General features: G+C 65.0%; 177 protein-coding genes, 1 other RNA gene, 1 pseudogene and 1 riboswitch (2 of these 180 cut by a window edge). Of the genes and pseudogenes, 73 read left to right on the top strand and 106 right to left on the bottom strand.

Annotated elements, in window-relative coordinates:
- The 5 genes from AB8808_RS09260 to orn form a co-directional block, all read right to left on the bottom strand.
- Positions 1-35, bottom strand: the 5' portion of a protein-coding gene (locus AB8808_RS09260; RefSeq protein ID WP_369928723.1) for a hypothetical protein. 148 nt of this gene lie to the left of the window's left edge; 35 of the gene's 183 nt are visible here — the first part of the coding sequence; its start codon is at positions 33-35; the stop codon falls past the left edge of the window.
- Positions 36-106: 71 nt separating this feature from the next.
- Positions 107-1,042, bottom strand: a complete 936-nt coding sequence (locus AB8808_RS09255; protein WP_369928721.1) for an isopenicillin N synthase family dioxygenase — start codon at positions 1,040-1,042, stop codon at positions 107-109.
- 16 nt (positions 1,043-1,058) lie between these two features.
- Positions 1,059-2,462, bottom strand: a complete 1,404-nt coding sequence (gene glmM / locus AB8808_RS09250; protein ID WP_369928719.1) for a phosphoglucosamine mutase — start codon at positions 2,460-2,462, stop codon at positions 1,059-1,061.
- Positions 2,463-2,539: 77 nt separating this feature from the next.
- On the bottom strand, positions 2,540-3,439 hold the full coding sequence (folP, locus tag AB8808_RS09245; RefSeq protein ID WP_369928717.1) for a dihydropteroate synthase: 900 nt from the start codon (positions 3,437-3,439) through the stop codon (positions 2,540-2,542).
- A complete protein-coding gene (gene orn, locus AB8808_RS09240) occupies positions 3,439-4,008 on the bottom strand; it encodes an oligoribonuclease (RefSeq protein WP_369928715.1) in 570 nt (189 codons plus the stop codon). The genes folP and orn overlap by 1 nt, the downstream gene beginning before the upstream one ends.
- A 76-nt stretch (positions 4,009-4,084) precedes the next feature.
- Between orn and sbcB the strand changes: the two genes are divergently transcribed.
- Together sbcB and AB8808_RS09230 are read left to right on the top strand one after the other, a co-directional pair.
- On the top strand, positions 4,085-5,509 hold the full coding sequence (gene sbcB / locus AB8808_RS09235; protein WP_369928713.1) for an exodeoxyribonuclease I: 1,425 nt from the start codon (positions 4,085-4,087) through the stop codon (positions 5,507-5,509).
- 6 nt (positions 5,510-5,515) lie between these two features.
- Positions 5,516-6,202, top strand: coding sequence for a DUF2461 domain-containing protein (locus tag AB8808_RS09230; protein ID WP_369928711.1), 687 nt, complete (start codon positions 5,516-5,518; stop codon positions 6,200-6,202).
- A 199-nt stretch (positions 6,203-6,401) separates the two neighbouring features.
- Here AB8808_RS09230 and epmA read toward each other — a convergent pair whose 3' ends face one another.
- On the bottom strand, positions 6,402-7,355 hold the full coding sequence (gene epmA / locus AB8808_RS09225) for an EF-P lysine aminoacylase EpmA (RefSeq protein ID WP_369928709.1): 954 nt from the start codon (positions 7,353-7,355) through the stop codon (positions 6,402-6,404).
- Positions 7,352-9,739, bottom strand: coding sequence for an NAD-dependent DNA ligase LigA (gene ligA, locus AB8808_RS09220; RefSeq protein ID WP_369928707.1), 2,388 nt, complete (start codon positions 9,737-9,739; stop codon positions 7,352-7,354). Before ligA ends, epmA begins: the two co-directional genes overlap by 4 nt.
- A gap of 102 nt (positions 9,740-9,841) precedes the next feature.
- Between ligA and AB8808_RS09215 the strand changes: the two genes are divergently transcribed.
- Positions 9,842-11,326 carry an MFS transporter gene (locus AB8808_RS09215; RefSeq protein WP_369928705.1) on the top strand — a complete coding sequence of 495 codons (1,485 nt, stop codon included), beginning with the start codon at positions 9,842-9,844 and terminating at the stop codon, positions 11,324-11,326.
- On the opposite strand, the gene AB8808_RS09210 is transcribed toward AB8808_RS09215, so the two are convergent.
- Positions 11,265-12,704 (bottom strand): cryptochrome/photolyase family protein, encoded by a 1,440-nt coding sequence (locus tag AB8808_RS09210; RefSeq protein WP_369928704.1) that lies wholly within the window; start codon positions 12,702-12,704, stop codon positions 11,265-11,267. The genes AB8808_RS09215 and AB8808_RS09210 overlap by 62 nt on opposite strands.
- Before the next feature lie 117 nt (positions 12,705-12,821).
- Here AB8808_RS09210 and AB8808_RS09205 point away from each other — a divergent pair, with 117 nt between their 5' ends.
- Entirely contained in the window at positions 12,822-13,271 is a 450-nt protein-coding gene (locus tag AB8808_RS09205) for a glycine zipper 2TM domain-containing protein (protein ID WP_369928702.1), read from the top strand.
- 288 nt (positions 13,272-13,559) lie between these two features.
- The gene (locus tag AB8808_RS09200; protein WP_369928700.1) at positions 13,560-15,230 is read left to right on the top strand and encodes a S41 family peptidase; all 1,671 of its coding nucleotides are present in this window, start codon (positions 13,560-13,562) and stop codon (positions 15,228-15,230) included.
- Here AB8808_RS09200 and lpxK read toward each other — a convergent pair.
- The 6 genes from lpxK to AB8808_RS09170 form a co-directional block, all read right to left on the bottom strand.
- Complete coding sequence (lpxK, locus tag AB8808_RS09195) at positions 15,154-16,146, bottom strand: tetraacyldisaccharide 4'-kinase (RefSeq protein WP_369928698.1); 993 nt, start codon at positions 16,144-16,146, stop codon at positions 15,154-15,156. The genes AB8808_RS09200 and lpxK overlap by 77 nt on opposite strands.
- 2 nt (positions 16,147-16,148) lie before the next feature.
- Positions 16,149-17,924: a lipid A export permease/ATP-binding protein MsbA gene (gene msbA / locus AB8808_RS09190; RefSeq protein ID WP_369928696.1), complete on the bottom strand. Its 1,776-nt coding sequence runs from the start codon at positions 17,922-17,924 to the stop codon at positions 16,149-16,151.
- Positions 17,921-18,349 carry an ExbD/TolR family protein gene (locus tag AB8808_RS09185; RefSeq protein ID WP_036141963.1) on the bottom strand — a complete coding sequence of 143 codons (429 nt, stop codon included), beginning with the start codon at positions 18,347-18,349 and terminating at the stop codon, positions 17,921-17,923. The genes msbA and AB8808_RS09185 overlap by 4 nt, the downstream gene beginning before the upstream one ends.
- A gap of 3 nt (positions 18,350-18,352) precedes the next feature.
- Positions 18,353-19,012, bottom strand: coding sequence for a MotA/TolQ/ExbB proton channel family protein (locus AB8808_RS09180; RefSeq protein WP_036141965.1), 660 nt, complete (start codon positions 19,010-19,012; stop codon positions 18,353-18,355).
- A gap of 35 nt (positions 19,013-19,047) precedes the next feature.
- Complete coding sequence (locus AB8808_RS09175) at positions 19,048-22,371, bottom strand: GH92 family glycosyl hydrolase (RefSeq protein ID WP_369931357.1); 3,324 nt, start codon at positions 22,369-22,371, stop codon at positions 19,048-19,050.
- Between the two features lie 253 nt (positions 22,372-22,624).
- The gene (locus AB8808_RS09170; protein WP_036141969.1) at positions 22,625-22,954 is read right to left on the bottom strand and encodes a hypothetical protein; all 330 of its coding nucleotides are present in this window, start codon (positions 22,952-22,954) and stop codon (positions 22,625-22,627) included.
- Positions 22,955-23,344: 390 nt separating this feature from the next.
- Here AB8808_RS09170 and AB8808_RS09165 point away from each other — a divergent pair, with 390 nt between their 5' ends.
- From AB8808_RS09165 to AB8808_RS09155, 3 genes are all read left to right on the top strand, one after another.
- Positions 23,345-23,926 carry a hypothetical protein gene (locus AB8808_RS09165; RefSeq protein WP_369928693.1) on the top strand — a complete coding sequence of 194 codons (582 nt, stop codon included), beginning with the start codon at positions 23,345-23,347 and terminating at the stop codon, positions 23,924-23,926.
- A 329-nt stretch (positions 23,927-24,255) separates the two neighbouring features.
- Positions 24,256-24,798, top strand: coding sequence for a hypothetical protein (locus AB8808_RS09160; protein ID WP_369928691.1), 543 nt, complete (start codon positions 24,256-24,258; stop codon positions 24,796-24,798).
- A complete protein-coding gene (locus AB8808_RS09155) occupies positions 24,795-25,559 on the top strand; it encodes a hypothetical protein (RefSeq protein WP_369928689.1) in 765 nt (254 codons plus the stop codon). Before AB8808_RS09160 ends, AB8808_RS09155 begins: the two co-directional genes overlap by 4 nt.
- A gap of 20 nt (positions 25,560-25,579) precedes the next feature.
- Here AB8808_RS09155 and AB8808_RS09150 read toward each other — a convergent pair whose 3' ends face one another.
- The 4 genes from AB8808_RS09150 to AB8808_RS09135 form a co-directional block, all read right to left on the bottom strand.
- Complete coding sequence (locus AB8808_RS09150; RefSeq protein WP_369928687.1) at positions 25,580-27,889, bottom strand: DNA internalization-related competence protein ComEC/Rec2; 2,310 nt, start codon at positions 27,887-27,889, stop codon at positions 25,580-25,582.
- Positions 27,890-28,084: 195 nt separating this feature from the next.
- Positions 28,085-28,708 (bottom strand): hypothetical protein, encoded by a 624-nt coding sequence (locus AB8808_RS09145; RefSeq protein WP_369928685.1) that lies wholly within the window; start codon positions 28,706-28,708, stop codon positions 28,085-28,087.
- Between the two features lie 111 nt (positions 28,709-28,819).
- Positions 28,820-30,211 carry a histone H1-like repetitive region-containing protein gene (locus AB8808_RS09140; RefSeq protein WP_506193257.1) on the bottom strand — a complete coding sequence of 464 codons (1,392 nt, stop codon included), beginning with the start codon at positions 30,209-30,211 and terminating at the stop codon, positions 28,820-28,822.
- 167 nt (positions 30,212-30,378) lie between these two features.
- Positions 30,379-30,984, bottom strand: coding sequence for a rhomboid family intramembrane serine protease (locus AB8808_RS09135; RefSeq protein WP_036141978.1), 606 nt, complete (start codon positions 30,982-30,984; stop codon positions 30,379-30,381).
- 139 nt (positions 30,985-31,123) lie between these two features.
- Between AB8808_RS09135 and AB8808_RS09130 the strand changes: the two genes are divergently transcribed.
- Positions 31,124-31,999: a PhzF family phenazine biosynthesis protein gene (locus tag AB8808_RS09130; RefSeq protein ID WP_369928683.1), complete on the top strand. Its 876-nt coding sequence runs from the start codon at positions 31,124-31,126 to the stop codon at positions 31,997-31,999.
- A gap of 2 nt (positions 32,000-32,001) precedes the next feature.
- Positions 32,002-32,454: a YaiI/YqxD family protein gene (locus tag AB8808_RS09125; protein ID WP_369928681.1), complete on the top strand. Its 453-nt coding sequence runs from the start codon at positions 32,002-32,004 to the stop codon at positions 32,452-32,454.
- Positions 32,455-32,469: 15 nt separating this feature from the next.
- Here AB8808_RS09125 and AB8808_RS09120 read toward each other — a convergent pair whose 3' ends face one another.
- From AB8808_RS09120 to AB8808_RS09110, 3 genes are all read right to left on the bottom strand, one after another.
- On the bottom strand, positions 32,470-32,751 hold the full coding sequence (locus tag AB8808_RS09120) for a hypothetical protein (RefSeq protein WP_369928679.1): 282 nt from the start codon (positions 32,749-32,751) through the stop codon (positions 32,470-32,472).
- Positions 32,752-32,893: 142 nt separating this feature from the next.
- A complete protein-coding gene (locus AB8808_RS09115; RefSeq protein ID WP_369928677.1) occupies positions 32,894-33,775 on the bottom strand; it encodes an NAD(P)-dependent oxidoreductase in 882 nt (293 codons plus the stop codon).
- 12 nt (positions 33,776-33,787) lie between these two features.
- Positions 33,788-34,963 (bottom strand): BaiN/RdsA family NAD(P)/FAD-dependent oxidoreductase, encoded by a 1,176-nt coding sequence (locus tag AB8808_RS09110; protein WP_369928675.1) that lies wholly within the window; start codon positions 34,961-34,963, stop codon positions 33,788-33,790.
- A gap of 80 nt (positions 34,964-35,043) precedes the next feature.
- Between AB8808_RS09110 and AB8808_RS09105 the strand changes: the two genes are divergently transcribed.
- Positions 35,044-35,526, top strand: a complete 483-nt coding sequence (locus AB8808_RS09105) for a YajQ family cyclic di-GMP-binding protein (protein ID WP_369928673.1) — start codon at positions 35,044-35,046, stop codon at positions 35,524-35,526.
- Positions 35,527-36,543: 1,017 nt separating this feature from the next.
- Here AB8808_RS09105 and AB8808_RS09100 read toward each other — a convergent pair.
- From AB8808_RS09100 to AB8808_RS09085, 4 genes are all read right to left on the bottom strand, one after another.
- Positions 36,544-39,639, bottom strand: a complete 3,096-nt coding sequence (locus AB8808_RS09100; protein ID WP_369928671.1) for a ligand-binding sensor domain-containing diguanylate cyclase — start codon at positions 39,637-39,639, stop codon at positions 36,544-36,546.
- Positions 39,629-41,179, bottom strand: coding sequence for a putative bifunctional diguanylate cyclase/phosphodiesterase (locus tag AB8808_RS09095; protein WP_369928669.1), 1,551 nt, complete (start codon positions 41,177-41,179; stop codon positions 39,629-39,631). Before AB8808_RS09095 ends, AB8808_RS09100 begins: the two co-directional genes overlap by 11 nt.
- Before the next feature lie 256 nt (positions 41,180-41,435).
- Complete coding sequence (locus AB8808_RS09090; RefSeq protein ID WP_369928667.1) at positions 41,436-43,517, bottom strand: S9 family peptidase; 2,082 nt, start codon at positions 43,515-43,517, stop codon at positions 41,436-41,438.
- Positions 43,518-43,601: 84 nt separating this feature from the next.
- Positions 43,602-43,895, bottom strand: coding sequence for a GNAT family N-acetyltransferase (locus AB8808_RS09085; protein WP_369928665.1), 294 nt, complete (start codon positions 43,893-43,895; stop codon positions 43,602-43,604).
- A gap of 103 nt (positions 43,896-43,998) precedes the next feature.
- On the opposite strand from AB8808_RS09085, the gene AB8808_RS09080 reads away from it, so the two are divergent.
- Complete coding sequence (locus tag AB8808_RS09080) at positions 43,999-44,976, top strand: CorA family divalent cation transporter (RefSeq protein WP_369928663.1); 978 nt, start codon at positions 43,999-44,001, stop codon at positions 44,974-44,976.
- Between the two features lie 262 nt (positions 44,977-45,238).
- Positions 45,239-46,303 (top strand): GGDEF domain-containing protein, encoded by a 1,065-nt coding sequence (locus AB8808_RS09075; RefSeq protein ID WP_369928661.1) that lies wholly within the window; start codon positions 45,239-45,241, stop codon positions 46,301-46,303.
- Here the strand turns inward: AB8808_RS09075 and sodC are convergent, their stop codons facing one another.
- From sodC to AB8808_RS09055, 4 genes are all read right to left on the bottom strand, one after another.
- Positions 46,304-46,831, bottom strand: coding sequence for a superoxide dismutase [Cu-Zn] SodC (sodC, locus tag AB8808_RS09070; protein ID WP_369928659.1), 528 nt, complete (start codon positions 46,829-46,831; stop codon positions 46,304-46,306).
- A 94-nt stretch (positions 46,832-46,925) separates the two neighbouring features.
- Positions 46,926-47,627, bottom strand: coding sequence for a pseudouridine synthase (locus AB8808_RS09065; RefSeq protein ID WP_369928657.1), 702 nt, complete (start codon positions 47,625-47,627; stop codon positions 46,926-46,928).
- A complete protein-coding gene (locus AB8808_RS09060; protein ID WP_369928655.1) occupies positions 47,624-48,688 on the bottom strand; it encodes a class I SAM-dependent methyltransferase in 1,065 nt (354 codons plus the stop codon). The genes AB8808_RS09065 and AB8808_RS09060 overlap by 4 nt, the downstream gene beginning before the upstream one ends.
- 49 nt (positions 48,689-48,737) lie before the next feature.
- Positions 48,738-50,291: a protein adenylyltransferase SelO gene (locus AB8808_RS09055; protein WP_369928653.1), complete on the bottom strand. Its 1,554-nt coding sequence runs from the start codon at positions 50,289-50,291 to the stop codon at positions 48,738-48,740.
- Between the two features lie 148 nt (positions 50,292-50,439).
- Between AB8808_RS09055 and AB8808_RS09050 the strand changes: the two genes are divergently transcribed.
- Entirely contained in the window at positions 50,440-51,147 is a 708-nt protein-coding gene (locus AB8808_RS09050) for a hypothetical protein (protein WP_369928651.1), read from the top strand.
- Here AB8808_RS09050 and AB8808_RS09045 read toward each other — a convergent pair.
- From AB8808_RS09045 to AB8808_RS08980, 14 genes are all read right to left on the bottom strand, one after another.
- A complete protein-coding gene (locus AB8808_RS09045; RefSeq protein ID WP_369928650.1) occupies positions 51,057-52,733 on the bottom strand; it encodes a putative bifunctional diguanylate cyclase/phosphodiesterase in 1,677 nt (558 codons plus the stop codon). The genes AB8808_RS09050 and AB8808_RS09045 overlap by 91 nt on opposite strands.
- A 70-nt stretch (positions 52,734-52,803) precedes the next feature.
- Entirely contained in the window at positions 52,804-55,101 is a 2,298-nt protein-coding gene (gene gspD, locus AB8808_RS09040) for a type II secretion system secretin GspD (RefSeq protein WP_369928648.1), read from the bottom strand.
- 694 nt (positions 55,102-55,795) lie between these two features.
- Entirely contained in the window at positions 55,796-57,061 is a 1,266-nt protein-coding gene (locus AB8808_RS09035; RefSeq protein WP_369928646.1) for a substrate-binding domain-containing protein, read from the bottom strand.
- A 270-nt stretch (positions 57,062-57,331) separates the two neighbouring features.
- Positions 57,332-70,987, bottom strand: coding sequence for a filamentous hemagglutinin family protein (locus AB8808_RS09030; RefSeq protein ID WP_369928644.1), 13,656 nt, complete (start codon positions 70,985-70,987; stop codon positions 57,332-57,334).
- Complete coding sequence (locus tag AB8808_RS09025) at positions 70,984-71,361, bottom strand: hypothetical protein (RefSeq protein WP_369928642.1); 378 nt, start codon at positions 71,359-71,361, stop codon at positions 70,984-70,986. The genes AB8808_RS09030 and AB8808_RS09025 overlap by 4 nt, the downstream gene beginning before the upstream one ends.
- Before the next feature lie 102 nt (positions 71,362-71,463).
- Positions 71,464-72,090: a hypothetical protein gene (locus AB8808_RS09020; protein WP_369928640.1), complete on the bottom strand. Its 627-nt coding sequence runs from the start codon at positions 72,088-72,090 to the stop codon at positions 71,464-71,466.
- A 9-nt stretch (positions 72,091-72,099) separates the two neighbouring features.
- A complete protein-coding gene (locus AB8808_RS09015; protein WP_369928638.1) occupies positions 72,100-73,806 on the bottom strand; it encodes a putative porin in 1,707 nt (568 codons plus the stop codon).
- A gap of 56 nt (positions 73,807-73,862) precedes the next feature.
- Positions 73,863-74,543, bottom strand: coding sequence for an energy transducer TonB family protein (locus tag AB8808_RS09010; RefSeq protein WP_369928636.1), 681 nt, complete (start codon positions 74,541-74,543; stop codon positions 73,863-73,865).
- 4 nt (positions 74,544-74,547) lie between these two features.
- The gene (locus tag AB8808_RS09005) at positions 74,548-74,955 is read right to left on the bottom strand and encodes an ExbD/TolR family protein (RefSeq protein WP_036142026.1); all 408 of its coding nucleotides are present in this window, start codon (positions 74,953-74,955) and stop codon (positions 74,548-74,550) included.
- A gap of 9 nt (positions 74,956-74,964) precedes the next feature.
- The gene (locus AB8808_RS09000) at positions 74,965-76,740 is read right to left on the bottom strand and encodes a DUF2341 domain-containing protein (RefSeq protein ID WP_369928634.1); all 1,776 of its coding nucleotides are present in this window, start codon (positions 76,738-76,740) and stop codon (positions 74,965-74,967) included.
- Between the two features lie 37 nt (positions 76,741-76,777).
- The gene (locus AB8808_RS08995; RefSeq protein WP_369928632.1) at positions 76,778-78,382 is read right to left on the bottom strand and encodes a ShlB/FhaC/HecB family hemolysin secretion/activation protein; all 1,605 of its coding nucleotides are present in this window, start codon (positions 78,380-78,382) and stop codon (positions 76,778-76,780) included.
- Between the two features lie 140 nt (positions 78,383-78,522).
- Positions 78,523-79,488 carry a FecR family protein gene (locus tag AB8808_RS08990; protein WP_369931356.1) on the bottom strand — a complete coding sequence of 322 codons (966 nt, stop codon included), beginning with the start codon at positions 79,486-79,488 and terminating at the stop codon, positions 78,523-78,525.
- Positions 79,489-79,493: 5 nt separating this feature from the next.
- On the bottom strand, positions 79,494-80,030 hold the full coding sequence (locus AB8808_RS08985; protein ID WP_369928630.1) for an RNA polymerase sigma factor: 537 nt from the start codon (positions 80,028-80,030) through the stop codon (positions 79,494-79,496).
- A 2-nt stretch (positions 80,031-80,032) separates the two neighbouring features.
- Positions 80,033-80,743, bottom strand: coding sequence for a secretin and TonB N-terminal domain-containing protein (locus AB8808_RS08980; protein ID WP_369928628.1), 711 nt, complete (start codon positions 80,741-80,743; stop codon positions 80,033-80,035).
- 188 nt (positions 80,744-80,931) lie between these two features.
- Here AB8808_RS08980 and AB8808_RS08975 point away from each other — a divergent pair, with 188 nt between their 5' ends.
- Positions 80,932-81,360, top strand: coding sequence for a hypothetical protein (locus AB8808_RS08975; RefSeq protein WP_369928626.1), 429 nt, complete (start codon positions 80,932-80,934; stop codon positions 81,358-81,360).
- 27 nt (positions 81,361-81,387) lie between these two features.
- Here the strand turns inward: AB8808_RS08975 and gspD (AB8808_RS08970) are convergent, their stop codons facing one another.
- The gene (gene gspD / locus AB8808_RS08970; protein ID WP_369928624.1) at positions 81,388-83,742 is read right to left on the bottom strand and encodes a type II secretion system secretin GspD; all 2,355 of its coding nucleotides are present in this window, start codon (positions 83,740-83,742) and stop codon (positions 81,388-81,390) included.
- A 188-nt stretch (positions 83,743-83,930) separates the two neighbouring features.
- On the opposite strand from gspD (AB8808_RS08970), the gene AB8808_RS08965 reads away from it, so the two are divergent.
- The 4 genes from AB8808_RS08965 (at position 83,931) to ykgO (ending at position 86,801) form a co-directional block, all read left to right on the top strand.
- Positions 83,931-84,650 (top strand): CoA transferase subunit A, encoded by a 720-nt coding sequence (locus AB8808_RS08965; RefSeq protein ID WP_036142040.1) that lies wholly within the window; start codon positions 83,931-83,933, stop codon positions 84,648-84,650.
- Between the two features lie 10 nt (positions 84,651-84,660).
- Positions 84,661-85,296 carry a 3-oxoacid CoA-transferase subunit B gene (locus AB8808_RS08960; protein ID WP_369928622.1) on the top strand — a complete coding sequence of 212 codons (636 nt, stop codon included), beginning with the start codon at positions 84,661-84,663 and terminating at the stop codon, positions 85,294-85,296.
- A gap of 376 nt (positions 85,297-85,672) precedes the next feature.
- Positions 85,673-86,587, top strand: coding sequence for a LysR family transcriptional regulator (locus tag AB8808_RS08955; protein ID WP_369928620.1), 915 nt, complete (start codon positions 85,673-85,675; stop codon positions 86,585-86,587).
- An 88-nt stretch (positions 86,588-86,675) separates the two neighbouring features.
- Complete coding sequence (gene ykgO, locus AB8808_RS08950) at positions 86,676-86,801, top strand: type B 50S ribosomal protein L36 (protein ID WP_029213509.1); 126 nt, start codon at positions 86,676-86,678, stop codon at positions 86,799-86,801.
- 163 nt (positions 86,802-86,964) lie between these two features.
- On the opposite strand, the gene AB8808_RS08945 is transcribed toward ykgO, so the two are convergent.
- From AB8808_RS08945 to AB8808_RS08935, 3 genes are all read right to left on the bottom strand, one after another.
- Positions 86,965-88,809, bottom strand: coding sequence for a GGDEF domain-containing protein (locus tag AB8808_RS08945; RefSeq protein ID WP_369928617.1), 1,845 nt, complete (start codon positions 88,807-88,809; stop codon positions 86,965-86,967).
- Between the two features lie 4 nt (positions 88,810-88,813).
- Positions 88,814-89,128, bottom strand: coding sequence for a hypothetical protein (locus tag AB8808_RS08940; RefSeq protein ID WP_369928615.1), 315 nt, complete (start codon positions 89,126-89,128; stop codon positions 88,814-88,816).
- A 138-nt stretch (positions 89,129-89,266) separates the two neighbouring features.
- Entirely contained in the window at positions 89,267-90,877 is a 1,611-nt protein-coding gene (locus AB8808_RS08935; protein WP_369928613.1) for an OFA family MFS transporter, read from the bottom strand.
- 180 nt (positions 90,878-91,057) lie between these two features.
- Between AB8808_RS08935 and AB8808_RS08930 the strand changes: the two genes are divergently transcribed.
- Together AB8808_RS08930 and AB8808_RS08925 are read left to right on the top strand one after the other, a co-directional pair.
- The gene (locus AB8808_RS08930; RefSeq protein ID WP_369928611.1) at positions 91,058-93,163 is read left to right on the top strand and encodes a TonB-dependent receptor; all 2,106 of its coding nucleotides are present in this window, start codon (positions 91,058-91,060) and stop codon (positions 93,161-93,163) included.
- 3 nt (positions 93,164-93,166) lie between these two features.
- Complete coding sequence (locus AB8808_RS08925; RefSeq protein ID WP_369928609.1) at positions 93,167-95,524, top strand: PepSY domain-containing protein; 2,358 nt, start codon at positions 93,167-93,169, stop codon at positions 95,522-95,524.
- A 165-nt stretch (positions 95,525-95,689) separates the two neighbouring features.
- Here the strand turns inward: AB8808_RS08925 and greA are convergent, their stop codons facing one another.
- The 3 genes from greA to carA are packed head-to-tail and all read right to left on the bottom strand — an operon-like array spanning position 95,690 to position 100,594.
- Positions 95,690-96,172, bottom strand: coding sequence for a transcription elongation factor GreA (gene greA / locus AB8808_RS08920; RefSeq protein WP_036142061.1), 483 nt, complete (start codon positions 96,170-96,172; stop codon positions 95,690-95,692).
- Entirely contained in the window at positions 96,169-99,396 is a 3,228-nt protein-coding gene (carB, locus tag AB8808_RS08915) for a carbamoyl-phosphate synthase large subunit (protein ID WP_369928606.1), read from the bottom strand. Before carB ends, greA begins: the two co-directional genes overlap by 4 nt.
- Positions 99,397-99,454: 58 nt before the next feature.
- Positions 99,455-100,594 (bottom strand): glutamine-hydrolyzing carbamoyl-phosphate synthase small subunit, encoded by a 1,140-nt coding sequence (gene carA, locus AB8808_RS08910; RefSeq protein ID WP_369928604.1) that lies wholly within the window; start codon positions 100,592-100,594, stop codon positions 99,455-99,457.
- Between the two features lie 216 nt (positions 100,595-100,810).
- On the opposite strand from carA, the gene AB8808_RS08905 reads away from it, so the two are divergent.
- Entirely contained in the window at positions 100,811-101,494 is a 684-nt protein-coding gene (locus tag AB8808_RS08905) for a 2OG-Fe(II) oxygenase family protein (RefSeq protein ID WP_036142070.1), read from the top strand.
- Here AB8808_RS08905 and AB8808_RS08900 read toward each other — a convergent pair.
- The 6 genes from AB8808_RS08900 to hrcA all read right to left on the bottom strand — a co-directional run bounded on the left by AB8808_RS08900 (position 101,491) and on the right by hrcA (position 108,660).
- On the bottom strand, positions 101,491-102,498 hold the full coding sequence (locus AB8808_RS08900) for a sodium:calcium antiporter (protein ID WP_036142073.1): 1,008 nt from the start codon (positions 102,496-102,498) through the stop codon (positions 101,491-101,493). The two genes, AB8808_RS08905 and AB8808_RS08900, sit on opposite strands and share 4 nt — an antisense overlap.
- A 19-nt stretch (positions 102,499-102,517) precedes the next feature.
- Positions 102,518-102,711, bottom strand: a riboswitch (yybP-ykoY riboswitch).
- A 95-nt stretch (positions 102,712-102,806) separates the two neighbouring features.
- A complete protein-coding gene (gene dapB / locus AB8808_RS08895) occupies positions 102,807-103,601 on the bottom strand; it encodes a 4-hydroxy-tetrahydrodipicolinate reductase (RefSeq protein ID WP_369928601.1) in 795 nt (264 codons plus the stop codon).
- Positions 103,602-103,654: 53 nt separating this feature from the next.
- Entirely contained in the window at positions 103,655-104,788 is a 1,134-nt protein-coding gene (gene dnaJ, locus AB8808_RS08890) for a molecular chaperone DnaJ (RefSeq protein ID WP_369928599.1), read from the bottom strand.
- 167 nt (positions 104,789-104,955) lie between these two features.
- A complete protein-coding gene (gene dnaK, locus AB8808_RS08885; protein WP_369928597.1) occupies positions 104,956-106,884 on the bottom strand; it encodes a molecular chaperone DnaK in 1,929 nt (642 codons plus the stop codon).
- A 90-nt stretch (positions 106,885-106,974) separates the two neighbouring features.
- Positions 106,975-107,511, bottom strand: coding sequence for a nucleotide exchange factor GrpE (gene grpE, locus AB8808_RS08880; protein WP_369928595.1), 537 nt, complete (start codon positions 107,509-107,511; stop codon positions 106,975-106,977).
- A gap of 87 nt (positions 107,512-107,598) precedes the next feature.
- Entirely contained in the window at positions 107,599-108,660 is a 1,062-nt protein-coding gene (hrcA, locus tag AB8808_RS08875; protein WP_369928593.1) for a heat-inducible transcriptional repressor HrcA, read from the bottom strand.
- A 134-nt stretch (positions 108,661-108,794) separates the two neighbouring features.
- On the opposite strand from hrcA, the gene recN reads away from it, so the two are divergent.
- Positions 108,795-110,465, top strand: a complete 1,671-nt coding sequence (recN, locus tag AB8808_RS08870) for a DNA repair protein RecN (RefSeq protein WP_369928591.1) — start codon at positions 108,795-108,797, stop codon at positions 110,463-110,465.
- A gap of 25 nt (positions 110,466-110,490) precedes the next feature.
- Here the strand turns inward: recN and AB8808_RS08865 are convergent, their stop codons facing one another.
- Positions 110,491-111,120 carry a response regulator gene (locus tag AB8808_RS08865; RefSeq protein WP_369928589.1) on the bottom strand — a complete coding sequence of 210 codons (630 nt, stop codon included), beginning with the start codon at positions 111,118-111,120 and terminating at the stop codon, positions 110,491-110,493.
- 155 nt (positions 111,121-111,275) lie between these two features.
- Here AB8808_RS08865 and AB8808_RS08860 point away from each other — a divergent pair, with 155 nt between their 5' ends.
- From AB8808_RS08860 to tssA, 21 genes are all read left to right on the top strand, one after another.
- Positions 111,276-112,826, top strand: coding sequence for an MASE1 domain-containing sensor histidine kinase (locus AB8808_RS08860; RefSeq protein ID WP_369928587.1), 1,551 nt, complete (start codon positions 111,276-111,278; stop codon positions 112,824-112,826).
- A gap of 676 nt (positions 112,827-113,502) precedes the next feature.
- Positions 113,503-114,021: a type VI secretion system contractile sheath small subunit gene (gene tssB, locus AB8808_RS08855; RefSeq protein ID WP_369928585.1), complete on the top strand. Its 519-nt coding sequence runs from the start codon at positions 113,503-113,505 to the stop codon at positions 114,019-114,021.
- A 5-nt stretch (positions 114,022-114,026) separates the two neighbouring features.
- A complete protein-coding gene (gene tssC, locus AB8808_RS08850; RefSeq protein WP_369928582.1) occupies positions 114,027-115,517 on the top strand; it encodes a type VI secretion system contractile sheath large subunit in 1,491 nt (496 codons plus the stop codon).
- A gap of 88 nt (positions 115,518-115,605) precedes the next feature.
- Positions 115,606-116,106 (top strand): Hcp family type VI secretion system effector, encoded by a 501-nt coding sequence (locus AB8808_RS08845; RefSeq protein WP_369928580.1) that lies wholly within the window; start codon positions 115,606-115,608, stop codon positions 116,104-116,106.
- A gap of 66 nt (positions 116,107-116,172) precedes the next feature.
- Positions 116,173-116,676 (top strand): type VI secretion system baseplate subunit TssE, encoded by a 504-nt coding sequence (gene tssE / locus AB8808_RS08840; RefSeq protein ID WP_369928578.1) that lies wholly within the window; start codon positions 116,173-116,175, stop codon positions 116,674-116,676.
- A 3-nt stretch (positions 116,677-116,679) separates the two neighbouring features.
- Positions 116,680-118,563, top strand: coding sequence for a type VI secretion system baseplate subunit TssF (tssF, locus tag AB8808_RS08835; protein WP_369928576.1), 1,884 nt, complete (start codon positions 116,680-116,682; stop codon positions 118,561-118,563).
- Positions 118,527-119,549 (top strand): type VI secretion system baseplate subunit TssG, encoded by a 1,023-nt coding sequence (gene tssG / locus AB8808_RS08830; protein ID WP_369931355.1) that lies wholly within the window; start codon positions 118,527-118,529, stop codon positions 119,547-119,549. Before tssF ends, tssG begins: the two co-directional genes overlap by 37 nt.
- Positions 119,550-119,597: 48 nt before the next feature.
- The gene (gene tssH / locus AB8808_RS08825) at positions 119,598-122,309 is read left to right on the top strand and encodes a type VI secretion system ATPase TssH (RefSeq protein ID WP_369928574.1); all 2,712 of its coding nucleotides are present in this window, start codon (positions 119,598-119,600) and stop codon (positions 122,307-122,309) included.
- Complete coding sequence (locus tag AB8808_RS08820) at positions 122,299-123,861, top strand: hypothetical protein (protein WP_369928572.1); 1,563 nt, start codon at positions 122,299-122,301, stop codon at positions 123,859-123,861. Before tssH ends, AB8808_RS08820 begins: the two co-directional genes overlap by 11 nt.
- Before the next feature lie 4 nt (positions 123,862-123,865).
- Complete coding sequence (locus AB8808_RS08815) at positions 123,866-125,197, top strand: tetratricopeptide repeat protein (protein WP_369928570.1); 1,332 nt, start codon at positions 123,866-123,868, stop codon at positions 125,195-125,197.
- A complete protein-coding gene (tssI, locus tag AB8808_RS08810) occupies positions 125,197-127,089 on the top strand; it encodes a type VI secretion system tip protein TssI/VgrG (RefSeq protein WP_369928568.1) in 1,893 nt (630 codons plus the stop codon). The genes AB8808_RS08815 and tssI overlap by 1 nt, the downstream gene beginning before the upstream one ends.
- A 13-nt stretch (positions 127,090-127,102) precedes the next feature.
- A complete protein-coding gene (locus AB8808_RS08805) occupies positions 127,103-127,609 on the top strand; it encodes a DUF6931 family protein (protein WP_369928566.1) in 507 nt (168 codons plus the stop codon).
- 8 nt (positions 127,610-127,617) lie between these two features.
- Positions 127,618-128,922, top strand: a complete 1,305-nt coding sequence (gene tagH / locus AB8808_RS08800; RefSeq protein ID WP_369928564.1) for a type VI secretion system-associated FHA domain protein TagH — start codon at positions 127,618-127,620, stop codon at positions 128,920-128,922.
- Entirely contained in the window at positions 128,919-130,265 is a 1,347-nt protein-coding gene (tssK, locus tag AB8808_RS08795) for a type VI secretion system baseplate subunit TssK (RefSeq protein WP_369928562.1), read from the top strand. The genes tagH and tssK overlap by 4 nt, the downstream gene beginning before the upstream one ends.
- Before the next feature lie 6 nt (positions 130,266-130,271).
- Positions 130,272-131,594 carry a type IVB secretion system protein IcmH/DotU gene (icmH, locus tag AB8808_RS08790; protein WP_506193256.1) on the top strand — a complete coding sequence of 441 codons (1,323 nt, stop codon included), beginning with the start codon at positions 130,272-130,274 and terminating at the stop codon, positions 131,592-131,594.
- Positions 131,591-135,133: a type VI secretion system membrane subunit TssM gene (tssM, locus tag AB8808_RS08785; protein WP_369928558.1), complete on the top strand. Its 3,543-nt coding sequence runs from the start codon at positions 131,591-131,593 to the stop codon at positions 135,131-135,133. Before icmH ends, tssM begins: the two co-directional genes overlap by 4 nt.
- A gap of 5 nt (positions 135,134-135,138) precedes the next feature.
- A complete protein-coding gene (tagF, locus tag AB8808_RS08780; protein ID WP_369928556.1) occupies positions 135,139-136,542 on the top strand; it encodes a type VI secretion system-associated protein TagF in 1,404 nt (467 codons plus the stop codon).
- The gene (locus tag AB8808_RS08775) at positions 136,539-137,222 is read left to right on the top strand and encodes a PP2C family protein-serine/threonine phosphatase (protein ID WP_369928554.1); all 684 of its coding nucleotides are present in this window, start codon (positions 136,539-136,541) and stop codon (positions 137,220-137,222) included. Before tagF ends, AB8808_RS08775 begins: the two co-directional genes overlap by 4 nt.
- Positions 137,219-140,071, top strand: coding sequence for a bifunctional serine/threonine-protein kinase/formylglycine-generating enzyme family protein (locus tag AB8808_RS08770; protein ID WP_369928553.1), 2,853 nt, complete (start codon positions 137,219-137,221; stop codon positions 140,069-140,071). The genes AB8808_RS08775 and AB8808_RS08770 overlap by 4 nt, the downstream gene beginning before the upstream one ends.
- Complete coding sequence (locus tag AB8808_RS08765; RefSeq protein ID WP_369928552.1) at positions 140,068-140,406, top strand: hypothetical protein; 339 nt, start codon at positions 140,068-140,070, stop codon at positions 140,404-140,406. Before AB8808_RS08770 ends, AB8808_RS08765 begins: the two co-directional genes overlap by 4 nt.
- Before the next feature lie 43 nt (positions 140,407-140,449).
- On the top strand, positions 140,450-141,484 hold the full coding sequence (tssA, locus tag AB8808_RS08760) for a type VI secretion system protein TssA (protein WP_369928550.1): 1,035 nt from the start codon (positions 140,450-140,452) through the stop codon (positions 141,482-141,484).
- 30 nt (positions 141,485-141,514) lie between these two features.
- Here the strand turns inward: tssA and AB8808_RS08755 are convergent, their stop codons facing one another.
- Both AB8808_RS08755 and fur read right to left on the bottom strand, forming a co-directional pair.
- Positions 141,515-142,336 carry a LytR/AlgR family response regulator transcription factor gene (locus AB8808_RS08755; protein ID WP_369928548.1) on the bottom strand — a complete coding sequence of 274 codons (822 nt, stop codon included), beginning with the start codon at positions 142,334-142,336 and terminating at the stop codon, positions 141,515-141,517.
- A 563-nt stretch (positions 142,337-142,899) separates the two neighbouring features.
- Entirely contained in the window at positions 142,900-143,313 is a 414-nt protein-coding gene (gene fur, locus AB8808_RS08750; protein WP_369928546.1) for a ferric iron uptake transcriptional regulator, read from the bottom strand.
- A gap of 72 nt (positions 143,314-143,385) precedes the next feature.
- On the opposite strand from fur, the gene AB8808_RS08745 reads away from it, so the two are divergent.
- Entirely contained in the window at positions 143,386-143,853 is a 468-nt protein-coding gene (locus AB8808_RS08745) for an outer membrane protein assembly factor BamE (RefSeq protein WP_369928544.1), read from the top strand.
- Between the two features lie 26 nt (positions 143,854-143,879).
- Here AB8808_RS08745 and AB8808_RS08740 read toward each other — a convergent pair whose 3' ends face one another.
- Positions 143,880-144,143: an RnfH family protein gene (locus AB8808_RS08740; protein ID WP_369928543.1), complete on the bottom strand. Its 264-nt coding sequence runs from the start codon at positions 144,141-144,143 to the stop codon at positions 143,880-143,882.
- A gap of 7 nt (positions 144,144-144,150) precedes the next feature.
- Complete coding sequence (locus AB8808_RS08735) at positions 144,151-144,579, bottom strand: type II toxin-antitoxin system RatA family toxin (protein WP_369928541.1); 429 nt, start codon at positions 144,577-144,579, stop codon at positions 144,151-144,153.
- Between the two features lie 80 nt (positions 144,580-144,659).
- Here AB8808_RS08735 and smpB point away from each other — a divergent pair, with 80 nt between their 5' ends.
- The 4 genes from smpB to AB8808_RS08715 all read left to right on the top strand — a co-directional run bounded on the left by smpB (position 144,660) and on the right by AB8808_RS08715 (position 149,082).
- Positions 144,660-145,160, top strand: coding sequence for an SsrA-binding protein SmpB (smpB, locus tag AB8808_RS08730; protein WP_036112483.1), 501 nt, complete (start codon positions 144,660-144,662; stop codon positions 145,158-145,160).
- Between the two features lie 82 nt (positions 145,161-145,242).
- Positions 145,243-145,635: a transfer-messenger RNA gene (ssrA, locus tag AB8808_RS08725) on the top strand.
- A 105-nt stretch (positions 145,636-145,740) separates the two neighbouring features.
- Complete coding sequence (locus AB8808_RS08720) at positions 145,741-147,321, top strand: site-specific integrase (RefSeq protein ID WP_369928538.1); 1,581 nt, start codon at positions 145,741-145,743, stop codon at positions 147,319-147,321.
- A gap of 234 nt (positions 147,322-147,555) precedes the next feature.
- Positions 147,556-149,082 (top strand): hypothetical protein, encoded by a 1,527-nt coding sequence (locus AB8808_RS08715; protein ID WP_369928537.1) that lies wholly within the window; start codon positions 147,556-147,558, stop codon positions 149,080-149,082.
- A 12-nt stretch (positions 149,083-149,094) separates the two neighbouring features.
- Here the strand turns inward: AB8808_RS08715 and AB8808_RS08710 are convergent, their stop codons facing one another.
- The gene (locus AB8808_RS08710; protein WP_369928535.1) at positions 149,095-150,222 is read right to left on the bottom strand and encodes a helix-turn-helix transcriptional regulator; all 1,128 of its coding nucleotides are present in this window, start codon (positions 150,220-150,222) and stop codon (positions 149,095-149,097) included.
- A gap of 96 nt (positions 150,223-150,318) precedes the next feature.
- Between AB8808_RS08710 and AB8808_RS08705 the strand changes: the two genes are divergently transcribed.
- Positions 150,319-150,678 (top strand): hypothetical protein, encoded by a 360-nt coding sequence (locus AB8808_RS08705; protein ID WP_369928533.1) that lies wholly within the window; start codon positions 150,319-150,321, stop codon positions 150,676-150,678.
- 9 nt (positions 150,679-150,687) lie between these two features.
- On the opposite strand, the gene AB8808_RS08700 is transcribed toward AB8808_RS08705, so the two are convergent.
- The gene (locus AB8808_RS08700; protein WP_369928531.1) at positions 150,688-150,981 is read right to left on the bottom strand and encodes a helix-turn-helix domain-containing protein; all 294 of its coding nucleotides are present in this window, start codon (positions 150,979-150,981) and stop codon (positions 150,688-150,690) included.
- Between the two features lie 137 nt (positions 150,982-151,118).
- Here AB8808_RS08700 and AB8808_RS08695 point away from each other — a divergent pair, with 137 nt between their 5' ends.
- From AB8808_RS08695 to AB8808_RS08680, 4 genes are all read left to right on the top strand, one after another.
- Complete coding sequence (locus AB8808_RS08695) at positions 151,119-151,556, top strand: hypothetical protein (protein WP_369928530.1); 438 nt, start codon at positions 151,119-151,121, stop codon at positions 151,554-151,556.
- Positions 151,549-152,208: a hypothetical protein gene (locus tag AB8808_RS08690; RefSeq protein WP_369928528.1), complete on the top strand. Its 660-nt coding sequence runs from the start codon at positions 151,549-151,551 to the stop codon at positions 152,206-152,208. Before AB8808_RS08695 ends, AB8808_RS08690 begins: the two co-directional genes overlap by 8 nt.
- A gap of 354 nt (positions 152,209-152,562) precedes the next feature.
- Positions 152,563-152,970, top strand: a complete 408-nt coding sequence (locus AB8808_RS08685; RefSeq protein ID WP_369928526.1) for a lysozyme inhibitor LprI family protein — start codon at positions 152,563-152,565, stop codon at positions 152,968-152,970.
- A gap of 60 nt (positions 152,971-153,030) precedes the next feature.
- Complete coding sequence (locus AB8808_RS08680; protein ID WP_369928524.1) at positions 153,031-154,401, top strand: VgrG-related protein; 1,371 nt, start codon at positions 153,031-153,033, stop codon at positions 154,399-154,401.
- 695 nt (positions 154,402-155,096) lie between these two features.
- On the opposite strand, the gene AB8808_RS08675 is transcribed toward AB8808_RS08680, so the two are convergent.
- The 5 genes from AB8808_RS08675 to AB8808_RS08655 all read right to left on the bottom strand — a co-directional run bounded on the left by AB8808_RS08675 (position 155,097) and on the right by AB8808_RS08655 (position 159,121).
- Entirely contained in the window at positions 155,097-155,828 is a 732-nt protein-coding gene (locus tag AB8808_RS08675; RefSeq protein WP_369928522.1) for an FtsB/FtsL family cell division protein, read from the bottom strand.
- A 95-nt stretch (positions 155,829-155,923) separates the two neighbouring features.
- Positions 155,924-157,153, bottom strand: coding sequence for a hypothetical protein (locus AB8808_RS08670; RefSeq protein ID WP_369928520.1), 1,230 nt, complete (start codon positions 157,151-157,153; stop codon positions 155,924-155,926).
- 216 nt (positions 157,154-157,369) lie between these two features.
- On the bottom strand, positions 157,370-157,567 hold the full coding sequence (locus AB8808_RS08665; RefSeq protein ID WP_369928518.1) for a thioredoxin domain-containing protein: 198 nt from the start codon (positions 157,565-157,567) through the stop codon (positions 157,370-157,372).
- A gap of 492 nt (positions 157,568-158,059) precedes the next feature.
- The gene (locus AB8808_RS08660) at positions 158,060-158,386 is read right to left on the bottom strand and encodes a hypothetical protein (protein ID WP_369928516.1); all 327 of its coding nucleotides are present in this window, start codon (positions 158,384-158,386) and stop codon (positions 158,060-158,062) included.
- A gap of 306 nt (positions 158,387-158,692) precedes the next feature.
- A complete protein-coding gene (locus AB8808_RS08655; RefSeq protein WP_369928515.1) occupies positions 158,693-159,121 on the bottom strand; it encodes a hypothetical protein in 429 nt (142 codons plus the stop codon).
- A gap of 531 nt (positions 159,122-159,652) precedes the next feature.
- Here AB8808_RS08655 and istA point away from each other — a divergent pair.
- Entirely contained in the window at positions 159,653-161,161 is a 1,509-nt protein-coding gene (gene istA, locus AB8808_RS08650; RefSeq protein ID WP_369928513.1) for an IS21 family transposase, read from the top strand.
- Positions 161,155-161,871 (top strand): ATP-binding protein, encoded by a 717-nt coding sequence (locus AB8808_RS08645; RefSeq protein ID WP_369928511.1) that lies wholly within the window; start codon positions 161,155-161,157, stop codon positions 161,869-161,871. Before istA ends, AB8808_RS08645 begins: the two co-directional genes overlap by 7 nt.
- Before the next feature lie 39 nt (positions 161,872-161,910).
- Here AB8808_RS08645 and AB8808_RS08640 read toward each other — a convergent pair whose 3' ends face one another.
- Positions 161,911-162,054, bottom strand: a complete 144-nt coding sequence (locus tag AB8808_RS08640; RefSeq protein WP_506193255.1) for a hypothetical protein — start codon at positions 162,052-162,054, stop codon at positions 161,911-161,913.
- A gap of 945 nt (positions 162,055-162,999) precedes the next feature.
- On the opposite strand from AB8808_RS08640, the gene AB8808_RS08635 reads away from it, so the two are divergent.
- The 5 genes from AB8808_RS08635 (at position 163,000) to AB8808_RS08615 (ending at position 169,369) form a co-directional block, all read left to right on the top strand.
- On the top strand, positions 163,000-164,250 hold the full coding sequence (locus tag AB8808_RS08635; protein ID WP_369928507.1) for an HlyD family secretion protein: 1,251 nt from the start codon (positions 163,000-163,002) through the stop codon (positions 164,248-164,250).
- 23 nt (positions 164,251-164,273) lie between these two features.
- Entirely contained in the window at positions 164,274-166,427 is a 2,154-nt protein-coding gene (locus tag AB8808_RS08630; protein WP_369928505.1) for a peptidase domain-containing ABC transporter, read from the top strand.
- Positions 166,428-166,495: 68 nt separating this feature from the next.
- Positions 166,496-167,269 carry a hypothetical protein gene (locus tag AB8808_RS08625; RefSeq protein WP_369928503.1) on the top strand — a complete coding sequence of 258 codons (774 nt, stop codon included), beginning with the start codon at positions 166,496-166,498 and terminating at the stop codon, positions 167,267-167,269.
- 46 nt (positions 167,270-167,315) lie between these two features.
- Positions 167,316-168,605, top strand: a complete 1,290-nt coding sequence (locus AB8808_RS08620) for a retropepsin-like aspartic protease (RefSeq protein ID WP_369928501.1) — start codon at positions 167,316-167,318, stop codon at positions 168,603-168,605.
- A gap of 368 nt (positions 168,606-168,973) precedes the next feature.
- Positions 168,974-169,369, top strand: a complete 396-nt coding sequence (locus AB8808_RS08615) for a cation diffusion facilitator family transporter (RefSeq protein ID WP_369928499.1) — start codon at positions 168,974-168,976, stop codon at positions 169,367-169,369.
- On the opposite strand, the gene AB8808_RS08610 is transcribed toward AB8808_RS08615, so the two are convergent.
- From AB8808_RS08610 to AB8808_RS08590, 5 genes are all read right to left on the bottom strand, one after another.
- Positions 169,324-169,800: a Mov34/MPN/PAD-1 family protein gene (locus AB8808_RS08610; RefSeq protein ID WP_369931354.1), complete on the bottom strand. Its 477-nt coding sequence runs from the start codon at positions 169,798-169,800 to the stop codon at positions 169,324-169,326. The two genes, AB8808_RS08615 and AB8808_RS08610, sit on opposite strands and share 46 nt — an antisense overlap.
- Before the next feature lie 56 nt (positions 169,801-169,856).
- Entirely contained in the window at positions 169,857-171,602 is a 1,746-nt protein-coding gene (locus AB8808_RS08605; protein WP_506193254.1) for a ThiF family adenylyltransferase, read from the bottom strand.
- Positions 171,595-172,842: a nucleotidyltransferase domain-containing protein gene (locus tag AB8808_RS08600; RefSeq protein WP_369928496.1), complete on the bottom strand. Its 1,248-nt coding sequence runs from the start codon at positions 172,840-172,842 to the stop codon at positions 171,595-171,597. Before AB8808_RS08600 ends, AB8808_RS08605 begins: the two co-directional genes overlap by 8 nt.
- The gene (locus tag AB8808_RS08595) at positions 172,839-173,999 is read right to left on the bottom strand and encodes an HNH endonuclease (RefSeq protein WP_369928494.1); all 1,161 of its coding nucleotides are present in this window, start codon (positions 173,997-173,999) and stop codon (positions 172,839-172,841) included. Before AB8808_RS08595 ends, AB8808_RS08600 begins: the two co-directional genes overlap by 4 nt.
- A gap of 328 nt (positions 174,000-174,327) precedes the next feature.
- Positions 174,328-176,052 carry a MobA/MobL family protein gene (locus tag AB8808_RS08590; RefSeq protein WP_369928492.1) on the bottom strand — a complete coding sequence of 575 codons (1,725 nt, stop codon included), beginning with the start codon at positions 176,050-176,052 and terminating at the stop codon, positions 174,328-174,330.
- A 285-nt stretch (positions 176,053-176,337) separates the two neighbouring features.
- Here AB8808_RS08590 and AB8808_RS08585 point away from each other — a divergent pair, with 285 nt between their 5' ends.
- Entirely contained in the window at positions 176,338-176,637 is a 300-nt protein-coding gene (locus tag AB8808_RS08585; protein ID WP_369928490.1) for a hypothetical protein, read from the top strand.
- Positions 176,638-176,799: 162 nt separating this feature from the next.
- On the opposite strand, the gene AB8808_RS08580 is transcribed toward AB8808_RS08585, so the two are convergent.
- The 5 genes from AB8808_RS08580 to AB8808_RS08560 form a co-directional block, all read right to left on the bottom strand.
- Positions 176,800-177,312 (bottom strand): hypothetical protein, encoded by a 513-nt coding sequence (locus AB8808_RS08580; protein WP_369928488.1) that lies wholly within the window; start codon positions 177,310-177,312, stop codon positions 176,800-176,802.
- A 100-nt stretch (positions 177,313-177,412) separates the two neighbouring features.
- The gene (locus tag AB8808_RS08575; RefSeq protein ID WP_369928487.1) at positions 177,413-177,781 is read right to left on the bottom strand and encodes a hypothetical protein; all 369 of its coding nucleotides are present in this window, start codon (positions 177,779-177,781) and stop codon (positions 177,413-177,415) included.
- A gap of 169 nt (positions 177,782-177,950) precedes the next feature.
- Entirely contained in the window at positions 177,951-178,832 is an 882-nt protein-coding gene (locus tag AB8808_RS08570) for a hypothetical protein (protein WP_369928485.1), read from the bottom strand.
- Positions 178,833-179,512: 680 nt separating this feature from the next.
- On the bottom strand, positions 179,513-179,836 hold the full coding sequence (locus AB8808_RS08565; RefSeq protein ID WP_369928483.1) for a hypothetical protein: 324 nt from the start codon (positions 179,834-179,836) through the stop codon (positions 179,513-179,515).
- Positions 179,837-179,863: 27 nt separating this feature from the next.
- Positions 179,864-180,352, bottom strand: coding sequence for a hypothetical protein (locus AB8808_RS08560; protein ID WP_369928481.1), 489 nt, complete (start codon positions 180,350-180,352; stop codon positions 179,864-179,866).
- Between the two features lie 190 nt (positions 180,353-180,542).
- Between AB8808_RS08560 and AB8808_RS08555 the strand changes: the two genes are divergently transcribed.
- On the top strand, positions 180,543-181,622 hold the full coding sequence (locus AB8808_RS08555) for a hypothetical protein (RefSeq protein WP_369928479.1): 1,080 nt from the start codon (positions 180,543-180,545) through the stop codon (positions 181,620-181,622).
- 494 nt (positions 181,623-182,116) lie between these two features.
- On the opposite strand, the gene AB8808_RS08550 is transcribed toward AB8808_RS08555, so the two are convergent.
- A complete protein-coding gene (locus AB8808_RS08550; RefSeq protein WP_369928477.1) occupies positions 182,117-182,971 on the bottom strand; it encodes a YuaM family protein in 855 nt (284 codons plus the stop codon).
- Between the two features lie 205 nt (positions 182,972-183,176).
- On the opposite strand from AB8808_RS08550, the gene AB8808_RS08545 reads away from it, so the two are divergent.
- A complete protein-coding gene (locus AB8808_RS08545; RefSeq protein WP_369928475.1) occupies positions 183,177-183,365 on the top strand; it encodes a hypothetical protein in 189 nt (62 codons plus the stop codon).
- Between the two features lie 333 nt (positions 183,366-183,698).
- Here the strand turns inward: AB8808_RS08545 and AB8808_RS08540 are convergent, their stop codons facing one another.
- From AB8808_RS08540 to AB8808_RS08525, 4 genes are all read right to left on the bottom strand, one after another.
- Positions 183,699-184,130: a hypothetical protein gene (locus AB8808_RS08540; RefSeq protein ID WP_369928473.1), complete on the bottom strand. Its 432-nt coding sequence runs from the start codon at positions 184,128-184,130 to the stop codon at positions 183,699-183,701.
- A gap of 56 nt (positions 184,131-184,186) precedes the next feature.
- Positions 184,187-184,489: a hypothetical protein gene (locus AB8808_RS08535; protein ID WP_369928471.1), complete on the bottom strand. Its 303-nt coding sequence runs from the start codon at positions 184,487-184,489 to the stop codon at positions 184,187-184,189.
- On the bottom strand, positions 184,486-189,135 hold the full coding sequence (locus tag AB8808_RS08530; RefSeq protein WP_369928469.1) for an RHS repeat-associated core domain-containing protein: 4,650 nt from the start codon (positions 189,133-189,135) through the stop codon (positions 184,486-184,488). The genes AB8808_RS08535 and AB8808_RS08530 overlap by 4 nt, the downstream gene beginning before the upstream one ends.
- A gap of 242 nt (positions 189,136-189,377) precedes the next feature.
- A complete protein-coding gene (locus AB8808_RS08525) occupies positions 189,378-189,812 on the bottom strand; it encodes a DUF6573 family protein (RefSeq protein WP_369928467.1) in 435 nt (144 codons plus the stop codon).
- A gap of 271 nt (positions 189,813-190,083) precedes the next feature.
- Between AB8808_RS08525 and AB8808_RS08520 the strand changes: the two genes are divergently transcribed.
- Positions 190,084-190,722 (top strand): DUF6988 family protein, encoded by a 639-nt coding sequence (locus AB8808_RS08520; protein ID WP_369928465.1) that lies wholly within the window; start codon positions 190,084-190,086, stop codon positions 190,720-190,722.
- A gap of 600 nt (positions 190,723-191,322) precedes the next feature.
- Here AB8808_RS08520 and AB8808_RS08515 read toward each other — a convergent pair.
- The 3 genes from AB8808_RS08515 to AB8808_RS08505 form a co-directional block, all read right to left on the bottom strand.
- Positions 191,323-191,973 carry an RES family NAD+ phosphorylase gene (locus tag AB8808_RS08515; protein ID WP_369928463.1) on the bottom strand — a complete coding sequence of 217 codons (651 nt, stop codon included), beginning with the start codon at positions 191,971-191,973 and terminating at the stop codon, positions 191,323-191,325.
- Positions 191,974-192,106: 133 nt separating this feature from the next.
- Positions 192,107-192,790, bottom strand: coding sequence for a hypothetical protein (locus tag AB8808_RS08510; RefSeq protein WP_369928461.1), 684 nt, complete (start codon positions 192,788-192,790; stop codon positions 192,107-192,109).
- 682 nt (positions 192,791-193,472) lie between these two features.
- Positions 193,473-193,922, bottom strand: coding sequence for a hypothetical protein (locus AB8808_RS08505; RefSeq protein WP_369928460.1), 450 nt, complete (start codon positions 193,920-193,922; stop codon positions 193,473-193,475).
- A gap of 1,260 nt (positions 193,923-195,182) precedes the next feature.
- Between AB8808_RS08505 and AB8808_RS08500 the strand changes: the two genes are divergently transcribed.
- The gene (locus tag AB8808_RS08500) at positions 195,183-199,166 is read left to right on the top strand and encodes an anti-phage protein Upx-like protein (protein WP_369928458.1); all 3,984 of its coding nucleotides are present in this window, start codon (positions 195,183-195,185) and stop codon (positions 199,164-199,166) included.
- An 875-nt stretch (positions 199,167-200,041) separates the two neighbouring features.
- Positions 200,042-201,150, top strand: a protein-coding gene (locus AB8808_RS08495) for an IS3 family transposase (RefSeq protein WP_369928456.1) whose coding sequence is annotated in 2 segments (ribosomal slippage) — positions 200,042-200,303 and positions 200,303-201,150 — 1,110 coding nt in all. Because the reading frame shifts where the segments join, the coding sequence is not laid out codon by codon here.
- 565 nt (positions 201,151-201,715) lie between these two features.
- Here the strand turns inward: AB8808_RS08495 and AB8808_RS08490 are convergent.
- The 5 genes from AB8808_RS08490 to AB8808_RS08470 are packed head-to-tail and all read right to left on the bottom strand — an operon-like array spanning position 201,716 to position 206,833.
- Positions 201,716-202,168: a hypothetical protein gene (locus tag AB8808_RS08490; RefSeq protein WP_369928454.1), complete on the bottom strand. Its 453-nt coding sequence runs from the start codon at positions 202,166-202,168 to the stop codon at positions 201,716-201,718.
- The gene (locus AB8808_RS08485; protein WP_369928452.1) at positions 202,168-202,998 is read right to left on the bottom strand and encodes an RHS repeat-associated core domain-containing protein; all 831 of its coding nucleotides are present in this window, start codon (positions 202,996-202,998) and stop codon (positions 202,168-202,170) included. The genes AB8808_RS08490 and AB8808_RS08485 overlap by 1 nt, the downstream gene beginning before the upstream one ends.
- Entirely contained in the window at positions 202,999-203,229 is a 231-nt protein-coding gene (locus AB8808_RS08480; RefSeq protein WP_506193253.1) for a hypothetical protein, read from the bottom strand.
- The gene (locus AB8808_RS08475) at positions 203,162-206,119 is read right to left on the bottom strand and encodes an RHS repeat domain-containing protein (protein WP_506193252.1); all 2,958 of its coding nucleotides are present in this window, start codon (positions 206,117-206,119) and stop codon (positions 203,162-203,164) included. Before AB8808_RS08475 ends, AB8808_RS08480 begins: the two co-directional genes overlap by 68 nt.
- Before the next feature lie 60 nt (positions 206,120-206,179).
- Complete coding sequence (locus AB8808_RS08470) at positions 206,180-206,833, bottom strand: hypothetical protein (RefSeq protein WP_369928448.1); 654 nt, start codon at positions 206,831-206,833, stop codon at positions 206,180-206,182.
- A gap of 381 nt (positions 206,834-207,214) precedes the next feature.
- On the opposite strand from AB8808_RS08470, the gene AB8808_RS08465 reads away from it, so the two are divergent.
- The 3 genes from AB8808_RS08465 to AB8808_RS08455 all read left to right on the top strand — a co-directional run bounded on the left by AB8808_RS08465 (position 207,215) and on the right by AB8808_RS08455 (position 210,287).
- Positions 207,215-207,454 carry a DUF6988 family protein gene (locus tag AB8808_RS08465; protein WP_506193251.1) on the top strand — a complete coding sequence of 80 codons (240 nt, stop codon included), beginning with the start codon at positions 207,215-207,217 and terminating at the stop codon, positions 207,452-207,454.
- Positions 207,455-207,777: 323 nt separating this feature from the next.
- Positions 207,778-208,797 (top strand): GTP pyrophosphokinase, encoded by a 1,020-nt coding sequence (locus AB8808_RS08460; RefSeq protein ID WP_369928446.1) that lies wholly within the window; start codon positions 207,778-207,780, stop codon positions 208,795-208,797.
- A gap of 414 nt (positions 208,798-209,211) precedes the next feature.
- Positions 209,212-210,287, top strand: a protein-coding gene (locus AB8808_RS08455) for an IS3 family transposase (RefSeq protein WP_369928443.1) whose coding sequence is annotated in 2 segments (ribosomal slippage) — positions 209,212-209,470 and positions 209,470-210,287 — 1,077 coding nt in all. Because the reading frame shifts where the segments join, the coding sequence is not laid out codon by codon here.
- A 43-nt stretch (positions 210,288-210,330) separates the two neighbouring features.
- On the opposite strand, the pseudogene AB8808_RS08450 reads toward AB8808_RS08455, so the two are convergent.
- The 6 genes and pseudogenes from AB8808_RS08450 to AB8808_RS08425 all read right to left on the bottom strand — a co-directional run.
- A pseudogene (locus tag AB8808_RS08450) lies at positions 210,331-210,966 on the bottom strand (IS3 family transposase); the annotation flags it as partial.
- Positions 210,967-211,224: 258 nt separating this feature from the next.
- Positions 211,225-211,611 (bottom strand): hypothetical protein, encoded by a 387-nt coding sequence (locus AB8808_RS08445; RefSeq protein ID WP_369928441.1) that lies wholly within the window; start codon positions 211,609-211,611, stop codon positions 211,225-211,227.
- Positions 211,612-211,893: 282 nt separating this feature from the next.
- Complete coding sequence (locus AB8808_RS08440) at positions 211,894-212,649, bottom strand: recombinase family protein (RefSeq protein ID WP_369928439.1); 756 nt, start codon at positions 212,647-212,649, stop codon at positions 211,894-211,896.
- Between the two features lie 338 nt (positions 212,650-212,987).
- A complete protein-coding gene (locus AB8808_RS08435) occupies positions 212,988-213,353 on the bottom strand; it encodes a hypothetical protein (RefSeq protein WP_369928437.1) in 366 nt (121 codons plus the stop codon).
- Between the two features lie 209 nt (positions 213,354-213,562).
- Complete coding sequence (locus tag AB8808_RS08430; RefSeq protein ID WP_369928435.1) at positions 213,563-214,084, bottom strand: hypothetical protein; 522 nt, start codon at positions 214,082-214,084, stop codon at positions 213,563-213,565.
- Position 214,085: 1 nt separating this feature from the next.
- Entirely contained in the window at positions 214,086-218,267 is a 4,182-nt protein-coding gene (locus AB8808_RS08425; RefSeq protein ID WP_369928433.1) for an RHS repeat-associated core domain-containing protein, read from the bottom strand.
- Between AB8808_RS08425 and AB8808_RS08420 the strand changes: the two genes are divergently transcribed.
- A complete protein-coding gene (locus tag AB8808_RS08420) occupies positions 218,266-218,517 on the top strand; it encodes a hypothetical protein (protein ID WP_369928431.1) in 252 nt (83 codons plus the stop codon). The genes AB8808_RS08425 and AB8808_RS08420 overlap by 2 nt on opposite strands.
- A 591-nt stretch (positions 218,518-219,108) precedes the next feature.
- Here AB8808_RS08420 and AB8808_RS08415 read toward each other — a convergent pair.
- Positions 219,109-219,489, bottom strand: coding sequence for a hypothetical protein (locus AB8808_RS08415; RefSeq protein WP_369928430.1), 381 nt, complete (start codon positions 219,487-219,489; stop codon positions 219,109-219,111).
- Positions 219,490-219,634: 145 nt separating this feature from the next.
- On the opposite strand from AB8808_RS08415, the gene AB8808_RS08410 reads away from it, so the two are divergent.
- Both AB8808_RS08410 and AB8808_RS08405 read left to right on the top strand, forming a co-directional pair.
- On the top strand, positions 219,635-220,243 hold the full coding sequence (locus tag AB8808_RS08410) for a hypothetical protein (RefSeq protein ID WP_369928428.1): 609 nt from the start codon (positions 219,635-219,637) through the stop codon (positions 220,241-220,243).
- The gene (locus AB8808_RS08405; RefSeq protein WP_369928426.1) at positions 220,243-221,409 is read left to right on the top strand and encodes an XVIPCD domain-containing protein; all 1,167 of its coding nucleotides are present in this window, start codon (positions 220,243-220,245) and stop codon (positions 221,407-221,409) included. The genes AB8808_RS08410 and AB8808_RS08405 overlap by 1 nt, the downstream gene beginning before the upstream one ends.
- A 141-nt stretch (positions 221,410-221,550) precedes the next feature.
- Here the strand turns inward: AB8808_RS08405 and AB8808_RS08400 are convergent, their stop codons facing one another.
- The 7 genes from AB8808_RS08400 to AB8808_RS08370 form a co-directional block, all read right to left on the bottom strand.
- Entirely contained in the window at positions 221,551-221,829 is a 279-nt protein-coding gene (locus AB8808_RS08400) for a hypothetical protein (RefSeq protein WP_369928424.1), read from the bottom strand.
- 284 nt (positions 221,830-222,113) lie between these two features.
- On the bottom strand, positions 222,114-222,458 hold the full coding sequence (locus AB8808_RS08395) for a hypothetical protein (RefSeq protein ID WP_369928422.1): 345 nt from the start codon (positions 222,456-222,458) through the stop codon (positions 222,114-222,116).
- A gap of 85 nt (positions 222,459-222,543) precedes the next feature.
- Complete coding sequence (locus AB8808_RS08390) at positions 222,544-222,879, bottom strand: hypothetical protein (RefSeq protein WP_369928420.1); 336 nt, start codon at positions 222,877-222,879, stop codon at positions 222,544-222,546.
- A gap of 670 nt (positions 222,880-223,549) precedes the next feature.
- Positions 223,550-226,336, bottom strand: coding sequence for an RHS repeat-associated core domain-containing protein (locus AB8808_RS08385; protein WP_369928419.1), 2,787 nt, complete (start codon positions 226,334-226,336; stop codon positions 223,550-223,552).
- Between the two features lie 6 nt (positions 226,337-226,342).
- Positions 226,343-227,923: a DUF6531 domain-containing protein gene (locus AB8808_RS08380; RefSeq protein WP_369928417.1), complete on the bottom strand. Its 1,581-nt coding sequence runs from the start codon at positions 227,921-227,923 to the stop codon at positions 226,343-226,345.
- 20 nt (positions 227,924-227,943) lie between these two features.
- Positions 227,944-229,503 (bottom strand): DUF6531 domain-containing protein, encoded by a 1,560-nt coding sequence (locus AB8808_RS08375; RefSeq protein WP_369928415.1) that lies wholly within the window; start codon positions 229,501-229,503, stop codon positions 227,944-227,946.
- A 239-nt stretch (positions 229,504-229,742) separates the two neighbouring features.
- On the bottom strand, positions 229,743-230,686 hold the 3' portion of the coding sequence (locus AB8808_RS08370; protein WP_369928413.1) for a DUF6531 domain-containing protein. It continues 634 nt past the right edge of the window; only the last 944 of its 1,578 coding nucleotides appear in the window; its start codon lies beyond the right edge, outside the window; the stop codon is at positions 229,743-229,745.

Here is a 230,686-nt window from a genome sequence, read left to right as displayed (position 1 = left end):
GCGATGCACATCTTGGGGGCGCGGGACGGCTTCATGGGTGCTCCGGAACGGGAACCGTGAGGTGCCATGCTGGGGACCTCACGGTGAAAAGCCCGCTAAGAAGTGGTCAGATCAGCTTGATCTGGCGCAGACGTTCCTGAAGATACTCGTGGGCCGTGATCGGCTCGGGGTAACGCTTCGGGTTGTCGGGGGTGACGCAGGACGGCAGCACGTCGAGCACCACGTCCGGGTTGGGGTGGAGGAAGAACGGCACCGAATAGCGCGGCTTGCGCGCGTTTGCATTCTTCGGGTTGACCACGCGGTGGGTGGTGGAGGGGTACACGTGGTTGGTCAGGCGCTGCAGCATGTCGCCTATGTTGACCACGATGGCGTCGCCCTCGGTGGTGATCGGCAGCCACTCGCCTTCGCGCGTGAGCACTTCCAGGCCTTCGGCGCTCGCGCCCACCAGCAGCGTGATGAAGTTGATGTCCTCGTGCGCGCCGGCGCGCTCGTTGGGCACGTCGTCGGCGACGATCGGCGGGTAGTGGATCGGGCGCAGGATGGCGTTGCCCGAATCGATCTTGTCGTCGAAGAAATGCTCCGGCAGGTCGATGTGCAGGGCCAGGGCGCGCAGCACGCGCGCGCCGAGCTCATCCAGCGCGTCGTACAGGCCGTAGCCCTTTTCCTTGAAATCGGGCACTTCCGCCGGCCAGATATTGGGCGGCATGACATCGGCGAAGACGGAATCGCGGGGAATCTCGCGCCCGATGTGCCAGAACTCCTTGAGATCGGCGAACTGGCTGTCCTTGGCGGTTTCCACCTTGAACGGGGTGTAGCCGCGCGCACCACCGCCGCCGGGGATGTGGTACTGGCGCTTGATGTCGTCGGGCAGCGCGAAGAAGCGCACGAACGCGTCGTACGCCCCGTCGATCGCGTCCTTGGGGATGCCGTGCCCGCTGATGCCGCAGAAACCGTATTCACGGTACGCCGCGCCCAGCTCGGCGACGAATGCCTCGCGGTCGGTGTCGTAGCGGCGGATATCGAGGGTGGGGACCTTCTTCATACGGCTTCCGGGTGGTTCAGGCGGCTGCCTGGGCCGCCGATTTTACGGCCTCGGCCAGTCGCGCCGCCAGCCGTTCCACTTCCGCCGCGTCGGCCGCCTCGATGGTGACGCGCACCAGCGGCTCGGTACCCGAGGCGCGCAGCACCACGCGCCCGCGGCCTTCCAGCACGCCTTCCACCTCGGCCAGCGCCTGCCGCACCGTCTCGCTGCCCAGGGCCTCCTTGGCGCCCGGCATGCGTACGTTGACCATGGTCTGCGGCAACTTGACCAGGCCGGCACGGGCCTCGGCGAAGGTCTCGCCGGCCTCGACCAGGCACTCCAGCAGGGCCAGCGCGGCCACGATGCCGTCGCCGGTGGTGAAGCGGTCCAGGCACAGCACATGGCCGGAGGTCTCCCCGCCCAGGATGCCGCCGTGCTCCTTGAGCTGGCGCAACACGTAACGATCGCCCACGTTGGCGCGCAGGAACGGTATATCCATGGCGCGGAACGCGCGTTGCAGGCCGTAGTTGCTCATGGACGTGCCGACCACGGGGCCCGGCAGCGCGCCCTTGCGCTGCCAGTGGCGTGCGATGACGTAGAGCATGTCGTCGCCGTCGGTCACGGTGCCGTCGGCATCCACCACGCGCACGCGATCGCCATCGCCGTCGAAGGCGATGCCGAGGTCCGCGCCGCGCTCGACCACCGCCTGGGCCAGCGCCGCCGGCGCGGTGGAGCCCACGCCGCGATTGATGTTCAGGCCGTCAGGCTCCGCGCCGATGGTGGATACCTCGGCGCCCAGCTCGCGGAACACCTTGGGCGCCGCGTGATAGGTGGCGCCGTGGGCGCAGTCCAGCACGATGCGCAACCCGCGCAGCGAGAACTCGTCGGCCACGGTGGCCTTGCAGAATTCCGCGTACTTGGTCACCGCGTCGTCCACGCGGCTGGCCTTGCCCAGGGCCTCGGAGGGCACGGTGGCGAAGTCGGCTTCCAGCTCGGCCTCGATCTCCGCTTCCAGCTCGTCGTCCAGTTTCTCGCCCTGGGCGGAAAAGAACTTGATGCCGTTGTCCTGGTGCGGGTTGTGCGAGGCGCTGATGACGATGCCGGCGTCGGCACGCAGCGAGCGCGTCAGGTATGCCACGCCGGGCGTGGGCATGGGGCCGAGCAGGCGCACGTCGGCCCCGGAGGCGACCAGGCCGGCTTCCAGCGCGGCTTCGAACATGTAGCCGGACACGCGGGTGTCCTTGCCGATCACCACCATCACCTTGCGGTTGGGGTCGCGCCGGTCCGCGGCGGCGCCGGGCACGCGGCGCTCGGTGCCACGGCGGCGCGCCAGCACGGCGCCGGCGGCACGACCCAGGCGCAGGATGAAATCCGCGCTGATCGGGTAGGTGCCCACACGGCCACGGATGCCGTCGGTGCCGAAGTATTTACGTTCGCTCATGGGTGGAACATCCTTTCGGGGATCGAAAGGATACTCCTCGGGGCGCCAACGGTCCGCCCGGCCGGACGGACTAGGCCTTATTCGTCATCCGGCCAGCGCGGCATGGACGGGCCCGCGGGCCGGGGCGCGCTGTCGCCGGCACTCACGGCCTGCCAGACGGCCAGGGCGTCCACCGTGGCTGCTACGTCGTGGACGCGGACCAGCAGCGCGCCGCGCTGCACGGCGACCAGGGCCGCCGCCACCGAGCCGGAGACGCGCGCGCGCGGGTCGTCCCGGCCGGTCAGGCGGCCGATCATCGATTTACGCGACACCCCGACATACGCCCCCGCGCCCAGTTCGGCGAAACGGGCGGTGGCCCGCAACAGGGCGAGGTTGTGCTCGAGGGTCTTGCCGAAGCCGAAGCCCGGGTCGACCAGTACGCGGCGGCGGTCGATGCCGGCCAGCTCGCAGGAGAACAGCCGGTCGGTGAGGAAGCGGTGCACTTCGCCCACCACGTCGTCGTAGTCCGGGGCGTCCTGCATGCCCCGCGGCTCGCCTTGCATGTGCACCAGGCACACCGGCACGCCGAGTTCGGCGGCGGTGTCCAGCGCGCCCTCGCGGCGCAGTGCGAACACGTCGTTGATCATGCCCGCGCCCGCGCCGACGGCGGCACGCATCACCTCCGGCTTGGACGTATCCACGGACAGCGGCACCGTGGTCGCCGCGGCCAGCCGCTCGATCAACGGCACGATGCGCCGGATTTCCTCGGCGGTATCGACATCCGCGGCGCCCGGCCGCGTGGATTCGCCGCCGATATCCAGCATGTCGGCGCCCTCCTCCACCAGCCGCAACGCATGCGCATAGGCGGCGTCGAGGGTGGCGTGACTGCCGCCGTCGGAGAAGGAATCCGGCGTGACGTTGACGATGCCGACCACGCGTGGACGGTCCAGGAGCAGCGCGCGCCCGTTGCAGTCCAGCGAGGTGGCGAAGGGGTTCATCAGCCGGCCTGCTGCGGGCCGCCGAGCGGGCCCATGAAGCGGCGGTAATGACGCAGTTCCTCGATGGAATCGCGGATATCGGACAGCGCCGTGTGCGCGGAATCCTTGTTGAAGCCGCGCGCGATCTCCGGCGACCAGCGGCGCGAGAGCTCCTTCAGGGTGGACACGTCGAGGTTGCGGTAGTGGAAGAAACGCTCCAGCCGCGGCATCTCGCGATGCAGGAAACGACGGTCCTGGCAGATGGAGTTGCCGCACATGGGCGATTTGCCCGCCGGCACCCACTGGCGAAGGAACTCGATGGTGGCGGTCTCGGCCTCGCCGGGCACCGCGTCCGACTCCACCGCGCGGCCCCACAGGCCCGAACGCATGTGCTGGTTGCGATTCCACGCGTCCATCTGCTGGAGGCGCGCGTCCGCATGCGAGATGGCGAAGACGGGGCCCTCGGCGAGAACGTTCAGGTCCTTGTCCGTCACGATCGTGGCGATCTCCAGGATCGAATCGTTGTCCGTGTCCAGACCGGTCATTTCCAGGTCGATCCAGATGAGGTTGTCTTCGTGCGCTGGCGTCATGGGAGCTCCTTCGGGTATCGCGCAGTCTAGCGGCAGCGCGCGTGGAAAGGAGGTCGACCCATGCGATGATATCGCGATGGCCGAACCGACCTTCTTCTGGCACGACTACGAAACCTTCGGCACCGATCCGCGCCGGGACCGTCCCAGCCAGTTCGCCGGCATCCGCACCGACGCCAACCTGCAGATCGTCGGCGAGCCGCTGATGATCTACTGCCGGCCGCCGCGGGATACCCCGCCGCAACCCGGCGCCTGCCTGGTCACCGGCATCGCGCCGCAGCTGGCCGAGCGCGAAGGCCTGCGCGAGGCCGAATTCGCCGCCGCCATCCACGAACAGCTGGCCATGCCGGGCACCTGCACGGTGGGCTACAACTCGCTGCGTTTCGACGACGAATTCACGCGACACCTTCTTTACCGCAATTTCTACGATCCGTATGGCCGCGAGTGGGAAAACGGCAATTCACGCTGGGACCTGATCGACCTGGTGCGGCTGTGCCAGGCGCTGCGCCCGGAGGGCATCGTCTGGCCCACCCGCGACGACGGCACGCCCAGCTTCAAGCTGGAGCACCTGGCCGTCGCCAACGGCCTGAAGCAGGACCGCGCGCACGATGCCCTGTCGGACGTGGAGGCGCTGATCGCCCTGGCCCGCCTGATCCACCAGCGGCAGCCGAAACTGTGGGACTGGTATTTCGCCCTGCGCCGCAAGCAGCGCGTGCTCGAGCTGCTCGACGTCGCGGCGATGACGCCGGTGGTGCACGTGTCTTCGCGCTATCCGGCCAGCCGCCAGTGCCTGACCGTCATCGCGCCCCTGGCCATGCATCCGGCGCGCGCGGGCGAGATCATCGTCTACGACCTCGGTGCCGACCCGGCCGACCTGCTGGCACTGGACGACGGCGACATCGCCGATCGCGTGTTCACCTCACGTGCCGACCTGCCCGAGGGCGTGGAGCGCATCGCCCTGCGCACGATCAAGGCCAACCACGCCCCCGCGCTGGCGCCGCTATCCGTGCTCAAGGGTGCCGACCACGCGCGACTGGGCCTGGACATGGACGGGGTGACGCGCCACCTGGAGGCGCTGCGCCACGCCGACGGCCTGGCCGAAAAAGTGCGCCGCGTCTACGGCCATGCCGCCGCGCACGCCCCGGCGGAAGACCCGGAACTGGCCCTCTACGGCGCGTTCCTGCCGGATGCCGACCGCCGCCTGCTGGCCGACGTGCGCGCCACGCCGCCGGAGCAGCTGGGCACCCGCACGTTCCCGTTCCGCGATCCGCGCTACCCGGAGCTGCTGTTCCGCTACCGCGCGCGCAACTGGCCGGAAAGCCTGACCGTACAGGAACACGCACGCTGGGAGGCCTTCCGCGCCGATCGGCTCACGCGCCACGGCCCGTTGACCACGCTTACGCTCGACGACTACCGCCTCGAACTCGCCACGCTCCGTGCCCTGCCCGACGCCCCGCTGCCGCTGCTCGACCAGCTGGAAGCGTGGGGCCACGAACTGCCCTGAAGACCCATGCCTCCCACCTACTTCACGCCCGCCACGTTCCGCTTCTTCAAGTCGCTGATGCGCAACAACAACCGCGAGTGGTTCCAGGACCACAAGCCGGATTACGAGCGCCACGTGCGCGAACCGTTCCTGCGCCTGATCGGCGACCTGGACGCACCGCTGAAGAAGATCAGCCCGCACTACCGCGCCGACACCCGCAAGGTGGGCGGCTCGCTGTATCGCATCCACCGCGACACGCGTTTCGCCAACGACAAACAGCCTTACAAGGGCTGGCAGGGCTCGCGCTTCTTCCACGAGCGCCGCCACGAGATCCAGGCGCCGGGCTTCTACGTGCACATCCAGCCGGGCGAATGTTTCGTCGGCGGCGGCATGTGGCACCCGGAGCCGCCGGTGCTGAAAAAACTCCGCGACTTCCTGGCCGACAACCCGGATGCATGGAAGCGCGCCACGCACGGCAGGGCCTTCCAGGAGCGCTTCAGCTTCTGGGGCGAAAGCCTGACCCGGCCGCCCCGCGGCTTCGATCCCAACCACGAGTTGATTGCCGACCTGAAGCGGAAGAACTTCGCCGCCGGGCAGGACTTCGACGAGGCCATGGCCTGTTCGCCGGAGCTGCTGCCCTTCATCGTCGACAACTTCAAGCGACTGGCACCCATGGTCGATTACCTGTGCGCGGCGCAAGAACTGGAATTCTGAGTGTAGGAGCGCACGCATGTGCGCGACATGTGTTGAGGCCATGGATCCAATCTGGCGCATGAATCCCGTGGATCGACGCAACCCGTGGATCGACACGAAAACATGTCGCGCACGTGCGTGCGCTCCTACACATCCCAGGTCGCTGCACCTTTGTAGGAGCGCACGATGTGCGCGACATGTGTCGAGGCCGGCAGCCGGCTTACGCGCGCGCAAACGGGAACGCCAGCACGTCGGCGATGGCATCGGTGCCGGCCAGCACCATCAACAGGCGTTCGATGCCCAGCGCCACACCCGCACAGGCGGGCATCGCATCCAGCACCGCCAGCAGCGGTTCGTCGAGCGGCACCTCGCGATCGCCGCGTGCGCGACGCTTGTCGTTGTCGCGCTCGAAGCGCGACCGTTGCTCGGCGGCGTCGTTGAGTTCGTGGTACCCGTTGGCGACCTCGTACGGCCCGATATACACCTCGAAGCGTTCCGCCACCGGTGGCTCGCCCGGACGTATCCGCGCGAGCGCGCACTGGCTTGCCGGAAAATCGCGCACCACGGTGACCCGGTCGCGCGGGAACGCGGGCTGCAGGCGGTGGGTCAGCAGCAGGTCGAGCCAGTCGTCGCGCTCCAGGCCGTCGCCGTCGATCACGGTGGTGCCTTGCAACGCGCCCCGCAGCACGTCGACCGTGTCCACGAGCGGGTCGATACCCAATGCATCGTGGAACAGGCTGCGGTAGGTCGTCTCCACGATATCGACGGTCTTGCCGGCGTGCACCAGCACGCGCTGGAGCAGGTCGATCACCTCGCGCGCCAGCCGCGTGTCGTCCCAGCCCACGCGGTACCACTCCAGCATGGTGAACTCGGGATTGTGCCGCCCGCCCGCCTCGCCGTCGCGGAACACGCGGCCCAGTTCGTAGATATCCGGGGCGCCTGCGGCCAGCAGCCGCTTTAGCGGGAACTCGGGCGAGGTGCGTAGCCAGCGTTCGCGCGCGCCGGCATCCACGTGGCCGCTGAACCGGGTGGTGAAGCTGCGGATGTTCGGATCGGTGTTGCCCGCGGCGGAGAGGATGGGCGTCTCCACCTCCAGCACGCCGCGCTCGGCAAAGAAGGCACGGATGTGCGCGTAGGTGTCCGCGCGCAGACGCAGCGCCGCCAGTTCGCTCACGGTGCCACCCCATGTTCGGTCAACAACGCGAGCAGGTCGGCCTCCGTCGCCACCGGCACGCCCAGCTCCTTCGCCTTGTCCAGTTTGGAACCGGCGGCTTCACCGGCAAACACGGTGGTGGTCTTCTTCGAAACCGAGCCGGCCACCTTGGCGCCGAGACTTTCCAGACGCTCGGTAGCGTCGTCGCGCTTGAGCGTTTCCATGGTGCCGGTGATGACGTAGGTGTGGCCTTCGAGCGGCAACGCCGCGGCGGCCTTGGCCGGCAGCGCGGCGGCCAAGGCCGCCATCGCCGCCGCATGCGCCCGGATGGCGGTGGCGTTGGCCTTGTCGCCGAGATACGCCATGAGGTTGGACGCGGCGGCCTGCGGCACGCCGGCCACGATCCACTGGTGCTCACCGGCCTTGATCATGTCGTCGAGGTTGGCATAGTGCCTGGCAAGCGTGGCCGTGCTCTTCGGGCCCAGCTTGGACACCTTCGCGGCATCCAGCAGCACGTCGAAGCCCAGCCGCTCGCGCAGCTTCGGCGACGGCTCGCTCTCGTCGGTGAAGGTGATGTAGCCGAGCAGCGCGTCGACCACGTCGTTATTCCCGTCCTGGCCGAAGAAGGCCTCGATCGACGTCGCCACCTCGTCACCGATATCGGGCAACACGCGCAGCACCGGCGCGGGAGCCTTGCGGACGTGTTCGATCGAACCGAGCCAGGTCGCCAGCGTCTTGGCCGTGCTTTCGCCGATATGCATGATGCCCAGGCCGAACAGGAACCTCGGCAGCGTCGTGGTCCGGCTCTTATCGATGGCCGCCACGAGATTGTCGGCCCACTTCGTCGCCACCTTGCCCTGCTTCACCGTCTCGGGCGTCGATCCGTCGCGCTCGTCGGCGAGGGTCTTCATCCGGATGAAGTCGTCGACGGTGAGCGCGTACAGGTCGGCCGGCGTCTTCACCATGTCGAACTCGACCAGGGCGTCGACGAAGCGATCGCCCAGGCCGTCGATATCCATCGCGCGACGCGAGGCGAAGTGGATCAGCGCCTCCTTGCGCTGCGCGGCACAGACCAGCCCGCCCGAGCAGCGGAACGCCGCCGCGCCTTCTTCCCGCAGCAATTCGGAGCCGCACACCGGACAGGTGGCCGGCATCTGCCATGCCACCGTCTTCGCCGGCCGGCGCTCTTCGACCACGCGGGCCACCTCGGGAATGACATCGCCCGCACGGCGAACGATCACGGTGTCGCCGATGCGAACATCGAGGCGTGCCACCTGGTCGGCGTTGTGCAACGTGGCGTTGGTCACGGTGACGCCGCCGACCTGCACGGGCGTGAGGCGTGCCACGGGGGTGGCCGCACCGGTACGGCCGATCTGGATCTCGATCGCTTCCACCGTGGTCATCTGCTCTTGCGCGGGGTACTTGTGCGCGATGGCCCAGCGCGGCGCACGCGAGACGAAGCCCATCTCGCGCTGGCCCTCGTAGTCGTCCAGCTTGTAGACCACGCCGTCGATGTCGTACGGCAGGCGATCGCGCTTGTCGCCGATCTTGCGGAAATAGGCGATCAGCCCGTCGAAGCCTTTCGCCGTGCATACTTCCGACGATACGGGAAAACCCCATTCGCGCAGTTTCGCCAGCGTGGCCGAATGGGTGTCGGGCAGCGTGCCGCCATCGACACGACCGATGGCATAGGCGAAGAACGCCAGCGGGCGCCGGGCGGTCACCGCCGGATCGAGTTGGCGCAGCGAGCCCGCCGCGCCGTTGCGGGGATTGGCCAGCGGTTTCTCGCCGGCGTCGCGCGCGCGCGCATTGAACGCCTCGAAACCGGCACGCGGCATGATCACCTCGCCACGCACTTCCAGCAGGCGGGGCCAGCCCTCGCCACGCAGGCGCAGCGGAATGGCTTTGACGGTGCGCAGGTTGGCGGTCACGTCCTCACCCACGGCGCCGTCGCCGCGCGTGGCACCCTGCACGAACACGCCCTCTTCGTAGCGCAGGCTGATGGCCAGGCCGTCCAGCTTGGGCTCCACCGAGAACACGGGCTGGCGTCGGCCCAGGGTCTGCTCGATGCGGCGCTCGAAATCGGCCACCTCGCAGTAGCGCGTGCGATCGTCGTCGCCGTCCTGCTCGAACGCGTTACCCAGCGACAGCATGGGCAACGCATGCGTCACCTCGGCGAAACCACCGTGCGCACGCGCACCGACGCGACGCGTGGGCGAGTCGAGCGCGGCCAGGTCCGTGTACTCGGCTTCCAGGGCTTCCAGCTCGCGCATCATGCGGTCGTATTCGGCATCCGACAGATCGGGCTCGTCGAGTACGTGGTAGCGGTAGTTCGCGTCCTCGATGCGGCGGCGCAGTTCGGCGGCACGCACGGCTTCGGTGTCGGGGGCGGTGGGTTGCGGCATGTGCAGGGTCCGTGAGGGCGGGTGCGAGGCAGACACAACCCTGAACTGTCGGCTGAAGCTGCCGCAAAAGCAAGCAGGGCATCGGTTATAATCGTCCAAACCATGCCCCCTTACGACGTCATAGACAGTACCGCGTCCACCGACGTCCACGCCCTGCCCACCGATCGCCCGGCCCTCGCCCCGGCGGAGCCTTCCAGCAAGGCGCGCTACCGCGGCCTGATCTGGCTCGTCTCGGCGGCGTTCTTCATGCAGGCGCTGGACGCGACCATCGTGAACACCGCCGTGCCGGCGATCTCGCAGGCACTGCAGGTGACCCCGCTGAGCATGCGCACGGCGCTCACCAGCTACGTACTCACGCTGGCCATCTTCATCCCGATGAGCCCCTGGCTATGCGATCGCTTCGGCACGCGCCGGGTCTTCGGCGGCGCCATCCTCGTGTTCGCCATCGGCTCGCTACTGTGCGGCGTGGCGCAGAGCCTGCCGCAACTGGTGGCCGCGCGCATCGTCCAGGGCCTGGGCGGCGCGGCGCTGATGCCGGTGGGACGCTACGTGCTGGTGCGCAGCATCGACCGCCGCCAGTTCGTCAGCGCCATGACCACCGTGGCCACGTTCGGCCTGCTCGGTTCCGTCGTCGGCCCGCTGATCGGTGGCGCGCTGGTGGAGTTCACCAACTGGCGCCTGATCTTCCTGATCAATGTCCCGGTGGGTATCGTCGGGCTGGTGCTGAACCGGCGCGAGATGCCCGAGTACCGGCTCGACCAGCCCCATCGTTTCGATACCACCGGTTTCATCCTGTTCGCCGGTGCGTCCGCGCTGCTGCTGATGGCGGCGGAGACGGCCGGCGGCCGCGGGCACGGGCTCGAGGTGGCCGGCTACGCGTTGGCGGCGGTGGCCAGCGCCGTGCTTTACGTGCGGCACAGCCGGCGCACCGAGTTTCCCGTCAGCGATCTCTCGTTGCTGAAAGTGCGCAGCGTGTGGGTCGCGCTGGCCGGCAACCTGTTCACCCGGCTGGGCGTGTCGGGCATGTACCTGCTGCTGGTGCTGTTCCTGCAGATCGGCTGCGGCTGGTCGCCGCTGGTGGCCGGCATGATGATGGTGCCGCAGGCCATCGGTTCGATCACGGTCAAGCCCTTCATCAACCGGCTGCTGACCCGCTTCGGCTATCGGCGCCTGCTGCTGGGCAACACGTTCGCCGTGTCCGCGGTGCTGTGTTCGTTCGCCCTGCTCTCGGCGGATACGCCGCCCTGGATCATTATCGTCTTCGTGTATGTCTACGGTGCGGTGATGTCGCTGCAGTACACCTCGATGAACACCCTGGCCTATGTGGACCTGGACGTCCGCTATGCGTCGCAGGCCTCGTCCATGGCCTCGACCGCGCAATACCTGTCGATGAGCTTCGGTATCGCCCTGGCGTCGTTGCTGATGGCGGCGTTCCTCGGCTCGCACAACGCGCAGGGCTATGTCTGGGCGTTCCGCTGGGCCGTGATCGTCCTGGGCCTGATCACGCTGGCGGCCAGCTGGATCTTCAGTCGCCTGCACGATCCGCGGACGGCGCCCGACCGCTCCGCGACGCCTGGTACGCCGTAAGCGCGTCCTCGCGCGTGGCCTTGAGATCGACCATGGGGCCCGGGTAACCGGAGGCCTTCAGGAACGCCTCGTCCTCCCACGGTGCGTGCACCAGCCGGCCCGGCGCGTCCCGCAGCTCGGGCACCCAGCGCCGGATGTATGCGCCGTCCTTGTCGAACCGTTCCGACTGGGTCACGGGGTTGAAGATACGGAAGTACGGCGCCGCATCCGCGCCGCTGCCGGCCACCCACTGCCAGCCCAGCGAGTTGTTGGCCAGGTCGGCGTCGACCAGCGTGTCCCAGAACCACTTCGACCCCAGCACCCAGTGCTGGCGCATGTTCTTGGTCAGCAGGCTGGCCACCAGCATGCGCACGCGGTTGTGCATCCAGCCCGTGGCCCACAGCTCGCGCATGCCCGCATCCACGATGGGGATGCCGGTCATGCCCTGCTTCCAGCGACGTAACGCATGGGCGTCGCGCGGGGCCCAGCGGAAAGCGTCGAACTTCGGGTTGAAGTTTTCCTTCGGTGTTTTAGGAAAATGAAACAGCAGGTGATGAGCGAATTCGCGCCAGCCCAGCTGGCGCAGGTAGGGCTCGATGTCCGGCGCTTTCTTGTGTCGCGCCGCATGGGCACGAAGGCCGGCCGCGATCTGCAACGGCGATATCTCGCCCCAGTGCAGGTGCGGCGACAGGCGCGAGGTACCGTGGCGCGCCGGCAGGTCGCGCCCTTCGACGTAATGCCCGACGGCATCGTCCGCGAAGAGGTGGAGCATGTCCTGCGCGCCCTGCTCCCCCGGCGTCCACTCGTCGAAGCCCCTGGCCCAGTCGCGCGTGGGCAGCAGGCCCAGGTCGTCCAGCGCGACGGATCGAGGCAGCGTGCCCAGGTGCATCGACGCCGGCGCCTCCACCGCGTCCACGGCGTCGATGCGGGTGCGCAGGTTGCGCCAGAAGGGGGTGAACACCCGATAGGGTTCGTCCTGCTTCGTGGCGACATCCCAGGGCTCGCACCACAGCGAGGCATTGAACGAAGCGACGTCGATGCCGTCGGCCTCCAAGGCCTTGCGTACGGCCTTGTCCCGCCGGATCACCCGCGGCTCGTACAACCGGTTGAAGTAGACGGCCGTCGCGCCGGTCGCCTCGATCGCCGCCCGCAGGGCATCGAGGCTCGACCCGCGACCGACCTGCAGGGCACCCCGGTGCTTGCCGAGCGAGGCGTCCAGCGCCGCCAGCGAATGGTGCAGCCACCAGCGCCCGGCCGCGCCGGGCGCCCATTCGCCCTCTTCGTCCGGCGCATGGATATACAAAGGGACCACCCGGTCGTGCGCCTTGAGCGCCTCCACCAGGGCGGGATTGTCGGCAAGCCGCAGGTCGCGGCGGAACCACATGAGGGCGATAGTCATGGGCGTAGTATCCAAGGTTTGCGTGAAGCGCGGATATCGCTCGCCATCCGTTCAGCAGCAATGCTTAGACTGGTGCCACTACGGCCCTGTTCCCGCCATCGATTGAGGAGTGACTCCATGCATATCAAGACCGTTCTCGGCCTTCCCCTGGCCGCCCTTCTCGCCACGGCGGTCGTCGCTCCCGCGTCGGCTGCCACCCTGACCCGCAGTGATGGCATCTACGTCCGCTGCGACCAGTGCGGCGTGGTGCAGAGCATCGAGCACAACGTCGTCCAGGGCCGTGACCACGGAACCGCCGGCGCCGTCATCGGCGCTATCGCCGGCGGCGTGCTCGGCAACCAGGTCGGTCGCGGCAACGGCCGCAAGCTGGCCACGGTGGGTGGCGCCGTCGGCGGCGGCTTCGCCGGCAACGCTATCGGCAAGGGCGGCGGCAGCGACAGCTACACCCTCCGCCTGAAGATGGGCGCCGGCGGCTACAGCAACGTCCAGGTCAAGGACGCCAGCGCCATCCGCGAAGGCGACATCGTGGTCGTCGACGAAAACGGCAACGTCTCCCGCGTGCAGTAACCCAGCCACCGTGCGTCACCGGCGTAGGAGCGCACGATGTGCGCGATCCGACGCTAGCGATGTCACCGATTCGACAAAAAAACTCCAGAGCCCGGACCTCCTGTCCGGCCTGGGGTTTTTTTACGTCCAACCGAGCGTTCGTGCAGCGAGGTTCGTGAGGCAAAAGCCGTTATCTCAATAGCATGAGCTAGCCGAACCATGCGTCGAGGCCATCCATCCCCGGAAAGTCGAACGGAAGGCAGCCGTGCTATTGAACGTAGCAAACAGGGGCGGAAAGACCGGGACGTCATGCCAAAGCATAAAACGGGGTCATCATCCCTTAAACGAAAAATCGTTATTTCGGTGGCTATCGGCACCACGACGTTTTTGATCCTGCTTGCCGTGCTGACGTACATCGGCTATCGACGTTTGCATATGCGGCCGATCGAAAAATTCAACCTGGTGTGGTCCACCGTTCGCGATCACTACTACGACCCACATTTCAACGGATACGACTGGGTAGCTGTCCGCGACAGGTTCGCAAAACGAGTTCCCGAGGACGATCCGAGGGAATTCGTTACGGGTCAGATCATCGATGACATGTTGTCCCTTCTGGAAGTATCGCATCTGAATTATGAGCCGACCTGGGAAGCAAGGCCTGCAATCACCGGAGTAAAAAGCAATAGCCCCGCATCGCTTCCGCTGGCCGTCAACTTATTTGGCGGCTTGCTCATCGACGATCCCACGCTACCTGTACGCCCTGTGCTGCAGCGTCTTGATGCGTCGTCCTTCCTTGCGAGGCACGGTGTCAAGCCCGGGCTACCTCTCGCGTTGGATATCGTCGAAGAAAGGCAAGACAAAGCAGCTTCGACCATCGTCCGGAAGTTGGCTTACGAAATTACGTTGCCGGATGGGAGCGTACGCGAACTGATCGCCGACCTGCCGCTAGCCAACCCGGACCGACCCTTGCCGTACATCGACTACGCCGACAAGCGCATAGTCGTGGACAGGATCGACCAAGCGTCTTTTGAACGACTGCATCGCCTGCTTCTCGAACCCGCTGCCAGCCTGTTGCCCGTCGTCTATCCAGCCCTCGGTGTCACCCTCTCGCATGGACGCGACAGCCGGCCGCCGAGAGTCACTGACGTCACCAAGGATTCATCGGCAGCCAAAGCTGGAATCGAACCCGGGTCGCTCGTCGAAGCGATGCATTGTTCATCGGCCGCGGCCAGCGCATCCCTGTGCCACATGGAACTGAAGCTTCCCGACGGCCGGGTGATGTCCGCGAATCTCCCGCTGTTCGATGTATCGCTCCACGCTCACGCTGACGAGGACAACGTCTCTGCCGTAATGGAGGGTCCGGTTCTGGTGCTGCGGTTCAACACGTTCGATCGAGCCAGCGCTACGTGGCTGATGGCGCAACTGCGTGCCAGGCATCCGGAAAAGGTCATCCTGGACCTGCGTCACAATCACGGAGGAGATGTCGTTGCCCTTCAGACGATTCTTGCTCAATTTCTCCCCGCCGGTGCAACGATAGCCAGTACGCAAGACGCCACCGGTCGGAGCAATCGGTTGACTGTGCCCTCTGGCTCAATCCTGTCGGCAGCCAAGCTTGCCGTATTGATCGGCCCAGGTTCTGCGAGCGCGGCGGAAGTCACTGCCGCAGCGCTTCAATACCATGGGCGAGCCAAGCTGATCGGCATGACTACGTCGGGCAAAGTGATGGAGAGCATGCTGTTCCACTTTCCGGACGGCTCGCAGGTAAAGATCGCGACGTCCGCACTGCAAGACCCTTCCGGCAGAACTTTGGAAGGCCAAGGCGTCCTGCCCGATGTGGCGCGGCAAAACACCCTCGCTGACATTCAGCAGGAACGCGACGTACCCATGACCTGCGCGCTGGCCATCATGAATGATGTGCCTTGCCCTGAGCCACCTTCGCCGCCACCGCATCATAAAACGACGCCGGCAACACCGCCCTAACCGGTACGCGCCACCAGTTCTCGCGCGCGAAATCCCGGCACTTCACCGCATCCTTGTCGGTCATCAACACCGGACAGCCATCCGCGAAAGTGAAATCGTCACGGGTGAACGCGTGGTGGTCGGCGAACGGATGTCCATCCACCGTGATCCCCTGCGCGGCCAGGCTGGCGAAGAAGCGCGCCGGATGACCGATACCGGCAACTGCATGCGCGGGACGCCCCGCAAACTCCGACAGCGGCACGCTGCGCGAGGGGTCGGCCATGTTGACGGCGATGCCACCTTGCAGGCTCATCGCGATCTCGCCGGGCTGCGCGGCATCGCCGTTGACCACGATGAAATCCACCCGCGCCAGCCGGCTGGCGGGCTCGCGCAGCGGGCCGGCGGGCAGCAGATGGCCGTTGCCAAAACGGCGTTCGCCGTCGATGACGCAGATGTCCACATCACGGCCCAGCCGATGGTGCTGCAAGCCGTCGTCGGCGAGGATCAGGTTGCACCCCGCGTCGATCAGCAATTGCGCGGCTTCCGGGCGCTCGCGGCCAATGGCGACGGGAAAACCGCTCTGGCGGATCAGGGCGGGCTCGTCGCCGACCTTCGCCGGTGCATCGTCCAGGCCCAGCAGCAGCGGGCCACGCTCGCTGCCGCCGTAGCCACGGCTGACGATGCCGGGGCGAAACCCACGTGCGCTCATGGCGTGGGCGAGGGCCACGATCAGCGGCGTCTTGCCGGTACCACCAAGGGTGATGTTACCCACCACCACCACGGGCACCGACAGCCTGACCACGGCCGAGGGATCCCGGCGAAAGCGCCGCGCGCGCTGGCGCACCACGGCGCGGTACAGCGCTTCCAGCGGACGTGTCCACAGCGGGGGGTGCCCTCCGCCATACCACCGCCGCTGCAGGGAGTCGCCGAGGGCCACGATCAGCCTTCGGACGGCTGCTCGTGGAACTGCATGCGGTGCAGCGCGGCGTACTGGCCGTGCTTGTCCAGCAACTGCCGGTGCGTGCCCAGTTCGATGATGCGGCCCTGTTCCATCACGGCGATCTGGTCGGCGTGCTCGATGGTGGACAGGCGGTGCGCGATCACCAGCGTGGTGCGATCGCGCATGAGGCGGGTCAAGGCGTCCTGGATCAGTCGCTCGGATTCGGTATCCAGCGCGCTGGTGGCTTCGTCCAGCACGAGGATCGGTGCGTTCTTCAGGATGGCGCGTGCGATGGCGATGCGCTGGCGCTGGCCGCCGGACAGCGAATTGCCGCCCTGCCCGATCTGCGTGTGCAACCCCTCGGGCAGGCGCTCGATGAACTCCATGGCATTTGCCGCCTTCGCCGCGGCCACGATGTCTTCCTCGGAGGCGCCGGCCATTTCGCCATAGGCGATGTTGGCGACCACGGTGTCGTCGAACAACACGACGTGCTGGCCGACCCAGGCGATCTGCTGGCGCAGCGAAGCCAGGGTGTACTGCGCGTAGTCGCGGCCGTCGAGCAGGATATGGCCCTCGGTCGGCTCGTAGAAGCGTGGCAGCAGGCTGACCAGGCTGGACTTGCCGCTGCCGGAGCGCCCCACCAGCGCCGTGACGGTGCCCGGGGCGCAGACCAGGTCGACGCCACGCAACGCCATGTGGTTGTTGCGCTCGTAGACCAGCCGGACGTTCTCGAAGCGGAGGTCGCCGCGCGTGCGCACGAGGGGCTCGGTGCCGTTATCGACTTCGGCCGGCTCGTCGATGATGGCGAACAGGTCTTCCGCGGCGCTGACGCCCTTCTGCAGGTTGGACTGGATGCCGGCCAGGCGCTTGAGCGACGGCAGCATGCCGCCCATGGCCGTGAGCACCGCCGTGAACACGCCGGGGGTGATGGTCTCGATGACGCCCGGCCGCGTGCCCAGGAACACCAGCGTGGCCAGCGCCATGGCGCCGACGGTCTGGATCGTGGCGCTGGAGGCCGCACTGGTCGCCGACACCTTGAGGTTGAGCCGGCGCTGACGGTCGGCGATGGACGCGAAGCGGTCGCCTTCGCGCGCCTGCCCGCCGTAGATGCGCACTTCGCGATTGGCCGCGACGGCTTCTTCCACGGCACTGGTCACCGTGCCCATGTTGCCCTGGATGCGCTTGCTGATCTTGCGGTAGCGGCGGCTGATCACGGTGACGATCACCACGACGCACGGCACCAGCACCAGCAGCGCCATGGCCAGGTAGGCGCTCTGGTAGAGCATGACCGACAGCAGGCCGACCACGGTCAGACCTTCGGTCACCGCCACCTTGAGCGAATCCGACGATGCCGCCGCCACCTGCTCGCTGGTGTAGGTGATGCGCGAGATCTGCTGGCCCGACGGCTCCTTGGCGAAGAACGTGGACGGCAGGCGCAGGTACGCCGCGAACACGTCGATGCGGATGGCCTGGACCACGTTGCGACCGACATAGGCAATGCCGTAGTCGGTGCAGTAGGAGGCCACGCCGCGCACCGCGAAGATGCCGATGATCCAGATGGGCATCCAGAAGATGGTGTGCGCATCGCGGGCGATGAACAGGTTGTCGATCAGCGGCTGCAACAGGTTGGTGAACAACGACAGGCAGGCCGGATCGATGACCATGCCGACGATGGCGACGATACCCGCCGCGCGATAGCGCCGGGTGTAGCCGAGCAGGCGCTTGTAGGTCTGCCAGGTCCGGGCATCCCAGACCGACGTGCGGGTAGCGTTCACGGCTTGGCCGTTCCTTCGGAAGGCGTGGTGGCGATGGACAAGCGCGTGAAGCCGACCTGGCCCAGCGCATCCATGGCGCGCACCACGTTCTGGTGGGGCGTCATCGCGTCGGCACGGATCACCACGAGACGATTGCGGTCGTCGCCGGCGGCGCGCTGGATGGCCGTCTTCAGGGGCTCGATGCCCTCGCCCATCACTTCATCGCTGCCCACGGCGTAATGCCCGTCGCGGTCGATGACCACGTTGAGTGCGTTGTCCGTGCCCTCGCGCGCCTCGCCGTCGGCCTTGGGCAGGTCGACCTTGAGCCGCGAGTGCTGGACGAAGGTGGTGCTGAGCACGAAGAACATCAGCAGGGTGAGCAGGACATCGATCAGCGAGATCACGTTGATCTCGAAGTCGTCCTCGCGACGAGAGCCGATGCGCATGGATCAACCGGCCTGCGGCGCGGCGGTGTCCGCCGCGGCAGGGCGACGGCGCGCGGCGGGACGTGCCGCAGAGAGGTCATCGAGCAACGCGGTAGCTTCCTTTTCCATCTGCACCACGTAGCCGCCCACCTTCGAGCGGAAATAACGGTGCAGCACGTAGGCCGGAATCGAGACGATCAGGCCGAACGCCGTGCAGATCAGGGCTTCGCCGATGCCGCCGGCCATGCGCGTGGGATCGCCGATGCCGCCGGCCATCACGCCCATGAACATGCGGATCAGGCCGATGACCGTGCCCAGCAGGCCCAGCAGCGGCCCGATGAGGGCGATGGTGCCCAGCGTGTTGAGGTAACGCTCCATGCGATGGACCACATGGCGACCGCTGTCCTCGATCCGCTCCTTGATGATCTCGCGGGGGCGATCGCGCACGGCCAGCGCGCCGGCGAACAGTTCACCCAGGGGCGAGCCCTTCTCCAGCGCCGCGAGGTGGCCGGCATCCAGCTGGGCGGAACGCGCCCACTGGCGCACTTCGTCGCCCAGTCCTGGCGGCAGTACCGCCGCGCGGCGCAGTGCCCAGAAGCGTTCGAACACGATCGCCATGGCGACCAGCGAGCAGATCAGGATCGGCAGCAATGCCCAGCCGCCAGCGAGAAGGATCTCGAGCACGTGAACCCCGGAGGTACGTTTGAGTCAGGGCGACATCATAGCAGGGCCCCGAGAAACTCCACTTCGCCCAGATCGATACCCGCGCCCGGGTTCGCGGCCACCAGCCGCAGGCGGTACCAGGCATAGGCGCCGGGAGCCGATACAGCGAAGGCCCGCGTCTGCCGGCGCCACGGCCAGGCCTGGCCCTGGCGCTGGTCCACGGTGGTGTAATGCTTGCCGTCGCTGGAACCTTCCAGCACCCAGCCCGAGGCATCCGCCGCCGTAGCCGCGGAGGTCAGGGTCAGCATCCGCACCGTCACCGGCGCGTCGAAGTGCCAGCCGACGCTGGCCCCCTTGCCGTCGAGATGGGCCGTGGTGTCGGAGGTGTTGTCGAACAACCTGGCCAGATCACCCGCCTGCGCCGACCCGAAGGCCTTGCCGCCCGACGCGGTCAGGTCGACCAGCGGCGCGGGTTTGCTGCCTTCGGCGCTGATCGATGCCGGCAGCGCGTCGGCGCTCGTACCCCACGTGGAGGGGCTGGGGCCCATGGTGAAGTCCAGGGTGGCGCCGCGGGCCAGCAGCTCGTGCGGCAGCGTCACGCTGTTCCATGGCTGGCCGTTGACCGTGAGCGACTGCACGTAGCGGTTTATGTCGCTGACGCCCGGCGCGCGGATGTCGATGGCCGCGCCGTTTTCCAGGCGGATGGTCATGTGCGGGAAGTGCGGCGCGCCGATCACGTACTCCGGGGTGCCCATGCGCAGCGGATAGAAACCCGCGGCACCGAACAGCCACCACGCGGACATCTCGCCGTTGTCTTCGTCGCCGGGATAGCCCTGGCCGATCTCGCTGCCCACGTACAGCCGCGACACGGCATCGCGCAGCTTGTCCTGGGTCTTCCACGGCTGGCCGGCCTCGTCGTACATCCAGATGATGTGGTGCGAGGGCTGGTTGGAGTGGCCGTACTGGCCCATCCGCACGTCGCGCGCTTCCAGCATCTCGTGGATCACGTCGCCGTAATCGCCCACATCGAACGTGCCGGGCGTGCTGAAGAACTGGTCCAGCTTGGCGGCCAGCGCGGCGCGGCCGCCGTAGAGCGCGGCCAGTCCGGCGCCATCCTGCGGCGCATGGAAGGCCATGTTCCAGGCGTTGGTCTCGGTGTAGTCGCCACCCCAGCGCGTCGGGTTGAAGTCCTTGTCGTTCCAGCGCCACTTGCCGGCGGGATCGCGTGCGACGAAGAAGCCCACCGCCGGATCGAACAGGTTCGCGTAACCCAGCGCCCGCGAGCGATACCAGGCGGCATCGTCCGCATAGGCGGCATAACCGCCGGACGAGCGGGTGTCCTTCGCCAGCGCCGCGGCGAGGTTACCGATGGCAAAATCGTTGATGTAGCCGTCCATCGACCAGGACAGGCCTTCGTTCACCGTGTCGTCGGTGTAACCGTTGAACAACGAACGCTGGATGCCCTTGCGGCCCGCGCCCTTCACGTCGCTGACGGTGGACGCGTTGCGTATGGCGGACTGGTAGAACGACGCGACGTCGAAGTTGCGCACGCCCTTCAGCCACGCATCCGCGAACGCCACGTCGGAGCTGGTGCCCACCATCAGGTCGGCATAACCGGGCGACGACCAGCGGGCGATCCAGCCGCCGTCGCGGTACTGCTGCACGAAGCCGTCTATCATCCTGCCCGCCTCGGTCGGCGTCAGCAGCACGTACGCCGGCCAGGCAGTGCGGTAGGTGTCCCAGAAGCCGTTGTTGACGTAGGGCTGGCCGTCCAGCACACGCGCGCCGGTCTGCGTGGCGGTGTTCTCGCCCGCCGCGGCGGAGAACGGACTGGCGTAGCGCCAGACGGGCTGGTCCTTCGTACCGGTGTTTTCGTAGGCGTGGTTCGGATAGAGGAATAGCCGGTACAGGTTCGAATAGAGGATGGTCCGCTCGTCCGGCGTCGCGCCTTCCACCTGGATCATGCCCAGGCGCTCGTCCCACGCCTTGCGGGCCCGCTCGCGCACGCCGTCGAACGTATCGGTGGTGGCGATTTCCTGCACGAGGTTGGCCTTGGCCTGGTCGACGGAAATCAGCGACGTGGCGATACGCATCGTGACCGTACGATCGCCCTTCTTCGCGGTGTCGAAGCCGAACCAGGCGGAGGCGGCGTCGCGCTTCTCGCCCGTGAGCCGACCGCTCTCGGCCACGTCCCGGTCGAACTCGGCGTAGAAGAACAGGCGCGTGGCGCCCGTGGACAAGCCACTGCGGACGTCCGACCAGCCCTGGATGGCACGATGGCCCGGATCGAGCGTGACTTCCGCCTTCTCGTTGAGGTTGTCGAACACCAGTTGCGATCGCTTGCCGGTAAAGGTGAAGCGGAACATCGCGGCATGGTCGGTGGGCGTGATCTCGGTGGTCAGCCCGTTGTCGAAACGCACCCGGTAATAGTCGGGGTGGGCCACCTCGGCGTCGTGACCGAAGGACAAGGCGCGCGTCTCGCGTTTCAGCGTCGGCGCACCCGTGGTCGCCTGGGCCGGCATCACCTGGAAGGTCTGGCGCTCGCCCATCCACGGGCTGGGCTCGTGGGACAGGGCGAAGGCCTCGATCCGCGGCCGATTGTCGGGGCCGTTCCGCTCCTGGTATTGGTAGAGCCAGTTGGACCCGGCGTTGGTGACGGGCGTCCAGAAATTGAACCCGTGCGGCAGGGCCACCGCGGGGAAATTGTTGCCACGCGAGAAATTGGCATTCGCGATCGAGCCGCGGCGCGTGTCCACATAGTCGGTGGGGTGTGTGCTGTTCACCGGCGTGACGGTGCCGATGCGGATGTCGTCCACATAGCCCTCGAAGGCCTTGCCCGGCGGCGCATCGGCGACCAGCTCGATCGCCCTGACGCGACGTCCCCGCGCCACCGCACCCAGGTCCACGCTGACGTAGTTCCACTGGTCGGGATAGAGCACGCGTCCTTCGCCTTGCCCCTTCGCGGTCGCGCGCACCCGATGCTGGTCGCGTGCCGCCGTGGTGGAGAGCCGCGAGCCGTCGTCGAACACCAGGTCCACCGCGACATAGTTCGCCGGATTGGCGAGGTCGTCCTTGTTCGACCGCGGAAAGACCAGCCAGGACAGCGTTGTGCCGTCGCCCACGCGGATATCGGTATCGAACAAGCGGGCGGCGTTGGGCGCGCCCGTGGAGTTGCCGGCGTAACGCAGGGAATGCGTGCCCGTAAAGCCGACATCGGCCTTGGCGGTGAGCACCGCCTCGGCCGGGGGACCGCCTACCAGGCTGATATCCAGGCCACCCGCGTTCCGGGTCACCAGGGCAGGATCGCCGGGCTCGAACGAGGTGTCGAAGCGCTGGACCGACGCCGTGGCGCCTGCCGGTCCGGCCACGGCCGCCATCATGCCGACGACCCACGCCGTCCTGCTCCAACCCTGTTTCGTTCGCGTCACGCGCGTTGCCCCTGGAAGTGCGGAATCGCCATTTAAATCGTTCTAAATTTCGAAAGTCAAACTGCGGTGCAACAACCTGGGCTGTGTTTCGGCTGAACTGGATGCGGGCGAGACCACGACGAAAGCGCATGGACACCCCGTGCACCGAGTGACGGAACTCAGTCACACGGGGGTCGTGGCCGACAGATGGCCGCAAGGTTTACGCCTACTTTGAGACCTCACTCATCAGCGGGGCAAACGACATGCGAAATACGTCAACGATGGCATGCGCACTGGCCATGGCATGCACCACCGCCATGGCATCGGCGAGCACCCATGCCGTCATCACCAGCGCGGGCAGCCGCGAAAACATCACGCATCTCGCCCCGGGCCTGCGCAGTGGCAGCATGCCGGGAGGTGCGAATGCGGCCCGATGGCTCGATGTCACGGCGATGGTCTTCCAGGCCGATGGCACGACACCCGCGCCCGGCGTGTCCGTCACTTTCGAGGCCTTCGATGGCGATGGGCGCTCCGAACGCAGGACCGCACTGGCCACGACCGTAGCCGTTGCCGATTCCCAGGGTATGGCGAGAGCTCGCCTCGATATCGGAGTCTGCCGGGGTCCAGGAATCGCGGGCCCCGTGACGGCCCGTCGCCCGTCGAACCGACCGGAATGGTGGTCGATCACCTATGTTTCAGGAGCCGTCGTCAGGGCGAGGATCTCGCCCGACACGAGGGTGCGTGAGGCCAACTTTCAGCATGTGTGTCGTGAGCAGTATCTCGGAGCACGTCCATGACCATGCCTGCTTCGCTCGATTCGCTGCGGTACGTCGCACCCATCACCCCCTCTCGGCCAATCAGCCCATCGCGTACACATGATTGCTCAAAGGAATGCTTAGACTCACTCAGCACGCCGATCGACTCTACGCGCACGATGGAGACCGCAATGGCCAACATAAAGGCCGTGCAGGACCGCTTCGTCGATTTCGTCAACACGCTGCGACCCAGGCTGCAAAGCATGCAGATGCTCAGGCCCGGTCTGATGGAAACGCCTTTCGACGCGATCTACGACAACGGACGGCTCAAGGTCGTGGACACTGACATGACCCATGAAGAAAAAGCATGGGTAGAGGATCAGCTCAATATCGACGGCGTGTTACCCCGGCTGGCAGATGCTTTCAATCGGCAGGTTGTCCGGACCTACGATGAAGACACCGGCGCCTGGGACGAGAACGGTATTTTCCACGGGCACGTACCGCTCAATGGCGATGCCGTCAACGAGAGCATCAGCTACCTGGGGCTGGATCGCACGGTCAATGCATCCGTCAAGCTGATTTCCCTGTGCAACGATGTACGCGACTACAAGCTGCCTTGGTATCTGAACGAATCGGACCGTGACGCCATGGGTGGGCATCTGGTGCAGAAGTACCTGGATGGTGAACTTTCCCGCTATGTAAAACGTCCCGACGGAACCATTGAGCTGCAAACCGAACGGGGCTCGTTTCAGCACGAGGGTCTCTGGATATGACCGGCACGCCGTGGACAGGGAAATTGATATGCCTCCCCGCTACCCGCCTTCACCAGCAACCATGCATCCTGATCGATGCGGCGTTCGGCGCGTTCGCCGATGTCGCCGGTCAGGAGGAAGCGTCCCGGTAAAACCGACATCGGCCTTGGCCGTACGCACCGCCTCGGCCAGGGTTTCGGGCGAGCGGGATGCGGGCAAGGCCACGACGAAGGCGACTAAACGCCCTGTCCGACGGGTGACGGAACGAAGCGACGCGAGGGTCGTGCCCGACAGATGGCCGCAAGGTTTCCACCTACGTTGAAACGTCACTTATCAGCGAGGAAACCGACATGCGAAACACATTGACGATGGCATGTGTACTGGGCATAGCATGCACCGCTGCCACCGCCACGGCGCTGGCAAGCACCCATGCCGTCATCACCCGCGCGGGCAGCCGCGAGAACATCACGCATCTCGCCCCGGGCCTGCGCAGTGGCAGCATGCCGGGCGGCGCCAATGCCGCCCGATTCCTCGATGTCACGGCGGCGGCGTTCAAGGCCGATGGCAAGACCCCAGCGCTTGGCGAGCGCATCCGAATCGTTGCCTTCGATCGCGATGGCACGACGAAGAAAGCAGTGGAACTTGCGGCGGTCGATGCCATCACCGATTCCCTCGGCATGGCGACCGTGCGCTTGCCGATCGGCGAGTGTCGAGGGCCAGGTATCGTGGGTCCGGTCAGCGTGCATCGCCGATCCAACAAGCCGGCGTATTGGGATATCACCTATGTTCCCGGGGCAACCGTTACGGCGACAACAGCCGACGACCGCCAGCCGCCCGAAGGGGCGAACTTCCAGCATGTGTGTCGTGAGCGCTTCCGGGGGAACCAGCCATGAACGCATTGAGCGCACTGCCTGCATGGTCGCCACCTTCGTTCCCAAAGGTTAACCCGCCACCGGCCACCACACCGGAAACACTATGCGCCAGGGGTTGCGTCAAGCATCCCTTATCCGACGACGATCGCCAGCGCACCTATGACACCCGATGGCTCAACCAGCAGGCCGTCGAGTATCGCTTCGTCGATTTCGCGAACGCACTGGAGCCGAGACTTCAGACCATGAAGATGCTGCGGCCGACCATCATGGAAAAGCCTTTCGACACGCTCTACGATGACGGCCGGCTCAAAGTCGTCGACACCGAGATGACGATCGACGAGCGGGCCTGGGTCGAGGACCAACTCAACTTCGACGGCCGTCTGCCTCGGCTTGCCGATGCATTCAATCGGCAGGTCGCGCGAACCTACGATGAAGACAACGGTTCCTGGGATGTCCAGGGAAATTTTCATGGCAGCGAGTCGCTCAATGCCGATGGATTCGAGGTCAGCGACCCGGTCAATGCCAGTAGGTTCAGACGCATCAACTATGCCGGTCTTGGTAACACGGTCAACGGATCGGTCAAACTGATGTCGCTCTACAAGGAAACCGCGAACGTCGAGCTTCCCCCGTATTGGGATGAAGCCTCGCGGTACCGAATCGGCGGCCACCTCGTGCAGAACTACATTCAGGGCGACGTTTCATACTACGTCAGGCTAGCCGACGGCAGCGTCGAACTGAAGGTCGAACGGGGATCCTACCGGCAAAAGGACTACGTCATCTGAAAACCGCGATCGCGACGCCGCTACTCGTGCCAGTAGCGGCGTTCGCCCAGGCGCCACTCGCGCACCACCCTCGGCTCGCCGCTGACGGGAAAATCGATACGCACCGCCCCGCTTGTCGCCGTCACCAGAACACGTGCGCCCACCGCCTCGAAACGATCCACCACCGTGCGGTGCGGGTGTCCGAACCGGTTGCGGTAGCCCGCCGAGGCCACGGCGATCGACGGCTCCACATCGGCCAGCCAACGCCGACCCGACGAGTGACGGCTGCCATGGTGGGCCACGGTGCTCACCGTAGGTAGCTCGGATAACCATGCATCCTCGTCCACGCGGCGCTCGGCGCGTTCACTGATGTCGCCGGTCAGCAGGAAGCGACCTCCGATGCCTTCGATCGAGAGGACGCACGAGCGGTCGTTGCCGGGAGTCTTTCCCGAGCGCTCGCGCGGCACGTCGATGAAGCGGAACACCACGCCATCCCACGACCACGAGGTCTGCGCCGTGCAGCGCTGCGCCGGAAAGGCAAGGCGGCGCGGCTCACCCGAAAGGCGCAGGGCCTGCGGATAACGCGCCGCGATCGACGAGGCACCGCCGGCATGGTCCCGGTCGCCGTGGCTGACGACCAGCGTATTCACGGGGCCCAGCCCCAGCGCCGTGATGGAGGGCAACACGACACCCGCGCCGGCGTCGCGGCCGCCTGCATACGCCGGCCCGGTGTCGTACACCAGCGTGTGCGAGCGCGTGCGCACCAGCACCGCCAGGCCCTGCCCCACATCCAGCACCCAGGCGTGAAACGCGCCGGGCGCGGGGGTATCTTTCGGTGGCAACAGCAGCGGCAGGCAGAGCAGGCTTCCGTAACCACGCAACGGCACACCGCGCGGCAGGAAAAGCCAGGCCGCACCGAAGGTGGCGAGTACGACGGGAACCAGCCCCGCTTCCGCCACGCCCAGTCGCGCCGCCGGCCACGCCGCGACCAGGGCGAGGCCCCGCCACAAGACGTCGAGCAGTCCGCTTGCAGCCGCCAGCAAGGGCGCGGCAAGCAGCGGCCACGGCAGCAGCGCACTGCCGGCCAGGCACAGCGGTACCACCAGGAAGCTCACCAGCGGTGCCGCCAGCAGATTCGCCGCGAAACCGGCAAGCGAGGCACTGCCGAACCACCACAGGGACATCGGCAGGAGAAGGAGACTCATGGCCGCCTGCGCGCGCAGCAGCTCGCCGATCCAGCCGCGCCATCCCTCGGCACGTGGCGCCACGCAGGCCATCAGGAAACCGACACCGGCGAAGGACAGCCAGAAGCCTGCGGAGAGCACCGAAAGCGGCGACGCGACCAGCACGGCGACCAGGGCAAGGGCGAGCATGGTCACGCCGTGGACGCGACGACGCAGGCAATGGGCAGAGGCCATGACGGCAATCATCAGTAAGGTGCGCACTGTCGGCAGGCCCATGCCCGCCAGCAGGCCGTAACCCGTGGCGACAAGCAGGCCGGCGATGGACTGGACCACCGGCCGGGGAAGCCGTAGCGCCAGCCAGGGGAACGTGGCGTAGATCAGGCGCACGAGCAGCACGCCGCCACTGGCGGCCACGCCCACGTGGAACCCCGAGATCGCGATGAGGTGGGACACCCCCGTGGCGCGGGCAATGTCCCAGTCGGCGCCATCGAGGCCACGCGTGTCGCCCACGGACAAGGCCTTGATCACGCGCGCACGTCGGGCCCCCAGCTGGCGGTCCAAAGCATCGGCGATAGCGGAACGCCACCCATCGACGCAGTGGCCGCCGGATACCTTGAGGTTGTCCCGCGATGGACGGACGTAGCCGGTCGCCACGATGCCCCGTTGCAAGGCCACGCGCTCGGCGTCGCTGCCGCCGGGATTGACCGACCCGCGAGGACGGCGCAGGCGCACCCGCAATCGCCAGCGTTCGCAGGGGCGCGGCGGGGATGCCGACCGGTACCATGTCAGCCGTACCCTGCCCCGAAGCACGACGGTGGCTTCACCGATAGCGTCCGGGACGAAGAGAAAGCTCGTGTCGGCATCGACGCGCCGGGGCAAATCGACGACCCGGCCCACCAGCGTCATGTCTTCTCCCTCGTTTTCGCGCGGCAATCGCGCGCTAGAACCCTGCGCACCGTGCAGCGCGGCCCAGGCAGCGAATAGTGCGACGGTAACGGCATGCCGAACCGGATCGGTACGCGAGCACATCGCTACGATCAGCAGCGCTACGAGGACGGCGAGGCACAGCGACGGGGACGGTAACCAAGGAGCGGCTTGCACCAGCGTGCACCCGAGCAGCGCGGCTATCGCCAGGGTAACCAGGGAAAAACGGGGATAACGAGACAAGGCGGCCCGCCGATACGAGTCAGCCTCCAGCCTAGGTGCGGATCCGAACGACATGGCCCACGATCTTTTGTGGGCCGTCGCTGCAAAACACGAGCGCTGCGCTTAGTCGCGCATGTGTCGCGGGAGGCTGGCCTTCATCATGTAAGGGCTACCTGGGCGACGCATGCGTTGCAATAGGCCGACCTTGCTGGCGGTCTAACGCGAGTCGTGGTCGCGATCGATACGGCGCGGTCCGTTCGTGTCCCGTCTGTTCTGCGACGGTCGCGCATCGGGGTTGCCGTTGCTCGGGCGGTTACCTGGCCCTTGGCCGTTGGGGTCGCGGGAGGGACGACCGCCTTGCCAGCCACCGGGGTGATCGCCGCCGGGACGCCCCCCTTGCCAGCCACCAGGGCGGTCACCGCCGGGGCGGCCGCCCTGCCAGCCACCGGGGCGATCGCCACCCGGACGATCATGATCCGGTCGATGCCCCTGCCAGCCGCCGGGACGGTCGCCAGGCGGACCACCGTGACCCGGAGGCGGGCCGCGGTGGCCCGAACGATCCCAGTAATTGCCATCGCGTCCGCGGTAGTAACGGCGACCGCCGTAGTCGTACCAGACGGCGCCGACGGTCACGCCGGAGTAACAGCAGCCGGGACCGTAGCCGTAGCCATTGTCGTAGTAGCCGTAGCCCGGATCGACGATCGTGGTCGTCGTTTCCTGTCCGTAGTAGGCATCGCCACCCGTTCCATTACGCACGTAACCGTAGCCAGGGTCGTAGTAGCAGCCGGCAAGCGGCGCACATATGACCAGGGCAAGTACGGTGGCTCGCACGGTTCGCATGGCACTTCCCCTCGGTCATCGACGATACCGACACTGCACCCTTGCGATTGAACGGCGAGAAAACACGAAGGGCCGCGCATGGCGGCCCTTCGGCTTCATTCAGACTGGGTGTCAGTCCTTGTTTTTCTGCTGATCGCCACGCTCGTGGGCGGTGCTGGCGTGGGACGCCTCGGGCGATGGCGCGGTCGAAGCCTGGCCGTTGTCACCCGACGAAGGTGACGAAGGAATGCCGTGCCCTGCATCGCCCGTCGGCCACGTCGGCGGTTGCCGATCGCGTTCGCGCTTTGCGTCCAGGAGAGCCTGGATGTGCGCGACGGCCTCTTCCTGGCTGATGTGTTGAACCGGCTCGTTGTCAGCCGCGGCAGGTGCAGGTTTCGAGACGGCCGGCTCCGGCTTCGTGGCGGCCGGGGCGGGTTTGGGCACGGCCGTCTCCGGCTTGGGAGCCGCCGCGCGAGGCTTCGCACTTGCCGGTGCCGGTTGGCGCGCCACCTTCGTTTCGGACGCACGTTGCACGGGCTTGTGCTCGACCACATGCGCTGCAACGGAGCGATCCACGGCATCGATACGCACCGGGGTCTTCGCCGCCGCCGTGTTTCGGCTGGGGGTGGTCGACACGACCGTCTTGCGGCTATCCGTGGTCTTCGCACCCTTCGCTGCAACCGCCGTACCCGTGCCGCCACGGGATGGGGTGCTACGTGCCGCCGTCTTGCCGACCGGCGACTTTGTCGCCGAGAATGGCTTTGTCGTCGTGGATGTCGTCGACGCGGACTTAGCGGGTGAGGCCTTGCCGGGTTTCGTCTGGGCAGCTACGCCCCTGCCTGTCGTCTTTTTGGAAGCGGGACTGACCGACGTCTTTGCCACGGTCTTCCCTCCGGCTACCTTGCGAGCCGGGGCCGTCCTGGCAGACGTCTTCCTGGCAACGCCTTTGGTCGGGGCTGCTTTCTTCGCAGTTGTCTTCTTCACCGCGACCTTGTTGGAGGCCACCTTCCTGGCGGCTGCCTTGCCGGCCGACCCCTTGCTTGCGGGCAATTTCCTCGAAGCGACCTTGTTCACGGCCGTCTTCCTTACGGCTGTTTTCTTCGCAGCCACTTTCTTCACGGCTACCTTCTTTGCAGCCACCTTCTTCACTGCTGCCTTCTTGACTGCTGTCTTCTTGACTGCTGTCTTCTTGACTGCCGTCTTCTTCACTGCGGTTTTCTTGACCGATGCCTTCCTGGCTGCCGTCTTCTTGGCCGGCGCCTTCCTGACCGCCGTCTTCTTCACCACAGCCTTTCCAACCGCACCTTTCTTCACCGCGCCTTTCTTTGCAACAGCCTTCCGGGCCGTCGACTTACCAGTCGATCGGGCGGGGGCGGCCTTCCGGGAAGCCGGCCGCGTGGCGGCGGTGCGTGGAGTCTTTCCGGTAGCGGCGCCGGCACCGGCCTTCCTGACCGCGGTTTTCTTCGCTGCCGTTTTTTTCTTGGCCGCGGATGTCTTCGCAGCGGACTTTCGAATCGTAGCCATGCGTTCATTCCTCGTGCGGTAGAAGCCGACGCGAACTACCCCACCGGGGAAACCCGCGTACGTGCCGGACGACTGGAAGGAGAAAACTGTTCGTCGCGGACAACTGCATGATGTAACAGCTGTCGGCCGAAGTCACATCGCGGCGCGGGAAGAATTCAGGTTCGCACTCAGAAGAAGCGCGGATTCATCAGGGCCTGGAGAAAGTACGGCAGGATGCGCGGCTCCAGTGCCACGGTGAAGATGACACCGTAGGCCGCTCCCCACAGGTGGGCGCTGTGGTTGACGTTGTCGCCGCCACGCTTGTCCATGTAGACCGAATAGGCCACGAAAAGCACGGCGTACAGGATCGCCGGCATGGGCACCACGAACACGATGATCCGAGCCCAGGGCTGGACCAGGATGAAGGCGAACAGGATCGCCGACACCGCGCCCGAGGCACCGAGGCTGCGGTAACCGGCGTTGCGCCGGTTGGCGATGTACGACGGCAGGATCGAGAAGATCAGCGCGCCGATGTAGAAGGTGACGAAGCCCAGCGGGCCCATCTCCTGAGTGAACAGCTGTTCCATGCCACGCCCGACGAAGTACAGCGAGAACATGTTGAAGAACAGGTGGCCCATGTCCCCATGGACCAGGCCATAGGTCACCAGCCGGTAATACTCGCGGCTGCGCGACAGGGCCGGTGGCCAGAGGATCAGGTCGTCCAGCAGGCGCTGGTTACGAAAAGCGACGATCGAGACCACACAGGTCACGAGGATGATGAGCAGCGTGATCATGCGGAGTACCGCGTCCTTCGTCAGGTCCAACCAGCGCGCATCTTGGCGCGTGCCGACGCCGATGTCGAATCGTACCCCACCCCCGGTCGTCGTTCCGGCCGGTATCATGCAGGCCTTCCCCACCGCTCCGGTTCCACCCATGCCCTCGATTCGCTACAAGCAGCTGGATGTCTTCGCCGCCCGCCGTGGCGGTGGCAATCCCCTCGGTGTCGTCGTCGACGCACAGGACTGGTCCGACGCGGCGATGCAGCGCTTCGCCCACTGGACCAACCTCGTCGAGACCACCTTCCTGCTGCCCCCGCGCGCGGCCGGCGCCGATTACCGGGCACGCATCTTCACGCCCACGAAGGAAATCCCCTTCGCCGGACACCCGACGATCGGCAGCGCCCACGCCGCCCTGGACGCCGGGCTGGTGACGCCGGATGCGGCCGGGGTGATCTGGCAGGAATGCGGTGCGGGCGTCCTGCCCATCCGCGTCGAGGGCCATGGCGCGGATCGCGAACTGTTCGTGCAGTCGCCCAAGGCCCGGATCGTCGGCGACGCCTCGCACGGCGGCGAAGCCCTCTCCAGCGTGCTCTATGGCATACAGCCTGGTGTACTGCCGCCGGCCTGTGTCGAAGGCGGTCGCCGCTGGTGGGTCGCCGAGTTCGCCGACGAAGCAACCCTGCGCACCTGGCGCCCCGACCACGCGGCCATTCGTGCGCTGGCTTTGGCCACGGACACGCTCGGCCTTTGCGTCTTCGCCCGGTCGGCCGACGGTCTGGCGGTACGTGCCTTTCCCGCAGGCGTGGGCATCGTGGAAGATCCCGCCTCCGGCGCCGCCAACGGACTGATCGCGGCCTACGTGGCGGAGCGCGACCGGACCGGCCAGCTCGCCCGGGGCTATATCGTGAGCCAGGGCCGGGAGATCGGCCACGACGCGCGCCTCATCATCCGCATCGACGGCGAGGCCATCTGGGTGGGCGGTCGCACCAACACCATCGTCGACGGCCACGTGGACTGGACGGACGCCTGACCGTGCAGATCTGGGTCGATGCCGATGCATGCCCCAACGTCATCAAGGACATCCTGTTCCGGGCGGCCGAACGCGAGAAAGTGATGGTAACGCTGGTCGCCAACCAGTGGATTCGCACGCCGCCGTCGAAGTTCGTGCAGTCCATCCAGGTGCCCGGCGGATTCGACGTCGCCGACGACGAGATCGTCCGCCGCGTGGAGCCGGGCGATCTGGTCGTTACACAGGACATTCCGCTGGCTGCCTTCGCGATCGGGAAAGGCGCCCTGGCCCTGCACCCGCGTGGCGAGATGTTCACCACCGATACCATCGCGGCGCGGCTCTCCATGCGCAACTTCATGGAAGAACTGCGCGGCGCGGGGGTGAACACCGGCGGGCCGGCGGCCATGCATCCCCGCGATCGGCAGAACTTCGCCAATGAGCTGGACAAATGGCTTGCCCGGCGGGGTAAGGGTTAGGGGCCTGGTTCGCTTCTACGGGAGCTTCTGGAGGATCGCGCTTACCGTCTCGCTGGAGAAATGAAGTTCCTTCAGGGCCTCCTGCAGCGAATCGCGCGAATTGACCTCGCTCTCCACCTGCTCGCCGGCGCTGGCGGGCGACACGTGCACGTAGCGTTCGCCGTCCTGGTACGCGGTGCCTTCGTCGTGGAAGTTCTGCGTGGTCAGGATCTTGTAGGTGTGGTCGTTGGATTCCTTGACCGAGACCGTGCGGCCTTCGTGCTCGCCTTCGTAAACCGCTTTCCAGGTGACCGACATGAGTTCGTTCCCAAGACTGCACAACAGCGTGCGGTAGACATTGTGGCGAACCCATCGGACTGGAGAGTGTGAAGGCGCCTCTCCCCCAGGGCGCCCGCCGTTCACCGCTTGACCCGCCAGCCGGCCATCGCCCGGTCGACGCTCAGTCCTTGAGATGGGCCCGAGCCGCCGCCACACGCGCCATGCCGGCCCAATCGATGTCGCCATCGCCCTGCGCCAGGGATTCGAGCAAGGTGTCGTGCAGCACGCTGGCCAGCGGCATCGGCACGCGCTCCGCTTCCGCGGCCGAGCGCGCCAGGCCCACGTCCTTGAAACCCAGGCTGAGCTTGAAACCGGCCGGGGTGTAGGTGTCGCGGGCGATCTGGCCGCCGTAGTTCTTGAACACCGGGGCGGCGAACAGCGAGTTGGACATGACATCCAGGAAGTCGGCCGCGCTCACGCCGTGCGCGCGGGTGAGCGCGGTGGCCTCGGCCATGCTCTCGATGGCGGCGCCGATCATGAAGTTGCCGCCGATCTTGACGATGGTCGCGCGGATCGGATCGTCGCCCATCGGCCAGACCTTCGCCGCCAGTAGTTCCAGCAGCGGCTGTACGGTGACCACGGCCTCGGGCTTGCCCGACACGACGATGTTCAGCCCGCCCGCGGCAGCGACCTCCGGCCGGCCGAACACGGGCGCGGCCACGAAGCCCAGCCCACGTGCCTCGTGCGCCTCCACCAGTTCGCGCGCCAGCGCCACCGAAATCGTCGCGTGGTTCACATGGACGGCCCCTCGCGGCAACGCATCCAGCACACCGCCGTCGAACAACACCTGGCGTACGGCGGCGTCGTTGGCGAGCATGCCGTGGATGACGTCGGCACCCTCGGCCACCTCCGCCGGTTTGGATGCCACGCGGGCGCCCTGCTCCGCCAGCGGCCGGGCCGCCTCGGGCGAACGGTTCCACACGGTGACCTCATGGCCACCCTTGACGAGGTTGGCGGCCATGGCGGCGCCCATGGCACCCAGGCCGATAAATCCGATACGCATGTCGCGCTCCTGTCAGACGGCGAGGCCTGCGGCATGTCCGCAGGCCCAGGCCCATTGGAAGTTGTAACCGCCCAGGTGGCCGGTCACGTCGAGAACCTCCCCTACGAAATACAGCCCCGGATGTCTTTTCGACATCATGGTGGACGAGGACACCTCGTCGGTATCCACGCCGCCCAGGGTGACCTCGGCGGTGCGATAGCCCTCGGTGCCGCTGGCGACGACGGGCCAGTCGGCCAGTTGCGCGCCGATGTCGTTCAGTTCGGCGGCGCGGTATTGCCGCATGGGGCGGTTGGGTAACCATATCTCGCACAACCGCTCCGCCAGGCGTCGCGGCAGCAACGACGCCAGCACGGTTTTCAGTTCGGCCGCCGGGCGCTCGGCCTGCCCTTGGCGCAGCGCCTCGCCGGCATCCACGCCGGGCAGGAGATCGACACGCAGATCCGTCCCCGGCTCCCAATACGACGACACCTGCAGGATCGCCGGGCCGCTGAGGCCGCGATGGGTGAACAGCAACGCATCGCGGAACGCGGCATCCCCTACCCGTGCATCCACCGGCAGCGCCACGCCGGCCAGGCCATCGAAACGCTCCTGGTGCTTGCCGCTGAGGGTGAGCGGCACCAGCCCGGCCCGCACCGGCAGCACCCGATGACCGAACTGCTTCGCCACCTCGTAGCCGAAACCGGTGGCGCCCAGGCTGGGGATGGACAACCCGCCCGTGGCGACCACCAGCGACGCCGCGCGCACCGCCCCCAGCGGCGTGTCGCAGGCGAAGCCACCCTCCACGGCACGCAGGCGCGACACGGCGCAGCCGGTCTCCACGCGCACGCCGGCCGCGGCGCATTCGTCCAGCAGCATGCGCACGATCAGCTTGGACGACTCGTCGCAGAACAGCTGCCCCGGCGATTTCTCGTGCCAGGCGATCCGGTGGCGATCGACCATCGCGATGAAATCCCACGGCGTATAGCGCGCCAGCGCGGACTTGCAGAAATGCGGATTGGCCGAGAGGAAGTTGGCGGGCGTGGTGGCGGTGTTGGTGAAGTTGCAGCGCCCGCCCCCGGACATCAGGATCTTCTTGCCCGCGCGGTTGGCGTGATCCACCACCAGCACGCGCCGGCCACGGCCGCCGGCGACGATGGCCGTCATCAGTCCCGCCGCGCCCGCCCCGATGACGAGGACGTCGTATTCCATGGTGTTTCCCGCCGTGCAAACGCACATGGTAGCGCCCTCGCGTAAACTGGGGCATCGCCCCCTTCGACAAGGACCCCACCATGCCCTCCTTCGACATCGTCTCGGAAGTCGACAAACACGAACTCGCCAACGCGCTGGACCAGGCCAACCGCGAGGTCACCACCCGCTTCGACCTCAAGGGCACGTCCGCGAAGATCGAGCAGGAAGAAAACGTCCTGACCCTGCACGCCGACAACGAATTCCAGGTCGGCCAGGTGATGGACATCCTCCGCGCCCGCCTCTCCGCCCGTCAGATCGACGTACGCGCCATGGATGTCGGCAAGGTCGAGACCAACCTCGCCGAGGCGCGCCAGAAGGTCACGATCAAGCAGGGCCTGGAGCAGAAGGTCGCCAAGACGATCATCGCGAAGATCAAGGAAGCCAAGCTGAAGGTCGAGGCGCAGATCAACGCGGAGAAGATCCGCGTCACCGGCAAGAAGCGCGACGACCTGCAGGCGGCCATGGCGCTGCTGCGCAAGGCCGATGTGGAAGTGCCGTTGCAGTTCGATAATTTTCGGGATTGATGGCGGGATTGTGTGGGCTCGCCTTCGGCATCGCGTTTGGCCTTGGGCCTTGGGCCTTGGAGCAAGAGCCGGCGGGTGCCACCCTCGTGGCCACGCCTGCGGCGACCCGTTGAGGAAAGGCCGCTGGCGCGGCCGTGTATCTGGTTCGCGCACATCGTGCGCTCCTACGCGCGGCCGTCTATTTATTGCCCTACGGGGCGGGTCGGGCTTCGAACGGGGGTTTTCGACTCGACCTCCTGTCTCGCGAAAACGGCCGGCCGTCCTGGCCGGCCCCCTTCGGGCCTGATCCGTTCGAATCCCTCGCCTGCGGCTACCGGCCACGAGGGTGGCACCCGCCGGCTCTTCCTGACACTGAGGTTGCGTGTGGGAGAGCGAAGAGCTGGGTTTCGCTTCGTGGCTGGGAACGCTCGCTTGCCTGTTGCTCATGGCCTCGGTCGCCTTAGATACGTTGAGGGTTCGCGCACGTGCGTGCGCTCCTACCCTCAGACGGCAGATCAATCGTTGGATATGCCACAACCGGCCCTACCCTTGGGGTAGGAGCCCACGATGTGGGCGAAAAGCCAACAAAGCGACGACGCCATACCCTGCACCTCTGCGACCGCTCGCGTCACAACCCACCTCAGTGTCGGGAAGAGCCGGCGGGTAGCCCCCTCGGGGCCGGTAGCCGCAGGCGAGGGATTCGAACGGACAAGGCCGCGTAGCGGGGCCGGCCAGGACGGCCGGCCATTTTCGCTGAGCCATGGATGGCGAATCGAAAATCCCCGTTCGAAGCCCGACCCGGATATGGCGCGGGTAGAAGCGCACGATGTGCGCGAGCCAGATACACGGCCGCGACAGCGGCCCTTCCTTAGCGGGTCGCCGTAGGCGTGGCACCGAGGGGGCTACACGCCGGCTCTTGCTCGAGGAGTTCGGCTTTACCGCTTACCGCTTCACCGCTTCGTTGGCTTTCGCGCACATCGTGCGCTCCTGCCGGCACATCGTGCGCTCCTGCCGGCACATTCTGCGCGCCTACCGGGCTTAGAGGCTGGCGATGCGGCTGCGGTTGCGGCCGTCGTTCTTTGCCTCGTACAGCGCCTCGTCGGCGCGGCCCAGCAGGGAATTGAGCGACTCGGGCGCACGCCACATGGCGACGCCTGCGCTCACCGTGATGCGGATGCGGTAGTCGCCGTGCACGATGGTCATCGCGCCCAGCGCATGGCGCACGCGCTCGGTGATGTCCAGTGCGTGCTCGGCCAGGGCGCCCGGCAGGCAGAGGATGAATTCCTCGCCGCCGAAGCGGCCGGCGAGGTCGTCGGCGCGGCACATCGAGGAGATCACCCGCATCGTCTCGCGGATCACCGTGTCGCCGGCCAGGTGGCCGAACGTGTCGTTCACCGTCTTGAAGTCGTCGATGTCCAGCAACACCATGCTGAACGGAATGCCGTCGCTCGCGGCGCCCTGGCGCACGCGCTCGGCCTGTTCGAGGAAGCGGCGGCGGTTGAGCGAGCCGGTCAGCTCGTCGGTACCGGCGAGGTGGTCGAGCCGTTCGTTCGCGGCCTTGAGGTCGCGCGTGCGCGCATCGACCTGCACCTGCAAAAGCTCGGCGCGACGACGCAGGTAGAGCGTGCGCAGGTGGACCAGGCCGAAGAACGCCACCACGCCCAATGCCACCCCGAAGGCCAGCGTCCACAGGCTTTCGTACCAGCGTGGCACCACGGTCACGTGGATGGAGGATTCCACGGTGCGGCCGTCCAGCCCGCGCATCGTCGCGCGCAGGCGCAGCGTGTAGCTGCCGCTGGAAAGGTTGGTGTAGATCGCGCTGGGCGGCAGCCCGCGGGCCACTTCGTTCCAGCCGCTGTCCGCGTCGTCCATGCGGTAGGCGTAGTGGGTCTCGGCAGGTGCGCGGAAATCCAGCAGCGCGAAGTCCACGCGCAGGTTGCGGCCGTCGCCGTCGAGGCTGACGCTGCCGCCGTCACCCGGCAGCTCGGCCAGGGGCAGCGACTTGTCGTTGACCGTCACCTGGGTGATCGCCAGGCGCGGCGGTGCCACCCGCGGCGCCACCCAGTAAGGACGAATCACCGTGAGGCCGCCCAGGCCGCCGAACATCAGTTCGCCGCCCGGAGCCTCCGCGGCGGCACGGTGGATGTAACTGGGAATGCGCAGGCCGTCGCGGATGCCCAGGTCGGCCACCCGGTGGGTATTGGCGTCCACCATGGCCACGCCGTTGGCCATCGACGCCCAGACCCGGTCGTCGTGGTCGATCAGCAGTGCGTTGATCTTGGTGTTGACCAGGCCCTCGCGCGCGCCGATCACGCCGAAGCGGAACGGGCCGCCCGGCTTGAAATCGTCGACGTAGGCGATGCCGCCGAACGTGCCCAGCCACAGCCGGTGGTGGGAGTCGAAGGCCAGTGAGCCGGTGTAGTCGTGCGGCAGGCTGGTAGGGTCGCCCGGGTCGTGGTGCAGGTTCACGAACCCCGGCTTGCCGTCGTAGGCGATGCTGATGCCGCTGATGGTCGAGAACCACCACGCGCCGGGCATGCGCGTGATGTAACGCACCTGGTCGCCGACCAGGCTGGTCGGATCGCCGTCGTCATGGCGCATCTGCACCAGGGTGCCCTTGACCGTGTCGTAACGGAACAGCCCGTCGTAACCGCCGATCAGGATGTCGTTGCCGTCGCGCTGCATCGACAGGATCAGCTTGCCGTCCAGGCTCGGGATCACCGAGCTGGTCATGGCGAAGGTTTCCGGATCGATCCGCGAAATGCCCTGCGCGCCGGCCCAGATGGCGCCGTCCGGCGCCACGACGAAGGCCTGCACGTCACGCTCCGCCTGCTCGCCGCCCAGTTGCAGGTGGCGCATGCCGCCCTTGCCCAGGTCGAGCACGTCGATGCGGCCCATGCCGAGCCCCAGCCAGACCCGGCCGCGCGGGTCGACGAACACCGAATGCACGTTGGCGTTGGAGAGGGTGTGGGTTTCCAGCGGCGAGGGCAGCACGGAGAACACCGCGCGACCGTGCGGGTCGTAGCGCGCCGCGCCCAGCTCGGTCGCGACCCAGATGTTTCCCGAGGCGTCCTGCAGTATGTCGCGCGTGATGTCGCCGGGCAACGACGAGGGCATCGCCGCATCGTGGGCCAGCGAACGCACGCGTCCCGTCGTCGTGTCGTAGGTGACAACGCCCGCGCCGTCCGTCGCCGCCCAGAGCACGCCCTGTGGCGTTTCGTGGAAGGCGCGCACGGTGCGCCGGCGGGCCACGCTGTCCTTGCCGGACAGGCCGGGCACGCGGTGCGCCTTGCCGTCCGCGTCGATGTAGATGGCGCCGGACTGCCCGGTGCCTATCCAGAGGTTGTGCCTGGCATCGGGTAGCAACGCCCAGACCTGGTCGTGCAGGATCTCGTCGATGGCCGGATCGTCCGATACCACCCGCTCGAAGTGTCCGCCCGGATGACGCACGAACAGGCCGTTGTCCGCGCCCGCCCAGAGGTTGCCCGTCGCGTCCTCGGCCACCACGAAGGTACGCGGCCGCATGTCCTTCTCGTCGCCGGGCTGTCCCGACACGTGTTCGATGCGGCCCCGGGCGACATCGATGCGGTCGATGCCGCCTTCCGTGGCCACCCAGTACACACCGTGCTCGCGCGCGGGGGCGATGGAGAAGATCTTCGCGTGCGACGTGCCGCCCGGACCCACGGGGTAGACGTGGAAGCGCATGGTCTGCGGATCGAACCGCACCAGGCCACCGGTGTTGGTGCCGATCAGCAGGCCGCCGTCGTCCAGCGGCACCAGGGCGCGGACGTAGGCATCGGGCAGCACGGCGCCCGCATACGCATCGGGCTCCTGGCCGAACACCTGCATGCGGTAGCCGTCGTAGCGCACCAGGCCACCGAACGTACCGATCCAGATCAGGCCGCGCTTGTCCTGCACGATGGCCGTGGTGGTCGAGTGCGGCAGGCCGTCCGCCACGCCGACGGTGTCGAACCAGGCGGTCTCGTACACCGCCCAGGGATCGACCGCGGCGGCGGGCGCGGCCGGCGTCACCTCTGCGGCCAGGGCCGTGGCGGCAACCCACACCAGCCCAACCACGAGGGCCGCAAGGCGGGCTCGAAGGCGCGAGGGCCGGAGAATGCGCTCAGCCGGCATGGGCCATCGTCGGATCGAGGTAATGACTGAAGGCGTCGGCGGTCATCGGACGGGCGAAGAAATAGCCCTGGCCGATGTCGCACCCGAGCTCGCGCAGCCAGTCGGCCTGCGCCTCGGTTTCGACGCCCTCGGCGATGGTGCGCATGTTGAGCTTCCGGGCCAGCCCCACGATCGCCTCGGTGATCTCGCGATCGACCAGGTTGAGGGTGCTGCCACGCACGAACGACTGGTCGATCTTGATGGTGCCCACGGGCAGTTCGCGCAGGTGGCCCAGGTTCCAGTAGCCCGCGCCGAAGTCGTCGATCAGCAGGTCGAAACCGTGCGAGCGCAGCTTGACCAGCTGGCGCAGGGTTTCTTCCGGCTGACGCATGGCGGTGGATTCGGTGAGCTCGAAGCGGATACGGCCCGGGTCCACGCCGTAGGAACGTACGACACGGTGCAGCGTCTCGACGAAGGCGGGGCGGGTCAGCTCGTGCATGGAGAGGTTGATCGCCACGTAATCCACGTCGATGCCGGCCGCGTCCCACGCCTTCACCTGGGTCAGCACCGCGCGCAGGACGTATTCGCCCAGCGCGTGGATCAGGCCCGAGCGCTCGGCGACCGCCACGAACACGGCCGGCGGCACCTGCCCGCGCACGGGGTGGTTCCAGCGCGCCAGCGCTTCCACGCCGGCGAGCGTGCCGTCGCGCAGGTGGCGCTTGGGTTGGTACTCCACGCTGAGGTTGCCCTGCTGCAGGGCCTCGCGCAGTTCAACCGTGAGCGCGACACGTTCACGCGCCTGCTCCAGCATGCCCTCCTCGTAGAAGCGGAAGTCGGCCTTGCCGGTTTCCTTCACCGCATACATCGCGGCGTCCGCGTTGCGGATCAGCATCTGCGCGACGGTGCCGTCCTTCGGCGCCACGGCGACGCCGATGCTGGGGCTGACCGCCACGAACTGGCCGGCGACACTCACCGGCTGCGAGACCAGGTCGAGCACCTTGCGACAGACCCGCACGAGGTTTTCCATGCCGCCATAGGCCTGCACCACCACCACGAACTCGTCGCCGCCGAAGCGCGACACGGTGTCGCGCTCGCGCACGCTGCTGCGCAGGCTGCTGGCCACGGCTTGCAGGAAGGCGTCGCCGGCCTCGTGACCGAGGGTGTCGTTGATGGACTTGAAGCCGTCCAGGTCGATGAACATCACGGCCAGCGCATCGTCGGACGACGACGCCAGGGCCCGTTCGAGCGTCTGCAGCAGGTACGCGCGATTGGGCAACCCGGTCAGGGTGTCGTGGTAGGCGCGAAACGCCAGCGCCCGGCGCGCCTGCTCGCGGGGATCGCCCAGGCGGTTGCGCAACGTCACGCGCTGGCTGGCCAGCCAGGCGATGGCGACGGTGGCCACGAGGGCCACCACGACCAGCACGGCGAGCCAGCCCAGTCCCGCGCCGGTCGTGCCGAAACCGGTGCAGTGACCGCCGTCGCCCGAACCCGTGAAGGTCCAGCGGGCACACTTCGAAGCGGCCCCGTGGAGGCCGCCCTCGACACTACGATGGCTCAGCACACTTTGCTCCGGCCCGGACGTTGCCGGGATATCTCGGTGACCGACGCAAGACGCGCCGGGCCGAGGATGTTCTTCGAATACGAAACAAGCACGCCCGGGTACCCGGAGAGACGCCAGGCGCGAAACGACTTCTCCCTAGGTGTAACGGCCACCAACGCCCCCGCCTTTAGCCCCGATCTGTCGAATGATGATGGACCGGCGAAAAAACGCAATGCACCCTGCGGTGCGCGTTTCCGAAAACGCGCACGATCGCGATTTATTGCGCCTTGGCCGACAGGTAGCGATCGAACCAGGACAGTGCCCGGGCGACCACGTCACGCCGGTTTTCCTCCCGCGCGAAGCCGTGCCCTTCGCCCGGGTAAACCACCAGCGAGGTGGGCACGCCCTGTGCGCGCAGCGCGTGCCAGAACTCGAACGACTGCGGTGCCGGCGTTTCGGCGTCGCGCTCGCCGACGACGATCAGCGTGGGCGTCTTCACCTGCTTGATGAAGTTGATCGCGGAACTCTTTGCATAGACGCCGGGATCGTCGTACACCGAGGCACCGAAGTAAGGCGTCATCCACTGGTCGATCAGGTTCTGGCCGTAGTAGCTCTGCCAGTTGGAGATACCGGCGCCGGCCACCGCCGCGCGGAAGCGGTTGGTCTGGGTCACGCCGAACATCGTCATGAAGCCGCCGTAGCTCCAGCCGGTGAGGCCCAGGCGCTTGTCGTCCACGGGGTGGTCCTTCTCGATCGCGTCGACGCCGGCGAGGATGTCGCGCATGTCGCCGTAGCCGAAATCCTTGCGATTGGCCTGGACGAAGGCCTCGCCCTGACCGTAGCTGCCGCGCGGGTTGGGCATGAAGACGAAATAGCCCAGGGCCGACAGCGGCGCGCCGCCGTAGCCTACGCCGGGCCAGCGCGGCATGACCGATGCGGCCGGGCCACCGTGCACCGCGACGATCATGCCGTAGCGCTTGGCCGGATCGTAATGGGCCGGGTAAAGCAGCCAGCCCTGCACGTCGTGGCCCTCGAAGGTCCAGGAGATCGACTCGGCCTTGCCCCAGGACGGTTTCAGGCCGGCGTTGAACGTGGTCACCGCCACCGGCGCCTGGCCGCCGGCCAGGTCGGCCACGTGCACTTCGTAGGGTTGCTCGAACGAGCTGGCAATGAAGGCCGCATGCGTGGCCGCCGCATCCAGCGATACGGACATCGACAGGCGGCCGTCGCCGATCGACATCGGCAGGTCGAACAGGCGGGTGGCCGATGCCGCGCCGGTGGCCGGCAGGGCATAGCGCGACAGTCGGGCCGACCCGGCGGCCACCTCGTCGACCAGCAGCTGGTCGTTCGCCGTCCAGGCAAACCAGGCCGGCGTGGTATGGATATCCGGGGTGACATCCACGGGCGCCGCGCCGCCGGCGGACGGTACGGTCCAGATGTCGCCGCCGGTGGAGCCCTGGTCGCTCATGAGGCCGCCGATGAAGGCGAGGCGCGAGCCATCGGGCGAGAAGCGCGGCACGGCGATCTGCAAGCCCTTGAGCGCACCGGTGAGTTTCGTGGTGTCCACCACCACGTCGGCCTTGGCGCCTGCGCGGCTGGGCTGGACATACAGCTTCGCCACCCACCAGTTGTTGTCGCCCGGCGGCTCGGCGGCGACATAGGCCACCCGGTCGCCCGCCTCGGAGAACGCGAACTCGTAGACATGCAGGCCGGCGGGCGTCAGTACGTGGACCTCGCCTCCCGTGGCGTCCACGGTGGCCATCTGCTGGATCTCGATGCCCTCGACGCCGACCTCACCCAACTGCGGCTTGGCCGCGGCCGTGGCGCTGGCCTGGCGGGTGGCGTTGGGCACGTAGAGGAAGCCGAGCTGTTGGCCGTCGGGACGCCAGGTGAGGCTGTCCACGTAGCCGGTGAGGTGGGTGAGCCGCTGTGGTGCGACCTTGCGCGAGGTGTCGACGACATAGATGTCGTTCTGCTTGCCCTCCCCCACGCCCGGGCCCTTGCCCGCACAGTCGGAGAGGAAGGCCAGACGACGCGAGTCGGCGGCCCAGGCCACGCCGACCTCGCTGCAACCCTTGGACGCGGTGATCCGGTGCGCGTGGTGGCCCTGGGCATCGGCGATCTCGATCACCGGCTTGCCGTCGGTCTTGACCGCCCAGGCCAGTTGCTTGCCATCGGGCGACAGCGCGACGGATTCGATGGTGCGGACCTTGCCCAGCGCGTCGAGGATGCCGGCGATCCGTGCGTCGGTAGGCGACGCCGCCTTCTTGCCCGGCGCGGATGCGGTATCGGCGGCGTCGGCGAAACCGGCGTGGACGACGGCAAGGGCCAGGGCGGCGGCGATCCACTTCGTACGCATGCGGTTACCCGGTCTGTGAGTTAAACGTGAAACCTATCACGACACCCGTCCACCGGGGTAGGCATGGCACACGGCCGATTGCGGTCAACCGGCCAGCAGGTGGGCATGTTCGGGATGGCGCTTGAACCATGTCTCGGCGTAGGAGCAGGCGGGAACCACCTTCCAGTGCCGTGTCTCGGCGAAGCGCACGGCGAAGGCGGTCAAGGCCGACGCGATGCCGCGTCCGCCGACCGGCGACGGAACCCCGGTATGGGTGATGGTCATGGTGTCGCCTTCCAGGCGGTATTCCACCTCGCAGGTGTGCCCGTCGACGACGGCGGTGAACACCTGGTTGGCGGCATCGTGGGTGATGGCCAGTGGCTGGGCGGTGTCGCTCATTGCATACTCCCGACGGAACAAGGTGCCGACACTTTCGCATTCCGTGGATGGGCGCGACGTTAAGGTCGCGCCCCACTGGCCGGGCCACAGGATCGACACGCGCGTGCTCATCATTCACGAACACGGCCGCAAGGCGGCCATCCACTGGACGACCGGCACGGACGTGCCGCGGGCGCCACTGTGGATCGACCTGCTCGACCCCAGCGACGACGAACGCCGGTGCGCCGCGACGATCTCCGGCCTGCGCGTGCCCGATCGCGACGATGTGGACAACCTGGCCCTGTCCAGCCGCATCCGTACCGACGACGACGCCATGTACCTGTCGATCCCCTACTTCGCCGACGTGGACCACGCCGCGCACGACGGCGGGGGCCATCGGCCCTCCCCGCTGGGCATCGTGGTCACCGGCCATCTGCTGATGACCCTGCGCTTCCACGACTCCCCCGCCTTCGACCTGGCCGGCCGCAGCTGTGAGGAACAACGCTGGGAGTCCAGCGGCGACGTGCTGGCCACGCTGATCGAAGCTATCGTGAACCTGGCGGCCAGGCGAATGGAAGACGTCTCGGCCGACCTGAAGAAACTCTCCGACCGCGTCTTCACCACCGAGCGACTAGGTACGCCGGCCCTGCGCGACTGCATGCTGGAGGTGGGCCGTCTGGAGGGCGAGCAGGCGCGCAACCGCTCTTCGATGCTGGGCGTGCAGCGCATCGTGTCGTTCGTGCGGGCCAAGCAGCCCGAATGGATGTCCGACCAGGTGGAAGTACGGCTGCGCGTGGTCGACCACGACCTGCGCACGCTGGACGAGTTCGACGACCAGCTGACCAACAAGCTGCAGTTCCTGCTGGACGCCAGCCTGGGTTTCATCAGCACCGACCAGAACCACGTGATGAAGGTGCTGACCGTGACCTCGGTGGCAACCATTCCACCGGTGATCCTGGCCGGCGTGTGGGGCATGAATTTCAAGCACATGCCGGAACTGGACTGGACGTTCGGCTATCCCATGGCCATAGGGGTCATCCTGCTCAGCATGCTGCTGCCCGTGCTGTTCTTCAAATGGCGCGGGTGGCTCGAGGGCGACTGACCCCGGCACACCCTGCCCATAACCCAGACCGTCGGCGATGTGAAGACGCGAAGACGGACCGGCGTCACATTTTCACGCATGGGGCCGGTTTTACCCTAAAGTTAGCGGCTTCGATGCCGTTATACCTCCCTGAGGATAGCCCGGCATCAGCCGGTCGAACGACACGGGGCGCGCCTTATGGCAGCCCGACTCGGGGGAGGATGTGCTCGGTGCCAGTCAGTAACCACCATCGCGGACACCACGTCGCGCCGCGGAACACCCCATGAGGACACCCTGGCATGCCCTCGCGGGCGGCTTTCCCGAAACGCGCCTGCTGGCATCGGTGGCCGAGTTCACCCACCACCGCGACATCGACGCACTGGATCACAGCCTGGTGCTTTCCCTGGCCGAGCTGGTGCCGGTCAACAGCGTGACCCTGTGCAAGCGCGGCCAAAGCCTGCAACAGCCGATCGAATCGATGGTGGTGTGCTCGCGGAAGAATGAAGGCGGTTTCGTCGTCGACGCCCTGGAGCCCCCGCGCGAAGGCGACCCGGTGGACAGCATCGTGTGCGCCATGGAAACCCTGGAAGCGATAAGCGATGTGACCGACAAGGGTGACTGCCGCCTGGTGATTCCCATCCAGCGCGAATCCTCGGCCATCGGTGCGCTGATGCTCGAGGCGAACGATTCGCTGGACCCCGTGCGCGTCATGATCGAAGGCTTCGCCCGCATCTACGGCAACTACATCGCCCTGCTCAACGAGAGCGAGCGCGACAAGCTCACCGGGCTATACAACCGGCGCAGCTTCGAACAGCGCCTGCGCCGCCTGCTCAAGCTCAGCCGCCAGCGGGCCCGCGCCGCGGTGGGGGGCGAGGACGAACGTCGCGTGGGCGAGGACGACAGCAAGATCTACCTCGCGATCCTGGATATCGACCATTTCAAGCGGATCAACGATACCTACGGCCATGTCTACGGTGACGAGGTCATCCTGATGCTGGCCCAGCTGATGCGCGCCAGCTTCCGCCAGAGCGACGTGCTGTTCCGCTTCGGTGGCGAGGAGTTCGTGATGCTGATCGCCGCGGAAAACGAAACGGTGGCGCATTACGCGCTGGATCGTTTCCGCCAGTTCATCGCCGACCATGCGTTCCCGCAGGTCGGCCATGTCACCGTCAGCATCGGCTACGCGCGCATCACCGAGAACGACTACCCCGAGATCGTGCTCGACCGCGCGGACAAGGCGCTGTATTTCGCCAAGGAAAACGGCCGCAACGGCGTGCACGGGTACGAACGCCTGGCCGAACGGGGCGAGCTGGCGCCGGTGGCGCTGGGCAGTATCGATCTGTTCTGACTAGGGCACCACACCGCAGGCGATGCGCGCACCGCCACCGCCCAGCGCTTCCGGCTGGTCGGCATAGTTGTCGCCACCGGCGTGGATCATCAGGGCATGGCCCTTGAGCGTGGCCAGCGAGGTAAGGTGCGGCGCGGTGACCGGCGTGGTGTCGGTACCATCGGCGCCCACGTCGATGCGCGGCAGGTCGCCCTCGTGGCCCATGGCATCCGGACCCGCGTGCTTGCCGGTTTTCGCCGGATCGTAATGGCCGCCGGCGGCCAGCGCGGCGCCCTTCTTGCCGTCCTTCTCGCCCGGATCGCAACTCGGCTTCTCGTGCAGGTGAAAACCGTGCTGACCCGGCGGCAGGCCCTTCAGGTTCGGCGTGAATACCAGGCCCTTTGCGCTTTCGGTCACGGTCACGGTGCCGGCCGACGCACCCGCACCCTGCGCCGTGACGGCGGTCAGCGGCACCACGAGGCTCTTGTCCGCGGCGTGCGCGGCGGCGCACGCGACCAGGCCAGCAACAACGATGGCGATCTTCTTCATGGCGCACTCCTTGGGTTCGGGACATTCCAAGGGATAGTGCACCGGGCGTGGAGAGGGCGTCCACGCCGGTACCGGCTGACCCCTGGGCCGCCACTCATCCGCCGAACATCCGCACCCGGTCCTGGTCGTCGAGCGCGCGCCACTCGCCCACCGGCAGGTCGTCGAGCGACAAGCCACCGAGCGTGGTCCGTTCCAGGGCCGCGACATGGTTGCCCACCGCCGCGAACATGCGACGCACCTGGTGGTAACGGCCTTCCGTCAGCGTCAGGCGGGCCCGCCGCGGGCCGAGCACGTCCAGCGTCGCCGGCAGCAGGGGGTCGGTTTCGCCATCCAGCATCAGGGTGCCCGCCGCAAAGATCGCGGCTTCGTCGCCGCGCAGGTCCTCGGCCAGGGTGGCCTCGTAGACCTTCGCCAGCGAGGCCTTGGGCGAGATGATCCGGTGCAGCAACGGGCCGTCGTCGGTGAAGAGCAGCAGCCCCGAGGTGTCGCGATCCAGCCGCCCCACCGTCGACAACACGGGATTGCGCAGCGCGAAGCGCGGCGGCAGCAGGTCGTAGACCAGGCGCCCGACGTCCTTGCGCGAGCAGGTATAGCCGGCGGGCTTGTGGAGCATCAGCAGCAAGCCCTGCGGCGGGTCCAGCGGCTGGCCCTCGAAACGGATCTGGCCGTGCTCCACCTTGTCGTCGGCGTAGAGCACTTCGCCGGCGGCGTCGGTGACCGCACCTTCCCGGAACAGGGCGGCGACCTGCTTGCGGCTGCCATAACCAAGGTTCGCCAACAGGCGGACGAGTTTCATCGACGGGGCTCCTGTGCTTCGATGACTTTGAAGCCGTCGCTATCGACGACCCTGTGGACGCGGGCGAACGCCGCGTCGAGTGCCGCCTCGTAGGCGAGGTGGCGATTGGCGACCATCCAGAACCGGCCCGCGGGGGCGAGGCCCCGTGCGGCGGCCGCGATGAACGCGCGGCCGAGTTCCGGCTGGTCCGCGCGTCCCTGGTGGAACGGCGGGTTGGACACGATCACGTCGTAACCGGGTGCGATGCCGTGGGTGACGTCGGCCCACTGCACGGACGTGGCGACGTCACGGCCCACACGGGCCACGGCCGCGGCAAGGTTGGCCGTGGCCGGCGCAAGGGCCCGGCCTTCGGCTTCGTAGAGGTCGGCGGCGACGATGCCGGGGCAACGCTCGATGGCGGCGCAGGCGAGAAAGCCGAAGCCGGCACCGAGGTCGGCCAGACGGCCTTGCAGGTCCACCGGCAAGGCCGCGGCCAGCAGCGCCGAGGCAATGTCGATGCGATCCCAGGCGAACAGCCCGCGCCGGCTGAGGAAACGCCCGTCCTCGATGGTCGTGGGTGCGTCGAGCGCCAGCCACGCTTCGTGCAGCATCGGGTCGGGCACGCTGCCGGGCCGGGTCCAGAACACGCGGCATTTGTGTTTCGACAGCTGGCCACCGAGGCCGGCCAGGGACGCCAGGTCGCCCTCGGCCGTCTTCGCGCCTTCGCTGTTGGGCACGGCGGCCACCACGATGCCGTCGCTGCCGGCACACGCCAGCGCCTGGGCGAACAGTGCGCGGGTTTCCTCGCGTTGCCGGGTCGGCAGCACCATGACCACGCGGAAGCGCTCCGACGGCGGCTCTGCGACGACCTCGAAGCCGGAGCGCGCCAGCGCGTCGGCGGCCGGCTTGAACGACTGCTGCATGACCCACCCGGGGCGACGGCGCTCGCGCAGGGCAAAGCCGTCGCGGGCGCGCAGCATCAGCAGGCGGCCGTCGTCCGGCCAGCGCAACGCGCCCGTGGCGAACGGGACGAAAAGCGCTTCCAGGGCGGCTTCGGATGCGGTTCCGGCGGACAACGCCATGGACCTCGGCAGGATGGACGACCGCCGATTCTAGCGCGAGCGGCCGCCCTCAGCTGCTGCAGGAGAGCATCGAGCAACCGACCCGGTCGCGGGCCCAGTCGGGACGACGCCCCGCAAGGTGCTCGCGCCCCGGCTGTTCGTCGTAGGGACGACGCAGCGTATCGAGCAACGCGTGCACGCCGCTGTCGTCGCCTTGCTCCGCGCGATCGATCGCCTCCTGGGCGAGGTAGTTGCGCAGCACGTAGCGCGGATTGCTTGCGTGCATCAGCGCCATGCGCTCGGCCGGCGACGCGTCGTCGTCGCGCACGCGGCCGGTATAGCGACGCAACCAACGCAGGAGGGCCGGCTCGACGGCGGCGCGGCGGGCGTCGTCGTAGAACGCCTGCGCCACCGTGTCGACGGACGGCGCGTCGAGGTCCAGCGCCGCCAGCGCGCGGTAAAAGATCGTCATGTCCATCTCGCCCTCGGCCAGCAGGCCGCGCAGGTCCCCGACCAGGGCTTCGTCCTCCGTGCGCGCCTGCACCAGCCCGAGCTTGGCCCGTGCGAACGCCGCGTCGGTGGCCTCGAACACTTCGACATAGCGCGCCAGCCCGGCCTGCAGGGCATCGGTGTCCGCGAACAGCGGCGCCAACGCCTGGGCCAGGCGTTGCAGGTTCCAGTACGCCACCTGCGGCTGCTGGCCGAACCGGTAGCGCCGGTGAGCGCGGTCGGTGGTGTTGGGCGTCCAGTCCGGATCGAAAATGTCCACCCAGCCGTACGGGCCGTAGTCGATGGTCAGGCCGAGGATGGACAGGTTGTCGGTGTTCATCACGCCATGGACGAAGCCCACGCGCATCCAGTGCGCGATCAGCCGCGCCGTGCGCTCGCACACCTCGGCGAAGAACGCGCCATGGCGCCCGGCCTCCGGCAACGCCGCGATCGCCGGGAAATGCGTGCGCACGGTGAAGTCCACCAGCTGGCGCAATAGCGCCACATCGTTGCGCGAGGACGGCAACTCATACGAGCCGAAGCGCAGGAACGACGGCGCCACGCGGCAGACGATGGCGCCCGGCTCCAGGGCCGGGTGTCCGTCGTACATGACATCGCGCAGCACCTGGTCACCCGTGGCCAACAGGCACAGGGCCCGCGTGGTCGGGACGCCCAGGTGGTGCATGGCCTCGCTGCACAGGAATTCGCGGATGGACGAACGCAGCACGGCCCGCCCGTCGGCCCCGCGCGAGTAAGGGGTGCGACCGGCGCCCTTGAGTTGCAGCTCCTGCCGGCCGTGATGCGCCGTCAGCACTTCGCCCAGCCCGATCGCCCGGCCGTCGCCCAGCTGGCCCGCCCAATGGCCGAACTGGTGCCCACCGTAGGCCATGGCGTAGCCACGCATGCCCGGCCAGCTCGCATTGCCGGAGAACACCTGGGCGAAGTCGGGCGCGGCGGGATCGATGCCGAGCATGGTGGCCACGTCGTCGGCCACCGCGACCACCCGGGGCGCCGCCACCGGGGTGGGGTCCACCCAGGAATACGCCGCACCTTCCACCTGGCGCGGCACGTTGTGGGTGTCCGGGTCGGCCGGCAGGTCGCGGACGAAGGCGTTGTCGAAACGGAGGGCTGTCATCGGCGAGGGGGTCTGACGCGTTGAAGGGTCACTTCAATATCCGGTCGGCACGGCGCGTTACAAGGCGGACGGTCCGCACGCGGTACCGATGCCGCACGAGCCGACCGACTCGTGCACACTAGCGCCCCGCCCTCCCGTCCTGGATTCCATGCGTCCGATCCGCGCCCTGGCCAGCCTGCTCACCGTCTCCGTGGCCACCGCTGCGTGGGCCGGGCCGTCGGGTGTGCCGCGCAGCGACAAGACGCTGGTGGAAATAGTCAACGCGACGATGGGCACGCTGCCGAATGCCGTGGATGCGTTGTCGCGCAAGCTACCGGGCGGCCTGCATGCCACGGCGGACGCCCCACCCCAGATCGTCCGCAGCCAGCCGTTCGTCACGCGCGACGGTTACCGGGTGAGTGCGTTCGAGGCCCGTGGATTCAACGAGGGCGGCGACGTGGCGATGGCCCGCTTCACCTCCATCCAGCTCGAACAGCGGCCGTGCTTTCCGCGTGCGGACATTGCCGGGGCCTTCCACGCCAGCGCCTCGGAAACCACCCTGCCCACGGCGCCATCCATGCTGCCCAACCGTTACACGGTGCTGCAGATGCCCTGGGGGCGCTTGTCGTTCGGCAGTTCGCAGGAAAGCGGCGGCTGCGTCATCGCCATCGTCGGCGACGCCACCGGGGGCGTATCCGGCGCGCGCATGCCGCTGCCGTTGCCCCAGCCCACCAGCGTGCCCGGCATGCCCGACCTGCGCCGCACGTGGCCGATGCCCGCGGGTGCCTATTCCAGCGAAAGCACCGCGGCGGGCGCCGGAAACGACTGCGCCATGTGCTCGATGCCGTCCTCGGGCACCGCCGGCGAGAACAGGTAACCCTGCAGTTCGTCGCAGCCGGCTTCGCAAAGAAACGCGCGCTGCTGCTCGGTCTCGACGCCCTCGGCCACCACGCACAGGCCCAGGGCCGCACCCAGGTTGGACACGGCGCGCACGATCGCCGCGGAGTCGCCCGCCGTCGGCGCCATCTGCACGAACGAACGGTCGATCTTGACCTTGTCCACATCGAGGTCTTTCAGCAGGGTGAGGCTGGAATAGCCGGTGCCGAAGTCGTCCAGAGACACGCGCACGCCCACGCCACGCAGCTGCCGGAGCAGGCTGACCGCGAGGCCGTCGGCGTGGACGATCGCGCTCTCGGTGATTTCCAGCTCCAGGCGCTGCGCCGGCAGCCCTGATTCGCGCAGCACGCGCAGCACCATCGCGGCGAAGTTGTCGTCGCGCAATTGCACCGCGCTGACGTTCACGGCCACGAACAGGTCGGGCAGACGGGCCACGCGCGCGCAGGCCGTGCGCAGCATCCACTCGCCCAGGCGATCGATCAACCCGGTTTCCTCCGCCACGGGGATAAACTGCACCGGCGGGATCTCCCCCAGCCGCGGATGCTGCCACCGCGCCAGCGCTTCCAGGCCGATCAGCTTGCCGTCGCTGGCACGAACCATCGGCTGGTAATGGCAACTCAGGCCTTCGCCGCTGACCAGGGCATCGTCCAGCAGGCATTCCACATCGCGGCGGTGTTCCAGCGCGGCGTCCAGTTCGTCGTTGTACAGCACGTAGCGGTTGCGTCGCTTCTTCGCCTCGTAGAGCGCACTGTCCGCCTTGCGTGCCAGCTCACCGGCGGCCACCGCCTCACGGTCGATGGTGATCACGCCCACCGACGTGCCGACGAACGCGGTGGTGGAAAGCACCCCGAACGGCTTGCCGGCCAGGGCGAGGAAGGTGGCGGCCAGGGCCGCGGCGTCGAAGCCGTCGCGTTCCTCCACCAGCACCGCGAATTCGTCGCCGCCGATCCTCGCCACCGTATCGCTCGCGTCCACCGCGTCGCGCAGGCGGACCGCGAACTGCATCAGCAATTCGTCGCCCGCCAGGTGGCCCCAGGTGTCGTTGACCTTCTTGAAGCCGTCCAGGTCCAGATAGAACAGGGCGGAACGCTCCCCGCCGGCAGCCGCCTTGGCGATGGCGGCCTCGATGCGGCCGAACAGCGCCGTGCGGTTGGACAACCCGGTCAGCGCGTCGTGGCAGGCCAGCCAGCGGACATAGGCTTCCGATTCACGCAGTTCGGTGATGTCGGTGATCGAGGCCAGCACATGCGGCTGGCCGTCCAGCTCGATGCAGGTCTTGCGGGTGATCAGCGTGCGCACGCGGCCCTGCGGATCGGACACCGACTCCTCCGATTCCACGACCTCGTGGCTGCGCAAGACGGCTTCATCGCCGGCGGCCATGCGGGCGGCCTGCTCCGGCGGGAACAGCTCGTCGTCGGTGCGCCCGAGGACGTCGTCCGGTTCCAGGCCGAAATAGGCATAGCCCATGCGATTGGCCAGCACCCAGCGGTGCCGTGCGTCACGCACGAACATGGCCGTGGGCATCAGTTCCAGCACGGTCGACCAGCCCAGCAGATCGTATTCCACCCGTTCCCCCTTCCCAGAACACGTCCAGCGACGTTGGAACGCCCCATGTGACGCGCGTGTGTGCGAAAACCTACGGGTAGGCTGCGCCGGTGGCCGGTGCGGTCGAGGGGCCACGCGTGAGCGGCCGCAGCGATTCGAATTTGCGCTGGTATTCGTCGGTGACCTGCTTGGCCTCGTCGCCGTTGGTGATGACGCGCGGCGTGATCAGCACGATCAGCTCCGTGCGGGCGCGACTGCGGCTGGTCGTACCGAACAAACGGCCGAAAACGGGTATCCGGTTGAGTCCGGGGATACCGGTGTCGGTGGTGGTGTCGTTCTGCTTGATCAGGCCGCCCAGCAACACCGTCTGGCCACTCTGCACGGCGACCTGCGTGGCCACCTCGCGCTGCTGGATCGGGAAGTTGCCCGTGGCGGTGTCCTTCTGGCCCGCCGCGCTCACCACCTGGTTCACGTTGAGGTACACCAGGCCGCCGGGATTCACGCGCGGACGCACGTTGAGGATCACGCCGGTGTCCTTGTACTCCAGCTGGCCGATGGTGTTGTCCGAGTTGGCGTTGGTGTTGATGTAGGTCTGCGTGATGGGAATCTGGTCGCCGACCTGGATATGCGCCTTCTGGTTGTTCAGCACCACCAGCGACGGCGCCGACAGCACCTTGGTGTTGCCGCTCTGCTCCATGGCGTGCAGCGCGACCGAAATATGGTTGTTGACGAACGAATAGAAGAAGCTGTCGTTGGCCGAGTTGTACGTGGCGCCCCCATTGCCCAGCGCGTACTGGTGCTTGTTGCCCGGCTGCGTCGGCTGGCCGTTGGTGGTGCCGGTCAGTCCTTCGAGGTACCACTGCACGCCGAACTGGAAGTCGCCGGTGAGGCTGACTTCCAGGATGCGCGTCTCGATCTGCACCTGCAGGGGCACCGCGTCCAGGCGCTTGATCGCCTGCTCGATCTCCGCCCATTGCGCGGGACGGCAGCGCACCATGATCTGGTTGTTGCTGTCGACCGAGGTGATCCGCACGCCATCGTCTGTGGTGGTGGCCGAATGGCTCTTGCCGGTGCCGCCGCTGTCGCCCGACGGCGCGTCGCCCGCAGCCGCGCTGCCCAGGCCACCGCTTGCGGTCGAGCCGGTCGCAGCGGTGCTGCCCGCCGCGCCCGACGCCAGCCCGCCCGTGGTCGAACCGCCGCCGGTGCTGCCAAAGGCACCCGTGGTGCTGCCCAGGCCCGAACCGCCGCGATTGCCCAGGTCGCTGTCGCCGCCGCCCAGCGTGCCCGAGGTCAGCCCCGGGCCCACCTTGCCGCCGCGATCGGTGGCGCCGCCTTTCGATCCACTGCCATAGATGTCCGAGAGATAATCGGCCATGTCCGAGGCCTGCACGTTGCGCACGTCGTAGACGTACAGCTGCGGCTCGTTGCCGCCGCCATGATCGATGCGATCGATCCAGCTGCGTACCTCGTCGAGGTACGCCGGCTGCGGGCTGATCACCACCAGCGAGTTGGTGCGCTCGATCGGGATGAAACGCAGCACGCCGGCCATGGGCGTATTGCCCTTCTCGCCGAAGATGGCGTCGAGCTGCGGCTGCAAATCCTTCACCTGCGCGCGTTGCAGGCTGAACACGCCCACCGACATGCCACGCAGCCAGTCCACGTCGAACGTGGCCACGGTGCGCTGGTAGTTGTCCAGCTCCGAAGGCGTGCCGGCCATGACGATGACGTTGCGCGTGGGATCGGCCAGCAGCGTGGCATCCGGCCGCGCGAACGGCTTGATCAGCTTCTGCATCTCGGTGGCCGAGATGTAGTGCAGCGGAAACAGCCGCGCCTGAAGGCCACCGGCCGGCGCGTTGGCGCCCAGGCTCGGCACCAGGTTGCCGGCCACGGCATCCTTCGAAGGCACCACCACGTAACGGCCGTTGCTGTGCACCAGCGAGTTATCCGTCCACGACAACAGCGTCTCCAGGATCGGCAGCGCCTGCTCGGCCGTCACCGGCTGCGAGGTGGAGAAGGAAATATTGCCCTGCACACCCGGGGTGATCGAGTAGTTCTCGTGCAGCAGGTCGCCCAGGATGGCCTTGACCACCGCCTCGACAGGCTGGTTCTCGAAGTTGAAGGTGACCGTACCCGTGCCCGCCGCGACCGGCTTTGGCCTGGCCAGGCCCACAGGCCGGACGAACTGGCCCGTGCCGGTGGTGATCTGCGGCTGGGTGGTGGCCGGCGTGGACGGATTGGTCGACGGCGCGATGCGCGGCCGCGGGGCGGGCAGTTCCGTACCGGCCATGGCTTCGCGCTGCAACGATCCATCGTCACGCGGTTGCGGCAGCGACTGGCATCCGGCAAGGGCAACCACGATGGCGGTGGAAAGGGCGGGAAACAACTTCATGAACACAGGCACCCGAACGGTTGGAGACCGAGAGATAGCACGATGACGTGACACGAGGCTACCGATCCCACGCGCGATCTACTCCGTCACGCCATCGGAGCACGGTGTAGAGCGCCTGTCGCAAGAAACCGCGAAGCATGGCTGTGCGCATCCCCTCTTCCGAAGGAGAGGTTCTTCACGCATGACCGGGGTCTGTCCCGAAGCCGAAGCTGTCGTCGCTCGCAGGGCGCGGCGATGAGGCGTCGGGTGGTCACCCTCTGCGCTCGGGCAACGGCCGCAAGCGGCCGAACTCGCTCAGAGGATGACCACCCGACACCTCCCCGACTACGGAGGTTGCGGGCTGGGAAAGCAACGCTCGCGGCATCGCACGGAGCGGCATCTCCAGCATGGCCCCGCCGCGCGATGTCGCCAACGCTTTGCTCTCCATCCCAACTTGCCTCTGTCGTCGCAGAGGTGCTGGGTGGTTACGCTCTGAGCGAGTTCGGCCGCTTGCGGCCGCTGCCCGAGCGCAGAGTGTGACCACCCAGCGCCTCCTCGCCGTACCCTACGAGCGACGGGCTCTGGCTCTGGCTTCGGCTTCGGCTCAGCTTCGGCTTCGAACTCGCGGCATTACCCATCCATGCGCGAAGAACAAGAAAAAGGGGCCCGAAGGCCCCTCGTTCGTCACCGGACATCCCTGTCCGCACGCGGTAGCTTAGTTGACCACGCAGCCGTTGATCTTGGCCTGGGTCATGTCGGCGTTGGTCAGGAACGCCAGGCCCGTGCCGGCGCCCGCACCGATGGTGACGGTGTTGTTGCGCACCGTGGTGTTGTACGGCGAGAAGAGCACGCCTTGCACCGCCGACAGGTCGGCGCCGTTGCCGCTGGAGTTGCCGAGCAGGTAGGACACGGCGAGGATCGGATAGCCGCTGGCCGGCTTGGCGTAGTTGGCCGGATCGACCAGGGCGACGCACTGCGTGGTGAGCGGCAGCGCGGCGATCGTCGGACGACCGTTGCTGTCGACCGCACCGATCGCCTTGTCGTAGGTCACGGCGACGGCGAGCGGGCCACCGAAGTTCGACGGATTGATGAAGGTGGACGGCGCGGCGTCGTTCGACACGCTGGCGAAGCGAACGTTGCTGGACACGGCGTTGGCCGCTTCCGCGTAACCGATCGAACCTTCCGTGGCGGCAACCGTCGAGACGACGGCCGGGTTACCCGAGGCCGTGACCGAAGCGGCATAGGACGGGATGTAGGCCGAGGCGGCGGTCGCATAGGACTGGTCGGTCTTGAACGCCGTCGCCGTGTTGTTGCCGCCGATCGAGGTGGCACCGCACTTGGCCGACAGGTGGTTCGAGAACGCGAACGACGTGCCGCTACCATCCGCACGCGAAACGATCGTGATGTTGCCCGTGGTACCCGACGGGATACCGGCACCGGCGAGGCCGGCGTCGTTCCAGGTCTTGATCTGGCCGGAGAAGATCTTGCAGACCTGCGTTTCCGTGAGCTTCAGCGAGGTCACGCCCGTCTTCTTGAACGCCACCGCGATGGCGCCGGCGACGGCCGGAATCTGCACCGGCTGGCCGCTGCTGTGGCCGGAGGTGTAGGCGGTGTAGTCAGACGAAGACAGCGGCGAGTCCGAGCCGATGAAGTGCGGCTGGGCAAGGCCGGTCGCGCCGAAACCGGTCGGCACGGCGGTAGCCGAGCAGGCAGCGTTGACGTTGGCGACCGACGGGTCGTTGCCGGCGAGGATCTTCTTGCCGGTGCCGCTGCCGGTCTGGCAGTAGGTGGTCGGCTTGTTACCGGAGATCTGCGAGTAAGCCCAGAGCATGGAACCGTTGGCCGGGACGACCTGACGGGTCGACACGTCGAGGCCATAACCGACGGCCGGCAGCGTGGCGCCACCGCCACGGATAGTGGCGCTCTGCGCGACGGCAAGCGACGCAACGCTCATCAGAACAGCGCCCGCGATCAACTTCATGCGGGTGTTTCCCATCGAATTCGTGAAACGCATGGTGTATCCCCTTGCATAGAAGCCCCCCGATCGGGGGCGACGACAAAGGTGGCATCTTGCGGTGACGCGTTGATGGTGTTTCGGTGTCGCGGATTGTGATGCAACGATGACTTCGTTCACTCCACGTAACGCGGCGATCACACCGCGTATTGAACGTACACATGCGTTGTCATCGCCCGCTGACGTTGTGCCTAAATAGCGCATGATTCCCTCGATCTTGCCGCATCTGCAACGTTCTTACAGCTGTCGCAGCGCGCGTCGCTCATCCTCCGTCAGTCGCGCATCGCCTGCCGCCCGATGACCCAGCACCTGGACCGGACTGCCGACATCGTATCCGCGAGCAGGCGCGATGCTCGAGGTGGTGTCGCCGTCGCGCAGCACCTGCACCGAGATCTCGGAAGGCAGCTTGTCGCGCGTGTCGGCCTGCTGTTTCCTGACGACATCTTCCGCCGCCTGCGTCGCCGCGGTCGCCGCCGCACTCGCCGCATTGAGTGCACCGATGTTCACCGATGCCGTGACAGGAACACCCACCGACTCACCGGTGACCTGGATGTTGTCGGCGTTGGCGACGCGTGCCGCGGCGATGACGAGGTTGCCGGCGACGCGGATACCCGCATCGCCCGCATCCACGGTACCTCGCGGCGCGATGAGATAGGCGTTGCCGGCCGGCGCACCTTCCACGGTCTGCAAGGTGGCGATGCCCGCACCGGCCACCTGCCCGCGCGCATCGATACGACACCACGCATCGACATCGCACACGTAGACCGGCGGCGGCACTTCCGCCGTGGTCTTGGCGCCCAGGCCGGCGTTGATGTCCCCGTTCGAGCTCCAGATCGTGACGTTGCCGCCTCGCTCGGTGAAGATGCGGCTCTGCGCCAGCAGCACGCTCTTGTCGGTGAACAGGTTGACGCTGCCCGTCTCGAGGGTGAGCACACCCATGGTGTTCGGTCCCGCAAGCACGCGACCGTTGATGTCGACGATCTGCGATGGCGCTCCCGTGCTGCCGATGAGTGCCTGGCCGCCGGGACCGAGGATGGTTACGTCACCACCCTGCTGCGTCTGGATCGTGGAGCTGCGTACGTCCAGGTTGCCGGTTTCCGCCGGCTTCGTCGCCCCGTTGAGGCCACCCTGGCCGGTACCGTTGGCGGTATAGCCGTCACTGGCGGGGAACATGGCCTCCACGGCGGCATAGCCACGGGCGTACTGACTGAAGTACTTGCTTTCCGGGCTGTTGTAATCGGTGCCGACCTGCGCCAGCAGCTTGAACAGCGCTTTCTGCGCGAACAGCCGCTGCACATCGTCCGGCTGCCGGGCGAACAGCGAGCGCGCCTGCTCCGCCGTCAACGTCACCGCTACCTCGTCGCCCACGTGGCCCGTGTCGGTGACCGTACCGGCCAGCCGGCGCTGCATGAAATCGACGAGGTCGGGCACGAGGCTCGGCAGGCCGTCGGCGCCATCGAGGTAATGGGCAAGGAAGCCCGCCGTGTCCATACCGGGACCGACACCGAAGTTCACCAGGATCTCGGCACTCTCGTGCGGCAGGTAAGGGTTGTAGAGATTGCCCACGGACTGGATGCCCGTCGGCTTGCTTGCCTGCCCGACCTGCGTCTCCGTCGCCACGTCCGTCTGGCTGGTGAATGGCCCGATGTCGCGGCCGGCGTCGACGAGGAACGTACCCGGCCCACCCAGCAGCAGTGAGGGAGGAAGATGGTAGGCGTTCGGAACGGGCCCGTAGAAGCTCACGTTCGCCAGGTACGGCGAGTCGTAGATGTCACGTCCCGCCCGCACGCGCGTGATGTCCGCGCGGCGGGTGTGCTGCCCCACCAGCGACAGGTTCACGATATCCCTGCCCGCCTGGATGAGGGCCTGCTTGGCCGGATAGATGACCAGCGACAGGTAGTTGAAGCCGTTGGGCGCGTCCAGGCCGTCGGTGATGTCCCCGCCCAGCGCATAGATCCGCACGGGTTGCACGTCATCGCGATGCAGGCCGGCCGCGTCGTGGTACACCGCATTCTGCGCGGTGCGATCGTCGACACCCAGATAGATCGACTGGCTGGCCACCGGCGCGAGCGGGTTGGGCATGAGTGCCGGATCGCTGTCGATCAGGCCGAAGCCCGTGCCCAGCGAATCCAGGATCGTCTGCCGCGAGAACCCGATCCCGCCGCTGGCCAGCAGCGACAGGTTGCCGGATGCCGAAGGGAACAGCTCCCCGTTGACCCGGATGTCGATATCGCCACCGAAGGCGTTCATGGCCAGGGACGCAGGCAGGAGTGGCCCGGCCACGCCGCCGGCGCCGAAGACCAGGCCCGGTGCCGACAGGCTGCCGAAGACCAGGTCGCCGGCCAGGGCACTCACCGTGAGCGCCGATCGCGCCGAGTACGACTGGGCATCGGGGTGCGTCGCGGGCAACAGGGACGTGAACACGCCGGTCGAGTTGTAGTACGACGGGTTGTACACGCCACCCAGGTCAACGCCTTGCCGGCCGCTTACCGTCGCCACCGTGTCCTGCATGCCGATCAGCGTCGACACGGGCGTGATGGTGTCGCCAAGCCCGGTGACGTTGCCGACGTTGACGGCCGACAACGCTTCCGAAGCGCCGATGCGACCGTCCGCGCGGATGTCCGCCTTGCCGCGCGCCACGAAATAGGCGCCGCTGAGAATATCGCCGCCCGCATGCACGGCGAGGTCTCCCCCGCCCACCGTCGTGATCGCATCGCGGGCTTCGTTGGCGTACCAGGTGGTGGGAAGCGATACGGACAACTCGCCGATGGTGCCGCCCGCCTGTACGTCCACGTTGCCGCCCAGGCTCATGACGCCCTGGCGGAAGTTGGAAAAGTCGATCGACGAGCGACTGCCGTCGGCGGCGTTGCCCACCTGCATCCATTGCCACCAGTACTGCGAGATGGGCGTCCCCGCCGTACCCTTGGTGAGGTTGCCATCGGTATCGGTCACCGACTGGATACCCTGGATATTACCGGCAGCATGCAACGAGAGGTCGCCGGCGCGATCGGGATTGACCAGTCCGGTGACGACCATGTTCGGCTGCGTGTCCGCCGCTCCCGGCGCACGCTCGGAAGGTCGCAGCACGCTGACGTCGGTACCGGCGGTGGTTCCTTCCGCCGGTTCACCCGCCGTGTAGATCGTCGCCGGTGCCGCGGTGTCCAGCCACGCGATATCGCCGGCCGAAGCGACGTCGATCGAACCGGTGCCGGTGCGTATCGTGGTGGGCATCAGCCAGGTCTTGCCGGCATACGGACTGCGAGGCGTCACGACGGTGGCATCCGTGACCGTGTCCTGCACGGCGAAGTGACCGGCCAGACGCACGTCGCCGGTACCCGTGGCCAACGTCGCCAGCGGATCGGTGGCGCCGGTGTCCGCCCCGGCAACCAGACGGTACGACGTGCTGGAACCACCCAGCAGGGTCGCCGAAGCGAACGACGCGGGGTTACCCAGCGACGGCATGTTCGAGGGCGAATTGTTCGGGGCCGGCGGCGGCACGACCACGGGCGTCGTACTGCCGCCACCGCCACCACCGTCTCCACCGCCACCGCCACCGCCCGGTCCGGTGGCGACCGCGTCCGACTTCGGTGCGAAGGGCGCATAGAATAGCTGGCTGCCGGATAGCCGGTTACCGACGCGTCCGTTCACGTAGCGGAAATAGGTGTCGTGACCACCGATATAGGTGGTGTAGTTCGTCGACCAGGTCGTGTATTCGTTATCCACCGGCAGCAGGATCGGCGATGGGGTGACGCCACGGTTGTCGACGCTGAAATTGCCTTCCAGCCAGGTCTCGTAGTCGGTCGCATAGTCGGCATAGTTCGCATACGCACCCGGCTGCGGCGCGGCCAGCGTGGTCGGGTTGTAGACCAGGAAGCCGACCACGTTGTTCGCGCGGGTAAATGCCGCCGCCCAGGCCGGGTTGTCCCCGTCGCCCATCTCGGTCAGGTACTGCTGGTAGTTCGCATAGTAGGCGTCGGTCTGCGTCTTCAACGGCGCCTGCAAGGGCTGGTAGTACGGGTCCTTGCTGATATCGGCGGTACCGCCGCCGGGCGTCATCGCGTTGTCCGGATCACCGTCGCGCAGGTTGATGCTGCCGTTCCAGATGCCGTTCTGGTCGAAGTAGCTCTGGATCGTCTGGTAGGAAGCCACCGCCTGGTCATAGGCGGGATTGGCATCCGAAGGCGCCGCATCGGACTTCGGCGCGAAGGGCGCATAGAACAGTTGGCTGCCGCTGAGACGGTTGCCGACGCGTCCGTTCACGTAGCGGAAATAGGTATCGTGACCGCCGATATAGGTGGTGTAGTTCTGCGACCAGGTCGTGTATTCGTTATCCACCGGCAGCAGGATCGGCGATGGGGTGACGCCACGGTTGTCGACGCTGAAATTGCCTTCCAGCCAGGTCTCGTAGTCGGTCGCGTAGTCGGCATAGTTCGCATACGCACCCGGCTGCGGCGCCGCCAGGGTGGTCGGGTTGTAGACCAGGAAGCCGACCACGTTGTTCGCGCGGGTAAATGCCGCCGCCCAGGCCGGGTTGTCCCCGTCGCCCATCTCGGTCAGGTACTGCTGGTAGTTCGCATAGTAGGCGTCGGTCTGCGTCTTCAGCGGCGCCTGCAAGGGCTGGTAGTACGGGTCCTTGCTGATATCGGCGGTACCGCCGCCGGGCGTCATCGCGTTATCCGGGTCGCCGTCGCGCAGGTTGATGCTGCCGTTCCAGATGCCGTTCTGGTCGAAGTAGCTCTGGATGGTCTGGTAGGACGCGACGGACTGGTCATAGGCCGGGCTCGTCCCCGAACTCGGATTCGCCCCCGAACCCGAGCCCGAGCCGCCGCCGCCGGCGCCGTCCGACTTCGGCGCGAAGGGTGCATAGAACAGCTGGCTACCGCTGAGCCGGTTGCCGACGCGTCCGTTCACGTAGCGGAAATACGTATCGTGCCCGCCGATATAGGCAGTGTAGTTCTGCGACCAGGTCGTGTATTCGTTATCCACCGGCAACAGGATCGGCGACGGGGTGGCGCCACGGTTGTCGACGTCGAAATGGCCTTCCAGCCAGCTCTCGTAGTCGGTCGCGTAGTCGGCATAGTTCGTATACGAACCCGGCTGCGGGGCCGCCAGCGTGGTCGGGTTGTAGACCAGGAAGCCGACCACGTTGTTCGCGCGTGAGAACGCCGCTGCCCAGGCCGGGTTGTCGCCGTCGCCGTACTCGACAAGGTACTGCCGGTAATTCGTGTAGTAAGCCGTGCTCTGGCCCTGGAGCGGCGCCTGCAACGGCTGGTAGTAAGGGTCCTTGCTGATATCGGCGGTGCCGCCGCCCGGCGTCATGGCGTTATCGGGGTCACCGTCGCGCAGGTTGATGCTGCCGTTCCACAGGTTGCCGTTGTCGATGAGGTACTGGTCGGCGGTCTGGTACGCGGCCACGGAATCGGTATAGCCATTGTCCGGAGGCGTACCCGGATCGGTCGGGTCGGTAGGATTCGTCGGGTCCGTGGGGTTGGTGGGATCCGTCGGGTTCGTCGGCGATGTGGCCTTGCCCGGGTTGTTGAAGGCGGCACCATCGTTCTGCTGGTAGAAACCGTCCGTGATGCTGGCCTTGAGGTCGAGATGGCCTGCCGCGCGCACCGTCAGGATCGGTGCCTCGCTGCCATAGCGATAGGCGAGCTGGATCCTGCCGTCGCTGCCGGTGACGCCCGCGGCCAGGTTCCAGTTGGTGAGCACGGCGATGTCGCCCTGCGACGGGCCGTCGGAAGGATTGCGCAGCTCGATGCCCGGGCGCACGTTCACGTTGCGGATGTCCGCGAAGCGGGAGCCGAAGCTGAAGCCCGGCTGCTGCACGAAGCCCATCAGCGCGCCCGGGCCGTTCGCGATGTTGCCATCCAGGTAACCGTAGAAACCGGCGTGGTCGGCGTTCACGGCATCCGGGAAGAAGAAGTACTTCGACAGGTAGATCGCGACCTGGTCGTCGCCGACCGGCGCGGCCAGGACCTTGCCGGACGCATCGGTCCACTTGCCCGCCACCATCGTGGCACCGCCATTCGCGTACCAGCCGGCGGGGTCGACGATGCCGTCGAAATGCTGCGCGCCCGTGGAGGCGTCCTTCGTGCTCCATACCGCATAGGGCTCGAGGGTGACGTCGCGCGCGCCCTTGATCGCCGAGGCGGCATCGACGGTGATGGGCACGTCGCCGTCGGCAAGCAGCGGCGCGCGCATGCTCACGCGGCCGCCGGAGAACGCATCGCCGGAACCGCCGGATACGTCGATGCCCGCGTTCGCGCCGATATGGATGTAACCGGCGTCCTGGCGGTCCACCTGCTCGTAGCCACGGGTCGGGTCCAGCTGGCCGTTGGGCGTACCCGTGGTGCCCAGTACCACGTCGCCACCGCGCTGGGCGGGAATGGACGTGTGCGCATCCAGCTGGCCTTCGATATCCACGCCCTGGCGGCCCCACACCTCGATACGGCTGCCTGCCGGGGCACTCGCGTCGATACGACCGTCCACGCGTGCCGTGCCGCCGTTCGCGTACAGGTACACCTTCTGCGCCGTCAACGCGTGACCGGCGGACAGCGTGAGGTCGCCCTGCCCGCTGCTGATGTCGACGAGGCCCGTCGCACCTGCCGAGGCGGTGAGTGCCGCGAGTGCATCCAGGTCCAGCGCACCACCCGAGCCGACCGTGAAGTAACCGCCACGGTTACCGGCAAGCGCATGGCCGTCGTAGCTGCCACCGAGCAGGAGATTGCCGCCGGCCACCGCATGGAACGTCCCGGCGTCACCGCCCTGGGTCGTGCCCGCGAAACGCATCGCCGCGCCGTCGCCGATGACGATGTTCCCCTTGCCCGCGTCGAGCGTGACATTGCCGCCGGCGGAATACGCGGCGGTGTCGAAGAAGGTGCGGACCGCGCCGGAGGCGTCGAGCACCGTGCCGGGGGCGACCGTCAGGTCGCCGTCCGTCGCACGCAGCCGCAGCGTTCCCGAGGTGGCGGTGAGGTTCATGGCGTCGTCGATGGACGCCGCCTGCAGGGTCAATGAACCGCCGAGCCCGTCGCGGGCCAGGGCGCTACCGGCGGCGCCACGCAGCGACATCGTTCCCGTCGTGCCGAGCGTCGTCGCGCCACCGCCGTCGGCGACGAATACCGGCGCGCCGAGCACCACGGCGGCGGCGCCGAAGTCGACCCCGCCCTGCCCCTGGGCGACAAAGCCTTGCGCGGCGGTGGCGTTGAAGGCATCGAACCCATGCAGGGCGAGCGTGCCGGCACCGAAATCCACCTCGCTGGCCTGGACGTCGAACGTGCCGGATCCTGCCAGCGTCGCGCCCGCGGCGGCGCCGAGCACGTTGGCGAATGTCAGCGTGCCCGCGCGCAGCCGCACGTCGCTGCCGTCGCCGACCAGCGCACCCGCGCTGAGTGTCAGCGCCCGATCGAACGCGATATCGAGCGGACCGACGAAGTCGATCTCGCCACGGCTTCGCAGCACCACGCTGTCCGCGCCACGCAGTTGCGCGACGGTTCGCGAGCCGATGGAAAGGCCGTCATCCGCGCCGACCGCACCGTCCGCCACGAAGCTCACGCGATTGGCGGTGGCATCGATCGCCTTGCCGGACAGCGAGGCGCTGTCGTCCACACGCATGCGGCCGGTGGCGTCCAGGGTCAATGCGTTGCCGCCGTCCACGCTGGCGCCGGCGCCGATGGTGAGGCGCCCCTGCGCCGTTCCGTCCGCGGGCAGGCCCAGGCGGGTCACCGACGACGCGCCGTTCTGCGACACACGCAGCAGTGAACCGTCGCCGCTGATCGCAGCGACCGTCGCACCACTGGCGTCGATACTGGCGTTGCGACCGAACACCAGCGCGTTGTTGCCACCCGTGTTCGCGTCGCCGCGCCCCTGGATGACGCTGCCGTCGTCGAGCACCACGCCATCGCCATCCGCCGAACCCGCGGCCACCAAGAGGATTTCCTGGCCCGACAGCGGATGCGCCGCATCGTTCGACAGCAGGACACTGTTCGCCTTCACGTCCACGTGGTCGCCATCGGCCGCCGCGCTCCGGGTGCCGCCGATGAGCAGGCTTCCCGCACCCAGGGTGGTCAGGCCATCGGCGGCGATGCCGAGGTAGCCGTCGCGTGCCAGATCGCCAGCGCCGAGGATCTGGATGGCCTGCCCCGCGATGTCCACCTGCGAGGTACGTCCGCCCTTGCCCGGCGTGGTGGCCAGCGTGGCGCCCAGGTCCAGCCGCTGGCCGGCGTCGATCATCAGGCGGCCGGCGTCCATCGGACGCTGTGTGGCGACCTGGCCCTTCTTGCTCGCCAGGCTGGTGAAGAAGGTATCCGCATCGGTGAAGCGGTACTGCGAATACTGCTGCCATACCGGCGCAGACTGCACGAGGAAGCTGGTGTTGCGCGCATCGCGCGCACCACTGAGGGCATCGCCGAAGTAACCGGACACGGCATAGGTGCCGTCGGCCATGCGCGAGGAACGGCCCAGCACGCTGTCTTGCGCCGTGGTGTCCTGCACGATGCGATAGGCGCCGCTGAGCTGCGCGTACTGCGCAGGCAACAAGGTATACATCCCTGCGGGCAAGCCAGGCATGCCGGAAAGGTAGACGGACTGTCCCACGCGGGGCTGCGTACCGCCCGCACTGGAGAAAGCGCTGTCCTGCGCCGCGACCGGACCGTTGAACCCGGGGAGGATCGCGTACACGGCCGTGCCTGTGCCCGTGCCCGACGACGCGAGCACGTCGCGCGTACCACCCACGCCGGCGACGAACTCGGCCGCCTGCAACTGGCCACCACCGGCAAGATCGATCGATGCGCCGCTGTCCAGCGCCAGCGCGGTTCCGTGCAGTTCCACCTGCTTCGACGGCGGCGCTGTCAGCGCGGCCGAGGACACGTTGGCCGCGCCGTTATAGCGCCAGTCCACGCCGTCGACGGTGCTGCCGTAGGGCACGGTCGCGCCACCCAGCGACACCGAGGTGATGCTTCCCGGGGCGAGGTGCACCGAGGTCGTGGCCACGAGTGGCGCGTAGCCCGCGCCCAGGCCGAAGCGGGAAGCAGCCGCCTGCGGATCGCTCACGCCGAGAATCAACGAACCCGCCGGCGCGCGCAGCGTGCCCTGCTGCTCGATGCGATCCGCGCTGACCAGCAACGCGCCGCCTGCGGACAAGGGTGCGGACGACGGTCCGCCGGGAAGGAAGGTGACCGTGGTTTCGCGGGCGTTGCCCTGCGCATCGGCGATCCCCGAGGCGTTCGCGTCGATGACGAACCGGTAGTCGGTGGCGGGATAAACCTGCGCGGCGCGGAAGGTGAGATCGCCGGTGCTGAAGAGCATGCCCGGCACACGCGCACCCGCCGTGTCGTAGGCAAGCAGCGCATCCTGGGCGAAACGGAGATCGCCCGTGGCGTTGAACGATGCGCCGCCCCAGCCCTGCAGGTTGAGGGCGCCGCCAAGGTCGATCGCGTTCGCCTGCACGAGCAGGGTGCCGTCGCCGGCCTCCGCTGCCGCCACGCTGGCCGCGCCGCCCGCCAGATGAACGTAGGGCGCGCGGAGATGGACCTGGCCGTTACCGCTGCGGAATCCGTTCACCGGCTCCGTGCCGGTCGCGTCGTTGCCGACGGCCCGATAGGCCAGCGCATACGCCGAGAACGACCGCGCGAGATCGAGATCGACGTCGCCTGCGAAGGTGACCGGTACGATCGTGTTCGCGACGCTGCCCGCAGGGTCGGCACCCAGCGACAGGCTCGCGATGCCCGATCCCTGCAGACGGTCCACCCCGAAGGCGAGCACGCCCTGCGCGGAGGCTCCGGTATCCGTGAAGGAGGAAGCGTAGCCGGGCGCGTCTTCCACCCGGGCGCGAACGAGCATCGTGACAGGCGCCCAGGCGTCGCCGCCCACCTCGTCGCGCGGCACGATGGCCAGTGAACCGCCCTCGCCGCGCGTGTCGCCGGCATGCGCGCTCAGTGCTGCGCCCAGATACAGGCCCGAGACGGCGCCGATCGTGATGTTGCCGGCGTCGCTCCATACCGCGGTGGGAGCGTCGTCCACCGTCGTGCCGTTGAGCCGACGCGTTCCCGTCGGCAGATCGTAGGTGTCGCTCGCGCCGGAGACATCGATGACCGACCCGTTCGCCGCGACCACGTAGCCTGTATAGGGCGAGTCGAGCGTGACACGGCCACCGTCGAGCACCGTGCCGGTACGTGGCGTGGCGCGCACCGGCGCACCCGTTCCCGCGCCCGCCAGGGTCGCCGGCGTGGCCTGCGTGTCGATCAGCGAGACACCGCTCGCGTCCAGCACACCCGTGGCGCCCAGCCAGACCCGCGAAGGCTGCACCTGTACGGTGTTGCCGGCCTTGCTGTTCGTCAGCGAGATGTTGCCGCCTGGTGCGCGCAACGTGCCGTCGACGACCACCGCACCCGGGGAAGCGAGCGCGATCGTGCCGTCGGCGTCCACCACCACCTGCGCACCCGCGCCGATGTCCGCCGATCCGCTGACGCCGGCATAGACCGGCGCGGCCGACTGCCCGCCCGCGGAACCGCGCGAGGGCCATCCGAGGTAATCGCCGGCGACAAGGCTAAAGCCCGGCCCCTGTCCGGTTCCCGTGCCACGGGTGGCCCAGCGCTGGTACGGATCGAGGTAACCGATGACCGACGCACCGTTGGACGCATCGATATCCGTGCCGCTGCCAAGGAAGCGCAAGGCATCCAGGTCGGCGACGCGATTGGCCCGCCGCACCTGGACCTGCGTGCCTGGCGCCACTGTCGCATCGGTGACCGCGTGCAGCACGTAGTTGTCGAAGCCCTGCCCCTGGAAGAACGACGGCGTGAGGTAAAGCCCGTTCGGCTGGGTCATGGTGGCGGGATCGCCGCCCACCTGGACCTGCGCCGCGTGCAGGGAAAGCGTGCCGCCACCGGCGAATCCATAGGCGTCGATCGCGCCGTCCATGACGAGGTAGCCGCTGTCCAGCGCCGTGGGCGGCTTCTGGTCGCCGAATGCCAGGGTGGCCGGCATGTCGTACAGCAGCAACGATACGTTGCCGCCACGCCCCTGCGGAACGCCGTGCGCGGTCGCCACGCGACCGTCGACGCCGACGTAACCCCCGCTGGAGACATCGATCGTGCTGCCGCGGGCCAACCGGATGGAACCGGTCTGGTCGAGCTGCGCCTCGACGTCGCCCTTGTAGCTTTGCTCGGTGGCGAGGGTGATGCTGCCGCCATCGATGAAATAGTTTCCCGCTACGTCCGTGCCTGCGCGATTCGTATCGTTCACCCACAGGCCGCGCGTGCTGAGCAGCGCGCCGTCGGTCAGGGTGATGTCCGGCGCGGGATTCGCATGGTCGGCGAACTGCGCCAGCGTCTGCGTCTTCAGCGTTATGGCGCCGGACGGCGCGACGATGCTGCCATGGATGTCGATGCGGCCAGCGGCCATCGATACGCTGCCGCCGGGTGACACGGTGACCTGGGTGCCTGCCGTCTCTTCGATCGCACCGTCGCGGTTGTTGATGGTGAGCGCGGAAAAGCCACCCTTGCCCAGCGTGTTCGCGGAAAGGACCAGCCACGTCTGGCCGTCGTCCGACGGCGCCTGCACATCGGCAAGGTCGTCGCCGCCGTTGAAGCCCGGCATCAGCGATTCCAGCGTCTGCGAGGACTGCTGCAGGCGTACGCCGGGAATGACCTGGCGCGGCGCGGTGGACACCGGCGTGGTATCGAAGACGAAGGTGCCGCCGTCCGGCGGCGTCCCGTTTGAGGCCTGCCGCGAGCCGACCGTGGCCTGCGCCGTCATCTCGCCGTCCAGGGCCAGCCCGCTGCGCGCGTGCACCACCAGATCGCCCGCGTCGCTGCCGGAGACGAAGCCCTCGGCCCAGCGACGCGAGCCGCCCAGCAGCGGCGAGTTGTAGGTTTGCGACACGCCCCAGCGGGCGTGCGTCGCGGTGTACTGCCCGGCGAAGCCGATGTACGCCACGTCCGGGTCGGCGGAGGAAATGTCGTAGATGCGGCCGTCGGCACCCAGCAGGTTCGGCGTGGTGATCCAGCCCGCCTGATAGGCAAGGTAACCGCCGTCGAGACGCAGGCTGGAACCCGAACGGGTGATCACCTCGTTACCATCGAGCGCGATCGACCCGCCCCGTGTGAGCATCTGCGAAATATCGCGGGGCACGTTCTCGACGTAGCCCTTCACGTTCAAAATGGGGCTGCCGATCCAGTCGAGGCCGTCCGCGCGCGTGCCGGACTGGCTGCTGTCGATCAGCACATTCTTCTGCGTGTACAGGAAACCGTTGCGCAGCAGCGGGGAGTCGGCCAGTTCGTTCTGGCCGATGCGCGGCACGTTCACCAGCAGTGCGGACATCGGCAGATCGACATCGGCCAGGCCCGACACGTCGATCGTCGCGTTCGCATCCACGTAGACGCGACCCGCGTTCGCCACCACCCCTTCGCCGGTGAGTGAGCTGTCACGGAGCGCGGTGAGCGCCACCGTCGAGCCCGGCGCCTCGATGAGCGCCCCGGAAGCGAGGCTGACGTTGCCGCCCGTCACCGTGACCTTGCCGGGCGTGAACACCTTGTCGGCGGCGGCGGTCGAGGAGGTCGTGGCGCCGTCCTTCTCCGGCAGGATGGTCGTGACCGACTGGCCGCCGAAGGTCACCGGGCCCGAGCGGCTGCCCCGTCCCGACTGACCGGTGATGTTGATCGTTCCGGGTGCGGCGATGCTGGTGGAGGCCATGACGACCCCGTCCTGTGCCACCCCGTAACCGGTGAGGTCGATTTCACCGCGACGCGCCTGCACCAGGCCGCGATTGATGACCGTGCCGCGCCCTTCCGTGTAGACGCCGCTGGATGTCTCGGACAACAGGACGCGACCGGAGGTACCCGCCAGCGACGCATCGAACACCGTGCCCGCGGCGAGGATCGCCTGCCCATCGTCCGCGACCACCGCGCCTTCGTTGACGACGTTCGGCGCGGCGACGATCGCGAAACCCTGCGCGCCGGTGGTGATGCCGGCGCCCTTCCCGATCGTGACGTCGTGCCCCGCGCCCGGCGCGAAGGCGGACTGCAACACACTCATTTGCGGGCCGCCGGAGGCGGTCGAGGCGAAGCCTTCCGCCAGGAACCGTGCATTGCTGGTGGCCCGGTCGGGACTGTAGATATCCAGCGAGCTGGCGATCAGCGAATGCACGTTCACCTGCGAGCCGCTGCCGAAGATCATGCCGTTGCGGTTGAGCAGGTACACCGTGCCTTCGGCCTTGATCTGGCCGAGGATCGTGCTGGGTTTCGCGGTGGGATCGGTGATGCGGTTGAGCGCTACCCAGTCGTTCCCGCCCGAGGTGAGGTTGCCCGCGCTCTGGTTGAAATACAGCGTGGTATCGCGGCCGACGTTGAAGCTGTCCCAGGTCAGGATCGCCTTCTTCGCCGTCTGCTTCACTTCCACCGTGTGCCTGGCGTTGGCCGCCACGGTGTCGGTAGGCTGGCGCGCGTTCTGCCACAGCGTGGGATCGGCGGCGAGGCCGGCCGCCGGCTTCAGGCCACCCTCGGCCAGGCCGTCGGGCACGCCGGACACACGCGGTGCGGTGGCCGCGGCGTTGGCCTGCTGCTGCATCTGCGTGGCAAGGGCCGCTGCGGCATGGTCGAGGTTCTGGATCGACTGCTGCACACGTTGCTGCTGCAGCGCGTTACCCGGGGTGAGGCTGGCAGGCCTGCCATCGGCGCGTGGCACGGCATCGGACGATGAAGGCGTCGCGCCCGGCTGCCTGGCCGCCAGCCACGCCGCGCTGAACGGCGGGGGCGTGGTCGCCGCATGGGCGACACCGCCGCCGAACAACGCCAGGGCGATCAGCCGGCACATCGCCTTGCGACGGAACGGCGGTCGCGACGCGGACGGAAGCGGGCGGAGGGTGGCGGCAGGAGTCCGGATATGCGCGCTCATGAGAAATCACCAGTCATCGTTGCCACTTCATCGTTGAGTTCGGGCAGCGCGGCGAGCTCCCTGAGCTCCTCCCCGCTGAATTCGCGCAGCACGGCGCGGATCGCCAGGCGGCGACCGTCATGGAGCCAGGCGTTGAGCACGCTGGCGATCGCGCGCATCGTCGATAGCGCGGTTTCCTCCAGCAGCGGCTTGCGGTGGCGCAGGTGCTCGACCACGGCATACCGCACGCGCGCGCCCAGGAAGGCGGACGACTCGTTCAGCAATCGCTCCAGTCCGTCGAGCGAACAGCGCGCCAGCAACACATCGGCGGCCTTGGCCTGCCGGGCCGCGTAGAGCTGGCGCAGCATCTCGGCCAGGGCGTAGGGACAGCTCATGTCACGGCTCCCCGCATCGATCCGGGCACGCGACCACATCCGCGGCGTGCGCTCCGTCGGCGAGGCGATGTCATGATCCGGATACATGGGATCCCCCCCGCCTCACGGTGTCGCCGATGCCTGGCCGGCCCGGGGGTCGAACCGCTGTTCGTAGAGCCGGTCGCCGAACGACTGCGCGGCGGCTTCCAGCTTCACCCGCGACTTCGCAGCAAACGGCTGGCGCGACGACACGATGTCGCCCATGTCGATGTTCTCGTAGGCCGCGATCACGTCCCTGCCCACCTGGTACATGCGGACATTGCGCGCGGTGCAGGCATCGACCTGGCCACGAACGACATCCAGCTCCCTGGCCAGGCGCGCGCGCTCGGCTTCCGCCGTGCGCAGCGCCACCCCCGACGACTCCCTGTCGGCCTTGCCACGTTGGACGTCCGCCTCGGCCGCTTCGCGGCGGCGGCGCTCGTCGGCGATGGCGCGGACGGCATCCGGTGACGGACCGGCCGGCCGCTGCGATGCCGCATGCGCGACGTCGGCGCCACGCCTGGCCTCGTCGCGCTCTTTCTCCAGCGCCGCCTTCTGTACGGCCCACTGCGATTGCTGGGCCTGCAGGTCCTGCAGTTGCGTACGGGTATCGCGCAGCTGGTCGCGCAGCCGGCTTTCCAGGCTGGCGGTCTGCGCGAACGCCGTGGGGCACACGGCGAGCAGCGCGAGGACGATGAGGGTTCGTTTCATGTCGTCTCCTCAGAACCGGGCATTCATTTCGAGCTGGAAGACATCGATCGACAACGGCGGCCCGAACACTTCCCGGGCATTGAAGTAATGCAGGGTCAGCCACGCGTAGGTGGACACGCCGTAGCTGCCGCCGAGGATGAAGCCCTTGGCATTGGTGCCGCCCAGGTGGAAGTCGGTGTCGGTCAGGCCATCGAGCACGGCGTCCGGCTGCAGGTATTTGTAGGCCAGGCTGACGTTCCAGTCGCCGGCGGCATGCGGATTCACGTCGCCCAGGGTGGCGCGCAACATCCAGCCCACCGGGCCGCTCTTGTACGTCGCTTCGCTGACGTCGCCGGCACCGAAGTTGTTCACCAGCCGGTTGACGCCCACGTCCGGCCGGAACGCATCGCGACGGTGGTAGGCCAGGTTGCGCAGGTAATCCGCTTCCAGCCGCAGCGGCGTGTCCGCCACCTTGGTGTCGAACTGGGTGGTGGCGTTGGCGACGTGGTAGTCGTAGACCAGGCCGGCGAACTGCGGCTGCGCATAGCGCGACGGCGAGGCCGGGTCCGGGACGATGTTGCGGATCAGGAACAGCGAGTTGCCCTTCTGCATGAAGGCCGAACGGGTGTCGTCCGTGTCGCAGTAGTTCACGCCCAGGTAGATCGAGCACGGCGACGACAACTCGCCGCGCATGTGATCGAAGCGGTAATAGGCCAGGCCGAGTTTCCAGCGCGTATCCTCGCTGAACGACCAGGTGCCGCCGATCTGCGCGCCGGTCATCCACTTGTCGCGGCTGGCGTCCTTGGCCGGTCCGTTGGAGGGGAAGTCGTCGGCCTGGTATTCGATGGGGAACATGCCGACCGTGGCGAACGTGGTGACGTCATCGCTCACGGGTACGTCGAACCGGCCGGCCACACCGTCGAAGTTCAGGTCGTTCGAATACAGCAGGTCGGTGCTCATGAAGGGGTTGGGCATGCGCCCGCCGATGAACTGCGCCCACGCGGTCGGCTTCCAGGCCAGCCAGGCCTGGTCGAGCCACAGGTCCTTCTTGGCCAGGCCGCCACCCAGCGTCTGCGTCGTCGAGACCGGGTTGTTGTCGTTACCCGTGCCGATGCGGATACCCGCGGTGACGCCCTGCCCCAGGTCCACGTTCACGCCCAGGCGCGCGCGGATGCGCAGCGAGTTGGTGCGGTTCTGCAGGGTGTTGAGCAAGGGCGGCAGGTTGCCGCTGTTGAGGTCGTACGGCCCGGTGCGGTTGAGCTGCGCGAAGTCGACCATCGTGGGCACGTTGCCCTTGTCGTAGTAATGGAACTCGTCGCGCACGCGCATGTCGCCGGTCCACTGGATGCGGTCCAGCCACTCCGGCAGCTTGCCGGGCTCGGCCCAGTGTTCCTGTTTGGCCTGGGCGACCACTTCCTGGCGCAGTTCATCCTTGATCTGGTTGCGCACCACCTCCGGCACATAGGTGACCCGCACCTGGCCCGGCGTGGCCGGCGCGGCATTCGCGGTACCGGCCAGTTTCTGCGCCTGGGCCGCCTCGGCGGCGGCCTGGGCGACAAGCCCGTCGGCATCGGACTGGGTCAGCACGCCGCGCTTCACCAGCAGGTGAACCAGGTTGATCGTGGCGTTGTCCGAGGGTGCGTTTTGCGCGTGCACCGAGCCTGCGAAGATCGCCAGGCCGATGGCGGCGGCCAGCATGGCGCGCGCGGGGCGATGGCGGGCCTTTCCGATGGTCATGCGAACTCTCCGGCTATCCAGGGTCGTGTCTTTCGAAGGGAAACAGGTGGCGTGGCTCATGCGGGGCGCTTCCCGCGAATAGCCACGCGCAGGGGAAAATGCAGCGACGACGGCGGTGCGACGTCGATGTGGGGCATCGTGCGCAGGGCGTCGAGCAGGGCCTGGTCGGTGTCCGCGTTGCCGCTGGAACCGACCAGTTCGGCGCGGGTGAGCTTGCCGTCGGCATCCAGCCAGATATCCGCGCGCACGTCGAAGGCCAGGCGGTTGACCCGGCCGTCGCGCTGCACGGCCTGCTGGATCGCGTAACCCAGGTACTGGTCGTAACTGCCCGTGCCGCTGCCGGTGCCGCCACCGGAACCGACCATGCCACCGCCGTCGCCCGCGCCGATGTTGAACGCGTCGGAACCGGCCTGCGCGTCGGCGTTCATGGTGACGTTGCGGGCCACGTCGTTGCTCGGCTTGGGCGCGTCCACCGGCTTCTGCGGAACGTCCTGCGGCTTGTCGATCGGCTTGATGTCTTCTTCCACCTTCTTCGGCTCCGGCGGTTTTTCCTTCGGCGGCGGAGGCGGTGGCGGCAGCGGCGTGATGGTGGCGATGCGCGGCGCTTCCCGGCGCACGCCCACCGTGCTGCCGGCGAAATGCCAGATCAGCACGCCCAGCAGTACGACCGCGATGGCACCGATCGCCGGACCGAGCCAGCGTCGTTGCCTGCGACGGGGGATGTCGTGTGGGCTCACGCGATCAACCCTTCGGCGCCTTGCCGGTGACCAGGCCGACCTGCGGCAGGTCCACGCGGCGCAGCAGGTCCAGGATGTCCATCACCTTCTGGTACTGGACGGTCGAGTCGCCCTTGACCACCACCGGGAAATCCGGATTCAGCGCCTTGAGCGAGCGCAGGCGCTGCTCCAGTTCGGCGATCGTCACCGGATAGGCGTCGAGGAAGATCTGCCCGGTGTCGGAGATGGTGATCGCCTTGGTCTGCGGCTTGGCCATGCTCACCGCGGAGCTCGCCTTGGGCAGGTTGACCTTGATGCCCTGCACCGACGCGGTGGTCATGATGATGAAGATCACCAGCAGCACGTACGCCAGGTCGAGCATCGGCGTGATGTTGATGTCGTCGTACGGTTTGTCGTCGTCTTGGGCGCGCATGTCCGCTCCTCAGGCCGCGACGGCGGTCGGGTGGGTGCTGCGCTGCTGTTCCGCCAGGCGCGTCACGAACTCGTCGACGAACACCTGCATGTTCGCGGTGACGTTCTTGTTGCGGATCAGCAGGTAGTTGTAGCCGAACAGCGCCGGGATGGCGACGAACAGGCCGGCCACCGTGGCCAGCAGGGCCGCCGCGATGCCGGGAGCGATGGCGTTGACGTTGACGTCGCCTGCCGCGGCGATGGCGGCGAAGGTGATCATCACGCCGACCACCGTACCGAGCAGTCCGAGGAAGGGTCCGCCGGAAATGGCGATGGTCAGCAGCACCATCGATTTGGCCAGGCGCTGGTTCTCGCGCACCAGCACCGAATCCATCGTGGCGCGGATGGCCTCGATGGATTCCGGCGCGATGTGGTCGCGGCCGTCCGCGTCACGGCGTCCCCATACTTCGCCGGCGCCCACCTTGTACAGGCGATACAGCGATGATGCTTCCAGCCGGTCCGCGGCCGGATCGCGCGACAGCGCGAGGATGTTGCGACCCTGCTGGCGGAACGCGTCCAGGAAATCCTCGTTGGCGCGGCTGACCCGGTTCACGTAGGTCGCGCGCTGCCACATCACCACCCAGGAAAGGACGGCCATGATCATCAGGATGCCGATGATGGACCAGGCGTCCGCCGTCACCGACTTGACGATGATGCCGAAGTAGCCGAAGCCGACCCCGGCCTGTTTCTCGTCCGGGCCATAGGCCAGCAGTTTCGATTCCGCGCCCTGGGTCTGCGCGTCCACGGCGATCAGCGCCGCCGGACGCGCGATGCGCGAGATACGCACCTCGTCCATCATGCCGACGAACGGCACCGGCGTATCGGCCTGGCCGGCGACGTCGCCGCCGAGCGTGGCCGGGCCGCTCATCGCGGGCAGCCGGGCATCCAGCTTCGCGTACGGCTTGCCATCGACATACAGGGCGATGTCGTTGCCCGCGGCGGTCACCGCGACATGGGTCCAGGCACCGGCCTTGAGCGGCTCGCCGGCGGGGCTCACCGCGTCGCCCACCTGCACGAAGGGCACGCCCTTATCGAGGCCCACGAAGAACGTCTGCGCGCCCTGGCGGCGGGCGTAGAGCAGCGAACGACCCGCGGCCACGGCATCGACCTTGACCCAGGCGCTGACGGTGAAGGTGCCGCCGTCGGCGACGTTCATCGACACGCTGCCCGGCAACGTCACGACCTTGCTGCCGTCGAAGCGCGCGGCCTTGCCGATCACGCCGTCGACGGTGGGGATGTCGTTACCGGTGGCGTTGTTGGCGTATGCGGTGGCATCGCGCGGCGGCGTGCCGGCGGGTTCCTCGAAGTGATACACGGCCGCGTAATCGGCGTCGAACACGGCACCGGCCTTCTCGCCGCCCTGCGCCTTCGGGTTTCCGTAGTACATCCAGATCGGCTGCTGGGCGTCGGCCGCCAGCTGCGGCACGTCCACCCAGACCAGGGCCACGCCGAGCACCGGATCGAAGCTTTCGACCTGGTAGTTCAGCGGGGTCTTGTCGTCCGCGGCGACGAAACGCACGTCGGCACCGCTTTCGGAGACACCGTCGAAGGTGAAGTTGCCCGAATGCAGCCGGACCAGCAGCGGCACGCGGCCGACGGCGGTGGTGAGGTTGCCGCCCTTGGGCGTGCTGTCGATGGTGATGGCCTTGCGGAAGGCGAAGTCCTGGTTCCACCAGGAGGTGTCGGCATGCGCGGCCGGCACCAGCGCCAGGAACAGCAGGCCGGTCAGGATGAGAAGTCGTTTCACGGTGATGTCCCCTGGATGCGTGGACCCGACCCGAAGGTCAGAGGTCCGCCTTGAGCGAAAAATGGATGCGGGTGTCGTGGGCGCGCGTGGCCTGCCCGTCGTTGAACGGATAGGCCACCTCGAACGCACCGGTGGCGATGTTGAAGATCTGGAAACGCGTGCCGAGGCCCACGCTGGAGAGGTCGTAACTCTTGACCGTCTTGCTGCCGGCCTCGGGGCGGGACGGATCGACCAGCGACGGCAAGGCGTTCATCAGGGCCAGGTGCGCGCCGTCGAGGAAGGCATGGAAGCGCCAGTCGTTCACCCATGCGCCCAGGTGTGCGGCGATCGACGGTGAGCGGAACTCGATGGAGCCGATGGCGCCGCGGTCCGCGGTTTGTTCGGCTTCCAGGTAACCGCGCACGCTGCTCTCGCCACCGGCGGCGTATTGCTCGCTGGAAATCAGCGACGAGGTGGACACCTGGGCGCCGAGGCGGCCAAACAGGCTGAACCCGTTGTCGAGGACATACGTGCGGCTGGTGTCGGCCTTCACGTAGAAGAAGTTCTGCCGCGCGCGGTAGCGCTGGTAGTCGAACTCGGCCGAACTGCTGCTGCCGGCGCGAAATCCCGCCGTGGCGCTCAGCGAGATCGTCTGCACCGTCTTCTCGTCCACCGACTGGCCCTGGTAGCCGGCGGTCAACGGGATATAGGTGATCGGCGCCTTCGAGGTCGCACCGCCCAGGGTGATGTTCTGGTCGAAGTGCTTGCGGTTGACCGCCAGCGACAGCGACTGGCTGTACGACCCGTGGGCCGGCAAGGTACGCAGGAGCGTGAAGCCAAAAGCGTTGCCCTTGCCGAGCACGGTGGTGCCACCGACGGCGTTGGCGTTGCTGTTGGACTTATAACCGGAGGCCAGCACGCTCCAGTCGCTGTCGAGCGGCACCAGGTAAGAACCGGCCCAGACTTCCGCTGCGTTGCGATGCTGCGGGGCGACGATATAGGTGAGCGAGGCCGCATGGCCCGCCTGGAACAGGTTGTCGTCGCGAACGCTGGCAACGGTGCGCAGTTCCGGCGTATTCACGCTGTGGTCGTTGTTGACCTCGAGGCTGGCGTGCAGCGGCGAGGCATCGGTGACCTTAAGCGTCACGTCCATCGTCTGCGGCAGCTTGCCGGGCGTCAGTACGGGCACCACCTGCGCGCCACTGCGCCGGTTCACGTCCGTGAGCTGCTGCTGGGCCCGGGTAAAGTCGGGTACGTCCCCTTCATGCAGCGCCGGCACCGCGTCGCGGATGTCCTTCGGCGAGCGATACGTCGCGCCTTCCACGCGCACGCGGCCGATCGTGTTCTCGGTGACCTGGAAGCGGATGATCCCGCCCTTCACCTGCTGCGGCGGCAGGTCCACCACGACCGACTGGTAACCGTGCGCCTGGTAGGCCTTCTGCAAGGCATCGCGGGCCGCGCTCACGTCGTTCATCGATTTGCCGGGACCGAGAAACGGATAGACCGCCGTCTCGATATCCAGCGCAGGCAAGGTCGTGTTGCCGTCGACCACATACTCGTTGACGTCGAACGCGGTCGGCGCATCCTGGGCCGACGCGTTCATGGCGAGGCCGAGCGCAAGCGCCAACGCAAGCGCGTGGCGTGACGTCGTGGCACGACTCATGCGTTCACCCGTATTACTCGTGTAGCCACGCGGACTGTCCCCTGTCGTTCCGTTTGTCCCCTAGACGCGGAAACACGGGTGGCACTGAACCGCTGTCACGAAAGATTCATGGGACGGGCGATCGCCGCCGGGGTGCGTGCTCAGCTGAGCAGCACCCATCCCCCCGGAAGATGCGTGGCGTGGGCGCCATACGCGTCCTGGATCAGGTTCGTCACGTCGGCCATCTGGGCGAGGGTGAAACGCGCATGCACGCGGCGCTCGGCGAGGGCACGATCGGTAATCACGATGCGACCGGGGCGGTAGCGGTTGATGTCGGCCACGACGTCGGCCAGCCGTTGGTTGTCGTAGATGAGCACACGACGGCGCCACGCCAGCGCGGTATCGGCGTTCACCGCGACCGGGGCGGACAGGCCGTTCGCATCCACGTCCACCTGCTGCGACGGCTTGACCCGCGTCGTCGTCGATGCCCAGGTCAGTTCGGTCTGCCCGTCCAGGCAGGTGACGCTGGTCGCCGCCTCGTGGCAGCGCAAGGCGAATGCGCTGCCCGGTGCCGAGGCCAGCGTGGCATCGGCCACCTGCACCACGAACGGCGCGCGGCGGCTCGGGTCGATGTGCACCACCGCCTCGCCCGCACGCAGCCGCATGCCGGTGACCCGGCGGCCCTCGGTAAGCAGGTGGATATCGCTGGCCGTGTTCATTTCCACCAGGACGCCTGGCGCCACGTCGACCCGGCGCTGCTCGCCCACGGCGGTGTGCAAGGTGGAGGCATCGGCGGCGGCGATCAGGTCGAACCCATGACGCCCGATGAGGACGGCGGCCACCGATGCCGCGACGGCCGCGGTGAGGAAGCGCCTTCGGTCCATGCGCAGGCCGTGGCGCGGAGCGACCCGATCCCCACGTGACGCGCCGGTCCGGTGTTCGGCGATCGCCGGCCCCAGGTGTTCCCACAGGCGCCGCGTGCGTGCGAAGGCCGCCGCATGCCGTTCGTCGGCCGTGCACCAGCGCCGGAATGCCTCACCGTCCTCGCGGGTCGCCGTGCCCGAGGTGAGGTGGAGCAGCCAGGCGTGTGCCTCGCGGTCGCTGCGTTGCAGGAGAAGGGTGTCCATATCGGTCAAGACGATTCGCCCGCACCGGGACCGAACCGCTGGAACGATTTTCGTCCCACTTTTGTGGCACAGGTCTCAAGCGCCTTCTTCAGCTCCTTGCCCACCATGCGCACGGAGATGCCATGCCGCGCGGCGATGTCCGCCTGCGGTTGTTCGTCGACACGGGCCGCGACGAGGATGTCGCGCTGGCGACGGGTCAAGGTGTCCAGTGCCTCGGACAGCGCCAGCACCTCCTGCCGCGACGACAGCACCGCGGAGGGGTCCAGGCCATCGTGGACGCCGTTGATCAGGTCGTCCACCTCGTCACCCGTGAGCAGGCGCCCCGACGCACGATGATGATCGGCCGCCATGTTGAGGGCCATGCGGAACAGATAGCCGGTGGGATGCCGGGCGTGCTCCTCGTTCGGGTCGAGCCGGCGCACGCGCAGATAGGTTTCCTGCAGCACGTCGTCGACCAGGTCGTCCGAGCGCAGTCGCCGGCGCAGGCGACGGCGGAAGTCCTCGTAATTGTCGAGGAACAGGCCGAGCATCGAGGTGTCCACGGTCAGCCCTCCCCCGCGCGGGCGCCGCGGCAGGGATCGTTCGACGAGGGGGATGGCACGAGCAGCACGGTCACCGGGCTCATGCCGGACAACCGAGGCGGTAAACGCACCGAGCGCACCGCGGCCAGCACCCGGCGATCGCGCGCGGGATCGTCGGAAGGCGCGAGCGCGGATGCCCGTTCCACGGTGCCCGAGCCGTCGATCCACAGCTGCACGGCGAGGCGGAAGCCACCCGGACGGGTGTCCGCCTGTGCACACAGGGCCTGGGCGAGGGCCGTCTGGATCAGGAACGCGTCACCCTCACCGATCGACGGCGAGCCGTCCCGCGCCATCGCGGGCGCATCGGGCAGGCCGGGCGTCGGGGCTGTCGCGGCGGCGGTCACGGTGAAGGCATTCGTCGATGAGAAACGCGCACCCAGGCCGGTGCCCAGCAGGAGGATACGTAACGCGTCGGGCGGGCTCGCCGTTCCGTGCACACCCCGGCTGAGCCGGCCGGCGACCAGCGCGTCGTCGAACAGCACGGCAATGCCGCTCTGCTCGCCGAAGGCACGCAAGGCACTGGCGAGGGACTGTTCGTCGATGTCGAAGCGCGCTGACGCATGCGTTTCTGCCGTCCCCTGGGATGATTCGGACGACCTCCCCGCCTGTGCGACCGCACCGGACGACGCGAGCAGAACCATGCACGCGACGAGCGCGAAAACGCTGCGTGCCAAGGTCATTCCTCGCGCTCGGGCGGACGGGACGGAAACTCGTCTTCGGGCCGAAGGCTAGGCGCGGCGAATGACAGTCAGGCTCTGTTTCGATGACAGGCTGGATGACACCGCCATGACAACGAGGGAATGGCGTTTACCCGCGACAACTTGCGTGTTATCCATCGCCACATATCGGCGGGAAGACAGCCATGCATATTCGGCAAAAAGCACGGAAGGGCTTCGTGGCGAGCACGCCGTCGCGATGGGCCGTCGCCTTCGCGATGTGCGTGGCGACGCTCATTAGCGGCTGGTGCAGCGCACAGACGGTGCCCGACCACGGGGCGGTCGTCACGCTGCCCGGCATCCACGCGTCAGCCGATGCTCCGGATTGCGCCGAGTCCAACGGCGCGGGCACCGCTGCGCTTTCGTTCGACTGCCTGAACCGCGTTGTGGCCCCCACGAACGCCTCGCCCGCTCCTGGGCAGCGGGATGCCGATGTCGGTCATCGCGCCACCAACCAGTTGGGCCTCTACAACGCCGCCGCCATGGAACACCGCATGGGACCGAACCTCGGAACCTCGGTGCAACCCTACCGGCCGCGGCTTGCCTACCCTACCCCGCTGGTGCCCGCGCACTAGCGCAGCGCGGGACTATCCATGGTGCCTCTACGGATGCAGAGGCACGGTCACCGTCGGCTCGCCGTTACCGGTCCGGGTCGTTCCCGACGTGGGCGTATCACCCCGATACGGGCGCAGCGATTCGAACTTGCGCTGGTATTCGTCCGTCACCTGCTTGGCTTCGTCGCCATTGGTGATGACGCGCGGCGTGATCAGCACGATCAGCTCGGTGCGGTTGCGGCTGCGCGTGGTGGAGCCGAACAGGCGGCCGAAGACGGGAATGCGATTCAGGCCGGGAATACCGGTGTCGGTCGTGCCCTCGTCCTGCTTGATCAGGCCACCCAGCAACACCGTCTGCCCGCTCTGCACGGCGACCTGCGTGGCCACCTCGCGCTGCTGGATCGGGAAGTTGCCCGTGGCGGTGTCCTTCTGGCCGGGCGCGCTCACTACCTGGTTGATGTTGAGGTACACCAGGCCACCGGGGTTCACGCGCGGACGCACGTTGAGGATCACACCGGTGTCCTTGTATTCCAGCTGGCCGATGGTGTTGTCGGAGTTGGCGTTGGTGTTGATGTAGGTCTGCGTGATGGGAATCTGGTCGCCGACCTGGATATGCGCCTTCTGGTTGTTCAGCACCACCAGCGACGGTGCGGACAAGGTCTTGGTGTTGCCGCTGGTTTCCATCGCGCGAAGCGCCACGGAGATATTGTTGTTGACGAAGGAGTAGAAGAAACTCTCGCCGCCGTAGCTGGCGCCACCGTTGCCCAACGCCCACTGCTGCTTGTTGCCGGGCTGCGTCGGCTTGCCGTCGGTGGAACCGACCAGGCCTTCCAGGTACCACTGCACGCCGAACTGGAACTCGCCGGTCAGCGCCACTTCGAGGATGCGCGTCTCGATCTGCACCTGCAGCGGCACGGCGTCCAGGCGCTTGATCGCCTGCTCGATCTCGGCCCACTGGGCCGGACGGCAACGGACCATCAGCTGGTTGTTCGAATCCACCGACGTGATCCGCACGCCTTCGTCCGTGGTGATCGGTCCGTTGCGCTGGCGGCGCGACGAGGTGTTGTCGTCGTCGCCGAGGCCACTGCCGCCACCCGAGCCCATCGAACTGCCGCCGCCGAAGCTGGAGCCGCCATTCGATCCATACGAGCCGCCGCCCAGGCCACCGGTGGTGTTGATCAGGCCCGACGAGCCCGACGACGAACCCGAGCTGTTGCCGAACGAGCCGGTGTTGCTGCCCAGGCCCGAGCCGCCGCGATTGCCCAGGTCGTTATCTCCGCCGCCCAGCGAGCCGGAGGTCAGGCCGGGACCCACCTTGCCGCCGCGGTCGCTCGAACCGCCACCACCGGATCCGCCGCCGTAGATGTCGGAGAGGTAATCGGCCAGGTCGGACGCCTGCACGTTGCGCACGTCGTAGACATACAGCTGCGGCTCGTTGCCCCCGCCGTGGTCGATGCGGTCGATCCAGCTGCGAACTTCCTCGAGGTAGGCCGGCTGCGGGCTGATCACCACCAGCGAGTTGGTGCGCTCGATCGGGATGAAGCGCAGCAGGCCGGCCATGGGCGTGTTGCCCTTGTCGCCGAACAGCTTGTCGAGCATGGGCGTGAGGTCCTTGACCTCCGCGCGTTGCAGGCTGAACACGCCCACCGACATGCCGCGCAGCCAGTCCACGTCGAACGTGGCCACGGTGCGCTGGTAGTTGTCCAGCTCCGAAGGCGTGCCGGCCATGACGATGACGTTGCGCGTCGGGTCCGCCAGCAGCGTGGCGTCCGGCCGCGCAAACGGCTTGATGAGCTTCTGCATCTCGGTGGCCGAGATGTAGTGCAGCGGGAACAACCGCGCCTGCAGGCCGCCGGCCGGCGCGTTGGCGCCCAGGCTGGGCACCAGGTTGCCGGCCACGGCGTCCTTCGCGGGCACCACCACGTAACGGCCGTTGCTGTGCACCAGCGCGTTATTGGTCCAGGACAGCAGCGTTTCCAGGATCGGCAGCGCCTGCTCGGCCGTCACCGGCTGCGAGGTGGAGAATGACACGTTGCCCTGCACGCCCGGGGTGATCGAGTAGTTCTCGTGCAGCAGGTCGCCCAGGATGGCCTTGACCACCGCCTCGACCGGCTGGTTTTCGAAGTTGAAGGTGACCGTACCCGTGCCCGCGGCGACCGGCCGGGGCTTGGCCAGGCCCACCGGGCGGACGAACTGGCCCGTGCCGGTGGTGATCTGCGGCTGGGTGCTGGCCGGCGAGGAAGGATTGGTCGACGGCGCGATGCGCGGCCGCGGGGCAGGCAGTTCCGTACCGGCCATGGCTTCGCGCTGCAACGATCCATCATCACGCGGTTGCGGCAGCGACTGGCATCCGGCAAGTGCGACCGCGAGCGCCGTGGCGCCGATCAGGGGACTTTTGAGCATGGAACAACGTACTCCCTCGTTGGACGCGGCACGATACACCGACCCCTGGTGTTCGCCTATTTCGCTAACTCTAAAGGGAGCCTCACACAAAGCGCCAGCCTTGCGCACCGGTGCGGCATCCCCGGGCGGCCCTCGGCTATGATGGCCGGCGAACCGGCGGCGGGTCCGACCGGATGGACTGGACACGCATGAACCAGGTGAAGTCGCCTTCCCGCGACAAACGCGTCGCCACCGCCGACGAGGCGCTGGCCGGCCTCGTGGCCGATGGACAGATCATCGCCGTGGGTGGCTTCGGCCTCTGTGGCATCCCCGAGCTGCTGATCCAGGCGCTGCGCGATTCCGGCGTCAAGGGCCTCACCGCCGTATCCAACAACGCGGGCATCGACGGCGTCGGCCTGGGCCTGCTGCTGGAAACCCGCCAGATCCGCAAGATGGTCTCGTCCTACGTGGGCGAGAACAAGGAATTCGAGCGCCAGTACCTCGCCGGCGAGCTGGAAGTCGATTTCACGCCGCAGGGCACGCTGGCCGAGAAGCTGCGCGCCGGTGGCGCGGGCATCCCCGCCTTCTTCACCCGCACCGGTTACGGCACGCAGGTGGCCGAGGGCAAGGAAACCCGCGAGTTCGACGGCCACATGTACGTGATGGAACGCTCCATCGTGGCCGACGTGGCCCTGGTCAAGGCGTGGAAGGCCGACCCCTCGGGCAACCTGGTCTATCGCAAGACCGCGCGCAACTTCAACCCGATGGCCGCCACGGCGGGTAAGGTGTGCGTCGCCGAGGTCGAGATCATGGTCGAGGTGGGCGAGCTGGACCCGGACCAGATCCACACGCCCGGCATCTACGTCGATCGCATCGTGCACAATCCCGCGCCGTCCAAGCGCATCGAACAGCGCACCGTGCGCGCCTGAGGAGAACACCATGGCCTGGACCCGTGAACAGATGGCGCAACGCGCCGCCCTGGAGCTCGCCGACGGCGATTACGTCAACCTCGGCATCGGCTTGCCCACGCTCGTGGCCAACCACCTGCCCGACGGCGTGGACGTGTGGCTGCAGTCCGAAAATGGCCTGCTCGGCATCGGCCCGTTCCCCACCGAGGACGAAGTGGACGCCGACCTCATCAACGCCGGCAAGCAGACCGTCACCGCCCGCCAGGGCGCGTCGTTCTTCTCCAGCGCCGATTCCTTCGCCATGATCCGCGGCGGCCACGTGGACATTTCCATCCTCGGCGCCATGCAGGTCACCGCCAGCGGCGACATCGCCAACTGGATGGTGCCCGGCAAGATGGTCAAGGGCATGGGCGGCGCGATGGACCTGGTGGCCGGCGTCAAGCGCGTGGTGGTGGTCATGGAGCACACCGCGAAGGACGGCTCGCCGAAGATTCTCACCGAATGCAGTCTTCCTCTGACCGGCAAGGGCGTGGTCGACCGCATCATCACCGACCTGGCCGTGTTCGATGTCACACCCGACGGCCTGGTGCTGATCGACATGGCCCCGGACGTGGACGAAGCGCACCTGCGCGCCTGCACCGCCTGCGATTTTGCGCGGGCCGGCTGACGGGCCGTGAGGGGTGATGGGCGGTGAGGGATCGCGCACGTGCGTGCGCTCCTACACACACACCAGGTCGTCACGTCGTCGCGATCCCACCGTAGGAGCGCACGATGTGCGCGATTCTGCCGCGCGCGATTCCGCCGTACGCGATCCCACAGTGCGCACAATGACCGGACACCGGAAATAAAGTCGCCCCGGAGCAAACGCCTCGGTATGGGCCTCGGGGGGGGAGGTAGGCCAGATACCGGTAATTAGCGTCGCTGCGGGGCGAGGGACCTGCCGACCCAGGGGGAGGGTTGGTGGCAGTTCGAGGGGAAGCATAGATTTCCTAGGAAATTCTCGCCAATATATCTTTCAGCGACCACTTATACGAATTGCGACTATGTTCGATCTTCGGCAACTGCGCTACTTCGTCGAGGTGGCGGAAACCCTGAGCTTCACCCAGGCCGCGCAACGACTGCATATTTCGCAGCCGCCGCTGTCGCAGCAGATCCAGTCCCTGGAGGCGGACCTGGGCGTTCGACTGCTCGACCGGAACCGTCGTCGCGTGGCGCTGACCGAGCCGGGGCGCCTGTTCCTCATCGAGGCCAAGGCGATCCTGGCCCGTGCCGAAAGCGCGCGTACCGTGGTCAGCGAGGCGGCCGCGGGGTTCACGGGGCAGCTGAAACTCGCCTACGCCGTTTCCGTGTCCTTCCACCCCGCCCTGCCCGAGACCCTGCTGCGCTTCTCCCACGAAGCGCCCAACGTCAGCCTGCACCTGGGCGAGATGCTGACCGGCGCGCAATACGATGCGCTGCTCAGCGGACAGATCGACGTCGGCCTGCTGCGCGCCCATCCCGAAGGCGTGGCCAACGCGCGACAGCTGAACGTCGAGACGATCGACCACGAACCCCTGGTCATCGCTCTGCCCGTCGATCATCGCCTCGCCCGGCGGGACTCGGTACGCATGGAGGAACTGGCCACGGAGCGGTGGGTGGCCCCGCCGAGGGCGCACGCCGCGACGCTGATCGACCGGCTCAGCCTGCTGGCCGACAAGGCACGCTTCCGTCCCAACATCCGCCAGGAGGCCCAGCAGATCCCGTCCCTGCTGCCGCTGGTGGCGGCGGGCCTGGGCCTCGCACTGGTACCGGCCTCGCTGCGGGCGGTGCACCTCGACGGTGTCGCCTTCGTCCGCGTGGACGATCCGGAAGCCTACCTGTTGCTCGCGGTGGCCTCGCGCGTGGACAATACCTCGCCCGTGCTGGACAGTTTCCTGCGCACGATCCGCCAGGCACGCGTCAAGCTCGGCCTCGCCTGAAAAGCGAATCTTTCCCAGCGCTTGCGTAACGGGAGGCGGATGGCTACAATTCCGTTTTTCCTTGTCCTTAAAGTTTCAGGAGCTGGCCGTGAAGGTGCTTTCCTCTTTGAAGTCCGCGAAGTCGCGTCACCGTGACTGCAAAGTCGTACGCCGTCGCGGCAAAGTGTTCGTGATCTGCAAGAGCAACCCCCGTTTCAAGGCTCGTCAGCGCTAATCGGCTGCGACGGGTTCAGAAAAAAGACCGCGAAAGCGGTCTTTTTTTTGTTTGGGTGGGCATTCTGGATTCGCGCACGTGCGTGCGCTCCTACGCATCTGCCGGAATCGCGGCACCCCTGTAGGAGCCCACGATGTGGGCGATTTACGCCCCCCTATCCGACCTACGCCCCAGACTCGGTAAGGTACGGCGAATCCGGAATGTCACCGGTGTCACCCATGAAGACGCCGTTGCGGCCGGCGCGCTTGGCACGATAGAGCGCGGCGTCGGCCACCACCAGCAGGCGGTGCAGTTCGTAGCCGCACTGCAGCGTGGAGCCCACACCGAAGCTGGCGGTGACCTGCAGTTCCGGGTGCGAAGGCGTGGCCGAGGTGGCGGCGATGGACAGGCGCAACTGCTCGGCACGGGCGCGGGCCTGTGCGGGACTGCAGTCCGGCAGCAGCACGGCGAACTCCTCGCCGCCCAGCCGGCCGAACACGTCGCACGCGTGCAACGAGCGACGGCACACGTTCACCGCGCGCTTGAGCACCTCGTCGCCCACCGCGTGGCCGAAGGTGTCGTTGACGTTCTTGAAGTGGTCCAGGTCGAACAGGATCAGGCACAGCCCGCGATCGGATCGCGCCCCATAAGCCAGCACACGCTCGGCCTGCTCGACGAAGTGCTCGCGGTTGCAGATGCCGGTGAGCCCGTCGCGACGCGCCAGCTTCATGAAGCGCAGCTGCGAACGCCGCAGCCACAGCACCAGCCAGACGATGGCGACCAGGGCCAGCCCGAGGATGAAGATGTACAGGCGGCCGGTCTCGACCTGCTGGCGGTCCAGTGCGCCGCTCAGGCGAAGGATCTCGTTCTGCTTGTTCAGTGCGTCGACGTCCGCCTTGCGTGCCAGCAACTGCTGGTCGACGATCTGGAAGGCCAGGCTGCGTGCGCCGACGTCGTCCAGATACGCCTTGTCCGCCGCCATGTACTGCTCGTGGTACGCCAGCGCCTGTGGCGCGTGCCCCAGTCGTTCCTCGACCTGGTACAGCACCAGGTAACCCGTGCGCCGCGGATCGGTGAACTCGTCGCGGATGGCGCCGGCAACCGCCAGCAGACCGAAACGCCGCGCATTGGCCAGGTCGCCCAGGGCGAGGTAGGCACGGGCCAGGTGGGCATCGAACTCGCTCAGCAACTGCGGGTAATCCAGCGCCCGCAGGTTGTCGCGATGCGCGACCAGCAGCGCCACGGCATCGGCGGCTCGGCCATGGTCGAGATAGAACGCGGCGATATCCGCGCGCATGCTTTCGGCGAAGACGTCCTCGTGCCGGGCCATGCAGGTCTCGATGGCCTGCTCGAACACCGGCTCGATCGACGATAGCCGATTGGCTTCACGCCGCGCCCGCAACAGGTGCTGGGCGCCCTTGCAGATCGTTTCGCCCGGCGGTGGCTGCGCCATCATCTCGCGGGCGTAGGCCTCGGCCTGGTCGAACTGGCCCGCCGTGCTGAGCAGTTGCGAGGCTTCGCCCAGTGCCTGGAAACGCGCCTTACGATCGCGCACGGAAGGCAGCAGCTCCTGCAGTTCGGCCAGCCGCTGGAAGGCCTCCTGGTAGCGATGCCCGACGCCGAGAAGGTTGATCAGGGTGGCGAGGGCCCGCACGCGCAGCACCGAGTTCACCGACGGATCGATGACCTTTTCCAGCTCGCCGCGGCCGGCTTCGTAATCGCCCAGCCAGGTCGCGCGCCAGCCGCGCAGGAAATGCAGCATGCCGCGCTGGTCGGTATCCAGCCGCGGCTCCAGCGGCGTCAGGTCATCGACCAGCCGCGAATAGCGGGCGAAGTCGGTGATCTTCAGCGAGTCGGCCTCGCGCAGCGTGTCGTCGATGGCGCCCGGCGACAGGGCCTCGCCCGGACGGGTGACGGCGGCGGTCGCATCGGTACCGGCACCCGCCGCGGAAGCCGGTGCGCACGCCGTGCTCATCGCCGTGCCGAGCACGAACAGGGCCGCGATCCAGCGCTGGCCGAATGCGCCCATCAGGTCAGGACAACGGGTCGGGACGGATCAGCGGGGACCGGCGAGGCTTGCCTTCGCCCTCGTCGCCATCCTCGTCGTCCTCGTCATCGAGGGGCTGGTCGTTCTCGTGATCGGGGTGCACCGGCATCTGGCTGGAAAACCAGATGCCCTGCCCGCCCATCGCCGCGCGCACGGCGTCCGCGTCGCGTGCCGCCAGGGGCTCGCGAACAGAGTCTTCGACATCGATGTCCCCCATGGCCTTCGCCAGCGACTCCGCCGACGCGTACCTCAGCGACGCGTCGCCCCCGACGCGCGCCAGCCAGTCCACTACAGTGCCCATCTTCGTCCCTTGGGCGCAGAGGCCGTACCCCTGGCCGATGTCGTGCCTCCCCTCGAGGCGCCGTGGGCGGATCATATCCGTAAGGGCTTTCAGGTTGAAGTAGGCCAACTGGCCGGGTGATCGCCACCCGGCCCTGCCTCAGAGCAAGGCAGCGGCTTTCTGCAAGGCGATCCACACGCCGATCAGGAACGGGATGCCGACCGCCAGCCAGGCGAGCACGCCGGTGATACCAAAGGCGCCACGCGCTGCGGCCGTCGCGCTCGCGTCGGTGGTCCGGAGCTCGTGCTGCAAGGCCCGCTCGCGTTGCAGCTCGGCCTCGCTCATGTGCAGGCGGGGATCGACCGGGCGTACCAGCAGGTTGCAAACCAGCCCCACCAGCAGCAGGCCCGCCAGCAGGTACAGGGTGCGGTCGTACACCAGGTTCTTCGCGACGCCCGCGCCCAGCTGGGCTTCGCGGATGCCGGCGATCAGCACCGGACCGGCGACGCCCGCCACCGACCATGCCGTCAGCAGTCGCCCATGGATGGCGCCGACCATCTGCGTACCGAAGATGTCCGCCAGGTACGCCGGCACCGTGGCGAACCCGCCGCCGTACATCGACAGGATCACGCACACGGTCAGCACGAACAGCGCGGCCAGCCCCCTGTGCCCGAGCGTCGGCAGCAGGCAGTAAAGAACGATGCCGAGGATGAAGAACACGCAGTAGGTGGTCTTGCGGCCAAGCACATCGGAGGCCGATGCCCACCCCAGGCGACCCAGCGAATTGAACAGGCTGACGAGGCCGACCAGCCCCGCCGCGGCGGCGGCCAGCGAAGCCTTCTGCACCGCACTGAGCGCCGTACCCGGATCGACACCGAGCAGACGTCCGCCGAACACGTCCTGCAGCATGGGGCTGGCCATGGAGATGACGCCGATGCCGGCGGTGACGTTCATGCACAGCACGCCCCAGATCAGCCAGAACTGCGGCGTCTTCCACGCGCGGTCGAGATGGACATGCCCGTGGCTGATCATCGGCGCCTTCGCCACCACCGGTGCATAACCCGCGGGTTTCCAGCCACTGGGCGCGACACGGAAACCGAAGGCTCCCAGGCTCATCACCACGAAATACAGCACCCCCATGGCGATAAGCGTGTTCGCCACGCCGGCCACGTCGCCGACCTTCAACACCTCCATCAGCTTCACCGCGATCGGCGCGCCGATCATCGCGCCGCCGCCGTAGCCCATGATGGCGAAGCCGGTGGCCAGTCCACGGCGGTCGGGGAACCACTTGATCAGCGTGGATACCGGGGTGATGTAGCCAAGCCCCTGCCCCACGCCGCCCAGCAGGCCGCAGCCGAGGTACACCAGCCACAGCTGGTGGATGGCGACACCGATGCCACCCAGCACCAGGCCACCGCCCCAGCAGCACGCGGCGATGAAGCCCGCCTTGCGCGGACCGGCGTGTTCCAGCCAGCCGCCCCAGATCGCCGCCGCCAGACCGAGCATGGCGATGAAGGTCTCGAAGATGTGGTTGACCGACGGCACGGTCCAGTTGCAGGTGGTGGTGGTCAGCTGGTCGAGGAAACCCTGGCTCGCGCACACCGCGGCATCGGCGCCCGGCACCAGCTTCGTCATTGGCAGCCAGAACACGGAAAAACCATAGGCCATGCCGATGCACAGGTGGATGGCCAAAGCCGCGGGCGGCACCAGCCAGCGATTGAACCCCGGACCCGCGATCGTGCGTTCCCGTGCCAGCAAGCCTGCCGCCATGCGATACCCCCTGCCTGTAAATGGTCGTGCCCCGGATCGCATCTTAGGCAGGTTGACGGCCAATGCCACCCTACGTTGGTCGTAAGGCGCGCGTTGACGTAGCGATGTGCGGTCGCAATAATCTGCGATTCATCCGGGCCAGCCAGATCGCCACGCCCTCCCCTCTCGTGAGGACCTCTGGTGCCCCTTCCTTCCCGGCTGCTCGCTGCTGCCCCGCTTCTTTTCCCGTCGCTCGCCTGGGCCGACGATTCCCACCCGCCGCAGACGCTCGACAAGGTGGTGGTCACCGCCTCGCGCACCGACCAGGACGCGCATACGGCACCGCAGACGGTCGTGGTGATCGGCCGCGAAGCCATCGAGCAACAGCGGCGACTCAGCAGCAACTCCTCCGATGTGCTGTCGAACCTGATTCCTTCATATACCCCGAGCCGGGGCAAGATGAACGGCAGTGGCGAGACCCTGCGAGGGCGCACGCCGCTGATCCTCGTCGACGGCATTCCGCAGTCCAACCCGCTGCGTCCCACGGGTCGCGAAGCACACACCATCGACTACGCGATGGTGGAGCGCATCGAGGTGATCCAGGGCGCGAACGCCATGAACGGTCTGGGTGCCACGGGCGGCACGATCAACCTGGTCACACGCCGTCCGGAACCCGGCGCCGTGAACCAGCACCTGGGCGTGCAGACCACCGTGCCCACAAGCGGCGCCAACGGCGAAACGGCCGGTTACCGCGCGGATTACCGCATCAGCGGCAACCGCGGTCGCTGGGATTACCTGCTGGGCGCAGGGTATGAGGACCAGGGCCTGTGGCGCGACGGCAACGGCAAGGCCATCGGCACCGACGTGACGCAGGGCGACCTCATGGCCACGCGCGCCTACGACCTGCACGCGAAGCTCGGTTACTGGATCGACGACAACCAGGAACTGCAATTGAGTTCCAACCGCTACCGCATCACGTCAAAGGCCGAGTACGTCACGGTGCCGGGCGATCGCGACGCCGGCCTTCCCACGACGTCCGCGCGCGGCGCACCGCCGGGCACGCCGCCGTGGAACGATGTCTGGACGACCGGTCTCAGCTACACGCACCACGACCTGGCCGGCATGGAACTGAAGGCCATGGTCTTCCACCAGGCCTTCGAGGGCCTGTTCGGCGCCGACAACTCATCCACGTTCCAGGACCCACGCATCGCGCCGGTCGGCACGCTTTACGACCAGTCGCGCTCCGTGGCGTCGAAATGGGGATCGAAGACCAGCCTGGGTCGGGACGACCTGTTCGACGACCACCTGAAGCTGACCGCCGGCATCGACACGCTGTGGGACAGCGGCAAGCAGGACCTGTACGGCACCGGCCGCACCTATGTGCCGGAGTCCTCGTTCCGCAGCCTGGCGGGATTCGTCCAGGCCGACGTCAAGCTGCTTCCGGTACTCACCCTGCAGGGCGGGTGGCGCCATGAGGATTCGCGGCTGCGCATCGACAGCTACCGGACCCTCTACCGCTACAACCGCGTGAACGTGCAGGGTGGCACGCTGTCGTTCAAGCAGAACCTCTTCAACGCGGGCCTGGTGTACGCGCCGACCGACACGTTCAACGTGTATACCAGCTACGCCGAGGGCTTCGGCATGCCCGATGTGGGCCGCGTGCTGCGCTCGATCAACACCGTCGGCACCTCGGTGGCCGACCTGCGCGCGCTGCAACCGGTGCTCACCCGCAACACCGAGCTCGGTGCGCGCCTGCGCACGCCCGACTGGGAAGCCGAGATCAGCGTGTTCCAGTCACGCTCGGCCTACGGCACGCGCGTGATCGCCGTGGACGGCGCCTTCCAGATGGCGCGCGAGAAGACCGCCATCGAGGGCCTCGACGCCGCGTTGCGCTATCGCGTCGACGACACGCATCGTCTGGGCGTGTCGTACGCCTGGACGCGTGGCCGGTACGACAGCGACGGCGACGGACGCCTGGATGCACGACTGGACGGTCTCAACATCGCACCCAACCGGGTCATCGCCACCTGGTCGGCCCAGTGGACGCCCAGGCTGTCCAGCTTCGTCCAGGGCCAGTACGCGTTCGACCGCCGCTTCGATGACGCCGCCAGGAACTTCAGCGGCTACGCACTGTTCGACCTGGGCGTGGACTACGCCCTGCCCCGCGGCCGCCTGAACCTCGGCGTGGCCAACCTGTTCGACCGGCAGTACATCACCTATTACTCCCAGAGCGCCCTGGTCGAACCAGCCCGCTACTTCGCGGGACGGGGCCGCACCCTCACCGTCGGTTACAGCCTGGATTTCTGACCGATGTTGAAAAACGTGCTCTTCCAGCTCCACTGGTTCCTGGGCATCACCGCCGGCAGTGTGCTCGCGATCATGGGCGTCACCGGTGCGACGCTGGCCTTCCAGGACGAGATCCTGCGGAGCATGAATCCGTCGCTCGGGCAGGTCGTCCAACGGCACGAAGCCGGCGAGCACGCGCTGCCCCTCACCGAGATCGTGGCGCGCGTCGGTGAAGGCGAGACACGAGCGTTGCAACGCGTGCGCGTGGACGCCACGGGCATACGCCCCTCCGTCGCCCGTTACGAAGGTGGCCGGACGCACTGGCGCTACTTCGATCCGTACACCGGACAGCGGCTGGCGGAACTGAAGGGCGAGCCGTTCTTCGAATTCGTGGAGAACCTGCACCGGCGACTGGCTGCGGGCGACACCGGCCGCGCGGTCACCGGCGCATGCGCGATCACGCTGGTGTTCTTCTGCCTGTCCGGACTTTACCTGCGCTGGCCACGGCGCTGGCGCAGCCTGCGCACCTGGTTCGCCATAGCGTGGCGTCGCGACGGACGCAGCTTCCTGTGGAGCCTGCATTCGGTCGTCGGCACCTGGGTGATGGTGGTCTATCTCATGATCGCCCTGACCGGCCTGTGGTGGTCGTACGGCTGGTACCGCACCGCCGTGACCGCCTTGCTGGGCGGCACCGCCGAGCGAGCGGCAGGCGCACCGAAGCAGCGCTTCGGCACCCTCGACCTCGCACGCCTGCAGGCCGGCCTGGCACAGGCCGTACCCGGGCTCGACGGCGGCTACCTCGACCTGCGCCTGCCGGGGAAGCCGGGCCAGTCGGCGAGTGCACGCGTACAGGTGGGCGACGGTCCACACGACCGCGCCTACGACAGCCTGGAACTGGACCCGGCCACGGGCGCCGTGCTCTCGCACGAGACGTACGCGGACATGCCCGCGGGCCGCAAGGTGCTGGCCAGCCTCTTCGCGCTGCACTCGGGCAGCTACTTCGGGCTGCCCGGCCGCGTGATCGTCATGGTCTCGGCGGGCGGCATGTCGCTGTTCTTCGTGACCGGCTGGATGCTTTACCTCGACCGCCGGCGGAAAAAACGGGAAGCGCGTGCGTCGCGCCTGCAACTCGAACCTGTCGCCCACCCCGACCTGCACGATGGACGTCCGTGGCTGATCGCCTTCGCCAGCCAGAGCGGCTTCGCCGAACAGCTGGCCTGGCGCACCGCCGGTCAACTGCAGGCGGCGGGCCTGCCGGTGCAGGTGCATTCGGTGGCGCGCGTGGACAGCGGCATGCTCGCGGAGGCGCGCCAGGCCCTGTTCGTGCTCAGTACCTTCGGCGAAGGTGAGGCGCCTGACGCGGCGCGTGCGTTCGAGCGCAAGACGCTCACCCGCGCCAACCACCTGCCCGACCTGGCCTATGCGGTGCTCGCGCTCGGTGATCGGCAGTACGCGCAGTTCTGCGGCTTTGCGCGTCGCGTGGAAACCTGGCTCGATGACATCGGCGCGACCGCCCTGTTCCCCACGGTGGACGTGGACCGTGCCGATCCGCAGGCCCTGGCTACCTGGCAACACCACCTTGCCAGCGTGACCGGCAAGCCCATCGGCGCGCCACGGGTGGAGACGCCCGCCATGCAGGACTGGGTACTCGGCGGGCGGACACGGCTCAATCCCGGCTCGGCCGCCGGCGAGGTATGGAAGGTGAGCCTCCTGCCGCCCGCCGGTGCGCACTGGCGGGCCGGCGATATCCTGGAGGTTCATCCGCCAGCCCATGAGCCACCACCGATCCGCGACTATTCCATCGCGTCGATTTCCGCCGATGGCGCCGTCGAGCTTGTCGTCCGCCTGACCACGGCGCCGGAAGGCGGCCACGGCCTCGGCTCCGGGTGGCTGTGCGTACACGCCCCACCCGGCCTGCCCATCAAGGCCCGCGTGCGCCACAACGACAACTTCCACCGCCACGCGCCCGCCACGCCGATGATCCTGATCGGCAACGGCACGGGCATCGCCGGCCTGCGCAGCCTGTTGCGGGAAGCCAGGGCGGACGGCTCGCACGGTCACTGGCTGATCTACGGCGAACGTACGCGCCGGCACGATCATCTGTTCGCGGACGAATTGGAGTCATGGAAGGCGGAGGGGCACCTGGCCCGGGTCGACCTAGCCTTCTCGCGCGACCAGGCCGAACGCGTGTATGTCCAGCACAAGCTGCTGGCCGCCAGCGACGAGCTCATCGCATGGATGGCGCGCGGCGCGACCCTCTACGTGTGCGGCTCCGTCGTCGGCATGGCATCAGGCGTGGATGCGGCGCTGCGCGGCATCCTGGGTGGGGAGGCCGTGGATGACCTGCTGGCGCAGGGACGGTATCGGCGGGATGTTTATTGAGCCGCTGCGCGGCCGTCCCCTATCGCGCACATCGTGCGCTCCTACGACGCAACGAAACCCGTGTAAACGAACCCCGTGTAGGAGCGCACGATGTGCGCGATGGGCAATGCGACATGCGCAACAAACGTGCGCCCCCACACCCACCATCGCCCACATCGTGGGCTCCTACCGGTAGCGGACGCCCTTGATCTCGTAGGTCTTGGTGCCATTGGGGGCGACGAAGTCGAACTCGTCGCCTTCGTTCTTGCCGATGAGGGCACGAGCGATCGGCGACGACACGGCGATGAGTCCCTTCTTGATGTCGGCTTCGATATCGCCAACGATCTGGTAGGTCACTTCCGCGTCGTTGTCCAGGTCGATCAACTCGACGATGGCGCCGAACACGATGCGCTTGCCGACGGTCAGGCGCTCGGTGTCGATCACTTCCGAGTTCGACAGCGCCGCTTCCAGCTCGTTGATGCGGCCTTCGTTGAAGCCGTGCATCTCGCGCGCCGCGTGGTATTCGGCATTTTCCTTCAGGTCGCCATGCGCACGGGCTTCCGCCACGGCCGCCACGATCTCGGGACGCTTCACGCGCTTGAGGTAATCCAGCTCGTCACGAAGACGGTCGGCACCGATGGCGGTCATGGGAGGACGGGTGGCGCTCATGCGTTCAGCTCCTTGTGCAGGTCCTGCAGGCTGTTCACTTCACCATTGGCGTGGAAATCCAGCGAATGCACGAGGGCACGCGCGCCGGCCACGGTGGTGGAGTACGTGACGCGCTGCTGCAGCGCCTCGCGACGGATGGAGAACGAATCCGAAATAGCCTGCTTGCCTTCCGTCGTGTTGACGATGTAGACCACTTCGCCGTTCTTGATCAGGTCGACGATGTGCGGGCGACCTTCGAGCACCTTGTTGATGCGCTCGCACTTCACACCGTGGCTTTCCAGGAACGCAGCCGTGCCGGTGGTGGCGACCACGACATAGCCGCGGGCCGTCACATCCTGCGCGATCGGCAGCAGGCGATCCTTGTCGGCATCGCGCACCGACATGAACACCTTGCCCTTCGGCGGCGCATGGATGCCCGCGGCTTCGTGGCCACGCGCGAAGGCGGCGCCGAACGTGCGGCCCACGCCCATCACCTCGCCCGTGGAGCGCATCTCGGGTCCGAGGATCGGATCGACGTTCTGGAACTTCAGGAAAGGGAAGATCGCTTCCTTGACCGAGTAATACGACGGGATGATTTCCTTCGTCGCGCCCTGGTCGACCAGCGAGCGGCCGGCCATGGCCCGCGCGGCGATCTTCGCCAGCGACATGCCGGTGGCCTTGCAGACGAAGGGTACCGTACGCGAGGCGCGCGGGTTCACCTCGAGGATGAACACCTCGTCGCCCTGGATCGCGAACTGCGTGTTCATCAGGCCGATGACCTTGAGTTCGCGTGCGAGTTCGGTGACCTGGCGACGCATCTCGTCCTGCACCTCCTGCGAGAGGGAGTACGGCGGCAGCGAGCACGAGGAATCGCCCGAGTGCACGCCCGCCTCCTCGATGTGCTCCATGATGCCGCCGATCAGCACGTTGCCTTCGACGTCGGCCACGATGTCCACGTCCACTTCCACGGCGTGGTCGAGGAAGCGGTCGAGCAGCACCGGCGACTCGTTCGACACCTGCACGGCCTCACGGATGTAGCGCGAGAGGTCGGCGTCGGCGTAGACGATTTCCATGGCGCGGCCACCGAGCACGTAGCTCGGGCGCACGACCAACGGGTAGCCGATCTCGCGGGCCAGGGCCAGCGCCTCGTCGGCGTTGCGCGCGGTGCGGTTCGGCGGCTGCTTGAGCTTGAGCTTCTCGATCAGCTTCTGGAAGCGCTCGCGGTCCTCGGCGATGTCGATCGATTCGGCATTGGTACCGATCACCGGTACGCCGGCGGCTTCGAGCGCACGCGCCAGCTTCAGCGGGGTCTGCCCGCCGTACTGCACGATCACGCCCTTGGGTTTTTCGAGATCGACGATCTCCAGCACGTCTTCCAGCGTCAGCGGCTCGAAGTACAGGCGGTCGGAGGTGTCGTAGTCGGTGGAGACGGTTTCCGGGTTGCAGTTGACCATGATGGTCTCGAACCCGTCCTCGCGCAGCGCCAGCGCCGCGTGCACGCAGCAGTAATCGAACTCGATGCCCTGGCCGATGCGGTTGGGACCGCCGCCGAGCACGATGATCTTCTCGCGATCGGTGGGGTTGGCCTCGCACTCTTCCTCGTACGTGGAATACATGTACGCGGTGGTGGTGGCGAACTCGGCGGCGCAGGAGTCCACGCGCTTGTACACCGGGCGCACGCCCAGCGTACGGCGCACGTGGCGCACGGCGGCTTCGTTGGTGTCGACCAGCTCGGCCAGGCGCGCATCGGAGAAGCCCATGCGCTTGAGCTCGCGCATGCGCGGCTCGTCCAGCGCGGTCAGGCCCTGGCGCTGCACCTCGCCCTCGGTCATCACGATGTCTTCGAACGCGGCAAGGAACCACGGGTCGATGCGGGTCAGCGCGTGCACTTCTTCCAGTGACAGGCCGGCGCGGAAGGCATCGGCGACGTGGAACACGCGGTCCGGGCGCGGCTCGCGCAGCTCGCGCTTGAGCGTCAGGAAGCCTTCCTCGCTGCCGATGTCCAGGCCGGTCGGGTTGAGGCCGGTCTTGCCGATCTCCAGGCCACGCAGGGCCTTCTGCATCGATTCGGTAAAGGTGCGGCCCATCGCCATCACCTCGCCCACCGACTTCATCTGGGTGGTCAGGCGCGCATCCGCGGCCGGGAACTTCTCGAAGGCGAAGCGCGGGATCTTGGTGACCACGTAGTCGATGGACGGCTCGAACGAGGCCGGGGTGAGACCGCCGGTGATGTCGTTCTTGAGTTCGTCCAGCGTGTAGCCGACGGCCAGCTTGGCGGCTACCTTGGCGATCGGGAAGCCGGTGGCCTTGGAGGCCAGCGCCGAGGAACGCGACACCCGTGGGTTCATCTCGATGACGACCACGCGGCCGTCCTCGGCGTTGATGCCGAACTGCACGTTGGAGCCGCCGGTGTCCACACCGATCTTGCGCAGCACCGCGATGGAGGCGTTGCGCAGGCGCTGGTATTCCTTGTCCGTGAGCGTCTGCGCCGGCGCGACGGTGATCGAATCGCCGGTGTGCACGCCCATCGGGTCGAAGTTCTCGATCGAGCACACGATGATGCAGTTGTCCGCCTTGTCGCGGACCACTTCCATCTCGAATTCCTTCCAGCCCAGCACCGATTCCTCGACCAGCACCTCGTGCACGGGCGAGAGCTCGAGGCCGCGGCCGATGATCTCGACGAATTCTTCCTTGTTGTACGCGATGCCGCCACCCGAACCGCCGAGCGTGAAGCTGGGCCGGATGATGGTCGGGAAGCCCACGGTCTGCTGGATTTCCAGCGCCTGCTCCATCGAGCGGGCCACTTCGGCCTTCGGGCATTCCAGGCCGATCTCGGCCATGGCGATGCGGAACAGGTTGCGGTCTTCCGCCATGCGGATGGCTTCGCGCGACGCGCCGATCAGCTCGACGTTGTATTTCTCGAGCACGCCGTGGTCGGCGAGGTCGAGGGCGCAGTTGAGGCCGGTCTGGCCGCCCATCGTCGGCAGGATGGCGTCGGGGCGCTCCTTGGCGATGATGCGCTCCACCGTCTGCCAGTTGATCGGCTCGATGTAGACCGCGTGGGCCGTATCGGGGTCGGTCATGATCGTGGCGGGGTTGGAGTTGACCAGGACGACGCGGTAGCCCTCCTCCTTCAGCGCCTTGCAGGCCTGGGCACCGGAGTAGTCGAACTCGCAGGCCTGGCCGATGACGATCGGGCCGGCACCGATGACGAGGATGGTCTTGATGTCTGTGCGCTTGGGCATGGTATCTCTCGCAAACGAAGCGGATGGATGAGGGGATCGGGGACAGCGCGGCGCGTGGTTACGCGCGCTTGGCCCGGTGCTCTTCCATCGAGGCGATGAACGTGTCGAACAGGTAGCCGACGTCTTCGGGGCCCGGGCTGGCTTCCGGATGACCCTGGAAGCAGAAGGCCGGCCGGTCGGTCAGGGCGAAGCCCTGCAGCGACCCGTCGAACAGCGAGGTGTGCGTGATCCGCACGTTGGCCGGCAACGTGGCCGGGTCCACCGCGAAGCCGTGGTTCTGCGAGCTGATCAGCACGCGGCCGGTGTCGTGGTCCTTCACCGGGTGGTTGGCGCCGTGATGACCGAACTTCATCTTCAGCGTCTTCGCGCCCACCGCCAGGGCCAGGATCTGATGGCCCAGGCAGATGCCGAACAGCGGGATCTTCGTGTCGAGGATCTGCCGGGTCGCCTCGATCGCGTAGTCGCAGGCGGCCGGATCGCCCGGGCCGTTGGCCAGGAACACGCCGTCCGGATTCATCGCCAGCACGTCCGACGCGGGCGTCTGCGCCGGCACCACCGTGATCTCGACGCCGCGACCGGCGAGCAGGCGCAGGATGTTCTGCTTCACGCCGAAGTCGTAGGCCACGACCTTGAACGTCTTGGGCACGTCGTGGAACGCCTGCTTGTCGAGGTCGTAGACGCCCTCGGACCACTGGTAGGTGGCGGTGGTGCTGACCACCTTGGCCAGGTCCATGCCGTTCAGGCCTTCGAAGCCGCGTGCCTTGGCCACCGCCGCATCGGCGTCGATCGCGTCGCCGGCGACGATGCAGCCGCCCAGCGCGCCCTTCTCGCGAAGGATGCGGGTGAGGCGACGTGTGTCGATACCGGCGATGGCGACGATGCCGTGGCGCGCAAGATACTGCGGCAGGGGCTCGACACTGCGCCAGTTGCTGGCCAGGCGCGGCACGTCGCGCACGATCAGGCCGGCGGCGTGGACGCGGTCGGACTCGACGTCCACCTCGTTGGTGCCGGTGTTGCCGATGTGCGGGTAGGTGAGCGTGACGATCTGGCGGGAGTACGAGGGGTCGGTCAGGATTTCCTGATAACCGGTCATGGCGGTGTTGAACACCACCTCACCAATCGTCTCACCGCGGGCACCGACCGCATGGCCGTGAAAAATGCTGCCGTCTTCGAGAGCAAGCAGAGCAGGTGTACGCATGGGATGGCCGCCTTCGGGTGCAGCAAAGCCCGCAAGCCTGCATTGAGCGGCTCGTGGGCCTTGGGGATAAGGGATCGCTGGGCGGGTAAGAATGATAGGTGTGAAGGCCGCTTTTGTCCACCCGGAATGCATGAACGGGGGTGCGGCGGAATATCGCTGGGACGCCGGTCCGACGCGATACAATGGCGGCGAGCCAGACCACCCGAGAACCGTCGCATGCTGCTCGATCCCGCCCGCCTGGAACGTCCGGACACCGACATCCGGCACGAGCCCTTTTCGTTCATGATCGCCCACGGCCAGCTGCCGGACGAGTGCCGGTCGGAACTGGAGCGTGATTTCCCGCAATACACCAGCGCGGGGTTCTTCCCGTACGACGCCAGCGATTGCGGCCCGTCGGTGAACGAACTGGTCGAACAGATGACCTCGCGCGCCTTCTCGGCCGCCATCGGCCGCCACCTGGGCATTCCCGGGCTGGAGACCTACCCCACGCTGGTCACGCTATGCCGCCTGCTCAACCGCCGGCACGGCACCATCCACACCGACAGCAAGTCCAAGATCGCCACCGCGCTGATCTACCTGAATCCGATGTGGCCCGACACCAGCGACGGCTGCCTGCGCTTCCTGCGCTCGATCAACGACATCGACGACATCGTGGCGCCCGAGCTGAAGCCGCTCTACGGCGAGTTCGCGGTCTTCCGCCGCGCGGAGAATTCCTTCCACGGCCACCTGCCCTACGAGGGCGAGCGCCGGGTGATCCAGGTGGCCTGGCTCACCTCGGAGGAAGAGAAGGCCCGCAAGACCAAGCGTGGCAAGTTCTCGCGGGTGTTCAAGAAGATCTTCGGCAAGCTGGACCGCAAGATGGGCGCGGACCGGGATCGCAACGCCTCGCACCCGGACTAGCGCACCCCGAACCACCAGCCGACGAAGATGGCGAACACGCCGTAGAGCGCGCCGATCGGCATCAGCCAGCGCGCCTCCACGGACCCGCGCCGGAACATCGCCCACAGCGCCACCACCGCGACCATGGTGATCGCACCAGCCACGATCAGCGGCGTATCGAACAGCCACGGCGTGGCGAACAACGCCAGCGAACTGGGAATGGTCGCCTGGATCATCATGGCGCCGGAGATGTTGGCCAGGGCCAGCCGCTCCTTGCCCTGGCGCACCCAGATCAGCGCGTTGACGGTCTCGGGCAGTTCGGTGGCCACCGGGCTGAGCACCAGCGCCACGATATGCGGCGATAGCTGGAAGAAGTCACCAAAGGCCTCCAGCTGCCAGACGAAGGTACGCGAGGCGATGGCGATGACGAGCAGGGCCAGGCCCGTCTGCAACGCTACCCAGCCCATCGACGGATTGGCGTCGCGCGGGCGGAAGGTCAGCGGTTCCAGCGCTTCCTCTTCCGGTGCCGTGGTGTCGTCGCGCATCTCGCGCCACACGTAGGCCACATAGGCCAGCAGGAACAGCACGCCCAGCCAGGGCTTCCAGGCGAAGGCCACGAGACCCAGGCCCACCTTGACGATGAAGATGGCAAGGAACCAGGACTGGTCGCGCGCCAGGCGCTGGTTGTCGACGCGTACCCGCAGGTCCGGCCGGTTCAGCCGCTTGCGACCCGCATACAGCGCGAAGCCGACGACGGCATAGGCGATGGTGGCCAGGACCAGGGGGCCGCCGAGGGCCGCGCCCACGCCGATATCCTTCGCTTCGGGGGTCTTGCCGAACATCACGGCGACGAAGGTGACCGCGCTTTCCGGAAGTGCCGTGCCGAAGGCGGCAAGCACGGTGCCGGTGGCGGTGGCGCCGAGGTTGAGCTTGCGCCCGAACCATTCGACGCCGTTGACGAAGTATTCGCACGCGAAATAGATGGCCCCGGCGGAAACCAGGAACAGGAAGCATGTCAGCAGCATGGATAATCTAAGGCCGAGCGAGCGAGAAAATACCGATGGCTCAACGACACCGCTCGCCCGGCCCGGGTAAGCATGTCGCTGGCCAAAGGTCTCGCCGGGCGTGCAGCGTACTCTCCTACGCTGCTGCCGTTCGCGCCATGGGGCCGAGGCCACCAAGTGTGTTGACGCGAACTCTCCTGGGTACGGAGATGGCTACTCCCCAATGACTTCGGGCCGAATCCTACCACGCCCCGCAGCCACCCCCAACCCCACCGCCGTAGGAGCCCACGATGTGGGCGAAAAAACCAGATCGCCTCACCCCTCCCCCATCAAACCCGCGTCCCGATCACATCCTCGATCGTCCACCCACCCGGCGCCCGCCCCGCCATCCACGCCGCCGCTTCCAGCGCCCCACGCGCGAAGATCGACCGATCCGTCGCCCGGTGCGCGAGCTCGATACGCTCGCCGTGCCCCATCAGCAGCGCCTGGTGCTCGCCCACGATGTCGCCGCCACGCACCACCGCGAACCCGATCGTGCCGGCGCGACGCGCACCCGGGCGCCCCTCGCGCGTATAGACGGCCAATTCGTCCAGCGTGGCGCCGCGACCGGCGGCCGCGGCATGACCGAGCGCCAGCGCCGTACCGGACGGTGCGTCTTCCTTGCGGTTGTGGTGCGCCTCGACGATGTCCAGGTCCCACCCGGGCAAGGCCGCCGCGGCCTCGCGCAGCAGGCGCGTCAGCACCGCCACGCCCAGGCTGAAGTTGGCCGCATGCAGCACGGCGATGCGCTCCATGGCACGGACCAGTCGCTCGCTGAGGGCCGGCCCGAGGCCGGTACTGCCGGTGACCAGCGAGGCGCCGCTCGCCTCGCAATAGTCCAGCGCGGCGGCCAGGCCTTCCGGGCCACTGAAGTCGACCACCACGTCGATATCGGCGGCGTCGGTCCAGTCGCTGAAACGCAGGGCGGAGACGTCGCCGTAGGCGGCCTTGCCCAGGCGCGGCGAAGCCGACGACACCACCGCCCTGACCGCGTCGAAACGCGCGTCCTCGCGTACCAGGCCGAGCAAGGCGGAGCCCATGCGGCCGGAGGCGCCGCTGATGGCGAGACGGACAGGTCGGGTCATGGCACGGCACCTTGGGATAAACGGACGGCCATGCTAGTGGATGGCCGTCCGGCTTACGAGGTGACCTTCGACCAGAAATCCTTGACGCCATCGATGAAGGTGGTGGAACGCGGCGTGTGCTTGGCCGCTTCCTCGCCGACGAACGTGGCTTCGAGCTGCGTGAGCAGTTCGCGCTGTTCCTTGGTCAGGCGCACCGGCGTCTCCACCACCACGGTGCAGACCAGGTCGCCCGTGCGTCCGCCACGAACCGATTTCACGCCGCGGCCGCGCATGCGGAACTGGTGCCCCGTCTGGGTCTCCGGTGGCACGCTGACTGCGATCTCGCCTTCCAGCGTCGGCACCATCAGCTCGGTGCCCAGCGCGGCCTGCGCGAAGCGGATCGGCACCTCGCAGTAAAGGTCGCTGCCGTCGCGCTGGAAGATGGCGTGCTCGCGCACCCGTACTTCCACGTACAGGTCGCCGGCCGGCGAACCGGCGGGCCCGGCTTCGCCCTGGCCGGTCAGGCGGATGCGGTCGCCGTTGTCGACGCCCGCCGGAATCTGCACGGAAAGCGCGCGCAGTTCTTCCAGCCGCCCTTCGCCGTGGCACTTCTTGCAGGGCTTGTCGATCTTCTGGCCGGTACCGTGGCAGGTCGGGCAGGCCTGCTGGATGGAGAAGATGCCGTTCTGCATGCGCACGCGGCCATGGCCGGCGCAGGTACCGCACTTGGATACCTTGCCGTCTTCCGAGCCGGTGCCGTTGCAGTGGTGGCAATTGACCTGGGTGGGGATCTCGATCTTCTTCTCGACGCCGAACACGGCTTCCTCGAGGTCCAGATCCATCATGTAGCGTAGGTCGGCACCGCGGCGCGCGCGCTGGCGGCCACCGCCACCACCGAAGATGTCGCCGAAGATGTCACCGAAGATATCGCCGACGTCGCCGAAGCCGCCACCGCCTCCGCCGCCACGACCGAAGCCACCGCCCTCGAAGGCGGCATGGCCGTACTGATCGTACGCGGCGCGCTTCTGCGCATCCGACAGCACGTCGTAGGCTTCCTTGGCTTCCTTGAATTTGTCGATCGCCGCCGGGTCGTCCGGATTGCGGTCGGGGTGGTACTTCATCGCGACGCGACGAAAGGTCGTCTTGAGTTCGCCGTCAGTGACGGTGCGTTCGACACCGAGGATTTCGTAGTAGTCGCGCTTGCTCATAGGATTGTCAGTCAGCCGCTTCGCGGCGTGTAAGTCGGCGGCATAGCCGCCTGTGAAGCGTTAGGTTCGCAAACCTTCGAATGTCGCCGTGCCACAAATAAAGTCGCGCGGCCCCGTCGGGACCGCGCGATTCTACTCACTCTTTACGCGACAGGCTTCACGAACGATTACTTCTTTTCGTCCTTGACCTCGGTGAACTCGGCGTCCACCACGTCGTCCGGCTGGGCCGAACCGCCGCCCGGCGCGGACTGCTGCGCGGTGTCCTGCGTGCCACCCGACGACTGCGCCGCGGCGGCCAGGGCCTGCGCGACCTGCTCGAGGTTGGCGATCTTCGACTCGATGACGTCCTTGTCCTCGCCCGACAGCGCCTTCTCCAGCTCGGAGACCGCGCCGTCGATGCTGGCCAGCTGCTCGGCCGGAATCTTGCCGCCGTGCTCCTTCAGCTGGCTGCGCGTGGCGTGGACGAGCTGGTCGCCCTTGTTGCGCACCTGCACCAGGTCGTGGAACTTGCGGTCTTCTTCGCGGTTGGCTTCCGCGTCGGCGACCATGCGTGCCACTTCCTCGTCGGAAAGGCCCGAGCCGGCCTTGATCTCGATCTTCTGTTCCTTGCCGGTGTCCTTGTCCTTGGCGGACACGTGCAGGATGCCGTTCGCGTCGATATCGAAGGTGACCTCGATCTGCGGCGTGCCGCGCGGCGCCGAGCGGATGCCGGAAAGATCGAACTTGCCCAGCGACTTGTTCGCGTTGGCCCGCTCGCGCTCGCCCTGCAGCACGTGCACGGTCACGGCGTTCTGGTTGTCCTCGGCGGTGGAGAAGGTCTGCGAGGCCTTGGTCGGCACCGTGGTGTTCTTCTCGATCAGCTTGGTCATCACGCCGCCCATGGTCTCGATACCGAGCGACAGCGGGGTGACGTCGAGCAGCAGCACGTCCTTGACGGTACCGCCCAGCACGCCGCCCTGGATGGCGGCGCCCACGGCGACGGCCTCATCCGGGTTGACGTCCTTGCGCGCTTCCTTGCCGAAGAAGTCCTTCACGGCTTCCTGGACCTTGGGCATGCGGGTCTGGCCGCCGACGAGGATCACTTCGTTGATGTCGGAGACGCGCAGGCCGGCATCGTTGAGCGCGGTGCGGCAGGGCTCGATCGTGCCCTTGACCAGGTCTTCCACCAGCGACTCGAGCTTGGCGCGGGTCAGCTTGATGTTGAGATGCTTCGGGCCCGAGGCGTCGGCCGTGACGTACGGCAGGTTGACGTCGGTCTGGTGCGCGGACGAGAGCTCGATCTTGGCGCGCTCGGCGGCGTCCTTCAGGCGCTGCAGGGCGAGCTGGTCCTGGCGCAGGTCGATGCCCTGCTCCTTCTTGAACTCTTCCACGAGGTAGTCGATGACGCGGTTGTCGAAGTCTTCGCCACCCAGGAACGTGTTGCCGTTGGTGGAGAGCACTTCGAACTGCTTCTCGCCGTCGACGTTGGCGATCTCGATGATGGACACGTCGAACGTGCCGCCGCCCAGGTCGTACACGGCGATCTTGCGGTCGACCGTGGACGTCTTGTCCAGGCCATAGGCCAGTGCGGCCGCGGTCGGCTCGTTGATGATGCGCTTGACGTCGAGGCCGGCGATCTTGCCCGCGTCCTTCGTGGCCTGGCGCTGGCTGTCGTTGAAGTAGGCCGGCACGGTGATGACGGCCTCGGTGACGGCCTCGCCCAGGAAGTCCTCGGCGGTCTTCTTCATCTTCATGAGGACCTTCGCGGATACTTCCTGCGGGGCCATCTTCTTGCCGTCGGCGGTCTGCACCCAGGCGTCGCCGTTGTCGTGCGCCACGATGCCGTAAGGCACCAGCTTGAGGTCCTTCTGCACTTCCGCGTCGGTGAACTTGCGGCCGATGAGGCGCTTCACCGCGTAGAAGGTGTTCTTGGGGTTGGTGACGCTCTGACGCTTGGCCGGCGCACCCACCAGGACTTCGTTGTCCTTGGTGAAGGCGACGATGGACGGCGTGGTGCGATCGCCCTCGGCGTTCTCGATGACACGCGCGGTCGACCCTTCCATCACTGCAACGCAGGAGTTGGTCGTACCGAGGTCGATGCCGATGATCTTGGCCATTGAAGTTGCTCCGTTATATCTAAGCGGCCCCCGCGGCCGCGACTGGTGTGGAAAATGGGGGTAACCCCCATCGATTCAATATCTTCGGTATCAGTTATCGCGAACCACGGCGACCAGCGCCGGGCGCAGCAGGCGATCGTTCAGCACGAACCCCTTCTGCACGACGGCCACCACCGTGTTGGGCGCATGCTCGTTCGACTCGACCGAGCTGATCGCCTGGTGGTGCTCCGGGTTGAACGGCTGGTGCAGCGGATCGACCACCGACAGGCCGTTGGCCTGGGTCACCTTTTCCAGCTGCTTGAGCGACATCTCCAGCCCCTCGCGCAGCGTCTTCGCATCGGCCGACTGGTTGGCCAGGCCGAGCGAGATGCCGTCGTACACCGGCAGCAGGTCGCCCAGCAGCTTCTCGTTGGCGAAGCGGCGCGCCTGGTCGAGGTCGCGCTGCATGCGCCGGCGCTGGTTCTCGATCTCCGCCTTTTCGCGCAGGACCGTCTCGCGGGCCTGCGCCAGCTCGACTTCCATCGCGGAAAGCTGGGCGTTCAGCGCATCGAGCTCGGCCTGTGCGCCGTTCTCGGCGACACCGCCGTCCTGCGCCGGATCGGGCGCGTGGGGATCGTTGTTCTGCATGTTTACTCCAAATGTCAGCTCACCGGCCCCGCCGCAAAGCGGGGCCGAACATTCGCGGGAATGACCAAACCCGCCTCCCGTGCCGGTTTATGAGGTCGCCGCGGCGCGATTCAAGGCGTCACTGAGCAGCGCGGCCGTGGCTTGTACCACGGGAATGACCCGCTCGTAAGCCATGCGGGTCGGTCCGATGACGCCGATGGCGCCCAGCATGCGGCCGGGCGTGCCGTAGGTGGCGGTGACGATGCTGCAGCCGTCCAGGGCCGAGAAGCCGGATTCCTCGCCGATGAAAAGGCGCACGCCGGGCGCCTGGACACACATTTCCATCAGCTGGAGCAGATCGCGCTTCTGCTGGAAGGCGTCGAAGAGGTCGCGCAGCCGCTCGATGTCGGCCAGCTCCGAGTAGCCCATGAGGTTGGTCTGCCCGCTGACCAGCACGTCGTCGGTGTCGTCCACCGGGGTGAACGAGGCCGTGGCCAGTTCCACCACGCCGGACAGCAGGCGGTTCAGCTCGCCGCCGGCCTCGCGCAGCTCGGTGGCCAGGTGGGCCCGGATGTCGGCCAGGCGGAACCCGACGAACTGCGCATTGAGGTAGTTGGCCGCCTGCTCCAGCTCGGAGGCGTCCAGCGGCTTGGCCAGCTGGACCACCCGGTTCTGCACCTGGTTGTCCGAGAACACCAGGATCACCAGGACGCGCGCGTCGGGCAGGCTGACGAAATCGATGTGGCGCAGCGGGAAGTCGCCCTGCCGCGGCACCGTGACCACCCCGGCGAACCGGGTCATCGCGGAAAGCAGGTTGGACACGTTGCCCAGCAGGTCGCGGGTGGTGGTCTGGTGCGGCGGCAGGCCGCCCTGCAGGCGGGCCATCTCGTCGCGCGGCAGCGGTTTGAGCTCCAGCAGGCTGTCGACGAACAGGCGCAGGCCGCGCGGCGTGGGGATGCGCCCCGCCGAGGTGTGGGGCGATGCCACCAGCCCGGCCTCTTCCAGGTCCGCCATGATGTTGCGGATGGTGGCCGGGCTGACTTCCAGGCCGGACGACCGCGCCAGCGTGCGTGAGCCGACCGGCTCCCCGTCGGACAGGTATTGCGAGATGAGGGTCCGCAGCAGCCGGCGCGCGCGAGCATCGATGTCGTGACCGGAGAACGGATTCATGCGCCTGGCTGGTGTGGGAAAGGGGGTGGAACGTGGCGCTATCAATAAGGTCTCGCCGCGTCGCTTGCAAGTCTCGGCTTCTGCGACGCGCCTGCCGCTACAATCGGCGCGATTCCCTTCGCCGCCCGGTCGCCATGCTCACCTCGCTCTACGTCCGCCAGTTCGCCGTCGTCGAAGAAGCCGAGATCGCCTTCGGTCCCGGCCTCACCGTGGTCAGCGGCGAAACCGGCGCGGGCAAGTCCCTGCTGGTCGACGCCCTTACCCTGCTGGCCGGTGCCCGCGCCGACAGCGGCATGGTCCGCGCCGGCAGTGACCGCGCCGAACTGGCCGCCGAGTTCGACCTGGCCGGCCTGCCCGAGGCCACCGAGTGGCTGCGCCAGGAGGAACTGGACGACGGCGAGACCTGCCAGCTGCGCCGCGTGATCCGCACCGAGGGCAGCTCCCGCGGCTGGATCAACGGCCGTCCGGCCAGCCTGGCGCAGATGTCCGCGCTGGCCTCGCGGATCGTGGAGATCCACGGCCAGCACGAGCACCAGGCGCTGCTCTCGCGCCAGCACCAGATGGCCCTGCTGGATGCCTACGCGGGCAACGAGGCCCGCCTGGCCAGCGTGCGCGACACCGCGAAGGCCTGGCGCGACGCCGTGGCCCGCATCCGCACGCTGTCCGGCGGCGACGACCGCGAACGCCAGATCGAACTGCTGGCCCACGAGCTGGAAGAACTGGACCGCTGGGCCCTGGCGCCGGCCGCGCTGGACGACCTGGAAGCCCAGCACCGCCGCCTCGCCAACGCCGGCCGGCTGGCCGAGGGCGCCAACGGCGTGGTCGAGATCCTCGATGGCGAAAGCGAGTTCGCGGTCGGTCGCGCCCTGCTCCGCGCCCATGCCGAGGTCTCCCGGCTGGCCGAACTGGACGCCTCGCTGGTGCCCACGCTCGAATTGCTCGACAGCGCGCAGATCCAGGTCGGCGAAGCCGTCGACGGCCTCGGCCGCTACGCCCAGGATGTGGAACTCGACCCGGAACGCCTGGCCGAGGTGGATACCCACCTCACCCATCTGCACGACCTGGCCCGCCGCTATCGCCTGCCGATCGAGGAACTCACGGCCAAGGCCGAGGAAATCCGCGAGCGCCTGGCCGAGCTGGAAGGCGCCGGCGACGCGCTGGACCGCCTGGCCCACGAGCGCGACCGCCTGCGCACCGCCTGGGACACCGCCGCCACGGCACTGTCCGACGCCCGCGGTGAAGCCGCCGGCCGGCTGGGAGGCACGGTCGCCACGCTGATGGGCGAGCTGGGCATGGGCGGCGGTCGCCTGGTGGTGTCGCTTGAGCCGGCCGAGGGCGACGAGCCCGATCCGCAGGGCCGCGAGCGCTGCGAGCTGCTGGTCAGCGCCAATCCCGGCCAGCCGCCGCGCCCGCTGCGCAAGGTGGCCTCGGGCGGCGAACTGGCCCGCATCAGCCTGGCGATCGAGGTCGCCACGCTGGGCAACGACACCATCGGTTGCATGATCTTCGACGAAGTGGACACCGGCATCGGCGGCGCGGTGGCCGAGGTGGTCGGCCAGAAGCTGCGTGCCCTGGGCGAAAACGTGCAGGTGCTGTGCGTGACCCACCTGCCTCAGGTAGCCGCCCAGGGCCATGCCCACCTTCGCGTGGCAAAGGAAAGCGACGGCGACTCCACCCGCACGCGCATCCATGCCCTGGACGCCGGTGGCCGCCGCGACGAGCTCTCGCGCATGCTGGGTGGGGTGGAGATCACCAGGGAAACCCGTGCCGCGGCGAAGAAGATGCTGGACCGCGCGCAGGGCTGACCGCGGCGCGTCGGGCGCGGACCGATCAGGCGCGGATCAGGCCGCGCTCCTGCGCCATGCGGTAGAGATCCAGCTCCGAGCCCGCGTTGAGCTTGTTCATCACCGCGGCGCGATGGATATAGATCGTCTTCTGCCCGATGCCAAGCTCCGCCGCCACCTGCTTCGGCGCGCGCCCGGCCGCCAGCAGGAGGAAGACTTCGCGCTCGCGGGCGGTCAGCCGACTGAACGGGTCCAGGTCGGCCGAGGGCCTGCCCGAGCGCCGCTGACGCAGGTCCGAGCTGAGGTATTGCTCGCCACTGAGCACCGAGCGCACCGCGGCCACCAGTTCCTCCGGTGCCACTCCCTTGGTCACGTACCCGCGCGCGCCACGGCGAAGCGCCTCGGACACGTAGGGCTCGCCGTCGTGCATGCTCAGCACCACGATCTTCATCGCCGGCGCGATGCTGGCCAGGTGTTCGATCAGCGGCAGGCCGCTGCCGTCCGGCAGGGACAGGTCCACCGCCACCAGGTCGGGGCGATGCTGGGTCACGGCATCCACGGCCTCGTCGGCGTTGCGGGCTTCGGCGACGACATCCAGATCGGGTTCGAGCTCGATGAGCCGCTTGAAACCCTCACGAACGATGGCGTGGTCATCTACAAGAGCGATTCTTGGCATGGGCAGAATGTAACAGGCAAACCCGACGCGTGCGTATGGGCGACGCCGGGCGTCGGGCAACCGCATCCGCCGTGTAACATTCCGCCATGCGATTACACGCACCTTCCCGATTCATCGGTCCCCTGATCGCGCTCGCCTACGCGGCGGCGTGGATCATGCTCTGGCCGACCGAACAACCCTACTGGGTGCTGCCCTTCGGCCTGCGCTTCGGCGCGCTGCTGCTCACCCGTACCCGCAACTGGTTCTGGATACTCCCCGCGGAGATCGCCGGCAGCACCTTCTGCGAATGGCGCAGCGGCCTGCCGATCGGCGGCGCCGGCTTCATCATCGGCGATGCACCCGAGCCGCTGATGGTCGCCGCCTGCCTGTGGCTGCTGCGTCGCGCCCACCTGCACGCCAGCCTGGGCACCCCGGAAGACGTCGCCCGCCTGCTGCTCTCGGCCATGGTCACCGCCACGGTGGCCACCGCCGGCAACGCCGCGATGATGGCCTCCCTGCACCCGGCCGCGCCGGTCGAGATGCTCGGCACCACCTTCGGCAGCGACCTGCTGGGCAACTACCTGGGTGTGCTGCTGGTCGTCCCGGTCATGATCCTGATCTTCCGGGAGCGCCCCACGCAGGCCTCCATGGCCGAACTGCTGCTGGATGGCCTGCTGGTCATGCTGCCCTCGCTGGCCATCCTCATCACGCTGGCCGAGTACTCGCCGCAGCCGCAGTTCGCCCGGGTCCTTTCCCTCGCGCCCGTGCTGTTCTTCGCGTTCCGGCATGGCTGGCGTGGCGCCGGCCTGGCCATGCTGATCACCAGCGTGGGCCTGAACGTCACCGAGGACATGATCGGCCGCGGCGCGCCTACCGCTGCGGCCCACCTGTTCCTGGCCGTGGCCGGCACCGGCACGCTCATGCTCGGCGCCGCCACCGATGCCCTGCGCCGCAGCAGCGAGCGCGTGGCCCAGCAGAACACCCACCTGGCCGCGGCCAACCAGCGCCTGGACCAGCTGGCCCGCCAGTTGCGCGACGCGGCCCGAGGCAACCTGCAGGCGGAAGAAAACCTGCGCCGCCACATGGCCGCCGAGCTGCATGACGAACTGGGCCAGAACCTCACCGCCATCCAGACCCACCTCAAGCTGGCTCAGGCCCGACTGGGCAACGCAGGCATGGAAGACATCGGGCGCTCGATCAACGGCATCCTGGGCCACATGCGCAAGGCGCTGCACAAGATGCTCGACAGCCTGCGCCCGTCGGTGCTGGACGAATTCGGACTGCTGCGCGCGCTGGACGAGGGCCCCATCCGCGACATGCTCACCGCCGCCGGCATCCACTACGTAACGGACCTGCGCGGCGAGCCTCGGCTGCTCGACGAAGACACCCTCACGGCGATCTACCGAGTGGTGCAGGAAAGCGCAACCAATGTCGTGCGCCACTCCGGCGCCAGTCGCCTGGCCCTGCGGCTGCGCATCGGGCTGCGCGACCACGGCCCGGTCGCCATCCTGGATATCCGCGACGACGGCACGGGACTGCCCGCCACGCCCAAGCCGGCACGCACGGACGGCGGTGGGCGCGGCCTGCAAGGCATGAGCGACCGGATCACCGCGCTCGGTGGCCTGTTCCGCATCCGTCCCGAACCGGTCGGATTGCACCTTCGCGTGCTGCTTCGCAGCACAAGTATCGGAATGGACATAGGAAATTTTCCGATATCACGTCAGTGAACACTTCGTTACGATCCCATTATCGATGTGGGGGAGCTGCCGTCGAGAGACGGTAAGCCCAGGTCGGTCGTGGGGACGATCGACCTGAAGAGGCGACAGGATGTCAGCCTCGCCGGTTCGAAGTGGATAAGCGCCAACCCAGCGAGCAACTCGCGGTTGACGTGCTACGACGAAGCGGATCAAGCCGCCGGTGGACAGGAGTCCGCCGGCGGCGTTTTTATGGGCGCTCGCTTTTCGCCGCGCCCCCCTCACGCCGCCCTGCCCCGTCCGCTCCTACATGGTTTGATCGTACCGGCACGTTTTCGGTAAGGCGTTGCTTCGGCATCGTTTCATGCCATGAAGAAAAGGTGATCGGGCACCGACTCGCCGGCTTGTCCGTCCGGTCCGACTTTTGATCGTTCCAATTCGTAACATTTACCGAACCGTGCCGCGTGTTCGCTGCTAGCTTCAGCCCACGCTTTCAGGGCCGCGACAGGCCATCGCACGACGCGCCATCCATCCTGTCCGCCCGGCACGCACGTCGATGCAAGGCGCGCTCCGCTTCTTGACGGTTATGCCCGAACGCCTGCGACCACGCAGGCGCTGGACGGGTCATGCCGCGAGAAAGCGAAACGCCCCACGCACGTCTATCGAGGAGTTCCTCATGCGGCAAGTCAACCTTGATCGGAGGCCAAAGATGTCCAAACAGAGCAGCCAGAAGTTCATCGCGCGAAACCGGGCTCCGCGGGTGCAGATCGAATACGACGTCGAGCTGTACGGTGCGCAGAAGAAGGTGCAGATACCGTTCGTCATGGGCGTGCTGTCGGACCTGTCCGGCGCCAACGCCGGCGACCTTCCCCCCGTGGAAGAGCGCAAGGCGCTCGAGATCGACGTCGATAACTTCGACAGCCGCCTGCAGGCGATGAAGCCGCGTGTGGCCTTCTCGGTACCCAACACGCTGACCGGCGAAGGCAGCCTGGAAATCGACCTCACCTTCGAAAGCCTGGACGACTTCTCCCCCGCCGCCGTGGCACGCAAGGTCGATGCCGTGGCGCAGTTGCTGCAGGCACGCACGCAGCTGGCCAACCTGGGCACCTACCTGGATGGCAAGGCGAGCGCCGAGAAGCTGATCGCGCAGGCGATCCGCGACCCCGCGCTACTCAATGCGCTGGTCTCCGCCCCCAAACCCGCCACCACCGACGGCGTCCAGGAGTAATCACCATGGCGACGAACAAAGCCACCGCACAGTCCCCGGCCGTCGAGACGGCGGAATCCGACGATTTCGCGGCCCTGCTCAGCAAGGAATTCAAGCCCAAGAGCACACGCGCCAAGGAAGAAGTGGAGTCGGCGGTACGTACGCTGGCCGAGCAGGTGCTGCGCAACTCGACCATCGTTTCCGACGACGTCAACCAGACCATCGGCGCCTACGTGGCCGAGATCGACCGCAAGCTCAGCGAGCAGATCAACCAAATCATGCACCATGCGGATTTCCAGGCGCTGGAAGGCGCATGGCGCGGCCTCGGTTACCTGGTGACCAACACCGAGACCGACACGCTGCTGAAGATCCGCGTGATGAACCTGTCGAAGAAGGAACTGGCCAAGAACCTCAAGCGCTTCAAGGGCACCGCCTGGGACCAGAGCCCGGTGTTCAAGAAGATCTACGAAGAGGAATACGGCCAGCTGGGCGGCGAGCCCTATGGCTGCCTCGTGGGCGATTACTACTTCGACCACAGCCCGCAGGACGTCGACCTGCTGCGCAGCATCTCGCAGATCGCCGCGGCGGCGCACGCACCGTTCATCGCCGCGGCCGGTGCCAACCTGCTGGGCATGGAGAACTGGAGCGAACTGTCCAACCCGCGCGACCTGGCGAAGATCTTCACCACGCCCGACTACGCCGCCTGGCGTTCGCTGCGCGAGGACGACGATGCCAAGTACCTGGCCCTGACCATGCCGCGCACGCTGGCTCGCCTGCCCTACGGTGCGAAAACCGATCCCGTGGAGGAATTCGATTTCGAGGAAGACACCGACGGCGCCGATTCGTCGAAGTACACCTGGCAGAACGCGGCTTATGCGATGGCCGTCAACATCAACCGTTCTTTCAAGTCGTACGGCTGGTGCACGCGCATCCGCGGCGTGGAGTCCGGCGGCGCGGTAGAAAACCTGCCCACGCACACGTTCCCCAGCGACGACGGCGGCGTGGACATGAAGTGTCCCACCGAAATCGCCATCACCGACCGCCGCTCGGCGGAGCTGGACAAGATGGGCCTCATGCCGGTGGTGCACCGGAAGAACTCCGACATGGCCGCCTTCATCGGCGCCCAGTCGCTGGCCAAGCCGGAGGAATACGACGACCCGGGCGCCAGCGCCAATTCGCAGCTGTCCGCGCGCCTGCCGTACATGTTCGCCTGCTCGCGCTTCGCCCATTACCTGAAGTGCATCGTCCGCGACAAGATCGGCTCCTTCAGCACGCGTGAGGACATGGAAGGCTGGCTGAGCAACTGGATCGTCAACTACGTCGACGGCGACCCGGCCAACTCCAGCGAGGAAACCAAGGCACGCAAACCGCTGGCGGCGGCCAAGGTGGTCGTGGAGGAAGTCGAGGAAAACCCCGGCTACTACACCTCGAAGTTCTACCTCAAGCCGCACTACCAGCTGGAAGGGCTGACCGTCTCGCTGCGCCTGGTGTCGCGACTGCCCACGGCGACGGCCTGACCGCTTCGCCACGCCACCACCCCATCGACGCGCACGGGCACGAGCGGGCCCGGCGTGTCCATTCCCTGGAACGTAAGGAGAGTTTCGTATGGCGTACGACATGCATATCAAGTTCACCGGCGGCGACGTGACGATCGAAGGCGCCTCCAACCATGCCAAGCACAAGAACGAGGTACCCATCATCGCCTGGTCGTGGGGCGCGACCAACAGCGGCAACCTGCACACCGGTGCCGGCTACGCGGCCGGCGGCAAGGCCAACGTGCACGACATCCTGGTCACCAAGTACATCGATAACGTGTCCAACGCCCTGCTGCAGGCGTGCTGCACCGGTGCACGCGCCGACAGCGCCATCCTCTACGTAACCAACGCCACGGGCGAGCAGACCGACTTCCTCAGCATCGAACTGAGCGAGGGCGTGATGGTCACCTCGGTGTCCACCGGCGGCAGCGGCGGCGACGAGCGCCTGACGGAAAACGTGACCCTGCACTTCGGCAAGTTCAAGTACTCGTTCCAGCCGCAGGACGACAAGGGCAAGAAGCAGGGCACGAAGGATTTCACCTTCGACATGCAGAAGGTCAACAAGGCGTAAGCCGGTGCGCGGCATCGCCCTGGGGCGGTGCCGCGACACGCCCCCAGCACACCACCGAGACCACCCATGGCCGAACTGACCAACCGGGAACGGCTGCAGCCTTCGCTGCTGGACCGGCTTACCGACGAAGCGCCCTGGGAACCCAGCGAAAGCCGGGATCGACGCATCATCAGCGCCGCGCGTCTGCGCGAGTGCGTCACCCGCGATATCTCCTGGCTGCTCAACTGCACCTCGCACTGGTCGGAAGAGGCCCTGGAGGGCAACGAGCACGTGCACGGCTCCGTCCTCAACTACGGCATTCCCGACCTTGCCGGCATGGCCCTCACCGGCATCGATGCCGGTGAACTGGAGCAACGCATCCGCCAGGCGATCCTGCATTTCGAGCCGCGGCTGACCGGCGGCACCCTTTCCGTCCACGTCGGCGTGGACACCCAGCGCATGGACAACCGCGCATTGACCTTCGACATCCAGTCGCAGATGTGGGCCCAGCCGATGCCACTGAACCTCTACCTGAAAACCGAGCTGGACCTGGACACCGGCGAGTTCCGTGTCGGCGAGCAGGTGGGCTGAGCCATGGACCCCAGCCTGCTGCGCTACTACAACCGCGAGTTGCAGCACATCCGCGAGATGGGCGGGGAATTCGCGCGCGAGTACCCGAAGATCGCCGGCCGGCTGGGCATGGACGGCGTGGAATGCGCCGATCCGTATGTGGAGCGACTGCTGGAAGGTTTCGCCTTCCTCGCCGCGCGCGTGCAGCTGAAGATCGACGCGCAGCACCCCGCATTCACCCAGCACCTGCTGGACATGCTTTATCCCCAGTTCCTCTCGCCGGTGCCGTCGATGGCGGTGGTGCAGTTGCAGCCGGACGACGAGCAGAGCCTGCCGCCCGAAGGCCATCGCGTGCCGCGACACACGGCGCTGCACAGCCTGATCGGTTTCGGCGATCGCACCGCGTGCGAATACCGCACGGCGCACGCGGTGGAACTGTGGCCTTTGCGGCTGACAGAGGCACGTTACTTCGAGACCCCCGCAGCCATGGCGGCGGCGGGACTCGACCCGCCTGCCGGACAACCCGCCCGCGCCGCCATCCGCCTGTCGCTTGCCACCACCGGCGGTGCCGAGACGCGGATGCTGGCCCTGGACCGGCTGCCGGTGTTCCTGCGCGGCGCGGACGGCCTGCCCCGCTTGCTCTACGAGCAGATGCTCGGCAACGCCACCGGTTACTCGGTGCTCGCACGCCACGGCGACGAGCGGATCGATGTCGCGATGGATGCCTCGCATATCCAGCCGATGGGCTTCGACGACGACGAGGCGCTGCTGCCGGTGAACGGGCGCGCGTTCAGCGGCTATCGGCTGCTGCAGGAGTATTTCGCCTGTCCGGAGCGCTTGCTGTTCGTCGCGTTCACCGGCCTGAAGAAGGCGCTGGCGCGGGTCGCATCGCAACGCTTCGACATCGTGGTCTGGCTGGATCGTGGCATCGATCGCCTGCGCGGCGCCGTGGTGGCCGACAACTTCCGCCTGTTCTGCACGCCGGCCATCAACCTGTTCCCGCGCCGCGCCGACCGCCTGCACCTGCGCGCGGGCCTGAGCGAATACCACGTGCTCAGCGACCGCACGCGTCCGATGGACTTCGAGGTGCACAGCGTCGGCCAGGTGGAGGGCTTCGGCGATGCGCAGGAACCGGAGCAGCGCTTCGAACCCTTCTACGGCAGCACCTCGCGTACCTGGCACGCCGGCCAGGCGGCGTTCTACACGCTGCGCCGCGAGCCGCGCGTGCTGTCGTCGCGGCAGAAGAAGGAAGGGCCGCGGTCGAGCTATGTCGGCACCGAGGCCTTCCTGTCGCTGGTCGACGGCAACGACGCCCCCTACGCCACCAGCCTGCGCCAGCTCGGCATGCAGCTATGGTGCACCAACCGCGACCTGCCGCTGCACATGCCGGTGGGCAAGTCGCGAACCGATTTCACGCTCGACACCGACGCCCCGGTGGCGGCGATCCGCTGCGTCGCCGGCCCGACCCGGCCGCGCGCCTCCATCGCCGGCGACGCCACCGCCTGGCGGCTCATCAGCCACCTCCAGCTGAACTACCTGTCCCTGCTGGATGCGGATGCCGGTGGCGGCGCCGCGGCCCTGCGCGAGATGCTGGGCATGTACCACGACCCGTTCGACGTCATCGCACGACGCCAGGTGGAGGGTCTGCGCGAGGTCGCCGCGCGGCAGGTGGTGCGACGCATCCCCGTGCCCGGCCCGATCGTCTACGGCCGTGGTCTGGAGGTGACGCTGACCTGCGAGGACGCCGCCTTCGAGGGCACCGGCAGCTTCCTGTTCGCCTCGGTGATGCAGCATTTCCTGGCCCGATACGTGTCGCTCAACGCGTTCACCGAAACGGTGCTGCGCACGCTCGAGCGTGGTGAAGTGGCCCGCTGGCCCGCCGTGCTCGGCAAGCGGACGGTATCGTGAACGCCGCGCTCTACGACGCCCTGCGCGAGCGCCCCGAGGATTTCGAATTCTTCGACGCGTTGCGCCGCCTGGAGTGTGCCCACCCCGACCTGCCGCGACTGTCGCGCTCGTCGCGCGCCGCCGAAGATCCGGTTCGCCTCTTCCACACGCCGGCGCTGGCGTTTCCGCCACGGTCGCTGGATCGCTTCGAGCATGACGACGGCGCCAGCCCGGCGCGGCTGCACAGCTTCGTGCTCGGCCTGTTCGGGCCCCAGGCGCCCCTGCCGCTGCACCTGACCGAATACGCCCTGGAGCGGCAGCGGCATGCCGGCGACGGCACGCTCACCGCGTTCGCCGACATGTTCCACCACCGGATGCTCAGCCTGTTCTACCGCGCCTGGGCCGACGCGCAGCCGACGGTGCACATGGATCGTCCCGGGGAAGACCGCTTCGCCGGCTACGTCGGCGCGCTGGTCGGCATCGCCACGCCGCACCTGGCTTCGCGCGATGCGTTGCCGGACAACTACCGACGCCACTTCGCCGGGCGCCTGGCCCACCAGGCGCGCAACGCCGAGGGCCTGCGCGCCTTCCTCGAGGGCTTCTTCGGCGTGGATGCCGCGGTGGAGGAATTCGTCGGCGAGTGGATGCCGCTGCCCGACGATGCGCGCATCGCCATGGGCGTGGGCATGGCCGTGCTCGGCCAGACCGCGGTGATCGGCGCGTTCGTGCGCGGCGCGCAGCAGCGTTTCCGCGTACGGCTGGGGCCGCTGGACCGCGCGCACTTCGATCGTTTCCTGCCCGGCGGCGAAGCGCTCGACCAGCTCACCGCCGCGGTGCGGACCTATGCTGGCGACGAGCATACGTGGGACGTGCAGCTGGTACTGAAGAAAGACGACGTGCCGCTGACCCACATGGGCCGGTCGGGGCGTCTTGGCCTGTCGTCCTGGATCGGACGGTATCGCGCGCCCCGCGACGCCGACCAGGTCGTGCTGCGGACGGTCCGCTGAGATGCGCCGCGCTCCCTTCCCCTATCTTCGACCCGAGGCTTGACCCGTATGGCACAGATCGGCCGCACCGCCCTGTTCGGCAAGCTCAATGCCGTCGCCTACCGCGGCATCGAAAGCGCCACCGTGTTCTGCAAGCTGCGCGGCAACCCCTATGTCGAGCTGGTGCACTGGATCCACCAGCTGCTGCAGTTGCAGGACTCCGACCTGCATCGCATCGTGCGCCACTTCGGCCTGGACCCGTCGCGCATCGCCGCCGACGTGACCCACATGCTGGAAGGACTGCCACGCGGTGCCAGCGCGATCACCGACCTCGCGGGCGACCTGGAAGAAGCGGTGGAGCGTGGCTGGGTGCACGCCACGCTGATGTTCGGCGACACCCAGGTGCGCACCGGCTACGTGCTGGTCGGCATGCTGCGCACGCGCCACCTGCAACGGGCGCTCACCGCCGTATCGGGCGAGTTCGAGCGGGTGGGCGCCGAGGCACTGAGCGATGGTTTCGCCAGCATCGTGGCGGGATCGCCCGAGGAAGGCCTGGCGGCGACCGACGGCTTCCGCGTGGACGCGGCGGCGCCGGGCGAAGCCAGCGGCGCGCTACCGGCATCCGCCGGCAAGCAGGACGCCCTGGCCCGGTTCACCGTGGACCTGACCGCACAGGCCCGTGACGGCAAGCTGGACCCCATCGTGGGACGCGACAACGAGATCCGCCAGGTCGTCGACATCCTGATGCGGCGACGGCAGAACAATCCCATGCTGGTGGGCGAGGCCGGCGTCGGCAAGACCGCCGTCGTCGAGGGCTTCGCCCTGCGCATCGCGGCCGGCGACGTACCGCCGCCGCTGGCCGACGTGCAGCTGCGCACGCTGGACGTCGGCCTGTTGCAGGCCGGCGCCAGCATGAAGGGCGAGTTCGAGAACCGGCTGCGCCAGGTGATCGACGAGGTGCAGGCCTCGCCGTTGCCGGTGGTGCTGTTCATCGACGAGGCGCACACGCTGGTGGGTGCCGGCGGCGCGGCGGGCACGGGCGATGCGGCCAACCTGCTCAAGCCGGCACTGGCGCGCGGCAACCTGCGCACCATCGGCGCCACCACCTGGGCCGAGTACAAGCAGCACATCGAAAAGGACCCCGCACTGACCCGCCGCTTCCAGACCGTGCAGGTGGACGAGCCCTCGGAAGAGCGCAGCCTGCAGATGCTGCGTGGCCTGGCCGGCGCCATGGAGCGGCACCATCGCGTGCAGGTGCTGGACGAGGCGCTGGAAGCCGCCGTGCGCCTGTCGCGCCGCTACATTCCCGCCCGGCAGCTGCCGGACAAGGCGATCAGCGTGCTCGACACCGCCTGCGCCCGCGTCGCGGTCAGCCAGCATGCGGTGCCTCCCGCCGTCGACGACGCGCGCAAGCGGATCGAGGCCCTGGACACCGAGCGCCGAATCGTCGAGCGCGAAGGCGCGGTCGGCGTGGACATCGACGCCCGCCTTGCGCGCGTCGATGCGAGCCTGGCCGAACAGCGCGAGCGCCTGGTCACCCTGGAGCAGGACTGGTCGGCCGAGCGCGACCTGGTCGATCGCATCCTCGCCCTGCGCGCCACCCTGCGCGGGCAGCCCGGCGACGCCACGCCGGTGTCCACGGCATCGGCGGACGAGACCGCCGCCACGCGTGCCGAACTGGCCGCGTTGCAAGAAGATCTGTCTACCCGGCAGGGCGAAGCGCCGCTGATCCTGCCCGGCGTCGATCACCAGGCCGTGGCCGCGATCGTCGCCGACTGGACCGGTGTCCCACTCGGACGCATGGTCCGCAGCGAGCTGGAAACGGTGATGAACCTGGACGACCTGATGGCGCGCCGCGTCGTCGGCCAGGACCACGCGATGGCCACGATCGCGCGGCGCGTGCAGACCTCGCGGGCCGGGCTGGACGACCCCGGCAAGCCGATCGGCGTGTTCCTGCTGGCCGGCACGTCCGGCGTCGGCAAGACCGAGACGGCGCTGGCCCTGGCCGAAACGCTTTACGGCGGCGAGCACAACCTCATCACCATCAACATGAGCGAGTTCCAGGAAGCGCACACGGTTTCCACGCTCAAGGGTGCGCCCCCCGGCTACGTGGGCTACGGCCAGGGCGGCGTGCTGACCGAGGCGGTGCGGCGCAAGCCGTATTCGGTGCTGCTGCTGGACGAGGTGGAAAAGGCCCACCCGGACGTCCACGAGATCTTCTTCCAGGTGTTCGACAAGGGCGTGATGGAGGACGGCGAAGGGCGGCGCATCGATTTCCGCAACACGCTGATCCTGCTGACCACCAACGCCGGCACCGCGCAGATCGAGCGCCTGTGTGCCGACCCGTCGCGACGCCCCGATCCCGCGGCCATGGCCACAGCCCTGCGCGCGCCGCTGCTCGAGGTGTTCCCGGCAGCGTTGCTGGGCCGGCTGGTGGTGGTGCCCTACTACCCGCTGGACGCGACCGTGCTGGCCACCATCGTGCGCCTGCAACTGGATCGCATCGCGCGGCGGATCGACGAGCGCTACCAGGTGCCGTTCCGTTACGACGACGCGGTGGTGGCCACCGTCGTGGATCGCTGCACCGAGAGCGAATCCGGTGGTCGCATGATCGACGCCATCCTGACTCATACGATGCTGCCGGACATCAGCCGCGAGCTACTGCGCCGGCTGATCGACGGTACCCCAGCCGGGGCCGTGCACGTCCATCGCGACGAGGCCGGCTTCCGTTACACCTTCGATGCTCCCCTGCCTGTCGAGGAACTGCGCCGTGCCGGTTGACTCCTACTCCCTGCCCCGACTCTCCTTCACCTACGACCAGTGGATGCGTGACACCTCGCGCACGCTGCACGTTCGCAGCGCGGAACTGAAAGCACTGGACATCCTGGTCGACGCGTACCTGAAGACGCCCTCGCCCAACAACCTGCAATACCTGCGCCGGGCGCTCGCCACGTGGAAGGCCAAGCACGGCCCGGGCGACGCCTGGCGCACGTCGAGCCGCAACGCCAGGTTGTACGGATTCACCAAGCTGGATGCGGAACTGCGCGGCGTCGGCGACAGCGACCGGGCTTTCGGCCAGCCGGACTTCATGTCCGAGGGCATGAGCAACGCCCGGCTGGGCATCCTGTACCTGTTCGCCAACATGCGCTGCGACGACGGCTATTTCAGCATCGCCACGAACGGCATCCTCGACCTGACCGGCGCCTCGCTCGACTTTGCCGGTGAGCAGGTGGAGAACGCCGCCATCGGCCAGGCGAAGACGGGCCTCGACCTGGCCAAGGACACGATCACGAGCGGTGCGAAACGCGTCGACGAATGGTCGCGCGCGCGCAAGGAAGCCCGGCGCAAGGTCACCTCCAACCAGTTGCTGGGCACGTCGCCGCCCGCCGCCGGCAACGGCGCCACGCGCGCCGCGCAGCAACAGGTCAGCGACAGCCTGCAGCAGGCCGCCACGCAGGTGGCCCGCTCCATCGCCTTGCAGACCGGCGAGAACGAAAGCACCGGCCCGGAGGAATCGCGGCTGTCGGCCAACCTGTGGGAGCAATCCCCCGGCGCGCTGCGCATGCTGTGCGACTACCTGGGCGGCAAGTACCTGGAGAACGCCATGCCTTTCATCAGCGGCGGCATGGCCACGGTCAACGGACTGATCAACGCGGTGCGCGCCGGCACCACGCGTTACATCGAGTATTCGCACGGCAAGAGCGTCAACATCCTGCCCGGCCATCCCAGCACCATCGTGCGCGAGATTCGCCATGCGATGGACATCAACGTGTGCGCGGGCATGTACCAGACCCTGAAGGGCGGCGCGCAGCTGGCCGTGGAGGGCGTGACCGCCGGCGCGGCCAGCCCGATCTCCAGCCTGGTGTTCTCGCTGGTGGAAGCCATCGTCAGTACTACCTGGAAGGTGCACGACCTGCATCGCATGCGACGGTTCTTCGACGAAGCCGAACGCCAGTACACCATGCGCCAGCAGACCCGGGCGTTGCACACGCGCCCGATCGCCTTCAACGCGTGGTATCGCAAGTACGCGGTGGGCACGCCGGCTATCTCGGTGCTGGCCCTCACCAGCGGGCTGTGCGGCGACAAGATGCGCTTCCTGCAGATGTACACCAACGGCGAACAGATCAACCAGAGCGCGTTCGACGCCGGCGTGCGCTACGTGGACGAGTTGAAGGCATGGGGCGGTCATTACCTGGACGAGGTGGGCTACGCGTTCTCCAGCAACGACCCGCTCACCCAGGGCGTCCTCACGCCCGCGCATGCGCATCCGGAGACCGAGGGCTTTTTCCAGAAACGCGTGCTGGGTTCGGCGCAGGCGTTCATGGGTGGCTGATCCCATGTCCTATCGTGCCCGCAACAGCGCCATGGCCCGGCTGCAGCAGGCCATCGGCGCGCACCGTGCCGGCAACCTGGAGGCGGCGGAGCGGATGTACCGGCCGCTGGCCGCCGTGCCCGCCACGCGTGCCGACGCCCTGCACTTCCTTGGCGTGCTGATGCACCAGCGCGGCCGCAGCGACGTCGGCGTGACCTTCCTGCGCCAGGCGCTGTCGCTGGTGCCCGGCCATGCCGACGCGCACAACAACCTGGGCAACGTGCACAAGGAATGTGGCGAGCTGGACGCCGCCGAAGCCAGCTATCGGCGCGCGGTGGCCATCGCGCCCACCCATCCGGAAGCCCTGGGCAACCTGGCCGTGGTGCTGGAAGCGCGCGGCAACGACGAGGACGCGCGCATCATGTACGACCAGTGGCGCCGCGCGCGGCCCGACGACCTGCGCGCTCACTACCTCGGCGGCCGTTTCCTCTGCACGCACGCGCAATCGCGTGACGACGTGGAAACCGCGGTCGCGGTATTCCGCGACGCGCTCACGCTGGATGCCGCGCACGGCGGCGTGCTCGAGGCGCTGGGCATGGCGCTGTACGGGCTGGGGCGGATCGACGAGGCCGCGCAGGTCTATCGCGACTGGACGGCGCGCGATCCCGAGCACCCGGTACCGCGCCACATGCTGGCCGCGTGCGGCCTGGACGACGCGCCACGGCGCGCGGACGATAAATACATACGCCACGTGTTCGACCGCTTCGCCGGCAGCTTCGACGAGCAGTTGGTCGGCAACCTGGCCTATCGTGCCCCGGAAGCGTTGCAGCAAGCCATCGCCGCGCTGGACGCGGGCAACGAACTGGATATCCTCGACGCGGGCTGCGGCACCGGCCTGTGCGGGCCGCTGCTGCGGCCGTGGGCGCGACGCCTGACCGGCATCGACCTGTCGCCGGCCATGATCGCGCAGGCGACACGCCGCGACTGCTACGACCAGCTCCACGTGGGCGAACTCACCCGGCACCTGGACGAAGGCTCGCGCTACGACCTCATCGCCTGCGCCGACACGCTGGTCTACTTCGGCGAGCTGGACACCGTGTTCGCCGCCACCCATCGCGCGCTGCGCCAGGCCGGTGTGTTCGCCTTCACGCTCGAGGCGCTGCACGACGCCGCCACGCCGCACCGGCTCACGCCCAGCGGACGCTACAGCCACACGGCCACCTACGTCACCCACGCCCTGCAGACGGCCGGTTTCGACCGTGTGCGCGTGCGTCCCGACACGCTGCGCCGCGAAGCCGGTCACGGCGTGGAAGGCTGGGTGGTCACGGCACGGCGCCTGTCAACCGGAGGCTCCTGATGACCCATGCGATCAAACTCACCTCGTCGCTCGGCGATGCGCTGCTGTTCGCCAACCTCTCGGCCACCGAGTCGCTGGGGCGACTGTTCTCCTACCAGCTGGAGGCGATCAGCAAGAACGTGGCGATCGACCTGCGCACGCTGCTCGGCAAGCCGATGACGGTGACCCTGACCACACCGCAGGGCTATGTGCGTTACTTCAACGGCATCGTGGCCGAGGCCGAGCAATCCGGCTTCCTGATGGTCGACAACGTGCGCTACGCGGTCTACAAGGTGCTGCTGGTGCCCAAGCCGTGGCTGCTGCGGCAGACGCGCGACTGCCGCATCTACAAGAACATGACCGTGCCGCAGATCGTCCGCTCGGTGCTGGCCGAGTTCGGCTACGGCGACGTGAAGCTCAGCCTCAGCGGCAGCTATCCCGCGCGCGACTATTGCGTGCAGTACCGCGAAAGCTACTTCGATTTCATCAGCCGGCTGATGGAACAGGAAGGCATCTACTACTACTTCACCCACACCCGTAGCACGCACACCATGGTGCTGTCCGATGCGCTCGGTGCCCACCGCACGGTGCCCACCTTCGAGAAGATTCCCTATGCGCCGCCCACCGAGCGTGGCCACCGGGTCAAGGCGTCCATCAGCGACTGGCAGCTGGCCAACACGGTCAATCCCACCCGCGTACGACTGGACGACTACGATTACCTGCGTCCCCGCGCATCGCTGGCCGCGAACGAGGAAGTGACCGACCACGCCGACGCGCACACGATCGGCCAGCTCGATGTCTACGACTACCCCTATGCCACCCAGGGCTACGAGCAGCAGGTCAAGGACGGCAAGCGCTATGCGCAGGTGCGGGTGGATGCGCTGGGCGTGCGCCAGGCCACGTCGTCCGGTACGACGGACGCCTGCGGCGTGGCCACCGGCGCGCTGTTCACGCTGAAGGATTTCCCGGTCGCCGAGGCCAACCGCGAATACCTGGTGACGGAAACGACGATCCGCCTGGTCGAGGTGGACTACCAGGCCGGCGGCGGCGATCCGGACCAGGACGAGGAGCCGTTCTCGTGCCGGTTCCGGGTGATCGCCGGCAAGCAGCCGTTCCGCACGCTGCCGACCACGCCGCACCCGGTGATCGCCGGGTTGCAGACGGCCGTGGTGTACGGGCCGAAGTCCGAAGACATCGCCGTGGACAAGTACGGCCGCGTGCAGGTCACCTTCTTCTGGAATCTCCCCGGCAAACCCAAGGCCGACCAGTCCTGCCCCGTGCGCGTGGCATCCACCTGGGCGGGAAAACGCTGGGGCGCCGTGCAGATTCCGCGCGTCGGCCAGGAGGTGGTGGTGAGCTTCCTCGAGGGCAACCCGGACCGGCCCCTCATCATCGGCAGCGTCTACAACGCCGACAACATGCCGCCCTACGACCTGCCCGCCGAGAAGACGCGCAGCGGCGTGAAGAGCCGCAGCGATCCTGGCGGCCCGGCCGACTACAACGAGATCCGCTTCGAGGACAAGGCGGGCAGCGAGGAAATCCTGCTGCACGCGCAACAGGACCTGCGCGAGGAAGCCGAGCGCGACCACGCGGTGGACACGCGCCGCGATTACCGCGTGGAGGCCGGCCGGCAGATCGAGCTGGTCACCGGCAGTTCCCGGCTGGTGATGAAGAGCACGGGCGAGATCGAGATCGTCGGCCTGCGCCTCAGCCTGACCGGACAGGTCGCCGTGGACGTGGATGCGGGCGCCAATTGCCGCATCCAGGCCAAGGGCGCCATGGAAGTCATGGCCAACACCATGCTGACGCTCAAGGGCATGCCGCTGGTGATCAACGGCACCCCGGTACTCATCACCGGCACGCCCGTGCTCGTCAACGGCGTGCCACCCATGCCGATGCCGGTGCCGGTATGACGACGGGCGCGTCATGACCACGATCGAACAGGCCGCCACGAGCATGGACGTATCGCCGACGGCCGGCGCGCATCTGGCCGGCGTGCGTTCGCCGCGCGCGGCCGTGGGCGCGCTGCTGGACGCGGGCCATGCCGAGGATGCGCTGAAGCTGCACGCCCGCCTGGTGGCGCCGCTGTATCTGGTGGCCTGGCTGTGCGAATGCGCGCGACGGCAGCCGCTGGACGACGCGGACGAGTGTGGCCGCCAGCTGGCCGAGGCGTGGCTGCGCGAACCGGACGAGACCCGTCGCGAGGTGGCGCTGGCCTTCGCCATGGACCATCGGTGCGCCAGCCTGGGCGCCTGGTATGCCGCGACCGCCGCCTGGGCCGCCACCGCCGACACACGGATACAGGCGGCCCACGCCGCCGTCGCCACCGTCACCCTGCTGTCGGCCCGTGCGCCGGAAGGCTTCGCCGTTGCGCGCGATGCCTTCGTGCGCAACGCGCTCGGCTTGCTGGACACCTTCGAGTCATCCCCATGAGGCCGCCCATGCCTAGCTCTCCCCTGCTCACGCTCACCGTGCTGGACGACAACGCCGAGCGCTTCGGCGAGGAAGCCAGCAAATGCTTCGACACCGAGGGTGGCCGCATCGGCCGCGCGGAAGACTGCGAATGGGTGCTGCGCGCCGCCGGCGTGTCGCGGGTGCACGCCGTGGTTCGTTGCGTCAACGACACCTACTTCCTCGAGGACCGCAGTTCCAACGGCCTGCTGCTCAACGGTGAACCGCTGCGCAAGGCGCACCCCACGCCGCTGAAGGACGGCGACCGGCTGTACGTCGACACGTTCGAGATCGGCGTGGCGGTCGACACGGGCCGCGGCGCGGACACGCAGCCGCGCATGGACCCGCAGGCGACCACGCCGCTCGCCGCCTTCGTCGGCGACGCACCGTTGGCGGATGCCAACCCGTCGCTCGCGGCCGAACTGGAACCGCTGATTCCGGACAGCCGCCTCAACGCGGTCGCCGGCCACGGTCTCGACCCGCTCGCCTTCCTCGACGCGGCGCCGGACCTGCACGCCTTCGATGCCGCCCCGGCGGACCACGGCTGGAACCACACCGCCGGCGACAACGACGTCTTCCATCCGCCCCGTCCCGCCGACACGTTGGCGGCGGTGTTGCCCGACAACTGGGACCTGACGGACCTGCCCGTGGCGCCCGTCGCGGCGCCGCCTGCCGCCATGCCGATGGCAGCGCCCGACAGTACGCCCGCTCCGGTTCCCGCCGCGGTCACGACGTCCCCGACGCACGCCACGTCGACTGAGGTCGCACCCGACCTCGAACGCCTGTTCCACGTCGCGGTCGACGGCATCATCGACGTGCTTCGCGCACGCACGGAACTGAAGAACACGTTCCGGCTGCCGGTCACGGTCATCCAGCGCTCGGAGAACAATCCCCTGAAGTTCTCGCCCGACGCACGCGAGGCCGTGGGCAAGCTGCTGTCGCCGGCCAACCCGGCGTTCCTGACCGGCGAGGCCGCGCTCGGCGACGCGGTGGACGATATCCGCTACCACCAGGTGGCGATGCTGTTCGGCATGCGCACCGCGTTCGACGCGATGCTGGCGCGCTTCGCCCCCGCCCGATTCGAACCGGCGGCCGGCGCGCCCGCCTCGCGATCGCCCTTCCGGCGCAAGGACGAACCCTGGGACGTGTACCGCCGCCAGTTCGATGCGCTGACCGCCGATCCCGACGACTGCTTCAAGCGCCTGTTCGGCGACGTGTTCGCCCAGGCCTACGAGGAACAACTCGCCCGCCTGAAGAGCCCGCGTACCGCCGGCCTGCCCGGAACCTCGCCATGACCCAGAACAACAAGGTGGTGTGGAGCGAAGGCCTGTTCCTGCGGCCGCAGCACCTGCAACAGCAGGAGCGCTACCTGGAACGCCTGGTCGAGTTGCGTGCGGGCACGCTACGCGCGCATGCCTGGGGCGTGCACGAACTGGAAATCGATCGCGACCTTCTGGCCATCGGCAAGCTGGCCCTGCGGCATTGCCGCGGCGTGTTCCCCGACGGCACGCCCTTCGCCATGCCGGACGACGACCCGCTGCCGCCGCCGCTGGACGTACCGGCCAGCTGCCGCGACCGCGTGATCTCGCTGACGCTGCCGCTGAGGTCGCCGTCGCGGCCGGACAGCGGCTGGCCCGGCGAGCACGACAGCCGCGCCGATACCCTGCGACGTTTCCAGGTGCGCGAGACCGAGGTGCACGACGCCTCGGGCAGCATGGAGGGCATGACGCCGCTGGAAGTGGGCGGCATGAACGCGCGACTGCTGAGCGAGGACGAACCCAGCGAAGGCCTGCTGCGCATCCCGGTCGCCCACGTGGTGGAATGCCGCGCGGACCGCCGCGTGGTGATCGACGACGCATTCATTCCCAGCGCGCTGGCGTGCCATGCGTCCACCCGCCTCACCAGCTTCCTGTCGGAACTGCTCGGCCTGCTGCACCAGCGCGGCGAGGCGCTGGCCGGGCGCGTGGTGGCCACCGATCGCGGCGGCGCGGCGGAGATCGCCGATTTCCTCATGCTGCAGGTGATCAACCGCGTGCAGCCGCTGGTGGCGCACTTCGCCGCCTCGCCGACGCTGCACCCGGAAGCGCTGTACCAGGCGCTGGTGTCGATCGCGGGCGAACTGGCCACCTTCACCGCCGTGGGCAAGCGCGTGGCGGCGTTTCCCGCCTACCGTCACGAGGCGCTGCGCGAGACGTTCGAGCCGGTCATCGCGGCGCTGCGCCTGGCGCTCAGCGCGGTGATGGAGCAGAACGCGGTGCCGATCCCGTTGCAGGAGCGCAAGTACGGCGTGTGGGTGGGCGTGGTGCCCGACCTGACCCTGCTGGACACCGCCTCCTTCGTGCTGGCCGCCAAGGCCGACCTGAAGGCGGAGGACATCCGCCGGCAATTGCCCACGCAGTCGAAGATCGGCCCGGTGGAAAAGATCCGCGACCTGGTCAACCTGCAATTGCCGGGCATCGGCGTCTCGCCCATGGCGGTGGCACCGCGGCAACTGCCCTACACCTCCGGCTACCTGTACTTCGAGTGCGACAAGCACTCGCCGATGTGGCGGATGCTGCGCACCTCCGGCGGCATCGCGATGCATTTCGGCAGCGGTTTCGCCGGGCTGGAACTGCAACTGTGGGCCGTGAGGACCTGACCGATGATGTCCAGCATGCACGACGACGACGCCACGCGGCGGACGGACGACGACCGTACCGTGCTGCGGTCGCAGGGCCCGGCAACGATGCCCGGCCACCGCCCGGTGGTTGCTACGGAACACGCCGCGACGGCCGTGCGCGCCGAACTGGGCGACTTCATCCGCGGCGGCATGAACCCGCTGGCACGCGCGGCCAGCCCGTTGCTGCTGCTGGCCGTGCAGTTGCGCCACAGCGTGGACGTGCCCGACATGCCGCGCCTGCGCGAGCAGGCGGTGACGCAGATCAGGCACTTCGAAAATCATGCGCAGTCCATCGGCATCCCTGCGCAGACGGTGCTGGCGGCGCGCTACGTGCTGTGCACGATGATCGACGAATCCGTGCTCAACACGCCGTGGGGCGATCCCACCGGCTGGTCGCAGAAAACCCTGCTGGTGACCTTCCATGGCGAAACCTACGGCGGTGCCAAGTTCTTCCAGATCCTGGACCGGCTCGGCCAGGACGTCTCGCGGCACCTCGACCTGATCGAGATGATGTACATCTGCCTGGCGCTGGGTTTCGGCGGGCGCTACCTCGTGGAACCGGGCGGCATCGGCCGCCTGGCCGACATCCAGGAAGACCTGTACCGGCGCATCCGCGCCCTGCGTGAGGCGCCGGCCACGGAGCTGGCGCCGCACTGGCGCGGCATGGACGATCGCCGCAATCCCTTCCTGCGCTACGTGCCGCTGTGGGTCGTGGCGGTGGCGGCGGCCTGCGTGCTGCTGTCGGCGTGGCTGTGCTTCCAGAACCGCCTGAGCGCGCTGGACGAGCCGCTTAATGCGCAGCTGGCGCCGATCGGCACGGAAAACGCACCGCCGCCTACGCCCCGCGCGAAAGTGGTGCCCGTGCGCAAGACCCTCAAGCAACTGCTCGCGCCCGAGGAAGCCGCCGGCAAGCTGTCCATCGACGAGCAAGCGGACGGCCGGGCCAGTGTCCGGCTGGCCGCCTCGGAAATGTTCCCTTCCGGTGGCGCCGACATCACGGCCGACGTGGTGCCCCTGCTGCATCGGATCACCTGGGCCCTGAACCAGGTGCCCGGCCGCGTGGTGGTGGTCGGGCATACCGACGACCAGCCGGTGCGATCGCTGCGCTTCAAGGACAACTTCGAGCTGTCCACCCAGCGTGCGCGCTCGACGGTGACGATCCTCGCCGAGGGCCTGGACGACCCGCGTCGCCTGGAGTCGAGCGGCGCGGGACCGTCGCAACCGGTGGCCACGCCCGTGGACCTGCCGGCCAACCGCGCGCGCAACCGCCGTGTCGAGATCATGTACCTGCCGGAGACGAGCCGATGAGCCTGCGCCTTGGCTGGTTGAAATCGGGCCGTGTCATGGGCCTGGTGGGCGTGCTGCTGTTGGGCGTGCTGGTTTGGATCGGCGGGCCGTACCTCGGCCTGGGCGCTACCCAGCCGCTCGCGTCCGTGGCCGCGCGGGTCGCCGCGATCCTCGCGCTGTTGCTGATCTGGGCCGTGGTGGTGGCCATCGCGCTATGGCGCGAGCACCGGCGCGACAACGGCCTGGCCGCGGCCATGGCCGGGGCCGACGCCGACCACGCCGCGGAAGCGGCCGCCGCCGAATCCGCGCGCCTGCGCACGCTGTTCCAGCAGGCGGTCGATACCCTGCGCCGCACGCGTCGGCGCGGCCGCAACCTGTATGCCCTGCCGTGGTATGCGGTGATCGGGCCGCCGGGATCGGGCAAGACGACGCTGCTGCAGTACTCGGGCCTCGACTTCCCGGTGGCGGCGCACGCCGGCACCCACGCCGTGCGCGGGGTGGGCGGCACGCGCGATTGCGAATGGTGGTTCGCCGACGAGGCGGTGTTCCTCGATACCGCGGGGCGCTACACCACCCAGGATTCCGACGCGGCCACCGATGCGTCCGCCTGGATGGACTTCCTCCGCCTGCTGCGTCGCTACCGGCGCCGGCGTCCGCTGAACGGCGTGATCGTCAGCATGAGCGTGTCGGACCTGCTGACGCTGGACGAGTCGGAGCGCCTCGTCCACGCGCGTGCCATCCGCCGTCGCCTCGACGAATTGAACGCGGGCCTGAAGATGCGCGTGCCGGTGTATGTCGTGCTGACCAAGTGCGACCTCGTGGCCGGCTTCTCCGAATTCTTCGACGATCTCGGCCCGGAGCTGCGCAGCCAGGTATGGGGCTTCACCGTTCCCGTGGCGAAGACCCTCGACGGCAGCGCCGCGTCCCGCTTCGGCGAGGAATTCGACCTGCTGCTCGCGCGCCTGGAGACGCGCGTGGTGGCGCGCCTGCATGCCGAGCGCAACGACGTGCGTCGCGCCGCCCTGCTGTCGTTCCCGCAGGAAATGGGTGCCCTGCACGCGCTGGCCAACGCCTTCGTCGGCAGCGTGTTCGGCAGCCACCAGTACGGCGACACGCCGCTGCTGCGCGGCGTCTACTTCACCTCCGGCACGCAGGAAGGCACGCCGATCGACCGCATGCTGGGCACGGTGGCGCGCACGTTCGGCGTGGACGCCTCGCGCATGCCGGTGCCCGCCGCACCGCGCCGCAGCTTCTTCGTCGAGCGATTGATCAAGGACGTGATCTTGAAGGAATCCGGCTTCGCCGGTGCGGACCCCGCCAGCGAACGGCGTCTCCTGTTGCTGCGCGCCGGTGTCGTGCTGGGTACCGCTGCGCTCGTGGTGCTGGCCGTCGTCGGCATGTCCACCAGCTACGGCCGCAACCGAGCGCTGATCGCCGATGTGCGCGAGGCGATGGCCGACTTTCCCGCGCGTGCCGACGACCTGGCCCGGGCCGGATCGCTGAAGGTCTACCTCGCCCGCAGCCTGCAGCGACTGGAAATCCTCGACGAAGCGCACGCCGTGGCGGCGCGCCACGAGGGCGACGTACCGTGGCTGATGCGCCTGGGCCTGTACCGCGGTGCGGTGCTGGCCGAGGCGGTCCACGACGCGTACCGGCGCGAGCTCAACGGCAGCCTGCTGCCAGCGGCCGGCGTGCGCTTCCGCGACGGCCTGGCCGCCAGCGCGCGGCAGCCGCAGGAGGTGTACGACTACCTCAAGGGTTACCTGATGCTGGGCGAGCCCGCCCATCTGGCGCCCGCGGAGCTGGCGGCGCTGGCACGCGTGGAATGGCGCCGGCTGTTTCCCGCGGACGCCGACGTGCAGAAGGCGCTGGACCGCCACTTCACCGCGTTGCTGGAGTCGAAGGAGAAACCACGCGCCCTGCCGGTCGATGCCGGGCTGGTCGCCCAGGCCCGCGCCACGCTGCAAACCGCGGATGCCTCCGTGCTGGTCTACGACAGCGTGCGGCTGCGCGCGGAAAGCTCGGGTGCGCCGCCCCTGCGCCTGGACCAGTCGCTGGGCCTGCTCGGCAACGTGTTCCATCGACGCAGCGGCACCCCGATGTCGACACCGTTGCCTGCGTTGTACACCCGCGCCCTGTTCGCCGCGGAGGCCGCCGGCGGCGTCGACGAGGCCGTGGAGCGCTTCGTCAAGGAAGACTGGGTGTTCGGCTCGCACCGCATCGATCCGCTTGCGCGCTCGCGCATCACCCAGGAAGTGATGGCGATGTACGAGCGCGATTACATCAAGGCGTGGGACGACCTGCTGGCCGACCTGGAACTGCAACCGGTGACCACCATCCAGGATGCCAGCGCGGTGGCCGCGCGCCTTTCCGGCCCGGCCTCCCCCCTGAAGGCGCTGCTGGTCGTGGTGCGTGACAACACCAGCGACCTGATGCGCGGCCCGGCCACCGGCAAGACGCGCTCGGTGAGTGAAGAGCGCGCCGCGGGCGTCGGCAAGCGCATGGCCACCGACCGCGTGGTGTCGCGCAGCAACCTCGCCCGCCAGCTGCACGATGCGGGCGCGATCCTGCCCGACGACGACGGCCGCCACGACACGGGCGCCAGCGAGCAACGGCCCGGGGCCAGCATCGAGGAACACTTCGCCGACCTCAACCAGCTGACCGCCGGGCCGGCGGGCGGCGCGGCGATCGATCGCACCGTGGGTGTGCTGGACCAGCTGGGCAAGCACCTGCTGACCATGGACAGTTTCGACGACGCCACCGCGCAGGCCGACCCCGTGCTGCTGGGCGCGCGGCAGGATGCCAGCCAGCTACCGCCACAGGTGGGCGGCATGCTGTCCAACCTCACCGGACGCAGCCAGGCCCTGGTCGCCAGCGGGGTCAGCGGCGCGCTGGGCGACGCGTTCCGCGAAGCCGCCGGCAACGACTGCACGCGCATGGTCGATGGCCGTTACCCGTTCCGGGCCGACGGCAGCTCCGACATCCCGTTGCAGAACTTCGCCGAGCTGTTCGGCAACGGCGGGCGCTTCGACACCTTCTTCAAGCAGAAACTGTCGCCGCTGATCGACACGGGTGGCGGCACCTGGCGCTGGAAGAAAGCCGCGGCGAGCGGCCCCGCCAACCTGCCGGCGCAGGCCCAGCTGGCCGACGATATCCGCCAGGCGTACTTCCGCGGTGGCCCGCAGCCCGAGGTGGATTTCATGGTGCGCGTGGGGCCGCTGCCACCGGAGCTGCGCAGCTTCAGCCTGGTCGTGGATGGCCAGACGCTGGCATCGCCGGGCGAGGACGCCGTGGCGATGAAGTGGCCCGGTCCCAAACCCGGACAGGTGATCGTCAGCGCCGAGGATGCCACCGGCGCCAAACTCGCCGACCTGGACTACGAAGGCGAGTGGGCCTGGTTCCACGCGCTGGATGCCGCCGGCGTGCAGGCGCAGGGCGATCTGCGTCTCGTCGCCCGCTTCACTGTCGGCGGCCATGCGGTGCCCGTGACGATCCAGCCGTCCAATCTCAGGCACCCGTTCGGCGACGCGCGCGTGCGCCGCTTCCGGTGCCCCGGATGAATGCGATGACCGACACACGGCTCGGCTTCTTCGGCAAGCTGCCCGCCCTGGGCGATTTCGCCCGGCGCGGGCTGCCGCCGGCCTTCGTGCAACCGTGGGACGACGGCATGCAGCAGGCCATGGCGGCGGCACGCCAGCGCCACGGCGCACGCTGGCAGGACGCGTGGCGGGCCGCACCGACGTGGCGTTTCCTGCTGGCGCCGCGTGTCTGCGGCGAGCACGCGTGGGCAGGCATCGTCGGCCCGTCCAGCGACCGGGTGGGCCGCGGTTTCCCGATGGTGATGGCCACGCCGTGGACGACCGATCCGTCCTGGGTGCGACACCTCCTGCGCGCCACGCGCTGGTTCGGCGCACTGGCCGCCTTGCACCGGCGCGCGCAGGTGACGCACGGGCTGGACGCCGATGCGCTGGCGGCGGCGATCGTGCAGTTGCCCGGGCCCGAGGCCATCGACACGGCCGCCGGACTGGCCACCCTGCCCGGCCATGCCGGCCACTGGCGCCTGCCGCTGGCGGACGCGTGCGCCTACGAGGCCGCGCTGCTCGACAGCTGGCAGCAGCTTGCCCGACGCCCCGAGCCCTGGTGCCTGTGGTGGACCGACGAGCGCACGGCCGCGCCGGCCGTGCTGGCGACGCGGGGCCTGCCCACCGATTACACGTTGCTGCTCGACGAGGCCGCGACCCGCGGCGGGGCGCCGGCACCGTCCGTCGCGTCACCCTCTATCGCGGCCGACACCGCCCGGCACGAGCGCGCGCCGGCGATGCCGCGGGGGTCGATCCTTGCAGTCGCGCCCACGCCGGTCATCCACCTGCGCGACCGCAACATGGCCGTGGTCTGCGCCGACGACGCGCAGACACCGGACGACATGCGCATCGCGCAGGCGGTCCATGGCCTTGCCGGCCAGCACGACGGCATCGACACCTTGCGCGACGCCTTGTTGTCGTTGCACGCGCACCTCGGCGAACGCCGCGTCGATCCGGTCGGCGCGCCGTTGGCGGACACCGCCGTCGTGGCGGCGCAATGGAACGGCGGCCACGCGCGCCTGCTGCGGATCGGTGCCGCGGCGGCGTGGCACTGGCGGCGTGGCCGGCTCCGACCGGTGTTCGCGACGGTCACCGCGCCGAACGACGGCGGCCTGGACGACCTGCTGTTCGGACCCGCGGGTCCCGCACGCCCGGGCCTGGGCGGCATGCTGCCGCCGCGGATCGACGACGCACCGTGCGCCCTGGCACCGGGCGACCGCCTGCTGCTGGTCGCCACGCGCGCGCTGTGCGGTCTGCCCGAGGCCCGGTTCGCCGACGCGCTGGCGCACGCCGACCCGGACCACGTGCGCGGCCGCCTCGGCCAGGTGGCCGGCCTGCGCTCGCACCCTTCCACGTGGCCCATCGGCGTGATCGATATTCCCGCATGAAACGATCCCTTTCTTCCGCAGGCAAGACCGATACCGGCAAGGTGCGTGCGCGCAACGAGGACGCGATCCTGGTGCGCGACGACCTGGGATTGTGGGCCGTGGCCGATGGCCTGGGCGGACACGCCGCAGGCGACGACGCGAGCACCGCGATCGTGCAGCGGCTCGGCGCGCTGTCGCGCGACGGTAGCATCGGCGACTTCATCGAATCCATCGAGGACACGCTGCAGGCGGTCAATCGCGACCTCCGCGCCATGGCCTCGTCGCGCGGCGTCGCACTGATCGCGTCCACCGTCGTGATGCTGGTGAACGGCGACGACTTCCTGCTGTGCGGCTGGGTCGGCGACAGCCGCGCCTACGCCTGGCACGACGGCGCGCTGCGCCGGCTCACGCGCGACCATGTGCACGACGGCGGCGACGGCGTGACCCCGGGGGCGCTCACCCGCGCCATCGGTGCCGACGACGTGTTGCATGTCGACTGGGTGGTCGCCACGCCGCGCCCGGGGATGCGTTTCCTGCTGTGCTCGGACGGCGTGAACAAGGAACTGAGCGACACGGAGCTGGACGACCTGCTCGGACGCCACCGCGAGCCGGACCACGTCCTGGAGCACGTGTTCGACACCGCGTTGTCGCGCCGCGCGCGCGACAACCTGTCGGCCGTGGTAGTGAGGCTGCACCCATGACCCATGAAGACGACCGCGACCTGACCGAGGTCTCGCCCCTGCGCATCGAACGGCCGGAGGGCACGACGCCACCGTCGCCACCGATCACGGACGCGTCGGCGACATCGTCCGGCCACGACGACGACGCCACGGTGTTCCAGCCGGTCGTACCCACGCGCGCGTCGTCGGTACCCGTATCCGCCACGCAGCACGCGCACGCCGGCCTGCTGCTGAAGGAGCGCTTCCTGCTGCTGCGCGAACTGGGACGCGGCGGCATGGGCGTGGTCTACCTGGCCCGCGACGAGCGCAAGGTGGAGGCGCAGGACCGCGATCCGGAGATGGCGGTGAAGGTGCTCAACGACGCGTTCAGGCGTCACCCGGATGCACTGGTCGCGTTGCAGCGCGAGGCGCGCCGCACCCAGCACCTGGCCCACCCCAATATCGTGCGGGTGCACGATTTCGATCGCCACGGCGACATCGTGTTCATGACGATGGAATACATCGACGGCAGGGACCTGCGCCGGGTGATTCGCGAGGACGCGACCGGCGGCATGCCGCTGGCCCGCGCCTGGCCGCTGATCCAGGGCATGGGATGCGGCTTGCAGCACGCGCACGACAACGGCGTGGTGCATGCGGATTTCAAGCCGGGCAACGTCATGGTTACCGGCGGTGGCACGGCCAAGGTGTTCGACTTCGGTATCGCCCGTGCCGGTGCCTTCGGCCACGACGGTCACCCGCCGCGCGACGACGACGACGCCACCGTGTTCGATGCGCATTCGCTCAATGCCCTCACGCCGGCCTACGCCAGTCCCGACGTGACCAGCGGCAAGCGCTCGGTGCCCGCCGACGATATCTACGCGCTGGGTTGCGTCGTGTTCGAGCTGCTTACCGGTGCGCATCCCTTCGAGCGGATGAGCGCCGAAGACGCGATGCGCAACGGACGCCGCGCGCCCCGCGTGCGTGGCCTGCGCCCACGGGCGTGGCACGCGCTACGCGACAGCGTGGCGTTCGAGCGGCATCGGCGGCCGCGCAGTGTCGCCGCCCTGCTGGACGAACTGCGCCCGCGAAGCATGCGGGAGCGCCTGCGCGGATGGATGGCCATCGCCGCGGTCGTCGTCGCGATCGCGGCGATCGGTGGCTGGGCCATCCTGCGCGGCACCCACGCGGCACGCATGTCGACGGTGGCGGCGGCATTCACCGAAGGTGGCGACGAGGGGCACGCGCTGAAAGCCTTCGAGCGCCTGGACGACGACGAGCGCGCCCGCTTCGTGCTCGACGGCAACCGGCGCATCGAGGCCTTCCTGGCGGCACGTCTGGATCATTACTGGCACCCGGCCACGGGCGCCGAGGATTACGCGGGCGTGCAACGGGTGTTCGCGCTGCGCGATCGCCTCAAGCTGTTTTCGCCGTCGCTCGATGCACGCAAGGCCGCCGTGGAGCGCGAGCGCAACGATCGCCTGAATGCGTTCGACAGCCGCCTGCGCGATGCACTGGCCGCGGGATCGCTACTCGACGGCCCCGCCGACAGCACCCCCGTGCTGGTGCGGCGTATCCGTGCCCTGGACCCGGAGGGTGCCCGACAGGAAGACGACGAGATCGGCCTGAAATACGAAGCCGCCATCGCGGCCGCGACGGCTCGCGGCGACACCGACCAGGCCAGGCGCCTGCTCACGGTAGCATCGACGCTGTTCCCCGATTCGCAACGGCTGCGCGCCCGGCGCAATGCGACGCAGCCGGCGGCCAGCCCGTCGCAAGCGGAGGCAACGATGGCGGAGATGGCCTCCGCGATCGAGGCGGTGAAGCGCGCGGCCGCGGCCGGCGATACGGACAAGGCGCAGCGGGCCCTCGATCATGCCCGCGCTTTGCAGGCGGACAACGGTTTCGTCAAGGACGACGGCCCCCGGCTGATCGCCGCCACCTACCTGGACCAGGCCCACGACAAGGCACGGCACGGACACTGGCCGGAGGCCGTGGCGACCTTGCGGGGCGCCATGACCGCGCTGGGCCGTCGCACCGACCTGCAGGCGGCGCGCGAGCGCTACGACCTGGTCGCCACTGTCGAGGCCGCGCTGGACGCCACGCCACCGGTGGCCACCAACGCCGTGACCGATATCCAGAAGCGCTACGACGCCCTGCGCCGCACCGATGCCAGGGGCCTGCGCCAGCTGGACGGCGAACTGCACGATGCCGGCCGCGCCGGCGCCCTGTCGATGGCCACGCTGCTCGCGTCGCTCGCCGCGCACACGAGCCCCGCGGCAGTGGCGGACGTGGTCGGCCAGCGCCCCCGGGAGGCGAGCACGCACGGCCTGGCCCGCGCGCAGGGCGGTGATCCCTGCAACCTGGCGGCGCTGGCGGGAAGCGGCCGCTCGTGCATCGACCTGCTGAGCGACGGTACCCGTGCGCCGGCCACCGTCGTGGTGCCGGGCGGTGACGGTCTGGCGCCATACGCGATCACGCGCACGCCGATCACGGTCGCCGATTTCAATCGCTACTGCGCGGGCACCGAGCGCTGCGAGCCGCTGACCGGCGACCCGGCCCAGCCGGCGCGTCGCCTGTACCTGGCGCAGGCACGCATGTACGCGAGCTGGTTGTCGCGCATGTCCGGCTACGGTTACCGCCTGCCTTCCGACGCCGAGTGGAAACACGCGATCGTCGGCAACGCCACCTGCAAGGACAGCGGACGCGGCGCCCGGCGCGACGGCGGCACGTGGGGCACCACGCTCGACGGGCGGACCGACGAATGGGTGGTGGCGACGCCCCACACGGTGGTCGTCAGCGCCACCGCCCCCTGCACCGCCTCGCCGCGCCATGACGATCGCGGGCCGCCGCAGGCCGATGTCGGTTTTCGTCTGGTGAGGACACTCCGATGAGCCTGCTGGAGCAACGGACCAATCACGCCCTGCGCGCGCTGGACGACGACCTGCGCGCTGGCCGGACCAGCGTCGAGGATTACCGGGCGTACCGTCGCCACCTGTTCCATCGCCTGCGCGCTGGGCTGGAGACCACGCGCGACGTGACCGTGCGCCGGCCCACGCCCTGCGTCGTGCCGGCCGGCGTCGTTACCGGTCCCCGTGAGGGTACGGATGGGGCATCGGCATCGGCGGGAACCCATGTGCGTGCCGGCCCCATCGTCGTATGGACCCTCCTGCTGATCCTGCTGGCCGGTTGCGTGGTCATCCTGCTGCCGATCGTCCGCGGCCCATGAACCCGCCCGCCCCACGCCGCCCCCGTTGCCCGAGGCCCCCCGCATGACCGACTTCGATCTGGACACCGTGTTGCAACCCGTCAGCGAAGCATCACCCGCCGGGGACGACCTGGAGTACGACCCCGCGTTCCTCGACCTGGAACGCATCGCTTCGCCGATGGCCGAACGCGCCGTGGGCGATGCCGTGAAGGAGGCGCGCGAGCCGGACTGGGACAAGGTCCGTGTGGACGCGACCAAGCTACTGGGCGTTTCCAAGGACATCCGCATCGCCGTGCGCCTGCTGTGCGCGTGGACGCGAAGCACCCACCTGCCCGGCTGGGCGGCGGGCCTGGAGCTGCTGCATCGGCTGCTGCACGATTTCTGGGCCGACGTGCATCCACGGCCCGACGCCGAGGACGACAACGACCCGACGGCACGGGCCAATGCCGTCGCCGCCGTATGCGACACCCGCGGTGCTCTGGGCTATTTCCGCAACGCCACGGTGGTGACCTCGCCGCGCATGGGACGGTTCTCGCTGCGCGACCTGCGGCTGGCCAGCGGCACGCTGAAGATCGAGGCGTCCCACGACGGCGGACCGCCGCTCACCCTGGTGGACATCGAAGCCTGCTGCCTGGATTGCGCGGAAGGCGACCTCCTGGAGGCGGCCGACGCGGCCTCGCGCGCCCTGGCCCACGCCGAGGGTATGGCCTGGCTGCTCGGCGACCGGCTGGGCCTGGCGGCGCCGGATCTGCAGCCCCTGCTACAGGACGTGCGCGAACTGAGTGGCTTCCTCGGCACACAGGTGGCGCGCCGCTGCCCCGCACCCGCCGGGGAGGCCGCCACGGGCGAGGACGCCACCGATGAAGGCCAGGCGCTGCCGGGCATACCGGGCCGGATCGAGAGCCCCCAGGACGCGTCCCGGGCGATCGACCGCATCTGCGACTATTACGCCCGCAGCGAGCCGTCCAGCCCCGTGCCCTTGCTGCTGCGTCGCGCCCAGCGCCTCATCGGCATGGACTTCCTGATGCTGCTGGAAGATCTCGCCCCGGGCGGCATGAGCGAACTGCGGGTGGTCGCGGGCACACCGGACGACGACTGACCGTCCGCCTGCCGTGCCGCCGGCGAAACGTCAGAGCGGCTGCCCCAGCCTCGCTTCCAGCAAGGGGCGGTAGGTGCGGCTGACTCGGAACTGCTCGCCGCTGGTCAGGATGACCTTGAACTCGCCGTGCGAGATGGACTCGAGGGCCACGATGCTGTCGATATTGACGATGGTGGACCGATGGATGCGGATGAACTGCCGCGGATCGAGGCTGGCCGCCACCTCCTGCATGGCCGAGCGATAGATCAGCCGGCGGTTGCCGACGTGCAGGCTGAGGTACACCCCGGCGCTCTCGATACAGTCCACGGATTCCACGCGGATCAGTTCGGTGCGCTCGGGCGACTTGATGACGAAGCGATCGAGGTAACGGGGCAATACCGGGGTGGGCGACAACGATTTCTCCAGCTTCTGCCTGAACTGCGCCAGCGGCGCTTCCTCCAGCTGCCCCTTCAGACGATCCACCGCGATGGACAAACGCTTGGGGTTCAACGGCTTGAGCACATAGTCCAGCGCCATGGCCTCCAGCGAGCCGATGGACTGCTGGTCGAACGCGGTCAGGAACAACGTAGGCGGCATGCGCGATACGCCGATATGCCCGACCACCTGTATGCCGCCCAGGACCGGCATCTGCACATCGAGCAGCATTAGGTCCGGCGCGTATCGGTCGACCAGCTGGATGGCGTCGAAGCCGTTGCCGGCCTCGAAAATCTCGTGGATATCCGGGTCGGCGCCGAGGTAGTCGATCGCACTCTGGCGCTGGTGCACGTCCGCATCCACCACCAGGCAACGCAACGGACGAGAACGGTCGGCCCGCGGCAACGGCGTCATTTCCTTGCGAAGGGTTTCGCCCATTTCATCTCGCCCGCCATCGGCTGACATCGTAATGCCGGGCCCGTAATGCGCGTCCTGCCCGCCCATACGGGATGCGGATTCACCGCAATAACGCTCACGTGCGAAAACCTTTTTCGAGGGCTTCATTGCAACGGGCTCCGTTGTGCCAGTTTCGGCGAATTCGAAGCTTAGCCCGTCCCCGTGATGGGAAATAGAATTTGTTATGAAGCGGACATTTCAATCGATAAACCGGTGTTTTGGCGACACGGAACGGAACAAGAGGCAGTTTTGTTACAAAAAGCCATGAGAACGTTTACATGCACTATTTGGGCATGAATATGCTTATTACGTCACATAAAAAACGTAATCCGGAGGGGCCTTGAAAAAGCATTCCTATAATCGAAAAACACATACGCGTACGCATCGGTACGGATAATCAATGTTAATCAATTCTTCATGTAATGCGTTTCGAACGAACGTTTCCAAAACGTAAGCCGTGACGGATAACGTAATTTCCCTCGACAAACGCAATCACCCCCGTGGCTTGCGCCACGGGGGTGATGGAGGGGGTGACGCAGTAAGGTTCAGCGCTTCTTCTTGGGCCTGACGTAAAGCACCAGGCTGTGGTCCTCGATGACGTAGCCGTGGCGATCGGCGATCTCGTGCTGGAGGCGCTCGATCTCCTCGCTGATGAACTCGATCACCTTTCCGCTGTCAACGTCGATCATGTGGTCATGATGCTTGCCGCGATCCAGCTCGTAGACGGCCTGCCCACCCTCGAAGTTGTGCTTCATGACGATGCCGGCCGCTTCGAACTGGGTGAGCACCCGATACACCGTGGCAAGCCCGATGTCCTCCTGGTGCGCAAGCAGACGCTTGTAGATGTCTTCGGCCGTGAGGTGGCGCTCGTCCGCCTCTTCGAAGATCTGCAGTATCCGCATGCGCGGATGTGTGACTTTGAGACCCGCCTTGCGGAGCTCTTTGGTTTCCTGGTCCATAAAGACCCCCTCGCGGTGCCGTCAGGCGCTTAGTGTATCATCGCAGGCTTCACGATCCGGACGTTACTACGCATGCATAAGCTCATTCGCACGCTGGGTTTGGCCATGATGGCAGTCGCCATCGCGGGCTGTGGCCTCGTCTATACTCCCGACGTGCAGCAGGGCAACCTGCTCGACAAGAAAAACGTCGATCAGCTGCAGCCCGGCATGACCAAGCGTCAGGTCCTGGTGCTGCTGGGCACCCCCTCGGTCACCTCGCCGTTCGACCAGGATCGCTGGGACTATGTGTCCACCTTCTCGCATCGCGGCAAGAAGATGACCACTCGTACCCTCACCCTGACCTTCAACAACGACACGCTGGTCCGCACCGAAGGCGATTTCTTCGCCCAGGATGCCCAGCAGTTGCTGAAGGACTCGCAGAAATACAAGGCCAACCCCGTGGGCGGCGCCCAGGGCGACAAGAACACCAGCGCCGACGACAGCAAGAAGGACGACGGCGGCGTGTTCGGCGGCGGCTCGTCGGGCGACGACAAGAAGTAAGCGTCGGCGGAAGCCGGCCGGCAGGATCAGGCGCCGCGTTTCGCGCGGCGCCGCCGGGCCTCCATCGGGTCCAGGATCAGCGGCCGGTAGATTTCCACGCGGTCGCCCGCTTCCAGCGGCCGATCGGGCGCCACCTTCTTCGCAAAGATGCCCAGGCGCGCCGGGTCCGGCACCAGCCCCGCGGGTAACCGTGGCAGGGCCATCCCCACCGCCTCCCAGGCGGATGTGCCAGCAGGCACGACCAGCCCCACGACGCCCTGCCCCTCCGGGCCCGCGTAGGTCACTTCCACGGCAAGCTCAGCCATACAGGCGGCGGGCCTCGTCGCAGAAATCGTCCACCATGCGGTTGGCCAACTGCTGGAAGCCCATCTTCAGTACCGAGCCGCCCAGGCCCGCGTAGTCGAAGTCCAGCGCCAGTGCGATCTTGCAACCCACCTCGCCCAGCGCCTGGAAGGTGAACAGGCCATCGAGCGAGCGGAACGGGCCTTCCACGAATGTCATGGTGAGGCTTTCCGGACGGACCATGGTGTTGCGGGTGGTGAAGCTCTGCCTCAGGCCAGCCAGCTTGAGATCCAGCCGGGCCACCAGCACATCGGCTTCGCGCTCGATCACGGTGGCCGCATCACACCACCCGAAGCGCTTTGGGTATGCTTCCACATCGTTGACCAGGTCGAACATCTGCCCCGGCGTGAAAGGAACGATCGCACTGCGGCGGATTTCAATCATTTAGCTGACCTCGTCTTATGTGCCGGCAAACGGACCCGCCGGCCTTGTATCAGGGACCCGATAGACCGATTTTAGCGGACATGGCAAAAGCGAAACCGAAGGACACGGAAAAAGAAGGCGGCGGCACGATCGCGCTGAACAAGCGCGCGCGCCACGAATATCACATCGACCAGCGCTTCGAGTGCGGCATGGCCCTGGAAGGCTGGGAGCTGAAATCGCTGCGTGCCGGCCGGATCAACTTCGGCGAAGGCTGCTACGCGATCATCCAGCACGGCGAGGTGTTCCTCGTCGGCGCCCAGATCCCGCCGCTGATCAGCGCCTCCACCCACGTGATCGCCAACGACCGGCGCACGCGCAAGCTGCTGCTGCACCGCGAGGAGATCGACCGCCTGATCGGCGCCGTCGAGCGCAAGGGCTACACCCTGGTGCCCACCGCGATGTACTGGAAGCACAACAAGGTGAAGTGCGAGATCGGCCTGGCCAAGGGCAAGCAGGAGCACGACAAGCGCAACACCGACAAGGAACGCGAATGGGCGATCGACAAGCAGCGCGTCATGCGCTCGCACAATCGCATGGGCTGACCTGAACGGTCGGGCGGCGCCCATTGTGGGTGCCCCTCCTCGCCCATATACTGTGGGATGTAGTCACACAACGTTTTTCCCCGGGGGTGTTCTGGTTTCGACGGGGGTAGTGCGATCTACTGGTGCATGCCGAGGGGGCAGCTTTCCTCGTTAAACCAGCCGCAAAACATATAGTTGCCAATGACAACTACTACGGTGACAACTCGGTGGCTCTCGCCGCCTAAGCTGTCCGGCCCCTAAAAAAGGCCAAACCCCCGACCCGATCTTGTGCTCATGCTCGTCGGTGTAGGGTCACTATCATGAGACCGCCGAAAGACCCTCCATCTGTGGGTCTGACGCTAGATCAATCAGATATGTCCGCCGGTGCGCTTAGCACGCCGTGCTGTCGGTGGACGAGATCTAACGGTGAGCTAAGCATGTAGATCTGGAGATTAAACGCCTTCGGACGCGGGTTCGACTCCCGCCACCTCCACCAACACCTGCGGCGAAACAACGTAAATCGTTGTTTCGCCGTTTCTTTATGCGGCAAAGCGATGCCCAAAACGGCCCTTCCATTGGTGTCGTTTTATGGGCCACTCCCATGCCTAAACCCTTGTTTTTCCAGCGCCCATCTGGGCTTTACGTTCGGTTTCTCGTGCCGGTTCACGCACGCGAAGTGTGGGGAGCCCGGATCGTTGTGAAGCCGCTGGGAGGCCGGCGCGGCGACGCCGCCCGCTTGGCTGCGGCTCGCCTCGGCTATGCTCTGTCGGTCTTTTTTGACGACCTGAAACTCATGGGGAGGGCGCTGATGTCGGAACTGCTCGTCAAGGTGCAGCGGGACGCACAAGGACGGCGCATTCGACGTCGGATCACCGAGCACCCGGGCAAGTTCATTCACGCGAACTACCAGGTCGAGGAACGTCTGGACGGCAGCTGGGTGATCATCGCCGAGGGGCCGGAGGACCATGAAAACGCGATGGACATGGTGCGCCTATTGCGCAACATCCCGCCGGATCCTGCCTTCGTCCGGACCCGCTTGGCCCCTCCTCCGGTCACCGGGCCGATGTTGGAGCAACGCGTCGAACTGTTCCTCGAGCAGTTCAACCAGAAGCAGCGGGCCGAGGCCAACAAGCTGGACACCGCGTTCACCATGCGCCTGTTCGTCGGGATCATCGGCGACAAGGCATTGGCAAGTGTTGGGGCTGAGGAAATGGACCGTTGGCTGGACGCCCTCGCCCACTGGCCGCCGAACGCGACGAAGCGGGAACCCTACAAGGACCTGTCCCCGCGGGAGGTCGTGATCGTGTCCAAGCGCAAGGGCGAGACCCCCATCAGTTTGCGCACCCGGGAGAAACATCTGGACCGGCTCCGGGTGTTCTTCAATTGGGCCATGGAACGACGCGACGTGGACCGCAACCCGTGCGCGTCCATCCACGTCATGACCCGAGAACAGGAAGACACGCAAAGTCGCCGGGCCTTCACCGCGGCCGAGCTCGCCACGATCTTCAACCCGGCGCTGCGCGAGGTGCATTGCGACACTCCGGCCCGTTGGTGGCTGCCGCTGCTGGCGCTGTATTCGGGTGGTCGCGCTCAGGAACTCGCCCAGTTGAACACGCAGGACATCGAACAGGTCTCGGGCATCTGGGGCTTCCACATCGCCGCACGCTTCCCGGGCCAGAAGTTGAAGAACCGCCAGTCCCGTCGGTTCGTCCCGCTGCACCCGGCGCTGCTCGATGCGGGCCTCCTAACGTATCGCGAGGACATCGTGGGCATGCTGGGCGAAGGTCCGCTTTTTCCGGGACTGGGCGCGAAACCCGGAGATACGATCGGCGACTGGTTCAACCGCACCTACCTGCGCAACCAGTGCCACATCCAGGGTCAGGTCTACCACTGCTTCCGCCACAGCTTCATCACCGCGGCCGATCGGGCCGGCATCCCCGAAGCTCGGATCGCGCGCCTCAGCGGGCATGGGCAGGGTGGGTCCGTGCTTCGCGGCCACTACATCGACGTGCCGACCTTAGCCGAGCGGGCGGCGGCCCTTTCCGCCGTGGACTTTCCCCTGCCGGCCGTCGAGACCTACGCCGCCGGCCAATTCAACGCCTTTTTAGCGAAGGTCGCTCGGGGACAGAGGCGCCGGGATGCGCTAATTGCTCGCGCAAGCCGCCAGAAAGCGCAGGCATGATTATTGAGTCTGGCCCGACATCGCATCCACTGCCTGTCTAGAATGGCGAGCAAACTAAGGCCGAACCGTTTGGGGTGCGGCCGGCCCCTTTTCGCTGAGATCAGCGGTAGGGCATCCGTATCGCGGTCGTTAGACGGGAACCCTTACGTGGGCCGACGCTTGTGCCGGGTCGTCGGGCGCCGGGCTCCGGAGAACCCGCCATAATGTGAATTCTCCGGTTAAAGGATCAGGCCGTTGTCTTCGAAGACCATCAACCCGTTTTACTCTTTCTATCGGCCAGTTCGAAATCGGTCCCGGCGTTACAACCTTTTTCCCAGCCTGACCGCCATCTGGGCATACAGTTTGCACATCATTGATGGGCAGCCGTTGTCCTGGCAGTGGGCGCAGGGTGCCCCGCCGGGCATCAGCCTCAAAAAGGTGATGTTCCCATTTCAACTCGTGACGCTAGCGAGAGAGATCATTATCAACGCAGCGACCGATGAGTCAGGCGATAAGGATCTCGCTGACTGGCGCGGTTTGGCCGACCTAGCAAATGAGATCCGGCGCGCCGAAAACAATTTCGCACAGTGCGGCACCCTAGATGTCTTGTGGGAGCTTCATTCAATGGCGCACCTTCAATTCCCTCTGCAACGAACGATCAACTTCGGTGCCATCGTTCGTGCTTCCAAAATTTTTGGGACGCCCGGTGTTGAAGCCGTTGTGGTCGCGAGCTTGGGCATGACCATGAGGCAGCTCTTGCGGCTGGGCTTTGCGGTGTTTGCCAATTATCGTCTGAGACCGACCATGAATGCTTTAGCCGACTACACGATTATTGGTGCATCCGCCGAAGTTTCAAGGAAATTCTTCGACCGCATGGCGATCGACGCATTTGATCTTCGCAAGCGGATGCAGCCGCGGCAATCCTACGATGCAAACTGGATTTACACACTCAACGATCTGACAGCAACGCCTTTGATTCGTGTTGATCCCGCGCATCCCGAACGACTTGTCTGCCCCATTCCCCGCCTGCTGTTTGATCGCATCACCAACGGCGTATTCTTCGACATCGTAAATGAACCTGGCTTTTCGGATGCGTTTGGTCCCGCGTTTGAAAGCTACACCGGCGAAGCGCTACGACGAGCGCTCACCGGCCCGGAATTTCGGATTGAGAAAGGGAAGCCCTATCAGCACGTCAAACGTGAGTTGAAGCATGGCGCCGACTGGGTCGTCTCCGATCCGACCGGTCACATCTTCGTCGAATGCAAAGCCAAACGCTTCGCCTACCCGGCCAAGATGCTCCTGATCGAAGATGCTCTGGAGAGAGACCTTCAAACTTTCGCGAAGGCGATCGTCCAGAACTACAAGAACATCCTCGATGCGAAGGAAGGCATCACCGATTGGTCCGATGACGGGCTCCCCGTCTATCCTCTGGTGGTGACTCTCGAAGAACTCTATCTCTTCGGTCCCGCAGTGACGGCCCGGTTGGACGCCCACGTTGAAGCCGTCATGGTGTCGGAGAAGGTTCCCCTCGATTTGCTCAGAACGATGCCATGGCTGATTGCATCGGTGCGCGAGTTGGAGTTGGCTGCTCAGGTTGTGAACAAGCGCGGCGTTTCCGAAGTTTTTGGCCCTGTGCGCAGGCCCCCTTACGAGGGATGGAACTTGATCAATTTTATGCAACAGAAATTCGAAAATGAGCTGCTGGACTGCACCGAAAGCCTGTTCCCCGAGGAAGAGGATCGTTTGTTTCCCGAGGAGGAAATCCGCCGCGTTAAAAACTGACGGCAGTAGCGGTCACGTCATCAATTCCCGCAGGTTGCGATGACCGGACTTGTCCAACAATGCGCGGATCTGACTTCGCACGGTGCTGATCTTCACTCCCCGCGCCTCCGCATGCTCTGCCGGCGTCCGACCGTCTCGAAGCGCGCGCCACAACGCTTCTTCGGCCGCCGTGAGACTCCATCGCCGCGCTTGCTCGCTTGCTCCTGCATTCTCCCGATCGCTCAGCGGCACGACGGTGAGCACGACACTGGCTCGGTGGTGAAATCCTGACGGGTGGCCCACCGCGTCCACCAGCTTGCCCAGACTGCCGGCCGCTGTCGGATTTCTTGGCAAGGGGGATAGCCGCAAGCCCAGGATCCGTCCCCGGTGATGCACGGTGCTGGAGAACGGCAGCCGCGTGGCCGCCACGGCGCGGACACGGGCTTCCAATGAGGATCCGGCCTGCGAACCGGACAACCCCAGGTTGGCCCGGCGCATGTGCGGCCCAAGCAAGTGCGCCGCCGCCGGATTGGCGTGGCACACCCGACCGCCGTCGTCGAAGAACACGATCCCCTTAGCGAGCTGGTCCATCGCGGCCTGGCCGGACGCAGCAGCCTCCCGTAGCCAATCGGCCCGCACCATCATGGGCATCCACCGAGCCAGGTGATACATCACGCCGGATAACGCTTGCCGCTTAGCACCCTCGAACCGCGACCGTCCGACGAGATGACTGAACGCGATGTCGACGTGCCGTTCTCCGTCACGGAACACGTTGCCGCCGGCGACATAGCGGGGCCCGTGTGGGATCAGGAAGTCCTGATAGAACTCGGACCGGGCGACGTAGCGGTCATCGAGCTCGTCGTGGCACGCCACGCACAAACCGGTGGGTGCGCGAGAGCCCATCTTCCGCCGGGGATCGATCGCCTGGTAGTGAGACAGGTAAGTGGCCTCGGCGCCGACGATTTGGTGACCCGTGATCAGGCTGACCAGCACCTCGTTCTTGCTTTCATCCCAGCCGATGAGGTGCACGCCGTCGCAATCCAGGAACCGGTTGAAGCCGGCGATGACGTGAGCCGCCCGGCCAGGGTCCAGGACGGTTCCATACAGATCGGCCACCAGCGCGTCGCGCACCTCTGCGCGTTCTCGCCATCCCTGCGCCATCGGTGACCCCCTGTCATCCACACTTTTGAGGATGAGGACGGTAGTCCCGCTCTCTAGGCTTTGCAACCGAACCGTTCAACGCCACAGGGGAATTTCATGCGTTCGTCCACCGGCACCATCTTCGTCCTGGCGGTCTTCCTGACCGCCGCCCTCGCCTTCTCATCCGGCACGCTGGCTGCCGACGGTGCGGTCAGCCATCGCCTCACCGTGGTCAACGATCGTCCGGATCCCATCGACTCCCTGGCCTATACCCCCAGCGGCGCGGATCGCTGGTTCTCGGTGGTCGGTGGCCCCATCGCTCCCGGCAAGGCCAGCCAAGCCGTCGTGAGCCTGCCAGGGTCCGCGTGCGTGTTCGACGTTCGGGTGCGCTATGCCGGCCAGCCGGCCGTGCTGATCAAAGCGTGGAACGCCTGCGACATGCCGGTCCTGCACGTGCGTCAACCCGGCCCAACCTGACAGATCGCCTCAGGACGCTCGCCGGCGCCGCGGCGGTCGCCGCTCCGTTTCCGGGGCGGCCAGTCGGGCCTGCAGGCGCTTGGCGAAGTCGACCAGCGAGACGTCGTAGAGACGGATGAGCTCCAGGACCTGCACCAGGTCAATGCCGCGCTGGCCCACTTCCACCGCCGACACGTAGGACTGGGGCCGGTCGCCCAAGTGCGTCGCCACTTCCAGCTGAGACAGCCCCGCTTCCAGCCGCATGTCTTTGAGCAGCAACGCGATTTCCGCGTGCTCGGAGCTGTGTCGGGATCCGCGTTTCATGGCCGGCCTCGAAGGGTGGCCTGAAAGTTATTACCCGTTGTCCAGTTATCGGAAAGTCATCTTTTAACCCGTTTAGCGAATATCATCATCCTCGGTTCGACCAAGGGTGCCGCCTCGTCTGACAAGGAATTTCGTCCATGCGCCTTCACTCGCTTGCCTCGTTCCACCTCCCGCTGCTTGTCCTTGCTTCGGTATTTGCACCATGCGCTCAGGCCGCCACCCATTACCTCACCTTGATCAACGACGACGCGGTTCCGACGGTGAAGGTGGAAGCCGCTCCCCACGGCACCTCGGAGTTCCAGGCGCTGGACACCGCCGGTCCGCTGCAAGGCGGCCGGACGGTGCAAGTTGCCGCGGCGTTCCCGGACGGCGTGTGTGCGGTGGACGTGCGAGTCTCCTACGCCGGCCGAGGCCCCGTGCTGATCAGCGGCTGGAACGTGTGCCGCGAACCCAAACTCTATTTGGGCCAGTCCCGCCGCGCCGGCCTTCGTCGGATCAACGCGGTCAACGTCCCGGCGCTTCCTGCCGTCGTCCTTCCGACCTCCGGTCCCCAATCAGGATCTGCCCATGATTAAGTTGCTGCTCTTGATCGCCACCGTGGCCGCCGCCGCGTGGGGCCTCCGGAAAGGTCTCGGCGGCCTGGGCTCCCGCCCTTCAGGCCACGGCGACCCGCTGACGGTCACCGAGGAAAACGGCTGGACGACGATCGCCACGACGCCGGCTCCGTTGCCCGCCCGCGTTTCCGTCATCTCTTGGATCCTGGCCTTGGCCGTCGGCGTGACGGGCGCGGCGCTGGGCTTTCGCGTGGATCCCAATTCGCCCTTACCTTTGATCTTCGGCCTGGCCGCATGGATCGGGGGCGGCATCGTCATCGCCAAGCTCCACAAGGCGGCCCACGACGTGAACCGCAAGGTGCAACGCAAGCCGTTCCAAGTTTCGGCCCAAGGGATCCGCCTGCCCGACGGCGTCCTGGTCACTCCCGGCCAGATTTATGCGATCCGCCGCGGCAACACGCAAGCTGGAGACCGAGTGGTGATGGGCGGAGCAGGCGTGGTGGCCGGCGTCAGTCAGATGGCGATGGAGTCAGCCGAGCGCTTGGCTCGGGTCAGCCACACCGTGGAGGTCGACCACGGGGGTCGGGCGACGGTGCTGGCCGGCGGTCTGACGGAAACGCAGGCGCACGCAGTGGCTTCGGAAATCACGCGGCGGTTGCCGGGGTTCCGCTGAAGCCACCGTGCCGGCGTCCCCCGTGTTGGTGAGCGCGATCGCACGACCGAAGCTGGGTCGGGAACGCGATCTGTCCCCTCGCCGACCGTGAAGATGGTGATGCATCCACGCGCGCCGAGGACCGATTCCTTGGGAGCTTGACCATTGCTGCGCAGTGGCCATCGATCCGATGTGCGTATTCGGCAACGTCACCAACGATCAAAGAAGCGTCGCACGCGCTCATCCCAGAAGCGATTCGATCCTTAAATGGAGTCGTGTCCGTGTTCATCAAACGCCGGTATAGTCGTGTGAAATCATCAACGGTCCGGCGCTCAGTGGACCGATCCTTCAACCCACGGGCACGGAAATCCACCCATGATTCGACGCTCACTGGGCTTGTTGCTGGTTGCACTGTCCATGCAAGCGGCCGGCCTTGCGCACGGCCAGGAAAATGCAGCCGCGGACCCGCCGCTTCGACCCGCCTATTATACGTGTGTCAAAGCGTCTCGCGGCGTCACCTTGGCCCTGAACGACTGCATCGGCAACGAGCACGACTTTCAGGACAAGCGCCTCAACACCGCCTATCAAAACCTCAGGAAGTCGCTGTCCGACGTGAAGCGCACGGCCTTGCGCGATGAGGAGCGGGCTTGGATCGGCCGACGCGACAAGACGTGCGCCCCGGATGCCAGTGGCGGCACGGCCAGCCTGCTGGATTCCAATCAGTGTCAACTGGACCAAACCGCCGCGCGCGCGGCGGCTCTCGAAGCTCGCACGGGCCAATGATGAAAGCCCGATGACGGGCCACCACGAGCCAGAATGCGATGAACACCAGGAAGGAAAGTCATGACGGATGAGCTGGAACAGGCGAAGCGTGCCGCCGAGCAATGGCACCTCGGTCAGACCTCGGCGGGCTACGAATCCGGGGCCGCCGGTCCGGCGGCCATTTCCTCGGGCAAGGACGACCACGGTGGGGTGTCCTATGGGTCCTACCAACTCTCCACCAAGACGGGCACCTTGAAGGAATACCTGGACCAGTCCTCTTACGGCGCCCAGTTCAAGGACCTCACGCCCACAACCCCAGCCTTTGATGCCAAGTGGCGGGAGTTGGCGAACACCGATCCCGGCTTTGCCCAAGACCAACACGTGTTTGTGGGGCGCTCGCACTACGACACCCAGGCCGCCGCATTGCGGGACCGCGGCCTGGATTTGTCGGATCGCGGCATGGCCGTGCAAGATGCTCTTTGGAGCACGTCGGTGCAATGCAGAGAACTGACCCCGAACATTTTCTCCAAAGGTTTGAAGGAAAAGTTTGGCGAACACTACGAATTGGCCAAACTCAGCGACAAGGACATCGTCGACGCGGTTCAGGACTACAAGACCGCCCATGTCCAAACCTTGTTCAGCAAGTCGCCAAAGCTGCATGAATCGTTGAAAGATCGATTTTCCGATGAAAAGGCATCGTTGGAACGACTGGCGGACAGCGACGCGGTGCTCAGTGCCAACGGCGTGAGGGTCGAGCACAAAGGAACGCTCGCCGCTGCTCCAGCGCCACCTCACCACGGTGCGCACGCAAGCCACGCGCAGCATGCCGGCAGCCTGCGCCTCAACGATCGGTCCGACGCGGTGCTTGCCGTCCAAACCCAGTTGACGGCGCTGGGCTACACCGGCACGGAGGGTCACCCCCTGCAAGCCGATCGCCACTTTGGCCCGAACACCCAGGCGGCGGTGGAGGCGTTCCAACGCGACCACCACCTCCAAGCCGATGGCGTGGCGGGTGCCAAGACGCTCGACGCGTTGCATCGCGCCCAGCCGCATCCGACGGCGGACTTGACGGATCGCGCCCATGCCGGCAACCCCATGTTCGAGCAAGCCCTGAAAGCCGTGCACGAGTTGGACGCGAAGCACGGTCGAACGCCGGATCAGATGAGCGTCAACTTCGCCGGTGCCTTGGCGGCTCGATCGCGGGCCGAGGGCATGACCGGCATTGACCACTTGGCTCTCAGCGACGATGCTCGGACCGCCTACGCGATCCAAGGCGACCTGAATTCTCCGTTCAACCGGCATGCGTCGGTCGATGTGGCTCAGTCGGTCGTCCAACCCCTCGGACAAAGCACTCAGGACTGGTCACACGCCCATCAGCAGCAGGTGGCGGCGCAGGCGCCGCAGCAAGACCCGCAACAACAGCAACAAGCGGCTCACACGCTGACGCGTTGAGGGCATGCTCGACGCCGTGCCTGCCACCTACCCCGAGGTTCAGCGCTTGCGGGAATGGTCCACCTGGTCGGAACGCCAGGTCGGTGTGCGCCCCGAACTGCACGGGACCGTTTCGTCGGTGTCGTGGGAGAACCGAGGAAGTCCACTCTGATGGTCCGGGGGCGCAGCGACTATTTGGTGGGCCGTCACATCGAACGCAAGGGAGATGCGCAGCAGCGCGCGTTGACGCAGGCAGCGGGCGCGACCGAAGACGGTAGCTGATGGTCCCGCCCATGACATCTAAACCGTGACGTGCGTCGAAGACCGTCCGCGATCGGCGACCATTTACGGCCGCCGCGTTTCACCACCGCGGCCAGTGCGTTCAATCGCAGCGGCCAGTCCGACCGGCGTAGGCATCGATCTTCTCCTGGTAACTTTGGCGTAGCGATATTACGGCGCTATCTACGGTCGCGACGTTACACGTGTGCTGGGCCTTCCGGCCGCAGGCTCCAGCGGAGTAAAAGCCAAACTGCGGGGGTTGGCTGTTCGGACCCGCATTGCTGTCTCAATACTTGATCGATTCGACTTAAGGCGCTTGCCGCCTACATTGACATTCGGCAGACCCCGACTAGGATCACCGATCATTCTGGAGATCCCTATGGAATTGCAGCGAAGAATCGTCAAGACACTCGGTGACATGGGGCCGCCCGTAGAGGTTACGATCGCCGTATTTGCTCTATGTATGCTACCGCTCGGAACGTTACTTTTTGTAATATTCCACGCGACTCCCAATCATTAGGGTACTTAATGATGTCTTCGTATACATAGCCAAGGCCAAGCAAGGGTCCTGACACCAGGGTAAAAAATAGTGCTGCCAAGAACCAACCCCACTGCGGTCCGCTAGTAGGAAAGAATCGCCCACGCTTATGAATGCCCACATTCAACAGCGTAACGCTCATTACGAAGACAACAAACGCAGCGGTCCACATCCCGACCAAGCCAGAATCCGCCTTTGATATAACGAAGGCAACTATCCCCGCGCCGATAAGGATGCCTGAAGACCAGAACCATACCTCCGCGAGTTTGCTATCGCGATAATACAAGCCTAGTCCTCCAGCAATGCCTGCGAAACAAGGAAGCACATAGGAAACAAACTCGGAAACGTCGTGCCGAACATCGGCACTATATTTCGCATAGATATAAATGGCCGAACCCGTGGCAGCAAAAATCAAGGCGATGTAGAAAACAACAAAGCCTCGGCGTTTTTCTATAGCCGCGTCACCATCGCCGGATACGAGGCTCCGTGCGGAGCCAGGTAAACGTTGTTCCAGGTCACGAATGGCCTTATCAAGATTTTCAATCTTCCGATCAAATGAGCGTGCTCTGTGCGTGGCCCATTCTAATGAAAACGCAAGGATAAAGACTAAGGTGAGAAAAATTAGCATCATTCCATTTGACCTTGCTGATCCAAAGATGGGCACAATGTGCAGCGGTTCCGGAGATATCTGTCAAGCGAACAAAAACATCCGCTCTGCTCCCTCTATCACGCTGAGCCCGTGCTGTCCGACTCACCCGACTGCCCCCGGATTGCATCGGTCAGTGCGTTGCAGCTGTCTCGCAACGCGGGCATCAGGGCATGGAACACGCTTTCGAAGTCGAAGGGAAGTTCAGTCCGCAGTCCAAGGCGCTCCCGGACCGTCCTCTCAAGCTTGGCTTCGTTGCTGCCGGTGTAATGCGAGCACAGCAGACGCACGTCATAAAGCACAAAGAACGGACTGACGATGTTTTCTTTCTTGGTCATGCCGAGCACATCAACGGCTAATTTCTCGAGGAGCTTGCACCCCTTCAGCTCATCCGTAGTCGCTTCGGGAATGCCCCTTGACGTCAAGAAGTGCCTCAATGCCTTGACGTTGATCGCCTCAACAAAGAGCTGGTTGACGAAGTTGAAGAAAGCCGCAACGTGCCGTTTTTCCCAAAAAACAGGAACGGCCGTACTCTGGAGCATCGAAAGAACATCCGTGTTCATGGAAAAAAGCTCGAAAGCGTACGTTTCGGAGACCGCTACTGCGAGCGTCCGACGCGCATCATAGGCCACATCTTTCAGGGACGGATTTGACCACTTTACGTCAATCTGCGCGTCGTAAAACTGCGAGTGGATATCGTGGTCGGACGGAACATTCTCGGAGCGGAGATAGTACTTTTCCTTGTCAGGAAGACGATCAATATCGCCAAGCCACATGATGACGCGACCCGAGCGCGTGATGCCGAACTCTATACTCCAGACGACCTGCAGTGCCCCCTCGACTGCCTCAGACATACATCGGACGGTCCCGTAGGTGTCAGAAAAAAGGTCGAGCGTATAATCGGGATACTGGCCGTATTTGGCGAGAACCGCCTTGTCGAAGAAAACGGGCGTGAGGAATCCGTCATTCGAAGCCCGTGCGAGGCCGGGGATATACTCGTAGTCGATGTGCGAGTAAAGAAAACGGAATGCCTCGGCGTAGCGGTACCGCTTTTCCAGCCACTTCGGAACGAGGTCTATACCGCCATCTCCACGCTCGCGCGCCTCCTTTAGAAAGTCGAGGATCAAGAACCGCGTTTTGGCAGGGAAGTAGATGGCTCCTGAACCATCCTCCTTTAGCAGTGGCACGCCATCGAGATGCACGACCAAGCCGTCGGCTACAAAACTCAACTTATCGAAACAAAGCCGCAGAGGGCAGCCTTGGGAGTCGAAATACTCAGGGCTCGACTCGGAGTCGAAATTCACGGTCATTTGGGGTCTCCATACCATGTTCATGACTGGCGATTATGGCAGGTCAATTCGCGCCCGCGCACCTCCAGCACGGCCCAGGCCTTACCTCAACACCGACTCAAAGAATTTCCACATCCCGCCGATATTCGCCCTTACGCTCGCTCCATTCCAAGGTTGTCTTAGCGACAACTCCCACAGGCCCGAAGAATAGTTCCTTCACTTGCGGTCTGAAGCAGATCACAACTGCAAAGGCGGACGAAGTTCATCGAAATCGAGCCACTCTGCCCATGGCAATCCTGAAAAAAATGCCAACAACTCCGGCGCCGTCCAGGAACGCACGTAATCTTTCGCGTGGACATCCTCACCCGCTTCGGGCCCCATCAGCGCACGGCGACGTTCGGCAGGCAACGCAGTGCCCTGGAGTTGCTGGATCACGTTCTGCCACAGGGAATGGAAGCCGAGGGTTCCGTTGGCGCACCACGGCTTGATTTCCAGGCGCCCCAGTAGTACAGGAAGCTCTTACTGATCGCGTTGCTGGCGCCCGTTTCCCATCAATTTTCATCTCGGGGAACAGGCGCTCGGCACCCTGCGCACCAAGCCGCTCAACGCGGCCCCAGAGCCCCAGCGCCAGGAAGTCCGGATCAAGCGTGACAAGCCTGCGGCTCTGGTCGTTCTTTAGGCTGCCCTGGGCTGCACAGTCGACGAAGTGAAGTTGAAGAAACTGAGGGTGTGGTCCGCGCGCCCGTGCCCGTTACTCATGATTGGCACGCTATTTGTTTACCTGAGTTGGGTTCGGGGTCTAGTCATCTAAACCGTGACGTGCGTCGAAGACCGACCGTGATCGGTGACCCTTCAAGGCCGCCGCGTTTCACCACCGCGGCCAGTGCGTTCAATCGCGGCGTCCAAGTCAGACCAGCGTAGGCACATTCATTCGGCGGAAGACTCCATCCCGGAGAACCAGTCAGCGTAGGGCGTGTTCTTGACCAGGTGCCGGTTGAGATCTGCGGCTCCATCGGTCCACCACACCGGACCCCGTTCACCCAATCCCCTCTTCGCTCCGTCCACAGATCGGCGAGCGGCGGCGAGACGTTCCTCATCGCCGTTGGCCTTCGCCGCTTTGACGGCACGCCGGGCATCCATCAACTCATGAACCAAGCGTTCCCTTTCCTGCTCGCCAAGTCCTGGGTTGCTGGTTCGCCATAGGCGTCCCCTCACAATCAGGTATCGGCCGTCGGGAGTGATCGGAGCATTCATAAAGGTAGCCTATGGAGTCGGCGGTGAAGGCCATGCGGAGCCGACTCCAGCCGCTGGTGCTCGTCTGCGCGAAATCCAGTTACTCCATCGAGAGAGTGGGTCTCATCAATTGACTGTGACTCTCGTCAAAGGCTGAGTGTGATAACCACCCTCTTGCGACCGAACGGACCAGGACCGTGACGTTCAATCACAGCGGCCAACTCCGATCAGCGAGGGCGGCAGCGTCAATCTAACCATGGCCCTAGACAGAGGAGTGTCGTTGGGGGCGAACGGGAAGATCGATGGTGTCCGTGGGCAACTGTTGTTTTACTTCGCCAGCTCACTGCGGATGTGGGCAATGTTGATGGCTCGACACAGGTCAACCGCTTGGGCTTCTATGCTGGTGACATTGCTCGGTGACACGCCAGGCAACTTGTCACCGTCAATCCACGCCTCTCCCTCCTGAACCGTTAGATAGTTTTTCAAGTATGCCGCGATCGTTCCGATTTCGCGGCCTCGCACACTCTCGAAATGCGCAAGAGCGTCACTGTAATGAATGAGGCTCCATCCGCATTTTTCATCGAAACCATCCACTCTAACTGCCAGCGGATCCGCAAGCGTCAGTTCCGGAGCGTTATTCATGATGAGCTTTCGCATCCACTCCGAAGGCCGAAGCTCAGCTTTTCTCGCAGCCGCGTTGATCCGGCGGGTCTCGAGGACGTCGAATCGCAAAGTTGGTTTGTAGTCTGTTTCCATGTGCATGCTCCTGCAACAAAGCTTGCCGGCAATTGCCGGCGCATATGTATATTGCCGGCAATTGCCGGCACAGTCAATGCGACCCAAGATCGTTGTAGGGCTTCTTGAGCGGATACCGATCACTCGGTCCAATTGAACCAGCGAGGTCTTCCAGACGAAGCCTGGGGGACTTGCACACAAGAAAATTCCAACAGGGGCCTGGCTGGGATGCAGGGGTATGCGCTGGCCGCCGAGATATCGGAACGGTTGCCGTGCTCTCGATGGATCAACCCCTCAGTCTCCTTACCCTGCAATCCCAGTCAAGGCAGGCTTAACTCACTCCGTTCACAGTTTTGGACATCCCCGGTGGATTCCATTCCGAGCGAGGGCGAGCTGCAGTGCGCCCTGCCACGGCTTTGAAAAATAGTTCCGATACGGGGTTGACAGCGATCCGGACTTGCCTAGAACGGCGGTTCCTTTCCTCCTGGACGTTCGTATGTTCTTGCCACTCCTGCACAATCCGTCTGTCCGCGTGCTTGGGAAATCCTGGGCATGAAGAAATACGACGCCCTTCGCCTGATCCTGACGACCACGCTGACCGACCGCGAGATCGGTGCGTCCGCTGGCGTGTCGAAAACCACGGTGGGCCGCTACCGCCGGCTCGCGGAGGCGAAACGTCTCTCGTGGAACACGCTCGCCGAGCTCGGACCGGACGGCATCGACCGCGTCGTCAATCGCCCGCGCAGCGGCGGAAAGGCCAAGCGCATTCCAGACCTGTCGCTGCTGGACGACCAGCTGCAAACCAAGGGGATGACGTTGCAGCTGATCTGGGAACAAATGCGGACCGCGGACCCGCATACGACACCGTCTTACTCGCACCTGGCCGCCTGCCTCAAACGGTATCGGAGCACGCTTCCCACGGTGATGCGTCAGCGTCACGTGCCGGGTGAACGTGTGTTCGTCGATTACTCGGGCTTGCGCCCTTTCTACATCGATCGCACCACACAGGAGAAGGTGTTTGTCGAGCTCTTCGTCGGCGTCCTGGGCGCGAGCTCGTTGCTCTTCGCGATGTGCACCCCATCCCAGAAGGTGCCGGACTTCATTCGGGCGCACGTGGCGATGCTGGACTATTTCGGCGGAGTGCCCATGGTCGTGGTGCCCGACAACCTCAAATCCGCTGTGGTGGTTGCCGGCCGCACCCCGACCATCCAACGCTCGTATGCCGACCTGGCCCGTCACTACGGCATGGCCGTCCTGCCCGCGCGACCCTATCGGCCACGCGACAAGGCCAGCGCCGAAGTCGGGGTCAAGTATGCCCAGCAAAGGATCCTTTCTCGTCTGCACCATCAGCATTTCTTCTCCCTGGATGAATTGAACGAGGAGATCGGCCGCCTCCTCGAAGAGGCCAACGCCCGGCCGATTGTCAAGGACGGTGTCAGCCGACGGGCGCGTTTTGAAGCCATTGAACGCTTGGCGTTGAAGCCCCTGCCCGCCCAGCCCTACGCCTACGCCGACTGGATCGCTGTGCCGAAGGTGCTCCAGGACTACCACGTGGCTGTCGAGGGGCACTTCTATTCCGTGCCTCATGACCTCATTGGCAAACGGGTGGATGCACGCGTCACCGACCAGACGGTGGAAATCCTGTGCAACCGCCGCAAGGTGGCCCAGCACGCGAGAAGCACCGCGGTGGGTGGACACACCACGAACATCGGCCATCAGCCGGAGGCTCACCGTGCGCAGGGTGAGCGCACTCCCGAAGGCATGTTGGCCTGGGCGAAAGACGCCGGTCCCCACGTGCTTCGCTTCGTGCAGCACCAGGTGGGTGGACCGCAGCCCTTCACAGGACTGCCGGCTTGCGAACGCCTGCGTTCCCTGGCGCGGACGCACGGCACCGCCGCGGTGGACCAAGCGGCACGCGCCGCTTTCGAAGCCCGGTCGCCAACCATCACCACGCTCAAACGCCTCTTGGACAATGCCGCCGTCCACGCTAAGCAGTCTCATGTCCGCCGCAGTTCATACGCGCAGGGTCCCGTCTTTCAATCCGAGGAAGTCACATGCTGAAAGAAGCGCTGGCGGAGCTGTCCGCTTTGAAACTCGGGTCGATGGCAGACCGCCTTCGGCAATGGGCGGAAGATCCCGAAAACCTGGGGAGATCGCATGCTGAGTGCGTGCTGGCCCTGGCCCAGGCCCAGGCGCAGGCCTCAGCCAACAAGCGGGCGAAGTGCTTTCTGAGCCGAGCGGACCTCCCGCCCAACATCGCCATCGAGGATTTCCGAGACGGGTCTCGGCGCGGGTTGGCGCCTGGGCTGCTGGGCAACTTGAAAGCTTGCGACTGGGTCCTGCGTGGACAAGCCGTGGTCATCACGGGCGGCACGGACACGGGCAAGACCTTCTTGGCTGCGGCGTTGGGACGAGAGGCGAGCCTGCTCGGGCATTCCGTCGCCTACCGGCGCATCCCCGACTTGCTGGTGGAGTGCGCGATCGAGCAAAGCAAGGGCGCCACCGCCCTGTCGGCCTTGATGAAACGGTTGTCCCGGCCAAAGCTGCTGGTGCTCGATGACTTCGCGGTGGAGCCAGCCACATCCGAACAGTGTCACATCCTGCGGCGCCTCTTGGATGCCCGACATCGTCATGGCCTTGCGCTGCTGGTGGCCGCTTCAAATGCCGTGGAACATTGGTCGGACTATTTCGAGGACAAGACGGCCGCCGAGGCCATCTATTCGCGCACCAGCGCCCATACCAAGCCGATCGTGCTGAAAAAGGCGAGCTGACGGGCGCCGGCACTCCCTTGCCCCCGCCCCAACTCCACATCACGCATCGGCGTCTGCAAGCGCATTTCGCTCGGCGATCCCATCGAGGATGGACGGCCTCTTCCACTTTGCTTCGTAGCGTCGCACCGCATCGTCGGCCTGCGCCTCCGCATCGCATGGATCACGCGTGGTCAACGCGTGCATGTAGGCCGTCTGCCAGATTTCTTTTCTGGTCGGCGAGAACGCGTGCTGAGAATGTGTCGTAGGCATGGAGGCTCTCCGCGGAAGGTCTGAAACCTACCCCCGGATTCCCTCCTGTCAAGACCGATTCCACGGCGCTCTAGCCCATTCCCGCCCTGCTTGGTGCGGTTGAGTTCGACAATTTGCCCAATCCGCAGCCGCTGACCTGACCGTCTGAAACAGGCTGGCCGGTTCTCGCCCCGAACCCGCGCCGTGGCACCCGCTTCTCTCCCGTTCTGCTCGGCCCACGAGACCGTTATGGTGGCCAGACTGATCCAGACTGGCGTCCGTCCGCAACCGAGACACCATCTATATAAAGGGGCTGCTGCGTCATGCCGCGGCGAAGCAACAACGAGGAACAACGCCATTTCCACCTATGGTGGTCAGCCTGTTCCAGATCACGTGGCCACATTTGTCAGAATATGCACCTGGATAATCTTGTATGGGCGGTCCGCCGGTCTGAAACTGTCTGGCCGTCAGAATGTTTCGTCTGGAAAACAGTTGGCAGGCTACGCTTCACGGTTCTTCCCTAGTAGCGGAGACCGTTCTCAGCACGTCTGCCTGGCATCCTTCCTTCCCGCTGCAATCGTCGTCACCATTTGCCCCTGTATTAGGCCAGACAATAAAGGGGTCTGCGCTGCACCCGGCTCGACGACTTATGCTGGATCATAGTAAGGATGCAGCATCGCGAGAAATGCCAGAGCCTGCTTCTCTGCTTCAGCAAAGACGGTGATCCGGACCACTTCGATCATCGCGCAATGACTGTGCAGGCATCCGTAGAACTCAAACGAAATACGATCAGACTCGAAAAATTACGAACGGACCGTCATAACTTGCGCATTGTCATCTTCTTTGGTTCGTGCGCAAATACGGCATCGAAGTAGCACAGGGAGTGTGGGACGCGTCGCCATGGATCTATTCAGGCATGAAGTTTCGCTTCTTGGCACAGACCGCAACTTCGGTCGTGCGACGATCATTCTCCCTCCCCAGCGCATCTACACCGTTTCGGCATCCCTAGCATTTGCTGGAATGCTTTTGCTCCTTTGCTTGTTTGGAACGTATTCTCACCGGGTCCGAATCACCGGGCGCTTGGTGCCCACCGCAGGACTGTCGTCCGTGGTTTCCAAATCAGGCGGCACGGTCGAGCAGGTGCTGGTAAGCGAGGGAACGCTTGTTCGATCGGGCACCCCTATCGCCGTTGTGACAAACGAACGCGCTAGTCGCGCTTTGGGTGCATCCGAGGCGATCGCTACCGGTCAGTTGAGAGAGGATCAGACACGCCTTCATGGTGATATTGCCTCACAGAAGATCGTGGCGCGTGAACAAAGTCTATCCCTTCAGCACCAACTGGACGAAAGCCTCCGCCAAGATGAGCATTTGGCTCGCAGCATTAGCATTCAACGGCAGCAAATCCAGCTCCAGGAACAGATGCTCAGTCGGATTCAGCCCCTGCTTTCGAAGGGCTATGTTTCGGCACTTCAAGTCCAACAGCAGCAGGGCGCGCTCTACAGCGAGCGATTGGCGCTAGAGGATCTGGCTCGCCAACATGAAGACTTGGCGGCCAGGATCACAACGACCCAGGCAGCGTTAAAAAATGCTCCCGAACAGTTGCGGGCCAACGTCAGCGAACTCGAATCCAAGCTATCGGTGGCAACGCAAGAGCTGGCCAAGGCCGAAACCGAGCGATCCGAACAATTGATCGCCCCTATCGATGGGCGAATTACGAACGTCGTGATTCACCCAGGTCAGACGCTCCGAGCCGGACAGACCGCATTTACCGTCGTCCCGGACCATTCCAAGCTAGTCGCGGAGTTCCTCGTGAATGGAAGCGCGATTGGACTCACCCGACCGGGGAACCCGGTATCGCTCCACGTGGATGCCTTCCCTTACGAGAAATACGGGTCACTTCAAGGTCATGTGCTCGACCTTCCCATCAGCGCCCTGGCACCTGACGATGTCATGCAGCTCCTGGGCCAGCCTCAGGTTGACCAAGTTCCCACGTATCGGCTGGAAGTGGCCCTGCCCCGTCAGAGCGTGTCCGCGGAGGGCTCTTCTCACCCGCTCCTTCCCGGAATGACGCTGGACGCGGACTTGCTGTTGGAGAAACGACGCTTGATCGACTGGATCTTCGAGCCAATCTTGGCATCTCGAAAAAATTAAGCCCCGCCGCGAATTTAACGACCATGGACGAAGATCAAAGCCCCCTTCACCGCGCGCGGTTCTTTGGCCGGCGTCGACGACTCCCCGTCGTCCGGCAACAGGAAACAGCGGAATGCGGATTGGTTTGCCTGGCAATGCTCTTGGGCTGGCACGGCCACCATGCCAACCTTGCCGAGCTCCGGCGCCGATTTCCTTCATCCTCGCGGGGATGCACTCTGGAAGATCTGACGCGCTGGTCGGACGAGGTCGGCTTCGTCAATCGACCGGTCCGTCTAGACCTTGATGAATTAGACCAGCTCCAAACTCCTAGCATCCTTCACTGGGACATGGACCATTTCGTCGTTTTGGCGAACGTCAAAGATGGCAAGGTGATCCTTCATGATCCCGCCCGGGGCCGGGTCACCCTTTCCGTTGAAACGGTATCTAAGCACTTCACCGGCGTCGCCCTCGAACTCACGACCGGGCCAGACTTTCGCCGTAAGCAACCACCACCCCCTGTTTCACTCCGGAAACTGGCCGGGTCCGTCGTTGGCCTTCGCTCATCGATGGCGCGGCTGTTTGGGTTTGCCATCGCCCTAGAAGTCATTGCGCTCTTCATGCCGCAGTTTCTTCAGATCCTGGTGGACCAAGTTATCGCCGATAACGATGTTAGCCTGCTGACCCTGATCGGGTGCGGTTTTCTAGGCTTGACGATCGCACAGTCAATCATTTCAGCTTTCCGAACGTGGACTGTTACGTGGGTGAGCACTCACTTCTCGATGAACTGGACGGCGAATGTCTTCCGTCACCTCATGCGCCTGCCGCTCCTGTTCTTCAATCGCCGCAACGTCGGTGACGTCACCTCTCGATTTGGAGCGATCGGAACGATCCAGCAAAACCTGACCACTCAGCTGATTGGTGCTCTGATGGACGGGGTGATGTCCTTGGCAACGCTTGTGCTGATGGCGATCTACAGCCCCCTGCTGTCCGGCATTGTCGTGATTGGTGCCGTCGTCTATTCCTTGAGCCGCGTGGCTTGGTTTCACACTTACATGGAAGCCAATCTCAGCCAGATCACGACGGACGCTCGCCAGCAGACCAGCTTGATCGAAGCCATCCGTGGTGCTTCTACCATCCAACTCAACAATCAAGCCGCAAGTCACACTTCGCGCTTCTTACGCGATACCTCCGACGCGCTAGAAACTCGGGTCGAGATTCAGCGCCTCAACCTTCTGTTCTCTCTTGCTGGAGGAATCATTTCCGGAACCCAGCGGATCGCCGTGCTTTGGGTCGGCGCATCGCTCGCCCTGACTGGCCGGTTCTCCGCCGGCATGCTGATGGCATTCGCCACCTACGCGGATCAGTTCACGAACCGATCCGCGGCGCTAGTGGACTATGTCATCCAGTTTCGACTGCTCCGCCTTCAAGGCGAGCGCTTGGCCGACATCGTGCTGACTCCCACAGAGCCGCATCTGCAGGGGTTCCACAGCGGGGATCTCCCGATGCCATCGGTCCAGTTTGACAACGTGAGCTTCCGATACTCCGACAGCGACCCTTGGATCATCACTCAAGCCAGCTTCGAGATTAAGCCAGGAGAGTCCGTCGCGATCAGCGGTCCCTCGGGTTGCGGAAAATCAACGTTGCTTCATCTTATTCTGGGGCTGCTCGAACCCCAGGTGGGTCGGATCCTCATTGGGGGCGTCGATCTCAAGCAGTTGGGCAAAACCCGCTACAGATCCATGCTCGGGTCGGCACTCCAAGACGACCGACTGTTTTCTGGAACGATCGCAGACAATATCGCTTTTTTTTCTACTGAAGCTGACTTCTCACGCGTCCAGAATGCGGCCGAGCAGGCTGACATCCATACCGACATCCTTGCTCTCCCGATGGGCTACAACAGCCACATTGGCGACATGGGGTCAACATTATCGGGAGGGCAGCGCCAGAGAATCATCTTGGCCCGTGCTCTCTACCGGCGTCCACGCATCCTGGTGCTGGATGAGGCGACCAGCCACCTCGACGTTCCCCGCGAAAACCACATCACGGCGCTAATCAAGCGGATGGACATCACACGCATATTGGTCTCCCACCGCCCAGAGACTGTCGCCTCAGCCGATCGCATTTTGGAACTTTCAAACGGGCGTCTTCGCTCGCTCATCAAAAAGCCGGAAGCCACCGAGCCATTGGCGCCAGCATAAGTTTTCGCCAGCTTGGCGAATTTGGATGACGGCACACAGTGTGCCGTCACCGACACAAGGAGCATGTCATGCGTGAGTTGAAGCAGTCCGAGCTGCGCTATGTGGCTGGCGGCTTGCAAAAGGGGCCCATCGACGGCGGCACGGAGCCACCCGTCATTGTCACCGGGCCAGGCGGTGGCGGTGGCGGGGTCTCTCCCCCTCCAGGAGGCGGAACGATCGGTGGCTCGCCTTCAACCCCCCACGGCGGTGGCGGAGCCTCCGGCGGTGGCAGCGGCCTCCCGGCCGGCTACGATTCCATCGGTGGATTCGCTTCGCCTTATGCCAACGTCACATGGGGTGCGAACCAGCAGATCAGCGGGGCGAACTTCGGCTTCTCGATTGGATCGGACAAGATCGGAGCCGCGATGTCCCAGCAGGCCGCGGGCGTCACCAACACCTACACCATGACCGGCGGAGAGCAAGTCAGCGCCGCCCTTAACTGGGCCAATGGCAACTACTCCGAGTCGATCAGCGGATCCGGCGCCTACGGCGCCCTCCACTTCGGCTTTGATGTGAACTCAAACTCACCTGATCACATCCAGCTGAGCTACAGCCCCGTGGCAGGTTCGTCCATTGGCATCAGCTTGGATTCCAGCGGTGCGACTTCGGAGACCGCTTCGACCACCCTGTATGACAATGGGTCCATCCATGTGACGGCGGGCTTTGTTCGCGGCACGGGCGATACGGAGAAGTATGTGAAGTTCGAAGATTCGGCTCACCCGGGCCAGCACTTCGAAATCAACCTCTCTCATAGCACCAAGAGCGGCTGGAATGCCGGAATTGGCATCGGCTACCCCTACTAACCCAACAACCGCAAGGATCCGGGGCTAGCAGCCCCGGATTTGATCAATGAAGCGTTCTTTTCAGATCGGCATGTCCGTCACTCTCCTCGCCAGCGCGTGTGCGTTGTCGGCCACTACCTACGTCCGCCCGAGCGACAACGGCACCATCTCGTCCCTGGTTTATGCGGGAAATGTTGAAGCGCTTAGGGCGCTTCAATCGAAAAGCCAGGATCCGCTCTTTCGCCTCTATATAGATGCTCTGGTCGACAGGGCTGAGCTACGCGCTGACGCATCGGCAACCGCGTCCCGAACGTGTTACGACAAGGCGATTGACAAGAGCACAAACATCGTGTTGGCCGCCGCTTGCGCTGAACTGACCGCGGGAACGCTCTCCATCCAGGGGCGACGAGCCGAACGTGACGCCTTTGCCAAATCCGCGAGGTCTCGTATTTATCCCCTGCTGTCCGACCAGCTCAAGCGACCCGACATCGCCATCCGCAGCCTCGAAGGTGACGCCGGTCCGGCAAAGCAGTCGGCGTTTCGCGTGGAGCATCCTCCTAAATCCACCGTTGCATGGGCCAACCCAGGGGAATTGCCCGCCGGAGGGAGATACCTATCTGTGACTTCCAAGGGTCGCTCTGTTGTTGCCTTATTCGACACCGGTAACCAGCGCACCATCCTGAACCAAAGCGACGCCAAAGCGCTGGGCGCTCGGGACGAGCGCAATGTCGTGGTCACCATGCCGTCTGCCGAAGGCTTGCCAAAATCAGTGAAAGGGAGTGTTGCGGTCCTGCCTTCGATCGGCATAGGCGATGTTCAATTGGAAAACGTCGAGGTCTTCGTCACTGACGTTCCCATGTCAGTGGTAGGGCTGGATCTGATCCTGAGGATCTATGGAGCATTCAAGTTGGACGACAAGGGGCTTCATCCTTACGACGCCAGACGCTCGACGTGCGCGCTGGGCAACCTCGATATGGGTGGTCATGCAGATGGGATCGGCGTCGGTCTGGTGGCGAAGTTGCTCGTGAATGACCGGTGGCAATCCGTTTTTGTCGACACCGGTAATTCAGACACACTGGACGATCACACGCCGCCATCGTCCGACCCTGCGCAGGCGTCCTCGATCGTAGAGGCTACGACACTCGCCGGCAGAAGCCGTCAACACTTTGGATGGTCTCAGATGACGCTCAGCTCCGATTCAAAGCCATTTACGGTCACAGTCCGGCAGGTCGATTCACCAAAGACGCTCGCGAACTATGTGCTGGGCAACGGTTTTCTTGCCTCAGGCGCGCTTGATTTCAATCTTCAGGGACACAGTCTGTGTTTGACCGATTCATTACACGGATCGACTCAATGATGCGCTGGCTGATCGCATCTTTGGTTTTTGTAGGATTATCGGGATGTAGCCCTCTCCACTTTGGCGCATCCAAGATCCCCGATGCCGAGGGCAATATCCAAGTCGACTGTTCAGAGCCGGCAGCAACTCTCGCCCCTTGCAGTTCAGAAGCATTCCAAACCTGCGACGGTTCGGCTCGGATCGTCCGAGCCTCTGAACCTATCATCGCTGGAGTTGGCCGATCACCGAAGTTCTATCAATACTCCGCTACATACCATTGTGAGTAAAAGCGTCGTTACGATGCCGGTTGTCGACCTATGGCCATGAACACCATCACGGCCAACCTGCGCTAGGCTTACATCCATGTCATCGCCGATATGGCGACATCCATGCTGACGGTCGTTGCCCTGCTTAGCGGCAAGTTCTACGGCGCTTCGTGGCTGGACCCCGTCATGGGCATCGCGGGTTCAGTGCTGGTCGCCCGCTGGGCAATCGGCCTTTTAAGAGAGTCCGGAAATATCCTGCTCGATGCCAAGATGGACAGTCCGGTGATCCAGGAAGTCCGCGACGTCATCGCGACGAACCTGCCGCAGGCCCACATCACGGACCTTCATGTGCGGCGGGTGGGACGGGGTGCCTACGCATGTATATTGAGGCTGATGCCGCGCAAACTCCTTATAGGTCGCTTGCTGGATAATCTTGCCGGGGCGGTCCGCCGGTCTATCTGGCCGCAAGAATTTTACCGGCCAGACTTAGTCGCTTTTGACTCTTCGACGCACGTGTAAAGAGGGGCGACAAACTGCGCAGCATATATGCCAGAAGGTCGTATAGACCACGCCCTTATACCGTCGACCGACATGCTGCGCCCAACAATGATTGCGACCGGCCAGGGCATGTCCACGTTGTTTCGACGACCAAATGACTTGAAGCTTGCGATATCTGTTCCAGAAAGATGAGGAACCGTCTCGGGATGCGAATGCCAAAAGCCGATCAACCTCAGTCCACGCTCGTTGGCTGTTTCAATCTCTAACCGGCAGCGAGCATCGCTGAGCAGGAGCGCATGAGAGTCGGCTTTATCATCTGGGTGCGAAGGCGTCACTAAGGATAAGATCAGGCCGCGAACGTCGCCGCTATCAACGAAGAGAAGCCCTCCCCGCTCGATACCGCCGGTAGCTTGACGGCTCGCATGCAATACGTCACGCGCCGCAGCGCTCACGAGGAGATCCACGCCGAAGTCTGGCCATGACCAAGTCCACGAAACCGGTGAATCGTTCAAACCAATGCCTCGGGCCAAGGCATCTCACGTTCAAGAAAATGAGCTCCTTCAGGCAGACTGGGACCTTCGTAAGAGCCTCCATGTTTGAGTAGCTGATCCAGATTTCCTACCGTCGAGTGCCACCTAGGATTGGCAGGCTGCTCCGTCAACGTAGCTAATGCCAACTGAGCCGTCATTCCCGCGATGCGGGTCAGCGCAACCGGCGCCCCCGGAATGTAACTTGCCCCGCACGCGGGCAAGGCATACACGCCATTGTTCGGCCAATTCGAGAACCGAGAGGTGAACCTCCCTCGGTCAAACAGCCTACGGGCGTCATAGCCACCGGACGGGGCCACCAGGGCATGGCCAACGAAACCATGCGGCTCACTCCACGCATGAATCAATGACCAATTTGCCCCGGCCGACTTCAAACTCCACAGATACTCTTCCGATGGCCAGTTTGCAGTGGTAACGATAACAACGTCCGCCTTTTCAAGTTCTGATTTAAGCGCAGCGCCGCCGGCCTGAACGGGACATGGAATAGCCGTCACGCAGACACTGGGCACGTCCCTAAGAATACGGGCACGCAAGGCATGCACTTTGACTTCGCCGAGCGCCTGCGTGCCCAGAACGTGCCGACCTATGTTGACGTCTTCAAACCGGTCCGCATCCACAAGCGTCAAACTGCCCACGCCTGACCGCGCCAAAAGCACCGCGATCTCGCCTCCCAAAGAGCCGGCGCCGACCAATATTGCGCGCTTCGCCATGAGAGCTTGAACACCGGGACCGGCTCGATGATGAATGACGATCGGATCCATGACGTCAGTCGGCGTGAACTCCGCGGAGTAACGCCTATTTGACGCCCGGATTGATGTTCGGCGGGCTGACCGACGCCCGTATACACGGGCTCGTCCGCGGTCAATTTCCAAGCTACGAAGGTGAAACGTGTGAATCGCGAGGCCTTCCACGGGAAGACTCACGACGAGCCAACGAGAGGCGAGATCGGCGCTGTCTTTTGTCCACTGCATGAATGCTGGGATGTCTTCCTCGACGAGGTGAGGGATCAACCACGTAATGAAATCAGCTGTCGGAAGCCGAGCCGGCGGTGAACTTTTCAGTCGCGCGAAAAAACCCGCCTTGGCCGTCGAGCGCTGAGGCAGAGCGCGCCTATCGAATCGCTGCTCGAAAGAAGAGATTTCCTCGTAATGTGATGCGGCGATGTATCGAAAATTTCGTCGCTGCAAGTCCGATCGATCACTCACCACATAGAGGGATCCGCTGCATGCCGGCACCCCCACTAACGTCAAGCGGTATGGCGTGACTGCCTGCTGCATCATCCAGTAAGATCGAATTTCCCTGGCAAATTCCGCATCTCGTCGGCCTTGGTCAGCTTCGGCAAGGGAAAAGCGAATCAGCGCGAAAGCCTTTTCGATCGCCTCATCGACCGCCGCTTCAGGCGTCGATGTAACGGGTTGCTCACCGTCGGTGTAAAGGCAGAGCCCGTCCTCCATGCAATGCGGCCAATCCACACGCGGGGAAGGCGTAATCGAAAAATCCAACGGAAGATAGGGAAATGCTGTCGGAAATCCAATTCTGAGGCGACGTTTTTTCCCAAGGTAATCTGGTGGCAGAGCAAAATAGAAGGCAGCGGCTTCACTGCCCGCTGTCTTCGTTTCTTCGAGATAAAGCGCGGCGTCACCAAAGCAGCGTCTGAGTTGCTCGACGCCGCGCTGAATCGCCGGATCCACCGTCGTCTCAGCCAAGGCGATCGACCGAACCTACGTGACGCTGAGAAGCGCGACCAGCAACAGCCTCCCCACTTAGCGCGCGCAATGCAAGCGATGCGCGCGTTACTCCGGGGGCCAAACCAGGAATGCTCCAATTCGCGGGAAGGTCCTTCAACACACTGTCAAGCAAAGTTCGGCTAGTCCCGAACGATCGGCTCATGTCTTCCTGGAACGATTCGAGCGACGCAGTCTCACGAAGACCCAAATGGAACGATGCTTTCGCGCTCTGGTGCCAATCGAAGAAAGCAGTTCGGTATTTATGGCCGTCGGGCCGATTCCATTTCTCGGCGAAATTTTCCCCACCGTCCACAGGATTACAGACCTGCCAGTGGCCTAAATTGCCGTTGATGAATTGCGGCATGATCTCCACAAGTTCCATGATCGCCTCGATGGGACGGCGAACGATCAGAGCGGATCCGTGCGACATGTGCTCGTAGGCAAGCCCCGCGAGCGTTGTGAGAACTGCGGAAATTGGTCGATAGTCGCGCATCGGATTTTCCATAGCCCACATATCACGGTGGCGCTTCAACAACTTGATGGTGGCTCGTAGAACGTTCGCGTCCACGTATTCGCCATAAGCTGGCATGTCTTCCTGGGAGGCGTCGAACGTCATCTTTCGAGCGGTGAGTGACTCCATCGCAAGCACGGGCAGCGTCATGTTGGCTACTTCGTCCAGCCAGTCGCAATAAGCAATCGGGCTGCTCGCCTTCCAGCCTGCTGTCCGATCAGGAACTTGAAGGGCGCCGTGGCCGTGTTTTCCACTATTGGCACGAACGTTCCGGGCGGGAGTCACATCGATGTGAAACCCCGGATTTTCATCTGCGTAAACGATACGAATGCCTCGGCGCAGCGGCTCGATTGGCGCGTTCACACGCGCACCTCCTTCGAACCGCTCGGTTATCGCTTCGAGGACATGGTTGTGGTCTGCGTCATTTGCATGTTCCAGCCAGACCACGGCGTCTGCATCCACCGTCCCCAAATCACCCGTCGCGCCCGGTGCCGGCTTGATAGCGGTGCGCAGCCGAATCGACCCTTGGGGAAACACGTGCGCCCGCCGAAGAATAGGGTCATCGGCAGCCTGCAATATCCCTTCCAGGGTGCCGTAGCGCTCCGAAATAGTGTTGTAAAGGCTTTCTGGCAGCGAGATCGCGTGCGCGGCCTCAAACAGGGTGGCCTCCCAGCTCTTCAACTGAGTTTCATCGAACCGAGGATTCATGCAGCGTTTTCCTTAGAAAGGTGATCGAGGGACACATGACGCCGGAAGGCATCGGTTGGGCCATCGCGGTCGTAGATCCAGTAGCCATGCTGATGATTGGTCGAGAGCAGTGCTCCAAACTCGATAGCAAGCGCGGCAGGAATCGCCGGGAACACATGGATTGGCTGTGACGAGTGCGCTTCTAACTCGCTCAGTCGACGTTGCAGTTGATCGCGAAAGTGGCCGATAAAATCAGCATTTTGGACATATGTATACGCGGGAGCACCGGCGGTGAAGCGTGCAATGTTGGCGTCCGGAAGGACGGCGTTGACATCGCGATTTGGAATGAGCGCGGAGATGGACACGACGAGGGCGACGGGCCGTGCCTGATCCCCATCGCCACTGAACTCGAATGAGAACGGCGACGGGACCGCACTACCATCCGGCCAAACAAGCCCAGTTGCTCGGTCAGACGAATATATTTTTCGCCGCCGCCTATCACCCAACATGTGCCCCAATATCACCAAGCTCGGGATGTCCGCGATAGCGGCCACGCCCACCCAAGGCTCGTCGCCAAGCAAGCTGCGGGCCGGGCTGAGATCTCGGCGGATATGTTTGCCTAGTTGGCTGCGCACGGATCGGTAATAGCGGTCATCCCTGCCCTCGTCGTCAGGCTCAGGCAGTTCAACAACAAGGGGATCTCCCAAGGGCCTGATGCAATCTCGCCACATCGCCGCTTGCAGCTGGCTGGGATCGATCCTCACCTTTGTCTGGAAGTGTCGCCCCAGCACGATCAATCCAGTGCCCGGGTTTGAGTGCGCGCTGCTTACTGCAAATTTCACCGCCTCCAAAAACGCTTCATGCTGAAAGGTCAGGTCTTGGGCCGGATACCCTTGCGGAGTCTTGTCAATGTCTACATGACAAGAGGCGCACAGCAGCATCAAATTGCCAGGATCGTTCGTCAGCGCTTCTGCGGTATCAACCGTATGACCGTCCGTCGACCGCGGACCGTCCGGACTGGCTGGGAGGATATGTGCCACCTGCCCCAATTTGGCGGGGGTCAGCGTGATCCGGTCCTGCGTGAGGTCTTTGCTGCACAGTTCACAGTGACCAGCGGCACGGATCCAGACCGCATCCAGTGCCTTTTTTCCCGTGTTCGATCGGTTCGATCCTGCCATGCCTCTCCCCATTTCCATCCGTTGGCGAAAAGGAACGCATCCCAAGCAATTCCCATGGTGACAGCCCCTTGTCTCGGCAGATGAAGGCTAACCGCAAGAAATCAAGGGCACAGTTCTCAAAATCCACAGTAGGGCCTTCCTGTCGCATCGTCTGAGACCGTTCCGGGCGGACATAGGGCAGTCAAGCGTCCGCGCACCGTGCCCTGGTTTGCAGCCTAGATGCTTTGAGAGGGAGCCGGATTGACCGGACCAATCAAGCAGCGGGGGTTGCCCCACCACCATTCGAGCGGAAGAAACACATGCAGGACCGCGCTGCAAAAGCGGCCCGTTAGGCCATTCTCCGCACGGGCGAATCGGGACGCATCCGGAGAGCTGGTTCCTCAGGCTTGCGGCCCTCGGTCTCCGGACCTGAGCCGGGAACCGAGACGTCCAGCACGTGATCCAGCCACCGCCGCTCATCATCGTAAGCCGCCGCCATCAGTTGCGGCGCCAGGTCAGGCCGGACCGCCACGAAAGCGCCCACCGCCTCCCCCAAAGTTGCAATCTGCCGCCCCTGTTCGGCGGTCGTCAGGGTGATGTCCCCGGTAAGGTCGTCCAGCACGGCCTGGTGCCGACGCGCCGCCGCTTTCAGGCGCTGCACGTGCCCGTCGGCGATCCCGACCTGGTCGTGGAGCTGGTTCCACTCCTTGGGCTTGCCATCGCCCCCCTGCAGCGCTCGCGCTGCTTTCATCTGCCATGGATGGCCAGCTTCCCATGCCCGCACGCGCCTTTCTGCGGCTGCGCGGGTCTGACGTGCACCGTCGAGCTGGTAATCCATGTCGAGCTTGGCCGCCATTCTCCGGTCCCGGTCCTCTCCCAGCCCGCGCAGCTTCCTGGCCAAGAGCACGAGGCCAGATAGCGCCCGCTCGATCGCCCGGACGACCTTCTCCAGCCGTGTCAGCACCTCCGCCTCTTCGGCCGTTGCGGCCAGCGGCACCATCTGCATGAAGCGCGATGTGAAGGACCCGGTGTCCGCCTGCTCCCAAGCTGCCGGCCGAGGCCCCAGCGGGGCCGGCGCCTGGGGCGGGGACGGATCCGGGTCTGTAATGCGCTCCGGCTCGTTAGGAGCCGCCACCGTCGCAACAACGACCCGTGCCACGTCAGCCTGGTCCGCCGTGGACGGCGCCACCTGCTGCTGGGGCAGCACACGTGCCACGGCTTCGCGCACCACGTCGTCGGCCGCCCGCGCGCGCTGGTCCGATAGGTCCACGGCGTGCGCCGCTTCATAGACAAGGGACGGCATCAGGATGTCCCCGCGGAGGGCGTCACCGCGGCGAGTGAAGAACCCGCGGCGTTCCATGGCAGTCACGGCTGGCCCGAGAGTTGGCTGCGGCGTAACGGGGAGTTCCTGCCGGACGTAGCTGCGATGGTCGAAGTCGGCGATCAGACCGACTGCGGCCGTGTATTTGTTCGCCAGCTCCGCCCAGCGCTCGTTCAACTGCTCGACAAACCCGCTCGACGTATTTTTGTTCGAGAGAAGAACCAGCTTCGCACCGGCCCCCCACTCCGAAGAGCCACCCTCAGTCACGATCTCTTCCAAGCGCCGGGTCGGGAAATACAAGTGCGCGTGAAAGCCGATCTTTCCCTCGGGCTTCTCTGCACCCAGTGCATCGATGTTGCTGTCACGGTGCAAACCTAGGGACACTGCGGTGTGCAGCTGGCGACTGATGAAGCGAGCCATCTCTTCCGCCATGTCACCGGCTTGCTGGTCGGTCAAGCCGAACGGGATCGGGATCCGGTAGTCGCGTGCGACCTGGCTGTCTTTCCGCTTCTCGGCTGCCTCGCAGCGGTTCCAGAGTTCGTCCGGATCCGTCGCCCACTCCGGGGCGCCCTCCGGGGCGATGGTGAGGGCCCGGACGATCTCTTCGCCGATTTTGCGCTTTCGATAGTCGTGCCAGATGCCCGTGCGCCGGTCGAGCAGCCGAAGGCCGAGGCGGTAAGCGACGCCAGCGACGGCCGAGTGGCCCGACGAACGCCGGTGGGTTTCAAGGTGGGGGCGGGCGTGCAGAGACATTCATCCTCCTGATGAAGTCGCCTGAGCACAGGCGACGATCGGTCATCCATGACCAAAACATGCAGCGGCGGCCAACCCAGTGCAGCCCGCCCCTGCAAACCATCCAACCAGAACGCTTAGGCATGTCAAGCATCCTTGACATACTGCTTCGCCGGTTACGTGACCGACGTCACGCGCGATGGCAGGGCTGAGCAACCTGGGGACCGGGATGCTCGTTGCGCTCTACGCAGTGCTTGGCTCGATGCCTTAGCGTCTGTTTTGCTGTGAGCGTCATGTTGGCACAACATGGAAGACGCGCTCTTTGCTTTTGATTGTTGCTTGCACGTTTGCATGTTGCTTGCGCGTCTGGATTTTGCAGTGGCTTTTTCGCCTTCCGGTGTCACCTCAAACGATCAGTTCGAGGCGTCCTCTTCTCACTTCAGGAGCGACCTCATGACTTACGAAACACGGACGGATGCCAAGTTCGCCACGCCCTGTCTGCTTTCGTCGGCCCTGACGGCCCTGGCCATGTGGGCGAACACCACATTGGCCGACTTATCCCTTCGCCTAGGCTCGCCCACGCCGCAATGTTTGTCCTACGGCTGACTCCTGGGTGCGCGAAAACGGCGGCGCTGGATCGTCTGCCAGCACTGCCTGGCGGAGCGGCAGGTTCGCACCAAAAGTAGATGACTGCATGGGCATGGCACCACATTTCCGTGCTTCGAATCGTGGTCCCCTGGCTACAGGTTATTTGACCTTCTGCCGACGCTAAGTGCGTCCACGACCAAACATGCCGCCGGACTGATCCATCTTCAACAACTTCTTATGCACGTCCCATACCGCCGTCACGATCGGTTGGATCTCGTAGCTCTTGTCCAGAAGTTGAAACCTTGCCGTGTCCACGTAATAAGCGCGAAAGAGATGTAACGGAACACCGTTTGAGGTCGGCATGGGCCCGATGTATTCGGGAACGATGTGGCCGACCAGACCTCCAGCGAGGTAATCGTCGAGTTTTTCATCGAAATGTTCGACAGCGTTCCGAAGATCTCGATTTCTCAACGGATGTTCATCGGCGATTTGGAGCGCTCCTCGCAGTTCAGCCCCACGCCAGCGATGCTCCGGATTGGCCGCCCACAGGTATCGGGAGAGTGCCCCCGCGTGGACGATCAGGTTCTGCAACTCGGAAAGCAGCCCCGTTCCATACAGGGACCCATACAGGTCGTCAGGACTATTTTTTTGCGCGGCTTCCAGCATCGCATTGACCGATTCAACCGAGCGCACGGCAGAGCTCGTGTTGAAAAGCATGCTTTGAATGTAGAACGCTTGATGCGGGGGATGGATTCCCTTCCCTCTTGGTTCGCACATGCTCATACGGCTCCCACTATCTAGCCATCATCGTGGAGAGCAATTGATCTGGGTCGTGATAGTCATCTCCGCCCACATCCTGGTCTGCCAAAAGGTGACACACCTCGACAAAGTCAACGTATGAACGGAATGCACGCTTGTGGTCAACTTGCCTTTCCTGCGATGCGAACCTGTAACTTTCCGCAAGGCCCGGAAGAAGTCTTTTGAGTTCGTCCACATCAGACGTTGCCACGTCTACGTCTTGAGAAGCCAGCAAGATCCAGGTGCGATCTCGGTTATACATCGTGATTCGTTCGAATGTTCCTAGCAACGGCAAGTGGCGCTGAAGCTCGCCGACCGTCAGGCTTTGAAGGTAGATGTCCCATTTCGGGGGTTGTGTGCTCATGATGCTTTCTCCTGAAGATGCTTTCCGGCCATCGTGATCGAGCCCAGCTCACACCTGGGCCTCGCAGCGGGCAGAGCAACGCGCCCTATCACCGGGTTATGACCGGACAGTCCAAAGTGTAAGAAGCCTCGATCCTGCCGGACTATGGCTATAAATTCCGCCTTCTTCCTCAAACTTGATAGACAGAATATTGCGTGGCGGACTCCGTGCACGCCCACTCTTCTTCTGCTGGCATGCATCCGTGCGCCAGTGGAACCACTGCCCGAGGGTTGTGCACTAAGTGGTTAACCCACGCATCACGACAAATATCGCTGATCGCAAACGTTACGCCCATAACCGCGCTCACGTGCTTGTAAGCAGGGTCGAAGAAGGTATCTGCTGGCACCTGTGCTTTATTGTGGTTGGTGATGTGAGGCCTGTGCTGATGGTCGGTGCTGACCGCCTCCAATGTGGTTCGGTCAATGTGCATCTGCAACGGACCCACAGCTAGCGTCGCTTCGACAGCAAACGGCTTCTGGCTGATTCCATGCAGGAAGCCAGGCCGTGCATTAAGCAATGTATCGTTCACCACGATGACGTAAGGCTCTCCTGCTCCGATGACCCCTTGCTCTAAATAACGCTGTCCCTTTGTCGCTTTCTCTCTGATGGCCGCGGTCCACCGGAGCAAGATCTTCTCATGCGGAAACGAAAATACGCCATTCTTCGGATTAACCCACTCCGCCGGGATGCCTTTGGGCTCCGGAGTGATCAGTTCGAGCCATATTCGCTGCCCGTCCTTCGTGGCAAGCAGATCGGGACCCTTGGACCCGCTGCTTAGCGAGAACCCAGCTTGCGTCATCCGCATCGCGAGTTGAATTTCGCCCAATCGCTGAGCAAAGGAGGCATCTGTGCCATTTACCAACTCTTGGATGAAGTGCTTATCCGCCAATTGCTCCGCCACGAATTTGTCGAATGCTTTAGCCAAACTTTCCTGCACCAGCGCATGGTTAGGCGCTGAAGACGACCACTTCGTTTCGAAGACCTTTATCACCTCAGCACGAGGAATATTCATGGATCGGGCCTATATAGGAATGCCTACCAACACTTTGGTGGTCACCTCGACCCGGCTATCGGGGAATACCGAGCGGTGCCTACGCGTTACCGCTAGCGGCCGCCCAGTTTGACGGCCGCTGATGAGATGAAATGGGGCGGAGCCTACAACACTCGACGAGACAAACTCACCACCGCCTGGCGGGAACTGTGGGGCGAGACCCACGGCATCATGCTGGCACGCCGCGTCCATGAGTCGGGGGCTCCACGACCTGCCGGATAAGCACGAGGCTTCGGCTGTCTACCCAGCGCACGGCCCGAAGTTTGGATGCCAGACATGTTGGAGGGCGTGCGGTCCTAAGATGACACCGCGGCGCTCATAGTCCGGAAGGTGTCATCCGCCTGCGTGGACGGCGGCAACACAACTGTCTGCTCCGTTGAACGCTCCCCGAAGAACGGAGATTGCGATTCCACTCCCGCGATCGGCCAATGCGCTCTATGACTGCGGCCGGCCACCCCACGCAGCGCTTTGTCGGGCTTCTCCGGATTCCCGGCATCCGGCAACGGCCCAGTGGCTGGCGAACTTCCGAGTGCAGCTTAGATCACTACATATGGGTGCAGAACATGGGTGCGGAACATTCGAATGCCCCGTCCCAATTCTACAAGGCGGCTACGCCAAGGGCCTAAGCATTCGTTCCGGGATCACTCGTCATCGCTGTAATCATCAAGGCCTCCGCTGTAGCCCCATCCATAAGGCGGTGGACGGATGGTTCGGATACGGATGATGTTAGTGTTGCCGGCGAGGCGGGTGTAGACGATGTAATGATTGGGTGGCACATTCTGCCGGCACTCCGGTGCGGGTGGAAACTCCGGAACATGACTCACCCTGTCTTGCTCGATATGGTCAATTAGCGCATAAATCCTTTTTTCCAACGCAATCGCCGAGGAAACGCCAGCAAAGTTTTTCCTTAACTCGTAGATGATTTCAAGATCATCTTCAGCCTTCGACTCCCAACTGATAGGCACAGCTCATCCTTGTCTTCGACTAGACGCTTAGCCTACTTTAGCTCTCAGCTGACTGGCTGCAGTTATGTGAGCTTCTTCGGCAAGATCGGCTGCCCACCGCGCTTGCGACCGTGCAAGAACGTCCTCGTGAGCGCGTTTCGGCCTTGGATCGTCCCGCACCTCGCGGAGATCGGCCTCCCAAAGAGCACGCAGCGCCTCTGACCGATCTAGCCTCCGCCGCGTTTTTACCGCTACATTTGCGGCGCTTTCTACATCCAATTCCACATTTCGCACTTGGAACTGAGCGACGTAGTTCACCAAGGTCTCTACCTTAGCAAATCCGCGCGGCGCCTTAGAGGTCGTTGCAGTGAGAACCCATTCGCGGCCTTTGGACAACACGATCAGGGCCCAGGATCCGGCGAGACCTATAGCGCGCGCGCCCTCAATGGCTCCCGCCTCTGCCAGAGTGCCTAGTCCGCCATGGTCAATGGTCGGAAAAGTCCCGTTCTGAACACGTTCGACGACATCGGTAGCCATGGCGCCACTCCTATGATTTATGATTAACTGTAATACGCTTATTGATTGCGCGCAAGCCCTCCCATAGTATCGAGTCCGTGGCAGATGGATAGCGCAGATGAGTAGCAGTCAGCGCGACTGCAAGGGTTTCGGCTGCTAGCCCTACTCCATATTTTGCGCTTGGGTTGGCTGACTGACACGGAGTAACGCCATGGGTGCTCGACACGTCTACATCATTGGAGCTGGCTTTTCCGCCGGCCTCGGCTTCCCGACCATCGGGAATCTGCTGCCGCAGATGTGGTCCGAGATCGAGGAAGAAGGCCTCGCTGAATCGCTGGCTTCGATCATCCGATTCAACCACCCCGATTTCAACGCCAGCAATCCAGACACGTATCCAAACGTCGAGGCACTGCTGTCGGAAATCCAAGCCAACCTAGAGCTATTCGGTTCCAGCCGACCGGTGACCGGCTCGTTGACTTCCAACCACCTGGAGGTCGCACGGGGCAAGTTTCTCCGACTTCTTGCCCGGTCGTTCCACGAAAAGAAGAAGGAAGCACTGTCAACCGTCCCAGCCTGGCTGGAAATCATCGTCGAGAAGATGCGCGACGACGAAGCGGATGTCATATCGTTTAACTGGGACCTGGTATTGGATCAGCTCCTTTTGGGAAGCAAGTTCTCAGCGGCTAGTTACGGATTTGGCGAGCGCGAAGCGGGCCCACGCCTCCTCAAACCTCATGGATCGCTGAATTGGTATCGCGCAGCCGATAACAATCGAATTAAGACAAACAAACGGGTCATATTGGTTGACTCCGAAAATGACGAGGCAGAATCGGTGTTCGCTTTTAGGCCGTTCCGAGCCCCGCAGTCCAACATTGGACGGGAATACATGCCCCTCATCGTTGCGCCGGTTTACTCAAAGCGCTTTGATGGTGCCTTATTTGATGTCCTCTGGCGAGAAACGGTCGCGGTGCTCAGCCGTGCCACCAAGGTCACTTTTATCGGTTATTCCCTTCCGACCGCGGACTTCCACGCACGCTTCATCTTGAGGTGTGGTTTTCACAACCAGGAGAACGGAATGATCCGGGACGTCACGGAACGCGATTTCCCCACTGGCCGTGCTCATGTCACCGTGGTGGATCCATCCAGCGCGGCTCACCGGCAAGTCGCTCAGGCAGTTGGGTGGCAGACTGTCCGGCGCAAAATGAGCGTCGAGGATTGGGTGAATCGCTATCTGGTGCGTAAACCCGCCGTTCCAGATGATCTACCGGATCCGCTGATCGATGAACTGTGATCACCGTGCACACCGGCAGCGCTGACCGACTGACGCTCTCATCTTCTAGCGACGAAGCTGGAGAGCGAACCAGGACTGCGTCCACCGCTGACGATGCTATTCTGCCCTGGCTTCGTCTAGCGTGTCGTTTCGCCGCACCGGCGCGGACCACTATGCTTTGATAAACAAGGCGTTAGGGAGTTGATCGGGATGATTCCCGCCTTAGTTGGTTGTCGAGAAGCAGTGCCTCCAACATCTCGAGTCCTTTGACGTCAGATGCCGGAGGAATGCCCCGGTATTTGTAGAAATGGCGCGGGATGCTCGTCCGGCGCATCTGCAAGCGTCGCTCCCACGGCGACATTCGATCCAGCATGTGGAGCACCCCTTCCACACGGCCATGGAATTCCAGGTAGCCCTTGGCTGTGTCTGACGGTCCTTTTAGTTTCACACCAGTTCCGGTTAGTTAGGACGCATAGCAGTTCGCCCGCATCGTTCCATTTAGAAAGCGACGACAGTTACTCAGACCCTAGACCTTGAATTGAGGCCTGAGCTTGACCCGGCGCGGCAGCGGGGATGACATCCCTTCGGTGATCCGACAATGCCACCACTGCCCCAGAAACAATGGGCTGCTCTGGCAGCGCCGAAGTAGCAACGGGCGCCTCAGAACCACCGCCCTCTCGCTCCTCCCGAATCGATGCCGACAACCGAATCAGGTAGCGAACGTAGGCATAACGCGCCACCCGCGCCTTGATCCCAAACGCGCCCATGATCATCAAGAAAAAAGCCAGGATCAGCGCCTCCGTTACATGGGTCGGAGAAGTCCGGAAGGTCGGTGCCAGGAAGGCGACTAAGCCCGCATAGGCTTCATTCGCCTTACCGGTGAGCAGCGTGAACCCCAGACCGACAATCGCTAAATCCTTCCCGACGAATAAGGATATACGCCGGTCGATCGCCCCAGACTCGTCTTCAAACCAGGCATCTGCCTGGGCAACGGCCGGCTTCGGGTAGGTGGCAAGCCGAGCCGCAATCGCCATATCGTGTTTGAAGCTGCCCCGACTGTGGTGGTCACGGACCTTCCGATGGACGACCTGGAGAAAGGTGGCGACCGCATCGCTGATCAACATTCCATACCAAGCAAGAATATCAAGGAAGCCTACGGCGAGCCCGATGGTGACAGCCCAAGGCGGCAGCGGCCCGGTAAGGAACTTTCCCAGTCCAAAAAGCAAGACAGTCCCAAGCCCTACGAGGGCGGCGAGTAGGCTGTAGCGGCTTGTGCGCTGGAACCACTTCTCCAACTGGGTCAACTTCTCGCTGGATCGGTAAGGACGAACGGTTAGCAGATCGTCGAATAGCTCTTCAGCCTGGCTCATGGGACCTCCTCATCTTGGCCGGTTATGGAGCACGCTGCGCGCTCTTGCGCGCAGCTTGCGGGCGCACGGTCTCAAAACCTGCGATTGGATTGCGGCGGATATACTCTGTTGATGGATACCACGACCGATGAGCTCATCCTCAGCGTAGCCACGCTGGTCCGCGATGCGGCCGCCACGGGCGACGCCACCTTGGCCGGCGACTTCGATGACCCGATTCCGGGCCCAGATCATCGCCGCCAAAGCCAACGCCGGCGGCCATGTCGACCTGGCCATCGCGGCACCGCATTTGGTCATCACCCTCGGCCCACCCGGGTCGCTTCCTGGCGATGGCTATGGGGCGGGCATGCTTCGGCTCGCCAATGAATTCGACCGCATCGGGTTCACCCCGCTGTAGCCGAACCCACCTCGTGAAGGGTCGCCAATTGAGCCGGGCGATGGCGCGATAGCCAACGCACCAGCGTCGGATCCTCCAAGAGTGCGGAGATCACCCCTCCCAGGACGATGGCCTCCAGAACGGCCAGGCCCTCCGCCCGGCCGTTCGCAGACAGCCGGGCCGATCGCCCCAGCGCGACACGATGAATGCCATGGAGCATTCGGCCTTGCGTTCAGGCGACTCATCCGTTGACCCGATCCCCCACCCTGATTTGGCGCCGCCTGATCCATCGCAGTCGCCTGCCCCTCGCTGGCCGACGGTGCTGGCGAACATCCACCGTTCGTCGGCCACTTCTCACTTGGCCGTTTTAACCACCAGCATTTTGGTGGTGAGCGGGATTTCACGGGAGTCGTCGAATGTCTTAGTGACGCCGATGGTTCCCGTCAACGCCGCCGGTTCATTCGCTGTCCCCGGAGGATCGCAAAACAACCACACCTGTTCAACATCCCCAGGGGATAGCGCCGCGGCACCGACGATGACGGCGCCTGAAATGTCCGTGGTGCCCGCAGGATCCGTATCGATCTTGAAACCCCATCCATTGGGCATGTGCACGACGCTGGCCAGGGTCAGATTTTTGCCATGAATCTCCAAGCCGACGATCCGTTCGCCTGGGTGCACATCGACGCCTTTGAACGACAAGACATAGTCTTTAGCGGATGCCGGAGTCACCGCCCAGAACGATGCCGTCGCGAAAACAAACGCGCTGAGCCTCAGATTCCTACACATGCATACGCCATGCTCTCCGAGAAATCCCCGTCATCACAGATGACGGGAAGGTTTCTTTAGCGAGCACGCACACGGGCCGAGGACGCAAACAGGGTACGGGCCGCCATCCACACCCCAATCAGGATGATCGACACCAGGAGCGAGTTCAAAATGATTGCCGCGATGATGACGATTGCGGGATCGACACTGATTCGCTCAAGAGGGAGCAGCGTCAGCGGGAAGCTGAATGCGTCATTAAGTCTATTTTTCCCTATGCATCCGGCATAGCAACTCACCGAATTCAGACCCGTGATCACCGACCCAGCCAAATGCGCTAGAAAGATGACAAGCCAGATCAGTGTTAGTTTTCGTCTACTCACGGCTCTCCCCACATGCGAGTGTGCAGCTTCTCGCTCGGATAATAGTTTGGCCCCGGATAGTAAATGTCGCCACCCAGTGAACCGAGGTTGTTGAGCATTTTATTGGGGATGGTGGGGAGAAAGTGATTTTCATACGGGTGCTGGCCGCCTGCTTTCAGAACTCCGTTCACAAAGTCACCACAATTGAAGCGAAATGCACTGTATGGACGCCCGACATTTTTTCGAGCCCAGTCATTCATTGCCGAATCCGTGTCAGACGTCGTCGGGATGCCGTATTGCATTGGATAGTCGCTGCCCCACGTCGACTCAAAGTCTGCCAACTTATTGTAGAACTGCATCACGTCGTGTTGCACGCCGTCGCGAATGCCTTGTTTTGAATAGTAGGTCCACCCCGACCTCTCGCTTCCCACGAGAACGGCTTCGTGCCCAGCAGACCTTCCAAAAATCATCGCGGCGCTGGGATCGATGAGGACGATCGCGTCGGTGCCGTTGGGATCGACGAATGTCAGAGGATTGTTCAGCGTGTATGCGTAGGTCGAGCTCCCGCCGCTCAGACCGATGGGATCGCTCTGCAGATACCGCCCAGTCCCCGGGTGGTAATAGCGATGGCCATTGTAGACCAGCCCCGTCTCGACATCGAAGTATTGGCCCGGGAAGCGCAAGTTGAACATGTAGTTCCCGGTGAAAGCACGCTCACCAAAGGGATTGGCGGTCGGAAGCCACTGCCAAAACATGCCGCTACCGTCCCCTGCATCCACACGCCGCGGCGTGCCCAAACCATCGGCCACCACAAAGATGGGCGAAGTTCCGTCCAAAGCGCCCACCGGCAAAGCGTCCAGCCAGATGTATTCACGCGGCAGAGAACCGTATTCGCCCAACAGCTGGCCCGCTTCGTCATACACGAAACGTTGCGTGGGCATCGCGTTCGCGGTCTTCGACACCCGTTGACCCCAGGCGTTGTAAGCGTAGATTCCTTCCAAGGTTCCGGTCATGTCGACTTCCGAGAGATTTCCACGGTCGTCATACGTGTAGGTGTAGAGCACGCTTGGCACTTGGCGCTGAATCATGGAGCCGTTGGCGTCAAACGCCATCGTCTGACCGTCAATGTCAGCCAAACGATGCGTGCCGGGCTGATAGGTATAGGTCCCCTTGGAACTCACGCCGGATTTGCTCGACGTCTTGCTGAGGCGGTCGCCGGTCTTGGAGTAGCTATAAGCTTCGTTGAATGCCGTGGATTGGACCGCGGTCAGCCGATCCAGCGGGTCGTAGGCATACGTTTCTCCTGCCGCGCTGGTGGGGGTGTCGCGCAATCCCACAACGCGGTTCGATGCGTCCCGATCATAATGCGCCGTGAAGTGTGGGCTGGTGACGTCAGTCACCTCACCGTTGGCGTCGTAGGTGCGGGTCACGAGCTGCCCGTTCCCATGGGTGTAACCGGTCACGGGGCCGAAGGGACGGTAAGTGACGCCACTGACGATCGTCAGGGCCTTGCCCCCAGCGGGCGTGGCGCTGATCGCCGTGATTTGACCCAGGGCATTGCGGGCATACGCCACGACGGCCCCGCTGGGCATCGCCGTGCCGGCCAACCGCCCTGCCCGCGTGTAGGCATAGTCGGTCGTGTCGGTGGTCCCACCCTGCGTCTGCCGCTTCTCGGTGACCCGCCCTGCGTTGTCATAGCAGAAAGTGGTCGTGACCCCGGCCTCCACAACACGGGTCAGACGCCCGACCGGGAAGGAAGTCGTGCAGCCCGTGGTGCTATTCGCTTCGTCGTAGCGGTAGCTGACGTTGAGCTTGGCGTTGGTATAGGTGTCAGCTGTCGTGCGGTTCAGCCCATCATAGGCATGGGTCACAACGGCACCCTTGGCATCGGTGTAGGTCAGCGGGTTGCCGGCGGCATCGAAGGTTGACGCCTGCGTGCCCGTGTCGGGACTGGTCAAGCCAACCGGATTGCTCAAACCGTCGAGGCTCGACGTCGTCACCAAACCGTCGGGGTCGGTCACCGACTTCACCTGATTCAGCGCATCCAAGGTGAACACGCTGGTGGTGGCCTTGGTCGCCGCATTGGTGCCGTTGGCGTCGGCGACGCTGCTCACCAGGCGGTCCAGCACGTCAAAAGTGCTCTTCTGGGCCGTCCCCAGCGCGTCCTTGGCCGACACCAGGTTGCCGTTGGCGTCGTAGCTGCCGCTGGCAGTGGCATCGAAGACCACATGGCTCAGACCGTCGGTCACGCTGACGAGCTGACCAAGGGTGTTGTATTTCCGAGCCAACGAGCGCACCGACACGCCCTTGGCGTCGAAGGTTTCCTCTTTGATGCGGTTGCCGGAAGCATCGAGGGTGTAGTGGATGTGCTCACCCGCGCCGTTGGCCACATCGACCAGACGATGGGCGTCGTCGTAGCTGTAAGTCACCACCACCCCATCGGGGTCGGTCACCGATTTGAGCGCACCCGCGGCGTCATAAACCAGCGTTGTGGTCGCGTCGCCGGCCGAGGCGGAACCGTCGGCATTGGCTCGCACGGTCCGGCTGGCAAGCCAGCCGCGCGGCGTGTAGGTGACATCGGTGATCACCCCATTGGCGTCCTTCTGACGCACCGGTCGGCCGTGGCGGTCGTAAGCCAGCGTTGCCGTGACGTGTCCTGCCGCATCGGTGACCTGAGCCAGGTCACCCGCGCGATGGCAGACGCCACCGACCGTGGCGCAACCGCTCTCGTCCGAGGTCAAGTAGTAAGCATAGCGGGTGACATCCGACACATCGGTGCGCGGCCCGTCCACGCTGAGCAACAGGCCGACCTGGGGGCACTGCGTGGGGTCCACGGCATCGCAGTAGGCGTAGCGGGTCTGGCGGATGCCCTGAGGCGCATTGGCCTGACTGCCGCACGCGTAGCTCGTGGTCACCGCCGGGTCGACCGCGCACTTAGCCAAGACTTGGCCGCGCGGATTGTAGGTCCAGGTGGTCCGGGCCACGGCCACGCCGTTGGCGTCCAACACATCCTGCGTCAATGGGTTGCGGTGGAGCACATCCCACGTGGTGTTGGTGGTCCGCTGTGCCGCCGTGCCAGAAGCCTCGATTTGCTGGGTCAGCAGCCCATTGACGTCGTAAGTGGTCTTGGTGACCGTGCCCTTGTAGTCCGTGGTCGTGGCCGGGTAGCCGTTGGTGTCATAGGTGACAGCCTTATCGCCTTGGTTGCACTGGTTGCCGCAATACGTGCTCGTGCCGCTGGGTTTGAGGGTCTGCGCCCCGTCATCGGCGAAGTTCAGCGTTACCACCAAGCCCAACGGGGTGGTCAACGAGGCGGGGGTGCCACCGTTCTGGGTGAAGTTGTAATACGACAAGGCGATCTTGTCGGCGCCGCCGGCAAACTGACTGCTCGTGCCCCGGTTGTTTTCGTTGAAGGTGGTGGTTTCATACCGCACACCCTTCTCATCGACGATCCCCGTCAATTCGCTGGGATACTTGGTCGGCGAGGCGGCATACGCGGCCTCGGCGTAGAGATACTGGCGGCTGGTGCCGTCGGCGAAGGTTACCTTAGCGAGGTTGCCGCTGTCGGCGTAGGCATACCCGATGGTCTGGCCGGCCGGGTCGATGACTTGGCTCAGCCGGCTCTTGGCGTCGTAACGCAGGTTGAGCACCCGGCCCTGCGGGTCGGTCACGGCAATCAAAAAGCCCGCCGTAGGCGCGATAGCCGGTGCGGTCGTGGCGTCGCTGTAGGTCAGCGTGGTGACCCGTCCGTTGTCGTCGGTGATGGTCAGCAGGCGGCCGGTGGCATCGTAGCGCTCGGTTTCGTTGGTCGCCGCCAAACGCAGGACGTAGCCGGTGCGGGCTCCCGTCGTCGGGTCCCTGTCGATGCTCAAGGTCTCGGCGGCATCGGTGTCCGCCTTTAACACGCCCTTGGTGCTGGTGAAACGCACCATCGACCCATCGGGGCGGCGGACATACACCAAGCCACCTTCGGTGCCGCTGCCGGGCATCAGATCCACCCGGCGATCAAACGAGTGGCGCCACTTCGGGCCCATGGTGGTTGACACCACGTAGCTCGACGAATTGTAGAAGCGGCGGAAGGTCAGCCAGGGCGAGGTGCTGACGTCGGTGTCTTGACGATACACGTTGCCGTTGGTGGCACTGATGGGATCACCGTTGAAGGGCGTGCCCCGGTCGGTGCCCTCTTGCTTGGTCGTGCCGTTACCACTGCTGCCCCGTGGACCTATCGAGTCTTGTTGGCCTCCATTGCCGGCTGTGCACATGGTGCGGCACCCGCCGGCATTCTTGGGCTGAAAGCCATAGCCGGTGACATCTTCGGCCCAAATGTAGGCGAGCACGTCGCTGGTGCTTTTGCCATCGCTGCCGACCCGGGTGATGACGATGGTGGCCGCGGTGCTGGTTTTGCTGCCGCCGTAGGCGACCGAATAGGTGTGCGGCACGCAAGTCAGGTAGGTCTGACACGCGGTGTCGTAGTGCCCTTCGATGGAATTGACCGCGGCATCCACCGACATGAACCCGCCCTCCGAACCCCAGGGCGTGTTGTAGTTGTAGGGCGGGCCATAGACATAGTCGGCGTGCGCCGACCAGCTGCCCAATGCCATCAGCGCCAGCGCTCCAAGCCGTCGCCAGAGCGACCGGGTGCCACCTTGCCTTGCGGAAAAATCCATGACCGCGTCCCTTTGCGAAAATTCGCAGAAGCTTACGCGGCACGACTTGTAGGGGTGGGCTGATTTCCGTGTAGGACTTCCCCTACACCCAAAGTCGAGGGGGTGAACCGGCGGCATGGATCTGAGGGCGTCGGAAACGCTGACCCGCAAGACGCGTGGTGCGTCGATGCCACCCTGCCCCACCCTTCAGCCGTCCGTCCCTGGACGTTGATCATGACGGGACTAGACCACCGGCCGGTGGCCTAGTCCTCACCGAGCAACATGAGCGTCCCGACCAGTTCCAGGTGGTCCCCCGGCCCGATGACCAGGCGAAGCGGCACGGTCACGCGCGCGGTGCGCCCCTCACGCCACGCCACCGTGTTCACGTGGAACACGAGGTGATCGGTGGTCGACTCCGCACCAGCCCGCGCACGCCGCCTGTGCGTGCGACCGGCCATCGAGGTCGCCAGGAGGACGCCTTCCGCGCGCAGCGACACGATGTGCTGCTGACGCGGTCCCGGCTGAGGCCACGCAATGCACGCCTCATGCGCCGCGGCGGTGATGGCCATCGGCAAGATAAAACCCATCGTTTGGGCTTGCGGCAGGTCGATCAACACTCCATCGGCCAACGCGTCGGCACGGGTGTAGGCGTGGATCAGGTCGGCTTCGGTGAACATGGGTTCGTCGTCGTGGTTCATGCTTTTCTCTCTCGTCGTCAGGGCTGGCCCGAAAGGGCAGCGGGTGGGAACACGCTGCCGATGGCAGACGCCCCGCCCGGAGAGAGGCGCGGTCAAGGGAGGAAGTGACGCGCTGGCGCGGGACAGAGCGCAGCGACGGACTCGGGCGCGGAACGGCCCTTGACCGGGGAAGCCGAACATGAGGGCTGCTTTTCGCTCTTGCGCCGGGAACGCATACTCCCGAAATCACACGACGGACCGAGGTGATCCGTCTGGCACAGGGGACAAGACCATGCTGGAGAAGCTTCTGCAGGAGTCCGACGACTTTCATGCGGCCATGGAAACGTTGCGGCAGTCGGGACCGCCCATTGCTGAGGGAGAGCTTCGCTTCGTCGTCAGCGCGTTCAGCGCGAACCTGTCCATCGAGCACGCGGCCGCGGCCCGGCTGTGCTTTGCCGGCGAGCTGGCCTCATCGGCGACCGCCATGGTCCGCCTTCAATACGAAGCGACGGTTCGATCCGCGTGGCTGCTTCACGTGGCCACCGATGAGGAGGTTGATCTGATCGGACGACCGTTGAACGGCGAAAGCGAAGTCCTGGCGCGCAAGATGCCGGGCGCCACAACGATGCTGAAAGCGATGACGGGTCGAGCGCCCGAAGGGCTGACGGTTCTCCTTCAACAGTTCCACGACGTGACCTGGCACGGACTCAATTCGTTCGTCCACGCCGGGGTCCATCCCCTGCGTCGTCAGAGCGAGGGCTTCCCGGTCCTCCTGGCCTGCCAGATCCTTCGAAGTGCCAACGCGATCCTCCACGTGGCTTACCGGATGCTGGCCGCCCTGACGGGGTCCGCGGCCGCCATGGGCGCCGTGACGGATCTTTGGAAAGCGCATCGGCACTGCCTGCCAATCGACCCTGACCTGGCGGTTTGACGCCCCTGCCCCCGTCCGCCTCCACGCGTCATCGCTGACGTCGACGGTGATGCCGATGGGGACCGCCTTCGCCATCTACGATGCTATTCTCAACTCTCTGCCGTTTTTTGCATGCCGTTTTTGCCGCATCGACGCGTCCCAATCCGCGTTGTAAAACAGGGTGTTAGCGAAGTCGCCGGATCGGATTCCCGCCACCTCCACCAACACCTGCGGCGAGACAACGTAAATCGTTGTTTCGCCGTTTCTTTATGCGGCAAGGCCCCGCTCGAAACGCCCTTTTCTTGGTGTCGTTTTCGGTGTCTCCCATGCCAAAACCGCTGTTTGTTCAACTTCGGGACTCCACGTCCGGTTTCTCGTCCCGGTCCATGCCCGCGAGGTGTGGGGCGCCCGCGTTGTCATGAAGTCGCTGGGAGGCCGACGTGTGGACGCCGCCGTCTGGCTACCCGGTTTGTCCCGCCGCCTCCGGCGCTGCTCAATGCGGGCCTCCTGACGTATCGCGACGACATCGTGGGCACGCTAGGCGAGGGCCCGCTCTTAACAGGATTGGGAGCAAAGCCAGGCGACCCCATGGGCGACTGGTTCAACCGGGCGCAGTGGCGGCTACAGGATGATGTTGAGGCCAACCGTCTCAGCAACATCCACCAGTTCCGCAATCGGATCGTCGCCCTCCAGTAGCGGCCGCGATTTGCCCAATTGCACCAGTTCGTCGCTCTTGACGCGTCCTCCGAAGATCATCAGGGCCTTCGTATCAGCCTGCCGGGAGGGCCACACAAGGCCATCCGCGTCGGGTCGCTGCGTGTGGATCGCCGCTGCCCAAAGGCGGGTCTGCTCGTAGACATCCTTTTCGGTATCTATCAACTCCTTGCACTCCACTCCCAACTTCTTCAGTGGGGCCGTATGTAGGTCGATGAGTTGGAGATCGCGGGTCGGGGCTACAACCGAGTGAACCTGCCCCTTGAGCTTTTCGCCGTCGTACGTCTTCATGCCCGCTCCCCGGGGCAGGTCGTGGAAGACAGACTCCAGCGCGGCGCACCCGAAGTTATCGCCCCCGTACAGGGTCGGGATGAACGCTTCGCCCGCATCCTTGATGGGGCTGAACCGCGCATTCCCGAAGCCCGGATTGAATTGGTTTGCGGCAAATTGCCCGGCATGAATGCGGTGAATCTCTTCACCCCGTTTCCAGACGAACAGCTTCGTATTGGCCGCAAGGCTGACCGGCGGCGGCGGAACGACGACGGACGGTGGCAGCACTGGAGTTCCGGGAAGTGGCGCTGCAAGAGTGGGGGCAGCCTTCGGTTTCTTTCCCTCTGCGTTCTTTGCTGATGTCTCCTTCCCGGCAGGCGACGTCGCTGTCTTTCCACCTCCCCGTGTGGGGCGCTTTGGGTCAGGCATGAATGGGGCCCTCGACCTCATCCTTTGCAGCGTCAACCACACTGTCCGGCGCACTTTCCAGCACGTCCTTCGGCAGATGGCCACCGAGGAAGCTGTTGGCTGATGCAAACCATGCAGCCAGCCTCCAGGGATCTTTCCGCCCAGCGAAAACGTCCAGAATCCTGCCCATCACCTCAAGCGGCCGATAGTCACGTGCCCGGTCAAGGGCATAGATGGGAAAATGATCCAGATTGTTACGGGTGATGGCGAAGATGCGCCCAGCTGCTTTCCATTTGTTAGGCTGCGCTCCCGGGTTTTTGGTGCTCAGTCCAGCGAGGTCCGCAATGTCTGCCGCCGTCATGAAATCGCCGCTTTCAAGAAGCGTTTTCCTAACCTCCGCCTCCATCTTCATCAGCTTGATTTTATGATCCGGACGCGAGAATGCAGTTGGCACCAGCGCCTCAATCAACACGCGCTGTGCTTCCCTGGACCTTGCTTCCACCAAGTCACCAATAAATGGCAGGAGGTTTGCGAGGGTGTCTCGAACGGCGGCTGCATGGGGCAATGTGAACGGCATCGCAAAGCCGATTGCCGTGTTCCCGTGGGCTTTGGCCAGACGGGCACTGACCTCCCGGGGCGTGCCCTCGAAGGCTTCAATTGCGGTCGTACCCAGCGGTCGCTTGACAGTCACAGCCATACGGTTCTCCAGTTGCGTCAAAGAATATGAAGGTTACGCCGAATTGTCAATATCCCGCATCACCTTCTCAACGCAAATGGGTCACCAATGTTTCCTATCACGCTCAATTCAGCCGCCGGGGCCTGAACCTGTCGCTGCCACTGGCCACTAGGCACAGCGCCCCTTTCAGCACCAGTCCTGCCAGTTGATGCATCCTTCGCATGGTGAAATCCGGACAAGCCAGCATGCAGGGATGTTTGATGAGGGCAGCAAGGGCCTCATCAGGCATCCCGCCCAGCCGCACAGGGGGTTTTTTAAAAAGTGATCCAAACCGGCCTCCGTGCCCGCTGAAGACCCCAGATTCAACATCTGACTCACGGGCGACAACCATTCATGTGGCGATCTGCGATCGCATCAACCCGGCCACGCGCCATTTTCACGCCGCATGCTGCCAAGCCGCATTCTCGCGCGTCATCATTCCGACCCTTATTGCCAACTCGAGACCACGCACGATGGACAAGACGCCCGAATGTCTCGAGCTCACCAACGACTACCGGTTTCTCGTGGCCGTTGACTCGAAGGGCACCATCGTCGCGCCGCTTGGCATCACCCCGCCGGCACGGCTTCCGAAGGTCGACGCCCGGTACCTGCCGAAGCTTGCGGCCCATCGCCGGCCTTTTTCCCTATCCGCACGCCCTGACCGTCACGGGTGGGGAGGCGGTGCAATCGCTCCGGTGAAGACGCCCATCAAGAGCCCAGTTCCCCAGGCAAAGGATGCAAGGGCGAGCACATCAATGGAAACGTCCAGCCACGTCTGGTTGTTGACCCATTCCCAGCGCGTGTACCAGTCGTTGGTCTTGAACTTCTCGTCGTCGATGCCGCGATACATGTACCAGGCGGCCCATTTGTTGATGAGCGCGCCAATGACCTGGAGAATGACGCCGACTAGAAACAGGACCACAATGGCGAGGGCATGACCCGAATCACCAATGACCTTGGCCACCTTGTCGTTGGTCAAAAAGACCACCGGTCCGCCGATGCCGTAGGCCACCATCCAGGCGCGGAAGGTCTTCGAATACTCCGCGTAATTGGAATAGTAGACGTCGGGATCCCGGCCCTGAAGAGGTTGCGCGCCAGGCTTCGGCGGCCTCAACGGACCAGTCTCCGAAGCACAGTCCAGAAGCTGCCGGTGGTCCGGCTGCAGATGCGTTTGTAGGCCACCTTTCGTGGGTTAGTCAACCAGCCGTATCCCCGAGGCGCCTTGAGGCCAAGGGAATGACGGAGCATGCGCTTGACTGACGTACGCGCTACGAAAGATTTCTTCGGGGATGGCCTGCGGACGCCGAATTTCATGCATTAGCCTCAGTCAATGCTGCATTCATCGTTCTCTGTGGGGCGTTCGGCATCCTCGCGCCAGAGCGCCTCGTCAGGCGGTGGGTCGTCGCAGTCCACAGGACCGCGGTGTATGTCATCGATGATGACGGAGGGTGCCGTCGCGGCCACAGCAAGGCGAAACACGCCGCCGCACAGGTCGGGCAATAGGCTGCGAAGCCCTGCGGCGTCCGTTCGATAAAAGCCCTCGTGAGCATCCGATTGCACGAGGCACAGAGTACGTCTGACACAAAATCCCTGCGATCGAGCATTGGTGCGTCCCCAGAATTCCCAGACGATACGCTACGCGAAACAGGCCTTCAGAGTCTGCGCATATCCGGCAAGCAGCTCGGTGTTGCCGCATGGGCGGGCACGCACGTACTCAGCGTGCTGGACCCATGGTCTGAAGTGCGCGCCGCACGCGATCGCGACCGGCTCCGGGAAGGTCATCCCACTGCCACTTCTCCCATGCCTGTGGACACGAGACCGGCACCAGGGCATCGATGCAGCGCATGCTCCTGTAGCGCGCGGCACGCCAGAGTGCCTCGGATTTGCGCGAATGGGCATTGGCGCATGAAAGCAAAGATGCACGGCGTGGACGTGGCCATGGTGGGCAGCGTGGATGAGCACGGTGTCCGGGTCGGACCGCGCGCAGAGCGCAGGGTTGATGAGGATGGCTGCAGTCGCATACGTCTCGTTGTCCCATACGGCGTAACACAGTCACCGGTCGAATCCGTTCATGTCATCTCCTTCGTCGTCCAATTCATGGATCTCGGTTAGTCGAGCAGAAATTCACCCGCCGTCAAGGCGGGGGGGCGGCGGCTCTCGCTGCGACGTGCCCACGAAGGATGTCGTGCGGGGCGGTGTCGAAGCGCTTGGCAGGAACCGGGAGTCAGGCACTCGTCGCATCCCAGCCCCGCCTGACGATTCGCGGCGATGCTGGCACCGCTATGAGGCATCCTCCCATCCCTTCGCCTGACCTCCCTCTTCCCTGCCGCTATCATCTACCGGATTGGGCGAACCGACCTGCATGGAGCTGAGCATGGCTGATGAATTCTCACCCGAGGCCCTAAATACCCTAGCCGCAAGGATGGCCGAGATGGCGGCGTGGACGAGCCTCAATGTGACACTTGAAGATATCGCGAAAGACAATGCCGCACTCGTCGCCGAACTCGTGGAGTTCGACGTGACCACAACTGTCGCCCTCCTCTCAAGCCTGCTCACCTTGCCCACCCAGCAGGCACAGTGCCTGAGGCTTGAGCTTCTCGCCGTCCTTGCCCTTATCCACTGCAATGGAGAGCGGGTGGCAACCGTTGTCGACGCTTCACGCTGGCACACCGCCATTGGCGAATCGCAGAGTGCGAGCGGCGAGGACCCTGCAGAGGATGTCTTTGTCAGTCTAGCGGGCAACGACCAAGGGTCATACAGGCTGCTGGAGGGCATCTGGGAGGGTGCGGGCTTTTACACCCAGCGCATGGTTGAGGTCGTCGATGCAATGCCGAGGACAGGTCTCTACAACGCGCTCAAGCGTTCCGTCCAGGCCGTGCTCCGACTGTCCGACGCCGTCTGCGCCCGGGCGGACCTTGTGCGCTATGCGACCGGCAGTGACAACACCCGCGCGCCTCTCGACACAGGGCACCTCGATGCGCCCACCCTCCGCGGCCGTGTCGCGTTCACGGGCAAGGCGCTCCGCGATGCGGGAATTGCCATCGCCGACCTTGCGCCCTTCATTCTCGATGCGGCATCCATTCCTCTAATGGCCAGTGACGTGCCAGGCTCGGGCATCGTCGAGCAGCGGCCCCTCCTGCGCACCCGCGACGGCCTGCTGGTCATCCTGCCCACGGCCCTCTCCATTGCGCTTCGCCATGCGGTCATCGTGTTTGCCACCCGCACTGGGCAGGCCACACAGATAAACCAGGCGCTGGCTAACGTCTATAGCCGTACGGTCTATCGTAGTCAGGTCTTCGGTGGCAGCAGTGGACTGGATATCCAGTGGGAGCTCTTCCGGGGAACCCGGGTGGCCACACATGTGGTTCCCGTCGACGTCGGCCATCCCATGATCATTCAATTTGTCCTCCCGTCGATCGAGCACCACACCGGTGACGGCTTTCGGGGCATTATCGAACTCGACGAGGAAACGGAGGCCTTCATCGATGCCCGCATTGGCGGCTTCATCGAGCGTATCGGGGTCAATAAGGACTTCCAAAGGGGGATGGTGGTACGCGTCGGCTGCGGGTGGGGTGCAGGATTCTCCAGTGGGTACACGCCGCCGGCAGACCCGCGCTGGCAGTACCAGTGGATGTCCGGCGCCGACTTCATCCGCATGGGCTCACTCAGCGACATGTCCCCCGCTGACCTGTGGCGCGTCCAGGATGCGGTCAAGACAGCCGGGCGCGCCGGCGTTGCGTTTCTCAACGTCAATGGCATCCTCAACCTCATCGGCTGGGTGCGCGACAACGATGGCCACGTCGTTCCTCATGGCCAACTACCCGAGGGGCGCATCACGCCGGACCGTCCCCTCATGATGACCCTGCCGACGAACCTTCTCCGTGATGTCCGCATCGAGGCAGACACCGGCTACGACCGGCACAGCGCCCGCGACAACACTGGTCGCTGGCACCGCGTCATGCGCCCGTCTGCCAGTGATTTCTTTCCGTCCGAACGCATCCAGCGTTTCTACGCTTCCCTCGATGACATCGATCACGGCACACTGGGCGGCGTCTCCGAAGGCCACGCCAGCCTGTGGGCCACGTTCGACGCGCCCAACATGAAAGACCGGGGCGTCATTTATGAACTGTGGAACACGGTGCGTGTCTGGCTCGGACGCATCGACGAGGCACTGGCGGAGGTTGCCGGTCCAAGGGCTGCCGGAAAAATCGTCAAGGCTCGTCTCGTCCTTGAAGATGGCGATGACGTCAACCACTTTATCGACACGCCGCCGCCGGCCAACGTGCACTCGTTCTGGCACCTCAAACGGACAAGTGAGCAGCGCGCTATCCGAGTTGTCTTCCGCAAAGGGTTTCTCTCCGCTTTCCGCGCCGCCGACAACCGTGCCGAACGTGCCGTCGTCAGGGCACTCGGCACCGCGTACGCGACTTTGATGAAGCTCCCCAACGCCGGGCAGGTGGGCGAGGACATCGAACGCCTCGCTGTCCCGGACGATATCGCGCGCAGTTTCCACATGATGGAGGGGCGGGAGTTTGGCGACTGGAGCCGCCGTTTCCTGACCCGCCCCCTCCTCACCATTGAGGACGTCGAGTCGGCCGCTGCCCGCATCGAGCTCGGCTGGAAGGCAGCCGCGCCGGATGCCCCGCTCCATTACCAAGGGAAAAAGCCCGTCGGAAAACTGCTTGGTGATGTCGTCGACGTACTGGTCAGGGACATTATTGAGCAACTGGGTAAACTCGACCGGCGCGCAACGCTCCAGCGCCTACTTGAAAACGCGGAACATGCGCGTGCCGATGAGCGGCGCTGGCACCTGACCGCTGCCGCAGTCCTCGCCCTGCATGCGGGCGAGGAAGGTGCTGAGGATGTCGTCTCCCGTGAGCTTGGCCGCTTTGCAGGCGCGCAGATCACCTCCCGCATTGTCCTCGAGATGGCCATTTGTGCCTGTCCACTTGAGGGCGGCATGGCGCCGTCTGACATGGCGCTGACGAAGCTCCTGGCAAGGGCCGCACTCCTCTCCCGCATCGGGGGCCTGTCCGATGCTGTCCGTTTCGGCGCGTTGGCAGCAGACGTTGCCATCTCGCCCCTTGGCGACATTCTCTTCCAGGATGACTTCGGTCGCATGGTCGTCGAACCCATGCTCGCCCTTGCAACCAATGAGCGCTTCGCCGACTCGGCTGCAGGCTACAAATCCAACTACGTGACCGATGCCGATGAGAGCGGTGTGGGTGCCGAGGGGGAAGCAGGCGATGCGGACACGGCCGACGACAAGGAGCTCGCGGGGTTCAAGGCCATCTGGCTTGGCGAGATGGGCTTTTCGGTGGAGGACAATCTCCATCTCGTCCACGCCATCGAACGGATGGGCGTGGCACGCGAAGCGGCAGTCTTCGTGGCCTGCCGCAGCGAACTCACCGAGGTCGCGAGATCCGCTGGTTTGGCAGACGACACCATCGATGCCCTGTTCAGCCAGTACGTTCTCTCGAGCCGTCCGTCCTGGGACAAGGTCCCCGAAGCCTTCCGGCTCGGTGACATCTACCCCTGGCGTTTCGGTCGGCGCCTGTCGGTGGTTACCCGCCCGCTTCTGCAGTTCGGGGAAGGTGAAGACCCGCAGATTCTTGTTGCACCCGGCCTCTTCCGGACAGCCTCCCGCTACCTGTTTACGGGCGCCTACTCGGGCCGGCTCAACCGCGATTTTTTCCGGTCAGACGCCATGCGGGACGAATGGCTTGGCGAGGCCCGCGAGGGGCATACATTCGAGCACACCTTGGCCGGCCGACTTCATGCGGCCGGCTGGACGGTGCGGAATGGCATCGGCTTCCCCGAAATCCTTGGGCGCCACCCGGGATTCGACCCGGGCGACATCGACATCCTTGCCTGGCGCGCCGACCGCAACGCTATCCTGGTCATCGAGTGCAAGGACCTTTCAATGGCCCGCAACTACTCCGAGGCGGCAAGCCAGCTCACCGAGTACCAGGGCGAGAACACCAACGGGCGAGCCGACAAGCTCAGAAAACATTTGAGGCGCGTCGACCTTGCGCGGGCACACGTCAATGATCTAGCCCGCTTCACCGGTGTGACGACGCCGGAGGTCGTTTCCTGGCTGTTTTCAGCGGCATCACCCCGGTGCACTATGCACGGGGAAACATTGCGGCCCTCGACGGTACACACGTCGGCCGCCCGGACGACCTGCTCGCGTTCTGAGCAAGGCTGCGCCTCCGCCATGCGGCAGGTCACCGGCCACTGCCGCCCGGACAGGGTCCCGTCAGAGCCCGTCGGGGCGGCTTTTTTAGCAACATCCGCTTTGTCGAGATCTTTTTCGTCGAACGCGTTTTGTCCCGGTCAACCATTGCATATGAGGTAGTAAACGCACTTGTGTTGGCAGGTAAGGTGGTGTGTCGATCTTGAAACTCCATCCCTTGGGCATGTGCACGACGCTGGCCAAGGTCCGATTTTTGCCATGAATCTCGATGCCGACCATCCGTTCGCCCGGGTGCACATCAACGCCTTTGAACGACAAGACATAGTCTTTGGCGGACGCCGGAGTCACCGCCCAGAACGAAGCCATCGCGAAAAACAAACGCGCTGAGCCTCAGATTCCTACGCATGCCTACGCCCATGCTCTCCGAGAAATCTCCGTCATCGCAGATGACGGGAACGTTTCTTTAGCGAGCACGCACACGGGCCAAGATGGAAAGAGGACACGGATTGCCATCCACACCCCGATTAAGATGATCGAGACCAGCAGTGAGTTTAAAATGATTGCAGCGATGATGACGAGCGCAGGGTCGACGCTGATGCGCTCAAGAGCAAGCAATGTCAACGGGAGGCTGAACACGTCATTCAATCGGTTCTTCCCGAGGCATCCGGCATAGCAACTCACCGAAGTCAGCCCGGTAATGACCGACCCAGTCAAGTGAGCGACAAAGGTGAAAAACCACGTCAGCGTTAGCGTTCGTCTACTCGCGGAACTCCCACATGCGAGTGTGAAACCTATTGCGTGGATAATGCCCCGGCACACGCCCCGGCAGTGGACGCATACGTGGCAAATCAGCGCCACTTCTTTGGCCATGCGTAGCCGGGAGAAGCATCTTGGCTTGGAGAGGGATGGATGAAGAGACACTGACCCTATCAACCACGTTAGCGCTTCGCCATTGCGGTCACCTTGTCGACTCCCCGTAAACTTACTCCAGACATAAACCGAGGTCTCCGGGCAAAATATCCCCAAGGAGACCCACGATGCGCAAGAGCAAATTCACCGAGAGCCAGATCGTTGCGACGCTGAAGCAGGTCGAAGGCGGCAGGCAGGTCAAGGACATGTGCCGGGATCTCGGCATTTCCGAGGCGACCTACTACACCTGGAAATCGAAGTACGGTGGCATGGAGGCGTCGGACGTTCATCGCCTGCGTGACCTGGAAGCGGAGCACAACAAGCTCAAGCGCATGTATGCGGATCTGGCGATGGAGAACCACGGGCTTAAGGATCTCATCGCAAAAAAGCTGTAGACCCGGCGCATATGCGCCCGCTCATCACCTGGCTGGTCGAGCAGCACGGATGGAGCGAGCGCCGGGCCTGTGAGGCACTAGGCTTCTCGCGATCTACGCTGCGCTACAAGGCTCGCCCTGATCGCGACGAGCCCGTCATCGGGCTATTAGCGGAGCTGGCTGAGCGATTCCCCGAGCGCGGCTTCGACAAGCTATTTCAGATCATCCGCCGGCGCGGTCTGCCGTGGAACCACAAGAGGGTGTGGCGCGTGTATTGCCAAATGCAGTTGAATCGCCGCCGACGCGGCAAGAAGCGTGTCCCGACGCGTCACCCGCTACCACTGGTGGCCGGCGAGGCGATCAACGGAAGCTGGTCCATCGACTTCATGTCCGACGCGCTGTGGGACGGCCGCCGCTTCCGCACCTTTAATGTCATTGATGACTTCAGTCGCGAGGCACTCGCCGTGGAAATCGATTTGAATTTGCCTGCGTCGCGTGTGATTCGCACGCTCGAGCGTGTCGCTGCATGGCGCGGATATCCATCAAAGCTTCGTCTGGACAACGGCCCGGAATTTGTCGCCCTGGCGCTCGCGGAATGGGCAGAACGCAAAGGCATCAAGCTCGACTTCATCGAGCCGGGAAGGCCGATGCAGAACGGCTTCATCGAGCGCTTCAACGGCAGCTTCCGGCGTGGTGTCCTCGACATGCACGTGTTTCGGAACCTGACCGAAGTACGCGAGCAGGCAGAGCTTTGGCTAGCCGACTACAACCGCGAGATACCGCACGACAGCTTAGGCGGGCTGACGCCCGCAGAATTCAGGCAGCAAAATGATCCGGCGACCTTGGGTTATGGTTGGCACTAACTAACGGGGGGTCGACAACCTGCCTAATCCAATCTGCCTTATCTGCCTCACGCTCATGAGTTCGCTTTGGTCGGCCAACAACTGCGTGTTTGCCTGGGATGCAATAGGTCGGAGGTCGTTGACCACGTCGAGCGACAACGAACGCATGGACTGGATAACGGCATTTGAAAGGCTGACATTCAACGACTGTCCACCTGAGAAGCAAGCTACTAGGGATGCCGCTAAATACGTCGCTTATCCCTGGTCAACGTCAATGAATCCGCTGTCCAGCTTGCGATCAAACGTGTCGCGAAGCGGACTTTCAGGATGATCCGCATGCGAAAACATATTCTCCAAATAGTCGCGGGACGCGTCGTCGTCAACTGGATTGGACGAATATGCTAGAGAGGTGGCATGCCAAATGCTTCGTAGAGCGCGCATCCTTATTGCCACCGCTTGGTAGAGATGAATGCTCCGACAAGCAGGAGCGGGAGAACACGACCCAAATCTCGAATGGTCCAGTCGCTCGCCAGCAAAACCGATAAGGCCACGGCCGTTCGGAGATGCCCAGCCAGTCATGCAAGCGTCAATCAGCGATGTCCGTAGTCAACGAAAAAACGAATCGATCAAAATCGAAGTCGGGCCCGGTATCGGTGCAGTGATAGCGATACCCCCCTTTAATGGGCTCTCTTTTCATGCCTGACATCCGCATCTGCGATCGCCGCTGCTTTCCATCTTCCCAGACGTTATAGAGCTGGAGAAACCCATCTGCTGAGTGACAGACAAACTCAATTTCGTGTGGAGCATCGTGAAATATCAGGACAGCCTGTTCCTGAAGTTTACCCTCGATCTCTACACCCCCATCCGAACGAAGCCAAAGTCCTTGAGGACGCAAATCGGTGACGCGCTCGATTACCAGTTTGAACTTCTGAAATGGGGCTACAGGCACCACCTCCCATTTCGTTACATCCATGAGGCCTTGTTCAGCAAAAAAAGTGCTGGCAACGGGCTTGGACGGGAAGGAAAAACTACTGCTCATTACTTTTGGCCCGTCTTGGCTGGAGGCGCGTAACCGTTGGGGAAGGGCCCATTATAATAGCGGAAGGGATCTATCTCGGCATGCTCCCAAGGCCATACCTCCATCAAATTTTTTGGCTCGTGGCCACCGCCGTCGCGCTGAGCCTTGATGTGGTGAAGCTCCATAGGAACCTCGACCTCCGGATGCATGGGTGGTTGCCCTGAACTCATGCGCCTAAGGTCATCTGCGCTGTAATCGTAAGGGCGATCGCGGGCGGCCTGCTTCCAATAAGACCGTCGGCCTGCGGACCACGATTGCGGATTGCGAGGGCACTCGCCTTCAATGCGCTCACGCTCTTGAAGGCTGATCTCGGGAAGAGGCTCTGCTTGATTGACGCCCAGTCGTGGATTCAATATCTCGGTTATTGGATCTCGCTCGTATTCGGCCTTATCCTCTTCAGCGACCGTCTCAACCACACGCACCGTAATTTGCGTTCCACTGGAATCCACACTATTCAGCGGATTCGCACCTACATACCCATACGTGCTTACCCCGCCCGCCAACCCAATCGGGTCGCTCTGGAGATACCGCCCCGTGTCCGGGTGGTAGTAACGGTGGACATTGTAGAGAAGCCCGGTCTCTGCATCGAAAAATTGGCCGGGGAAACGAAGGTTGAACGCGTAGTTGCCGGTAAAGGATCGCTCACCGAAGGGATTGCCGGTGGGCAGCCATTGCCAGTAGCGACTGCTTCCGTCGCCTAGGTCGACACGGCGAGGGGTGCCCGGGCCGTCGGCGATGACATACGCCGCGCCCTGCTGCGGGTCGAGAGCCCCGACCGGCAATCCGTCCATTCAGATGTATTCACGCGGCAAGAATCCGTAGTTGCCCAGGAGCTGGCCCGCTTCGTCGTAGACGAAGCGCGACACCTGTCCCGAGCTCGACCTGTTGAGGGAGACGCGCTGGCTCATCGCGTTGTAGGCGAACGTGGCCTCCGCAAAGCCGTTATAGTCTTCCTCAGCCAACCGTCCGCGACCATCGTAGGCATAACTTTTCGTGGTGCCCTGGACTTGTCGCTGGGTCATCGAGCCGTTGGCATCGAACGTCGACGCCCCCCCCGTTGACGTCGACGAGCCGATGGGTGCCCGGCTGGTAGGTGTAGGAGCCCTGTCCTCCTGCCACCGGGTCGCTGGACGCCTTGCTGAGCCGGTCGCCGGTCTTGGAGTAGGTATACGACTCGTTGAACGACGTCGACTGCACGGCCGTCAGGCGATGCAACGGATCGTAAGCATACGTTTCGACGTTGCCGCTGGTGGGCGAGGTGCCAAACCCTACGATCTGACCTGCAGCGTCGCGCTGGTAGTGCGCGTTGAAGTGCGCGCTGTTGACGTCGGTGACCGCGCCATTGGCATCGTAGGTGCGGGTTACCACCTGGCCACTGCCCAGGGTGTAGCCGGTCACGGGACCGAACGGCCGGTAGCTCACCGCGCTGACGATCGAGAGGGCCTTGCCCCCCGCGGGCGTGGCGGTGATGCCCGTGATCTGACCCAAGGCATTGCGCGTATACGCCACGACGGCCCCGCTGGGCATCGCCGTGCCGGCCAACCGCCCCGCCCGCGTATAGGCATAGTCGGTGGTGTCCGTGGTCCCACCCTGCGTCTGCCGCTTCTCGGTGACCCGTCCCTCGTCGTCGTAGCAGTAGGTGGTGGTAACCGCCGTCTCGACCATGCGGGTCAGCCGACCGATCGGGAACGAACTCGCGCACCCGGTGACGCTGCTGGTCTCGTCGTAGCGATAGGCCGCGTTGAGCGTGGCATCGGTGTAGGTGTCGGCGGTCTTGCGACCCAGCGCATCGAACGTCTGGTTCAGCACCGTGCCCTTCGCATCGGTGTGGGTCACCGGGTTGCCCGCCGCATCGAAGGTCGACGACTGCGTGCCCGTGTCGGGACTGACCTGACCGCTGAGGTTACCCAGGCCGTCGAAGGTGTAGGTCGTCACGAGTCCGTCGGGATCGGTCACCGACGTGATCCGATCCAGGGCATCGAGGGCGAGCGCGGTGGTCGTGGCCTTGGTCGCGTCGGTGCCGTTGACGTTGGCGATGTGGGTCACCCGCCGGTCAAACGCATCGTAGGTATCTTGACCCGTCACGCCCAACGCATCCTTGACCACCACCCGATTGCCGTTGGCGTCGTAGCTTCCCGTGGCCGTCGCATCGAAGACGACATGGCCCAGGCCGTCGGTCACGCTGACGAGCTGACCCAGCGTGTTGAAGGTGCGGCTCAACACGCGGCGGGACACACCGCCGGCGTCGAAGGTTTCTTCCCTGGTGCGGTTGCCCGCGACATCGAGCGTGTAGTGGATGCGGTTACCGTTGGCTTCGGTCACTTCGGTCAGCCGATGCGCCGTGTCGTAGGTGTATTTAAGAAGCGTGCCGTCGGGGTCGGTGCTTTGATAGATTAGACCGCGTTGGTCGAAGACAACCGTGGTGGTGGCGTCCAAGGTCGACGACGCGCTGCCATCGGCGTTGGCACGCACCGTTCGTGCGACAGGGTGACCCACCGAATCGTAGACGAAGTCGGTGATGACGCCGTTCGCATCCACCATCCGGCTGACGCGCCCGGCCAGGTCGTAAGACGAGAACGTGGTGACATGCCCCAGCGCATCGGTGATCGTTTGAAGATCGCCCGCCTTCCAGGTGGTCCCGGCGCTGACGTAATACCGGTAGGTCGTCGTTTCCGGAAGGTCCCGGCGAGGCCCGGTCTGCGACAGAAGCAGGCCGACCCGCGGACACTGCGTCGTGTCCACGGCCGTGCAATAGGTGTAGGTCCAGCGACGCACGCCGGCCGGTGCGTTGCCAGCGGCCGTGCAGGCGTAGGCGGTGGCGCCCGCTATGGCCGGATCCACTTCGCACCGGGCGACGACCTGGCCCATGGCGTTGTAGGCCCAGGTGGACGTCTTGATGGGATTGCCCGTCACACCCAGGATGGTTTGTTTCAGCGGTTGACGCAGCGATGTATCCCACGTGGTGGTGGTCGTACGCTGACTGTCAGTGCCCTGCGCCTCGATCGTTTGTTCCAGCAGGCCATACGCGTTGTAGCGCGTGCGCTGGACGGTGCCCTGGAAATCGACCGCCGTTTCCGGAAAACCGAGCGCGTCATACGTGCGCGAACGCCAGGGCTGCCCACAATCGGGTGCGCACGGGGAGCTCAGAGTGCTCACCCGACCGAGCCCGGCGGGACTCGAGAAGCCCATGTGGACCGTGTTGCCCAAGGGGTAGGAGATATCCGAGGAGCCGTCCGCGTTGTAAGCAATCTTCGTCGTTCCCACGCCGCCGATAAACGAGGACGAGGTGGCCCGGCCCAGGTCGTCGTAGGTGATGCTTTCGTAGCGGTTGGTGGTCCCGTCGGTCAGACGGGTCAGCGCGCGCGGCAACGCCGTCGCACCGACATACCCGGTTTCACCATAACCGTAGTTGTGAATGGCGCCGTCGGCATACACCACGCCACTCAGGGTTCCGTCCTTGGCGAAATACGAAAAGGAGGCGTAGCCGTTATCCGGGAACTTCACCAAGCTCAACCGGTAGGTGTAGTTGTCGTAATAGAAGAGCAGTTTCCGTCCGGCCGAATCAGTAACGGCATTCAGAAGGGCAATCGGGTTGGGCGCGGTGTAAGTCAGGGTGACGCCTTGGCCATCCTGCCCCATGACGGAAAGGAGTTTGCCATCGAGGGCATAGGTCTCGGTATGCCGCCGCCCGCCGATGAAGACCTGGTAGCCGGTCACAGCGCCTTGCGCGTTGGTGATCTCCGAAAGCACGTCGACGGGGAGATCCGTGGACCAGCCGTTCGCGGTCTTGGTGAAGTTCTCCTGCTTCCCGTCGGGCCGCAGCATGACGATGCTGGACACGGGACTGCCGAAGAACTGAAGGGACCGGTCGTAGGTGTGGCGCCAGTTGAAGCCCAGGGAGGCCGGCGCCACCCCGTCGGCACTGTTGTAGAAGCGGCTGAAAGACAGCCATTCGCTGCCGGCGAAGTCGTCCTACTGCAGGTAGAAATTACCCGTCGAGGCATCGATCGGATCGCCGACGCGGGGCGCGCCCATTTTTTCCGCACAGGAAGAGCCATTCGCGTTACCGCTGGCGGTGCCGCCGCTGCCGCCGCCGGCCAGGAGGGCAGACCCTTCGCCGCCGTCGCAAGGGGCTCCGCTACCAAGGCGCTTGGCGGACGCACCGCCATATCGGGTGGCGCTAATTGTGCCGCCCTTGCAGCCCGATTGGGTCGGAGCCGCCCACGTGCCCGAGAAGCTCGACCCATCGGCCGAGACCGTCAGGGTGAGCGTCGACTTGCAGGGGTTGGTCGAACCCATCTGACTGATGAGCGTGGTGTCATTGAGCGTCAGCTGGGTGCCCGAGAGGGTGCCGGTTTGCGACCACACGAACTGATTGGACGCGCCGAGCGCGACGGTCTTGCGTGATCCGGTGATGGCGCCGGCGGCGTCCTGGTTCAGGACAAACTCCTGGGCCCATTGCGCCGCACTGGAATCCCCCGGAGCGGACAGGTTTCCATACCAGGTGCCGGTGACATTCACCGCAGGGGATGCGGCCGCACGGATGGCTGCGTTTTGCGGGCGGATCGCGTTACGCCCTGCAACCGCCGGTGGCTCGGTGCCCACCTGAGCGTGGGCGCCGGCCACGAACAAAAGCCCCAGTAGCGTCAGTCCGTGCAACCACCGGCGGGCAGTCGGCCGTTCGCTAGGCATCTTGGCCGGCAGCGCGCGAGGCGCCCCACCGAAGTTTCTACCCGACCTGTCCATGGTGCATCCCTGGTTTTTCCGCCCACGCGGAGTCGGCAGATCCTACGAATTTCCGCAGTGCTTTACTGTAGGCGCGCACCCACACACTTTCGGCAAAGATATTTCATGGATCGGCGCCCATGCCGAGCATGGCAAGCCTTCGAGACATACTCCCGAAATCACATGAGGAAACGAGGCGATCCGTCACGCACAGGGGGCACAATCCGATGAAAGGCCGCGCTCCGGACGGTCTGACGGTTCCCCTACAACAGTTCTTAAGAGGTGACCTGGCGCGGACTCAATTCGTTCGTCCACGCTGGCGTCCATCCCCTCCGTCGGCAGAGCAAAGGCTTCCCCGTCCTCCTGGCCTGCCAGATCCTTCGAAACGCCAACGCGATCCTTCACGTGACTTACCGGATGCTGGCCGCCCTAACGGGGTCCGCGGCCGCCAGGGGCGCCGTGACGGATCTTTGGAAAACGCATCGGCACTGCCTGCCGATCGCCCCTGGCCTGGCGGTTTGACGCCTCCCTGCCCCTCTGCCTCCGCACGTCATCGCGGACACCGACGGTGATGCCGATGGGGACCTCCTTCGCCCTCGACGATGCTATTCTCAGCCCGCTTTCGTTTTGAGTGTCATTTTTTTCCGCGTCATCGCGAGACAACTAGCGCGGTGAAACAAGGTGTAACGAGGTGCCCGGGCTTGATTCCGGCTACCTCCACCAGATACGGCACCTTAGTAATTGTTCTGCCTAAGGCTTTTTTAGTGCACTGGGTCTGGCTTGATATGCTTTGGGCTGGGTTTGGTCACCTTTAGGTCACGGTTTAAACCTTTAGAGAATCTGCCATGGACGAACAAGCTATCGTCGCCGATTATGAACACAGGCGACCAGATTGTGAGCGATTTCTTCGCGAAATAACGCATCAGGTGGGGCACCTGATCGACGAGAGCGGGGTGTCACTGGGTGCTCCCGTTGAAGGGCGTGTCAAAACCTTAGCGTCTTTGCTAGAAAAGGTTGAGCGAAAAGAACGTACGATTGCCTCGGCAACGGACTTTCCGGACCTCGTGGGCGTGCGCATTACCCTGTTGTTCCACAGAGATCTGGAAGTAATCGATGACGTGCTCGCTACTCATTTCGAAGTCATCGAAAGAGCTGATACCGCTGATCGTCTCGAGGCCAGCCAGTTTGGCTACCAGTCTCTGCACTTTATATTGAAGGTGAGACCAGAGTGGGCCTCATTGCCGAGCTTCCGCCGCCTTAGCGACTACGTCTTTGAGGTTCAGTTACGAACGCTGGCTCAGCATATATGGGCAGTCGCGTCTCACAAGCTTCAATACAAGCGTGAAGCAAGCGTTCCGCTTCCACTCCGCCGTTCGATAAGTAGGGCTTCCGCTTTGCTAGAGATGGTAGATCTCGAGTTTGACCGCGTATTGAACGAGCGCGAAAAATATGTGACTGAGCCGAACACCGAAGATGCTTTGCTCAATGTGGACTTGTTGGCAGCCACCTTGGACGCCATCTTCCCAGCTAAAAATAAGGACGCCGAAAGAGAGAAATATGACGAAATGCTGAAGGAACTGGGCGACAAAAATATTATTAAAGTGGCTGATCTAAAAAAACTCGTGAGTGAGACCTGGCCCAAAGTCAAAGCAGAAGAAGAAATTCGAGTAGCCAAGGCGCTCGCCTTGTTTGAGTCTATGCCCATGAGCGACGAGGTTAGGTCGCGGCGACTCGCTAGGAACGCCGACGGAGTTTTCTTCACGCATACCGGTCTCCTTCGGAACGCGATGAAGGTAAAGTGGCCGATTAAAAAGGAATCGTCAAAAGCAATTGTTCGTCGCCCAGTCAGTCCAAAAAGCGATTAGCAATCTGCAAGCAGCCCGAGGCGAGTCTCACAAACGATCATCAGCTCCCTTTGGCTTGCGAGGCCTGAGCGAGCTATACGATGACCCGCCCCCACCCGACGCCAGCCGGTTGTGTCGGGTGCGTGATGCCTCAGTAATCTCTCCACGAACGACCGGGCACGGGCCTGGCTCTCTGCATGAGCGTAGTGGTCAGATTCCGCTGAACCTTCGGGCAGAACCTTCGCTAGTCACCTTCCATCCGGAAAAGCGATGGTCGTCACGTACCCGACAATCGCCTCGTCGATGATCGTGAAGAACGGTGCACCGAGCGTGGAGGGGGTGGACCATTGGAAGGTGGGCATGGCGGCGACGTCCCCCCAAATTTGAGTAGCGCCCCGGTTTCGAGTTCAATCCCCCACAAGAAGGAGATTGGACGTGAAGAAGCGTTTTTCCGAAGAGCAGATCATCGGCTTCCTGCGCGAGGCCGAGGCAGGCATGCCGGTCAAGGACCTATGTCGCAAGCACGGCTTCAGTGAAGCCTCTTACTACCTGTGGCGAAGCAAGTTCGGCGGCATGAGCGTGCCCGAGGCCAAGCGGCTGAAGGACCTGGAGTCGGAGAACGGACGCCTTAAAAAGCTGCTTGCCGAGCAGCTTCTGGAGAACGAGGTCATCAAGGAAGCTCTGCGAAAAAAATGGTGAGCGCACCGGACCGGCGCGAGCTGGTGCGCTATCTGATCGGCCAGGAACTGAGTGAGCGCCGGTCGCTGGCGATCGCCGGCATGAGCGCAAGCGCTTACCGATACGAACCGCGGCCCGACCCCAACGTCGATCTGCGCGAGATGATCTGCGCGCTGGCCAATCGCCATAAACGCTACGGCGTCGGCATGATCTACCTGAAGCTCCGCCAGGCCGGTCAGATGGTCAATTACAAACGAGTCGAGCGCCTGTACCAGGAGGCGAACCTGCAGGTGCGCCGACGGAAACGGAAAAAGGTGCCTCCGACCGACAGGCAGCCACTGCTCCGGCCCGCGGCCGCAAACGAGGTCTGGTCCATCGATTTCGTCTTCGATCGCACCGCCGAAGGGCGCGTATTGAAGTGCCTGACGATCGTCGATGACGCTACGCATGAGGCAGTCGCCATCGAGATCGAGCGGGCGATCTCAGGCATCGGCGTAACGCGCGTCATGGACCGCCTGGCCGTCACTCGGGGCCTGCCGAAAATCATTCGCAGCGACAACGGAAAGGAGTTCTGTGGCAAGGCCATGGTCGCATGGGCACACGAGCGCGGCGTGCAGCTGCGCCTGATCGAGCCTGGCAAGCCGAATCAGAACGCCTACATCGAATCATTCAACGGAAGGCTTCGCGATGAGTGTCTCAACGAACACTGGTTTCCCAGCCTGCTGCATGCCCGAACCGAGATCGAAAACTGGCGACGGGAATACAACGAAGAGCGACCGAAGAAGGCACTCGGCGGGCTGACTCCCGCCGCTTACGCGAAACAGTTACATTAACCCCGGACTCAAATCGGACCGCTACTGAAGGCGGGGGGACGTCGCCGATGCCCGAGATCGCTCGTTCGACCTCAATAGCGACGGCCTCGTGCGTCGCATCGTCGACGATCGTCAGGCATTTGATGACGCGGCCCTCGGCGGTGCGATCAAACACGAAATCAATCGACCAGACTTCGTTCGCAGCCGCCGCGAAGCAGTGGCTGCCTTTCGGCCGGTGGGACTTTCTTTCGTTTGCGCCGCCGCACCTGGAGGCTGGCCTCTTGATACAAGCGCTCGACCCGCTTGTAATTCACCGCGTGCCCGGCCTGGCGAAGCTTCAGATAGATCATGCCCACGCCATAGCGTTTATGGCGATTCGCCAGCGCGCAGATCACCTCGCGGGGTTCGACGTTACGGTCGGGACGTGGCTCGTAGCGGTAGGCGCTTGCGCTCATGTCGGCAATCGCCAGCGAACGACGCTCGCTCAGTTCCCGGCCGACCAGATAGCGCACCAGCTCACGCCGGTCCGGTGCGCTCACCATTTTTTTCGCAGAGCGTCTTTAATAACCTCATTTTCCAGAAGCTGCTCGGCCAGCAGCTTCTTCAGTCGGCCGTTCTCGGTCTCAAGGTCCTTCAGCCGCTTGGCCTCCGGCACGCTCATGCCACCGAACTTGCTCCGCCACAGGTAATACGAGGCCATGCCGGCCTCGACCTCACGCAGGAAGCCAATGATCTGTTCTTAGGAAAAGCGCTTCTTCACGTCCAATCTCCTTCTCGTGGGGGATTGGACTCGAAACCGGGCCGCTACTCAAATCCGGGAGGACGTCGGTTGAAGCACACGTCTCGCTCGGTGGAAGGTGATCAGAGGTCAGCATCGCAAGCCGGTAATTCGTTACCCCAGGTAGGGTCAACGCATGGCAACGCGATCGGTCTGATGCCTACAGAACCCTGCTATGTGTTACTTCTTTTGCTCGTTCGATAGCCAAGTAAGTAAGTCCTGAATGGTATCAAGCGGTGGCGGACTATTTGCTGTTTTTTTTCGAATTAAGTCTTCGACCGCATCCTGCGCACCACCTAACTGCCAGCTGTCAACCTTGAAAATCTCGGTGAATCTATCCGAAGGCCTGAGCTGACCGGGGCGGATGCCGATTTGCTCTGCAATCGTTTGAAAAACGTCTTCGAACAGGGGGCGCGGTACGTTCGGGTTCGACATTGCCCTTAAATGTTCCAGGTCGGCATCTTCCCGCATCCCAAATAGTTTGGTTCGCGAGCGTCGCCTTAGATACACGATCAAGGCTGCCAGCGCGACAAAAGGAACAACAACTGCGGCCCACGTAAACGTCATGGCGAGCTCTCAGGAATTGCGTAAATGAAGCCTTCAAGAATGATAGTCGCATCGTAGAAGCCTATTCCTACGGTAGCAACGCCAATTACCGCTGCGCCGGGCCTTACCGTCGGAGAGTTTGCACCGGGCAGGCCAAAGCCACGGGGTACGCTGGTCAGCGGATTTTTTGATCCGAGGAGTGCAGGCCGCCCTGCTGTCGCCGGTGCCAGAGATTTAGGCCAAACGCCTCCGACCAGACCGGCCGCATACGGTCCCACATCAATAACATGGTCGGCGGTCCAGTCAATGTATCGGTCGCGATAACGGCCCCAGTACCCATAGGATGGTCCGGACGGTTGCATACACCCAAGGCTTTCCCCGATGGCTGAGGATGCCTTGGTCGTTGAGCTGGTTGGCGATGGCCGTGCAGCCTTGGCCTTGCAGGTATCGGTCGAACATCCAGCGGACGGTCCGCACTTCCTCCGGCGGTCCGGGTATCAAGACGATGCGGTCGGTCGCGAGGCTTTTCCTGTCCCCGTCGGCCAGGACCATTTTCGCTTCCCCGTCCGGCCCGACGAGTAGCCGCCGCAGCCCATAGCCGGCGATGGCGCCCTGGCGGTAGCCCAATTGCGCGAGATGGCGCTGCCCGGCCGCCGTCTTTGCCGAGAGCTCCCGGCTGTACTCCGCCGCCATCGCCCGCTTGAGGCCCTTGAACACCATGGAAAACGGACTGCCGTCGTTGTCGAAGGGTTCGGCGACGTAGAGCACACGCACCCCACCCTGCCAGCAGACGAACTCGTAAAACGCCGCTTCATCGATGTTCTGGAAGCGCCCCCAGCGACTGACATCGAGGACGAGCACACCGGTGAACCCATGGCGCCCGCCCCGGACGTCGGCCATCAGGGACAACAGGCCTGGCCGGCGCTCAATCGTCAGGCCGCTGCGTCCCTCGTCCCGGTAGACCCGCACGATGTGCATGCCGTGGAGCGCGGCGTAGGCGTTGATGGACGCGGTCTGGTTTTCGATGGAGTACCGCTGCATGTCGGTCGACATGCGCATGTAGGCGGCGACCCGGACCGGGAGGGGAGATGACGGAGACGGGGCAAACGGCATGGGCGCACACCACGGGGGCGGCGGCGTGTGCCGTCATCCCTACGCTAGGCCCTTTCCATCCATGGGGAAACGGGCTTGGACAGGCCGTAAGGTGGCGTGCGTCTCAAAATGGGCATGCGGGGTTGAAGCCCGTTGGAAAACCATCGCCACCCGGGCTCGAAAGTGAAGCGGCGTCCAGGGGGACGTTGGCGGCGAACGCGCCGCGTCCATGCATGAGAGTCCCTCTTGTCCTTAGCCAGTCCGTTCCAGTGGAGCAGGAAGGACTGGGCCAGGTCACATGCCCGTTAGGTGCCTTGAGCCGGAAGAACCGCCCTGGAAAAAACACGGTGGGCCACGTAACTGCAAGCAAATCCCGTGATGAGCATCGACGGGACGATAAACCACCACGTCTTCAGCAAAAACAGTGCGTCTGCCGATGAACGTACAAACGTCAGCAGTACACCCAAGGGAAGAGGCACCACCGCCAGCGTTCCGGCAGGCACGAGGGCGGGTGAAAAGAGAAGCGCGCCCAAGGCAACAAACGCCAACCGCCTGCGACGGCTGAACCCCGGCGTTTTCTGCACTGAGAAAAAAATGAATGCCAACACGCTGATGCCAACCACGAGCTCCACGATGGCAATACAACCAAGAGTCAACGCGGCGGAAAGCATTGGCATAGCCCTATGCAGAGATTTCCAGAGGCCATCGCTCGCACCATGTCCGGCACTCGAAGGCCAAGGTCAAATCATTTCCCCCAGCGCAGGCAAGCTTCAATCGTGAACGTCGTCAGAAGATTGGCGCGTCGCAAACATGAACCATGGATGCCAATCCGGGACTGACGCTTCTTGCATCACGCGACACAAGAAAGCCATGAGCCCTCTTAGCGCGCTTGTGGCGGCGAACGCTCATGGTCCCTGCAGGGCAATCCCATCGGTCCATAGCCTACCCGTTCCAGTGCGACATGGATGGCGTCGGCCGACATCGCCGGCTGGTCTGAGCACGGGCGTTGCTTGAGCGCGGCAAGGAGCTGGGGAATGAACGGCTTCGCCCTCGTACCGAGGAAACCCAGTGCGCCGGCAGCCTCACGTCTGACGATGTCATCGTCTTCCGTCAAAAGCCCTGCCAATATCGACATGTCGTTATCGCTTACCTCACTCGGGTTTTTCCTCACCCATTCTGAAAGTGCTATCGCCGCGTCGGCACGGTTCCTGCGAACGGTCGCAGCCTTGATGACATCGGCGGAGCGGCTTACGTGAGAGGGCGCTTGCGCTGTCTCAACCGACACCTGACCGACCGATTGCGCTGAGACAGGAAGACTCGAAGCAAGCATGAGAAAAAGCGCTGTTACGAGCACCATGGGCCGGAACCAGCGCTCCAGCGTGCATATGCGTTCTGCAGACATCTCACTTTCCTCCACTGGACGGCGGCTGGAACGTACGCGTCACCGTATTCGAGCCTGGACAACCAAAAATGTCAGCATCACCGGGTTTGCTCAACAAGTCATGTGCATAGCGGACGCGACCATAATCGTAGGAGTCAGGTAGCGTCAATCCGTCGTAATAGGTTGCACTGGCTGTCAGTGATTTCCAGCCCCCAAAATCATCGTCTTTACCAGCTCTTTGGGAACTCATTGTTATCACGTCACCTGTTCCGAGCTGCCACGCCTCTGAATATACAACTGTCTGACCGCTTGGCAGGACGCCCGAGATGGTCTGAACAATGTAACCGCCACTCTTGGATGGCTCGGACAACTTCCATTGGATTACCCAACTCGGCGAGTTGCTTCCCCCGTCAATCGTGCGATATCCCAAGTGCTGGTCGAGGCCAAGGATGTCGGCCCATGTGAGGGGGTTTCCGCCCACATAGCCATAGGTGCTGGCACCACCCGCAAGACCAATCGGGTCGCTCTGCATGTACCGGCCAGTTGCCGCATCAAAGCTGCGGTTGATGTTGTATTTCAGTCCCGCTTCACTATCCGCGTACTGGCCTGGCAGGCGCAGGTTGAGCACATAGCCAGTCGTCGACGTTGCACGGTTTTCACCGAACGGATTGAGTGCATAAGGCCAGGTCCAGACGACAGCGCCGGCTGCCGACGTCACCGCGCGCGGCGAACCGAGCCCATCGGCGGTGACGAAACCCAGCGTCGACCCATCGGCGACCGCAAGCGGCAGGCCGTCCACCGCGATGTAATCGCGCCGGGTCGACCCCGAAGCCTCGGACACCAGTTGACTGCCAGTGTCATAGACAAACCGCGTCGTGGTAGACCCCACCGTCTTGGCGACCCGCTCGTCGAGTGCGTTGTAGACATAGCTGCCTGCGGTCGCGCCGACCACCTGGACGCTCGTCATGCGGCCCCGACCATTGTAGACGTAGGTGGTCGTTGTGCCGGCAGACACGTTCCCCGTGGTGCTGCCTTTGGCGTCGTAGGTGCGCGACGCCGTCCCCATGCTGGTGAGCCAGTGGGTGCCGGTCTTGTACGTGTACGCACCGGTGTAAGACCCCGGCGCCGTCTTGCTCAAACGGTCACCCGTCTGGTTGTAGGTATACGCCTCGATGACTTTCCCAGACCCGTCCTTGACCGTGGTCAGGCGGTTGAGCGCGTCGTAAACGTAGCTTGCGGTCCCTCCACCAGATTCCGAGACCCCGGTGACATTGCCGACAGCATCGAGGACAAAATGCAGTTCAAGAGCTGGCGAGACAAGGTCTGTCACCCGATAGTTGGCGTCATAGGTCCGGACCACCGACTGGTTGTTGCCAAGAACGTACTGCTGCACCGGACCGAACGGCAGCCACTTGATGCTGGAGGCAACGGTCAGTGCGGACCCGCCGGGCGTCGGGGTATAGGTCACGCCGGTGACCTGCCCCAGACTGTCGCGTTCATAGGCCACGACGGCGCCACCAGGGCGTGTCTCGCTCAGGATGCGGTCAGCCTTGGAGTAGACGTAGTGGATGGTGTCGGTCACCGTCCCCTGCGTCTGGCGCTTGTCGGTCACGTTGCCCCGTCCGTCATAGCAATACGACGTTGTGACCCCCGTTTCGACCACGCGCGTCACGCGTCCGATGGGGGCCGAGGCAGTGCACCCCGTGATCGAGTTGGCCTCGTCGTAGTGATAGGCGACGTTGAGCGTAGTGTCCGTATAGGAGGCCGACGTCACACGCCCGAGCGCGTCATCGGTGTAGGTGGTCACCACGCCCTTCGCGTCCGTCTTCGTCACGCGGTTGCCCGCCGCATCGACTGTGAAGGCCGTCGCGCCCGTGTCGGGACTGTTGGTCCCGAGGAGATCACCGAGGCCATTGTGGTCGTAGAGGGTGTTGAGACCCGCCGGGTCGCTGATGCCTGCAACGTTGTCGAGCGCATCGAACGCGGTGGCCAGCTGGGTGTTAGCTGTTGCCGTGGAGGTCCCATTGAAGTCACCAACGGAACTGACCAGGCGATTGAGGCCATCGTAGCTGTTCCGGGTAGCCGTGCCCCGCGCGTCCTTGGCGCCAAGGAAGTTGCCATCGGCGTCGTAGCTGCCCGTCGCCGTCGCATCGAAGACCACGTGACCGAGGCCGTCCGTCACCGAGACCAGCTGGCCCAGCGCGTTGTAGGCACGCGACATGGACCGGCGTAGCGTGCTCGACGAATCGAAGGTTTCTTCCTTGATGGCATTGCCCGCCGCGTCGAGCGTGTATTGGATGAAACTGCGGTCCGCCCGCGAGACGTTCGTGAGGCGGTTGGCGAGGTCGTACTGGAGGTTCAGCGAGACGCCGTCGGGGTCGGTGACCTGCTGGAGCAGCCGGCGATAGCCGTAGGTCAGGGTGATCGTTGCATCCCCCGATGACGAGGTGCCATCCGCACTGGCCCGTACGATTCTCGACGCCAGCTGTCCACCCGCGTTGTAGGCAAGGTCCGTGATGACCCCATTGGGGTCCTTGATGCGCGTCGGCCGTCCACCGCCGTTGTAGGTCACGTACGTCGTGACGTGGCCTGCCTCGTCCGTGATGGTCGAGACATCGCCCATCTTGTGACACGGACCGCCGTAGACGGTGCAGCCGCTCTCGTCGGTGGTCATGTAATAGGCGAAGCGGCGCACATCGGTGATGTCCGTACGTGGTCCGTCGATGGTCAACGCAAGGCCGACCAGCGGGCAGGTGGTCGTATTCACCGCATCACACCACGTGTGGAGTATCTGGCGAATGCCTTTCGGGGCGTGGGCCTGACTGCCACAGGTGTAGTTCGCGGTCACGGACGGGTCAATCACGCACTCGGCGGTGACCTGACCCCGGGCGTTGTAGGCCCAGGCATTCTTGACCACCACATTGCCCTTGGCATTGGAGACGGCACGCGTCAGCGGCAGGCGCAAAATCGTGTCCCAGGTCGTGCTGGTGTTGCGCTGGGCATCCGTGCCGACGGCCTCAATGGTGTGGACCAGCAGCCCATTGGCGTCATAGGTCATCTGGGTTGTGTTGCCCCGGAAATCGGTCATCGACGCCGGAAATCCAAGGCTGTCGTAGGTGCGCGACTTCCAGCGCTGGCCGCAGTCCGGGCCGCACGGCGTATCAAGGCTTGTAACCCGGCCGACGCCGGCCACCGTCGATACCCCAAGGGTCACCGTGTTGCCCAGCGGATAGGTGATGGTCGGTGCAGCGCCGTCGTTATAAGTGACCTTTGTCGTGCCGACGTTGCCTGTAAACGACGAGCTTGTCGCACGCCCCTGACTGTCGTAGGTCACGCTCTCGTAATTGCCGATGGCGTCATAGATGCTGGTCACAAGGCCAGCCGGCGCGCCATCCCCAACGCTGCCGTCTTCGTTGTAGCTGTAGTACTTGACGTTCTGGCTGCCATAGGCGGCGTACAGACGCGCGGATGAATCGTTGTAATCAAAGCTCGCGGTGGTTCCATCCGGGAACTTCAAGGAGCTCAGGCGGTAGTCGGAATCGTAGCCGAAGGTAATGGCCCGTCCCTTCGAATCGGTGACGGAGGTCAGCAACACCCCGGAGACGGTGGGGGTCGAAGAAGTGGTGTAGGCAAGGGTGATGCCCTGCCCGTCCTGGCCGGCCACCGATAACAGGATGCCGCGCGTATCGTAGGTTTCCGTCTGGCGAACGCCACCGACGAAGAAGGTGTAACCCGTCACGGCGCCACTGGCGTCCTTGACCACGGTAAAGCGGTCGCCCGGCGTCGTGCCGGTCCACGTGTCACCGCTTGGCTGGAAGGTCTCTTGCTTGCCGTCCGGGCGCAGCGCGGTCACCGATGTGGCCGGCGACCCGTTGATGATGAGCGAGCGGTCGAACGAATGGCGCCAGTGGAACCCCATGTGGGCGGGTGCCATGGTCTGGCTGCTGTTGTAAAACCGGCGGAACGTCAGGTAGTCACCGCCGTCATAGTCGTCTTCCTGCAGGAAGAAGTTGCCCGTCGACGCGTCAATCGGGTCACCCACGTGTGCGGCGCCAAGCTTTTCGGCACAAGACGAGCCGTCCGCATTGCCGGACGCGCCACCACCACTGCCCGTCCCGTTCTTTGTGCTTCCCATGCCACCGTCACAGGGCGCGCCGCTGCCGAGGCCTGCCGCGCCCTGACCGCCATAGCGGCTGATACTCATGCTGCCGCCCTGGCAGGTCGGTGACGTCCATGGGCCGGAGAAGGTCGACCCGTCTGCCGAGAGCGTCATGGTCAGCGTGATGAGACAGGGCGAACTGCTCGGGTCGCCCTGTGCAAGGATGGCCTGGTCGGCAATCGTCAACGTGCTGCCGGACACCGTGCCGGAGACTGACGTCTTGAACCATTTCTGGCCGCTGCCACCGGGAACGGTCAGGCGCGTGCCGGTGACGTCCCGCTGGCGTCCTGCGTGAGCGTGACCTCTTCGGTCCAGGCATCTGCCACCGAATCGTAGGGTGACTGCAGGTTACCGTGCCAGACGCCGGTAACGTCGGTTGCAGGTGCCGCTGCAGGCTGCGCAACGTTTGCCTTGGCAGACGCGGCAACGACACTCCTGGTCTGTCCAGGTCGCCCCATCTGGGCTGTTGCGCTCTGCCAGGGCGCCATGGCGATGCCAACGGCAACAAGCACGGCACACGCTTTCGCGAAAAGCCCATTCCCAAACTCATGCCGAGTGAGCATGGCCGCATCCCTACGCTTGAAAGGTGCGCGAAGGGTACCGGCTTTGAGGTGACAAATGTTCGGCCGTGAAGTTGTAGGGGTTTTCCTACAAACCTCCAAAACGACAATGCGTAAGCTCTACCGCTTGTCCGTGCGTCAAGTACGTTTTTTAGTTTGTGCAACCATTTACCGTCGAACTGCGACCCCGCCTGTGGATTTGTTCGCCGCACCGTGCCGGGTCGTCAGCCGCTGCGCGTCGTGAATTCTGTGAAGCTGGTCACAAAAGTGGCGTGCTCTCAAAATGGGCATGCGGGGTTGAAATCTGTTGGCAAAACCGCGCCCTTTCAGCCCTGCGGCCGAAAGGGTGTAGGTCTGCAACTACACACGGTCACCCACATGGCTGACACACTGTCTGCAACGCTGAAAAGCCGGCTAGGCCGGATACCGGAGGGAGCTTTCATGTCAGAGCGGAAGACGAAATTCTTGAGCATGCCGGCATCATCCTTGATGCCGTTGCCTTGAGTCAGGCAGTTCTGGACGGTGACTTGGCCGAAGCCCGATTCCGGGCAAGCCTTGTGGCCCGCCATGCCGGTGAGGCCGGACTGGCGACCGTCGCTCGCGCAGCGGCACAAGTCGTGGATGTGCTGACCCCGGCCAAGGGACTTGCTGCCGTGGGCATTGGACCGGCCATCGAGCGATTGTCCGTGGCCATCGACGAGGCGCAAGAGTTTGGCTGAATAGCACACGTGTGGGCGCGTCAACGGCATGAGCGGGTAAGCATCCGGTCACCCCGAACTCGGTACTCTTCGACCGAGGCCACTATTGGTAATGTTCCGGCCTGACCTTTTGGTTGACCCTACAGGAGTTCCCATGTCCAAGCGCCCACGCTCACGTCCCGCCCCCCGCCTTCGCACCTTGCTGGTTTTCAGTGCTGTCGCATCCCTCGGATGTGCACCGGTAAGCCACGCCGCAAACCGCCCTGCCCACTTTGACGCCAATGCATCCGTTGAACTTGGCGACGGGCTTACCTGCGTGGTCGGAAATGCCACGGATGCGGACGGCATGAATGCGCGGGCGTGGGTGACGGTCGAAGACAAGGGCACCCACAAGGTTCGTTGGGCCACCCCGGCTCCCCTTGCCAAGGGCTGGTACCAGAACCAGGCCACGCATTGCCTGAAGAACGGCAAACAGGTCCAAGCCCTCATCCAGTCTGACACCGCATCCGAGGCCGCAACCGCTCAGACATTTGTCGATGTGGCGTCCTTCGATGAGGCCACCGGTCGCTTGGTGTCGGTCGCTCCGGTCACCGCACCTGGCGTCCATGGCAAGGTGTCGCTGTCGGTCGACAAGGACAGCTCGAATTTCCGTTTGAAAGATGGGCAACCGGTCGTCACCGGCACCTGGTCGATGCTGCCCGACCGCGCAACGGACACACCGTTCACGGCCTCCCCGTCCCTTGCCCCCAAGGGAGACAAGTGATGACCAATCCCCAGCAGCAGTTCATTGCGGACATCTATCCCGCCGCGAAGAAGGTGGCCGAGGAATCGGGGACGTCACTGGAACTTATCCTTGCGCAAACGGCCCAGGAAACTGGCTGGGGGCAAAAGACCCTTGAAGGCACAAACAACCTGTTCAACGTCAAGGCAGATGCCTCCTGGCACGGTAAGACCAAGGAGTTCACGGTTCCGGAGTACGACGAAAACAAAAAGATGTACATGTCGAAAGAAAAGTTTCGGGTCTACGATTCGTATGAAGACTCGCTGCGGGACCGCCAGAAGTTCCTCGAAGACCAGCCCCGTTATGCAAAGGCCGGCTTGTTCAAGGAAGGCATCAAGGGCAACCTGGAAAGGGAAGCCGAGGCATTGGAAAAGGCCCACTACGCGACCGGCCCGAACTATGCCCGTGCCATCGTCAACGTGGCCCAAGGGCCGACGATGCGCGCTGGCATCGCCCTGGCGACCGGTGAGAAAACACCCGAGCATGGTGCCACTCCCGGCATGTTCCGTGAGAAGGACAAGGGTGCTGCCGTTGGCGCGCTCCAGACCGACCTTGCAGCCTTGGGCTTTACCGCACGGGACGGCAGCACGATTCACGCCGACCAGCACTTCGGCGCAAAGACCAAAGAAGCCGTCGAGGCCTTCCAGACCGCGCACGGACTCAAGGCCGATGGCGTGGCAGGACCCGCAACGCAAGCCGCCATCACGGAGGCCAAGGCACATGCCCAGGCTGTGCCAACCCTCCTCGATGCTCGCCATCCCGCCAACGGGATGTACGAGCAGGCGCATGCCTGCGTCGCCGGCATTGACGAGAGCCAGGGTCGCGCGTCTGGTCCGCACACGCAGAACTTCGCCGGCACCCTCACAACCTCCGCTCTGGCGTCGGGCATGCAGCGCATCGACCACGTCGTCTTGAGTGACGATGCAAGCAGGGCATGGGCTGTCCAGGGACAGCTCAACTCTCCGTTCAAGCAGCTGGCCGAGGTCAATGTGATGCAGGCCATCCAGACTCCGCTGGCGCAAAGCAGTCAGGAGGCGGCCGTGCATGTGCAAAACAATGCCCAGCAGCAGGTGCAGGCCCAGCAACAGCAGCAAGGCCAGCAGCAGGACCAGGCGCAGCAGGCGGCCGGTCCTTCAATGGTCAGGTGACAGCGTGGGCCGGACCGGCGTTGCTGGCTCCGCCCTCCTTGGCAGCCCTCGGCGATTCCAATGGCGATGCCGCTGCACGCACCCATACTGACCAGCTCCAGCAGTCATCGCGTCACTTGAGACGGCACTGGGCGTGGGCCGTCAGGCGACGCTGGTTTCTTCCTTCGTCTTGGCTTCTTCCTTGCCGGGCTCGGGCGGAGGAAAGTGATACCATGCCTCGTGGGGTGAGGAACGCTTGCAGGACAGACACTTCGTCTTCGACCAGAAATGGCCACATCCCGGACAGCACCCAGCCGTCCAGAACGTGTTCCAGACGGTGAGGCATCCCGAACCTGGCTCACCCGGCGCGCACACCCAGCGACTTTCAGCCTTCGGCTCCCACTCGCAGAGCGGGCAATGAATGTGGGCTTCCTGGGTCATCCCCTACTCTCCTTCTATCAATGGGGACCATGTCAGTGATGGGGCGCATTTGAGACGCTCCGAGCGTAGATCGACCTGCGGTAGCCTGGCCCCTTACCCGCCCTGCACGCTCGCGGGCGGACGAGGATGCCCTGAATTGGTGAGGCCCCCCGACATGGAATCGTCGACGGTCGGGATGCTCTTTTTCGTCATGCCTGGGACTTCGAGAAAGTCCGCCCGTCATCATCGGCGGCAGCCGACTCACGACTGAGCTAATCATCACGGTAGGTCCCGCTGGGCGGGTCCTACCGCGAACGGGGGGATAACTCGATATTGACGCCACTGGCTTTCACCACCTGCAAGGTGACGTCACTTGCTGGGTTGTACTCCAGGTGCAGCGTGGTGCTGTTCACCCATGTCACCGTGACCGGTCCTCCAATCAACTCACTCACGTCACTATGAGAGAGGCCAAGGATATCGCCCCCCGCATCATCGTCTCTTTGGCTGAGCTTGACCTCGGTGTAAAGGGCCGCATTGCCAGGGCCGCTTTGCTGCGTTGTCGCCGCATTTACCTGGTAATGGCCGTCAGGCGACTTAACGTGTGCTTGCCATATCACCGCCCGGTCGCTCTCGCAACCGCACAGTGCCAAGAGACTCGCCGCCAGAAACGTGGCGACCGAGACACGGCAGATCCTGAAGGCACCCCGCCAGAACAGTCTGACAGTCCACGACGAGTCACTGCCCTGCTTTTGTCGCTGCACCTTCCGGATGCCCGATGGCACCGTTCGGGCAGGGATTTCCGGAAAGCTTGCTGTAGGTGGCATTGCGCTGAGTACGAGTGGACGTGAAGGTCAGGTTGCCCTCACTGTCTGGCTTGAGGATGAATCCAATCGGGCCTTTACCGGGCAAAATGAGGCGGGTAAAGATTTCACCGTCGAATACATGCGCCTTGCCCCGGATATCCACGCGACAATCGATGCCCTGCATGATGTACGTGCCGTCCGCTTCAATGCCGAACGTATCGGGCGGCAACGGATCTTCATTTTTTGAGACCTTCCAGTAGCCGACCATCCAGGGCAAGACTCCTGATGCTGGAGCGGTTGTCCTAGTCGACGCGACACTTTGCGACGCAACGAGAAGAAAGATGAAGCCGACAATAGCAAGGCTTAGGAGAAACCCTTTCACACGTCACCTCAGTTCTGAATCGAACATACTTCATTTAAGCCTGAGCGCGTCTGGCCAATGAGTTCCACACTACAACCCTCTCGGACGAAACTCGCCCTTAGATTCGACGATGGATATCGTGAGCCCGGTTTGTGTTTCCAATGCAAGCAAAAGAGGCTCTTCGATATCCGGGGGTAAATCTTTAGTCCAAGCAACCGCCTTACCTTCCTTGAGGACGGCTATACGCCGGAGAGGCCTTGGTAGGCCTCGCCTCGGAAAAAGGACAGACAGAATCAGCCTCGTCCCTGTTGAAGTATCAATTCTTGTGCGTCTGCCAACCGGTTTGTCGAAAAGGGTTCGTGTAAACGTTAACCATCTTCCCTCAATTTCGACGAGCTGCCTTTCAAAGCATAGCCAAAACCCGCACACACCTGAAATTACAAGAACCCAATAAGCGTATGCCCAGCCTAGAGCAAAGCAGAGCGCGGAAGCCACAGCGAGTGACACACATGACGTTAACCGCCGGCGATGAGGAATCGAAAAAGTAAACAATCCGGGCTCCTAGAACATCGTAAACTCAATTGTGTACGGGCATTGGTGCTGTGGAAGTGCCAATGCCAACAGCCGCGTGTTCCCCCACGATATCGCCCGAGATGTGAATGTAAGCGCCACATTCGCTCTTGGTGCTGTAATAACCTGCGCCAACGTTTAGGCCGCCGAGCGGACCCAGAATCGGCAATCCAACGTTGACTTCGGTAAGACCAATCGAAGTCGCTTTCTCACCTATCATCTTCTCGACACCTACGGCACGTGCAACGTAATTCTCGTGGGTTCCGACTGCGGTGAGAACGGCGCCAATAACCCCTGCCGAAAAGCCATCCTCAGGATTGTAGCCGGCCAGCGCAACGCCCTCGCCCCCAAAGCGAACAGGCCCCGGCGTTTCTCCTTCGATGGATCCGAAAACGAATGGTTTGTTTACCTGATGAACCTGACCGCACCAAGCCGGGTTCATCATGCACGGTGAATCATCAAGGCCTAGCGGGTCGATGTGGATAAGCGGCGTTGCCGATGAGTATCCGTAGGTTGACATACCCGCAAGCAGCCCGATGGGGTCACTCTGGATATACCGCCCCGTTGCCGCATCAAAGCTGCGGTTGACGTTGTACTTCAAACCAGCTTCGCTGTCCTGATACTGGCCCGGGAATCGCAGGTTCAAGACATATCCCGTAGCGGAGACCGGCTGGCTTTCGCCGAAAGGGTTGCTCGCATACGGCCAGGCCCAAAGGGTTGCACCTGCCGGCGATGTGACTGCGCGAGGCGAGCCCAGTCCGTCGGCGGTGATGAAGCCAAGGGATGCGCCATCGGCCACCGCCAGTGGCACACCGCCCACAGCAATGTAGTCACGTGCCGTCGTCCCGCCAAGCTCGGAGAGCAACTGACTCCCCTCCCCATAGACGAAGCGGGTCGATGCCGACCCGACGGTCTTCATCACCCGCTCGCCACTTGCGTTGTAGACATAGCTGCCGACGGTGGCTCCATTTTGCTGGACCACCGTCATGCGGTTGCGCCCGTTGTACCCATACCCCCAAGCCTGTCCGGCTGCCGCACTGCCGGTCGTGTTGCCGTTGGCGTCATAGGTCCGGGAAGCCGCGCCGATGGACGTCAGCCAGTGAGTGCCCGCCTGGTAGCCATAGGTGCCAGTTGCCGTGCCCGGTGCGGCCTTGCTGAGGCGATCCCCGGTCAGGTTGTAGGTGTAGGTCTCCACCGGGGTCCCCGTCGCGTCCTGGACAGCGGTCAGCCGGTAGAGGGGGTCGTAGAGATACTTGGCGGTACTGCCACCCGACTCGCTCACACCCGTGATGTTCCCCATCTCGTCGAGGCTGAAATGCAGTTCCAGCGCGGGGGAAACGATGTCGGTGACGCGGTAGTTGCTGTCGTAGGTGCGGGCAACAGTTTGCCCATTTCCGAGGGTATAGCTCTGGATGGGCCCAAACGGCAGCCACGTTACACTGCTTGCAACGACCTGCTCAGCGCCGCCCGAGGGCGTCACCCAGACACCGCTGACCTGCCCGAGTGTGTCGTAACCGTAGCGGACCACCGCTCCGCCCGGGCGCGTCTCAGTGAGAAGACGGTTCGCGGCCGTGTAGGTGTAGCCGAGGGTGTCGGTGACCGCCCCCTGTGCCTGCCTTTTTTGGATAACGTTGCCGCGCTTGTCGTAGCAATAGGTGGTGGTCACCCCCTGCTCCACAATCCGGGTCAGGTGGCCGATGGGCGCAGACGCGGCACAAGCCGTGACCGTGTTCGCCTCGTCGTAGTGGTAAGCCACATTGAGCGTCGCGTCACTGTAAGACGCCGACAGCGGCCGGTTCAGCGCGTCGTAGGTGTACGTCGTGACCACGCCCTTGGCGTCTGTCCGGGTCAGTCGGTTGCCGGCGGCGTCCACCGTGAACGTCGTGGTACCGGTATCGGGGCTATGGACGCCGGTCAGGTCACCGAGGCCGTTGTGGTCGTAGAGGGTATTGAGACTCGACGGGTCGCTGACGGCCTCGAGATTGTCGCTTGCATCAAACGACGACACCGTCTGCGCATTGGCGGACGTATCCGTCCCGTTGTAGTTGTCGATGGTGCTGACCAGGCGGTTGAGCGCATCGTAGCTCTGCTTGCGCTGGACGCCCTTGGCGTCTGCGCTGTGAACCGGGTGACCTTCGGCGTCGTAACCATCGGTCGTGTCGAAGGCAAGGACGGTGCGATTCAGCGCATCGACCACCGTGAGCAACTGGCTCAGGCTGTTGAAGGTACGGGACACCGAACGCTTGAGGTTCCCCGCCGAATCGAATGTCTCCTCCTTCGTCCGGTTGCCGGCGGCGTCCAGGGTGTAGTGGACGCGGTTCCCAGCACCGTCCGTGATGTCAGTCAGCCGGCTGGCATCATCAAACGTGTATTTGAGCACCACACCGTCAGCATCGGTCGTCTGGACCACATTGCCGACCGCGTCATAGGTCAGGCTCATGGTGGCGGGCGTGCCGGTCGCATCACGCACCGTCGTCGCCAACCAGCCTTCGGGGGTGTAGGTCATGGTCGTGGCCACGCCGTTGGCGTCGACCGCCTGCCCCGGGTTCCCGTAGGTGTCGTAGGCACTGTACGTCGTCACGTGGCCCAACGCATCGGTGAGAGTGGCCAGACGACCCTGCGCGTCGTAGGTGTATTTGGTGATGTCGGACACATCCGTTCGGGGGCCATCAATGCTCGCCACCAGGCCCTTGGTGTTGTACGTGACGGTCGAAACGCGGTCAGCGGTCGCGGCGTGGCTCATGGCCGCGCACAGCGCGAGAGCGAGTGGGGTCCAGCGCAGTCCTTTCATCATGTTCAATCACTCCTTAATCGAATGGAATTGGGTGGAAAGCAGGCGACCCTGCGGGTCATAGATGTAGGTCTTGACACGGTCGGATGTCGTCACCGTGGCAGGCCGGAAGCTCGGGCCGTCCCAGGTTGTGGTGGTCGCCCGCTCACTGGATGTGCCTTTCGCTTCAATGCGGCTGGTTTCCCTGCCCTGGCTGTCATAAGAAAAGGCCGTAAGAAGACCCAGCGCATTGGTCTGCGTCGCCATTTGACCATCCGCCGTGTAGGTGAATGTCGAATTGGCTGCCGGACACCCTGCGACAGCGGCGCCGTTGATGGCGGAAATACGGCGGCCACCGTTTATCAGTTCGTACTCGTACGTCACGGGGTGACCGAGCGCGTTGCTGACGGTGGTTGTGCCATCCGCGTTGTAAGCGACCGTCACCTGACCAGCGCCAAGTGGCATCGTGCTGGACGTAGCACGGTTTTGTGCGTCATATGTCCAGGTCGCGATGCGAATGCCACGCTCGTCGACGACGCCTGTCATTGACTCCGGATTCGCTGTGTCCTCATAGAGATACTGACGACTGACGGCATGGTCTTTCCAGGCCCGGCTGACCTTCGCCAAGCGGCTTGAGCCGTCGAACGTATAGGAAACGGTCAGCCCGCCAATGGTCGCAGAGCCCAAACGAGCAAAAGGTAATGTGATGACCAGCGAATGGGCGAGGTCATCGGTCATCGTGGTTTTATAAGCGAACGGATTACTCGTATCGCGGACGATGGAAACAAAACGCCCGGACGGATAGCGAATACCCGAAAGCTGGCCACGCATCGTATAGGTATACGTGGTCTCGTCATCCGCTACATAGGTCCATACACCAGTCGAATAAGTGAGCTTGCCCCGCTCGCCCGGCTCGCCGGTATAAAGGTCACCAGCGCGTGTGAAGATCGCCGTGTGACCGTCAGGGAGTACGACAGCGGCACCATCACGGTCGAACCAGACCTGACTGTCGACATTCAGCATCCATCCGCCGGCCCGGCTGTTGTAGACCCTTGAAAGGACAAGGACGCCATCTTTGTCCGAGTAATCCACCTCGCGCTCGTAGACGTTGCCACCGGCAGGATTTATCGGGTCACCGACAAAGCACATACCGGCCACCGTTGCAGAAACGTCTCCCGCCTCCACGCGGTCCAGCTCGTCGTCCTTCTTTTCGCACGCCCCCGTGGCCTGGTTATACGACGTTCCCTGACCACAGTTATTGCCCAGACGGGTTACGCCATGCGGATAAAGGGCGACATTGACGGTGTCGCCAGGCGTCTTCTGCCACGCCGTATTGCACGTATAGATGGCGGCCTTTGCCGTTTCGTAAGCGAGATACGGCGGGGCGTAAGGCGGCAGGTACGGGTAATCCGGAAACGGGCTCCCGTTCTGAGCGTCCATCGTGTAAATCGCCTGGCATCCTTCGTCCGCCGAGGCGTACTGTGTCGCATTCGGGTCACTGGAACCCGCATCGATTACATAGTAATAACTGGCCATGGCAGATTCGACGGTTCCCATCGTCGCCAAGCCAAGAGCGGCTTTCATCCACGCAGCGCTGCCTTTCGATTTCATCTTTTCGTCCTTAAAAAATGTCAATGACTGGCGGAAACGACAGTTGACGTCAGCCGCCCCTTGGCGTCGTAGTTGTAAGTCGTCACCCGATCGGGCGTCGTGACTGTTTTTGGCCGGAAGCTTGTCCCGTCCCACGTGGTGGTGGTTACGCGCTCCTGGGCAGTACCCTTTGCCTCGGTCTTGGTCGTGACTCGCCCCTGAGTGTCATAGGCAAAGGCCGTGATGTGGCCAAGCGCATCGGTTTGCGTGGCAATCTGCCCGCGCGCATCGTACGTGAGCGATGAATTGCTGATGGGGCAGCCGGGTGCCGGCGACCCGGTTACCGTCATCATCTGCCGCGTGCCGCCAACGACCCCATACTGGTAGGTCACCACATGACCCAGAGCGTTGGTCACGGTGGTGGTACCGTCATCGGCGTAGGAAATCAGGGTTGTATCAACCCCACCACCTCGCACGCTCGAAACAGCCCTGCCCTTCGTGTCGTAAGTCCAGGTCGACGCCCGAACACCGCGCTCATCAATGAAACCGGTCAGATGAGTCGGATTGGACGCATCTTCATAGAGATACGACTGTGAGACCGTCTTGCCCTGCAATACCCTACTGACCGAGGCCAGCATCGTCGAATCGTTATAGGCGTACGTTGCAGAGACACCGGGCGCCGTCAGACCCACAAGTTGGCCGGTGGAAAGATCCTCAGTGAACGTGAGCGTGTGCCCGCGCGATTCCTTCACCGTTGTCTGGTTCTTGGTGAACGTGGAGTCGTACCCGTAAGTCAGCGTCTGCACCAGCCCGTCAGGGGCCTTGAGGCTGACCAGCTGTCCTTGGCTATTGAACGTCATCGCCTGATTGTCAGGCGACGAATAAACCCAGTTGCTGCCGGATTTGACCAGGGCGCCACGTTCATTCGGCTCGGCAGTCGCCACATTGCCAGCCAGTGAAAACACCGACGCGCGGCCATCTTCGAACGTCAATGTGACCGATGACACTGCCTGGATAAGCGAGGCACTGTACGAATGCCTCCACAGACCATCGCTGCTGTTGTAAAAGCGCGCGAAATGCAGCTCGCCGTCGGCGTCCTCAAAATCTGAAATCCGCTCGAACTCATTTCCGATGGCGGCATTGATGGGATCGCCATGGCAGTTGCTCGGGTCGTTGTTGGCATCATCGTCCGGATCACCCCGCTGCCGGCGATCCTGGGGATCGCTGCCCAATGCACACTGTCCTGTCGTCGCATCAAAGGTCTGACCCGCCGGACACTGGTCGCCTACAACCTCAATAAGGTGCGGAAGGATAAAGGGAGTTCCACTTATGACAACCGTAAAGTTGCAGTTGTACGCCGTCGGGACGAAGCCCTTGTAATAGGTCGGTGCCGTGTAGGGAAGGATGTGGGCCACATCCGTCGTGTAGGTCACCGCATCCGTCGCATAGGCAGCCCGGCATGCTGCATCGGCGGTCGGATAGTGCGTGAGGCTTTCCGACACGGGAAAGGACTGGGGGTCGAGGGCAAACCAGACCGTTTCGGCTTGCGCCGATGTCGCCATGACTACGAATAAACCTAGAACCCCTGAAGCCTTCTTCATACCTTTCCCTGGTCAAATTGTGGGCGGAACGATGCGGTATTGCTGAAACTTACAGTGTGAGTACGGTCACGCTTTTTACTGTTTGAACATCCATTCGGAGGCGAAAGATGTGGCTTTTCCTTAGGTGCACCGAACGTTGAATCAAGACGCCCGAAAATGATGTAGGGGTTGGCCTGCCAACATGTAGGGTTTTTCCTACACGTACCCACGCTTCCCGCTGCCGCCCCGTCTGCTGGTTCCTAGTGGACCCTGACACTGACCTTCGTGCCGGTCAGCCGCCCCTTTGTGTCGTACGTGTAGGTCGTCACCCGGTCAGGCGTCGTGACCGTTTTGGGCCGGAAGCTTGTCCCGTCCCACGCGGTGGTGGTTACGCGCTCCTGGGCAGTGCCCTTGGCCTCGGTCTTGGTCGTGATTCGCCCCTGCGTGTCATAGGCAAAGGCCGTGATGTGGCCAAGCGCATCGGCTTGCGTGGCAATCTGCCCGCGCGCGTCGTACGTGAACGATGAATCGCTGATGGGACAGCCGGGAACCGGGCTGCCGACCACCTTGCTCATCCGCATCGTCCCGGCCGCCAAGGCATAGGTGTAGGTGACCACATGCCCCAGCGCGTTCGTGACCGTCGTCGTGCCATCGGCGTTGTAGGCGATGGTGACTTTTTCAGCACCGCCCGCGTGCTCACTGGATACTGCCCTGCCTTGGTCGTCATAAGCCCAGGTGGCAAAACGCACACCGCGCTCGTCCGTGATGCCGGTCAAAAGCGCCGGATTGCCGGAGACTTCGTAGAGGTAGGACCGACTCGTGGTCTTGCCGGACTGCACACGGGTGGCCGAGAGCAGCTGACCGGGAACGCCATAGGCGTAGGTCACGCTTAGCCCTGATACGGTCAGGGTCGCAAGATTTCCTGAGGTGTCTTCCGTCCATACAAGGCTTCGCCCCTGGGAGCCGGTCACCGTGACCTGCGGGTTGAAGTCCGCGTCGTAGCCGTGCTTGATGGTGGAAGTCCGACCATCCGGCAGGCGCACAGACGAGAGCTGTCCCTGCCCGTCGAAGGTCATGGTGCGGTTGTCGGGGCCTGAGTAGGTCCAGACCCCATTCTTACTGGCAAGACTACCCCGCTCACTTGGCTCTCCGGTCACCACCGAGCCATTGATGACAAAGAGGGAGACGCGCCCGTCATCGAACG

The organism is Xanthomonas sp. NCPPB 2632, assembly GCF_041228075.2.
Classification (GTDB): Bacteria; Pseudomonadota; Gammaproteobacteria; order Xanthomonadales; family Rhodanobacteraceae; genus Luteibacter.
This window is presented reverse-complemented; position numbering and strand designations above follow the sequence as displayed.

What these genes read in the sequence shown, in the direction of transcription:
- AB8808_RS08905 (WP_036142070.1), top strand. Translation starts at nt 100,811, where the DNA reads ATGCTGCTCGATCCCGCCCGCCTGGAACGTCCGGACACCGACATCCGG.
- AB8808_RS08550 (WP_369928477.1), bottom strand. Translation starts at nt 182,971, where the DNA reads ATGAGCCAGGCTGAAGAGCTATTCGACGATCTGCTAACCGTTCGTCCT.
- AB8808_RS08530 (WP_369928469.1), bottom strand. Translation starts at nt 189,135, where the DNA reads ATGGATTTTTCCGCAAGGCAAGGTGGCACCCGGTCGCTCTGGCGACGG.
- AB8808_RS08440 (WP_369928439.1), bottom strand. Translation starts at nt 212,649, where the DNA reads ATGCGCATGTCGACCGACATGCAGCGGTACTCCATCGAAAACCAGACC.
- orn (WP_369928715.1), bottom strand. Translation starts at nt 4,008, where the DNA reads ATGACGCCAGCGCACGAAGACAACCTCATCTGGATCGACCTGGAAATG.
- AB8808_RS09055 (WP_369928653.1), bottom strand. Translation starts at nt 50,291, where the DNA reads ATGACAGCCCTCCGTTTCGACAACGCCTTCGTCCGCGACCTGCCGGCC.
- AB8808_RS09230 (WP_369928711.1), top strand. Translation starts at nt 5,516, where the DNA reads ATGCCTCCCACCTACTTCACGCCCGCCACGTTCCGCTTCTTCAAGTCG.
- AB8808_RS08585 (WP_369928490.1), top strand. Translation starts at nt 176,338, where the DNA reads ATGGAAGACGCGCTCTTTGCTTTTGATTGTTGCTTGCACGTTTGCATG.
- AB8808_RS09175 (WP_369931357.1), bottom strand. Translation starts at nt 22,371, where the DNA reads ATGATGGCGGCCGTGGCCGGACCGGCAGGCGCCACGGCGTCGGTCCAG.
- gspD (WP_369928624.1), bottom strand. Translation starts at nt 83,742, where the DNA reads ATGCTCAAAAGTCCCCTGATCGGCGCCACGGCGCTCGCGGTCGCACTT.
- AB8808_RS08570 (WP_369928485.1), bottom strand. Translation starts at nt 178,832, where the DNA reads ATGAATATTCCTCGTGCTGAGGTGATAAAGGTCTTCGAAACGAAGTGG.
- tssH (WP_369928574.1), top strand. Translation starts at nt 119,598, where the DNA reads ATGGCACAGATCGGCCGCACCGCCCTGTTCGGCAAGCTCAATGCCGTC.
- AB8808_RS09205 (WP_369928702.1), top strand. Translation starts at nt 12,822, where the DNA reads ATGCATATCAAGACCGTTCTCGGCCTTCCCCTGGCCGCCCTTCTCGCC.
- AB8808_RS08935 (WP_369928613.1), bottom strand. Translation starts at nt 90,877, where the DNA reads ATGGCGGCAGGCTTGCTGGCACGGGAACGCACGATCGCGGGTCCGGGG.
- AB8808_RS08745 (WP_369928544.1), top strand. Translation starts at nt 143,386, where the DNA reads ATGCATAAGCTCATTCGCACGCTGGGTTTGGCCATGATGGCAGTCGCC.
- AB8808_RS08705 (WP_369928533.1), top strand. Translation starts at nt 150,319, where the DNA reads ATGCGTTCGTCCACCGGCACCATCTTCGTCCTGGCGGTCTTCCTGACC.
- AB8808_RS08775 (WP_369928554.1), top strand. Translation starts at nt 136,539, where the DNA reads ATGAAACGATCCCTTTCTTCCGCAGGCAAGACCGATACCGGCAAGGTG.
- AB8808_RS09100 (WP_369928671.1), bottom strand. Translation starts at nt 39,639, where the DNA reads ATGCCGGCTGAGCGCATTCTCCGGCCCTCGCGCCTTCGAGCCCGCCTT.
- AB8808_RS08375 (WP_369928415.1), bottom strand. Translation starts at nt 229,503, where the DNA reads ATGAAGAAGGCTTCAGGGGTTCTAGGTTTATTCGTAGTCATGGCGACA.
- AB8808_RS08710 (WP_369928535.1), bottom strand. Translation starts at nt 150,222, where the DNA reads ATGGCGCAGGGATGGCGAGAACGCGCAGAGGTGCGCGACGCGCTGGTG.
- AB8808_RS08520 (WP_369928465.1), top strand. Translation starts at nt 190,084, where the DNA reads ATGCTGGAGAAGCTTCTGCAGGAGTCCGACGACTTTCATGCGGCCATG.
- AB8808_RS08595 (WP_369928494.1), bottom strand. Translation starts at nt 173,999, where the DNA reads ATGGCAGGATCGAACCGATCGAACACGGGAAAAAAGGCACTGGATGCG.
- AB8808_RS08390 (WP_369928420.1), bottom strand. Translation starts at nt 222,879, where the DNA reads ATGGTCGGCTACTGGAAGGTCTCAAAAAATGAAGATCCGTTGCCGCCC.
- AB8808_RS08625 (WP_369928503.1), top strand. Translation starts at nt 166,496, where the DNA reads ATGCGTGAGTTGAAGCAGTCCGAGCTGCGCTATGTGGCTGGCGGCTTG.
- AB8808_RS09110 (WP_369928675.1), bottom strand. Translation starts at nt 34,963, where the DNA reads ATGGAATACGACGTCCTCGTCATCGGGGCGGGCGCGGCGGGACTGATG.
- AB8808_RS09115 (WP_369928677.1), bottom strand. Translation starts at nt 33,775, where the DNA reads ATGCGTATCGGATTTATCGGCCTGGGTGCCATGGGCGCCGCCATGGCC.
- AB8808_RS08990 (WP_369931356.1), bottom strand. Translation starts at nt 79,488, where the DNA reads ATGGACACCCTTCTCCTGCAACGCAGCGACCGCGAGGCACACGCCTGG.
- AB8808_RS08645 (WP_369928511.1), top strand. Translation starts at nt 161,155, where the DNA reads ATGCTGAAAGAAGCGCTGGCGGAGCTGTCCGCTTTGAAACTCGGGTCG.
- AB8808_RS08385 (WP_369928419.1), bottom strand. Translation starts at nt 226,336, where the DNA reads ATGATGAAAGGACTGCGCTGGACCCCACTCGCTCTCGCGCTGTGCGCG.
- AB8808_RS08445 (WP_369928441.1), bottom strand. Translation starts at nt 211,611, where the DNA reads ATGACGTTTACGTGGGCCGCAGTTGTTGTTCCTTTTGTCGCGCTGGCA.
- tssE (WP_369928578.1), top strand. Translation starts at nt 116,173, where the DNA reads ATGGCCGAACTGACCAACCGGGAACGGCTGCAGCCTTCGCTGCTGGAC.
- AB8808_RS09065 (WP_369928657.1), bottom strand. Translation starts at nt 47,627, where the DNA reads ATGAAACTCGTCCGCCTGTTGGCGAACCTTGGTTATGGCAGCCGCAAG.
- AB8808_RS08925 (WP_369928609.1), top strand. Translation starts at nt 93,167, where the DNA reads ATGTTGAAAAACGTGCTCTTCCAGCTCCACTGGTTCCTGGGCATCACC.
- AB8808_RS08400 (WP_369928424.1), bottom strand. Translation starts at nt 221,829, where the DNA reads ATGACCCAGGAAGCCCACATTCATTGCCCGCTCTGCGAGTGGGAGCCG.
- AB8808_RS08670 (WP_369928520.1), bottom strand. Translation starts at nt 157,153, where the DNA reads ATGACCGTGAATTTCGACTCCGAGTCGAGCCCTGAGTATTTCGACTCC.
- AB8808_RS08965 (WP_036142040.1), top strand. Translation starts at nt 83,931, where the DNA reads ATGAACCAGGTGAAGTCGCCTTCCCGCGACAAACGCGTCGCCACCGCC.
- AB8808_RS08545 (WP_369928475.1), top strand. Translation starts at nt 183,177, where the DNA reads ATGACCCGATTCCGGGCCCAGATCATCGCCGCCAAAGCCAACGCCGGC.
- AB8808_RS08435 (WP_369928437.1), bottom strand. Translation starts at nt 213,353, where the DNA reads ATGCTTTCCGCCGCGTTGACTCTTGGTTGTATTGCCATCGTGGAGCTC.
- greA (WP_036142061.1), bottom strand. Translation starts at nt 96,172, where the DNA reads ATGAGCGCCACCCGTCCTCCCATGACCGCCATCGGTGCCGACCGTCTT.
- AB8808_RS08735 (WP_369928541.1), bottom strand. Translation starts at nt 144,579, where the DNA reads ATGATTGAAATCCGCCGCAGTGCGATCGTTCCTTTCACGCCGGGGCAG.
- AB8808_RS08865 (WP_369928589.1), bottom strand. Translation starts at nt 111,120, where the DNA reads ATGCCAAGAATCGCTCTTGTAGATGACCACGCCATCGTTCGTGAGGGT.
- AB8808_RS08690 (WP_369928528.1), top strand. Translation starts at nt 151,549, where the DNA reads ATGATTAAGTTGCTGCTCTTGATCGCCACCGTGGCCGCCGCCGCGTGG.
- dnaJ (WP_369928599.1), bottom strand. Translation starts at nt 104,788, where the DNA reads ATGAGCAAGCGCGACTACTACGAAATCCTCGGTGTCGAACGCACCGTC.
- AB8808_RS09135 (WP_036141978.1), bottom strand. Translation starts at nt 30,984, where the DNA reads ATGATCACGCTGCTCATCATCCTCGTGACCTGTGTGGTCTCGATCGTC.
- AB8808_RS09200 (WP_369928700.1), top strand. Translation starts at nt 13,560, where the DNA reads ATGCCAAAGCATAAAACGGGGTCATCATCCCTTAAACGAAAAATCGTT.
- AB8808_RS08815 (WP_369928570.1), top strand. Translation starts at nt 123,866, where the DNA reads ATGTCCTATCGTGCCCGCAACAGCGCCATGGCCCGGCTGCAGCAGGCC.
- AB8808_RS08430 (WP_369928435.1), bottom strand. Translation starts at nt 214,084, where the DNA reads ATGTCTGCAGAACGCATATGCACGCTGGAGCGCTGGTTCCGGCCCATG.
- AB8808_RS09210 (WP_369928704.1), bottom strand. Translation starts at nt 12,704, where the DNA reads ATGACTATCGCCCTCATGTGGTTCCGCCGCGACCTGCGGCTTGCCGAC.
- tagF (WP_369928556.1), top strand. Translation starts at nt 135,139, where the DNA reads ATGACCGACACACGGCTCGGCTTCTTCGGCAAGCTGCCCGCCCTGGGC.
- carB (WP_369928606.1), bottom strand. Translation starts at nt 99,396, where the DNA reads ATGCCCAAGCGCACAGACATCAAGACCATCCTCGTCATCGGTGCCGGC.
- AB8808_RS09215 (WP_369928705.1), top strand. Translation starts at nt 9,842, where the DNA reads ATGCCCCCTTACGACGTCATAGACAGTACCGCGTCCACCGACGTCCAC.
- folP (WP_369928717.1), bottom strand. Translation starts at nt 3,439, where the DNA reads ATGAACCCCTTCGCCACCTCGCTGGACTGCAACGGGCGCGCGCTGCTC.
- AB8808_RS08630 (WP_369928505.1), top strand. Translation starts at nt 164,274, where the DNA reads ATGGACGAAGATCAAAGCCCCCTTCACCGCGCGCGGTTCTTTGGCCGG.
- AB8808_RS08640 (WP_506193255.1), bottom strand. Translation starts at nt 162,054, where the DNA reads ATGCACGCGTTGACCACGCGTGATCCATGCGATGCGGAGGCGCAGGCC.
- AB8808_RS09035 (WP_369928646.1), bottom strand. Translation starts at nt 57,061, where the DNA reads ATGAAGTTGATCGCGGGCGCTGTTCTGATGAGCGTTGCGTCGCTTGCC.
- AB8808_RS08615 (WP_369928499.1), top strand. Translation starts at nt 168,974, where the DNA reads ATGCTGACGGTCGTTGCCCTGCTTAGCGGCAAGTTCTACGGCGCTTCG.
- tagH (WP_369928564.1), top strand. Translation starts at nt 127,618, where the DNA reads ATGCCTAGCTCTCCCCTGCTCACGCTCACCGTGCTGGACGACAACGCC.
- fur (WP_369928546.1), bottom strand. Translation starts at nt 143,313, where the DNA reads ATGGACCAGGAAACCAAAGAGCTCCGCAAGGCGGGTCTCAAAGTCACA.
- AB8808_RS08460 (WP_369928446.1), top strand. Translation starts at nt 207,778, where the DNA reads ATGGACGAACAAGCTATCGTCGCCGATTATGAACACAGGCGACCAGAT.
- AB8808_RS08955 (WP_369928620.1), top strand. Translation starts at nt 85,673, where the DNA reads ATGTTCGATCTTCGGCAACTGCGCTACTTCGTCGAGGTGGCGGAAACC.
- AB8808_RS08845 (WP_369928580.1), top strand. Translation starts at nt 115,606, where the DNA reads ATGGCGTACGACATGCATATCAAGTTCACCGGCGGCGACGTGACGATC.
- AB8808_RS09050 (WP_369928651.1), top strand. Translation starts at nt 50,440, where the DNA reads ATGCGTCCGATCCGCGCCCTGGCCAGCCTGCTCACCGTCTCCGTGGCC.
- AB8808_RS08620 (WP_369928501.1), top strand. Translation starts at nt 167,316, where the DNA reads ATGAAGCGTTCTTTTCAGATCGGCATGTCCGTCACTCTCCTCGCCAGC.
- AB8808_RS09105 (WP_369928673.1), top strand. Translation starts at nt 35,044, where the DNA reads ATGCCCTCCTTCGACATCGTCTCGGAAGTCGACAAACACGAACTCGCC.
- AB8808_RS09005 (WP_036142026.1), bottom strand. Translation starts at nt 74,955, where the DNA reads ATGCGCGCCCAAGACGACGACAAACCGTACGACGACATCAACATCACG.
- tssM (WP_369928558.1), top strand. Translation starts at nt 131,591, where the DNA reads ATGAGCCTGCGCCTTGGCTGGTTGAAATCGGGCCGTGTCATGGGCCTG.
- AB8808_RS08975 (WP_369928626.1), top strand. Translation starts at nt 80,932, where the DNA reads ATGCATATTCGGCAAAAAGCACGGAAGGGCTTCGTGGCGAGCACGCCG.
- AB8808_RS08590 (WP_369928492.1), bottom strand. Translation starts at nt 176,052, where the DNA reads ATGTCTCTGCACGCCCGCCCCCACCTTGAAACCCACCGGCGTTCGTCG.
- AB8808_RS08560 (WP_369928481.1), bottom strand. Translation starts at nt 180,352, where the DNA reads ATGGCTACCGATGTCGTCGAACGTGTTCAGAACGGGACTTTTCCGACC.
- tssA (WP_369928550.1), top strand. Translation starts at nt 140,450, where the DNA reads ATGACCGACTTCGATCTGGACACCGTGTTGCAACCCGTCAGCGAAGCA.
- AB8808_RS08660 (WP_369928516.1), bottom strand. Translation starts at nt 158,386, where the DNA reads ATGAATGCTCCGATCACTCCCGACGGCCGATACCTGATTGTGAGGGGA.
- AB8808_RS08635 (WP_369928507.1), top strand. Translation starts at nt 163,000, where the DNA reads ATGGATCTATTCAGGCATGAAGTTTCGCTTCTTGGCACAGACCGCAAC.
- AB8808_RS08500 (WP_369928458.1), top strand. Translation starts at nt 195,183, where the DNA reads ATGGCTGATGAATTCTCACCCGAGGCCCTAAATACCCTAGCCGCAAGG.
- istA (WP_369928513.1), top strand. Translation starts at nt 159,653, where the DNA reads ATGAAGAAATACGACGCCCTTCGCCTGATCCTGACGACCACGCTGACC.
- AB8808_RS09145 (WP_369928685.1), bottom strand. Translation starts at nt 28,708, where the DNA reads ATGCGAACCGTGCGAGCCACCGTACTTGCCCTGGTCATATGTGCGCCG.
- AB8808_RS08945 (WP_369928617.1), bottom strand. Translation starts at nt 88,809, where the DNA reads ATGGGCGCATTCGGCCAGCGCTGGATCGCGGCCCTGTTCGTGCTCGGC.
- tssF (WP_369928576.1), top strand. Translation starts at nt 116,680, where the DNA reads ATGGACCCCAGCCTGCTGCGCTACTACAACCGCGAGTTGCAGCACATC.
- AB8808_RS08755 (WP_369928548.1), bottom strand. Translation starts at nt 142,336, where the DNA reads ATGGGCGAAACCCTTCGCAAGGAAATGACGCCGTTGCCGCGGGCCGAC.
- AB8808_RS08655 (WP_369928515.1), bottom strand. Translation starts at nt 159,121, where the DNA reads ATGGAAACAGACTACAAACCAACTTTGCGATTCGACGTCCTCGAGACC.
- AB8808_RS09165 (WP_369928693.1), top strand. Translation starts at nt 23,345, where the DNA reads ATGGCCAACATAAAGGCCGTGCAGGACCGCTTCGTCGATTTCGTCAAC.
- tssI (WP_369928568.1), top strand. Translation starts at nt 125,197, where the DNA reads ATGACCCATGCGATCAAACTCACCTCGTCGCTCGGCGATGCGCTGCTG.
- AB8808_RS08770 (WP_369928553.1), top strand. Translation starts at nt 137,219, where the DNA reads ATGACCCATGAAGACGACCGCGACCTGACCGAGGTCTCGCCCCTGCGC.
- AB8808_RS08860 (WP_369928587.1), top strand. Translation starts at nt 111,276, where the DNA reads ATGCTCTGGCCGACCGAACAACCCTACTGGGTGCTGCCCTTCGGCCTG.
- AB8808_RS08410 (WP_369928428.1), top strand. Translation starts at nt 219,635, where the DNA reads ATGTCCAAGCGCCCACGCTCACGTCCCGCCCCCCGCCTTCGCACCTTG.
- AB8808_RS08525 (WP_369928467.1), bottom strand. Translation starts at nt 189,812, where the DNA reads ATGAACCACGACGACGAACCCATGTTCACCGAAGCCGACCTGATCCAC.
- AB8808_RS09120 (WP_369928679.1), bottom strand. Translation starts at nt 32,751, where the DNA reads ATGTCGGTCACCTGGAAAGCGGTTTACGAAGGCGAGCACGAAGGCCGC.
- AB8808_RS09060 (WP_369928655.1), bottom strand. Translation starts at nt 48,688, where the DNA reads ATGGCGTTGTCCGCCGGAACCGCATCCGAAGCCGCCCTGGAAGCGCTT.
- AB8808_RS08685 (WP_369928526.1), top strand. Translation starts at nt 152,563, where the DNA reads ATGATTCGACGCTCACTGGGCTTGTTGCTGGTTGCACTGTCCATGCAA.
- AB8808_RS08765 (WP_369928552.1), top strand. Translation starts at nt 140,068, where the DNA reads ATGAGCCTGCTGGAGCAACGGACCAATCACGCCCTGCGCGCGCTGGAC.
- carA (WP_369928604.1), bottom strand. Translation starts at nt 100,594, where the DNA reads ATGCGTACACCTGCTCTGCTTGCTCTCGAAGACGGCAGCATTTTTCAC.
- AB8808_RS09155 (WP_369928689.1), top strand. Translation starts at nt 24,795, where the DNA reads ATGAACGCATTGAGCGCACTGCCTGCATGGTCGCCACCTTCGTTCCCA.
- grpE (WP_369928595.1), bottom strand. Translation starts at nt 107,511, where the DNA reads ATGCAGAACAACGATCCCCACGCGCCCGATCCGGCGCAGGACGGCGGT.
- AB8808_RS08380 (WP_369928417.1), bottom strand. Translation starts at nt 227,923, where the DNA reads ATGAAATCGAAAGGCAGCGCTGCGTGGATGAAAGCCGCTCTTGGCTTG.
- AB8808_RS09015 (WP_369928638.1), bottom strand. Translation starts at nt 73,806, where the DNA reads ATGACCATCGGAAAGGCCCGCCATCGCCCCGCGCGCGCCATGCTGGCC.
- gspD (WP_369928648.1), bottom strand. Translation starts at nt 55,101, where the DNA reads ATGAAGTTGTTTCCCGCCCTTTCCACCGCCATCGTGGTTGCCCTTGCC.
- AB8808_RS09255 (WP_369928721.1), bottom strand. Translation starts at nt 1,042, where the DNA reads ATGAAGAAGGTCCCCACCCTCGATATCCGCCGCTACGACACCGACCGC.
- AB8808_RS09020 (WP_369928640.1), bottom strand. Translation starts at nt 72,090, where the DNA reads ATGAAACGAACCCTCATCGTCCTCGCGCTGCTCGCCGTGTGCCCCACG.
- dnaK (WP_369928597.1), bottom strand. Translation starts at nt 106,884, where the DNA reads ATGGCCAAGATCATCGGCATCGACCTCGGTACGACCAACTCCTGCGTT.
- AB8808_RS08575 (WP_369928487.1), bottom strand. Translation starts at nt 177,781, where the DNA reads ATGAGCACACAACCCCCGAAATGGGACATCTACCTTCAAAGCCTGACG.
- smpB (WP_036112483.1), top strand. Translation starts at nt 144,660, where the DNA reads ATGGCAAAAGCGAAACCGAAGGACACGGAAAAAGAAGGCGGCGGCACG.
- AB8808_RS08995 (WP_369928632.1), bottom strand. Translation starts at nt 78,382, where the DNA reads ATGAGTCGTGCCACGACGTCACGCCACGCGCTTGCGTTGGCGCTTGCG.
- AB8808_RS08700 (WP_369928531.1), bottom strand. Translation starts at nt 150,981, where the DNA reads ATGAAACGCGGATCCCGACACAGCTCCGAGCACGCGGAAATCGCGTTG.
- AB8808_RS09140 (WP_506193257.1), bottom strand. Translation starts at nt 30,211, where the DNA reads ATGGCTACGATTCGAAAGTCCGCTGCGAAGACATCCGCGGCCAAGAAA.
- AB8808_RS08680 (WP_369928524.1), top strand. Translation starts at nt 153,031, where the DNA reads ATGACGGATGAGCTGGAACAGGCGAAGCGTGCCGCCGAGCAATGGCAC.
- AB8808_RS09160 (WP_369928691.1), top strand. Translation starts at nt 24,256, where the DNA reads ATGCGAAACACATTGACGATGGCATGTGTACTGGGCATAGCATGCACC.
- sbcB (WP_369928713.1), top strand. Translation starts at nt 4,085, where the DNA reads ATGGCCGAACCGACCTTCTTCTGGCACGACTACGAAACCTTCGGCACC.
- dapB (WP_369928601.1), bottom strand. Translation starts at nt 103,601, where the DNA reads ATGACCCGACCTGTCCGTCTCGCCATCAGCGGCGCCTCCGGCCGCATG.
- tssC (WP_369928582.1), top strand. Translation starts at nt 114,027, where the DNA reads ATGGCGACGAACAAAGCCACCGCACAGTCCCCGGCCGTCGAGACGGCG.
- AB8808_RS08420 (WP_369928431.1), top strand. Translation starts at nt 218,266, where the DNA reads ATGCTGCCGCCCTGGCAGGTCGGTGACGTCCATGGGCCGGAGAAGGTC.
- AB8808_RS08555 (WP_369928479.1), top strand. Translation starts at nt 180,543, where the DNA reads ATGGGTGCTCGACACGTCTACATCATTGGAGCTGGCTTTTCCGCCGGC.
- recN (WP_369928591.1), top strand. Translation starts at nt 108,795, where the DNA reads ATGCTCACCTCGCTCTACGTCCGCCAGTTCGCCGTCGTCGAAGAAGCC.
- ligA (WP_369928707.1), bottom strand. Translation starts at nt 9,739, where the DNA reads ATGCCGCAACCCACCGCCCCCGACACCGAAGCCGTGCGTGCCGCCGAA.
- AB8808_RS09030 (WP_369928644.1), bottom strand. Translation starts at nt 70,987, where the DNA reads ATGAGCGCGCATATCCGGACTCCTGCCGCCACCCTCCGCCCGCTTCCG.
- AB8808_RS08695 (WP_369928530.1), top strand. Translation starts at nt 151,119, where the DNA reads ATGCGCCTTCACTCGCTTGCCTCGTTCCACCTCCCGCTGCTTGTCCTT.
- AB8808_RS09085 (WP_369928665.1), bottom strand. Translation starts at nt 43,895, where the DNA reads ATGAGCGACACCGCCCAGCCACTGGCCATCACCCACGATGCCGCCAAC.
- glmM (WP_369928719.1), bottom strand. Translation starts at nt 2,462, where the DNA reads ATGAGCGAACGTAAATACTTCGGCACCGACGGCATCCGTGGCCGTGTG.
- AB8808_RS09185 (WP_036141963.1), bottom strand. Translation starts at nt 18,349, where the DNA reads ATGCGCATCGGCTCTCGTCGCGAGGACGACTTCGAGATCAACGTGATC.
- AB8808_RS09075 (WP_369928661.1), top strand. Translation starts at nt 45,239, where the DNA reads ATGAGGACACCCTGGCATGCCCTCGCGGGCGGCTTTCCCGAAACGCGC.
- AB8808_RS08480 (WP_506193253.1), bottom strand. Translation starts at nt 203,229, where the DNA reads ATGACCCAGCGACAAGTCCAGGGCACCACGAAAAGTTATGCCTACGAT.
- sodC (WP_369928659.1), bottom strand. Translation starts at nt 46,831, where the DNA reads ATGAAGAAGATCGCCATCGTTGTTGCTGGCCTGGTCGCGTGCGCCGCC.
- tssB (WP_369928585.1), top strand. Translation starts at nt 113,503, where the DNA reads ATGTCCAAACAGAGCAGCCAGAAGTTCATCGCGCGAAACCGGGCTCCG.
- hrcA (WP_369928593.1), bottom strand. Translation starts at nt 108,660, where the DNA reads ATGAATCCGTTCTCCGGTCACGACATCGATGCTCGCGCGCGCCGGCTG.
- AB8808_RS08540 (WP_369928473.1), bottom strand. Translation starts at nt 184,130, where the DNA reads ATGTGTAGGAATCTGAGGCTCAGCGCGTTTGTTTTCGCGACGGCATCG.
- AB8808_RS08675 (WP_369928522.1), bottom strand. Translation starts at nt 155,828, where the DNA reads ATGATGCTAATTTTTCTCACCTTAGTCTTTATCCTTGCGTTTTCATTA.
- AB8808_RS08600 (WP_369928496.1), bottom strand. Translation starts at nt 172,842, where the DNA reads ATGAATCCTCGGTTCGATGAAACTCAGTTGAAGAGCTGGGAGGCCACC.
- icmH (WP_506193256.1), top strand. Translation starts at nt 130,272, where the DNA reads ATGTCCAGCATGCACGACGACGACGCCACGCGGCGGACGGACGACGAC.
- AB8808_RS09025 (WP_369928642.1), bottom strand. Translation starts at nt 71,361, where the DNA reads ATGAGCTGTCCCTACGCCCTGGCCGAGATGCTGCGCCAGCTCTACGCG.
- AB8808_RS08900 (WP_036142073.1), bottom strand. Translation starts at nt 102,498, where the DNA reads ATGCTGCTGACATGCTTCCTGTTCCTGGTTTCCGCCGGGGCCATCTAT.
- AB8808_RS08485 (WP_369928452.1), bottom strand. Translation starts at nt 202,998, where the DNA reads ATGGACGGATTGCCGGTCGGGGCTCTCGACCCGCAGCAGGGCGCGGCG.
- AB8808_RS08490 (WP_369928454.1), bottom strand. Translation starts at nt 202,168, where the DNA reads ATGAGCAGTAGTTTTTCCTTCCCGTCCAAGCCCGTTGCCAGCACTTTT.
- AB8808_RS08805 (WP_369928566.1), top strand. Translation starts at nt 127,103, where the DNA reads ATGACCACGATCGAACAGGCCGCCACGAGCATGGACGTATCGCCGACG.
- AB8808_RS08510 (WP_369928461.1), bottom strand. Translation starts at nt 192,790, where the DNA reads ATGGCTGTGACTGTCAAGCGACCGCTGGGTACGACCGCAATTGAAGCC.
- AB8808_RS08405 (WP_369928426.1), top strand. Translation starts at nt 220,243, where the DNA reads ATGACCAATCCCCAGCAGCAGTTCATTGCGGACATCTATCCCGCCGCG.
- tssK (WP_369928562.1), top strand. Translation starts at nt 128,919, where the DNA reads ATGACCCAGAACAACAAGGTGGTGTGGAGCGAAGGCCTGTTCCTGCGG.
- AB8808_RS09090 (WP_369928667.1), bottom strand. Translation starts at nt 43,517, where the DNA reads ATGCGTACGAAGTGGATCGCCGCCGCCCTGGCCCTTGCCGTCGTCCAC.
- AB8808_RS09130 (WP_369928683.1), top strand. Translation starts at nt 31,124, where the DNA reads ATGCCCTCGATTCGCTACAAGCAGCTGGATGTCTTCGCCGCCCGCCGT.
- AB8808_RS08720 (WP_369928538.1), top strand. Translation starts at nt 145,741, where the DNA reads ATGCCTAAACCCTTGTTTTTCCAGCGCCCATCTGGGCTTTACGTTCGG.
- AB8808_RS08960 (WP_369928622.1), top strand. Translation starts at nt 84,661, where the DNA reads ATGGCCTGGACCCGTGAACAGATGGCGCAACGCGCCGCCCTGGAGCTC.
- AB8808_RS08940 (WP_369928615.1), bottom strand. Translation starts at nt 89,128, where the DNA reads ATGGGCACTGTAGTGGACTGGCTGGCGCGCGTCGGGGGCGACGCGTCG.
- AB8808_RS08425 (WP_369928433.1), bottom strand. Translation starts at nt 218,267, where the DNA reads ATGAGTATCAGCCGCTATGGCGGTCAGGGCGCGGCAGGCCTCGGCAGC.